A 230,686-nucleotide genomic window follows, 5' to 3' on the forward strand; every position below is an offset into this window, starting at 1 on the left:
GAAATCGACGCCCCCCGCTACCTCACCCCGGACGTCACCGCCCATTTCGACGCCCTCGAACTGCTCCAGGACGCCCCCGATCGCGTCCTCGTCCGCGGCGCCCGCGGCGAGCCCCCGCCGCCCACGCTCAAGGTCGGCGCCCTCGTCGCCCGCGGCTACCGCCACACCGTGGGCTTCTACCTCGCCGGCCTCGACCTCGACGCCAAGGCCGCCTTGCTCGAACGCGCCCTCCTCGCCGCGACGGGCGGCCGCGAGGCCTTCACCCGCTTCGAAGCGCGCATCGTCCGCCGTCCCCCGCCCGAGCCCCAGAGCGGCGAAGAAGCCCTGGCCGAGCTGCGCGTCACCGTCGCCTCCCCGGATCCCGAGCGCGTCGGCCGTCGCTTCGCCGCCCGCGCCGTCGAACTCGCGCTCTCCACCGTCCCGGGCCTCACCCTCACCGCGCCCCCGGGCGACGCCATCCCCGACGTCGCGTTCTGGCCTTGCCTCGTCGACCGCGAGCACATCCAGGAGCGCGTCGTGTTCGGCAACGAGATCCTGACCGTCCCCCCACCGCCCACGCTCCTCGTGCCCTCGGCCCCGACCGCGGCAGAACCCCCGAGCACCGCTCCGCCGCACGACGGCCCCACCGAGCGCATCGCCCTCGGCCGCCTCTTCGGCGCGCGCTCCGGCGACAAGGCGGGCAACGCCAACCTCGGCGTCTGGGCCCGCTCACCGGCAGCGCACGAGTTCCTGCGCACCTTCCTGACCGTCGAGCGCCTCGAGGCCCTCTTGCCCGAGACCGAGAGCTACGCCGTCGAGCGCTACGAGCTTCCCAACCTGCTCGCGCTCAACTTCGTCATCCGCGGCATCCTCGGCGATGGCGTCGGCGCCTCCTCGCGCCTCGATCCGCAGGCCAAGACCCTCTCCGAGGTCCTCCGCGCCTGCCTCATCGACGTGCCGGCGTCCCTCGTCAAACACTGACGCTCCGCGCACCCCGCACCCCGCACCTCGCTCCACACGCCACGCTCCGCGCGCCACGCGCCACGCGCCGCCCCTCCCATCCGTCCACGCGCGCGCTCGCGTTCGCCCTCGTTCCCAGCTTCCTCGTCGCCCCCAGCTTCCTCCTCGTCGCGCTCCCTCCCCACGATCCCCCGCCTCTCCCGGATCTCGCCAGCCTGGAAGCCACGGCCCTGTCCGCCCTCGACATGCCCCCATCGTTCCCAGCGGTCCTGGTCTGTGGGTTGCGAAGCGGCTCTCCCGGCGAGGAGGTGCCCCCGACCCTGCCTCGTCGACAAGGAGACTGCACCGATGTTTCAGCGGAACTCACGCCTTCTCGCGCTCTCCGTGCTCCCCGTTGCGCTCGCCATGAGTGCCTGCGCCATGGATGTCGACGAGACCGAGGCTGTCGAAGAGAACGAGGACGCGATCGACCGGCGGAACGAGCCGCCCGGCATGACGCCTCCCCGCGGCACGCAGACGGACCGGGAGAGAGAGCCCACGCCGCACCACGGGAGTCGCTGTCGCATCTACCGCCGCGGAGAGCATGGTCACGTGAAGGACGCGACCATCCACCGCGAAGCGCCGGACTACAACGAAGGCGAGCTCGAGACCATCAGCGCAGGCCAGGGCGAGCGGCGCAAGCTCGCGCTGATCGGCTTCGACCTCTCCGACCTCGACGACGACGTGGAGATCGAGCGCGCCGACCTCGGCATCTGGCAGACGTGGACCGACAGCGAGACGCCGGTCACCGTGCACGCCATCCGCGACGCCTGGCGCGAGCACGAGGTCACCTGGCACAACTTCGGCGACGGCCACGAACATGAGCCCCTCGGCAGCTTCATGACCCATCATGGCGAAGGCCACCACGAGGTCGACGTCACGAAGCATCTCGAGACGTGGCGGCACCATCGACCCCGCCATGGCCACGAGCACCACGGCTTCGTCATCGACGTCCCCGGCAAGCGCCACGCCTTCCGGAGCAGCGAGAGCGAGCGCATCGAGCATCGACCCTTCCTGCGCGTCTGCCTCGCGGGCATCACCATCGTGCCGCCTCGCGGGCTCAGGACGAACCCCCGCGAGCCCAGCACGACGCCGCCCCGCGAGGAGCCCGGCCGGCTTCACGGGCAGCCCGTCCGACTCCCCGAGATGACCCGCGAGCACCTCCGCCGGCATCTCATCCACATCGGGCCGCCGCACACCCGCACCCCGCACCACGAGCCGCACCGCCGGCATCTCCGTGGGCCCCTCATCCCGGTGACGCCTCCTCACGGGACGCCCATGCCGCCTCACTGAACCACGCGCTGCACGCGCTGCACGCGCCGCATCCGCTGCGATCTCGGGGGCCGAGCGGCTTCATGGTCGTGTTCGCCCCCGACGTGCCCCCATCGTGCCCAATCCGTACTGGTCTGTCGGTTGCCATAGGCACTCGCTGAAGAGGAGGCTTTTCCAGCCTCTGCCCCTCATCCAGGAGATTGCAGCGATGATGCAGCGGAACTCATCCATCCTCGTGCTCGCCATGATCCCCGTCGCCCTCTCCGTGGGCGCGTGCACCATGGAAGCCGACGACTCCGACCTTCTCGGCGCGAGCGACGACCCCGTCGACAGGGGTGGCGATCTCCCTGGTCCCGCATTCGACAGGGGCGTGCTGCAGGTGCCTCCCCTCGACGTGACGCTGGGAAACCACGGCCTGGCCACCAACCCGCTCCGGTGCGACACCTACCGGCGCGGAGAGCATGGCCACGCCCAGGATGCCACCGTCTATCTCAGCGCACCCAGTTACAACGACGGCGCCTCCGACAACATCAGCGCGGGCGAGATCGAGCAACGCAAGCTCGCCCTCGTCGGCTTCGACCTCTCCGACCTACCGCGCGGCGTCGAGATCTCGAAGGCCGAACTCGGCCTCTCGCAAGCGTGGACCGATCGCGAAAGCACCATCAGGATCCACCCCATCCTCGCCGCGTGGGACGAGAACGACGTGACCTGGAACAGCTTCGAAGAAGCCTACGAACCCGAGGAAATCGCCTCGTTCCAGACCGTGCTCGGCGAAGGTCACCACGTGGTCGACGTCACCGATACCGTCGCCGAATGGCGGCGCGATCGGAATCGCAATGATCACGGCTTCGTCATCGATACCGCGGGCAAGCGCCACGCCTTCTGGAGCAGCGAGCACAGCGCGCTCGAACACCGCCCCTACCTGCGCGTCTGCTACCGCGTCCATGGCACGCTGCCCCCGCCCCACTGACCTCGAACGGCGGAGGGCTTGCGGGCGTCGCCGCGCGCCCTCCGAAGGGGCTCAGCCATTGCCTCGGTGACCACGAAACTTGCCACAATCGTGCCTTCCGCAGCGGGCCAGGTTAGGCTCGGTGCGTCATGCGCCTCGGCATCGATTTTGGAACCACCCGCACCGTCGTCGCTTGCAGCGATCGGGGCAACTACCCGGTCCTGAGCTTCCAGGACGAGAGCGGCAACCCCGTCGACTGGTATCCCTCGGTCATCGCCGAGCGCCGCGGCGAGCTGCGGTTCGGGTTCGACGCCCTCGAGGTCGCTGCCGATCCCGAGTGGACCGTCCTCCGCTCGTTCAAGCGCCTCCTCTCGGGCCCGCGCACCTCCCCGGACTTCCAGGTCGAGCTCGGCAGCACCACCCTCTCCGGCGTCGAACTCATCGCCCGCTTCCTCGGCTCCTTGCGCGAAGCCATCCTGACCCGTTCCAACCGCCCGTCCGTCAAGCGGGACGAGCAGCTCGTCGCCGTCGTCGCCACCCCGGCCAATGCCCACGGCGCGCAGCGCTTCATCACCCTCGACGCCTTCCACCGCGCCGGCTTCGAGGTCACCGCCCTGCTCAACGAGCCCTCGGCGGCCGGCTTCGAGTACAGCCACCGCTACCACAACACCCTCACCTCCCGCCGTGAGCACATCGTGGTCTACGACCTCGGCGGTGGCACCTTCGACGCCTCCCTCGTTCACATCACGGGGCGCCGCCATGAAGCGATTGCCACCTCCGGTTCCTCTCAGCTCGGCGGCGACGACTTCGACGCTGCGCTCGTCCACCTGATTCTGGAGCAGGTCGGCCTCACCCGCGGCGGCCTCCCCCACCGCGCCCTGGCGCTGCTCGTCGAGCAGTGCCGCGAAGCCAAGGAGCGCCTCAACCCCAGCTCCCGCCGCATCGTCATCGACCTGGAGAGCTGCCTCGGCGACCTCGCCCCTGCCCCCGAGGTCACCGCCTCCGTCGCCGACTACTACGACCGCTGCCTCCCCCTCGTGCAGCGCAGCATCGAGGCCATGCACCCCGTCATGGCCCACCTCGAAGCCAAGAGCCGCACCGACGACGCCCTCACCGAGCTGGCCGGCATCTACGTCGTCGGCGGCGCCAGCTCCTTGCCCGTCGTCGGCCGCGTCCTGCGCGAGGTCTTCGGCCGCCGCGTCCACCGCTCCCCGTACCCTTCCGCCGCCGTCGCCATCGGCCTCGCCATCGCCGTCGACGACGACGCCGGCTTCGAACTCTCCGACCGCCTCTCCCGCCACTTCGGCGTCTTCCGCGAGAGCGACAGCGGCCGCGACGTCGTCTTCGACCCCATCTTTGGCCGCGACGCCCGCGTCCCGGGCCGTCACGACCCCGCCACCGTCCACCGCCGCGTCTACCGCGCGGCCCACAACGTCGGCCGCTACCGCTTCGTCGAGTGCGGCGACCTCGACCCCCAGGGCGTCCCCCACGGCGAGATCACCGCCTTCGACGCCGTCTACTTCCCCTTCGACCGCAACGCCCGCAACCCGGGCACCCGCCTCGCCGACGTCCCCGTCCAGCGCCTGCCTGGCGACGGCCCCCTCATCCAGGAGGAGTACGCCATCACCAAGCACGGCCTGGTCCGCCTCACCATCACCGACCTCGAAGCCGGCTACCAGCGCGCCTACGACGTCGGCGCCGCCCCTTCGGCCTCCTGAACCCTCCAGCGTCGTTTCTGCGCGCCTACGAGCCTGGGCGCCGTCTCATCGCGCCTGCGACGCCAGCGCCGCCCGCAGCGCGCCCGCGAGGTCGGCGCCGCCCCACGCATCCTCACGGCCCCAGCACCACCTCCATGTTCAGCATCCGGCTGTCCATCACGGGAGACCCGAGCAGCGCACCCGTCGTCGTGTCGAGCGTGAACAGCCGCAGCTCGCTGTCGGCCCACGAGCTCCCGGTCTGGTAGATCGTGCCCGCCACGGGATCGAGCGCGCTCACCCCCGGCTCGAGAAGCTCCATCCCCGGGATGTCGGCGATGAACGTCGTCGCGCCCGTCTGCGGGTTCACCTCCCGCAGCTCCTCCCGCGTACCCGTCCAGAAGAACCCCAGCACCCGACCATCGCCGTCGACCTCGATGTTCACCACGTCCGCATCCAGCCGCGGACTGTGCAGCAACGCGCCCGTCAGCATGTCGATCGCGAACAGCCGGATCCCCTTGTCCGTCGCCTCGGTCCCGAGCTGGTAGTAGATGCCCGCCCCGAGATCTGCCGTGCTCATCCCCGGACGCAGCCAGTTCAGTTCGGGCACCACCGAGATGACCGTGCTTGCCCCCGTCACCGGATCGATCGCCCGCAGTTCTTCTTCCGACCCGTTCCAGTGCAGCCCGAGCACGTGCCCGAGCGGATCCACCTCGATCGACGCGACCCGGATGTCGAGCGGCACCACCCGCACCACCTGCCCCGTCGCCGCATCCAGGGTGATCAGCGCATCCCCGCTTCCCTGGAGTCCCACCTGGTAGATGTGACCGCTCAACGGGTCCAGGGCCGAGATGCCGTAACCCACCCCATCGGCGCCCGTCAGGCTCCCCATCAGCGTCGACGACCCCGTGAGCGGCGCCATCTCGCGCAGCTCCCACCCGGCGTTGACGCCCAGCGAGTGCAGCCCGATCAGAGCGCCCGACGTCGCGCTGCCTCCGTTGGACGAGCCGTTGCACCCCGTGCAGACCAGCGCGATGGCCATCCCTGCTGCGATCGACCTCATCGAGCACCTCCGTGGGCCAGACTACCGTCCATCGACGGCCCCCGGAACCCGCTTCGAGCGCTTCACCACCCCGGCGCTTGCACCCCGACCATCACGTGCAAGCCCGCCTCGTGCAGCACCGCCCGGCCCGGGTCCAGCCGCTCCCCGCCGATGCTTGCGTGCCCCAGCACCACATGCGGCACCACGCCGAACGTGAACGCCACCTCCGGGCTCTTGCTGAACCCGACCCCCAGCGCCGCCGACAACCGCGTCTCGTTCGACCGCGTGAACACCAGCACACCGCACGGCATGAACGGCGCCTCTTCCTGGCAATCCTCGTCCCCTGGCTGATCGACGATCGCGCTGTGCGAACTCGCCCCGTGGCTCACGTAGACATTCACGAGCGGCGCCAGCGACCCGAACCGCATGCTCGCATCCACCCCGACGCGCCCCCAGGGCCCCTGACCCACGGCGCTGTAGTACCCCCCGCCGGAGAGCGTCACCGACAGCGGGTGCCCCCGATCCTCGTCGACCAGCCCGATGCGCGCCTCCCCACCCACCCGCTGAAACCCCACCGACGCCCCCGCCTCCAGCCACGACGTCAGCCCGTAGCGCAGCGCCACCTCCAGCGGCAGCGCCACCGAGAGGACCGTATCGACGATCGCATCGTCCTCCGGCACCTCCATCCCGCCCGTCGACTCCCGCCGCGCGCGCCCCCTGGCCGCCTCGTTCTCGGCGCCCAGCCACCCCGTCCCGAACGACCACGCCGCGACGCCCGCGCTCACCCCGAACCCTCCCGCTGGCACCAGATCGGCCGTCCTCGGGCCGATGGCAGGACTGCACCCCGTCAGCGTCACCAGCGCCATGCTCAGCGCCATGCTCAGCGCCATGCTCAGCGCCGTCCGCAGCGGACCCCACGCCAGCGGCTTGCTCCCGAGCCGCTGCGTGGAATGCCTCATGATCGGCATCGTAGGGGAGCGCCGCGACCTCCCCCATCCACCCGCACGAAACCGTCGGCGTGCCTGCGGTCGTTGCGCTCATGCGTCCCGCGATCGCCCGACAAAAAAAGGGGTCACCGACAGACGTCCCCCCCCGGTCGCGCCCGTCGGTGACCCTACCGCCTCGTCGGCGGCGTCTGCTGAATCTTCTGGAGCGGCTTCAGCCCACCTGCGACGCAGGCTGCGGCTCCTCTTCCTCCCTCGTCGGCATGGCCCTCGTCGGCATGGCGCTCTCCGGCGCCTCGTCGGGGAGGCTCCCCTGGTTCTTCAGCCGGGTGACCCAGCTTCGCTTCGCTGGCGCCGCCTGGTAGCGAATGAGCGGCATCAGCGCGTCGAGGATGCCGCTTCGCTCGGGTGAGCGCCGCGCTCTCCGCTGCCCTTGCGCTGCGATCTCGCTGATGCGCCCGGCGATCTCGTGCCCGTGCGCGAGCGTCGTCTGCCGCAGCTTGTCGGCCATCCTTTCGGCCGCCTTGAAGAACCTCATTGCCCGACGGTGTTCCAGAATGAGGGCGCGCAGGTCGTCGATATCGTCGGGATGGAGACCTGCTTGCGCGATGTCGTCCGGGGTGAGGAGAAGGATGGCCTCCATCACCTCCTCTGCCTCGCCCCTCAGCTTGAGAATCTTGCTGCGATTCTCCACGTGAACCGCCTTGAGTAAGACGCCTCTGGCGTCGATGTGCATCTCGCCAACGTCGGGATCAGTCGGACCAGCCACCGCTCGCTCCTCCAGGTTGGGGATGGTGCCCTGGGCCGCGCCGCCCGGGTCATCCAACGGGCCACCAATGTGAGCCGCGTCTGGCAGGTTGTAAATGGCGTCCCCTGCATTTCATGCCAGTGGCTTCGGCATACAAGATGCGTTGGGCCACGTCCTGGGTGTGCGCTGTCGGAATTTCGACACCTGCCCCCGCGCGAGCGGTGGAACGCTGATTGCGTTACGAACTGGATTCGCGCCGGAATGGAATTGCCAGCGCGTCGCTCGGCCAATGCAATGAAGGGTGCACCGGCGGCCAGGTGGAGGAAGGTGCCGTGATGCCGCGGCGCGACGGGCGCGCTCCACGCAGCGTAAGTCTCCGAGAATTCTGGGAGATCGTTTCGGTCCACGGTGGCGGTGGCGCCGCCCGTGTCTCCGTGGGCAGCGAGGAGACGGGAGCTCGAACCGAGGACACCGGAGGTGACGAGGGGGGCGATGAGGAGGGCCAGCCCTGGAAGGGAGAGGAGGGGGGGATGAACGGCGTGCTCGGCTCCTGGCGATGAAGGGAGAGCGAGGGGGACGGCGTGCTGTGGTCCCGAGGATGACAAGGCAGCGAGAAGAACGGATCGATGGCGTCCCGAGGACGACACGACAGCGAGGAGGAAACGGGTGGATGGCGTCCCGAGGACGACAAGGCAACGAGGGGAACGGGTGGATGGCGTCCCGAGGACGACAAGGCAACGAGGGGGAACGGCGTGCTGTGGTCCCGAGGACGACAAGGCAGTGAAGGGGACGGGTGGATGGCGTCCCGAGGACGACAAGGCAGCGAGGGGGGAACGGCGTGCTGTGGTCCCGAGGACGACAAGGCAGTGAAGGGGACGGGTGGATGGCGTCCCGAGGACGACAAGGCAGTGAAGGGGACGGGTCGATGTCATCCCGAGGACGACAAGGCAGCGAGGGGGGACGGGGGATGGGGGGCCGGACGGTGACGCGGACCGGGGCTGGGCCGGCGTGGTCAAGGCGCCGCGCGCGCGTGCTCGTCGAGCCAGGTGAGGGCTTCGTCCATCGTCCGTTCGGCTTCGGTCATCTGGCCGTGGCCTGCGCCGGGCATCTCCAGGTACATCGCCGGGACCTTGGCCGCCTCGAGGGCCTTCGTCCCGTCCTTCATCCGGTACTTCGCGTCGTGCTCGCCGCTCACCAGCACGGCGCCGCGCAGCTTCCGGAGTCGCGCTGCCGACGGGGTGGTGGGCGCGCCGATCAGCACCAGCCGGGTGTACCGCTCGGGCCAGCGCTCGGCGAGGCGCTCCGCCACGTAGGCGCCTTGCGAGTAGCCCGCGAGCACGAGGTCCTCGGCCTTGCCGCCGCACGTGGCGAGGGCCGCCTGGATGCGGGCGTCCTGCTTGTCGAGGTCGAAGGAGTACTTGCGGAACGCGCCGTCGGCGCTGCACGCGGTGTCCCCTTGCAGCGCGAGGACGCCGCCGTGGTCGCGGGCCGCCGCCTGGAAGGACTGGATGTAGCCGAGGCCGTGCGAGCACATGCCGCTGAGGAACACCATCCGAGGGCAGCCGCCGTCCGCGCCGCGCACGACGAAGGCGGGCAAGTCGCCCGGGACCGCGACCTCGGTGGCGGTGGCCGGGAAGAGGCGGGAGAGGCCGGGTAGCTCGAGCCGGAAGGGGGACGAGGAGCGCTCGCTGGCCAGCGCCTGTTCGTCCCGGTTGCACCCTGCGACCAGGGTCGACAGGAGCAAGGCGGCGAGAGGGGCGGCGGAGCGCCGGTGGACGCGGGGAGCTGTCGCGGAGCGGGCGGGGTTCACAAGTGCAGCCGTGGTTCCCGAAGGGGCCATCCGCAAGCCCCCGTCCCGCCTCGCAGCGTCGTGCGGGTATGCGTTGCTCGCCTTTGCCCCTTCACGAATTCAGAGGCGCACACCTGCTCGGGTGCTGCCGGGACACTGGCTACATGCAGGGATGAAACGGCCGCGCGATCGGGGGTGTTGCTTGGAAAAGCCATTGCTCTCGTCCATAGTGCCGGACCTGCATGGATTGCGGGGGTGAGGTGAAGGCGGTGAATGCACCGTTCAATGGCGGAAGCATGGCGCTCACCCCCGTTCGCCTGCGTGGCGAGGCCGAAAACGGCGAGGGGATGAACGGCATGAACGAGCGTTTCGAGCGAGTGAGCAAGCGTCTGGTGCAGGTGAGTGAGGGTTTCGAGCGAGTGAACGAGCGTTCCGCAGGGACCCTCGGGCAGGGGTCTGGCGGGAGGCGAGGGCGTGTCGCCCTGCGTGCGCTGGCGGTCGTGTCGCTGCTGATTCCAGGGCTGGTGGCGCAGCCAAAGACGAGCGCCGCGGGGCCGACGGACCTGACGGTCGAATACCTGAACTACGACGCTGCCGCGCCGTACGACGGCATCATCGAGGCGGGCATTCGCCTGCGCAACGACACGGCCTCGGCCATCCCGCTGAGCAGCATCGTGGTGCGCTACTGGTTCACCCGTGATGGCGCATCGACGGTGAACTCGGCGTGCTGGTGGTGGGGTAGCTCGCCCTGCCCGAACCTGACGACGAGTGTGCACACGGTGTCGCTGTCGGGCGCGGACCGGTACGTGGAGATCGGATTCACGAGCGGGGCAGGGAGCCTGGCGCCGGGTGCGACGACCTTGCCGGTCGACCTGGGGATCACCTTCGGCGGGGTGAACGTCGACGAGACCAACGATTACTCGTACGCGAACCAGACGGCGTTCGGCGCCTGGAGTCGCATCACGGTGCACGACGTCGGCTCGGCGCCCACGGGAGGCGTGCGGGGCGGGACGCCGCCAGGGGGCGGCCCGGTCACCGTGGCGCAGGAGTTCTTCGACGACTTCACGTACACCGGCAACACGGACGCGAACTTCCTCAATCGCTGGAACGTGCGCAGCGGCGGGGGCGGGCCAGGGATCAGCGGCGCGCAATGGTCGACGTCCAATGTGTCGATGGTGACCGACCCCGCGAATGGATCGAACCGGCTGATGCGGCTTCAAGGCAGCACGAACGGGACGAGCGCGGGGACGTCGCAAGCCGAGGTGATCTCCGACGACCGGAAGTTCCGGTTCGGGACCTACGCGAGCCGGATGCGCTTCAACGATGCGCCGCTCCACGGGAGCCGCTTCTACGCGGACAAGCCGATCGAGACCTTCTTCACGATCACCCCGTGGACGTCGTCGTCGGCCACCGATCCGAATTATTCGGAGCAGGACTTCGAATACATGCCCAATGGCGGCTGGGGCCAAGGCAATGTGGCGACGATGTGGCTGACGTCATGGGAGACGGCTGGCTCGGTGCAGAACGTGGACAAGCGCTCGGACCTGATCTCGGCGAGCCACAACGGATGGCACACGCTCGTCTTGCAGGTCTCCACGAGCGGCATCGTCTACTTCATCGACGGGGGCGCGCCGAAGTTCACCCACGCGGCGATGTTCGCTCCAGAGACCAACCAGTTCCTCGCCTTCCAGGTCTGGTACGACCAGATCGACACGGCGCAGAGCAGCAGTCGCGCTTATTTCCAGGAGACGGACTGGGTGTACTTCGCCAAAGACACGATTCTGACGCCAGCGCAGGTGGATTCACAGGTCGCGGCGCTGCGCGGTGCTGCCGTCGCCTTCAGAGATACGGTGCCCTGATTCGCACGGCAGGGGCACGTGCTCCGGGGCGTCATGGCGCTCCGGAGCCTCATGCCCGTTCGTCGCGGTTTTGCGGGTCGAATCCTTCGATTGCGCGTCCTCCTGCCGTGACGGCGTGTGGCTGCCGCCGCGGCGTCGAATCCGTTTCGGCATGTGGACGTTGCCGCGGCGTCGAATCCGTTCCGGCATAGAGAGGCCCGAACATGGAGAGGCTCGGAGGCGCGTCATTCATGGCGCTGCGGTGTCGCTATGAGCCGACGTCACCCGCGGTGATCCAGAGCGCTGCGTGAGCAGGAGCGTGCGCCGTCACGGGCGCGTGTACATATGCTGCATGTGCGCATGTCAAGGGGCGCCGCCATCCTGACAGTCGTTGTCATCTTACGCCTTCGGTGCAGGCGATCCCGCCAACATGGACCTCGGGTCGTGACATGCCAGGTTGAGCCAACGTCGCGTTTCCCTTGTGGGGACAGGGCTCTGGATTTCCTCCTTTGGTGAAACTCAGTGGAACGTCACGTGACGTGAGGATTTTACTGAACGGAATGGTTGGTGCTGCTGTGGCAAAATGGTAGACGCCGCCGCGATGTCCGATCAGCTCAGCTCGGATCTGGCGTCGCTCAGGATTCAGCGGGAAGTCGACCCGGATCGTCGCAACCCCCTCACCACGCTGTTGATCGTGCTGGTGGGGCTCGGGGCGGTGGCCGGGATCGGTGTCTACGCAGTTCCCCGGGCGCAAAGTGCAATATTCAAAACAGAGATCGCCATTACGGAGGTGGCGCTGGTCTCGCCGGCGCAGGCCTCGGTGACGGTGACGTCGACCGGCTACGTGGTGCCGCAGGTCAGCTCGCGCGTGGGGTCGAGGATCCCCGGGCGGGTGTCCAAGGTCTTCGTGGAGGAGGGGGATGTCGTCAAAGCGGGCGATTTGATTGCGGAACTCGACGACCTGGACCAGCGCAGCGCGATCAACTCGGCGCAGGCGCGGGTGGCGGCGGCCCGAGCGCGGGCCTCGGCTTCCCGGGCGAATTTGACCGAGGTCCAGCAGCAGGTGGAGCGGGAGCGGGCGCTGGTCGAGCGAAACGTGACCGGCAGGGCCACCTTGGAGGACATGTCGGCGCGCTTGCGGGCCCTGGAAGAGGCGGCGAAGGCGTCGGAGGCCGAGGTGCGGGCGCAGGCGGCGGAGGTGGAGAGCCTCCGGGTCGGGCTCATGGACCGGCGGATTCTGGCGCCCATCAAGGGGACGGTGATCACCAAGCCGCCGCAGGTGGGGGAGAGCATCTTCCTCGAGCGGCCTTTCCTGCTGGAGATCGCCGACTTCGACTCGCTGGTCGTGGAGACCGACGTGCCCGAGTCGCGGCTGCACCTCGTGGAGCCTGGAAAGCCTTGTGAGGTGGTGCTCGACGCTTACCCGTCGAAGCGGCACCGCTGCACGACGCTGGAGATCGGTAAGCGGGTGAACCGCGCGAAGGCGACGGTCCCGGTGAAGGTGAAGTTCACGGACACGACCACCAACGTGCTGCCGGAGATGAGTGCACGGGTGAGCTTCCTGAGCGAAGCGCTCTCGGAGCAAGCGATGAAGGAACCCCCGAAGCGGGTGGTGCCGGAGAGCGCGGTCGTGGAGCGGATGGGGGCGAAGGCGGTGTTCGTGGTGGACCAGGGGCTGGTGAAGCTGTCCCCGGTGAAGCTGGGCGGTCCGGCGCCTGGTGGGTTCGAGTTGCTCGAAGGTCCGGCGCCCGGGACGCGCCTCGTGTCGAATCCTTCGGCCGATCTCGCGGACGGTCAGAAGATCAAAGAGAAGGAAAAGGGGAGCTGATGAGCGAGGCGCAGAGTGGGGCGGCGAAGAAGCCGATCGTGGAGCTGCACGGGGTCGGGAAGACCTACTTCCGCGAGAAGGAGCCCGTGGTGGTGCTCGACAACATCGATCTCGACATCGCCGAGGGGTCGTACGAGGCGCTGATGGGGCCCTCGGGGTCGGGGAAGTCGACGCTCCTCAACCTGATCGCGGGCCTGGACCGGCCGTCGAAGGGGAGCGCGCGGGTCGCCGGACAAGAGCTGTCGACGATGAGCGATGGCGCGCTGGCGACGTTCCGGTCGCGGACGATGGGGTTCATCTTCCAGGCGTACAACCTGATGCCGGTGCTCACGGCGGTGGAGAACGTGGAGCTGCCGCTCCTGCTGACGAACCTGTCGCGCGGTGAGCGGAAGAAGCGGGCGCAGACGGCGCTCCGGGTGGTGGGGCTGGAGGAGCGGATGGGCCACTACCCGCGCCAGCTCTCCGGTGGTCAGGAGCAGCGGGTGGCGATCGCGCGGGCGATCGTGAACGACCCGAAGATCATCGTCGCCGACGAGCCGACCGGTGATCTCGACCGGAAGAGCGCGGACGAGATCCTCGCCCTGCTGGAGAAGCTGAACAAGGAGTTCAACAAGACCATCCTGATGGTGACCCACGATCCGCAAGCCGCGGAGCGGGCGACCATCACCCACCGGCTCGACAAGGGGAACCTGTCGTGAACCTGGTCTCCATCGCGGCGCGGAACCTTCTCCGCAACAAGTTCCGCACCGTCTTCACGGTGCTCGGGGCGTCGGTCGCGGTGCTCGCGTTCGTGTTCATCCAGACGGTGGTCTCGTCGTGGAACGCGGCGATCGAGTTCGCGGCGAAGGACCGCATCGCGACGCGGCACAAGATCTCGATGATCATGCCGCTGCCGAAGCGCTACGCCGACGCCATCCGGGAGGTGCCCGGGGTGAAGCACGTGTGCGCCATGCAGTGGTTCGGCGGCGTGGACCCGAAGGACAAGAACAACTTCTTCGCGAACATGGCCGTCGAGTCGAAGTCCCTCTTCGACGTGTACGACGAGATGGTGGTCTCGGCCGAGGACAAGGACCGCTGGCTCGCGGACCGGCAAGGGGCGATCGTCGGCGCGGCGCTTGCGAAGAAGATGGGCCTCAAGATCGGCGACCGGGTGACGCTCGCGGGGACGATCTTCCCCGGGGAGTGGCAGTTCAACGTGTCGGGGATCTACACGGCGACGCGCCGGTCGATCGACCAGTCGCAGTTCTTCTTCCACTACGAGTACATGAACGACTCGATCCCGGAGAAGGAGCGCGACCAGATCGCCTGGATCGCGTCGCGGCTCGACGACCCGACGCGGAGCGCCGAGGTGAGCGCGGCGATCGACAAGATCTTCGACGAGAAGGACGTGCAGACGGCGACGATGAGCGAGCGGGCGATGAACATGTCGTTCATGGCGATGTTCTCGGCGATGCTGTCGGCGCTCGACGCGGTGTCGGTGATCATCCTGCTGATCATGATGATGATCCTGGGGAACACGATCGCGATGGGGGTCCGGGAGCGGACGCGGGAGTACGGTGTGCTCCGGGCCGTGGGCTTCCAGCCGAAGCACGTGCGGATCTTCATCCTGGGTGAGGCGCTGACCGTGGGCGTCGCGGCCGGCATCGTGGGGCTCGCGATCTCGTACCCGCTCGTGGAGCTGATGTTCGGGCGGTTCCTCGAAGAGAACATGGGCGGGATGTTCCCGTACTTCCGCATCGGTCCGGTGACGATGGTGCTGGCGGTGCTGCTCGCGATCGGGCTGTCGCTCCTGGCGTCGTTGATCCCTGCGTACCAGGCGGCGAAGCTCTCGGTGACGGACGCGCTGCGGAGGGTGGCATGATCCCGGTCGCATACAACCTGAGGAACCTGACCGTCCGGAAGGCGACGACCGCCGCGACGGCCGCGGGTCTGGGTCTGGTGGTGTTCGTGTTCGCATCGGTGATGATGCTCGCGAACAGCATCGAGCGGACGCTGGGCCGGTCGGGGCAGCCGGATGTGGCCATCGTGCTGCGCAAGGGCTCCGACGCAGAGCTGGCGAGCAGCATCGAAGAGCAGCAGATCAACCTGATCCTGGCCAACGCCGACGTGGCGAAGCGCGGCGACGGCAAGCCGGACGGGGTGGCCGAGATCGCCATGGTGATCCTGCTGAAGAAGCTGGGCACGGACGGGCTGTCGAACGTGCAGGTGCGCGGGGTGCCGGACGACGTGATGGCGTTCCGGCCGGCGGTGAAGGTGATCGAGGGCCGGCCGGCGCAAGCCGGGAGCGACGAGGTGATCGTCGGCAAGGCGATCATGGGGCGCTTCGAGGGGCTGACCCTGGGCGGGAAGTTCGAGCTGCGGAAGAACCGGCCGGTGACCGTGGTCGGCGTCTTCTCGGACGAGGGGTCGTCGTTCGAGTCCGAGGTGTGGGGCGACGTCCACACCGTGGGCTCGGCGTTCGGGCGCGAAGGGTCGGTGTCCGTGGTGCGCGCGCGGTTGATCTCGCCGACGAAGTTCGACGGGTTCAAGGCGTCCATCGAGCAGAACCAGCAGCTCGGCCTCGAGGTGCAGCGCGAGCTCGAGTACTACGAGAAGCAGTCCGAGGGGATGAACATGTTCATCGGCGCCCTCGGGATCAGCATCGCGTTCCTGTTCTCGATCGGCGCGATGATCGGGGCGATGATCACCATGTACGGGTCGATCGCGAACCGTCAGCGGGAGATCGGGACCTTGCGGGCGCTCGGGTTCTCGCGGTTCAGCATCCTGATCTCGTTCCTGCTCGAATCGACGGTCCTGGCGCTGATCGGCGGCGGGCTCGGCGCGCTCGGCTCGCTGGCGATGGGCATGGTGCGGTTCTCGATGGTGAACTTCTCGAGCTTCTCGGAGATGGTGTTCACGTTCGAGCCGACGCCAGGGATCCTGGTGGGGTCCTTGGCCATCGCGGTGGTGATGGGTCTCTTCGGCGGCTTCTTGCCGGCGGTGCAGGCCGCACGGATGAGTCCAATCAAGGCGATGCGCGGCTGACCACGGCGTCCCGTCGGCACGGGACGAGTCCAATCGAAACGATGCGCGGCTGACCACGGCGTCCCGCTGACGAGGGAGGAGAGCGGATCTGCTTGCAGTTCCGCCGGGGGGGGCCTTGTCTGGAAGGATGCGGATCGTCGTCGTCGGTGGGGGGGGATTCGTTGGCCAGCATGTGGTCGAGGAGCTGGTCCGGCGAGGGCACGAGGTGGTCGCGGTGACGCGGCGGGCGGTGCGGGCGGCGTGGCCCGAAGGGGTGACGCACCGGGTGCTCGACGCGCAGCACGCCACGGACGGGGAGGTGGCGGACCTGCTGGTCGGCGGCGAGGGGGTGGTGTTCGCCGCCGGGGTGGATGACCGGACGCTGGTGCCAGCGCCAGCCTACCCGGTGCTGCACGCCGCGAACGTGGTGCCCGTGGTGCGGCTGGTGTCGCTGGGGCGCGCCGCAGGGGTGAAGCGGGTGGTGGTGCTGGGGTCGTACTTCACGCACTTCACGCGGCGCTGGCCCGAGCTGGAGCTGCCCGAGCGGCATCCGTACATCCGGAGCCGGGTGGAGCAGGTGCGGGCGGCGATGGAAGCGGCCGGCAGCGAGGTGCGGGTGACGGTGCTGGAGCTGCCGTTCATCTTCGGGGCGGCGTCCGGGCTGCGGTCGCAGTGGGTGCCGCTGGTGGCCTACGCGGCGTCGCGGCTGCCGCTCGTGGCGCCAGAGGGGGGAACGGCGGCGGTGGCGGTGGAGCAGGTGGCGGAGGCGGTCGCTGGTGGGCTGGAACGCGACGGGGAGGCCGCGGGAGGCTGTCACCCGGTGGTGGAAGAGAACCTGCGCTGGGGGGCGCTGCTGGAGCGGCTGGCACGGGTGACGGGGCGACCGCGGTCGGCGCATCGGTTGCCGTCGGGGGTGCTGCGCGCAGCGATGCCTCCGGTAGGGCTCGTGTACCGGGTGAAGGGGCTGGAGCCCGGGCTGGAGACGGCGGGGCTGCCGTCCCTGTTCCTGCGGGAGCTGTTCCTGGATCCGACGTCGTGCCGGGAGGTGCTGGGGGTGCAGCCGCGGGAGCTGGATGCTGCGCTGGAGGCGACGGTGGCAGCGTGCGACGTGCCGGCGAGCGGGTAGGCGAGGTCAGGCCCGAAGCGGCGACGGCACGTCTCAATGCGTCCGCAGGATGACGTGGAAGCCGAAGGGGGTCTCGGTGATGCCGAGCTGGCCGACGCCGAGGCTCTCCACGCCTTGCTCGAACTCGCGGACCATCATGCCTTTGCCGAAGCGGCCGAGGTCGCCGCCGCGTTTGTCGGCGCCGGGTTCGTCGCTGTACAGAGTCACGAGGTCCGCGAACGGGGTGCCGGCGCGGGCGGCCTTGAGGGCGGTCTCGGCGCGGGCGCGGGCTTCGGCCTTGGTGCGGGTGATGTCGTTGCGGCCGCGCATGGAGCCTACGTGCATGATGAGGATGTGCTTGGCGCCGAGGGCGTCCTTGGCGGCGGCGAGCTGCGCGAGGGGTGAAGGGCCGGGTGAGGGTACGGGTGCAGGCGCAGGGGCCGCCTCGCCGTGGATGCTGCCAGGGGCGATGGGCTCCTTGGGGCCGAGGGCTTTGTCGATGCGCTTCTTGAACGCGGCGAGCGGCTGGGCGCCGGAGAGGTAGTAGTCGTTGATCGCGAAGGCGGGCGTGCCGGAGAGGTGGAGCTGCTCGGCGAGCTGCTGGTCGAGGGCGATGGCAGCGTCGTGGGTGCCCGCGTCGAGCGCGGCGCGGAAGCGGGGGAGGTCGAGGCCGGCGGCGGCGGCGTGCCGTTCGAGCTGAGGGCGGCCGAGGCCCTGGGCGGACTGGTCTTGCCAGAGGCGATCGAGGAAGGCCCAGAAGCCAGCGTCGCCCTTCTGCTTGAAGGCCTCCATGGATGCGGCGGCGGCGAGCGGTGCCTCCTTGTGGAAGGGGAGGGGGAGGTGGCGCCACACGACGCGGACCTTGCCCGGGTAGGCGGTGAGCACGTCCTGGATCGTGGGCAGGACGCGCTTGGTGAAGGGGCACTGGAGGTCGCCGAAGAACTGGATGGTGACCGGGGCGCCGAGCGGGGCGCCTTTGCCCGGCTGTGCGCGGGTCGCGGCGGGCGCGTGGATGCGCGTGAGGGTGACCTTCTTCGCGTCCTTCTGGAGGGTGTCGTAGAGCTTCGCGGGCGGGGTTCCGGCGTCGAGCAGCGCTTGCGCCTGGGGGAGCAGCTCGTCGATGAGGGCCGTGAAGGCTTCCGCGGGCTGGGCGCCGAGGAGGCGGCGGCCGTTGACGAAGAAGTGCGGGGTGCCGCTGGCGGCGAGTTCCTCGCCGAGGTTCATGTCGGCGTCGATGCGGGCCTTGTGCTTGCTGGTGGTGATGGCGCGTCGGGCAGCCGCGACGTTGAGGCCGAGGGTTCTGGCGTGGGCGTCGAGGTCGTTGTCCTCGAGCTGCTTCTGGTTCTCGAAGAGGAGCTTGAAGGCCTTCCAGAAGGCCGCTTCGCCCTTCTGGGCCTGGGCTTCGATGGCGAGTTGCGAGGCCGGGATGGCGCGGTGGTGAAAGGGGAGGGGGGTGTGCTTGAAGACGATGCGGAGCTTGTCGCCGTAGCGCTGTTCGAGCGCTTCGAGGGTCGGCAGGACGCGCGCGCTGAAGGGGCACTGGAACTCTGCGAACATGACGAGGGTGATCGGCGCGTTCCGGTTGCCGCGGATGGGGGAGCCGTCGATGGGGACGCTCCAGACGGTGGTGTCCGGGGCCTCCTTGGTCGGGCGCGCGGCCGCACGCTCGGGGTAGACGTACTGGGCGTCGGAGAGCTGGGCGTAGATGCGGGTCGGAGGGACGCCCTGGGACCGGAGGGCGGTGGCCTTTTCGAGCTGCTCGTCGATGACGGTGCGGAAGCGATCGAGGGGCAGGGCGCCCGAGAGAAAGACGCCGTTGATCAAGGAGGCAGGGGTGCCGGTGATGCCGAGGCGCTTGGCTTCGGCCATGTCGCGGTCGACCTTGTTCGCGTTCGCGCGGAGTTCCAGGGCGGCGCGGTAGGCGGGGAGCGGGGCGCCCGCTTGCGCGGCCCAGGTGTCGAAGTTTTCGGGGGCGAGCGTGCGCTGGTTGGCCATGGTGAGGTGGTGGAACCGCCAGAAGGCGTCGGGGCCAGCGACGCGGAAGACGGTCTCGGCCGCGACGTGCGCGGGGACGGCGTTCTTGTGGAAGGGGAGAGGGTTGTGCCGCCAGACGATGCGCAGGGTGTCGGGGCCGTAGATGGCCTGGAGCTGGAGGAGGGTCGCGACGAGCTTGCTGGTGAAGGGGCACTCGTAGTCCCCCCAGGTGACGAGGGTGACCGGAGCGAGGGGGTTGCCCCAGGCAGGGTCGTCGACGGGGACGGGGACCTTGTCGCCCGGCTCGGGCTCGGCCTGCGCGATCTCCTGCTGCGCCACGGCGGGCGGGACGGCGACCGTGGCCGTGAGCGCGGTCGGCGGGCGCCGGCTGGTCGGGGGCGGCGTCTGGGGGGCGCACGCGGCGAGGGGGGCGAGGGTGGCGAGGAGCAAGGGAAGGCGAAGGGAGCGCGAGGGTCGGAAGGGCATGGGCGTCGTTGGGGAAGGGGTTGTCGAGGCGGAGGGTACGTGGGCCGCAGGGTGGCCGGGAGTCAGTGTGTCCGCAGGATGATGTGGAAGCCGAAGGGCGTCTCGGTGATGCCGAGCTGGCCGACGCCGAGGCTCTCCACGCCTTGCTCGAACTCGCGCATCATCATGCCTCGACCGAAGCGGCCGAGGTCGCCGCCGCGCTGAGCGGAGCTGGCGTCGTCGCTGTACTGGGCTACGAGGTCGGCGAAGGCAGTGCCGGCGCGCGCGGCCCTCAGGGCAGCCTCGGCGCGGGCACGCGCTTCGGCCTTGGTGCGGGTGATGTCGTTCCGGGCGCGCACGGAGCCGGTGTGCATGACCAGGATGTGCTTGGCGCCGAGGGCATCCTTGGCGGCGGCGAGCTGCGCGAGGGGTGAGGGGGCGGGGGCAGGTGTCGGGGCGGGGGCCGGCTCGCCGTGGATGCTGCCAGGGGCGATGGCCTCCTTGGGGCCGAGGGCTTTGTCGATGCGCTTTTTGAAGGTGGTGAACGCCTGGGCGCCAGAGAGGTAGTAGTCGTTGATCGCGAAGGTGGGCGTTCCGAAGATGTGAAGCTGCGCGGCGAGCTGGTGATCGCTGTCGACGGCGGCTTCATGGGTGCCGGCGTCGAGCGCGGCGCGGAAGCGGGCGACGTCGAGGCCGACCCTGGCGGCGTGCTTTTCGAGCTGGGGGCGACCGAGGTTCTGCGCCGACTGGTCCGCCATGAGGAGGTCGACGAAGGCCCAGAAGCCGGCGTCGCCCTTCTGCTTGAAGGCTTCGACCGATGCGGCCGCGGCGAGGGGAGCCTCGTCGTGCATGGGCAAGGGATGGTGGCGCCACACGAGGCGAACCTTGCCGGGGTACGTGGTGAGCACCCGCTGGAGGGTGGGCAGGACGCGCTTGGTGAAGGGGCACTGGAGGTCGCCGAAGAACTGGATGGTGACCGGAGCGCCGAGGGGGGCACCCTTGCCGGGCTGCGTGCGGGTCGCGGCGGGGGCGAGGATGCGCGTGAAGGCGACCTTCTTCACGCCCAGCTGGAGGGTGTCGTAGAGCTTCGCGGGCGGGATGCCGGCGTCGAGCAGCGCTTGCGCCTGGGGGAGCAGTTCGTCGATGAGGTCCTTGAAGGCTTCTTCGGGCTGAGCGCCGACGAGGCGGCGGCCATTGATGAAGAAGTGGGGGGTGCCGCTGGCGTCGAGCTCGTCGCTGAGGTCCTTGTCGCCTTCGATGCGGGCGCTGTGCTTGCCGGTGGCGATGGCGCGCCGGACGGCGGCGACGTCGAGGCCGAGGGTTCTGGCGTGGGCGTCGAGGCCCTTGGCGTCGAGCTGCTCCTGGTTCTCGAAGAGGAGTTCGAAGGCCTTCCAGAAAGCCGCTTCGCCCTTCTGGGCCTGCGCTTCGAGGGCGAACTGCGCGGCCGGGATGGCGCGCTGGTGAAAGGGGAGGGGGGCGTGCTTGAAGACGATGCGGAGCTTGTCGCCGTAGCGCTGGTCGAGCGCTGCGAGGGTCGGCAGGACGCGCGCGCTGAAGGGGCACTGGAACCCCGCGAACATGACGAGGGTGATGGGCGCGTTCGGGTTGCCGCGGATGGGGGAACCGTCGATGGGCACGCTCCAGAGCGTGGTGTCGGCGGCGTCCTTGCCCGGGTGCGCGGCTTCGGGCTCGGCGTTGACGAACTGGGCGTCGGAGAGCTGGGCGTAGATGCGGGCCGGAGGGACGCCCTGGGCCCGGAGGGCGCTGGCCTCGTCGAGCTGTTCGTCGATGATGGCGCGGAAGCGATCGAGGGGCTGGAAGCCCGAGAGGAGGACGCCGTTGATCAAGGCGGCGGGGGTGCCGAGGATGCCGAGGCGCCTGGCCTCAGCGACGTCGCGGTCGACCTTGCTTTCGTGCTCGGGTCGTCGGATGCCGGCGCGGAAGGCGAGCAGCGGCACGTCGACCTGGGTGGCCCAGGCCTCGAAATTCTCGGGGGTGAGCGCGCGCTGGTTGCTCATGGCGAGGTTGTGGAACTTCCAGAAGGCCGCGGGCCCGCCGATGCGGAAGACGGTCTCGGCGGCGATGTGCGCGAGGGCGGCGTTCTTGTGGAACGGGAGGGGGTCGTGCCTCCAGACGATGCGCAGCTCGTCGGGACCGTAGATGGCCTGGAGCTGGAGGAGGGTGGGGGCGAGCTTGCCAGTGAAAGGACACTCGTAATCCCCCCAGAGGACGACGGTGACCGGGGCGAGGGGGTTGCCCCAGGAGGGATCGTCGCGGCTCACGGGGACCTTGCTGCCCTGTGCGGGCTCGCCCTGCGCGGTCTCCCGCTGCTCGGCGTCGGGAGGGACGGCGACCATGGCGGGGGGCGCGGTCGCAGGGCGCTGGTCGGCCGGGTGCGGCGTCTGGGAGGCGCACGCGGTGAGGGCGGCGAGGAGCAACGGGAGGCGAAGGGAGCGCAAGGGGCGCAAGGGGCGGAAGGACATGGAGGGCGGTGGGGAAGGAGGGGGTCGAGAGGCGGAGGGTACGAGGGATTCCGTGCACAGTGGAGGTCAATCAGGGGGCTCCGCACCGCGCAGGCCAGGATTTCCACAATCGCGCCGGGTGCTGTGCCCGCGCAGGATCTCGCCTCGCCGGACATCGGTGCAGCGATGCCCGGAGGACGCCCCTCGCGTGGGGCGCGGAGGAGGAGGAATCGTCATGAGTCAGGGAAACAGTACGTCCGGGGGAGCTCCGAGCGACAAGAAGGACGCGCAGCTCGAGGCGTATCGTGAGAATGCAGGCGAAGGGTTTCTGACGACGGACCAGGGGATCCGGGTCAACGACACGGACAACTCGCTGAAGGTGGGGGAGCGGGGACCAACGCTCCTCGAAGACTTCCATTTTCGCGAGAAGATCATGCGGTTCGATCACGAACGCATCCCCGAACGCGTGGTCCACGCGCGCGGCTCCGGGGCGCATGGGCACTTCCAGGTGTACGAGTCGCTGGCCGACCTGACGCGGGCGAAGTTCCTTCAGGATCCTGCGCGCAAGACGCCGGTCTTCGTGCGCTTCTCGACGGTGGCGGGGTCGCGCGGCTCGGCGGACACGGTGCGGGACGTACGCGGGTTTGCGGTGAAGTTCTACACGGACGAGGGGAACTTCGACCTGGTGGGGAACAACATCCCGGTGTTCTTCATCCAGGATGGGATCAAGTTCCCGGACGTGATCCACGCGGCGAAGCCGGAGCCGCACAACGAGATGCCGCAGGCCGCGACGGCGCACGACTCGTTCTGGGACTTCGCGTCCCTCCAGACGGAGACGACGCACATGTTGATGTGGGCGCTGTCCGACCGGGCCATTCCGCGCAGCTTGCGGATGATGGAGGGCTTCGGGGTGCACACGTTCCGGCTGGTGAACGCGCACGGGCGGTCGCGGTTCGTGAAGTTCCACTGGAAGCCGTTGCTCGGCGTTCACTCGCTGGTCTGGGACGAGGCGCAGAAGATCTCGGGGAAGGATCCGGACTTCCACCGGCGGGACCTGTGGGAGGCGATCGAGAAGGGGAGCTACCCCGAGTACGAGCTGGGGCTGCAGATCGTGGAGGAGGACGATGCCGAGAAGCTCGGGATCGACCTGCTCGACGCGACGAAGCTCATCCCGGAGGAGGTGGTGCCGGTGCGGCGCGTCGGGAAGCTGACGCTGACGAGGAACCCGGACAACTTCTTCGCGGAGACGGAGCAGGTGGCGTTCTGCGTGTCGAACGTGGTCCCCGGGATCGATGTGACCGACGATCCGCTGATGCAGGCGCGCTTGTTCTCGTACCTCGATACGCAGATCACGCGGCTCGGGGGGCCGAACTTCGCGCAGATCCCCATCAACCAGCCGGTGGCGCCGGTCGACAACCACCAGCAGGACGGGTTCCACCAGCACCGCATCCCGCGGCGCCGCGCAAACTACACGGTGAACTCGCTGGGCGGTGGGTGCCCGCACCTCGCGAACCTGGCGAACGGGGGGTACGTGCACTACCCGGAGCGGGTCGAGGGGGAGAAGATCCGGAAGCGGGCGGAGAGCTTCGGGGACCACTTCAGCCAGGCGCGGCTCTTCTGGGTGAGCATGTCGGCGCCGGAGAAGGAGCACATCGTGAAGGCGGCGCGCTTCGAGCTGGGCAAGGTGGAGAGCCTGGAGGTGCGCCAGCGGATGGTGGCGAACTTCGTCGAGGTGGACATGGGCCTCGCCAAGATGGTGGCCGAGGGCATCGGGGTGGACGTGCAGGCGGCGGTGAAGTTCGTGGGGAAGCGGAACACGAAGCCGGCGGTGGCCGGGGCGCCTTCGCCCGCGCTGAGCATGGAGAACACCGTGAAGGGGTCGGTGGCGACCCGGAAGGTGGCGGCGCTGGTCGCCGATGGGGTGAGCGCAGCCGAGCTGAAGGATGTGAAGACGGCGCTGGAGGCGGCCGGGGCGCAGCTGGAGGTGGTCGGTCCGCGGCTGGGGGCGGTGAAGACGGCGGAGGGAGGCTCGGAGGCGGTGACGATGGCGCTGCCGACGGTCGCGTCGGTGCTGTTCGACGCGGTGCTGATCCCCGGTGGGAAGGCGAGCGTGGAGGCGCTCCTCCAGGACGGGGCCGCGCTGCACTTCGTGAACGAGGCGTTCAAGCACTACAAGACGGTGGGCGCGACGGGGGAGGGGGTGGACCTCGTGCGCGGGGCCGCGTTCGCGGGGGTCGCGCTGGCGGACGCGGGCGGCAAGCAAGGGCAGGTGACCTCGCAAGGGGTGGTGACGTCGCAAGGGGCGCCCGATCTGGGGGCGTTCGCGAAGGCGTTCCTCCAGGCCCTGGGGCAGCATCGGCACTGGGACCGGCCCGGGGCGGAGCGGGTCCCGGCCTGAGCCGAGCGGTTCGTCCGCGGGACGTCGGCGCTGGGCAGCAGCGGGCGGCAGCGGGCGGAAGCTGGGTGGCAGCGGGTTGGCACCGGGCAGCGGGACACCTCTGCTCGGTGGCCGTTCTGGCAGCGCGTTCGTAAACGTGCGCAAGAACTGGCCTTTCACATGCTGGCGCCGTAAAGTGCCAGCCGATGCGTCGCGCTCACGTCCTGCTCGTCGAGAAGAATCAGGCCTTGCTCGGGAGCTTCGCTCCGAAGCCCGCCACCGCTGATCAAATCGGGGAGATCGAGCGTCTGCTCGGACGTCCGCTGCCGCCTTCGTACCGCGCGTTCGTCGAGGAGCTGGGGCACGTGGCCTGGCCGCTCGAGATCTTCGTGGCGTCGCAGCAGCCCGAGGCCAGCCTGCCGAAGCACCTGATCGCGTTCGCGGACGCGGGCGAGGGTTGCTACCACTGTTTCGATCTGCGGACCGAGCCCGAGCCGTGGGGTGAGAAGGCCCAGGAGATGGGGATCACCTTCTGGAACCCCGAGGAGCCCGAGGAGGAAGACGAGGACATTTCGCCTTCGGCGGAGCCGTTCTCGGAGTGGCTGGACGAGCAGATCGACGAGGCGCTCTGGGCCGAGGTAGAGGCGCGGCGCGAGAAGCTCGCCGAGGCGCTCGCGCCGAATGCCGAGGGGGCGCGCGCGCTGTCGCTGGAGGAGGCGCAGCACGTGGCCGAACAGCTCGGGGTGGAGCTGCCTGCCGACTACCTGTGGTTCACGACGACGCTGGGGTCGATCAGCAAGCCGGTGAAGATCGTGGACGCGGCGGCGCTGGCGTCGCTGACCGGGGCGATGCGGCGGGATCATCCGCGGGTGCCCGGAGGGCTCGTGGCGTTCGCGCTGGAGAGGCCGGGGCGGTACGCGGCGTTCACGCGGGAAGGGCGAATCTCCTGGGTGGGTGGGGCGACTGCGGGCAAGAAGGCGACGCCGGAGCCCGAGCTGTCGTTCACGGACTACCTGGAGCGCGTGCTCACGATGAAGCCCAGCGAGGGGGCGCAAGAGGCGGAGCCGGTCCAAGATCCGGTGGTCGCCTCCAAGCGGTTCCTGCAGATGCTCCTCGACAAGGAGCTGATCGAGGTGGAGCCGACGTTCGAGATCGACGAGGCGGCGGAGCAGCTCGCAGCGGCGCGGCTGTCGCCGAGGCGCTTGATCGGGTGGCTGATGGACCGGCGCGACATCGCCGAGGTGTTCGTCTCCGACGACGAGCTGATGGCGCTGATCAAGGCGCTCTGACGTCGGACCTGACGCGCGTGACATCACCGCGAGGAGCGAGCGGCCCAGCCGCCCGCGCCTCGATGCCCGTGGCTCAGGGGAGCCTGCAGACGTAGCGACCGTCGGAGGTGCAGAAGAGGTCGTTCCACTGGCCTCCACCCGTCAGGTGGACGCAGTGCTCGTCGTCGGCGTAGTTGTTCGGCTCGCCCGAGGCCCAGTCGGTGTAGTCGAGCGGTGAGCCGTCGGTCCAGACGAAGGTCCCTTCCTGGGCCTGGTCGTGGAGGCCGATCCACCAGGTGCCCCCGCCGATGGTGTTGACGCGGGAGACGACGAGGTTGCGGGTCGCCTGGTCGTGCAAAGAGATCAGGTGTCCCCCCTGGGCGACGCAGTCGGCTTCGGCAGCGGCCCAAGTGCGCGGCTGGAAGCAGAAGGCAAGGGTGCCCCCGCCGGGAGCGGCCTCGGTGACGCACTGGGGGCAGGAGGGATCGTTGTCCCATACGCCATCGCAGTCGTCGTCACGGAGATTGCACTGCTCGGGAGCCCCCGGGTACACGCTGGGGTCATTGTCGTTGCAGTCCTCGCCGCAGCCGGAGAAGCCGTCCTGGTCTGCGTCGATGGCAGAGGGGTCGACGCAGACCAGCCGCTCCTGGACGCTGTCGGGGCGGTTCCTGAGGAAGTGGATGGTCGCGGCGATGCTGGAGGCGACGGCGTCGTCGCTGACCTCCTTGCGATGGTCGTCGAGCACGGCATCCCAGAGGAACGGTTCGAGCGCCGTCGCTTGCGCCACCAGGTCGAGCTCCGCGGCGCGCGCGATGACCTCCTCGTAGGTCTGGGCGAGCCGCTGGCGGCAGGGCGTGGACGCGACGCACATCTCCTGGATCCTGCCGTACGCGGCGAAGGGATCGAGGTGGTCGCTGAAGGTCTGATCGATGCCCCAGGGGATGAAGAGCCAGCGGTCGTCGGAGGGGCGGCGATAGATGAAGTAATTGTTCCGCCAGTTGGCGTAGCCATCCCAGTGGCCGATGTACAGCTCGGTGGCGGCGAACCGCAGGTATTCGTCGACGTCGATGTGAGGCGCGACGTCGGTGAGGAAGGTGTCCGGGTTGGTCATCCCGTCGAGGGCCTGGGCGAGCTCGGTGAGGTCGGCAAAGCCGATGTCGTCGCCGTTGTCCTGATCGAAGCTGCCCTCCAGCCCGACGAAGAGGTCGCTGCCGTATTCGCCTTCGTACAGGTTGCCCTTGTCGCTTCCGAACCAGGTGTTCAGGAAGCCGGGGTTGTCGGTGGACTCGACGGGGGCGTACAGGCCGAAGGGCTCGCCATTGACGTGGAGCGTCGCGTGGGCCGAGCGCGGGGCGGGGACGTCCATGGCGTGGAAGAGGGGGTAGCCCACGCGCTCGTGGATCATGCTCGGGTCCTGCACCATGTTGTTGATGGCGAGCTTCTCCAGGCCGAGGAACCGCTGCTTCTTGGTGAATTTGTCGAATTTGAGCAGGAATGCCGTCTTCTGGTCGAGGGAGCGGAAGGAGCCCGCTCTGCCCTTGATCCGGACGCCGATGTTCTGCAGCGCAATGGTCTCGCCGTCGAGTTCGACGGTGAGGTCGCCCTTCACGTATTCGTAGGGCGTCGCGGAGAGTTCGTCGAGGCTCTCCTGCGTCATGGTGATCTCGAAGCGCGGGATGCTCGTGCCCGCGAAGAGTGGCGCGGCAGGGTCCGCGAGCGGGCCCGAGCCGCCGGAGCCACCCGAGCCGCCGGGACCGGTCGGGTTGGTGTCGCCGCCGGCACCGCCTTCCCCGGCGTGGCCTGCGCCGCCGTCCGAAGGCGTGCCTTCGCCGCAGGCGGCGGGCAGGAGGGCGAAGGTGAGGAGGAAGGGCAAGGTTGCAAGGGGATGACACCGCATGACGAAGCGCAGGATACGCGCTTTTCGCAGATCGACGACAGGCGGTCTCGGCGGAACGCTGCTTCGGGGAATGCCCTGATCCGTCAATGCGATGCGCTGTCGATTCACGGATCGCGGTGACGTTGCTGCATTGGCGAGGCGTTCGTGCTGCTCGTCCGTCTGGCTGCGGTAGCCAACCGGGAGGCCGTAAAAGCAAGGCGTCCCTTGACAAGCGGCGCGTTGTTGAACATAACTTTCAACAGCGTTTGACGTGCTGCGCTGCGATCGCTCCCCACCGTGGAGGGCGGCGCGCGGCCGTCCTCATTTCGTCTCCGAGCGAGGAGCATTGCCATGTCCCTGTCCGAACGTGTGTTTCGGCGTGGTCCCTTTCCGGTCAAGTTTCGCCTTCTCGAGGTCCAGCGGGTCACGCGGATCACGCCGCGCATGGCGCGGGTGACGCTCGGCGGTGCGGAACTGGAAGGGTTCCAGAGCGATGGGGCCGACGATCACGTGAAGGTCGCACTTCCGGTCGATGGAGAACGCGAGATCGCGGTGCCGACCATCGGGCCAGGAGGGCTGGTCTTTCCCGAAGGGAAGCCGCGCCCGGTGCTGCGCGATTACACGCCCCGCCGTCACGACGCCGCAGCGGGAGAGCTCGACCTCGATTTCGTCATTCACGGAGACGGGCCCGCGACGAGCTGGGCGGCGCAGGCGAAGCCAGGGGACCGGATCGGTGTGGGAGGGCCGCGGGGGTCGCTGGTGGTGGCGAAGGATTTCGACTGGTACTTGCTCGCAGGCGACGAGACGGCGCTGCCCGCCATCGGGCGGCGGCTGGAGGAGCTGCCTGCGGGGAGCCGCGCCATCGTGTTCGTGGAGGTGGAGGATGAGGGCGAGGAGCAGCGCTTCGTGACCCAGGCCGACGTGCAGGTCACCTGGCTGCACCGCCGTGGGGCGGAGGCGGGGACGACGGAGCTGCTCGAGAAGGCCATCCGTGCGCTGTCATGGCCGTCTGGCGATGGCTTCGTGTGGGTGGCGGCAGAGAGCGGAACGGTGCGAACGATCCGCGACCACCTGCGCGACGAGCGCGGCGTGAACAAGGACTGGATGCGGGCGGTGGGGTACTGGAAGCGCGGCGTGTCCGATCATCACGACGGCTGACGCCTCCGCGGTCCCGCGACCTTGCAGCGGCCAGGAGGCTGCAAGGAAGCGGTGCTGCGGTCTCCGTGTGGCAGGAAGGGCTCAGCCGCCGAGTGCGGCGTTGATGAGCGGCCCGACGATGCCCATGCCGGGATCCTCGTTGTTGTACCAGTTCTCGGGCTCGTAGACGCGGACGACCTTGTTCTCGTTGAGGAAGCGGCGGAGGAAGGTGTCCATCGAGACCATCTCGCTGCGACACTTCCAGCTCTGGCCCCAGGGCAGCTCGAAGCTCTCCCAGAACGTCTTCTTCTCCATCCGCTCACACGCATGGCTGCCGATGAAGGTGATGATCGTGCTGCAATGGCTGGCGTTGATCTCGCGGTGATGCGGGATGAAGTAGCTGAAGTTGCTGTGCGCCTTGAGCTGGTTGACCAGCGAGTCCTGGTCCTGCTTCCAGCGCGTGAGCACCGCCTCCTGGTTGTTCGGCGTGTAGAAGCGCTCGTAGGAGAAGCGTGAGTAGTTGTAGTCGCGCGTGTAGGCGGTGTAGGCGAACTGGTCGTTCGGGTGGGCCTGGGCCACGGCCTTGTTGATGGTGCCCATGTCGTTCGGCGTGAAGCCGGAGGGGAGCCCCGTGAACACGGAGTCGAGCGCCCACGACTGACGGATCCTGTTGTGCAGCGGCTTCGAGTTGCTGCCCGTACCGGCGGCGGGGTAGATGGGGCCCGAGTCGTTCAGCGAATAGCCCTTCTGAGGGGCGATGATCTGGCGGACGAAGTGATAGCCAGCAGCCGTCGCCGTGCCGCCGGCGCTGAAGCCGGTGACGAGGAGCTTCTGCACGTTGGGGAACCGGGACTTGGCGTACTTGGCAGCGGCAATGGTGTTTTCGTAGCCGTTGTGGTGCCACCGGAGCGGCGGCTCCGCGCCCGTCGGGTCCGTGTACGTGGCGACGTTCTTGCCGACGTGCACGTCACCCGTGCAATACGGCAGGTAGACGATGTTCCAGTCCTTCGTGGGCAGGTCGGTGCGGCTACGCCCCGGGAGGCCAGGGTCGGCACCATTGACGAGGGGCGACACGTACTTCGCCGTGAATTGCTGCATGTAATCGTCACTGATTCCGTTCGGATTCGCGGCGCCCAGAAGGCCGGCGCGGCCGCTGCACGTGTCGTAGTCCCAGCAAGCGCCGCCTCCTTCGAGGAAGAACAGCACGTTCGGAGAGCTCGTGGTCCTGACGAAGAATTTGTACTGGGAGCCGTCGCCGCAGACGGCCCCAGGTGCTTCCACTTTCTGCCAGTTGTAGTTGTTGCCGCCGTCGACGATCGCGCCCAGTGCACCCTCGATGATCGCGGACGCGCCCGCGGTGCTCGACGCCGCCGTCATTGCCAGGAACCCGAGACCCATCAGGACATTACGCTGCATCAGCCATCCTCCGCTGTGTTGCTGGATGGCGAAATGCTAGCCGGTCGAGGTCGACGTTGTATAGGTTCGAGGCGCAAAAGATGGCTCCGCAAGCGGCGGCTTTTTGCGCTCTTCCTGCGCTGAACGATCGAATTCGAGGGTGACGATCGTTGCGAGCGAAACTGTGAACCGGAAGCGGTTCATCGATGCGTTGTAAAATGGTGACGCATGTGCTGTTGGCTGCGTCGCGTCATTGGTGCACGGCTTGTCAAAGCAGGGTGGGGCTCGGTATGGTGCGGCGGATGCGCTCAGAGGCCCGGAACGGCGGTATGAAATGGGGCATTTTGGTCGTCCTCGGTGCCGGTGTGGCGTTCCTGGTCCTCCGGGGTGGGGCGGAAAAGGACACTGCGCCAGGAGGGGAGGCGCGTCCCGCGGCGTCGCAGACGACAGCGCCTGCCAGGGAACGTGTTGCCGAGGAGCGGTCGCGCGGGCTGGCGGCTCCCTCCGAGCCGGTGGGTACTGCGACGGAGGGCGCGCCTGGCGCACCGCCTGCGGGGGAGATCACCACGGATGGAGAGTACCCGGTGGATCTCGCGGCGCTCCGCACACGGATGCCTGACAACCTCTACTGGCTGCTCGGCGCACCGACGGAAGACCCGGCGGTGCTCCAGCAGCGGAGCGAGGAGGAGGTGCGCTGGAACGAGATGCTCGGGAAGGTGCAGTCGGGCACGGCGTCGGACGAGGAGATCGACCAGTACTACGATCACAAGCGGCGCGTGTCGGAGGATTACCTCGCGTTCGCGAACGCCGTGCTCGAGGAGCACCGTTCGCGGCTGCCCGAGCGCGATGTGGGGATGTACGAGCTGAGTCAGAACCTGCACAAGGCTCGTCTCGCCGAGATTCCACGCCAGATCGAGGATGCGCGCGCGCGAAAGCAAGCGCAGGATGCGCGGCGCGAAGCCTGGCGCAAGGGTGGGGGCTCAGGAGACTGAGCCATCGAGCCGTGGAGGAGTGCGTATGCCGACGAGGAAATTCTCGCTGAAGTCCGGTGAAGCCAAGCGGGTGGAGGTCTCCTGGAAGGGGATCTGGAAGGACATCCGCGTGCGCTTCGATGGCCAGGAGATCGGCGGGTTCGAGAGCAAGAGCGCGCTCGACGAGGGCCGGGAGTTCCAGCTCCCCGACGGACTGGGGCATTTGCGGGTGCAGCTCGTCCGGAGCATGGGGAGCGTGGAGCTGCAGGTCCTTCGCAACGGGAGTCCGCTGCCCGGGTCGGACTCCGATCCGAACACGAAGCTCAAGACCGCGTGGGGCGTCATCCTGTTCGTGGGTGGGATGAGCATGCTGGCGGGGCTGGTCTCGACCATCGGTCAGGTCGAGGCGATGCAGCGGCTCGGGCTCGGGATCGAGACCGTGGTCCTGGGCGTCCTGTTCCTGGGTCTCGGTCTGTGGGTGCGGGCGCGCCGGTCGAAGATCGCGCTCGGGATTGCGTTTGCCTTGCTCGCGCTGGATGGCGTGTTCTCGATCGTGACGTCGCTCGAAACGGGGGGTGGGGTCGGGGGTGGGATCGTCCTCCGGCTGTTCATCCTTCTGGGGATCTTCAAGGGGTTCTCCGCGATCTCGCAGCTCGAGGCCGAAGGTGGAGAGCGCGAGGGGGTCGCGGCACTGTCCGATTGACGAGGGCCGCGGCTTCGACGACGAGGGGGTGTGGTTCGGCGAGGTGGAGGAGGGACGAGGCTATCCCGTCGTGAGCTGCTGACAGGGGCCGCGGCTGCCGCGGCTTCGCTGCCGTTGCTCGGGGGGTGCGGGGCCACGCCTCGGATCGCGCCGGCTGCGCCGTTCGCGGGTCGGCGTCGTCTGCGGGAGCTGGGGATCGTCATCGGTGAGCTGCCGACGGGGCGCTGGAACGCCATCACCGATGTGCCGGGGGTCCGCGTGGGGCACGTGACGCGCATCGAGGGGGCTGGGCCGCTCGTTCCAGGAAAAGGCCCGATCCGGACGGGGGTGACGGCCATCCTGCCCACCGAGGATGTGGTCCGAGAGCCCGTCGCTGCGGCTCGGTTCACGCTGAACGGCAATGGCGAGCTGACGGGTCTCGGGGTCGTCGACCGGAGCGGCACGCTGGAGGTGCCCATTCTCCTGACGGACACCTCGAACGTCGGCCGCGTGATGAACGGGGCCCTCTCGTGGCTGCTCGAGACCTACCCGGAGATCGGGGACAGCGTGCCCGTGCCGACGCCTGTGGTGGGAGAGACGTGGGCGGCGTTCCTGCATGACGCGGAGGGGCGCCATCTGTCGGACGAGCATGTGATGGCCGCGCTCCGTGGTGCGGCCAGCGGTCCGGTGCCGGAGGGGGCGGTCGGGGGCGGGACCGGGATGATGGCGTACGGCTTCAAGGGCGGGATCGGCACGGCCTCGCGGCGTCTCTCGGAGGAGGAAGGCGGCTACACGATCGGCGTCCTGGTCCAGGCCAACCACGGGCGCCGCGGGCAGCTGCGTGTGCAGGGGGTGCCCGTGGGGCAGGAGATCCGTGATCTGCCTCCCCACGAGGGGCGCAAGTCGAAGTCGATCCTCATCGTGGGGGCGACGGATGCGCCGATGCTCCCCGTTCAGCTCGGGCGACTCTGCAAGCGCATGGCGCTGGGGCTGGGGCGCACGGGCGCGGTCTCCATGCATGGCTCGGGCGACCTGTTGCTCTTCTTCTCGAATGGCATGAAGGGGCGACGGGAGGCGGCGACGAGCGCGGTGCAGGTCTGGAACGATGAGCAGTTCGATCGATGCATCCAGGCTTCCGTGGAGGCGACGGAGGAGGCCGTGCTCAATGCGCTCTGCATGGCGGAAACGATGACCGGCGTGGATGGGAACACGGCGCATGCTCTGCCGCTCGAGAGGCTGCCGGCCCTCTTCGACGCGCACGGGCGAGCGCTCGACGCGACGCGATGACGGAGCGGACACGGATGGAGCGCAGGAGCGAAGGGTCGATCACCGATGTGGCCGGTGTCCTGGTGGGTCACGTGACGCTGGACGAGGGCGACGTGCAGACCGGCGTGACGGCGATCCTGCCGTATCCCTCCTCGGTGCGGCATCGGAAGCTGTTCGTCGGCGACGCGGCGACGGGGGAGGGGATCAGTCAGACCGGGATCCAGGTGGGCGAGGACTTCGGGGTGCTCTCTTCGCCGATCGTGCTCTGCAACGCGACGACGGTGGGGATCGCGTATGACGCGCTGATCAGCCGTGGGCACCAGCGCGACACCGAGCTGCCGGTGGACGATGCGTGGCCTCCGGTGGTGATCGGGCTGGATGACGGCTACCTGAATGATCAGCGGAAGCGTCGGATCGCGCATGATGATGTGTTGCGCGCCGTGGAGCAGGCGACGGATCAGGCGGTGCCCTGGGGGAGCGTGGGCATCGGCCGGGGGCTGTGCGCGCTGGGGGGGAAGGGCGGTGTGGGAGGGGCGTCGCGGCGGGTCGAGGTGCCGGGAGGGGGGCTCACGGTGGGAGGGCTCTGTGCCGCGAACGGGGGGCGTCTCCAGGAGAGCCCAGGGGAGGCGGGGGCCGAGGGGGCGGCTCGCGGAGGAGCTGGCCAAGGAGGAGCTGACACTGCTGCGCGCTCGCTCACACCAGGGTTCGTGCTGGTGATGGCCACGGATGCGCCGCTGCTCCCCGAGCAGCTTCGCCTGGTGGCCGAGGCCGCCTTGCAGGCGCTGGCCAGGGTGGTGCCTGCGAGCGGTCTGGAGTCGCGACGCGTCCTGGCGTTCTCGACGGCGAATGCGATCGACGGGTCGCTACGGAAGGGTTCTCCCTCGGTCTACCCGGCCAGGAGGCTGGGCGATGAGGCGCTCGGGCGACTCCTCGGTGCGACCGGTGATGTCGCCAGGCAAGCCCTCGGTCGTGCCCTCGTCGAGGCGACGGCCGTGACGGGGAGGCGAGGTCGAACGTTGGCTCCGCTGGACGCGAAGATCCTCACCGGGCTGGTGGGTGGGACCGTGCCCGGGGGGCTCACGCCGCGGCCGCTGGTGGAGTAGAAGGCTTCTGCGCTGCTCCGGTGGCTTCGCCCCGCGGCGCAGGAGCTCCATGAAGCAGGTCGTTCAAGAAGTCCGCAGCGGTCGGACCACCGTCCGTGAGATCCCGGCGCCCATCGCCGGTCCTGGGCAGGTCGTCGTCGGCACGGTGGCCTCGTTGCTCAGCGCCGGTACCGAGCGGTACGTGGTCGAGCTTGCGCGGAAGAGCTTGATCGGGAAGGCCCGACAGCGCCCCGACCAGGTGCGTCGGGTGCTGGAGAAGGTGCGGCAGGAGGGGCTGATCACCACGTTCCACCAGGTGATGGCGAAGCTCGATGAGCCGATGGCCCTCGGGTACTCCGCGGCCGGGGTGGTGCTCGAGCTGGGCCGGGGTGTGCAGGGGATGAAGCCAGGAGACCGGGTCGCGGTGGCCGGGCCTCACGCGGGGGTGATCGCGGCGGGCGTGAACCTGTGCGCCCGCATCCCGGACGAGGTGAGCTTCGAGCAAGCGGCGTACACCTCCGTGGGGGCGATCGCGCTGGAGGGCGTGCGCCTCGCGGGGCTGGGGCTCGGTGAGCGGGTGCTGGTGATCGGGCTGGGGCTGATCGGGCAGATCACCGTGTGCCTGCTCAAGGCGCAGGGGTGCCGGGTGATCGGCACGGACCTCGACCCCGAGAAGCTCGCGCTGGCGAAGACGCTGGGCGCTGACGAGGTGATCGCGGGGAACCCTTCGGCCGAGCAGGTGCGCGTGTTCTCTGGCGGTCACGGGGTGGACGCGGTGATCATCACGGCGGCCACCGCGAGCAACGCGCCGATCGAGCTCGCAGCGGCGGCGTCACGGGTCCGAGGCCGGATCGTGCTGGTGGGTGTGGTCGGGCTCGAGATTCCGCGTCAGCCCTTCTTCGAGAAGGAACTCACCTTCACGGTCTCCTCGTCGCTCGGGCCAGGGCGGTTCGATGCTGCGTACTCGGACAAGGGGATCGACTACCCGGTGGGGCACGTGCGCTGGACGATGCAGCGCAACATGGAGGCGGTGCTGGACACCATCGCCCAGGGGAAGTTGCCCGTGGAGCAGCTGACCACGCACCGCTTCCCCATCGAGCGCGCCCCCGAGGCCTACGAACTCATCACGGGCGCGACGAAGGCTCCCTTCCTGGGCGTGATCCTGGAGCATCCGCCGGCGCCTGCGCGGCTGGTGCGGCGGGTGGAGCTTCGCGCGGCGCCCCCCGCATCGAGTGGTGAGGTGGGTCTGAGCCTGATCGGCGCAGGGAACTACGCTCGGCTCATCCTGATGCCGATGCTGGAGCGTCAGCGAGGGGTACGCTTCCGAGGCTTGTGTACGGCGAAGGGGTTGAGCGCCGAGCACAGCGGGCGGGTGAAGGGGTACGACTTCGCGGCGACCGAGGTCCAAGAGATCTGGGATGATCCCCACACCCACGCGGTCCTGATCGCCACGAGGCACGACCTGCATGCCGAGCTGGTCACCGCGGCGCTGAGGGCCGGCAAGCATGTCTTCGTGGAGAAGCCGCTCTGCATCCGGCTGGAAGAGCTGGAGGCGATCGCCCGCTGCGTGGACGAGCTGGGAGAGCGCTGCCCGGTGTTGATGGTGGGGTACAACCGGAGGTTCGCGCCGGCGACCGCGAGGCTCCGCGAGATCTTCGCCGGGGTGAGCCCGCTGAGCATCAGCTACCGCTTCTCGGTGCCGCCCATCCCCCCGGATCACTGGGTGCAGGACGAGGACGTCGGCGGCGGGAGGATCGTCGGGGAGGCGACCCATGCGATCGATACCTGCGTCGCGATCACGGGCAGCACGCCGGCGAGGGTGTACGCAGAGTCGGTCGGCAAGGTCGGCGGGATCGAGACCACCGACGATCGGGTGTTCATCACCCTGCGCCACCACGATGGCAGCGTCTCGTCGGTGTCGTACCAGAGCGGTGGTGATCGCGCCCTTCCGCCGGAGCGGATCGAGATCTTCGGCGGCGGGAAGGTGGCGATCCTCGATGGGTGGGACGCGCTGGAGATCTGGTCGAAGGGCGAGGTGCAGCGAGAGCGCATGGGCAAGGACAAGGGACAGAAAGACGAGCTGGATGCTTTCTTTCGAGCGTGCCGTGGTGGCACGCCACCCATCCCCTGGGACCATGTGGTGGGCGTAACGGAGGCTTCCTTGCTCGCGGTGCGGAGCTTGCGAGAGGGCGTTCCCGAGGTCTGCAGTGCGCCCGGGGAACTCCCTGCGGTCGCGCCTCCGTGAGGGCAGCATGTGCGGGATCACGGGTATCTTCCATTACGGCGCCCAGGACAGGCACGTCGATCGTCGGCTTCTGGAGCGGATGACGAGACGGATCGCTCACCGGGGACCGGACGGTGAAGCGATTCATATCGATGGGCCCCTGGGGCTCGGGCATCGCCGGCTGGCGATCGTCGATCTCTCTCCCACGGGCGCCCAGCCGATGGCGAGCGAGGACGGTACGCTGTGGATCACCTACAACGGCGAGTTTTACGATCACACGCGGTTCCGCACCGCGCTCGCCGCGCGCAGGCCGTTCAGGGGGAGCAGCGATACGGAGACCCTCTTGCGCCTCTTCGCGGAGCAGGGGGCGGCATGCTTCGGACAGATCGCGGCCATCTTCGGGCTGGCCATCTGGGATGCGCGGCGGCGCGTGCTCACGCTCGCGCGTGATCCGCTCGGCGTGAAGCAGGTTTACTACCACGACGACGGCACACGAATCGTCTTCGCGAGCGAGATCAAGGCGCTCCTCGCCTGCCCCGGGGTGCCGCGGGCGCTCGACGAGGAAGGGCTGAACCAGTACCTGCATTTCCACACGCCCTTGTTCGAGCGCACGATGTTCCGCGGGATCCGGCAGCTTCGCCCGGGGGAGGTGCTCGAAGTCACGGCGCGGGGGATCTCGCGGCGAACCACCTTTCAGCTGGAGCATTTCGAGCACGAGGACCTCCCTCCCGAGCAGGTGGTGGCTTCCCTTCGTGAGAAGCTGTCCGAGGTGGTCGCGGATCAGCTGATGGCCGATGTACCCATCGGCGCGTTCTTCAGCGGGGGTATCGATTCCAGCGCAGTCGCGGCGTTTGCGATACGAGCCGGCGTGCGTCCGCCCTGCTTCGGTGTGCATTTCGCAGGGCAAGGGGTGATCGACGAGCGCCCCTATCAGGAAGCCGCGGCGCGTGCCCTGGGTCTGGAGCTGCATCTCTTGACGCTGACGGGGGAGAGCTTCCCGGAGGACCTGTCGCGCTGCCTCTACCACCAGGATCAGCCGGTCATCGGGCCGGCGATGCTGCCGATGTTCCACATCAACCAGCTGGCCGCGCGCCATGTGAAGGTGTGCCTGGGCGGGCAGGGGGGCGACGAGGTGTTCGGTGGCTATGCTCGCTATGCGCTGGCCGATCCGATGCGGGTGGTGCGCCGATGGGCCGGCGGGATGTTCGGCTCGGGTGGCGCGAAGGAGGGGAGAGCGTCGAGATCTTCGGGGGAGTCGCCTGCGCTCCAAGGGCGGTCGAGCGTCGGCAGCAACCTGCTGCGGCAGCTCGCCGATGGGCGCATTCTTCGGCGCCTCGCGCGGGTGGCCGTACACGCTGGCGACTGGCGTGCGCTGTACTTCGAGGCGTTTGCCAAGATCCCGGAGCGGACGTGGATAGGCCTGCTCGGTGGGCGCGAGCTGGTGTCTCGCGAGGCGTGCCGTGCGCTGTTCTTCGAGGAAGTGGAGCGCTCTCCGGCGCGCGAGCCACTCGACAAGGTGCTGCACTGGGATGTGCGCACCTACCTTCCCGGCCTGTTCCACCAGGATGACCGGATGAGCATGGCCCATGGGCTGGAGTCGCGGGTCCCGCTCGCCGATCCACGGCTGGTGCGCCATGCGGCCCGGATTCATCCGGACCTGCGCATCCGGGAGGGGGCCACGAAATGGGTGCTTCGTCGCGCGGTGGCCGATGTGCTGCCGCCGAACATTCTGGGACGCCGGAAGGTCGGGTTCGACACGCCGGTGGAGGCCTGGATGCGAGGCAAGCATGCCGGGTTCGTGCGCGAGCTGTTGCTGGGAAGCCGGGCGCGTCAGCGGGGGCTCTGGAACCAGCGGGGGCTCGCTGCGCTGCTGGATGCGCCGGAGCAGGAGAACTGGATCGACGTGGTCTGGAAGGCCGTGGCGCTGGAGGCCTGGGCTCAGCTCTTCCTGGATTCGTCGGGCCGTGGTGACGACGATCTCGCGATGTCATGCCAGGGCCATGTTCGGGGTTCGCTCGACGTTGGACCTGACGCCGTGCCCGCGGCAGCATCGCTCCCCGAAGCGGAGTACGAGGAGCAAGCCGTCCTTGCAGAGCAGCAAGAAGCGACCTTCACGGAGCCTCCTCCCCTGACAGAGCGTGTGGCGGAGCGAGCGCGTGATGCGATCCAGGAGGTGCGCGAGCTGGGCTCGGATGGGTTCGCCTTTCGGGTTCGCTGGGAGCTGGGGCTTCGCAGCGGCCTCGTCGCGCTGGAGGAGCGGAATCCCCCGCCTCCGCTCGGCCTCGTGCCGAACGTTGCCGAGCTGATTCGACCCGTTCCGTTTGCTCACGGCGAAGAGGTCGCCTCGGTGCTGCGCGAGCGCATCCCCAGAGAGCGATTGGCCCACCTCCGACGTGTGGCGCAGGAGGCGACGCGTGGACGAATTCTTTGCTTCAGCCGGTGGGTTGGCGATTACACGTCGAGTGAGGGTCGGATCGATTGGCAGAAGAATCCCCTCAATGGTCGACGCTGGGACGACGCCGTACACTGGTCGAAGGCCCTGGCGGACGAGGGGAGAGTCGGCGACGTCAAGCTGACCTGGGAGATCGCGCGATTTCCTCACGCCTATCATTTCGGACGCGCGGGGGCTTTCTTCCCGGATGACCGAGCCCACCTCGCCGCCTCTCTCGCTCTGCAGATTGAATCCTTTCTGAGCTGCAATCCGTACGGTCGCGGAATTCACTGGGCGTCGGGCCAGGAGATCGCTTTTCGATGCATGGCCTGGCTCTTCGGGCTCTCGACGCTCGGAGGGGACCCCTCGTTCGTCGCGATCACGCCAGCCCTCAGCCGCGCGCTGCACGAGGCCCTGGTGCATCTGGGACGCCACCTCGATTACGCGCGCCGCGCCGTCTACAACAATCATCTGATCTCGGAAGCCTTTGGGTTGTTGCTCCTCTCGTCGGTGCTGCCGAGCGCGCCGGAGTCACCGGCGCTGGGAGCGCTGGGAAGGAGCCTGCTCGATCAGCAGGCCGACGTGCAGGTCTACGAGGACGGCGGTTACATTCAGCAATCGCATACGTATCACCGCGTCGCGATGCAGACCTTCCTCTGGGCATCGGCCCTCCTCCGTCGGCAAGGGCAGGAGCCGCCGCAGACGTGGATGCGCGCGATGGAGCGGTCGCTCGACTTTCTTCATGCCCAGCAAGCTCCCGCCGGATGGCTACCCAATTTCGGATCCAATGACGGCGCTTTGCCGGCACCGCTCTCCGTCTGCGATTACGCCGATTTTCGCCCCGTGCTCCAGGCATTGAGCGTCGTCACGCGCGGAGAGCGGCTGTACGCGCCAGGGCCCTGGGACGAGCCTGCCGCCTGGTTCGCTGGAACGCGCGCCTTGCTCGATGCGCCCCTCGTGCCCCGCACGCGCACGTCGGTCTCCTTCGCGGTGACTGGCTATCATGTGCTGCGCGGCGTCGAGGAGGGGAGCTTCTGCGTCCTCCGATGCGGGACGCTGCGCCATCGGTTCTCGCAGATCGACATGCTCAGCCTCGACGTCGGGTGGCGAGGTCAGAACGTGGTCGTGGATCCCGGCAGCTACCTGTACAACGGGCCATCGCGGTGGCACGAGCACTTCGTGGGGACGGCCGCTCACAGCACGGTGATGGTCGATGACCGGGATCAGATGCTGCTGTACCGCCGCTTCAAGAACCTCTATCCCGCGCAGGCCAGGCGGCTGACCTTTCTCGAGCAGCCGCGTCATGCGCTCGTCGCTGGAGAGCACGTCGGCGATGTCCGTCACACGGGCGGCTGCGTGCATCGTCGTTCCGTGCTGCAGGTGGAGAGCGACCTGTGGATCGTGGTCGATCACGTCATGGGGGAGGGGATTCACAAGGCCCGGATCCACTGGCTGGGAGGGGACTATCCGTACGACCACGAGCCGGAGGCAGGGGTGCTGACGTTGAATACGCCGGCAGGGCCCTTCTGCATCGCGGTCTTCGACGGCGCCGGCAATCCTGGGGTGGGAGACGTGGCGTGCGGCCAGGAGGCGCCTCCGCGTGGGTGGCTCTCGAGGTATTACGCGGAGAAGGTGCCCGTCCCCTCCCTCACCGTCGTGCAACAGGGGGCAGCTCCGTTGACGTTCGTCAGCGTCCTCTCTGCCGGTCACGCCGAGCTGACGAATGCGGATGGGCAGATTCGTGTGGCCTGCCGTCCGCGGGGAATGAACGCACCCCCGCTCGACGTGTCATTCCGGGTCACGGAGGGGCGCATTCACGATGTGGTCCACGGCGCGGCGGCATCAGGGACAGGGGCGAGGAAGGTCTCATGAAGATCGTCGTCTTTCATCAGTACTATCTGGCCCCCGGAGAGCCAGGAGGTTCCCGGTACAACGAGCTGGCGCGTCTCTGGAGTGAGGGAGGGCACGACGTCACGGTGGTCGCCGGCACGCTGAACTACACGACCGGGGAGATCCCCGAGGCCTACCGCGGCCGATGGATCTTCGAGACGCGAGACGCCCGTGTGCGCGTGCTCCGCTGCTATGTGCCGCCGACCTATCGGGACAGCTACCTCGGCCGGATGTGGGCCTTCTTCGGCTTCACCGTGTCTGCATGCACGGCCGCGATGCGTGTCGCCGATGCGGACGTCGTCATCGGCACGTCGCCACCGCTGACCATCATCATCCCGGCCTGGCTGCTCTCCCGGCGAAAGGCAGCTCCGCTGGTGTTCGAGATCCGTGATCTCTGGCCGGAGAGCGCGATCACCACGGGCGTGCTCCGGGAAGGCTCCATGCTGGCCCGGGCGCTCTATGGCCTGGAGCGCTGGGGCTGTCGCGTTGCGGACAAGGTGAACGTCCTGACGCCCGCTTTCCGAGAGAGCTTGGTTCAGCGCGGTCTGGCTCCCGAAGACAAGATCGTCTTCGTGCCCAACGGGGCGGACGCGGAGCGCTTCACCCCAGGGCCACGAGACAACGAGGTGCGTCGCCGCCATGGCTGGGGTGATCGGTTCGTGGTGATGTATGCAGGCGCGCACGGGCGAGCGAATGCGATCGGCCAGCTCCTCGATGCGGCGGAGCGCTTGCGAGACAGGCCCGACATTCTCCTCGTGACCGTGGGCGACGGCGCCGAGCGGGCGCGGCTCGATGCGCTGGCGCGCTCTCGGGGGCTGACGAACGTGATGCTCTGCGGGCCTCAGCCCAAGGACGACATGCCCGATTTCGTGCGTGCGTGCGACGTCGGTGCCGCCGTCCTTCAGAACAATCCAACGTTCCGCACCGTGTATCCCAACAAGGTCTTCGACTACATGGCCTGCGAGCGGCCGACCCTTCTGGCGATCGACGGCGTGGCGCGCAAGCTGGTCTGCGACGAGGCCCGGGCAGGGGTGTTCGCGACCCCGGAGGATCCCGACGTGCTCGCCAGGGTGATTCGACAGCTGGCCGATGACCCCGCAGGCGCCGCGGAAATGGGTCGGCGCGGGCGTGCCTGGGTGCTGGCGAATGCCACCCGGCAAGCGCTCGCGAAGCGCTATCTGGACATTCTGTCGGCGCTCGTCAGCGAGCGTCGTGGAGGGACCGTCGCGCCTCTCAGGCATTCTGCGTCGGTGGGGGAAAGCGCGGAGGCGCTCTCGTGAAGAAGCGAATCTACCTGTCCGTGCCACACATGGGAGGCGACGAGGAGTCCTTCGTTCGCGCCGCATTCGCCTCGAACTGGCTCTCGACGGTGGGACCCGAGCTCGACGCCTTCGAAGGGGAGTTCGCAGCGCGTATCGGCCGTCCCTGCGTGGCCCTGTCGAGTGGAACGGCGGCGCTCCATCTCGGCCTCCGGCTGCTCGGCGTGGGCCCGGGAGACGAGGTCGTCAGCCCGACGTTGACCTTCGTGGCGAGCGTGAACCCTGTCGTTTACCTGGGCGCTCGGCCGGTGTTCGTCGATGCCGATCGGGAGAGCTGGAACATGGATCCTCAGCGCCTCGCGGATGTGCTGGCTGCGAAAGCCGCGAGCGGGAGGCTGCCCAGGGCGGTGATGGTCGTTCATCTCTACGGCCAGACGGCGGACATGGACGCGATCGTGGCGTGCTGTCAGCGCTACGGGGTTCCCGTCATCGAGGACGCCGCCGAGGCCGTGGGAGCTTCCTACAAAGGGCGGCCCGCGGGAACGCTGGCCCCCGTCAGTGCCTTCTCCTTCAATGGCAACAAGATCATCACCACCACGAGTGGTGGAATGCTTGCCGCCTCGGATCCAGCCTGGGTCGAGAAGGCGCGCTTCTGGTCGCAGCAAGCGCGTGATCCCGGGATTGCCTATCACCACACGGAGATGGGCTACAACTATCGCCTCAGCAATGTGCTGGCCGGCATCGGCCGGGGTCAGCTCCGGGTGCTCGATGAGCGGGTCCGTCGGCGCAGAGAGATTGCTTTTCTGTACCGCGACGCCTTCGCCGATCTGTCAGGCATCGAGCTGATGCCGCAGGCTCCTCATGGACTCCACACCAACTGGCTCAGCGCTTTCCTCATCGACCCAGCCCGCTTCGGGGCCGATCGGGATCAGATCATCGAGGCGCTCGCCGGCGAGAACATCGAGTCGCGACCGGTGTGGAAGCCGATGCACCTGCAGCCGCTGTACAAGGATGCGGAGTGCGTTGGCGGAGAGGTGGCGGAAGACCTGTTCTCTCGTGGGATCTGCCTGCCCAGCTCCTCCAACCTTCAGGAAGACGAGCTCGCGCGGATCATCCACGTGGTTCGTTCGGTCGCGCGCCCTCGACCCTGACGGCGTGGGGAGAGATCAGGCGCCTTGTGCCCATCCCAGCCGGATGAGCGCATAGAACAGGATCAGCCGCGGCACCCGGAACAGCAGGAGCACGGTGAAGAGCTTCGGTGGGATGCGGTAGAGCCCGGAGAGGTAGCAGAGCACCGAGAAGGGGATCGGGGTCAGGCTGCCAACGGCGATCGCCCAGTAGCCGTAGCGCTCGAACAACCGGTCGATCTTTGGCCTGAAGAGATCGATCCGTCGGCAGATGAACTCGACCCGCGCGATGCGCCCTGCGAGATGGTAGCCCGTTTGCCCGGCGAGCAGGGACGCGACACAGATGGCCGCCATCGCTCCCACCTGAGAGCTGCCCGCGGTGATGGCGGTCAGCATGTAGAACTGGGGTGGAATCGGGAAGGAAAAGGCGTCGGCGATGAACGTCCCGACGAACATCCCGGCGATGCCGAAATGCTTCACGAACGCACCCCCCAGGGCATTCAGCTCGTCGCGCAAGAGGTACCCGACCGCTGCCACGGCTCCTGCGAGGACGACGAGACTGAGGACGAGCTGGAGGATGGCGCGCAACAAGTCCTGCCGTCTGGACGTGCGCTTCGTCTCGACGGGAGCTGCAGGAGCGACTGGCGTGGACTCGGGCGGGGACGACATCATGGGCGGCGAGAGCTGTACCTCTGTGGCGAGGATCCTGGCGCAGAAGGATCGTCGGGTCCACCGGAAGGCTCTGGGTCCCTTGCCAGTGGCGCCTCGGGAAGGTGAGGATCTCCTGCGATGAAGCGTGCCGGTGCTCTGACGCTCCTCCTCGTTGCCGCCTGCGCGGGTGCCCCACGCCCGACAGAGCCCCCTTCGGGGCTGGCAGAGCCACCGTTGCGTCCACTCGTCGCGCCGCGAGATGAGGCGGCAGCGGAGGACTTCGAGGACCTGGCGCCTCCGGGGCTTCCGGATGGGCTGGTCGCGACATTGCGCGTCCAGAATCCCCTGCGCACCTGGGGGGACGTGATGATGTCGCTCGGAAGCACGCGGCTCGGAGCGGTTCTCACCACGGTGGGCCAGCTCGGCCCGGAGTATCTGGCTGAGTTGGCGCTGGGGCCAGCGCTCGCCAACGTGGTCGATCTCGAGAAGCCCATCGATGTGGCGATCCTCGGTACCACCCTGGACGAGCTAGTGTTCTCGCTGTCGGTGGCAGAGCGCGATGTGCCGCGCATCCACGACCGGTTCATCCTGCGCCGAGAGCGAGGCATGATGCGGGTAGCAGGCGTGCGCGCCGTCAGGTCGGCGAGCGAGAGACTTCCCGTTGCTTGTGCGCTCGACCTGGCCACGCCTGGGGGAGGGGCTCACCTGGTTTGCTCCTCGAAGGAGAAGGCGCTCGTGGCGGCTCCCTACCTGACCCAGGTGGTGGCTGGCGAGCCGGTGGATGCGGATGTACGTCTCGAGTTCCCGTTCCCTCGGGAAGCGCTGGCCTTGGCTGCAAAGCAGAACGGCGTGCGCCCGGGCACGCCGCGAGGTGAAGGCGGCTCGGACGTGGGAGGCATGGTGAGTTCGCTCTTCGAGGGGTTTGCCGCCGATGTCGCCGGGGCGAGCATCGATCTGAGGCGCGCCGGCCAGGACATCGAGGTCGGCCTCGGGCTCCGCTTCTCGGGACGGCAATCTCCGCTGGCGCTCGCGCTGGTCACGGCCGCCGGAACGGAGCTCTCGCCGCCGCCGTCGTTCTTCCGCCTGCCGCGCGATGTGGGCGTCGCGTTTCACAGCCAGGGAGCTTCCTCCGAGGCGCTGACGCTCCTCCGAGAATGGGTTCCGAGACTGCTGTTCACCGGGAGCGACGAGCGCGACGAGATGAGTGAAGAGGGCCTGGTCGGTCGGCTTGGCACCTTGCTCCTCTCGGGGGGGCCGTTCGTTTTGGGCGCGGGTGTCGACCGCCCTGCCGTGGAGCAAGCGCTGACGACATATGGCCAGCAGAAGCCGTCACAGAGGAGCGGAGAGGCGGCACGGCGCGCCCTGGCAGGCTGGGCGCTCGTCGGCATCGAGCACCCCCCGGAATCGTGGGTGGCGCAGCTTCAGAAGGCCATCCAGCTCGGTCGTGAGGGAGGGGGCGTCGGTCAGAATCCTGCCAAGCCCGCGAAGGGGGTTGGGCGGAGAGAGCCGTCGGTCGTCGTGGTCGGTCGCCCTGTGGTGGCGCTGCCCGCTGGGACCGTGCACATCGAGGTGCGGACGACTCCGCTCACGAAGGCCGGGCCGGCCACGCGCACGAGCCACGTTTACGCGGTACCTGACGGCCAGCGGCTCTGGCTCGGAGCAGGAGAGGACAGCGCCACCGTCATCCGTCGGTTGAAGGCGGTGCTGACATCGGAACGTGATGGGGCGTCTCTTGGCGGAGAGCCCGGGCTGGAGACGCTGCGGGGTCCGGGCGCCACGATGGGAGGGGTGCTGTCGCTGGGCGGCGTGACGGGCCTCCTCGCGAGCGGGGATTCCCCCGAGGAGCTGGAGAAGGCCATGCAGAGCATCGCCGCCCTCAGGGGCTTGCCTGCGCGCGGGGAGACGCTGATCCCCTGGACGGTCACCTCCGAGGTCCACCCCGGAGGCGCTGCACGCTGGGGGTTGCGCCTGCGGCTGTCCCCCGGTGCCCTGGGCGACATGATTGCGCGCCTGACGCAGTGAACGCCTACTTGGCGATGCGAACATTCCCCAGATAGAGGACATCCAGGGCGCACGTGTAGAAGGTCCTGATGGCATCTTCGGGGGCGCACACGATCGGCTCACCGTTGAGGTTGAAGCTCGTGTTGAGCACGATGGGGACCCCGGTGCGTTGCTCGAAGGCGCTGATCAGCGCGTGAAAGCGTGGTGAGACATCATGCTCGACCGTCTGCAGGCGTCCGGAGCCGTCGGCGTGCGTCACGGCTGGCACGTGCGCGCGTCGCTCGGGCCTGAACATCAGCACCCTTTCCATGAAAGGAACGCGCGTTTCCGGCGAACACTCGAACCAGTCCGCAACCCGCTCGGCGAGGATCGCCGGAGCAAAAGGCCGGAAGCTTTCCCGGAATTTCACCGCGGCGTTCACCACTGCCTTGCCATCCTCACGGCGGGGGTCGAGCAAGATGGACCGGTTGCCGAGCGCGCGCTGGCCGAACTCCATGGCACCCTGGAACCAGCCCAGGATCCGGCCATTCGCGAGATCCTCGGCGGCGCGGGTGGAGGGGTCAGAGACCACCTCGACGTTGGGAAGGCGATAGCGCCGAGCCGCCTCGAGGCAAGCTTCATCGCTGAATGACGGCCCCCAGTAGCTGTGACGCACCACCTCCCGTGGCGCGGATGCGTTCGCGGTGCGTTGCGCATGCAGAAACAGCGCTGCGCCGATCGAGGTGCCCGAGTCGTCCGGGCAGCTCGACAGGAAGCACTCCTTGAAGGGGGTCACCTGGGTGATCTTCCCGTTGAAGACGCTGTTCATGAAGCACCCTCCCGACACGGCCAGGCGGTCGAGCCCCGTACGTCGATGCAGGATGGTGGCGATGCTCGTCATCGTCTCCTCGAACACGCACTGCATCGCTGCGGCGAGCTTGTAGTCGCGCTGCGTGAGCGGCGCGTTTCGCGCACGAGGTGCTCCGAAGCGCTGCACGAAGCGCTCGGAGTACATCCGTCGCTCGAAGAAGTTGTAGAACGCGAAGTATTCCAGGGCGAGCTCGAACGAGCCGTCCTCGTTCACCTGGATCAGTCGTCGCAAGGGCTCGATCAGCTCGTTGTCCTCTTCAGCGAACGCCGCGAGCGCCATGACCTTCCACTCGTCGGAGTCGGGCGTGAACCCGAGGAACTGAGTGATCGTCCCGTAGAACAAACCGAGGGAGTGGGGGAAGTTCACCTCGCAGAGGGTCTCGAACGACGCGCCCCGCGCCACGCCGAGCAAGCTGGTTTGCTTCTCGGCACGACCATCCATCACCAGGACGGCGGTCTCCTCGTGTGGGCACACCATCAGCGCGTTGCCGAGGTGGGCGTGATAGTGGTTGAGGTAGGTGATGGGTGGGCAATCTCGCGCCCCGCCCTGCACGGTGAAGGCTTCTTCGGCCTTCGTCCCGAGCAGCTGCATGAAGCGAGCGGGGACCTGGCTCAGGTGCTCGGTCCGCCAGCGGCGTGCGTTGAGATAGCCGGAGGGGATCGTTTCCATGTCGATGGCTGGGTTCCATGCCACCGCGATCTCGTCGATGTCGGTCAGCTTCAGCCCGCTCATCTCCAGGCAACGCTGGATCGCGAGCCTCGGGAAGACGCGGCTCTGTTTCTGCCGATCGAGGCGCTCCTCGGGAATGGCGGCAGTCACGCGCCCGTCCACCACGACCGCGGCCGAGCAGATGAGAACATCGTGGCAGATGCCCAGGATCTTCATGGTCGCAACCTACTCTCCAGCGCCCTGAGAGCGCGGCTCCTCTCCGAGCGTCATGGTGTTCATTCCGGGCGCGCCCTCGCGGTCCTGCTCGCCCAGAAGCAGCTCGAGCAATCGCGCCACGCCCACCGTTCGGTCGAACCTCGCGCGCGCTCGTGCGAGGCCTCGCTGACCCATCGCCGCGGCCTCTTCGGGGTGGTGCCGCAACCGATCCATCGCCTCCACGAGGCTCCCGACGTCGCGGGTAGGAATCAGCAGGCCCGTCTCTTCGGGGAGCACCACGTCCGGGATGGCCCCCACAGGGGTGGCGATCACGGGCAGGGCGCAGGCCATGGCTTCCAGGACCACGTTGGGGAACCCATCGACGTGGGTCGGCAAAACAAGGGCATCAGCCCGTGCGAGTTCGTCCGCGCGCCTGTCGCCTTTGACCCACCCCAGCAGCTCGATCGACCTCGGCAGCCTGCCCTCCGCAGCCTGCTCTCTCAGCGTCTCTCCGAGGGCTCCGTCTCCTGCGATGGCCAGCTGAAACTGGGGGCCGGATCGCGCTTCGAGCGTCTCGACCGCGGCGCAGAGTTCACGCAATCCCTTGGCCTCGATGGCCCACCCGAGGAAAAGAAAGCGGAAGGGGCGCTCTGGAGGCGCTGGTCGTCGCGCCGATGCGATCGGCTGCCAGATGCGCGTGTCGACGGTGTTGTGCCAGATGTGGAGCCGTTCTCTCGGAACACCGGCTCTCGCGTAGACCTCACGCCAGCCTTCCGACTGGACGAGCAGGCCGTCGAGCTTGTGTCCGACGTGGGTGACCCAGCGCCGTGCCCTGGCGCTCCGCTCGAGCCACGCCTCCGCGCGTCCCGAGCGGGGGCTCAGCCAGGTGCGGGCGCCCGCCGCGCGTGCGAGGAGCAGCAGCGCTGATTTCTCGTAGAAGCTCGTGCCCTCACTGCAGAACGCAATCGCCACCTGAGGGCGGCGGTGCGCGATGCTCCGGAGCACGGCAGCTCCGCGGCCAGCACCGCTCGTGACGCGCTCCCGAAGGTCGGGCCGAGGAAACGCGCGCATGGTGGTATCGACGATGTCGACATCGAACACCGCATGCACCTCGGGCCCGAGGACTGCACGGGTCGCCGAGAGCACGCCGCCCGCCTGGGCGAAGGCCCCGTCAGGATCCGGGACGATCGCGAGGAGGCGCGGCTTCATCGTCGGAGGGAGGTGCGTAGCACGGGCCGAGGTCGTGGGGTAGGCGCCCGGTGTCCAGGACAGCAGACGGGCGGAGCTGGTTGCGGGTTTGTGCGAAGCGATGCCGTGCTTTACCGTCTCGTGATGAAGCGCGAGAAGCCATCGGAGGATCAGGGGGCGCGGTGGGTGAAGCGCGCTCTCGACGTGTCGGTGGCTGGACTCGCGCTGGCCGGGACACTCCCCCTGATGGCCGTCACAGCGGCGCTGATCGCCCTGGAGGACGGTCGGCCCGTGCTGTTCGTGCAGCGGCGCGTCGGGCGAGGTGGCCGGCTCTTCGACATGCTCAAGTTCCGCACCATGCGGGAGAACTCCCTCACCATCCAGCAAACAGGGCAGGTGCGCGGAGATCACCCGCTGGTCACGCGGGTCGGCAGGGTGATCCGCCGCTACAAGCTCGACGAGCTTCCGCAACTCGTGAACGTGCTGCGTGGCGACATGAGCCTCGTGGGGCCACGACCGACTTATCCCGAGCACGCAGCGACGTTCACGTCCCTCCAGCAGCGACGGCTGGAGGTCCTGCCAGGATGCACCGGGTGGGCCCAGGTGAACGGCGGGACGCTGTACACGTGGGACGAGCGCATCTTGATGGACGTCTGGTACGTGGATCACTGGTCCCTGGGACTCGATCTGCGCATCCTGCTTCGAACGGTCGGGGTGATCCTCGGGGGTGAACGGGAGGGCGGAGAGGTGCTCCAGCGAGCCCGCGATCATGCGACCCATCTCGAGAGGGAGCGCTCGGAAGTTCGCGTGAACGGCTCGCCCGCCCACGTGAATGGCACGTCGGTTCGCATGAACGGCGTGCCTGTCCGAGGGTGACTCGTGCTCGTGCGGACGCTGCATCGAGGCCTCGCCAGAGTTCACCGGGCCACACTGCGCGTGGAGCGGCTGCTCGCAGAGGTCGCTGTGGCCCTGTGCCCGCCAGGCTTCGAGCGCGTGGCCATCGACGAGCACTACGATGGCGCGTCGAGCTACCTGTCGGCGCAGACGCTGGCTGCCGGGCTCTACCCGTTCGAGCGACGAGCCCTGGCGGACTGGTTTCCGGCGCCCCCAGCACGGCTATTTCTGCCTGGCGCCGGGGGAGGCCGCGAGCTCCTGGCGCTCCTCGAGCACGGCTACGAGGTGGATGCGCTGGAGCCCGCGCCTCGCCTCGCGGAGGCCGCGCGTCAGAGGGTGGCCGCTCGAGCGCTGGGAGCGCGGGGCGCTGTACGCAACGAGGACCTGGAGTCCTGGGCTGCCAGGAAACGCGCGGGGTACGATGGGATCTTCACGGGGTGGGGGGTCTGGAGCCACCTGCTTCGACGGGACGATCGGCTCGCCGTTCTTCGCAGGTTCCGCGAGGCCAGCCCGGGAGGACCTGTGCTCCTCAGCTTCTGGCGCCGCGAGCCGGTGTTCGACCCGGAGGAGCGAGGCGCGTCTGCGACGGGCGAGGGCACCAGTTCCTCGTCGGGGCGCCTCCTGTCCCTGACCCGTCATGTGTTGCGCGGCCGGATCTTGAGGCTACCCCCGGTCGAGGCGGGGACGATCTGGCGGGCGGGGCTCTATGTTCATTGCGTGAGTGAGGCCGAGCTTGCGGAGGAAGCTGGTCTCTCAGGGTATCGATTGGTTCATTACGAGCGCGACGGGTCGCGCTATCCGAATGCCGTCCTCGTCCCTCGGGGCGTCTCGGAACCTCCGGCCGCTGGCTGACCCGCGCTTGGAGCCGGGAACGCGAGGGGACCTCACCGCGGCTTCCCGAACAAGGGGACGTTGCGCGCGAGCGCCAGCACCTTCACCGCCGCGGAGTGCGCCTCGCTCGGATCGATCTGGAGATGCAGCTCTGCGATCAGCCGCACCTTCAGCCGAGGGAAGAGCGGAAGGAGATCCGCCACCGCGTCGGGCAAGTACGCCGGGATCAGCTCATCGGGACCGAACGGTTGAAGGATCGCCCGCACGAATCGCCCGCCAAGGATCTTGCGACGCTGGTAATGACGCTCCGCAATCAGTGCCCGCTCGGTCTGGTTCTCCAGGTAGCCAGCAGGTGTCGAACGTTTGCCCAGGTTCCACACCTCGCGGATGCGTGTCGTCAGGCTCTCTGCCACGGCGGGGGCGCTTCGTAGATCGGACCCGCGCTGGGCCTCCTGCGCGTTGTTGACGGCGGCCTTGAGTGTCTCGTCCGTGCCGATCAACGGGGTGACCACGGCGATCGTGGTCTTCAAGCTTTCGACCTCATCGAAGGGGAAGCTCAGCTCACCTTCGAGCAATCGCAGCGGAGGCGTGAACTTCGCGTGGTCTCTCACGGCGTCCGAGAGCGCCTCCCTCACGCCGAGCGCATCGACGGCACCGCCGCGTGAGAGAATCTCGAAGACGTCGCGCCGATCCTCGATGCCCGCGGCGTCCTGGCCTTGGCCAGGATCGTCGACCTGTCGATCGATCGGCTTCTTGGCCAGCTCCTTCAGGATCTCCTTCCACGCCTGAGGGCGTCGGACGCGCGCCACGCACTGAGGTTCGAACCAGATCAGGTCGAGCACGTCCTTCGAGGTCGGAGCGGGTCGCGCCGATGCCTGCACCGCAGGCGTCTTCGTCGACGCCGGCGCTGGCTCGTCGCGTGGCAGCGAGGGCGTCGACCCTGCCGCGGCGTTCGAGGCTGCCAGCACACCGGCGCTCATCCCCCCGGCCGCAGCGCCCAGCACAGGAGCGCGGATCAACGCGGGAGGTGGGACGGCGGGCGCTCCCACGATGGGTGGTGGAAGGGGCTGGGCAACGGGAGGTACGCCGAGGGTGGAAGGGGCCGCACTGGGCGCCAGGGCAGGCGCCGGTGGTGTTGCCACGCTCGCGAGCCTCGTCGCGGGAGGTGGCATGGTTCCACCCGATGCTGGCGGAATGCTCGGTGATGGCGAGCGTACGGGGGGCGAGGAGGGGCTGGTCGAAGGCGCTGTCGGTGGGACAGGCGGAGGGGCGCTCCCCAGACCCGTCGCAGGAGGCGAGGGGGAAGGGGTCGGGATCGGGGGCGTGATCGTCAGTGGCGCTGGTCCCTTGCCCGTCGCCAGGGGAGGCACCAGGGTCGTCGTCCCGAGTGGCATGGACATCCGGGGCGGTGACTGGAGCGAAGGGGGACCCGGTTGCTGCTGCGCCCCCTGTCCTGCGGCAACGAAGGGCATTGCCGAGAAGCGCTGTGCCGGATCCGACGGGAGCGTGGGCGGCATCTGGCTCTGGGGCGAGGTAAAGGGGAGGATGGATGGCCCCACCGCCCGCTGGAGCGCTGCGGGGCGGGTCTTGTGCCCATCAGCGAGTCCACCACCTGATGTGAACGCACCGGATGTGAAGGTGTCGCCATCGAGGATGTCCGGCGCGTCGGGCTCGAGTTCTTCCAGTTCCTCCACTTCCTTCTCGTCGGTGGCGCCGTCGATGCGAATGCCACCGCGCGCGGCCTGACGCTTCACCTCCGCCCATCCCAATATCTGCCCTGCCGACTCGAGGGCGACCATGACGACACCCGCCTCATTGCGTTGCTGAAGCGGAATTTGCCCTCGCCACGTCATCGTCACCACGCAGCGATCGGTGTTGAGCCAGAGCTGGTCGGGACGCATCACCAGATCCTGGTAGTTCCGGCCCGGCCGATGCACGAACGCGCGTGGATGGATGCCGGGCAGGCTCGTGACCAGGTGCGGGTGCTCGGGGTGCAGGTTGTCGAGGATGATGCGCTCGTTGTCGCGCAGCGCGGAAACCTGCTGGTCCCGGGGGGCAGCGTTGAAGTAGGCAGCATCGAGATCGGGCGGAAGCGGCTGAAGGTGCCAGTCGTTCACCGACCACGTGGCCGCATGGTTGTTGAGCCGCTGGCGCCTCGGAGGCCAGGTCGGGGCGATCGGGCCGAAGCCGATGGGCTCGATGGGCTCCTCGGCCTCGGAGATGTTCACCCCCGGCGGCTGCAAGTTCGGCACGGGCTGCTTGCCGTAGATGTCGCGTGCATTGGGCGGCATCCCGACCGGATTGTTCGTGTCCGGCCCTCCACCCGCGCGTTCCCACAGCAGGGGCATCTTCGAGAAGCGAGGTCCATCCTGGAGCACGCCGTCCTGCCCGAAGGAGCGGTCGGCGTGGACCTTGATCGCCTTGTCCAGGTCACCCACGATGATGCGCGCCACGAGAGACCGCACCCGCGCCCCGCGTGACGCGAAAGCGTGTCCTACCAGGAGCACGTCGGCGCGAGGCCGGTAGGGGACGAGATCCGTCGGCGCATACAGGCTCCACGAAGCGTCGTCACTCCAGTGGCGGTCGGTGGTGTTGATCGGCTCCTGCTCGGGCGCGAGCCGCGACTCCATCGGCTGGAGCTCGAACGTGGCCTTGCAGACCACCGTCAGGAGCCAGGTGCCGGGGCGAGACTGCCAGAGAAGCGATGCGACAGGGAGCGAGGAGAGGGAGACGGCCTCCATGAGAGCGGAGCATATACCCGCCTGCACCGGGATGAGCTGATGACGCCGCGAGGGATGTCCCGTGACACGCTGCGCCGCAACCTTTGGCGCTCTGACGCGGCCGGCGCTCGGGAGCAGAACAGGAGCGCCGGGGTCGTGACGCGGTCGAGACAATTTGTGCCACTGTGCGCCGAAGCGCGTCCATCCACGAGCCTCGAGCGGGTTCGTGTGGCGTCCAGATCATGGAGAGCGAAGCCCCTTTCTTCGTCCAAAGAGATGCTTTTCGTGGACATCGCTCATCCTGGCGCGCATGTGCCACGAGGCACGCTACTTGCTCAGGAGTGTGGCCATGACCATGCGACTCCTTGGACTGCTCCCTCTCGCACTTTCGATGACTGTGTTCGGCTGCACGACCTCGGAAGGGGAACCGCCGCTCCAGGACGAGGAGGTCGTCTGCAGCGATCCTGGCACCGCAGGCTGCGTCGTCTCCTCGGAGCTGAAGCGCGATACGAGCCCCGCGGTCGCTCCGGCTGATCTGAAAGCAGCCGCCGATGGAAACCGCGCGTTCGCCTTCGACCTCTACCAGCAGCTGCGTGAGGAGTCCGGCAACCTCTTCTACTCACCCCACAGCATCTCCTCTGCCCTGGCGATGACCTGGGCCGGAGCGCGAGCCCAGACCGAGCAGGACATGGCTGCGGCACTGCACTTCACCCTGCCTCAGGCCCAGCTTCATCCTGCCTTCAATGCGATCGATCTGGCGCTCGAGAGCCGGGGGAAGGGAGCGCAGGGCTCTGACGGCAAGGGCTTCAGGCTCACCGTGGCGAATGCGCTGTGGGGGCAGATCAACTTCCCCTTCGAGGCCGATTTCCTGGACGTCCTCGCGCGTAACTATGGTGCAGGGATGCACGTCGTCGATTTCGTCGAGCAGCCCACCGAGGCGACCGATCTGATCAACGGCTGGGTCGACCACCGAACCGAGGGCAAGATCAAGAAGCTGCTCACGCCGCAGAACATCAGGCCGAACACCCGACTCGTCCTCACGAACGCCATCTACTTCAACGCTGCCTGGGCAACGCCGTTCGAGCCGTCGCAGACCCAGGACGGCCCCTTCGTCACCCAGGCCGGCGCGCAGGTCACGGTGCCCATGATGCATGGCTACCTCCAGGTCCCCTATGGCGAGGGGGCCGGCTTCAAGGCCGTGGAGCTTCCGTATGACGGCCACGAGCTGTCGATGGTGCTGGTCCTCCCGGACAACCTCGACGCTTTCGAGCAGGGGCTCGATGCGGCACGTGTCGATGGTGTCGTCGGAGCGCTGGGAACGCGCCTCGTCGATACGAAGATGCCGCGGTTCAAGTTCGAGTCACGCTTCTCGATGGTGGATCCCCTGGCCAAGCTGGGGATGGGCATTGCCTTCGGGTTCGACGGGGAGCCTGATTTCTCCGGGATCAACGGTACGGGTGGGCTCGCGATCGACGAAGTGGTGCATCAGGCATTCGTCGGGGTCAACGAGGCCGGGACGGAGGCCGCGGCAGCGACCGCTGTGATCGTGGGTGAAACCAGCGCACCGGAGCCGGCGGAGATCAGCCTGGATCGGCCTTTCGTGTTCTTCATCCGCGACATCGCGACGGGGGCGGTCCTCTTCGTCGGTCGCGTGAGCGATCCGTCGCCGAACTGAGTCGAGGTGCCGTACTGCCAGGCGGAGGCCACTCCGCCTGACACCGTCCCTCCGAATGCCGTCCCGTCCGAAGAGCGTCACCCTCCGCACCATTCATTCCGCGCCATTCCTGACGAATCGGACCGCTGTCGTGCCGACGCGGAAACATCGCTCCGATTGAGGCACGAGGCGCTGCAAGACGTTTCTGTCTCCAATGGCGTTGGAGCGCTCGTGCATCCCAGAATGACCCGCAGCCGTTCTTCCGGGTGGGTCATTCCTTGGCAAGGGAGGCACGTCAGAATTTTGGCCCGCCAGAATACCTTGTCCTAGCCTCTCCCGCACGAGCCAGGCCGTCGCATCAACATCTCGAATCCCATCGAGATGCCCGCAGCAACGATGCCGAAGGAGATCCGTGTGCTCGTTTGGAGGCGACGACCATGTACAGGAACATCATGCTTGCGGCCATTGCACTCTGCGCTCTCGGAGCGACGGCGTGCTCCACCTACAGCGCGGCAGTCCCGTCGGTTGAAGGCAAGGCCTACATCAAGGGAGCCGGTCTTTTCGGCCAGACCATGTACCACTGCGATGCGGCCGGCGGGAAGCCGGTGTGCAAGGAGCTGGAAGAGCAGGAGTAGCCCGCACGGGGCGTTTGCGCGCCTCGCATCGAGAACGACGACGAGATTCAGGAGGAATACGTAATGAAATCCATGGGTGTGCTTCTGCTCAGCGCGATTGGCTTGACGATGCTCTCGGGCTGCTCGTTCATCACCTCGGGGCAACCGAGCACCTCCGCCGTGACGGGCGAGGCGTGGTACACGAAGACCCGCTTCTTCATCATCCCGTATGCCAACGAAATCTACTATTGCGACGGCAAGAGCAACGTCTGCAAGCAGGCAGCAATGCCGGAGTGACGGACACGCTCACCGCGTGATCCATCCAGTCAGCCGATGGGGCGCATGCAGGTGTGTCTGCGCCCCGTCGGCTGGCGCCATTTTGTTCGAATCATTCCGCCATCAGAATTGAATCGCGGCCTGGGCTCCCAGGGCAAGCCATTGCAGCGATGGCACGCGAGGCTCGTCCTCCCGGAGCATCTTCTCGTATCCCACATGAATGCCGAAGTTCACCAGCGGCAAGGCGCGGATATCGAGCGCGAGTCCCCCGCCGAGAGTCGGAGCGAAGGCGTCGCCGCGCGGCACGGAGAGGTAGCCCATTCCCACGCGCACGTACGCAGCGGGTGAGATCTTCTTGTCGAGAGCCACACGTCCTCCGGCGAAGGCCCTCACGAGTCCAGCCGTCTCACGCGTCACGCTCGCCACGTGCGGAACGCCACTGGTGTCGAGCGAGATGTTCTGTACCTCGATAGGGAAGGCGTAATAGCCGCCGCCCACCTCCGGCGTGATCTCGATGGGTCTCAACCGCACGGCGTACCCGAGTCGCCCCATGATGCCCCACCCCACGGAGTAGGGATCGGCGCTGCTGCCGACAGGGATGGCAAGGTCACCTTCTGCTCCGATGACGATGTCCGCTCGTGCGGATGACGTGGCGAACACCAGGGTGGCAGTGACGGCGGCTGCGATGGCAACGTGGCGCATGGGTGATCTCCGCGGGCGACCGATATCGACCATGAAAATTGGCGTCTTTTCTGTTTAGATGCCCGATCCCCTCCGAGCGCTCAGGTCGACTTTGCTCGATGGCGGGAACCCTGCGTCCTCGGCTCCCATGGCGTCTCCGGGGCAGCCGTGAGTGATGGCTGAGAGCTCGCGTCGGCGCTGACGCGGACAGGATCTCGTCGGTCCTGCGCGAACCGTGGTGCGACCCGGTGGTCTCAGATGGCATGATGCTCGCCCCATGGCCCATCACGACGACGCACTCCGCACCCGCGCAGAGCGCACCGCCTACCGCGAGACCTCCACCCACGAGGATGTTCTCGCCTTCATCGATGCTCTCACGGCCCGCACCGATCGGGTGCGCCGGGTCAGCCTTGGTCAGAGCGGCGAGGGGCAGGACATCCCGGCGCTCATCGTCAGCGATGGCCACTGCTTCACCCCGGAGGAGGCGCGGAGTCAGGGACGCCTGGTGGTCATGGTCGAGGCGAACATTCATGCCGGAGAGGTGGAGGGGAAAGAGAGTGTGCTCGCGCTCGCGCGTGATCTCGCGCTGAACGATCGCCACCGTCGGCTCCTGTCGAGGCTGTGCCTCGTCCTCGTCCCCAACTTCAATCCCGATGGGAACGATCGGATCAGTACCGAGAACAGACGCCTCGATCTCGCGAATCTAGAAGGCCAGGTCAATCCCGAGGGAGGCGTTGGGACGCGCTACACGGGCGAGGGATGGAACCTGAACCGCGACAGCGTGAAGCAAGAGGCCATCGAGACGCGGAATCTCGCCCGGTTCTACCAGGCCTGGTGGCCGCACGTCTTCATCGACTGCCATACCACCGACGGTAGCCTCCACAGCTACGACCTCACCTTCGACACCTCTCACAGCAACCAGCGTCTCTTCCGACGGGTGATCGGAACATCGCGCAAGCTGCTCGAAGATGTCGCAGAGAACGTCGAGTCACGTCATGGTTTCCGGAGCCAGTGGTACGGCAACTTCGTTCAGGAGGACGAGCCGTCCAGCGGCTGGCAGACCTACCCAGCGCTCCCTCGCTTCGGCAGCCACTACCGTGGGCTGCTCGGCCGTGTCGACGTTCTGCTCGAGACCTACAGCTACATCGGTTTTCCGCGTCGATGCGCGGTGATCTATGCCTGGCTCCTGGAACTCTTCCGGTACTGCGCCAAGCACCGCAGGCGCATCATCCGCGTTACCGAGGCCGAGGAGGCGAGAATCATCAACCGCGGTGAGAGCCTCGATCCCAGGCCCCAGGTGGCCATCGATTACGGGGTGGGCAGCCGCGAGCCCTACGGAGAGCTGCGGTTCTCCTTTCCCGCGTACGCGCATCGGGGGGAGACCATCACGATTCGGTCTTACGATCGCGACAGCCTTTCGGCCCGCCGTTACCCGGGCAAGCGAGCCGTCACGTACCACGTCCCTCACCTCCGGACGTTCATCCCCCGGATGAGCGTGAGCACGCCGCTCGCCTACCTTGCTCCGGAAGAGCTGGCTCCCGTCCTCGAGAGGCATGGCATTGCATTCGAGCAGCTGGATACGCCCACGGAGTTCGACGTCGAGAGCTACTTCATCCTGGGGATCGAGAAGACCTTCAGCCCTGATGTCGCAGGCCTCGTACCGCCGCCTGGCGCGGCGGAGATCCCGCTGAGCGCGTCGCCTCCCCCTCGGCGCTTCGAGACGGTGGTCTCGGCGCGACCCGAGCGTCGCCGTATCACCTTCCCCGAAGGCACACTGCTGGTGAGAACGGCGCAACGGACCGGGACCTTGGCAGTCTATCTGCTCGAGCCGTGCGCGGACGATGGCGTGACACGCTGGGAGTTCCTCGACAGGTTTCTGCGTGTGGGCTTGCTCCATCCGGTGCATCGGTTGCTCTCGGCGCAGCCGGTACGTCCACGCCCTGAATGATCCCCACGAAGACGACGGACACGGTCGGGAGAAGCGCGAAGATCAGAGCGCTGCCGCGAGCAGCGCCGCGTGATCCGGTACCCGCGTGAGGAACTGCGTGCGGCGTGCGGGATCACGGATGTACGCAGCGCGTGCGTGCAGGCGGGAGCGCGCTGCATCGAGCGCGACGAGCGCCTCTCCCTGACGTCCCGCCGCGGCGAGCGCCTCGGCATGCACCAGGCCCACCAGCGCCTCGCCCTCCTCCAGGGGACCGAGCGCGATGAGCTGCGCAGCTGCCTCCTCCGCAGGCGCGAGCGCCTCCACCGCGCGGCTCTGGGTGAGCAGCGCGCGCGCCAGCAGGGCGAAGGCGGCTGCGCGGACAGGTGGAGCGACCTCCAGCATGTCCACCGCGACCCGTGCCTCTTTCTCGGCGGCCGCTGGGTCGCCCGAGAGCAAGGCGATGCGTGCAAGGTACGTGTGAGCGATCCCCTCCAGGCGCTGACTGCCCTGGATTTTCAGTGCCACGATCGCCTTCTCGACCAGCACACGCGCCTCATCGAGCCGCCCGACCTGAGCGAGCACGTACCCGAGATTTTCCTGCACCGCTGGCACCAGCTGGTGGAGCCCCATCTGCTCGGCGTCTTCCAGCGCTCCACGCAGCGCAGCCTCGGCCCCTACCGGGTCGCCGAGCTCCGTCAGCAAGTAGCCGATGTTGCTCTGCGTCGAGCAAGCGTAGCGGCGATCTCCGGCCCGCTCGAACGCGCGCAGCGCGGCCTGGAACAGCTCCAGGCTCGCGGCCGGATCGCCGTTGCTCGCGGCCCGAAGCGCCTCGCTCTCCGAGAGCAAGGCGCGAGCTTGATCGTCCACATCCGACCGGTGGCTCGCGAGGTGCTGCGCGCGCTTCAGCAGCTCTTCGGCGGCCGCGGAGCACCCGGCCTGCGCCAGGGATGCGGCCGAGCTGGCGAGGCACACGAGGAGCGCGCTCTCCGCGTCGGTCGCGGGCTCGGCGTTGCAAGCCCGCGTCACCCACTCCTCCATGCGATCCACGGCGCCGAGCTTCTGCGCCGCGAGACTCGCCTCGCGCATGGCGCGGTACCACCCCGCCGTCCCCGGAGGGAGCAGCGCTGCTGCCTCTCGCGCGCGGGACTCGGCTCGGGTCAGCTCTCCACGCCACAGGTGGGCCTCCACCTCCACGAGCCGAAGCGCTCCCAGCTCGCCTCCCTCCGCCCCGCATGCGACGCCCCGTCGAGCGCGGTCCAGGGCTGCCTCCAGATCGTTGCCCTGCAGTGCCTCCTCGGCCGCACGTCGGTACCAGCGCCCAGCGCGGCTCGGCTCGCCACCGCGCTCGAAGTGCCCCGCCAGCGCCAGCGCGTCTCCGTGGCCCGCGCGTTCGAGCCAGTCTCCGGCGAGCCGGTGCCCGGTGGAGCGATCCCCCTCGGTCAGCATGCCGTAGGCTGCCTCGCGCACCAGCGCGTGACGGAAATCGTACTCGGCGCCATGCCGGTGATCTGGATCCGCGCGCCGCAAGAGCACCTCGCCGACCACCAGGTCCTCGAGCCGGTGCCCTGCAGGCGTTCCGCCCAGCAGCGACTCGACGCCGGACTGTGAGAAAGCTCCACCGAACACGCTCGCCGCGCGCAGCACGCGACGCGCTTCTGGATCCAGCGCCTCCAGCCTCGCCTGCGCCATCGCGAGCACCGTCTCGGGGGCGTTGTCTCCGCGTCCCTCCGCCACCGCACGGATCAGCTCCTCCAGGTAGAACGTGTTCCCCCCGGCGCGCCCCACCAGCGTCCGGAGCTGCTCGTCGGACACGCTGTCACCGAGCACGTCACGCGCCAGCCGCTCTGCGGCGCGCCGGGGCAGCTCGCCCAGCCGGATCACGTGGACGGGCAGGTCCTCCCACAGCCCAGGGAACAGGCCATGAACCTCCGGCCGCGCCAGCGCCAGAACGAACAGCGGCAGGTCCCGCAGGTTGCGCAAGACCGAGCCCACGAACGTGATGCTCGGCAGATCCCCCCACTGCAGATCCTCGAACACCAGCACCACCGGTCGTGTCGCGCAGGCGGCGCGCAGCAGATCTTCGGCCGCGCGCCGGATCTGATCGCCCATCAGCCGCGGGTCACGCCTTGCGGCACGGAGCTGAGGGTTCTCTTCACCGCCAGGGACCGGCGCCCCCGTGAGTTCACCGAGGAAGATCGCGGCCCGCTCCGCGTCGGGCAGCCCAGCCGCGTGTGCCTGGATGCGTCGCCAGGAGACAGGCGCCGGCTCGTCTGCCGAGACGCCCAGCGCGTGGCGCACCGCACGCGCGAGGACCCCGAAGGCGGCCCCTGCGCTGAGCGGCTCTCCTCTGCCGATCCACACGTCGATCGGCTCACCCCGCGCTCGCAGCCGACGCACCAGCTCCTGGCGCAACCTCGACTTTCCGAGCCCCGGAGGGGCCGTCACCAGCACGGCGGACGCGCTCGACTCCTCCACGCAGGGCGTGAACGCCGCCTCCAGAAGCGCCAGCTCGCGAGAGCGCCCCACACACGGCGTCGGGCGCCCCATCAAGAGGGGAGGGGGATCATCGTCGCGCTCGCCGCGGAGCGCGTAGCCGCTGGCGGCTGGCTTCAGGTCGAACCGCGGCCCGAGCAGCCTCGCCGTCACCTCGTCCACGAGCACTGCGCCGGCTGCCTCGGGAGCCACGCTCCCCTCGAGCAGCCGCACCGAGCGATCGATCAACTCTCCCACGGGCAGCCGCGCTTCCAGCTCCGCCCGTCCCGTGGCCACGGCCACCGGGGCCCCTCCGAGCATGACCCGGATGGCGAGCGCGCATCGTCCCGCGCGCGCAGCCAGATCGGTCGGTGCTGCCACCCCCCGGAGCACCACGACCACCGTTCCGTCGGGTAACCGCTCCATGTGTCCGCCGTACCGGTCTGAGGCCGCTCGGAGCGCCCGCTCCCGTAACGCGGGCTCCGCGAACGTCACCATCCCATCGTCACCCGACTGCGGCCCGCTCGGAGGTGGCTCCGCGTTCGAACTCCGGGAGGCGTCGCGGATCAGCACCAGCGACAGTAGCCGGCGTTCTCCGCAGGTGATCTCGCGTCGCCCCGCGGACAGCGGCATCGTGTAGGGGACCGAGCTCCCCGCGCCGAGGTCCCCCATTGCTCGCAACGACGAGGCGACGGACTCCGCGTCGCCGGGACGCCCCTCCCGCGTCTTCGACAGCATGCGCGTCACCAGCATCTCGAGCGCATGCGGCACGTCCTGCCGTAGATCTCGGAGGCGTGGTGGATCGTCGAGCAACACCCGCAGCATCACCCCGAGCGCGTGATCGGCGGTGAACGGGGCCACCCCCGTCAGGCAACGGAACATCACGCAGCCAAGCGCGAACACGTCGGCGCGCGCGTCCAGATCCCGCTCGCTGCGCGCCTGCTCTGGGGCCATGTAGCCAGGCGTCCCGAGCACCGCGCCCGTGTGCGTCAGCGTCTGCGCTCCGGCCACGTGAGCGATCCCGAAATCCACCAGCACGGGCCTGTCGAGAGCGCCCTTGGCGAGGACGACGTTGCTCGGCTTCAGATCGCGGTGCACCACCCCTGCCCGGTGCACTGCGCCCAGTGCATCGGCGATCTGCATGCCCAGCGCCGCGCTCTCTGCAACCCCGAGGGGCCCACGCGACAGCCGTGCCCCAAGCGTCTCGCCCTCCAGCCACTCCATCACCAGGTAGGGTTCACCGTCGCCCGTCATCCCGTGCGCCACGTGCCGCACGACCCCGGGGTGCTGCACCCCTGCGAGCGCTTGCACCTCGCGAGCGAAGCGCGCGGCCATGTGCGCTTCGGGGCGCCCCAGCAGCTTCAGCGCGACCCGTGAGCCACTGCGCCGATCGAGCGCCTCGTACACCCTCCCCATCCCGCCCGCTCCGGCGAGGCGCAGCAGTTCGAACCGGCCGTCGACAACGGGTTCCTGTCGCATGTTGGGGCCGGCCAAGTATTGGTCGCGTCTCTGCTGCCGTCGAGCCGCTCATGGGACTCACTCACATCCTGGTCGCCCAGGCCGAAACCTTCCTGCCCCGCGCGTGTCCAACCGCGTGACCATGCCCGCCTCCCCCCTTTGGCCTCCCACTGCACTCTCTCACCTGGCTCGCTGGCGTGGCTCTCCGGCCCCCCTCGCCCTCGCGGTCCTCGCCTCGCTCGCCTCGTGCCTGCCTGGTGCACCACGGCCACCCGAGGCGCCCCTCCGTGGCCGCCTCGTCCCGACGTCTCCCGTCCAGCCTGCCGCCGTACCGGGCGCATCCGGGCCACTCCGCGTCGCCTTCGCCACGCCCCAGGGGGAGACCACGCACGCCACCGAGGTGAGCCTGGTCTTCAGCAAACCCATGCGTCCGCTCGGGCTCGGCCCTCATGAGCCGCCCCCACCCGTGCAGATGACCCCCGACGTGCCGGGGCGCTGGCAGTGGCTCGGATCCAGCGCCCTGCGCTTCAACCCTTCTGCTCCGTGGCCGGCGGCGACCCCTTACCGCGTCGAGGTCCCGGCTGGCATCCGCGCGCTGGATGGCGACCCCCTTCGAGATCCCTTCGTGCTCTCGTTCTCCACGCCGCGCCCAGCCCTTGGTGCCAGCCGACCCGAGCAGGGAGCGCGCCAGATCGCTGCTGACGCAATCATCTCCCTCCACTTCACCCAGCCAGTGACGCGCGACGAAGTGCGCCGTGCGACGACCCTCCGCGTCGCTGGTGCTGAGCCCCTCGCCTTCGATGTCGAGGACGTCCAGCCGACACCGCAAGGGGATGCCGATCCAACGCGGTACCGCCTCGTGCCGCGGAAGCCCATGCCCCTCGGCGCCGAGATCCGCGTCCACCTCGACGCCTCGCTGCGGGGAAACGATGGCCCCCTCCCCCTCGGCGAGGACGTCACCGTGGCGTTCCGTACGGCGGATCCCTTCGCCGTCGTGACGTGGCAGTGCGCTCCCCACCCCACCACCGCAGGCGTCTGCGACCCGAACTCCGACAGCGTCACCCTCACCCTCACCAACCCGGCTTCCATCGCCCAGGTGACCCGCGCGCTCGTCGCCGAACCCGCGCAGCCGCTCGACGTCTACCCGATGGACCAGGAAAACGACGCCGCCTCCACCTACGAGATCACCCCCCGGACATCCCCTGGCCCGGGCGGTGCCATCACGTTGCGCCTCCGTGCGCGCCCTGGGGGTCGCGCGCTCCTCGACATCCACGGTCAGCGTCTTCCTTCGGATGCCACGGCCGACCTGCGCTTCGGTGACCTCGCCTCGAGCGTCGCGTTCGACGTCGGCGGCACGTACTGGGGCACCTCGACGTCGAGACGGCTCCCCATCGAGACCCTCAATGCCACCGATGTCGTCGTCACCGCCGCGCCCCTCGCCGAGCAGAACGTGCTGGCCTGGCTCGCCGATGCAGAGCGGCGCGTCCCCGTCCGGGATCCCGAACTCCACTTCGCCGTTCCGAGCGCTGGCCGTAACGAGCCGCTCGTCTCCGCGACGACCTTCGAGCACCTCCTCGGCGTCTCGCGGGCCTCCCCTCTTCTCGGCCCTGTGGTCGCGCGGGCGCGCTGGACAGCGTCTGACGTGACCGGCCCGCAGCAGCGCGAGCGCATCTTTCAGTTCACTGACCTGGGGGCCATCGCGCGCGCGGGCCAGGAGGGGACCGCGCTCTGGCTCACCCGCCTCTCCACGGGCGCCCCCGTCTCCGGCGCCACCGTCCAGGCCTTCGCCATCCGTCGTGGTGCACCGCCGCCCCTCCACCCGCTCACCACGGCCACCACGGATGCGCGCGGTCTCGCCTGGCTCCCCTTCGACCCCCAGCCCTCGACCTCACGCGCTGGCACCCTCGCGCTCGTCGTGCGTCACCAGGACGACTGGATTTTCCAGTCTCTCGATACGCCCCCGCCTCCCGCACCCATCGGCACGCTCTTCGACGCGCGGGGAATCTACCGCCCTGGGGAGCAGCTGTTCCTCAAGGGCCTCGTCCGGCTCCCGACGGCTGCGGGCCTCACCTCGCCACGCGGCCGCGTGGTCGACCTCGCGTTGCACGGCCCGGGACGCGACGACATCGCCTCCTGGAAGATTCCTCTCTCGGCCCACGGCACGTTCCACGTCCAGCACACGCTCCGCGAAGACGCGCCTCTGGGACGCTACCGCGCCGAGGTGACGCTCGATGGCGCCCACATCGACTCCGCATCCTTCCGCGTCGACGAGTACCGCCCGGCGGAGGCGACCCCGCATGCGGACCTCGACGCGGACCATTACCGCCGTGGTGACACGGCCGTGTGCAACGCCGCCGGACGCTTTCTCCACGGGGGACCCATGGCCGGCGCGACGGCGCTGGTCTTTCTCTCTCGCGCTCGAGGTAGCCATGTCATTCCTGGCCTCGATGGCTACAGCGTGAGCGATCGAGACGTCGTGGTCGCCGAGGGCAGCCTCGCCGCCACCCGCACCAAGCTCGACGCGAGCGGCGCATTCCGGTTTCCAGTGCAGCTCACGCTGCCGGGCCAGACCACCACCGAGTCCATCCAGTGCCACGTCGAGATCGTCGACCACAACCGACAGAGCTACGAGGCCTTCACCGCGGCGACCGTCCATCCCGCCGATGTCTACGTGGCCCTCGCGCTGCCGGAGGGCCGCGCCTTTCATCCCGGCGTCTCCTTCACCCAGCGTGTCCTCGTCGTCACGCCGGAAGGGGCGCGCCGCAGCCGGCCTGTGCGTCTCGAGTTCATTCATCGCAAGCCTGGCCGTACCCCGGAGGACACCACCCTCACCCACTGCGACCTCACCCCTGGGCTCGAACCGGCCTCCTGCAAGCTGACCCCTCCCTCGGTCCAGCCCGGTGAAGACGACACGCTCCTGGTGCGCGCCACGGTCCAGGACGAGCGCGGGCACGTCCACGTGGCCTCGCACGCCTCGTCCTTCGAGCCTCTCCCGCCACCACCGAAACCTGCTCCTCCGACCCCGCCTCCAGCGCCCTCGCCGCCACCGTCTCCGCAGCTCGCCATCCACGTCGGTCATGAACAGCGAGCTGGGACCACCGCGCGCCTGAGCCTCACCTCCTCGTTCTCGGTGCCGACCCAGGCTCTGCTCACCGTCGAGCGGGAAGGCGTGCTCGCTCGGCACCTCCTCACCCTGCCGCCCCACCAGGCGGGGCCGCTCGCGTTCGACCTGCCGATCACCGAGGTGATGATCCCCAACGTCGTGCTCCACCTGGTCGCCGTCTCGGAGGCCCGCTCCGAGGTGACGAATGCTCACCTCTCCATCGACCCCGCTCCGCGCCTTCTCCAGGTCGCACTGCGACCCTCGTGCACCCGGTGCGCACCAGGAGACCGCATCGATCTCGACGTCGAGGTGCATGACGCGGCTGGCAGACCCGTCCCGCGCGCAGAGGTCACCCTCTGGGGAGCCGACGAAGCCTCGCTGCAGATCGCCCGTTACAGCTTGCCACGCCCAGAACTCCACTTCTTCGCCGAGCGCCGCCACCGGGTCCAGGGCGCCGATGTCCGGAAGGACCTCGTCACCTTCCACCGCGGCTACCGGAGCAAGGCCCCCAGCATTCGCCAGGGGAGCGTCGCGCTCAACGGCCCTCGCGGCGACTTCCGCCAGACCGTCCTCTTCGAGCCTGCCCTCCTCACGGACGCCGCTGGCCGTGTCCGCAAGCGTGTGCAGCTTCCAGACGGGCTCACCGAATACCGCTTCATGGCGGTCGCCGTCGCCGAGGACGACCGCGTGGGCACCGTCCAGACCTCGCTCACCACGAGCAAGCCCCTGATGGCCCGGGCCACGCTCCCTCGGGTCATCCGTGTCGGTGACACGCTCGAAGCGTCCGTCGTCGTCTCCACCCAGGACCTCCCTCGCGCCGACATCATCGTCTCCGCCCACGCGCAAGGCCTCACCCCGCTGGGCCCCCCTCGTCGCGCGGCCGTCGTCGACCCTGGCCTCTCCCAGGAGCTTCGTTTCCCGTTTCGTGCCGACCGTCCTGGCCGCGCCCGCCTCACCGTGGACGCTGCCGCCAGCGCGCTCCTCCTCACCCCCGACGCCTCCGGCACACCGCTCGCCCCCAGCATCGCAGGTAGGCGCCGTGCGACGGACGCCATGCAGCTCAGCCTCCCTGTCGTCGCCCCGACCGTCCTCGAGACGGCGGCTCTTCACGGCGACACCGCCTCTGCCATCGCGGAGCAGCTCGGCGCCCTCGACGGCCTCCGCGACGATCTCGGCGGCCTCACCCTCGTCCTCTCTTCCACCCCCCTCGCTGGCCTCGCTCCCGGCATCGAGCAGCTCCTCGAGTACCCCTATGGCTGCACCGAGCAGACGGTCAGCCGGATGATCCCCCTTCTCGCCTTGCGTGATCTCGCCCGGGGCCTCGGCATCGCCCTCCCCGAAGGCAAACTGGGCGAGCCTGGTGCCCCCAGCCCGCCTACGGGGGCCCTCGCCACCGCGCTCACCGAGGCGGTCGCCCGCGTCATCGGCAACCAGCGCCACGACGGCGGCTACGGCTACTGGCCCGGCTCCACCCGGAGCGACCTCTGGCTCACCGCCTACACCCGCTTCGCCCTCGGTGACGCCCGACGTCGCGGCGTACCCGTGCCCCTTCGCGCCCTCGATGGAGCGACACGACACCTTCAGGATTGGCTCCTCGCTCGCTCCTCCGAGCATCCCGCAGCACCTACCGCCGAGCAGACCCCCAAGAACGCTCCGCATCCCGCCAAGCGCACCCTCCAAGACCTCGACGCGCGCCGCCTCGACGACGACGACCTCGCCATCGCTGCGCTCCTCGCCGACACGCTCGCGGCCGAAGGCACGCCCGAGCCCACCCTCACCCGCGCCCTCTTTGCGGTCCGCGACCGACTCACCCCCTTCGCGCGCTTCCTCCTCCTGCATGCCGTCGCCACCGCCGGCGGTGACCAGGTGGCGCGCGACGAGCTGACCCGAGATCTCGAAGCGGCTGCCCGCATCGACGGCGCCCTCGCGCGCATCGTCAGCGGCTCTTCGAGCCACAGTGAAGCCCTGCTCGGCTCCGACGTCCGCACCACGGCCGCCGCCTTGCGTGCTCTCGCCGTGGCCGCGCCGCAGCACCCGCTCCTCCATCGCCTCGCCCGCGCCGTGCTCGCCGACCGACAGCACGGACGCTGGCGAAGCACCCACGAAGCGGCGTGGGCGCTGCTCGGCCTCGACGCATACCGCAAGGCGCACCCACCCCCCACCGCCCCACTCTCTGGCCGAGCCTTCCTGGGCGACACCCTCCTGTCGGAGGCCTCCTTTGGCGCACCCCCTCTCGCTCTCACGGCGAAGGCCACCCTGCCCATGGATCGCCTCCTTCCCGGCGCAGGCGCCTCCCTCGTCTTTGCTGCCGAGGGCGACGGACTCCTCTTTTACGAAGCCACCCTTCGTTTCGCTCGCCGCGCGCTACCCACCACGCCCGTCGAAGCGGGCCTCTTCGTCCAGAAGACCTTCAGGAACGTGGCCGCATCCAGCTCCCCGGGCGTCACCGCCGCCGAACGTCCCAGCTTCCGCGCAGGTGACGTCGTCCTGTGCGTCGTCGAGATCGTCACGCCGTCACCTCGCCACGGTGTCCTCCTCGAAGACCCTCTTCCGGGTGGCCTCGAGCCCATCAACCCTCACCTCGGATCCATGGGCAGCCGCCATCATCATCTTGCCCACGATGGTGCCGACCACCGTGAGCTGCGCGACGACCGCGTGGTCTGGGTCGTCGACACGCTGCCTGCGGGCATCCACCACTTCAGCTACCTCGCCCGTGCCATCACCCCCGGCACCTTCGTCACGCCTCCCACCCGCGCCGAGGCGATGTACGCGCCCGACACCTTCGGCTCCACCGCTGCTGGCATGGTGGAGGTGCTCGCACCCATCCCGTGAGCTGCTCAGCTCTGGTTGCTCGCGCGTCAGCGTCACCTTCCGACGACGTCGCGCGAGCGAACACACGAGTTCACGCGAGCGAACACGCACGCCCCCTGCCTTGACGCTCGTCGCACCCTGCGGTAGCCGGGACGCTGAAGATGTCCGCTGAGATCATCCCTCGCGCGTCGACCCTGCATCGCCTCGTGGCCTGCGAGCACACCGTGCTCGTGCCGGCGGTGCCTTGTTGTTGTCGCGGCTGATCGGCGCATCGAGCGCGAACGGCGCCTGCACCCCGGATTGAGCACGAGCGCTCTCCGGGGGCGCGTGTCGCCGTGCGCTGACCCAGAACCACGCGGCGCTTCGACGACCTGAAGCGCTGCGCCCCGAGGGCCCGGGTTGGGCCTTGCAGGTCTCCATGTTCGGGTTGAGTCCATCCATCGTCACGGTCATCGAAGTCGTCGCCGTCTTCACCGGCGCCCTCTCGGGGGCGCTGCTCGCTCGACGAAAAGCGGGGTACGACATCGTCGGCATGTGCGGGCTCGCGCTCTCCGCCGGGCTCGGCGGCAGCATCACCCGCGACGTGCTCCTGCAGCACGGAACCCCCTTGGCGCTGATGCGCCTCACCTACCTGCTCACGGTCGGCGCAGCGATCCTCGTGAGCTGGTTCTGGGGCCACTACCTCGGCGCCCAGACCGACCGGGCCATCCTGCTGCTCGACGCCATCGGCCTGGGCTGGTTCGCCGTGGCCGGCACCTTGCGCTGCCTGGGCGTCGGCCTGGAGGTCGTCTCTGCCATGCTCCTCGGCGTCATCGGCGCGGTCGGCGGCGGTGTCGTGCGCGACGTCCTCTCCGGCGAGGTCCCCGCGGTGTTTCGTCGCGGAGAGCTGTACGCGCTCGCCGCGCTCGCGGGCATCGTCGTCCTCATCGTCAGCCGCGCCCTCGGCTTGCCCGAACTCGCCTGCGCCGCCGCAGGCATCTTCGTCGGCTCGGGCGTCCGCCTGCTCAGCATGCACCTCGGCTGGCGCAGCCCCGAACCCTTCCGACCTGGCGTGACCCTCGCCGACCCCGGCGAAGGCCAGCCCTTGAAAGGACGCCGATGAGCACACGGGCAGCAGGCGCCGAGCTGAGCTTCGAGCGCGTGAGCAAGCGCTATCAGGCGGGCAACGTCGCCATCGACGCCCTGACCGACCTCTCGCTCACCGTCCGCCGAGGCACCATCCAGGCCGTCATCGGCGCGAGCGGGGCAGGGAAGAGCACCCTGTTCCGCTGCGCTGCCACCCTGGAGCGCCCCGACACAGGTCACATCACGCTCAACGGCCTCGACCTCGCCTCCCTGAACGGCCCAGCGCTGCGCGAGGCCCGGCGCGCGATCGGCACCATCTTCCAGCAGCTCCATCTCCTCCCGTCGCGCACCGCCGCAGACAACGTCGGCTTCCCCCTGGAGCTCGCGGGCGCGGACCGCAGCACCCGTGACGCGCGCGTCCGCGAGCTGCTCGGCTGGGTCGGCCTCTCGGCCCGCGGCGACAGCTACCCCAGCGCACTCTCCGGCGGCCAGCGCCAGCGCGTCGCCATCGCCCGCGCCCTCGCCACCTCCCCCGGCCTCCTCCTCTGCGACGAACCCACCTCGGCCCTCGACACGGAGACCACCAACACCGTGCTCGACCTCCTCCGCCGCGCCCGCGACGAGCTGGGCGTCACCGTGCTCCTCATCACCCATGACCTGCGCGCGGTCCAGCGCATCTGCGATCGCGTGGCGCGCCTCGAAGCGGGCCGTCTCGCCACCGAAGGCCCCGTCACCGACGTCCTCGCGACATCCCCTCCCGAGACCCGCACCTCCGCTGCGAACGAGGCCCCATGAGCACCCTCGAGACCCTCCTCGCCCTGCTCGTCCCGGCCACCCTGGAGACGCTGCTCATGGTCGCCGTGGCCACCCTCGTCTCGTGCGTCGTCGGCCTCGCCGTCGGCGTCATCGTCGTCGTGACCGAGCCCCAGGGGCTCCTCCCTTCGCCTCTCCTCCATCGCGCCCTCGGCGTCCTGGTGAACATCGGTCGAAGCATCCCCTTCGTCATCCTGATGGTCGCCATCGTGCCCTTCACGCGGCTCGTCGTCGGCACCTCCATCGGCACCCGCGCGGCCATCGCCCCCCTCGTCGTCGCGGCCATCCCGTACGTCGCGCGCCTCGTCGAGACCTCCCTGCGCGACGTCCCCGCCGGCATCATCGAGGCCGTCGTGACCATGGGCGCCACCCCCCTCCAGGTCATCCGGCACGCCTACCTTCGCGAGGCGCTCCCTGCCCTGATCCGTGGCGCCACCCTGACCGCCATCAGCCTCGTCTCCTACTCCGCCATGGCCGGCGCCGTCGGAGGCGGCGGCCTCGGCGATCTCGCCGTGCGCTACGGCTACCAGCGCTTCCGCACCGACGTGATGGTCGCCACCGTCGTCGTGCTCCTCGTCCTCGTCCAGGGCCTCCAGGCCGCTGGCGAGCGCCTCGCCCGCCACGTCGATCACCGCTGACGCACCCCCGCCGGCGCCAAGGAAGATCCCATGAACCGTCGCTCCCTCTCCGTCGTCCCTGCGTTCGTCTCGCTCGCTCTTTTCGCCGTGCTCCTGACCGCCTCGGCGTGCAACTCCAGGCGCACCTCCTCCGATCCCGGCGTGCTCCGCGTCGGCGCCAGCCCCGTCCCGCACGCTGCCATCCTCGAGCACGTGAAGCCGATCCTCGCCCGGCAAGGCATCACCCTCCAGCTCGTCGAGATGACCGACTACGTGCGCCCCAACCTCGCCCTCGTCGAAGGCGAGCTCGACGCCAACTTCTTCCAGCACGAGCCTTACCTCGCGCAGTTCAATGCCGACCGTGGCCAGAAGCTCGTCGCCGTCGCGCGCGTCCACGTCGAGCCCCTGGGCATCTACTCCCGCAAGGTCCGCGCCCTCGCCGACCTCCGCCCTCGCGCCGTCGTCGCCCTCCCCAACGACCCGACCAACACCGCCCGCGCCCTCACCCTGCTCCAGACCGCGGGCCTCCTCCGGCTGAAGACGACCGCCACCCACGCCACCGTGCTCGACATCGCCGACAACCCCCGCCAGCTCGACCTCAGGGAGCTGGAAGGCGCCCAGCTCCCCCGGGCCCTCTCCGACGTCGACGCGGCCGTCATCAACACCAACTACGCCCTCGAAGCCGGCCTCCAGCCCGACAGCGACGCTCTCGTCCGCGAGGGCAGCGAGTCCCCTTACGCCAACATCCTCGTCGTGCAGCCCGAGAAGGCCGACGACCCGCGCGTCCAGGCCCTGGTGAAGGCGCTCCAGAGCCCCGAGACCCGCCGTTTCATCGAGGAGCGCTTCAAGGGGGCCATCCTCCCGGTCTTCTGAGCCTCGCCCGGCGAGCGCCACGCCGCGACCCCTCGAAGATCGCGGCGGCGGCCTTCAGCTCAGTGGCACTGGAACGTCGTCCCCCTCGTGTAGACATAGAGCGACCCCGCGTCGCCCGTGTTCGCCTCGCTGAGCGACTCGTTCACCTGCATCACCCAGGCGCCGTCCCCACCTTCCTCCTCCTGGATCCAGAGCGGCTCCCCGAGCACGTGCCCCGCGGCGTTGAAGATCATCTTGCGCAGCATCGCGACCGACGGCTCCTTCGACCGCCTGAACAGATCCGTGGGCACATCGAGCGCCACCACCGCGATCGGATCCCCGTCGACCGCCTTCACCTCCGCATCCATCGGGATGGGCACCCAGATCGCCTCGTCGTAACGCTCCCCGCGCTCCGGTTCCGGACAGAAGTACGCGACGGCGCGCGCGCCTGGCCAGTTGGTACGCAGCTCCGGCAGATCGTCGAGGTCCAGGGTGAACAGGTGCTTGTGCGGCTCCCCCTTCCCGTCTCTGGGCACGCTCGCCTCGTCGAGCCCGGGCGCCTTGCCACCGCTCACCGTCAGCGACCCCGGCCGCGCCGTGTAGCCCCGGTCCTCGTTGTGGCTCCACACCCGTTGCAGCACGTACGTGCGCAACCGGCTCGCACCCTGCGCCTCTTTCGTCAGCCGCAGCAGCGCCTGGTGCTCCGTCTCCTTCGCGCCAGCGAGGGCCTTTTCCAGCCGCTGGAACTGCTGATGTGGCAGCCCATTGCGGAGCGTGCTCAGGAGATTCGCATCGCCTCCCGACTGCGGCATGTTGGGCTCCAGCGCGTCGACCAGCACATCGCCGACGGCCTCATAAATGGTGCGGAGATCGCCGCTCTTCACCGAATTGCGCAGCTCGATCAGCCGCAGGGCCGCCTCGTTCCAGGCTTCGGACGGGGCGTCCTTGTCCAGGTGGGCCATCGGACGGACCGGGTACTTCTCCGACCGCACCCTGTCCATCACCAGCGGGACACGTCGCTCCAGAGGCAAGGCGCGCACGATGCGTCCGAGCATCGCCTCGCGTGCCGAGTCGGTGTAGCCGAGGTCTTCACCGCCCTCGCGGTCGAACGTCACCAGCGCCTCGTACTCTGGCGCCACGGGTTGCCCCTGCTCGGCCATCTCTGCCATGCACGACAGGACCAGGCGGTGCCAGCCTCTCTTCTTGTTCTGGGCCGCTTCTTCGAGCCGCTGCACCAGCGACGGCAACGCCTGCGCGCCACAGCGCGCGAGGATCCCGTGCGGGATGTTGTCACGCTGCACCGAAATCGCGAGGAGCCGCTCGAACAACCCTGCGTCGAAGTGGGCCGCGAGCGGGGCTGCGGTGAGGTACTCCCTGAACTCGGAAGCGAGCAGTCGCTCCGCCATCGCGACGACCCGCTCACGCGGCAGCCCGTGCAGCGCGGTGACCCCGAGGTCGTTGATGGGCTTGTAGCTGTAGCTAGGAAAGCTCTTGAACTCGAGCTTCTCGTCGAGGGTTACCGGCACTTCCCGACCTTCTGCCTGGTACTTCCGGAACGCACAGAGGAGCATCAGCTCACGCACCTCCCGCCCCCGCTCCGGCTGCCGAAGGTCGTCGGGTATCGCCAGCGCAGCATCGACCAGCGCCTCCGCCGTGTCGGCCCGATCCTTCAACAGCAGATCGGGAAGCCGCTGCAGCTCATCGCTGCTGGTGTTCGCGTCTCGTCCTGCGATCAGCGTCCCCAGCTCCTCGATCGGGGCGTGCTGCAGCGCGAGCCACATGCTCCGGAGCTGCGTCCAGCTCCCCGTCCGGGCGTACTTGAGCAGCGCCTGGATCCACGCCTCCCGTGTCCCGAAGCGCTCCGCCAGATGATCGAGGTTCTCGAACGACTGCAGACGGTGCTCGACCAGGTTCCCTTCGTGGACGACGGGAACATCGTTGTTGGTCAGCAGCCCGTAGCCGCTGGCTTGCCCGCGCGCGAGCTGATCGAGCACATCGGCCGCCTCCTCCGGCGCGACCGGTTCCCCGCACCGCCCCTGGATGAAGCGGATGGCGCGCTGGATGTTCGGCTTCATGCGGTCGAAGCGGCTCCGGAACGCCTCCGGATCACGGTGGTACGTGCGGACCAGCAGCCGATCCAGATCGAGCGGGTACGCATCGAGGAGCGTCATGACGGTGTAGCCCCGCTTCATCAGTGGCTGGAACGCTTCGGGCAGGCGGGTGCAAAGCTCTGCCACGACCACCGGGTCGGCCTCACGGGAGGCGCTCTCCGACAGGTACGACAGCACCCCGTAATGTCGCTCTGCGGCGAGCGCGCCGTGTTGAACGAGGTGCCAGGCCAGCGCCCCGATGCGCCCGTAAGCGACGCCGCTGCCTTCCGACAGCATCTGCGAGACCTTGTAGCTGTCGGCGTCGGCCTTCTTCTGAACCTTGGAAGCCACGGCCTGAAGTACCTTCGGCTCGACCCCATCGAAGGGCGGCAACGTCGTCGCGACGCCCCGCGGCTTCTTCGCCGCACCACCGGCCGCCTTCTTCGCCCCCGCTCCCGCATCGGGCTCCGCCGTCGCCTCACCGACCAGCGCATAGCCCTTCCCCGTCTTCTCCCGGATGAGCTTCGCCGCCGCCTCCTGCGCCTCATCCTCACTGCCGAAGCTCTTCTCGGAGCTGGTCCCCTTCGCTCCGATGCGCCCGTACCGCGTGGTGAGCGTCGTCCCCTCCACGCGGATCTCCCAGAACTTCGACGCCCCTGCCTCTGAACACTCGTAACGCCCCATGTGGACAACGGTAGCCCCGCCGTACCGTCAGCCTCAAGCGTAGCGAACGTAATTTTGCGCCTCGCTGCGGCCCCGAGGGCAGCCGGACCCTCGGGGCGACGGCCTTCACTGGAACGCGAACGCGCCGGTGCCTCCCATCTCGTTCTCCACCTCCCAGAGCAAGCTGAACCCGAACCTCCCCGGTGAACCACCCCAGAGAATGCCCACCGCGTCGACATTGGACGTCGTTCCATGTCGCCGGAAGACCGGCCCCCCGCTGTCTCCGTAGCTGGCCCAGGCGGTCACGAAGTACTGGCACTTCAGCGTGATGCTCGTCCCGCCGATGCTCGCATCGACGCAGGACTCCGCGAGCGGCCCGTGCGTCTGTCCCGTCGTCCTGCCGATCTTGTCGACGTCGATCCCGACCGCGAGCGACGAGGGCATCGAGGTATTCGCAACCTGATACAGGAACGCTGGATCCTGAATGATGTCCAGCAGGCACGAGGGCACCGTCGACGCGCAGCGAGCGAGAGGCATGGCCAGCTTGCCCAGGCGCCCCGTGGTCATCGGCTCGTGGTACTTCACGAAGGCCGAGTCACTGCGACGGCACACGCGGGTCGCCGGGCAATCGAACCCCGAGTAATACGTATTGTCGTGCGCCTCGATGCCGACGAAGTCGGGGACCAGGATGCTGTTCCCTGCCTGACGGAACAACGTCCCCTCCGTCCCGCCTTGCGTGTTCGTGCAATGGGACGCCGTGAGGAAGCCGCGGCCCATCACGAAATGGTCCGCATTCCAGCCCAGCGTGCAGAGTCCGCCGCTGTTGTTCTTGATCTGTAGCCCTGCCACGGGCGGCCACCACCGATCTTGCAGCGTGCTGGCGGTGAACTCGAAGGGCTTCACCAGCTCGATGACGCAGGCCTCGTCGGGCACGCCCATTCTGGCGACGAACTTCTGGACTGCTTGCTTCGCCGCTTCGGTGCTCACGCCGATGCGGATCCGGTTCTTCACCTCGTCGATGTCCGTCAGGACGGTGTCGGGCATGCCGAGCACGTCCCCGATCTGGCCGTACCACGCAAACAGCTGGCTCCAGTCGTACCGACCTTGCTCGAAGCGGATCTCGGGGACCTCGGCAGGCCCACCGGGGTCGCGTCCTGGCGCGAGCATGCGCTCGATCACCGGCTCCAGGGCCACCTTGGCCTTCTCTGCCACCCCCAGGTCCGTCAGGTGGACGACGGGCTGGCCCTGGTCGAAATAGAGCCCCCCGAATCCCGGAACCGCCTCGGCAATCAGCGCGAACTGCTCGTTCGCATTCATTGCGACCTCACCCCAGACGAAGTCCTGGAGCGCGTCGGACGTCGCGTCGGCCGATTCCGGCGCCGGCAGGGATTCCCCTTCTTCATTCGAGCAACCGACGGCGCCTGCGATGCCGACCATGCAGCAGAGCGTCATCCAGGGAAGTGACCAGTCGTGGCGTATCATGTTCGTCCTCTCGATCTTGCTGGAGGTGAATTCATTTCACGGAAGGTTGCTGGACCCGCGCCCAGCCATTTCATTTCTGCGCGGAGACCTTCAACGCAGCGAGAGGGCGCCGCTCCCACCCATCTCGTTCTCCGCTTCCCAGAGCAGGCTGAAGTAAGCCAATCCCTCCAGGCCACCCCAGTGAATGCCGACCGCGTCGACGTTCGATGTCGTCCCGTGGCGCAGAAACACTGGACCACCGCTATCCCCGGGCGCGTTCCCCGTCGCGATGACGTACTGGCATTTCAGGTGAAAATTGCCTCCAGCGACATCGGTATCGATGCAGGTATAGGTGAGTGGGCCGTGCATCTGTCCCGTCGTCCTCCCCATCCTGTCTACGTCGATCCCCGCCAGCAGCGCGGAAGGGAGGGTGGTGTTCGCGACCTGGTAGAGAAGGCTCTCGCTCTTGATGATCTCGAGCGAACACGATGTCGCCGGCGCCTGGCAACGCGCGAGCGGCATCGCCATCTTGCCGAGGCGTCCAGTCGTCGTGATGGCGTTGTACTTGATGAAGGCGACGTCGCTTCTGCGGCAACGGCGGCCGGGGGGGCAATCGAACCCTGAGTAGTAGGGGGCGTCGTGCGCCTCGACGCCGACGGCGAACATGGGGAAGACGACGGGCTGGTAGAATACCGTCCCCTCCGTCCCTCCTTGCACGCTCGTACAATGAGACGCGGTGAGGAACCCGCGCCCCAGCACGAAATGGTTCGCGTTCCAGCCCAGCGAGCAGTAGCCGGTCTCCGTGCGGATCTGCTGCCCGCCCACGGGCGGCCACCATTGATCCCGGAGTGAGTCGGCCGTGAACTGCGGCGCCTTCACGTCCTCGATGACGCAAGCCGCTGCAGGGACGTCTCTGGCCACGAGGAACTTCTCGACCTGTCGCCGCGCGTCCTCGGTGCCGACGCCGATGCGGATCCGGTTCTTCGTCTCGTCGATGTCCCTCAGGACCACGCCGGGCACGCTGAACACGCCGCCGATTTCCCCATACCACCCGAACAGGCTGCCCCAGTCGTACTGGCCTTGCTCGAACCGGAACTCGGGCATCTCGAAGGGCGCCGAGGGATCTCGCCCCAGCGAGAGCATCCGCGCGAGCACGGGCTCCAGCACGACCTTGGCTTTCTCCACGGCGTCCAGATCCGTCAAGAAGACGACGGCCTGCCCCTGGTCGAGATAGAGACCGCCGAACCCAGGAACCGCCTCGGCAATCATCGCGAACTGCTCGTCCGCATTCATCGCAACCTCACCCCACGCGAAGTCACGCAGCGCATCGACCGACAGCTCGGCGGACTCAGGGGGCGACGAGGAAGACCCTTCCTCCTCTTCGGCCGAGCAGCCCGTCAGACCTGCGATCCCTGTGAAACAGGGGAGCAAGAGCAGCGGCAGGATGCAGCGACGATACGTCATGGCGATTCCTTTCAATCGAAGCTGTGCTGAATGCTTTCAGCTCGAGAAGTGCAGGCTCACAGGGCGGGCGATGGTTGATTCGAGATCAGGTGTCGGGCTTTCGAGGAGCCCTCATTGCAATGAGATGGCGCCGCTCCCACCCATCTCGTTCTCCCCGTCCCATAGCAGGCTGAAGTAAGCCAGTTCGTCTGTGGCTCCCCAGGTAATTCCGACGGCGTCGACGTTCGACGTCGTCCCATGGCGCACGAACACAGGGCCTCCGCTGTCACCGCCAGCGGCTCGCGTTGCGATGACGTACTGGCACTTCAGATGAAAGTTGTCTCCAGCGACATCGGTATCGATGCAGGTATAGGTGAGTGGGCCGTGCATCTGTCCCGTCGTCCGCCCCATGCGATCGACATCGATGCCCGCGAGGAGGGCCGAAGGGAGCGTGCTGTTCGCGACCTGATAGAGAAACGTCGTGTTCTGGATGATGTCGAGCCCGCAGGACGTCTGTGGCAACTGGCAGCGAGCGAGGGGCATGGCCATCTTGCCGAGGCGGCCCGTCGTCCGCGTCGTGTCGTACCTGACGAAGGCCACGTCACTGCGCCGGCAACGGCGACCGCTGGGGCAATCGGCGCCGGTATAGTACGGTGCATCGTGGGCCTCGGTGCCCACGAAGTCGAAGGGAAGCCAACCTTGCGACTGGTAGAACGTCGTCCCTTCCGTTCCACCTTGCGTGTCCGTGCAATGAGACGCGGTGAGGAAGCCGCGTCCGAGCACGAAGTGATTGGCATTCCAGCCGAGCGTGCAGCCCGAGTGCGCCATCCGTGGGGTCGAGACCTGAAGCCCAGCCACGGGAGGCCACCAGCGATCCCGCAGCGTGTCGGACGTGAATCGAACGGGTTCGACGTTCTCGATGACACAGGCCTCCACCGGCAAACCCGCGGTGGTGACGTACTTCTCGACCTGTCGCCGCGCCTCCTCGGTGCTGACGCCGATGCGGATCCGGTTCTTCGTCTCGTCGATGTCTCTCAGGACCACGCCGGGTACGCTGAACACGTCTCCGATCGTTTCGTACCACCTGTAGAGCTCATTCCAGTCGTACCGGCCCTGCTCGAACCGGAACTCGGGCATCTCGAAAGGAACTGCGGGATCGCGCCCCCAGGCGAGCATCCGCGCGAGCACGGGCTCCAGCATGACCTTGGCCTTCTCCACGGTGTTGGGATCCGTCAAGAAGACCACCGCCTGCCCCTGGTCCATGTAGAGCCCCCCGAAGCCCGGAACCGCCTCGGCGATCACCGCGAACTGCTCGTTCGCGTCCATCGCGACCTCACCCCAGGCGAAATCCCGGAGCCGCTCGGCCGACAGCGCGACGGACGGTGGAGGTGATGCGTGAGACCCTTCCCCTTCCTCGGAGCAACCCATCACCCCTGCGACCCCCGTGAAACAGGAGAGCAGGAGCAGCGGAAGGGACCAGGTGCGGTGTGTCATGGCGATTCCTCTCGAAGGTCACGAGGCGCTGAGGGGCATTCAGCGCCATTCAGGCGATGTCGCGGGGCTCCAGGGGAGCAGCATGCGGGAACTCTGTGCCGGGGCGCGTCAGGTCCTCATTGCAAGGAGAGGACGCCGCCACCGCCCATCTCGTTCTCCGCGTCCCAGAGCAGGCTGAAGAAGGCGAGGTTCGTGGCGCCTCCCCAGTGAATGCCCACGGCGTCGACGAACGACGTCGTGCCGTGACGCAGGAAGACGGGGCCACCGCTATCCCCAGGAGCCGATTCGGTGGAGATGACGTACTGGCACTTCAAGTGCACATTGCTGTTCGCCACGTTCGTATCGACGCAGGTGTGGGCGAGGGGGCCGTGCATCTGGCCCGTCGTCCGCCCCATGCGATCGACGTCGATGCCCGCGGTGAGCGCCGACGGGAGCGTGCTGTTTGCGACCTGATAAAGGAGCGACGCGTCGTGGATGACGTCGAGCAGGCAAGAGGTCGCCGGCAGCTCGCAGCGCGCGAGCGGCATGGCCAGCTTGCCGAGACGTCCTGTCGTCTTGCTCGCGTCATATTTGACGAACGCCGCGTCACTGCGACGGCAGCGGAGATTGGATGGGCAATCGAAGCCCGTGTAATACGTCGCGTCGTACGCCTCGGTGCCCACGAAGTCCGAGTTGAAGATGTTGTGCCCGGCCTGGTAGAACTTCGTCCCCTCGGTGCCACCTCGCACGTTCGTGCAATGGGAGTTGGTGAGGAAGCCGCGACCCAGCACGAAGTGGTTCGCGTTCCAGCCCAGCGTGCAGCGAGAGCTGTCGTCGTTCCGGATCTGCAGCCCGGCGACCGGCGGCCACCATCGGTCCTGGAGCGAATTGGCCTGGGTTTGAACGGGCTCCACGCGCTCGATCAGGTACGCGCCCTCCGGGACGCCGGCGGTGGCAATGAACTTCCGGGCGTGAAGTGCCGCCATCTCCGTGCTGACTCCGATGCGGATCTGGTTCTTCGTCTCGTCGATGTCCGTCAGCACCACGTCCTGCAGACCGAGCACGTCACGAATCTCTCCGTACCATCCGTAGAGCTGGGTCCAGTCGTAACGACCTTGCTCGAAGCGGATCTCGGGCTTCTCGAACGGCGCCTCGGGGTCGCGCCCCCACGAGAGCAGGCGCTCGATCACCGGCCCCAGCGCCTCCTTGGCGTGCTTCGCGGTCGCGAGGTCCGTCAGGTAGACGACGGCCTCGCCGCCATCGAAATAGAGCCCCCCGAAGCCTGGAACGCCCTCGGCGATCAGCGCGAACTGATCATTGGCGTCCAGCTCGACCTCGCCCCAGGCGACGTCGGCGAGCGCGTCGTGCGCCATCTCGACGGGGGCCTGAGAAGAGATCGGCTCTCCCTCCTCTCCTGGCGAGCAGCCGACGAGACCGATGGCACCCACGACCCAGGAAAGCGCAACAAGACGAGTGGACAAGCCATGAAATTTCATCTCGAGATCATCCTCGATGGAGTCGACCGCGCGAATGCAGTCGCTCCGTTTCCGTCATGCCCGCCGCTCCTGGTCGTGACCGCGGCGCCCTGGAGGAGGCTCCGACGAGTCGACCCCTGCACAGGAGGGGGGCGCTGACGTGTTGCTGCCTTCGCAAGCCACGTACCAGTGCGCGCGCCCGCGCCGACGGCATCATTTCTGGGGAATGTCGCGCCATCTCGCGCCGTCGGCGCGGAAGCCTCGGCCGTGTCGTGCGAGCTTGGCGCAACTCGCGCAGACCTGACCTGCTTCGCGCCAGCGCCGAGCGGCGCTGCGCGTCAGGCGGCCGTCACGCCGTGGCGTCCGGGGGTTGCGGTGGTGGGAGGAGATGAAGCGCCGCGGCTCGGGACGAGTGACGCGGCCTTTCGGAGCCGGCTACTTCTTCTGGAACGGCTGCGGCACGCGCCCGGCGCCCTGGGTTTCGAACATCCAGCCGGGGTACTCGCGGGGCAGCTTCGACACCTCGTCGAGCTTCGTGATCTCCTCGGCCGTCAACGTCAGCGCGGTGGCGGCCAGGTTGTCTTCGAGCTGGTCGACCCGCTTTGCCCCGATGATCACGCTCGTCACGAACGGCTTCGACAGCACCCACGCCAGCGCCACCCGCGCCACCGTCGCCCCATGTGCCTCGGCGATCTCGCGCATCGCGGCCACGCACGCCCACGCCCGGTCCTTGTCCACCGGCGGGAAATCGAACGCTGCCCGCCGCGCGCCCTCCTCCTCCTTCGCCCCTGGCCCGAACTTGCCCGACAGGAGCCCGCCCGCGAGCGGCGACCACACCAGGCAGCCCACCCCTTCCGACTGCATCATCGGCGCGATCTCACGCTCCAGATCACGCCCCGCGATCGAGTAGTACGCCTGCACCGTCTCGAATCGCGCCCAGCCCCGGTGCTCCGCGAGCCCCACGGCCTTCATCATCTTCCACGCTGCCCAGTTCGAGCAGCCCACGTAGCGCACCAGGCCCTCGCGCACGAGATCGTCCAGCGCCCGGACCGTCTCCTCGACCGGCGTGACCGCGTCGTTCCCGTGGATCTGGTAGAGGTCCACGTAATCGAGGCCGAGCCGCTCCAGGCTGCGCTTGATGCCATCCATGATGTGGCCCCGCGAGGCCCCGCGATCGTTCGGCCCCGAGCCCGTCGAGCCGTACACCTTCGTGGCGATCACCACGTCGGAGCGCTTCACCTTCAGGTTCTTCAGCGCCTGACCGAGGATCTGCTCCGAGCGACCCTCCGAGTACACGTCGGCGGTGTCGATGAAATTGATCCCCGCCTCCAGCGAACGGCGCACCAGCTCTTCGGAGTTCTCCTGGTCGAGCTGACCGATCGCCTTCCACATCCCCTGGCCCCCGAACGTCATCGTTCCCAGACAGATCTCCGACACGTAGAGCCCTGTCCTACCCAGCTGACGATACCGCATGCGTTCCCTCTTCTCTTCGCGCTTACCCGCCCGTCGACCGGCCGCGTTGCCGCGCCGGCCGCCACGTCATTGAATCTTCAGCACCGCGCCATGCACCCACCCGCTGGCGGGGGTCGGCGCATCCACGGTCTTCACCCGGAACCACGTCCCTCCTCCGGCCGTCGTCGAGTTCGTGATCTCCACGGACGCCCCTTGCGGCAGGAATGCCACCATGTCGCCCTTGAAGTCCGGCTTGCTGCGCAGCACGGCCCGGGGCTGCCCTTCGGCCAGGCTAACCACGGCCCGCATCGTCTTGTTCCCGGCCGGTGTGCCTCCGGGCGCCGCCCCCTCCTCCCCCTCGGTGATCACCGGAGGCAAGGGCTCCCCCGGCAACGCCGAGCGTTTCTCGCCGTCTCCACTCGAGGCCCCCCCGGCCTCGCTCGACCCACCCAGACGCCCCTGACTGTAGAGGATCACGCCCCCGCAGATGGCGGCGCTCACCACGGCCAGCCCGCAGATGACGAGGAGGGGCTTCAGCGTCCCCTGCTTCGGAGGTGGCGAGGCCACCTGCACCAGCGAAGGTGGCGCCAGCGCAGAGGGCAGCGGCTCCCCCGGCCCCAGCGGCGGCCCTCCACCGTACCCCACGCCCGCTGGACCCATGCCCCCTGGCCCCATGCCCCCTGGCCCCATGCTCCCCGACGCATCGGGTCCCCAGCCGCCTTCTCCCCCGGGTTCCCCGTCCCCGGCGCTGTGTTTCATCCCCGGCTCGGCCATGCCTGCTCCCTGTCATGCGACCATGCGCTTCGCGCATTCTACACCTCGCACTCCAGGATCCTTCCACCTCGTCTGGTGTAGCCTCCCCACCATGACCATCGACATCCGCCTTCTCGGGCCGGAGCAGCACGCCGAGTTCGTCCAGCCCCTCCTCACAGCGTTCGGACTTCCCGTCGACAACGAGCGCATCAACCACTCTCAGCGGGTCGAGGAGCTGACGCACCGATTCGCTGCGTACGAAGGGGACTCGGTCACGGGCTGCGCAGGTACCTTCAGCTTCGACATGACCACGCCGGGCAGCATCGCCCCCGTCGCGGGTCTCACGCTGGTCGGCGTCATGCCCACGCACCGACGTCGCGGCATCATGACCGCCCTCGTCCGCCGCCACCTCGACGAAGCGCGCACCGAAGGCAAGGCCTTCTCCGCCCTCTGGGCCAGCGAGGCCGCCATCTACCAGCGCTTCGGCTACGGCCTCGGCTCCATCGGCTGCGCCGCCTCCATCGAGCGACACCACACCACCTTCTGGCCCGAGCTGCCGCGCATCGGGCGCGTCCGCATCGTCACCGAGGCCGAAGCCCTCGACCTCTTCCCTGGCATCCACGACCGCGCGCGCCCTGGTCAGCCCGGCATGCTCTCCCGGTCCACCTCGTGGTGGGAGCACCGCCGCCTCGTCGACTTCGAGAAGAGCGGCCCCCCCCTCCAGCGCGCCGTGCTGGAGATCGACGGGCAGCCCGAGGCCTACGCCCTCTACCGCAACCAGCACCGCTGGGAGTCCACGTTCATCCCCACCGGCAACCTCCAGGTCATCGAGGCCATCGGCACGAGCTCCCTCTCCACCCGCCTCCTCTGGCGCTACCTCTTCGACATCGACCTCTCCCAGCGCATCGAGGCCTTCCACCTCCCGCCCGATCATCCGCTCCTCTACGCCCTCACCGAGCCGCGCCGCCTCCGCCTCACGCAGTACGACGGCCTCTGGGTGCGCATCCTCGACATCCCGCGCGCGTTCTCGGCCCGCTCCTTCGCCAGCCACGACACCGTGATCTTCGATGTCTCCGATCCGGTCTACACCGCGAACACCGGCCGCTTCCGCCTCGACGGCGCCGCTGGCCTCTGCACCCGCACCGAGCGCGCGGCCACACTCAAGCTCGACATCGCCACCCTGAGCACCGCCTGGATGGGTGCAGCCACCTTCCGCCGCCTCGCCGATGCCGGCCGCGTCGAGCAGCTCCAGGAAGGCGCCATCGATCGCGCCGACGCCCTCTTCCACTCCTCGCGCGCCCCGTGGTGTCCCGAGACGTTCTGAGCCAGCGCGCCCACCGCCTTCTCCCGCTCGCCGCGCGTCGTGTAAAGTCCGCCTTCCCACGCCAAGGAGGACTCCCATGACCCAGACGATCACCACCGAGAGCGTCACCATCCAGGTCGCCGACGGCACGACGATGGGCGCCCACGTCGCGCGACCCGCAGGCTCGGACAAGCTCCCGGGGGTCATCCTTTTGCAGGAGATCTTCGGGGTCAACGAGCACATGCGCGACATCGCCAGCCGCATCGCCGCCGAGGGCTACGTCGTCATCGCCCCCGACCTCTTCCACCGCACCCACCCCGGCTTCATCGGCAGCTACGACGACATCCCCGGCGGCATCAAGGTCGCCAGCGCATACACGAACGAACACGTCGAGGCCGACCTCCGCGCCACCTTCGCTCACCTCACGACCATGGAGGGCATCGACGCCGAGCACGTCGCCGTCATGGGCTACTGCATGGGTGGCCGCCTCGCCTTCACCGCGAACGCGCTCATCCCCGTCCGCGCTGCCATCAGCTTCTACGGCGCCGGCATCTACCCCGACAAGACCCCTCTCGCCCCCGCTCTGCACGGCCCCACGCTCTTCTTCTGGGCCGGCAAGGACAGCTTCATCCCCGCCACGCAGCGCGACGCCGTCATCGCGGAGATGCGTCGCGTCGGCAAGCCGTTCACCAGCGTCGAGGTCTCGCACGTCAACCACGGCTTCTTCTGCGACGCGCGCAGCGACTACGACGCCGCCGCTGCTGCACAGGCCTGGGCAGTGACCAAGGCCTTCTTGAAGTCGCACCTCGCTGGCGGCTAGCGGCAGAGCGCCGGGCCGACCCGAGCCGGCGACCGTCCATCGGCGCGCGGCCATCATCCTCCCTGTGCTGTGTCCCTACCCCTCCGGGGAAAAGTGCACGCGAACTTCAGATCGGCATGGAGTCACCAGCACGCCGCCTCTCGACAGCGGTCCTGCCTGCCATCGACCGATGCAATCGGCCTGACCCTGGGCTGCCATGGAGCGCGGACGCGCCAGCCTCCCGAACGTCGCCCTGAATTCTGTTTAGGACGTTGATGACCAGGTCTCTGGACAGTGAAATCAGGGTCCGCACAGGATGTTTGTGAGACCAGGTACGTAGTTTCGGTGCGATTGGACACCAACGTCGTGCTTCCGGAAGCACGAGCAGGAGGTTCCAGGAGCACGAGCAGGAGGTTCCAGGAGCACGTGCAGGAGGTTCCAGGAGCACGTGCAGGAGGTTCCGGAAGCACGAGCAGGAGGTTCCAGAAGCACGAGCAGGAGGTTCCAGAAGCGCGTGCAGGAGGTTCCAGAAGCACGAGCAGGAGGTCCCAGAAGCATGAGCAGGAGGTCCCAGAAGCACGTGCAGGAGGCTCCAGGAGCGCGTGCAGGAGGTTCCAGGAGCGCGTGCAGGAGGTCCCAGGAGCGCGTGCAGGAGGTTCCAGAAGCACGTGCAGGAGGTCCCAGAAGCACGTGCACATGCTTCCGGAAGTACGAACAGGAGGTTCCAGGAGCACGAGCAGGAGGTTCCAGGAGCACGTACACGTGCTTCCGGAAGCACGTGCAGGAGGTCCCAGAAGCATGTGCAGGGGGTCCCAGAAGCACGAGCAGGAGGCTACAGAAGCACGAGCACGTGCTTCCGGAAGCACGTGCAGGAGGTCCCAGAAGCACGAGCACGTGCTTCCGGAAGTACGAGCGCTTCATCTCCTGGGACGCACTGTCCGACCCTGTTCACTCTTGAGGCAGGGGTTCGAGCCATGCTGCCATAGGTATTGCTCGGGCCCATTGTATTCCAATCCATGGAGAAGCTGTGCCTACCACTGACGAGATCCGTTCATTTTGCGATGAGATTCTGCGTCAAGAAGCAGCCCACATGGCTGGCAAGTCTGATTCCGAGATAGAAGCAAGGCAGTCACGGATCTCGGAGAGCGAGTTTGCTCACCGCCTGAGAGCCAGGTTCATTGACCTCGACACTTTCCTCAACGCGCAGGGTAAGTCGAGTGAACGCGATATCGTTTCCGATACTTTTCGCCTGGAGATCGAAATTCAGTATCTGGCGGATCGGTCCTCTCAGGGCGAAGACGTCCCCATGGGCGATTGGCAATGGCTAATTGGCAGCAATCCACGTTTGCCGGCCAGGGATTTTGTCAGGCTCTGGTGGCTCATTCTGCCGCGCGTTGGCTACGGCTTCGGCAGCACGGGCGCCGGGAAGGGTGCAGCAAAGGAGACCGGACGCTGGAACGTTCAGGATTGCCTGTCCTTCACTCCAAGAAGCGATACCGTTCATCTTCCATACATTCCCATTGTCGAGGCAGTCTGGCCCAGAGGCCGACGCAACGATGTGCCAAGTCCAGCGCTGAAGTTTTGTCGATCGCCAATGAGGGAGACGATTCTGGAGACAGAGTTGAATGGAAATCTTGTCCTGGTACGCGCCGATGTACTGGGAGATCCCTACAATGATTCTGTCTGGGGGATGTTCTATGCGCCTGTCACAGAGGATGAGGCAAATGCACTTCCTCACCATGTACGATTGCGTTGAGGAGAGTCGAAACCCTGGCGCCGCTGGCACCCACGTCCCCTGACCTGGCGCCGTCTTGACGGTTCATGCCCCACGGGCGAACTTCTCCGCGAACTCGATCGCCGATTTCTACGGATCGAATCGCTCCGTCACACGCGGATCTCGGCGTGAACCATGGCCCCGCCGTCCCCGAAGAGGAGGTGCCCTTCGGGAACGTCTTCGTTCATCCAGCGGCGTGTGCGGTGTTCGAGGCGAGCCAGGCCTTCCCGGAGCAGGACTGCTTCGCCTGCCACCAGGAGCACGCGGCCGTCGCTCACACCTTCGTGCAGTTCTACCCCACGCTGTACGAGATCGCGGCGACGCACGGCACGCTCCGCCCGGATCTTGCCAATTGAAGCGTCACGTCACTGCGGCAGCACCTCCGCCGGAATGGAGCGCGACATGAGCACGCGGTTGATGTAGCTGGCGTCCTCGTCCTGCTGGCCAGCAGTTCCAAGGAACCATCCCTGGGCGGCCACGATGCTCGAACCACGGTCGCGGCGCGTCGGCTTCACGGTGTGAACCAAGCCCTGGTGAGGAACGACCTCGATCGAGACGATGGTGTCCTCATCCCCGTCGAGGGTGAGCAGCGTGTCACCGACGTCGAGATCCTGAGCATCGACGAGGCGCCCCTGTCCCTGGACGATGGGTTGCTCGCTGGTGACCTGAAGGCGCCTGCCGGATGCGGTGCGGATCTCGTGGACGACCAGCGCGTCATCGCGCAGAGCAGAAGGTGGGAGGAAGGCCTCGGCGTCCCCTGTTTCCACGTGGAGCGTGGCGCCGGGGGCGAGCACCGTCGGCGCGGATGTCGCCTCGCGCTGCGTCGTGGGCAGGGGCGTGCTCTCTCGTGGAATGACGAGGCCCTGCGTCGAGGTGTCAGGGGTCGCGGTGCAGTATGCATTGACGTAGAAGGTCGCGCTCGTGGAGCCATTGGCCCTGTAGAGATGGCAATCCGCCCCCTGGCCGACATGAATGCGTGGCTGGAGGGGCAGACCACTGCTGGTCGAAGGCTGCGTTCCGAAGATCGGGTACATGGGCCTTGTGCGTTTGTAATGGTCTTCCTTCGTCCAGAGGGCGAGGCCATCTTCGTCGCGGAGCTGTATCGGAAGTGGGGAGGCGGCGGTGTACAGGCGATCGATGAACGCGAGGTTCACCGCATAACCGAGTGCAACGCTCGTGAAGGTCCTGAAGCCTGTGGGGTTGAGAGATGGCCAGTCCTCCAGGTATTCGATCAAGCGCTCATTGCCATTGCGTGATGGGCCGCCATCGACGATCTGGGCAGGCGACGGTGTGCTGGCCTGAAAGAACATCGCATCGAGCGCGCAGGTGCGTGCCCACGCAATCCGCCTCCTTGCTTCAGCCGGGCTGAGGCTGTCGTCCATGCAGCGTTGCTCGACGTTGATGATGGCATTGTCTGCCCGTGCCTCAGGGCAAGCGAGCAAGCTCGCTACGACCATTCCAAGGATCGAACGCAGGCTGGTCGAGGTGTGCAACAGGGCCTCTTTCAATGGCTGAAGGCATGTCGATCGAGCAACGAGACCCCTTTCGGGGCTACGCAGGCCTAAGGAACGGTGCTCGGCTCAGGCGGCCAGGCCTTGAAGTTCGGCACCTGGAGCAAAACCATGTCTCTGCCCCCCAGGTTCGGCTGGCCAGGCACCAGGTGTCCGTTCGTGTAGCCAGCGACGAAGACGTTGCCGCAACCATCCACCGCCACGCCAGCGACGTGATCCTCTTCCGGTGAACCCGCCTGCCAGACGGCTGGCGGCGCGATCATCGTGTGCTGTGTGTCGAACCGGAGGACGAACATGTCCTCACCGCCGCGGTGCTGGTGTCCAGGGAAAGCGCCGTAGGTCAGCCCGGCGACGTAGACGTTGCCTTGCGCATCGAAGGCCATCGACGTCGGCCAGTCGCTCTCGCTCGTGCCGTACTGCGCAATCCACAGCGTGGCCCCCGTGGCTGGATCGAGCCTGGCGAGGAACACGTCCTGCTGTCCGAAGGTTCTCTCTCCGAGGGTCAGGAACGTCGCGCCGGTCACGTAGAGGCTCCCGTCGGGGGCCATCGCCACGGCATTCACCGCGTCGACGGCGATCGGAGAGAGGACGCGCCGCCAGTCCTCCATGACGCCACCGTCGGGCTTGCGGGCGAGCTTCTGCACGAAGGCGCCGCGGCCGGTGCCGCCCATGAGCGCGCCTCCGACGTACACGTGATGGAACCCGCCGGGGGCCACCGCCACGCTGGTCAAGAGATCGGGGTCGGGGGCTGTGGACTGCCGCCACCAGGTCGTCGCGAGGGCGTCGGAGGAGGCGTCGACGTCGGCGCGCACCAGGGTTCCGTTCTCGAAGTCGTACACGGCGGAGATGGGGGCATGGATGTCGTCGTATCCAGCGACGAAGACGGCGCCGTCCGGATCGACGACGACCTGTCGGGGGTGCTGCGGTCGCTCGTTGCCCGCTTGGTGGAGCGTCAGCGCCTCGCCGCTCGTGGAGACTTCGGCGATCACGAGGTCGAAGGACCCCTGGTTCGCGAAGCCCGGGAAGCTGCCGGTCGTGCGCCCGGCGACGACGAGCTTCCCGTCGGCTCCCTCGTCCGAGCGCGGGTGAAGGACGAGGCTCTCGCCGCTCTCCGCGCCCGGCGTGTCCCAGACTTGCTTCCAGGCTTGCCGCCCCGAGGGGTCGAACCGGGCGGCTACCATGCGCGCATTCCCGTTGGGGACGAGGTTGGTGCTGGCGAACCCTCCCCTCTCGTAGCCCGTGACGTAGAGGTTGTCGTCGCGGTCGATGATCAGGGCCGTGATCTCGTCATGGAGGGGCGTGCCGAGCTGGAGATCACCCTTCCAGGCCCCGGCGCAGGCAGGCGGTCCTTCGCCTGCGTCTCCGTCTGCTTCCGCGGACCCTCCGCCGCCCTGGGCCGCACCGCCCTGGCCTCCAGCGCCTGCCGTGGCGTCGCACGGCAGGGGCGGCGAGGGGTCGGGGTCGCTGGTGGGTACGCTGCTGGAGAACAGCTCGAGGCAGCCACCCGCCGAGCAGGCGATGAGGGCGGGCAAGAGGGCGTGAAGAGAGCGGAGCGAGGGAACCATGCGCGATCTCCGGGTGCGGGTCGTCCTGCGGGCTTCAGGGGGCAATGGCTGCGTCGCGGATTCGCTGCGCTCGCGCCTGGACGTCGTCGCGAAGGAAGAGCAAGAGCTTCTCCAGACGGCTCCCCCGCGCCCTGTCGACGAGGGCGAGGGCGCGGTCCTGGCTGTGCTCGTGGAGCAAGGTGAACAGCTCGCGCTTGTTGCCGGCGAGGGAGTACCGCATGTCCAGGCCGAGCCCTTCGCGGAAGTTGTCTTCCAGGACGAGCTCTTCGATGACGCCGAGAATGGCTTCACGGCTGGGGTTCGCCTCCCAGGCCAGGGCGTCGTCGAGGTAATCGATCTCCATCAGACGGCGCGTGTTGTCGCGCAGGTTTTCTCGGCTCTCGGGTGGGTGGGAGAGATCGCCTCGGACCTTGGCGAGCATGGCCGGGTCCGAGAGCATCTTCTGGTAGGCGGCGCGGCCTTCCGTATCGAGGAGCACGCGGTTGCGGTAATGGGCGATCAGCGCGAGTTCACGGTCCCCGTCCACGGCGAGGCGCACGACGTCCGCGAGATACCGTGCGTCGTCGCGCATGGCCTCGGGCTCGACCCAGGCGGGTCGGACGTCGGCGGGGGGGGCGATGGGAAGCGTGCTCGCCAGGCGGTGCGTCGTCGCTCGACGCGGCTGCTCGGAAGGCTCGTGAGCGGCGGCCGGGGTGGGTGCGGGAGCGGGGGTGTCGCGGCGTCGTCCCACCAGCACGAGGCTGATGGCCGAGATGACGATCCCTGCCGTCAGTAACGCTCTGGCATCGATTCTGCGCATCATGACATCGCTCCCTTGGCCATCCCGGGTGGCCTCCTGCGTCCATCACGCACGAGAGACCGTGCTCGACCCCTGGAGAGGAGCACGGCCGTCCCTGCGTCGCTCATCCGGAGCGGAGTCTCACTGCGGAAGCACGTCTTCGGGGATGGAGCGCGTCATGATGACGCGGTTGATGTAGCCGACGTCATCGTTCTGGTAGGCGGATGAGCCGACGAGGAAGCCCTGGGCGATCAGGAGGTTCGAGACCCTGTCGCGGGTGGCTGGCTTCAGGTTGTAGACCTTGCCTTCATGGGAGACGACCTCGATGGAGAGGATGGGGTCTTCGTTCCCTTCGATGTCGAGCAGGGCGTCACCGGCCCGCAGGGTTTGCGCCTGGACGAGCCGGCCCTCTCCCTGGATGACGGGGTGCTCGTTCGTGACCCGGAGGAGCCCACCGGATTCGGTACGAATCTCGTAGATGATGTGCTCGGAGTCGCGGAGCTCGGCGGTGTAGGTGGCGACCTTGTTCCTGGAGAGCGTCACGTCGTCCAGCGTGGCCGAGGGGGCGAGCGTCATCATCTCCGGGGTGCGCTCCAGGAGCGCCGTCAGGATGGGCTTGTAGCCGTCGGGAAAGAGGACTTCCTGCTCCGGGGTGTAGCAGCTCGATGTGCAGTAAGCATTGATATAAAAGGTGGTGCTGACAGTTCCATTCGACTTATAGAGATTGCAATTCAGTGGTCCGTTCTTCGTGACTCTCGGGAATAGTGCCTCCCCCTCCAACTCGGTAGTATGTGTACCGAACGTCGGATACATCGGGCGGGGGCGCTCTTTGCTTTCGTCTTCGCTCCAGAGTTTGAAGCCGCGCCCATCGAGGGTCTGAGCGATGGGGCCAAACGAATAGAGCTTCGTGACGTAGATCGAATTGATCTCGTAGCCGAGGGCGAAGAGAGAATAGGCCCGGGCACCGGTCGGATTGGAGCTGGTCAAGTCTTCGAGATATTCGATGAGAGTCCCATTGTTGTTGCTGGATGGCATGAGCGTGTCGATGATCCGGGAAGACGCTGGCGTTGTTTTCTCCTGGTTGGACATGCTTTCCAGGCCGCAAGCGCGAGCCCATGCAATCCTGAGCCGTGCCTCGGTAGGGCTGAGCGAGTCGTGCTCACATCTGCGATCTATCTCTGCCAGCGCATGCGCCTGCGAACATAAGCTCGATACGGTGCCGACGAGCGCAATGGACAAGAATACGCCATTTCGTGTGCTCATTGGATGTCCTCCCCTGAACTCGGTTTGCGTTCGTTCATTCGGATGCGGGGCGGTGTCTGGTTCTCTACGTCGCCATCTCCGCATTCGGCGGAACGGTCCCGCAAGAAGTGCGCGCTGCCCACCCGACGAGCAAAGCTATGACCCGCGGGTGCTCATCGGGCGAGTGAAAACAGGCAGCTTTCGCACGTTTCACCGCGGTCGTGCTCGCTCTCCGTCGCAGCCGCATGCCCTCGACCGAGCTGGTTCGCGTCCGAGCATCGCGCTGCTGCGCCACGGCTCTTCGCCGCGGACCGAGAAGGTCACGCCGCGGTCTCGCGGATGTCCTGGCTGGCACCTGGGCGGGGGGAACCCAGCGTCACGTCCTCGTCCCTGGGTCCCCTCCGCGGCCGTCGCGCAGCCGTTGGCCGATCAGGCCGGGTCTTCGGGCACGTAGAGTGCGCTGCCCACGCCACGGAACTCCGCGGCCTTCTCCTGGAGGCCGGCGGCGAGCGCTTCGTCTTCGCCGATGCCCTTCGCGGCGGCGTAGTCCCGCACGTCCTGCGTGATGCGCATCGAGCAGAACGAGGGGCCACACATCGAGCAGAAGTGCGCGGACTTGGCGGCCTCGGCGGGCAGCGTCTCGTCGTGGAAGGCGCGCGCCGTCACCGGGTCCAGCGAGAGGTTGAATTGGTCGTTCCACCGGAAGGCGAACCGCGCCCGGGACAGGGCGTCGTCACGCTCCTGGGCGCCAGGGTGGCCCTTGGCCAGGTCGGCGGCGTGGGCGGCGATCTTGTAGGTGATCACCCCGGTCTTCACGTCGTCGCGGTTCGGAAGACCCAGGTGCTCCTTCGGCGTCACGTAGCAGAGCATCGACGTGCCGAAGGCGCCGATCATCGCCGCGCCGATGCCGGACGTGATGTGGTCGTAGCCCGGGGCGATGTCGGTCACCAGGGGGCCCAGCGTGTAGAAGGGCGCCTCGTGGCAGAGGGCGAGCTGCTGGTCCATGTTCTCTTTGATCTTGTGCATCGGCACGTGGCCGGGGCCCTCGATCATCACCTGCACGTCGTGCTTCCAGGCCACCTGCGTCAGCTCGCCCAGGGTGCGCAGCTCGCCGAACTGGGCCTCGTCGTTCGCGTCGGCGATGCAGCCAGGCCGGAGGCCGTCGCCCAGCGAGAACGAGACGTCGTACTTCTTCATCACCTCGCAGATGTCCTCGAAGTGCGTGTAGAGGAAGTTCTCCTTGTGGTGGGCGAGGCACCAGCGGGCCATGATCGAGCCGCCGCGGGAGACGATGCCGGTGATGCGCTTGGCAGTCAGCGGGACGTAACGAAGCAGCACGCCGGCGTGGATGGTGAAGTAGTCGACCCCTTGCTCGGCCTGCTCGATCAGCGTCTCGAGGAACAGGTCGATGTTCAGGTCTTCGGCCTTGCCCTTCACCTTCTCGAGGGCCTGGTAGATGGGCACCGTCCCGATGGGGACCGGCGCGTTCCGCAAGATCCACTCCCGGGTCTCGTGGATGTTCGCGCCGGTCGAGAGATCCATCACCGTGTCCGCCCCCCAGCGGATCGCCCACTGGAGTTTGTCCACCTCCTCCTGGATCGACGAGGAGACCGCAGAGTTTCCGATGTTCGCGTTGATCTTCACCAGGAACTTCCGGCCGATGATCATCGGCTCGAGCTCCTCGTGGTTCCGGTTCGCCGGGATGATCGCGCGGCCTCGCGCCACCTCGTCGCGGACCAGCTCTGCGGACACGTTCTCCCGCAGCGCCGCGAAGCGCATCTCGGGCGTGATCTCGCCTTTTCGGGCGTAGTGCATCTGCGAGAAGTTGCGATCGCCCCGGGCGAGCCGCGCCTCCACCCAGGGCTTTCGCAGCCTGGGCAGGCCCTTCTGCACGTCGTGTCCCTGGGGGCCCATGGTGTCGTAGACGCGGACGGGCGGCTGTCCTCCCGTCACCTGGATCTCGCGCACGGGCACGCGGAGTTCGTCTTCTTCCAGGTAGACCCGCCGGGACGCGGGCAGATCGGCCTCCACGGGGCCCAGCTTCGAGACGGGGGGCGAGGCGTCCACCTTCTTGCGCGTCGCGCCAAGGGTCGTCTCTGCCGCCGTGCCAATGACTTCGAGCTTGCGCGTCCCCGCGCCGTTTCCGGTCGTGCTCATTTTGCCTCCCTTCGCCGGCATTACCCGGATCAGGTTCAAGGGGTCGCGCTGGCCGTCCAGCGCCTCTCAGCCTTCGGGGCTCCCCCGTGTCTTTTGGCCTTGTACCGGCTGGCCGCGAGGGGCGCAAGGTGGCCGGGAGCCTCGCCTTGGGCGTTGGCTCACGATCGGGAGCAGGTTTCGGGCGGGCGTGCTCTGGTCGGCTCGGCGTTGGCTGGCTTATACTCAGCGGATGCTGGCGATGAGACTTCTTCCATTTCTTATGCTGTTCTCGGCATGTCTGAATGCGGGACCTCAGGGCTGCGGCGATTTCAGCAGCACCTGCACGGTTGACTCGGATTGTGCGACGGACGCCATCTGCGAGCCGGGCTTCACGGGCAACGCTTGCATACCGGCGCAGGAGTGTGTCTTCAGCGCGGACTGCACCTATCCGGATCAGTGCATCGAGCGGGATCCTGGGCCGCCGTCGCACCCGTTCGAGCTGGAGATTCCAAACAAGAGCGTATGCATGACGTGCACCGGCTCGATCTGCGTGGTGTCGAACCCCGGGAATGACACGAGCGTGTCGACCGGCGGATTCGGTGGCTTCGGGGGTCAGGGTGGTGAAGCTGGCGCGAGCGGCGAAGGCGGCGCAGGCGGCGCAGGCGGCGAAGACGGCGAAGGTGGTGCGGGAGGTGCGCAATGAAAATGCGTTGGATCTGGATTGCGCTGGGGCTCGCACTTGCGGGTTGTGGGCCTTCGGTCGAAGATCTCTGTGACGATCTCCTCGACGAATGCGATGACGCCATTCCCCACGGAGACTGCGTCGCGAACGGCGAGAGCCTGGAGCGGAGGGCAGAGAGGGCAGGCTGCGAGGACCAGTTCGAGGCCTATCTGGACTGCATCGACGACGAGCTGTGTGCCTGGGCGACGCAATGCACACGCGAGAAAGCCGCCCTGGTCACCTGCACTGGCGAAGACGCGTGGCAATGACGCGGTAGCGCCCCTCACGGATGGATGCAGGGTGGCGTCGAGAACATAGCGATGGCCGCCATTGTGTACGCCGTGGATTCAAAAAAGGGGTCTTGACCCCGAAGTCACCAGGTTACAAAACCAATTAAATCGTACCGGCGGAGCGTCCCCCCCGTCCACAGATAGCCCGCAATACCGGCGCCGTGGCGTTCACATCGAGCGTCCGTGGCGTTTCCCGTCGACGCAAGGAGGTGTGCTTGCTGACGACGTCGTCCAAGGTGTTGGGGTTGGCAACTGCTGTGCTCGCTCTCATGGGATGCGCGAGCAACGATGAGCCGCTCGCGGAAGGTGAGAATCCTCTCGAGAATCCGAGTCCGGGGAGCTGGCAACCAGGGTCTGGTTCGTGGTCTCCCGGTGAAGAGCGGGTGGTCACGGCCGACGTGGTGGCCATCGACCAGGTCTATGTGTACGACCGTTTCGGCACCTTCAATCCAGGGGGGCTGATCTTCGCGCTCAAGCGGGACGTCGTGGCGGCGGACCCGTCTCTGCCCATAGGACCTGGTAATGCCATGCTGCGGCCCGGGAAGCGACCCAGACCGCTCGTCTTGCGCGTCAACGTCAATGACAGACTGATCATTTCCTTCACGAACTGGCTGACGCCAGCGAGCAGTGCTCTGCCTAGCAGATCACCGATGACCCGGCATGCGTCGATTCACGTCACAGGTCTCCAGATCTGGGACATCAACGCTCTGGGCGGTAACGTCGGCCAGAATCCGAGTTCGCTGGCGGCGCCTGGAGAGACGCGCATCTACGAGCTGCACGCGGAGCGAGAAGGCGCGTTCCTCATGCAGAGCGGTGGTGCAATGGCCAGTGGTGACGCTCCAGGGCCGCCCATCCGGTCGGCCCTGCAAGGGCTGTTCGGCGTGGTCAACGTGGAGCCCGCGGGCGCCGTGGCCTACCGTTCCCAGGTGACACCCGAGGAACTCTCGGTGGCTTCCAAAGGGACGCGCAATCCGGACGGCACGCCCCGGCTCGATTACGACGCGGTCGACGCCGACGGTGTGCCCATTTTGCGCATCCTCGATGATCACGACGAGATTGTGCACGGCGATCTGAATGCCATCATCGCTCATTATGAGAGCACGGAGCTGGGGAGCCCCTCGTCGTTCGATCGGGGGGTGTTCCGGGAGTTCACGGCGCTGTTCCACGACGATCTCGGTGCGCAGCAGGTGTTCACCGATCTGCGTGCGGATCCGACGTTCATCTCGGCGCGGGCGGGCTTCGGGATCAACTACGGCGCCGCGAGCATCGGGGCCGCAGTGCTCGCCAACCGGTCCAGGATCGGGCCGAGCCGGGACTGCGTGGACTGCAAGTTCGAGGAGTTCTTCCTCAGCTCCTGGGCGAACGGCGACCCGGCGCTGGTGATCGAACGGGATGGGGTGGGGAACGCGCTCCAGGCGCTGTACCCGGATGATCCGTCGAACGTTCACCACGGGTACCTGGGCGATCCGGTCCGTTTCCGGAACGTCCACGCGGGGCCGCACCACACGCACGTGTTCCACCTGCATGGCCACCAGTGGCGGCGGTCGTCCGGGGACAGCGCGTACGTGGACTCGCAGACCATCGGCCCAGGTGGCGCGTTCACCTATGACATCAGCTACGGCGGCGGTGGAAACCGCAACCTGACGGTGGGGGACGCGATCTTCCACTGTCACCTGTATCCCCACTTCGTGCAGGGGATGTGGGCGCTGTGGCGTAGCCACGACGTGTTCGAGGCGGGGACGTCGGATCGCGCGCTGCCGGACGGTGAGGTCCTGATGGGGACGCCGACGCCGGCGGTCGTGCCGATGCCCGGTCTGGCGATGCCGCCGATGCCGACGTACGCGGCGGCTCAGGTCACGGTGAACGGGACGTCGAGCCAGCGTCCGGCGATGCCGGGGTATCCGTTCTACGTGGCGGCGGTGGCCGGGCATCGGCCGCCGCAGCCGCCGCGGGACATGGCGCACGACGGTGGGCTGCCGCGTCACCTGCTGACGAGCGTGCCTCCGGGGGGCGCGACGTTCGGGGATCGAGGCCGGTTCGACGTGCAGATCCACCAGGCGAACGTGAAGCTCTTGCCGTCCGATGGGACGCCCCTGGAGGTGTCGGCGAGCGCGTTCCACGCGGGGTTGTTCCCGGGGGCGGTGCCGGTCACCACGCCCTACGGGTTCAAGGCCAAGGGCTACCCGGCGTACACGCCCGAGGGGCAGTCGGCGAAGTTCCTGGTGAACGGGAATCCGCCTGCGGCGGGCGCGCCGTTCGCGGATCCCTGTCCTCCGAACGCGCCGGTCCGCTCGTTCCGCGCGGCTTACGTGCAGACGAATGCCGTCATCAACAGCTCCGGCTGGCACGACCCACACCTGAGGACGATGGTGCTGGAGGGGGACTACCAGGCGACGCTGGATGGGACGCGGCCGCTGGAGCCGCTCTACGTGCGGGCGCAGTCTGGAGAGTGCGTGGTCTTCCACGCGACGAACACCATCCCCGACGTGCTGGAGGAGGACGACTTCCAGATCTTCACGCCGACCGACATCATCGGTCAGCACATCCACTTGCTGAAGTACGACATCACCTCGTCGGACGGGGCGGCGAACGGCTTCAACTACGAGGATGGGACGTTCGCTGCGGAGGAGGTGCTGAGCCGCATCGCGGCGGCGAACGCGATGGGCGGGGCGTTCGTCGCGGATGGGACGACGCGGCTGTCGGGGCAGCGGGTGATGCTCGCGGCGACGTCGCATCCGACGCTGCCGGGGGCACCGCTCGGCGCGCAGACGACGACGCAGCGCTGGTGGGCGGACCCGCTCCTGGACACGCAGGGGCAGGACCGCGCGCTCAGCACGGCGTTCACCCACGACCACTTCAGCGCGGCGTCGCAGCAGCACCACGGGCTGTACGCGGGGCTCGTGGTCGAGCCGGCCGGGTCCACGTGGCGGGATCCGGCGACGGGGCAGATGTTCGGCGGGCGGTCCGATGGTGGGCCGACGAGCTACCGCGCCGACGTGCTGTTCGCGGCAGGCGACGCGCGGAAGCCGTTCCGTGAGTTCAACCTGAACCTCGCGGACTACGCGGTCGTCTACGACGAGTGCGGCGATCCGGTCCACCCGCCGACGTTCGTGCGGGCGCCCTTGCCGACCGCGATCTCGCACCGCCCCATCCTCGCACCCGAGGCCATCTCGCTGCGCGATCCGGGGACGCAGACCATCAACTACCGGAACGAGCCCATCCCGATGCGCATCGCGAAGCGGAACTGCGCACTGGGCACGACGACGCAGAGGCCAGGGCTGCCTGGCGACATGCAGAACGTGTTCAGCTCGATCGTGCACGGGGATCCGGCCACGCCGTTGCTGGAGGCGTACGAGGGCGACCGCATCATGGTGCGCGTGGCCCAGGGCGCTCAGGGCGAGCAGCACGTGTTCTCGATCAACGGGCGGCGCTGGCTGAAGGAGCACCACAACCCGGACAGCGGGTACACGAACGGGCAGCCCATCGGGGTGTCGGAGCAGATGGACGTGTCGCTCGACGCGGCGCCGCTGTTCTCGAAGAACATCGCGGGCGGCGCCGACTACATGTACCAGAGCACGGCGACGGACGATCTGTGGGACGGGATGTGGGGCATCCTGCGGGTCCACGGGGGGCCGACGCCGAAGCTGAAGACGCTGCCCAACGGCCTCTCGCCGTGGTCGTCGTCGACACCAGGGCAGATCTGTCCCTTGAACGCGACGATGCGGCGCTACGACGTGGTGGCGATCACGGCGCAGGGGAACCTGCCGTCGGGGCGGCTGGTCTACAACCAGAAGTACGGGCTGTACGATCCGGACGCGATCCTGTTCGCGCTGAAGGAGGACCTTTCGGGTCTCCGCGCCGGAACCAGGGCGCCCGAGCCGCTGATCCTCCGCGCCGCCGCGGGCGACTGCATCGAGGTCACCCTGAGCAACGAGCTGCCGGCCGTGATGCCGAAGCGGGATCACTGGACGGTGTCGCCGCCCATCGTGGAGGGGTTCAACACGAACCAGGTGAGGACCTCGAACCACGTGTCGCTGCATCCGCAGCTCGTGTCCTACGACGTGGCGGACAGCGACGGCGCGAACGTGGGGATGAACGGGTTCCAGACGGTCGCGCCAGGCCAGAAGCGCAAGTACACCTGGTACGCCGGTCGGGTCGTGACGGCGGCGAACGGGAGCGTGGTGCGTGAGCCTGCGGAGCTCGGGGCCATCAACCTGAAGGACATGGCCGACGTGGTGAACCACGGGATGCACGGCGCGGTCGGTGCGCTGATCGTCGAGCCGCAGGGCGCGACGTGGCAGGTGAAGGCGGGGACCCGGGCGCAGGCGCAGGTCTCGTTCCCGGGCGCGTCGGGGCAGGAGACGTTCCACGAGGTGGTGCTCGTCTACCAGGACGAGGTGGCGCTCCACAGCGACGACCCGACCTTCCAGTGCACGGACGCGACGCTCGGCTGCGGTACGGCGCTGCCGAACATCGGGGGCGAGGTCGACACCGACGTGTCCGGTCACAAGGGGTTCAACTACCGGGCGGAGCCGGTGTGGGCGCGGCTCGGGGTGCCCTCGGATCAGCGGCTCGGCGCGCTGCCGAACCTCGATCAGAGCGGTGTGTTCAGCTCGGCGGTGCACGGCGATCCGGCGACGCCGCTCTTCACGGCGAAGGTCTGGGACCGGCTGCGCGTGCGCATCCTCCAGCCTTCGGGGCACCGGCACCAGCACGCCTTCCGGCTCTGGGGCCTGGAGTGGGCGCACAACCCGTGGGCGGCCGGTTCTGGGTCGCTCAAGATGGGCTTCAATCCCTCGTCGTTCACCATCGGGGTGCAGAGCGGGATCGGGCCGATGACCGCCTGGAACCTGAACCCGGTGCATCTCGCCGGCGGGAAGTTCCAGGTGCCAGGGGATCGTCTGTACCTCGACCAGTCGAGCGTCGATCTCGCGGGAGGACTCTGGGGCCTGGTGCGGGTGACGCGATGAGGAGGGTCATGACCATGCGTGCGCTGTACCTGGCTGTGCTCTCCGGGCTCTGCACCCTGCCGGGGGCAGGCTGTGATCAGAAGGCGGCGGCCGTGTCGCGGGATGCGACGCTCGCGCAGCCTGGGCCGGGCGCTGGGCTGAAGGCCCAGGCGCGGCCAGTGGGCGAGGGAGGGAGGATCGAGGCGGGAGGACGGATCGAGCGCGACGGGCTCTCGATCGCCTTCTCGATGCGCCCTCTCGCGTCGGATCGTGGCTCCGGGGGACGCGTGGAGGACGATGTGGTGACGGCCGGCGCGGACGCGGTGGTCGAGCTCTTCGTCACCGACGCGAAGACCGGAGCGCCGGTGCGGGGGCTCGCTCCGCTCGGGTGGATGTCGCGGAGCGAGGAGGCCGCGCCGCTCGGCGAGGCGGGCTGTCGTTCGAAGATCAAGAACTACATGGCCGGGCTGCTCTCGGTGCGCCCGGACGTGGATCTCAACGACTACCTGCTCTGGACGCTCAACGAGGACAGCTCGCTGTCGGTCATCGACCCCCACGTCGCGTTCAGCAGGACCAAGCTGCGCAGCGTGGTCAGCCTCGCGGCGCCGGGGGTCGCGTTCACCATGACGCCATCGAACGAGAGCCTCTTCGTGACGCTCGGTGGCGGGCGCGGGGTGGCGATGGTGGACACGCGCCAGGCCATCGTGCGGAGGAACATCCAGGTGGGGCGCGAGCCGGCGGCGATCTCGATCGCGCCGGACGGGCGCTCCGTCTGGGTGGGGAACGACGGCGACGGGACGGTGAGCGTGCTCGACGCGCGCTCGGGCGACCTGCTGAAGACGCTGCCGGTGGGGCCAGGCCATCACGAGCTGGCCTTCTCCGGGGGCGGAGGGACGGCGTGGATCACGAACCGCGCAGGGGCGTCGGTGACGGTGATCGACGCGGTGGCGCTGGAGACCATCGGCCAGGTGGAGGTCGGTGAAGGCGCGGTCTCCATCGCGGCGAGCGACGAGGCGGGGGCGGTCCACGTCTCGCTCGGGGAGCGGGGGGAGGTGGTCCTGATCGACGCGGCACGCCGGGTCGTGACGGGCCGCGTCCCGCTGCATCCCGGGCTCGGGAACATGAGCTTCGAGCCGCGCGGGCGGTTCTCGTTCGCGCTCAACCCCGTGGCGAACGAGGTGCACGTCCTCGACGCGGCGACGGGCTCGGTGGCACACCACCTGACGGGCCTGTCGGCACCGGACGCGGTGACCTTCACCGACGCCTATGCGTACGTGCGCAACGCCGGGGCACCGAAGGTGTCGCTGGTCGACCGGGGGCTGCTCGGTGGGGACACGACCCCGCCGGTCGTCGACGTGCACGCCGGGCAGCGCGCGCCGGCCTCCGTTCGCTCCGGGCTCGCTCCGTTCGGGATGGCGCCGATCGCCGCCGCACCGGACGGCAAGGGGGTGCTCATCGCCAACGCCGCGGACAAGTCGCTCTACTTCTACACGGAAGGAATGATGGTGCCCGCCGGCTCTTTGCCCGGGTACGGGCGCGAGCCGCGGGCCGTGCTCATCGAGGACCGCTCGCTCGACGAGGTGCGACCGGGGGTCTACGCGACGTCGGCGCGGATGGGGGCGGATGGGCGCTACGACGTGGAGGTCCTCCTCGATCGGCCGCGGATGGCGGTGTGCCTGAAGGCGGAGGTTGCGCCCGCGTCCGACACCGTCCGTGCGAAGTGCTCGAACTCGGGGTGCATCGACGAGCCGTCCATCACGGTGGAGCCACTCTTCGACACGAACCTGTGGCTGGAGGCCGGATCTCCGGTGACGCTTCGCTTCCGCGCGGCATCGAAGGAGGGCCCGGCGCTCGATGCCAAGGAGATGGAGACCATGATCATTCGCTTCCCTGTCGGGTATCGATGGAGCGGTGCTCCGCAAGCCGAGGGCGACGGGACGTTCTCGGTCACCTTCACTCCGCCCAGTGCGGGTGAGTACCGGCTGATCGCCTCGGCGCCCGCGCGTGGTCTCCCGCCTGGCACGCTCCCGTTCGTGCCGCTGCGGGTCTTCGCGCCCGACACGGGCGTACCCCTGGGAGGGGTGCGATGAGGCGGGCCATGGCGCTCGTTGCCGTCGCACTGACCGTCATCGGGCCCAGCTCCGCCCCGGCCGCGGAGAAGACGCCCCAGGTGGAGCGGACGAAGATCGGTGGGGTCACCCCGGCGGAGGAGGCTGCCGCGGAGAAGTACTTCGGCAACACCGAGCTGCTCGATCAGAACGGCCGCGCGCGGCACTTCTTCAATGATCTGCTGCGCCGGCGGAAGGTGCTGATCAACTTCGCGTTCACGTCGTGCTCGGGGGCGTGCCCGGTGATGGCGCAGAACCTGGTGCGGGTGCAGGAGCTTCTGCGGCAGCAGGGCGAGCAGGCGACGATCCTGACGATCACCGTCGATCCGGAGAACGACACGCCCGCCGTGCTGAAGCAGTACGCGGCGAAATACAAGGCCGGGCCGGGGTGGTTCTTCCTGACCGGGACACCGGAGAACGTGACGTCGGTGCTGGAGCGGCTGGGGGGCAAGGTGCGGCAGCCGTCGGAGCACACGGCGAAGCTGCTGATCGGAGACACGTCCACGGGGATGTGGGTGAAGACGGTGGCGACGGAGTCGCCGGAGACGATCGCTCACCTGGTGAAGCACCTGAACGATCCGAAGTGAGGTGGTCATGCGCGTTCATCGATCCGAGGCTCTCGTCGTGGTGGCTGCGCTCTGCACCGCTTCCAGCGGCTGCCGGGAGGAGCCTGCGCCGCTCGCTCACGCCGTGCCGCAAGCAGACGCGACGGAACCCTTCGAGGCGAAGGTGACCGTGGCGCCCGCGGTGGGGGTGGTGGTCCCGGACGAGGAGCTGCTGGACCAGGATGGTCAGGCGGTGCGGCTCCAGGAGCTTGCGCGGGATCGGGTGCTGGTCGTGAACTTCGTGTTCACGGCCTGCACCACGATCTGCGCGCCGATGACGCGCATCTTCGCGAAGCTGCAAGGGGAGCTGGGCGATGCGCTGGAGCGCGACGTGCGGCTCGTGTCCATCTCGCTGGATCCGGCGGTGGACACGCCCGAGCGCTTGACGCGGTTCGCGGAGCCGTACGAGCGGCGGAAGGGGTGGTCGTTCCTTACCGGGAGCCGCGAGAAGGTGTACCGGGTGCTCGATGGGCTCGGGGGGCGCGTGCCGATGCCGGCGCAGCACACGCCGGTGACGTTGATCGGGAGCGCAGGGAAGGGGCGCTGGACCCGGATCGATGGGATCGCCCCGCCCGAGCGGCTGGCCAAGGAGGTCCACGCCTACTTGCCTCCGGTGAAGGAGGTCCGCCATTTGTTGCCCTCGGTGAAGGCGGTCCGCGGCTTCTTGCCCTCGCGCGAGGAGGGGCTGGTGAAGGAGACGTGGTGGCGGTCGGTTCCCGTCGAGCCCTGAGCTGGCTGCTCCGGGGGGCGACCCTGGGGCTGTGCGCTGCCGCGTTCGCGGTGCCAGGGACGGCATCGGGGCCTGTGGCGTCCTCCGGGCGGGCCGAGGCGTCGTCGTGCGTCGATCTCTCGCCGTCGGCGCGTCGAGGTCGTCGGATCTTTCATCGGGGCATGACGGAGGGCGGGCGGCCCGTGGAAGGGGCCATCGTGGGCGGGGCGTCGATGCTCTCCGGTCGCGAGGCGGCCTGCGCTCGGTGTCACGGGTCCAGCGGGGAGGGAACCGAGGAGGGGGGGGTGAAGGCGCCGCCCATCTCGGCAGAGCGGCTCGCCACGGCCACGCGGGAGCGGGAGGCGGTTGACCGGGTGGCGCTCGCCCAGGTGGTGCGGGCGGGGCGGGTCGCCGGGGTCGGCGGGGCGCGTCTGCTCCACCCGGTGATGCCGCGTTACGCGCTGAGCGACGCGGAGTTCGAGGATCTCGCGAGCTACCTGCGGTGCGTGGGGCGCGATCTGGATCCCGGGGTGACCGAGGAGGTCGTGACGCTCGGCGCGGCCTTGCCGCTGTCGGGGCCGGTGGCGCCCGTTGGCCAGGCAGCGCGGGCGGTGATCGGGGCGGTGTTCGGTGAGGTGAACGAGAAGGGGGGGGTGTACCGGCGGCGCCTGGAGCTGGTGGTGGAAGACAGCGCTGGGGCCGGCGGTGAGGACGCGGCGACAACGCGCCTCCTCGAACGAGGGGTGCTGGCGCTGGTGTCGAGCGCGTGGAGCGGTGCTGCGGCGCTGGGCGCGCGTCTGGAGGAAGAGCGGGTTCCGTTGCTCGGGCCGCTGGGACACGGGGTGCTGCCTGGCGGTGAGGTGATCTTCCAGATCCAGCCAGGGCCCGATGTGCTGGCCCGGGTCGCGGTGGAGCACCTGATGGGCAGTGGGGCCGATGCGCTCGGCTTCGGAGGCGGGAAGGGCGCTGTCGGCGCGACAGGAGCGAGCGGAGGAGCCGCTGGCCGAACCGGAGCGCGCGGGGGAGCCGCTGGCCGTGCCGGAGCGCGCGAGGTGGACGTGCTGGTGGTGCACGCGAAAGGCTGGGCCGGTGAGGCGTGGGCCGAGGGAGCGCGCGTGGAGGCACGGCGCCGTGGGCTGCATCCGCCGGAGGTGGTGTCGTTCGACCCGGAGCGCTTCGACCCGGCCGCGATGGTCGAGGCCGTGCAGCGGCGGGGAAGCCAGGCGGTGCTGTTCTGGGGGCCCGGGGACGCGCTCGCGCGGTGTGCGGAGATCCGGTGGGGGAAGGGTGGGAACGGCGAGGTGGCCCTGTACGCGCCACTGAGCGCGGTGAGCGAGGACGGCGAGGTGCGGCGACGGGTCGGCGAGCGCGCCTTGTTGCTGTATCCGGGACCCGTCGGTGAGCAAGCGCGCGCGACCGGCGAGGCACTGCGCGCGTTCCTGAGCCGTGCAGGCGTCGAGCCGGAGGTGGCGCCCTCGGTGCAGGCGAGCGCCTATGCCGCGGCGAGGCTGGCCATCGAGGCGCTGAAGCGCGCGGGGGCGCACGCGACGCGCGAGCGGGTGATCACGGCGCTCGAAGCGGTGCGTGGGTTCGACGCTGGTCCCGTGCCGCCGGTGAGCTTCGCGAGGAACCGGCGCGTCGGGGTGATGGGGGCGTCGCTGCTGCGGCTGGATCCCCGGACGGGGGATGCTGTGCGGGCATCGGGCTGGATCGACGTGGTCCCCTGAGCGTGACGGGCCGAGACGTCGGCCGTTGCTGGACAGGACGAGCGTCGGGCCCGACGTGGAACATCGTGGACGTGCTCCACGAGAGGCGCCGGGAGGCGGGGGGCCCGTGTCAGCTCGACGCAGGTCTCGATGCCGTACGGGTGCGGTGGGTCAGGGGGCTGCTGTGAGGGGCGGAGGCCTCGTGAGGCCCCCGCGTCTCGAGAGGCGCTGGTGGGTCAGGCCGCCGTGCCGCTGCGGGCCACGAGCCGGGGCCCGCCGACCACGTCGGTCTGCCCGAGCCCGAAGGCTTCGTGGAGGATGCACACCGCCTTGTCCGAGACCGCCTCGTCCACGAGGCAGCTGATGCGCAGCTCGGTGACGACCAGGCCCGAGACGACGATCCCCTCCTGCGTCAGCGCCCGGTAAAGGCGGGCGGGGATCGACGGATCGGAGCGGATGCCGATGCCGACCAGCGAGACCCGGGCGAGGCCTTCGCTGATCCGGAGTTCGCCCGTCTTCAGGCTCGCGACCAGCGGATCCAGCCGCTGGCGCGCGCGCAGAAGATCCACCTCGGGGATGGTGAAGGCGATGTTGGTCGTGGTGTCCGCCTGGACCCCGCGGGCGTGGCAGAGCATGTCCACGCTCACGTTCAGCTCGGCGAGGAGGCTGGCCAGCGCCATGACCAGCTCCGGCTGTTGCTCCACCCCCACCAGCTCGACGCGCGCCTGCCCTCGCGCGCAGGCGAGGCCCGTCAGGACCTTGCCCTCGAGTGCTCGTTCACGGTTGACGATCCACGTCCCTTCTTCGTCGGTGAACGAGCTGCGTACGTGCACGGAAACGTCATATTTCATTGCTATCTCCACGCTGCGGACCTGGAGGACCTTCGCCCCCAGAGACGCGAGCTCGATCATGTCCTCGTATGCAATGGACCTCAGCTTCCGCCCGGTGGGGCAGACGCGTGGGTCGGCCGTGTAGACGCCGTCTACATCCGTGTAGATCTCACAGACATCGGCCCCGAGCGCTGCCGCCAGGGCCACCGCTGACGTGTCCGAGCCGCCGCGGCCCAGGGTGGTGATGTTCTGGCTGGCGTCGACCCCCTGGAACCCCGCGACCACGGGAATCTGCCCGTGGCCGAGGGCTTCGCGGAGGGGACCTTCTTCCACCCAGAGGACGCGCGCCTTGGTGAAGGAGCTGTCGGTGAGCACCGGGACCTGATGTCCCAGCACCGAGCGCGCGTGCCCGCCCGCCGCGTGGATGGCCATCGCGGTGAGGGCGACCGAGACCTGCTCGCCCGTCGCGATCATCACGTCGAGCTCCCGGCAATCCGGGAGCGGGGCGAGCTTGTGCGCGAGGGAGAGGAGCCGGTCCGTCTCTCCGCTCATGGCGCTGACGACGACCACGACGTCGTCACCAGCGCGCTGACTCTCGAGCGAGATCTGCGCCACCCTGCGGATTCGCTCGACGTCGGCGACCGAGGAGCCGCCGAACTTCTTGACGAGCAGGCGACGGCGCGCGGGCACGCCCGTGCGCTCGCTCGATGCTCCGACGGACCGGAGGTTTCTCACAGGGTGGCCTCCCCGTCGGCCCCTGCCATGCGGTGGGACGCGCCGTCACCCATGACGATCTTCTGGAGCCGGGTCAGCGTGGAGGTCACGTCCTGGCGCTGGAAGATGTTGCGGCCGACGCAGAGGCCGGTCGCGCCATGGGCGACGATCTCACGCGCCATGTCGAGGACCTCGTCCTCGGAGCGCATCGCGCCGCCCGCGAAGAACACCGCTGTGTGCTCTCGGACGCCCTGGAGGAGCAGCGGGACGTGCGCTTTGTGGGTAGGCGCCGCCAGCTTCAGCGCGTCCGTCCCCAGCTCGACGCAGGCGCGCACCAAGTGGCGCTGTCGTACGAGCCGCTGCTCCTCGTCGCAGGTGACCTTGTCGTAGAGCATGGTGAGTACCGGCATGCCGTAGCGCCGCGCCTCGTCGACCAGCTCGCCGAGTTCGCTCAGGTTGTGGGCGTCGTTCTTCCCGTCGAAGTTGAGCTGCAACGACACGGCGTCGGCGCCGAGCCGGAGCGCGGACTCCACCGACGTCAGCCGTTCTTTGCGGTCTGGATCGGCGGAGAGCGACATCATGCCATTGAGGTGGATCATGATGCCCTTGCCCCGGAGCAGGCCGAGCCGACCGAGCCGCTCGACCATGCCCTTGTGAGCGATGATCCCGGTGATGCCGGGGTGACCGATCCAGCGCGCCACCTGCTCCGCGCTGTCGAGACCCTCCACCGGACCGATCGTCAGCCCGTGATCGATGGGAACGATGATCCCGTGACCCGAGCGCCGATCGAGGAAACGCGACCAGCGGATCTGCTTTGCAACTCCATCCATGGAAGCGCCTTTCAGGTTTCGATGATGTGCTCGTCGACCTTGATGCCCACGTGCCGTCCCGGGGCCGCGACGTGGCCGAGGACCTTGTGACCCGCCCGCAGCTCCGTGATGTTGAGCGGCTTGGCGTCGTCCGAGAAGATGCGCACGTGCCAGTCGTCCTGCATGATCACGTTGATGCGTTCGCCATTCTGGAACTCGGACTCGATGAGGCGCAGCGGGCGGACCTCCGTCTTCATCCGGCCGACGCTGCCGCGGCGGGTGGCACCATTCTGGTCGACGAGCATGATCTGCGACCCAGCGCGGAGTTCGCTCATGTAATCGGTCCGGTTGCCATAGTTGTAGACATAGCTGTGGACCGCGCCTGCATTCACCCGGAACGGGCGGAGTTCCATGTACGGCAAGAAGAAGACCTCCGGACAGCAGAGGATTCCGCCCTGCGAGGTGGAGCCCACGAGCATCCCCTCCGTCGGTGAGAAGAGCGTAGTGGTGTCGATGCAGCTCCGGTAGCCCATGCCAATCGGCACGCTGCGAATGATGGTGGCGACCTCGATCTTGACCGCGCTGCGATCGAGGCGTCCGAGGCGGGACATGAACTCGCCCAGCGCGTCGTGCGAGCGCGGCGAGAACATGACGCCATCCGCCCCGACTTCCATGACGCCGAGGGTGACGATGGCGTCGTCGACGTCCGTGGCGGTGCTGATTTCCTTGATGAGCACCGTGCGCGTCGCCTGGAGGGTGGCAATCACCAGCTCGAGCGGGATGTTCGTGGGGTCGCGGAAGCGGACCATCAGGTACGCGTGACGGCTGCCCTCGCGAATGGACTCGTGCAGGCTCGAACCGTCGTCCACGTAGGCGCGGTAGCAGGTCGCGTGCCCTCGCTGCGCCGCCTGATCGAGCACGGAGACGTCGTGGCTGGCGATGACGAGATCCTTGCCGGCTTGCGCCAGAGCGCCAAGGCGGCTCAGGTCGTCCATCTTCTCCGCGTGGTAGACCTTGAGCATCCGCGGCGGAATCGCCGGCGCCACCGCGGCCACGTTGCCCGGGTAGAGGACGATGCCGGTGTACGAGAGGTTCACCACCCGCTCGATCATGCCCTCGTATTCGTCCGGGGTGGCAATGCCTGCGGTGTCGTACCAGACGACGAGCGACGTCTGTTCCTCGACGCGGTTCCTGTCGCCATCGAGACGATCCAGCCGGATGCGCTCGCGCTTCGCCATCGAGACGGCATCGTTGATCCCCTTGGCGTGGGTGGTCGAGGCGCCGCCATTGCCCTGGGTCGCGCCGCCATGGGTGCCGTGAGAACCATTGCCATGATGATGGGAGCTGCCGTTGGTGCTGTGCGAGCTGCCATTGCTGGTCGATGAGATATTCATGATGAGAACGTTCTCCTGTATTTCAGCCCGGAGCCCCGATGTGCTCGCGGTTGACGTAAACTGGCTTCGCAGACATTCCGAACGCGATCGGCTCTCTCCGATCATAAAGAGTCCCCTTGGGGACGAGCTCCACCTCCAGCCGGGTCCCGTGAGCTTGCTCCAGTCGCCAGAGCAAATCGGGATCGATTTTGTCCTCTTCTCGTTCGCGTTCCACCACGAATCTCAGCTTCTCGTTCGTGGGGGTGACTCGCCAGAATCGTCGGCTCGGGAGCTCGGCGACAATGGCTTCCAGGGTCCATTGATCGAATGGGCGCCGTCCGATCCAGAGCGTGTCCGCCGCCCGCCCACGAATCTCCACCGACGCGCTCTCACCGCACGTGCAGGGCTCCTCGAGGCGCCTGCATCGATCGCCCGTCAGGTAGCGAATCATGGGCATGGCGCGCGGGGTGAGCGACGTGACGACGAGCTCCCCCAGCTCACCCGGCGGCACCTCCTTCTCGAGCCGCTCATCAAGTATCTCCATCAGAAACTGGTCCTGCCAGGGGTGGAGACGCCGCGCACGGCAGTCCATGGCCTGAGGGCCTGTCTCGGTCATCCCGTAGTTGTCGTAGACGGGGATGCCCCATATCTCCTCGAGCAGCTCTCTCCGTGATGGGGAGAGCGGCTCGCCAGCACAGCAGATGGCGCGTAAACGAGGGAAATCTCGCCGGGGATCGAGCCCGGACATCTCCGCCATCTCGGCAATCATCACGGCTGACAGAGAGAGGGTGGCGAGCACCGTGATGTCGAGCCTCCGGAGCAGCTCCACCACCCGCGGCAGCGGCGTGATGGTGGTCCGGCTGTCGGCAGGGACCACGCACGCCCCGGCGTGCTGCGCCGCTGCGTGGACGAAATGTCCAATGCTGGACAGGGCATAAGGGAACCGGATCAGGACCCGCTCTCCTCGCTGAAAGCCGACACCCCACCGCGCGAACCTCTCGCGGATCTCCGACAGGTCGCGGTGGGTATACCAGGCGGAGACGGGTTCGCCCGTGGTCGCCGAGGATTCGTGGTATTGCGACAGATCTTCTCCAGGGACGCACAGCATCCCGTGTGGTGATTCTCTGCGCACGTCCTCCTTGGTGAGGAACGGGATCCGACGGAATTCGTCCATCGAGCCGAGATCCCGGTCCGGCAGCCGGCCGCGGTAGAATGCGGAGCCGCGCGCGTGGCGCAGCATCTGGTTGATAGCCTCGAGTCGCTCTGACGCCATCATGGACTCACCCCCGCGCAGCTCACGAGCATCCGATGCGGAGCAGGTGGCGAATGTTTCCGCCCAGGATCTTGTCGCGTTCACCACTCGAAATGGGGAGCAGGAGGAGCTTCTGCAGCTCCACCACCGGGTGGGACAGAGGAAATTCGGAGCCGAAGATCACCTTGCTCGCCCCCGCTCGTTTCACGGTCTCCGCAATGTGCAGGTAGCTCCCCAGTGACGTCTCCAGGTACAGGTTGTCGAGGCGTGTGGCGGCGGCTGTGGCCTCGCTGTCGGCGGGGCCTGCGCCCATGTGCTCCAGGATGAACGGCGTGTTCGGGTGCCGTTCTGCGAGCCGCACGTAATCGGCGGTGTTGGCGCCTGGCCGGAACGCCACGTGAGAGCAGACGGTCGCGCCGTGGGCCGCGCAGACCTCCATGAGCGGCGCGAGGACGTCGTCACCGAAGCTGAACTTGTGGACGAGGGGGGTGACCATGAGGCCGCGGAAACCCTGGCGGAGATACCGCTCCAGGGTCTCCGGGGCCGTCTCGGTGCAAGGATCGACGCAGGCGAAGCCGTGGAGCCCGCCGCTGAGGCCGAGGCCCCAGTCGACGTACTCGTTCTTCGGCACGAGGTCTGGCTTCAGTTGGCCGCTGATGTAGGCGCCCATCTGCCGGACGTCGAGCATGCCGCCCGGGCTGACGACGCCCTGGGCGATGCCGCCCTGTGCGAGCTGCTGCAGGTACAGCTCGGCGGAGCCGTAGCTCGTCGGCGACACGTGTGCGTGCGCATCGATGATCATCGATCCCCTCCTCCCCAGCTTCGGTTGTTAAGGTGTCAACTGCGGACGACGCGTGCGGCTTTCACGGTCGGGCGGGGCATGCGTTCGACGATCTCCATCTCGAAGGGCAGGCCAGTGGCATGCTCCATCTTGCCGGCGAGCACATCGGCGAGGCCGGGGTGGTGCTTGGCGCCGCGAGAGAGTTCGCACCGGACCTTGATGCGAGACTCGTCGCACGTCGGCATGATCAGCTCGAACCAGTTGCCGACCTCCGGCATCCGGAGCAGATGCTCCTCCAGGTAGATCGGCGAGAGCGCACGGCCGCGGAAGCGGATCTGGTCGAAGGCGCGGCCTCTCAGGAAGAACCTGGGCATCTGGGCGCCACAGGCGCACGGGGAGAGGTCGAAGACGCCGAGGTCCCCGGTGCGGAACCGGAGCACCGGGCTGTCATAGCGCAGGAGAGAGGTGACGACGATCTCGCCGGGATCTCCTGCAGCCGACGGCTTGCCGGTGAGCGGGTCGACGAGTTCCATGGCGACGTGCGCCTGTGGGACGTGATAGCCATTGTGCTCGTCGCACTCGATGCCGAGGACGCCGCATTCGAGGGAGCCGTAGAAGAAGCTGGCTTTGGTACCCCAGAGCCGTTCGACGCGCTGCCGGAACGAAGGGGAGCACCCCTCACCCGTGAGCCAGATCTTCTTGAGTTTCAGCGCGGCCAGGTCGAGCGAGGCGTGCTCGGCTTCCTCGGCCAGCGTGATCGCCCAGGAGGGGCTGGTGACGATGACCGTGGGGCGCAGGTCCTTCATGACCTTGATGGTCTTGGCAGGGGTCGAGTAGGCGCCTCCCTTGCCTGCCGGGATGACCGTCGCGTGGTAGCCTTCCATGAACGTCTTGTGGAAGGAGAGCCCCGCGGTGCTCATCTCGTAGGGCAGCGCATTCATGCAGATGTCGCCTGGGCCGATCGGGAAGAGGCGCGGATAGCGAGGCGCGAGATCATGGAGGATGTAATCACTCCACGTGGACACCATGTAGAGTTCCTGGCCGCCCGTGGTGCCCGTGGAGACCTGGATGAGGGCGATGTCCTCCTTGTCGCAGGTCAGGAGCAGGTACGGGTCCTGGCGCAGCTCGTCCTTCGTCAGGAAGGGGAGGCGAGCGAGATCGCTCGTGCGCTTGATGTCGGCGGGGTCGACCCCCGCCGCGTCCATCTTCCCGCGGTAGAAGCTGGACTTGTCATAGGCTCGCCGCACGATGGCCCGTAGCGATTCCGACTGGAAAGCGTCCAGCACGTCGTGCGGCATTCGATCTGCTTGCTCCACGCTCGAGAGATAGCGGGAGAGGGCGGGAGCCATCTGCATGGCTTGCAATGTCTGCTCGAAGAGGGATCGCCTGCGCATGGTCGTTTTTCCGGGCGCCGGGGGGGCCTCGCCCATGCTTCCTGCATGGTGGCACACGCCTCATCCATGCGCCATCGAGCGTGATTGGATCGCCGGTGCAGGTGACAGCGGGCGCGTGATTGAGATACGACCCGGTCGCGCGTCGGGTCGACCTGAGCGTCAATGGTTTCTGTCCCGCCGTGTACTTCTGGGGGGACACCGTGCCGGGCGCAACGTTGTCCTCCGGCAGGCACGTTGTGGTAGCTCCGTGGGCCGAAACTCATGACGCAGGACGACGCTGTCGCAACGGGCGCCCGCTTCCCTCAAGGAAGCCGGGCTCATCTTCTCCACGCCCTCAGTCTGGTCGCTCTTTGCGCCGGCCTCGCCGTCGGGAGCACGCTGCTCGCGCGGACCTTCTACGGAGGTGATCTGGGGCTGCTCAGTGGCTCCCCTGCGTCGTTCGCTGCCCTCGGCGCGCAGGTGGCGCTGGTGGTGGTGATCGGCTGGGGCTGGTTGCTGCGCTTCGGCCGGGTGAGCCTCCGAGATCTGGGGTTCAGGGATCTCTCGGTGAAGCAGCTGCTGCTCGGGATCGCAGCCGTCGTTCCGAGCCTCGTCTGCATCGGGTCGATGCTGACCATGGTGGGAATGACCCCACCGGCCTTGCTGGACGCCATCCTGGCCCAGCCGTGGCAAGCGCGGCTGCTCTGTCTCGGCGTGGGGCTGGTCACCGCAGTGGCCGAGGAGAGCGTGTTTCGAGGCTACCTGCAGCCTTCACTGGCGGCGCGGCTGGGGATGGCGGGGGGCGTGATCGGGACGGCGCTGCTGTTCTCGATGATCCACCTCTCCCAGTCGTGGGCCCAGGTGGCGAGCCGCTTTCTGCTGGGGCTGATCTTCGGGTTGCTGCGGGGTGGGGACCAGCCACTCTGGGCGCCTGTGATTGCTCACACGCTGGTGTGGGTGGTGATTGGGCCGGTCTGATGCGGATGACCAGGAGAGGGCTCCGCCGTCCGGCCATGGCGGCGCATGGTGGGTCGACGATTCTGGGGTAGGGTGCAGGTGATGAAGTTCGAGCTGTCTTCGCTCCTGGGGCGGGCTTTTCAGGTTGCACCGGCCGCGACGGCCACGGCGACGCTGGCGGAGATCCGGCAGCAGCGTGGAGGTCGAGAGGCTCGGATCCGCGGTTACGAGGTGGTGGTCCCCGAGGCCGCTGATGGGGCCTGGTTCGAGGCCGGGCTGCTCCGGCCGCTGGTCTATTTCTGCGAGTCGTCTCGGGCGCCGCTACCCGCATGCGCGGGGGTGTTCGTGGCGTTGTTCTCGGGAGACTCCCTGTACTGCGTGGATGCCGCGGAGGTGATCCATTTCGGCGCCGAGACCCTGGAGGTCGACGTGGATGTGCTGGTGCAGCGCTTCGGTACGGGTGAAGTGCGCCACGCGCTCCGGGGAGAGGACTGAGCCGGGCTAGCGGCGCGCCACGAGGGCCGAAATCGAGGCGATCAGGAGGGCTTGTGGAGGAGGCCCATCCAGCCTTCGAGCGCGCCGTACGACACCACGTCGCAGATCTCTTGGACGAGGCGGATGCGATCGGGATGAGGGCTGGCGATGCCGCCCCGTAGCAAGGCGGCGGGCCATCCCCACTCGCGGGCGCCACGGAAGGTGTCGAGGACGCAGAACTCGGCGCAGAAGCCGCAGAGGATCAACATGTCGACGCCGCGGTCGCGGAGCTGTCGATCCAGGTCGGTCTTCCAGAAGGCGTTGCCGGAGCGCTTGTCGATGCGCAGATCGTCCGGCCTCGCGGCGATGCTCGGGTGCAGGGCGAAGGCCTCGGTGCCAGGAACGCGGGGCTCCTCGACATCGGAGACGATGACGACGGGAGCCTCCGCTTTGCGGAAGAGAGCGATGGCGCCATTGATGTACTCGACGGCAGCATGCAGCGAAGGGGTCGCCGGGGAGCCGTCGGCGAAGAACTCGTTCTGCATGTCGATGACCAGCAAGCCCAGCTTCATGGGCGCATGGTGGAGCCCTCGTGTCCGCATGACAAGCGGTTCGGCGGGCGCTCGGAGCCGTGGTAGCGTCGAGGGACCTGGCTCGGCCCGAACCCGGAGAGAGCGACATGATGCTTCGAAGAATGCGCGCACTGGAGGTGACCTTCGTCGGCGCAGGCCTCTTGCTGCTGGCTGCCGTGGGATGTGGCTCCTCGGACGAGCCCACGCGACCGGGTGAGACGAGCAGCAGCGTCGGGGGACAAGGGGGACAAGGCGGCGAAGGTGGGGGGCAGAGCGGTGGTGGAAGCGGGCAGGGAGGGAGCGCCGGGGGCGGGCTCGGTGGCCCATCCTGCACGCCGGGCGCGGTCATCGCTTGCTACTCGGGGCCTCCGGAGACGATCGGGGTGGGCATCTGCACGTGGGGGCAGGCGACCTGCCACCCGGATGGCAGCGGTTACGGGCCCTGCGAGGGCGAGGTCTTGCCGCGGGAAGAGGTGCCCGGCGACGCGGTGGATGACGATTGCGACGGGACGACGGTATCGGTCGGCGAGAGCCTGGTGGCCCGTTATTACATCAACGAGGATCCAGCGCTGGGGGTGACCGAGATCCAGGACACCTCGTCCCAGCCGCTGGCGCTGACGATCAGCAACCCGAACCCGCAGGCGCCGGTGCTCTCCGTGGCCGCCGACGCCGAGGGGCGCCGCGGCCTGGTGTGGACGACCGCAGGCACCGCAGCGACCGCATCGGCGATCATGTCGGGTACGAAGGTGCAGACGCGGCTGAACGGGAACCAGGCGTTCACGATCGAGCTGGTCGCGCGCATCGAGGGCATCGTGAACTTCTCGCGCCTGGTCTTTCTCGGCCGCTCGGAGGCCGGGCAGAATGCATATGACGCGCTGGTCTTTCGCTTCGACAATGCAGGCCGACTCCAGGCGTACATCGAGGGGTCGAGCGTGGGGCGCTGGGAGTACGATTACGTCAATGTGGGGCGAGCGGTGTATCACCTGGTCGTCGACAGCGTGCAGCCGCTTGCCGACATGCGTCGCCGTCTGTACGTCAATGGTGTCCACGTGCCTTCGGTCGAAGCGAACGCTCCTGCCCAGTTCTCCAACGTGAACCTGGCGACGAGCAACGTGTTCTCGATTGGCGGGCGTCCCTCGGGCACCCACTCCATCCGCGGGATGATCTTCTACGTGGCCCTCTACGAGACGGCGCTGGCCGTGGCAGATCTCCAGGCGAACGTGCAGGTCCTGCTGGGCGACGACGATACGCCTCCTTGAGCGGTGTTTGCAGGCGCGCTTGCCTTCTCTTTCCGATACCCGCAGGATGACGCCACGCGGACGTTCCTGGGACACGGACGTTCCTGGGACACGAAGGAGCGACGAGGGGAAGACCGATGCCCGAACCGAGCGACTCGGGAGATGCACCGCTGCCGACGGTGGACACCGAGCCGGAAGAATTGCCCCCCCGTGATTTCCTGGTGGGTATCGGCTCGTCGGCCGGCGGGCTGGAAAGCCTGAGCGCCCTCTTCTCCACCATCTCGCCCGATCTCGACATCCCCTATGTCGTCGTGCAGCACCTCTCTCCGACGCATCGGAGCTTGCTTGCTCAGCTGATCGGTCGCGAGACGTCGATGCGGGTGGTGGAGATCGAGGATCAGGTCATCCCCGAGCCAAATACCGTCTACATCACCCCGGCGAACTGGAACCTGATCTACCGCGATCGCCGTCTGCATCTCATCGAGCCGGTCAAGGAGGTGTCACCGAAGCCCTCGGTCAACTTGTTCTTCACGTCCCTCGCCGAGCAGAAAGGCGAAGACGCGGTGGGGATCATTCTGTCCGGGACCGGCTCCGATGGCGCCAGTGGCATCCGAGCCATCAAGGCGGCGGGGGGCTTCACCTTCGCGCAGGAGCCCAGCTCGGCGCGGTACAACGGCATGCCCCAGGCCGCGATCGATACCGATCTCGTGGACTTCGTCCTCTCCCCCGAGGAGATGGCCAAGGAGCTAGCCAGCATCGCGCGCTCGAGGGGTCTGATCCGGTTGACCCGGCAGGAAGTTCCTTCGAGCTTGAAGACCTTGCTCGGGCGTGCCCGGCAGCGGACCAAGATCGACTTCTCCGATTACAAGGAGACCACCGTCTCGCGGCGGATCGAGCGACGGATGGCCGCGAACCACGTGCGCTCGCTCGAGGAATACCTGGCGCTCACTGCCGAGCGTCCCGAGGAGCTGGATCGGCTCAGCAAAGACATCCTGATCTCGGTCACCGCCTTTTTCCGCGATCGTGAGCCTTTCGCGGCGCTGCGCCAGGTGCTGACGCGGATCGTCCGTGGAAAGGCAGAGGGGACCGAGATACGGGTGTGGGTGCCCGGTTGCGCGACTGGGGAGGAGGCGTACTCGATCGCGTTTCTGATCTCTGATCTGCTGGGGCCGCGGGTGAAGCGCTACAACGTGCAGATCTTCGCTACCGATCTGGACGAGGACGCCCTGTCCGTGGCGCGTAGAGGGCTGTACTCGGCGACGGCGGTGGCCGACGTCGATCCCGATCTGGTGTCGCGCTACTTCACGGTCCGTGGTGACCAGGTCGAGGTCTCCAAATCCGTCCGGGAGATGGTGCTCTTCGCGCGGCAGGATCTGGTGCAGGACCCGCCGTTCTTGCGGCTGGATCTGGTGAGCTGCCGCAATTTGCTCATCTACTTCAACGCCACGCTGCAAGCGCAGGTGCTGTCGACGTTCCACTACGCCCTGGCGCCTGGAGGGGTGCTCTTCCTGGGCAAGAGTGAGAGCATCCTGCCGCACCAGGGCCTGTTCGAGCCGCTTCACAAGGAGGGAAAGCTGTTTCGTCGGGGTAGCGCGCAGGTGATGCCGACGCTTCGTTCCATCAGCGCCTTCGCTTCGGCGCGCGAGCCGCGTAGCCCTGCGCCGTCGAGGGATCGCAGGCCCGAAGAGCGGCTACTCGCTGCGGCAGCCGCTGCATACCTGCCTCCCAGCTTGCTCGTCGACGGGGCGCTCGACATCCAGTACGCGCACGGCGATGTCAGCGGGTTGCTGGAGTTCCCTTCGGGGCGACCCAGCCACAACGTGATCCGAGCCGTCCGCAAGGAGCTGCGCGCCGAGGTGCAGATGCTCATCTACCAGGCCCGCCAGCGAGGTGCTCCTGCGCACGGGACGCCTCGCACGCTGCCTGGTCCGGGCGACGGGCGGACGATCCGGGTCTCGGTTCACCCGGCTCATCTGGACGAGGCGGGGCGTCCGGAAGGCGGGGGGGCTCCTGGGCGTGGTGGCGCGGAGCGTGGGAGACGCTCGGAGCCGGAGCTGTTTCTCGTGAGCTTCGAGCCAGCGAACGCGCGGGCCACCGTGCTGACGGTGGAGGACATCGCCGAGAACGACCAGCTCGCGCTGCGGACCATGCACGACGAGCTGGCCACCACCCGCGAGCACATGCAGACGCTGGTGGAGGAGCTGGAGACCTCGAACGAGGAGATGCAGGCCTTGAACGAGGAGATGCAGGCCTCGAACGAGGAGCTGCAGTCGACCAACGAGGAGCTGGAGACGGCCAACGAGGAGCTGCAGTCGACCAACGAGGAGCTGACCACCGTCAACGAGGAGCTGCAAGTCAAGGCAGCCCAGCTCACCGAGGCGAACACCGACCTCGAGAACATCCAGTCGAGCACCGACCTGCCCATCCTGGTGGTCGATGAGCACCTTCGGGTGACCCGCTTCAACGAGGCGGCGGCGCGCGCGTTTACCCTCCGGCCGAGCGCGTTGATGCGCAGCGTGACGGAGGTCACCTTCGAGCCCACTTTCGAAGACGTCGCAGAGAAGATCCTCCGTGTGATCCGTGAGCGGCGGACCCACGAGGAGCAGCTCGGCGATCTGCGCCAGTTCGTCCACGTTCGGATCTCGCCCTACTTCACGACGGCGCGGCTCGTGCGCGGTGCGGTGCTCACCTTCCTGGATACGACCAGCCTGGTCGTCGCCGAGTGGGGTCTGCGCGAGAGCCAGGACCGCCTGCTCGCGGTGATGAACAACTCGGTCGCCGTCATCACGGTGAAGGACGTCGCGGGCCGGTACGAGTTCGTCAACGCAGGGTTCGAGATGCTCACCGGGGTGTCCGCAGCGTCGGTGCTCGGAAAGTCCGACGAGCAGGCCTTGCCACCCGCGTTCGCCGAGGCGTTCCGGGAGCGCGAGCTGGAGGTGATTCGACGTCGCCAGCCGATCACCTCGGAGGACTCGCTGCCGGTGGGGGGCAAGCGGCGCTGGTATCTGGCCGTCAGGTTCCCGCTCTTCGGTCCGGATCAGGTGGTCAACGCGGTGTGCACGCAGCTCACCGACATCACCGAGCGCAAGGAGATCGATCGCGTGAAGAGCGAGTTCATCTCGCTGCTGAGCCATGAGCTGCGCACGCCGCTCACCTCCATCCGGGGCTCGCTCGGACTGATCGCCGGCGGCGTGGCCGGAGAACTCGCGCCGCGTGCGCGGGAGCTGGTCGAGAACGCCCTCGGTAACACGGAGCGGATCTCCCGGCTGGTGAGCGACATCCTCGACATGGAGCGGATCGGCTCGGGGAGGCCTGGCTTCTCGGCCGAGCGACAGGAGGTGGCGCCCATCCTCGACCAGGCGCTCCTCTTCGCCGAGGAGCTGGGGCGGGAGCACCGGGTGAGGTTCCTACTCGCCGAGCCAGCGCGGGGCGCCATGGCGCGGGTGGACGGTGAGCGCCTGGGGCAGGCGGTGGAGAATCTGCTGTCGAACGCAGCGAAGTTCTCGCCACCTGGTGACGATGTGCTGGTCTCTCTCGCTCGTCGTGAAGGGGGGATGCTCAGGATCAGCGTCACGGATCGAGGCCCCGGGATCCCCGAGTCCCTTCGTGGCAGGGTCTTCGAGCGGTTCATCCATACCGAGATCACCGAATCGCGTCGCAAGGGGGGAAACGGGCTGGGGCTGGCGCTCGCGAGGGCCATCGTCGAAGCGATGGGTGGGAAGATCGGCTTTCACCCGAATCCACAAGCTGGCACCACGTTCTACATCGACCTGCCCGAGGTGACCTGAGCCCTTCCGACGGCCGTCTTCTCCGTGTTACCAACATCGCGGTCATGACGGACATGCAGGTCTTCCCCACGGTGCGGGTCACGCCTTGAGCGCCCCGCTGGACGATGGTGGCGCCGCTCCGACGCTCGAAGCAGAGCAGCTCGTGAAGCGCTTCGGTGCCGTCGCGGCCGTGAGCGGTGTCGATGTGCGGGTCCGTGCGGGCGAGGTGGTCGGCTTGCTCGGTCCAAACGGCGCCGGGAAGACCACGACCCTGCGGTTGCTCGCGGGCATACTCTCCCCCACGTCGGGACGCGTCCGGATCGGCGGCGTGGATCTCGCCGCGAACCCGCTCGAAGCGAAGCAGCGCATCGGCTTTCTCTCGGGGGACACCCAGCTCTACCAGCGGCTCACCCCGCGCGAGGTGCTGCGCTACTTCGGACGTCTGTACGGGATGGCCCCGGCGCGCCTGGAGCAGCGCATCGAGGTGCTGGTCCAGGATCTCGAGATGGGGGAGTTTGCCTCGCGTCCCTGCGGGACCCTGTCCACGGGTCAGCGCCAGCGCGCCAACATCGCTCGGGCCTTCCTGCACGAACCGGAGCTGCTCATCCTCGACGAGCCGACGAACGCGCTCGATGTGCTGAGCGGCCGCTTCATCGTCGAGTCGATCCGGCGTGAGCGGGCTGCGGGGCGGGCCATCTTGCTGTCGACCCACGTGATGAGCGAGGCAGAGTACCTCTGCGATCGCATCGTGCTCCTGCACGAGGGCCGGGTGGTGGACGCGGGGACCCTGACCGAGCTGCTGGAGCGTACGGGCCAGAAGAACCTGACCGATGCGTTCCTGCATCACGTGGAGCGCCGGCGTGAGCCGCGAGGCGCCGCCTCGAGCGAGGGCGAGCCATGCTGAGGTTCTCGATCGTCTGGACGATCCTGTGCAAGGAGCTCCAGGAGACGCTGCGGGACCGGCGCACGCTGTTCCGGCTGATCCTGCTGCCCGTGATTCTCTATCCGATCTTCGCGATCGGCATCAGCAAGCTGCTCGGGAGCGAGTCGGCGGCGCGCGCGGCGCGTCCCTCGGTGGTGGCTGTCTGGGGGCGGCTGCCTGCCTCTTTCGAGCAGACACTGAAGGAGACCAAGCGCATCGAGATCCAGCCCTGGGCAGGGATCCCCGAGGCGCTGCGGCGGGACTTTGCCGAGAAGACGCTCGAGCCGCCCCCCTATCCCGACGCTGCCGAGCGGGAGGAGGACGAGGAGGCGGAGGCCACCAGCAAGATCGCGACCCAGTGGACCGAGCCCGACAACGAGGTGTTGCTCGCCGCCCGAGCGGCGCTCTCCCGCCACGAGGTGGACGTCGTGGTGGTCGCGTGGAGCGACTTCGCGCCGGCCGTGGAGCAGAACCGGCAGGGGCAGGTCTCCATCTACTTCGACTCGGTGCGACCCGACTCCACCACGGCGCGCAACCGCCTCGACGCCGCCGTCACCCGCGCCCGAAAGGTGATCCGGGAAGAGCGAGAGGTCCGCGCTGGCGTCCCGTCGGGCTTCTCGACCCCCATCGAGCTGCTGTTCCGCAACGCAGCCCCCGAGCGCCGTCGGGTGGGTCAGATCCTCGGCTCGATGATGCCGATGATGCTGATCTTGATGTCGCTCCTCGGCGCCTTCTTGCCAGCGATCGACCTGACGGCCGGTGAGAAGGAGCGCGGCACGATGCAGACCCTGCTCTGCGCGCCGGTGCGCCCGCTGGAGATCATCTGGGGGAAATTCCTCGCCGTCTGGTGCATCGCCGTGCTCACCGCGCTGGCGAACGTCATCAGCCTCGCGTTCACGGTGCGTCGCCTGTTGCCCACCGTGGAACACGTGGCGCCGAGCGTTTTTCTGCTCACCTTCGTGCTGCTCGTGCCGGTGACCTTCCTGTTCTCCGCCCTGTTTCTCGCGCTCGCCGTGTTCGCGCGGGACTTCAAGGACGGCCAGAACGCGCTCATGCCGGCCACCTTGCCCCTCACGTTGCTCGCAGGGGTCGCTTCCCTCCCCATCGTGGAGCTGAATCCCTGGACCGCGCTCGTCCCGGTCCTGAACATCGCCCTCCTGATCAAGGCGCTGTTCCTGGGTGACGTGACGTCGCAGCTCATCTTCTGGTCGCTCTTTTCTTCCACGATCTACGCAGCCCTCTCCTTGCTGCTCGCGGCGCGCATCTTCGGTCGAGAGCAGGTGTTGCTCGGCGGTCGGGAAGGCGCCCGTGAGCTGCTCGGTCTGGAGAGGCGCGACGGGGGGGAGCCGAGCGCGGCGTTTTCGCTGACGTCGCTGGGGATCATCCTGGTGGTGGCCTATTACGGCAGCCTGGCCGTCATGCAGCTCGGCATTGCCGGTCAGCTCCTGTCCACGCAGCTGGGGATGTTCCTGCTCCCCACGCTGCTCCTCGTGCTCGGCTTCGGCTACTCGGCCCGGGAGACCTTCGCGCTGCGTCTGCCGCCGCTGGGTGGCCTCCTGGGGGCATTCCTCGTCGGGATCTCGGGCTGGGTGGTGATTGCCGGGCTCGTCGTGCGCTTCCTGCCGCCGCCCGACGAGCTCGCGCGCGAGCTGAGCAAGGCGATCCTTCTCGATGGCGCGCCGCTCTGGTGGGTCTTGCTGCTCACGGCAGTGATGCCCGCGGTCTGCGAAGAGCTGCTCTTCCGCGGCCTTCTTTACTCGGGCCTGCGCCGGTTCGGACCCGCCCTGGCGATCGGCGTCTCGTCGCTCCTGTTCGGTCTCGCCCACGGCTCGGTGTTTCGCCTGCTTCCCACCCTGTTGCTCGGGGTCGGCATGGGGTACGCGCGCTACCGTACGGGCTCGATCGCCGCGGGGATGCTGATTCACATGCTGAACAACGGCATTGCTGCGAGCTTGCTCTACTTCATGCCGGAGATGGTCGAGGCGTCGGAGGACGTTCCCTGGAGCGCGACAGCCGTCGGCGTCGCGGTGTACATGGCCGGGATTGCCTTGCTTCAGGGCTCTCGAACGGAGGAGCCGAAGGCGAGCGTTCCCGCCGTCTGAGCGGGACGAGTGCGAGACGAGGTGCCCGCATAGCCCGGGCCATGGGAGATGACGGGGGATGCTGGAGGCGCGAGCGATCTGCAAGAGTTACCGCGGCCAGCCCGTCCTGCATCCGCTGAGCGTTTCGTTCGAGGCAGGGCGCACCACGGCCCTCATCGGCCCCAGTGGGTGCGGCAAATCCACGCTGCTGCGCATCCTGATAGGCCTCGTCAGTGCGGATCGAGGAGAGGTCTTCGTCGCGGGTGAGCGGTTCACGCCCGAGAGCGCGCGCCGCCTGCGCCATCGCATGGGCTATGTCATCCAGGAGGGCGGCCTCTTTCCGCACCTGTCCGCTCGCGATAACGTCACGCTCCTCGCCTCTCACCTGGGCTGGTCGGCCGAGCGGATGGCGGAGCGCATCGCGACGCTCCGCGCACTGGTCCGGCTACCCGAGGAGGCCCTCGCGCGATTCCCCGGTCAGCTCTCGGGTGGCCAGCGCCAGCGTGTGAGCCTCATGCGCGCGCTCATGCTCGATCCCGAGGTGCTGCTCCTGGACGAGCCGATGGGGGCCCTCGACCCGATGATCCGGGCCGAGCTCCAGGCAGACCTGAAGGAGGTCTTTGCCGCGCTGGGCAAAGCCGTCGCCCTGGTGACCCACGATCTGGGGGAGGCTGCCTACCTCGCACACGAGATTCTCCTGCTCCGCGAAGGACACGTGATCCAGCGAGGCTCCTTCGACGAGTTGCTGAAGGCGCCAGCCGACACCTTCGTGACCCGCTTCGTCCAGGCGCAGCGCTGGCCCGAGGAGAGCCCGTGAAGCTCTCTCGAACCTCGCGAAATGCGCGTGCCATCTGGTGGCTCCTCGCCGCGCTTTGGTTCCTCGCACTCCCGACGACGGCGATGGCCGCGCCCGTCCGCGTCGGCTCCAAGGCGGACACGGAGGCGGTGATCCTGGGAGAGTTCTGCGCGGCCTTCCTCCGCGCCTCGGGCATCGACGCCGTCTACCGACGCGACCTCAATGGCGGGACCCAGGTGCTCTGGCGGGCCCTCCAGCAAGGCGAGATCGACCTCTACCCCGAGTACACGGGCACCCTCTCCCGCGATCTCCTCCATGACGCGCAGCTCACCACCACGGCGGCCCTCCGTGCCCGCCTCACGCCCCTCGGGCTCGGGCTGACGGAGCCGCTCGGCTTCGAGAACAACTACGCCATCGGCGTCCGTGAGGAGCGGGCCACGGCCCTCGGCCTCACCCGCATCTCCGACCTGCAGGGCCATCCATCGCTGCGCTTCGGCTTCAGCCACGAGTTTCTCGACCGCCCGGAGGGATACCCGGGTCTCCGTGCGGCGTATCAGCTCCCGCAGACCAGCGTCTCCGGCCTCGATCATGACCTCGCCCTCAGGGCCGTGGTCGATGGCGCCATCGACGCGACCGACGTGTACACCACCGACGCGGAGATCGCCCTCCACCGCCTGCGCGTGCTCGACGACGATCGACGGCATTTCCCCCGCTACGAGGCGGTCCTGCTCTACCGGGATACCCTCTCCCCGGAGGCCCTTGCGGCCCTGCGCTCCCTCGAAGGCCGCATCTCTCGCGACGCGATGATCCAGCTCAACGGCCGCGCCAAGCTGAACAAGGAGCCCGAGGCGCAGGTCGCCGTGACGTTCCTCCGTGAGACCCTCGGCGTCGGCGACGCGAGCGCTTCGACGGCCGGACGCCTCCCGCAGATCGCCCAGCGCACCCGCGAGCATCTCACCCTCGTCGGCATCTCGCTCTTCTTCGCCGGCCTTCTCGGCCTCCCTCTGGGTCTTCTCGCCGCCCGCCGTCCTCGCTTCGGCCAGGCTGTCCTCGGTTTGCTCGGCGTCGTGCAGACCATCCCCTCGCTCGCGCTGCTCGTCTTCGTGATGCCCCTCCTGGGCATCGGGACCGCGCCTGCGGTGGTCGCTCTCTTCCTGTACAGCCTGCTTCCCATCGTCCGCGGCACCGCCACGGGCCTGCTCGACATCCCGCTCTCGCTGCGGGAGTCGGCTGAAGCCTTGGGACTTTCGAGCTGGGCGTCCCTCGCGCGCGTCGAGCTTCCGCTGGCCACCCGATCCATCCTCTCGGGCATCAAGACTGCGGCCGTCATCAACGTGGGGACGGCGACGCTCGGCGCGCTCATCGGGGCGGGAGGCTACGGCCAGCCCATCCTCGTGGGCATCCGTCGAGACGACCTCGCCACCATCCTCGAAGGCGCCATCCCGGCGGCGGTGCTCGCGCTCGTCGTCCAGGGCTGCTTCGAGATCCTGGAACGACGCTTGCTGCCCAGCGGCTTGAAGGCTCCGAGCAAACAAGAGGACGTCTCCACGTGAGCCTGCTTCGCACGCGACGTTCACACGATCTCCGCCGCGTCGTGCGGACGGGCCTCGCGCCTCGTCGCGCGCTACATGCAGCGTCTCGACTTCACGATCAAAGAGGAGACTTCGTATGCCCTACCATGCCGCTGTTCGAACCACGCAGAGCCACCTGCCGTCGCCGTCGTGCACGCGCCCTCTTCGCAAAGCGAGGACCATGGGACTCCGCCTCTTCGGCATGAGCATGCTGGCGTTGCTCCTCTCCGCCTGCGGCGGCAGCGAGGGGAACGAGGCGACCCCTCCCGAGCCGTGCAGCGGCTTGAAAGGCCGAACCTTCGGTGAAGGGATCGTCGACGAAGCGACCTCGAGCAATGGGGAGTGCAAGGTGAACGGCTCGATCCGCACCGACTTGCGCTTCCAGATTCACCTCCCGGACACCTGGAACAAGAAGCTCGTCTTCGGTGGAGGGGGCGGCTGGGATGGGATGATCCTGCCGTTCACCTACTCCCCTTCCACGTCCGGTGGATACGTGCTGGTCTTTTCGAACGGCGGACACGAGTCTGACGCCGCGGTCCCTCCATTCGACGCCTCGTTCGCGCTGAACAACCCTCAGGCGAGGGAGGATTTCGCCTACCTCTCCAGCCACGCAACACTCCTGGTGGCTCGAGACATCGTCCGTGCCCATTACGGAGAAGCCCCGGCCCGCAGCTACTTCGAGGGCTGCTCCAACGGCGGACGCGAAGCCCTGATGCAGGCCACGCATTTTCCCGAGGACTACGACGCCATCGTCTCCCGCGCTCCGGCCTACGATTTCACCTCCTTGTTGCTCGCGTTCCTGAACAACGCCAAGCAAGTTCGCCACACGGCCGGTGGTGCGCTCGACGTGGTGAAGCTGAGGCTCCTCTCGAATGCCGTGCTCCAAGCGTGCGACGCGCTCGATGGACTCGAGGACGGCATCGTCAGCGATCCCGCGCGCTGCACCTTCGACCCTGCGGCTCTTCGCTGCGCTCCTGGGACCGAGGGAAGCGACTGTCTCACCGACGCTCAGATGGACACGGTGGCCACCGTCTATTCGCCGTACGTATTGAACAATGGAACCACGCTGTACCCAGGCTGGGGACCTGGAGGAGAGAGCAACGCGGATGGGTGGCCCATGTGGCTGGGCACGAGCGCCACCACACCCATGGCCGGTCAGCATGTGCTGGCCGAGGGGCTGGTCAAGTACTGGCTCATGGAGGAGCCGGACTACGACGTGTCCACGTTCGTCCCGGAGGAGCACCTCGACCGGATCGCCGCAGCGTCGGCGATGCTCGATGCCACCCCGGATCTCGCTGCCTTTTTCGCGGCGGGTCGCAAGCTGATCCTCGCCCATGGCACCACGGACTGGGCGATCAGCTACAAGAGTTCCATCGATTATTTCGAGGAAGTCTCAGGTGCCGTGGGAGGCGCCGCGGTGCGCGATGCATCCATGGAGTTCTTCCTTCAGCCTGGGGTGCAGCACTGCCAGGGAGGTGACGGACCCGACGTGATCGATCTTCTCGAAGCTGCGGATCGCTGGGTGGAGGCGGGCGAGCGCCCCTCCGCGCAGGGCTTGATCGCGGAGAAGCGCGATGGTGGCGGTGAGCCTACGCTCCGCCGGCCGCTGTGCCCGTATCCGACGTTCCCCCAGTACAAAGGCAGCGGTGACCCTGCCTCCGCCGACAGCTTCTCCTGCGTGGCTCCCTGAGCCGCGTCTCCGGGCTCGACGGTCGATCAGGGGGCGAGCGGCCTGGCGAAGACCCCCAGGTGATTCGCCACGGGCCGCTCTCGACCCGGGATCCGCGAGTGGACGGGGGTGTTGAGTGCCTCTGGCTTCCCGCCTTGCCCAGCGATCACCAGGGCCGTCGAGCCTCCCCCATCCAGCAGCGCGGCGTCGTGCCCCCCGTGCCGCTCGATCAGGGCCACCAGCTCGGCAAGCCCCATCCCCACGCTGTAGTTCGGTTGCCGCCCGTCCACGGCGACCAGGAGGAGTCGTTGGCGATCGCGGTCCAGGGCCACTGCGCTGCGCGGGTGAGGGTCCCGCGCGAATGCCGTGTCGGCGACGCGAGGCTCCCCTCGTTCGAGCAGCATGATGCCGGAGATGGCCTCGTCGTGTTCCCCGAGAGCAGCGTCGAAGGCCACGCCACGGTCCTGGCTCAAATACAGTGTTCGCGGGCGTGGGTTGCGCCGCTCACGGGAGTACACCACCCCGCTGGACGCCGCCTCGCCGTCGACGGAGACCGGGTCGCCGCTGTGAGGATAGTAGTCCCAGGGCCAGTTGGACCACCACGGCTCGAAGAAGTCCCCATTGAGGGCGATCTGGACGCCGAACTCGCTCAGGAACGCCGACGTCGTACGGCCAATCAGAGGGCGACTCAAGGCGGGGTCACCCGGGGTCACAAGGAACCCGATGCCGGGCGCTCTCAGGTCGATCGCAACCACGTGGGCGATGCTCGGCCGCGGGGATTCGCTCACCTCCCGCGTGTAGACGACCCCCTGGAACAGCAGGCGTTGCGTATTCGCTGGTCGTGTTCGGTGGGTGTACGCGAAGTACAGGAGACCGGTCACGAGGAGGAGCCCGAAGAGAGCGCCGGCCGCGGTCCGAAGTGAGCGCGCGATCCTCCCTCGTCGCGCGGTACTCAAGGCTCCAGCGCTGCCCCCGTGGATGCTGCCGCCACGACGTCCAGGATGGCCTGCGCCGTCGCATGCGCGTGATCCTGACGGAAGGTCAGCGATGTATGCGTGCCGTCGAGGATCGACCGCTGCACGCTGTTGGTCGAGAGAGTCATCATCTCACTTTGCAGCGCCAGCCACTCGGAGGACGACCCCTCGACCGCCGTCAGGACGATGAGTGGGTGGTGCCCGAGCCCTGCGGTCGCTTTCACCTGGGCATCGGTGGCTGGTCGCGCTGCGCGTTCGGCGACCTGGTTCTCCCAGTGCCTGGGCAATGACCAGAACATCCTCATCTCCGCGCGCTGCTGGGGAGGGAGGTCCTCGAAGTCGAGCTTGCCGCCGAGATCGAAGAACAGGCGCATCACGCCGAGGCGCGCCATCATGGACATCATCGGCAGGTTCCGGCTGTAGGCCTCATCCTGGGCCCGTTGTTCGGGGGAGGTCCCGCTGTCCTTGTCGGGGTAGGCCGCGTCGACCAGCACCATGCCTGCCACGTCCTCGGGATGCTCGTCGGCGTACAGGCGCATGTGCAGCCCGCCGAGCGAGTGCCCAGCCAGCACGAAAGGGCCTTCCACGCCAGCGCGGGTCAAGAGTGCGCGCAGCTCGCGAGCGTGCTGCGCCGCGTCGCGAGGCTCCGGCCCATCCTCGCTCCAGCCCCATCCTGCCCGATCGTAGGAGCAGACGTGCGCGCTGGCCGCCACCTCCGGCTGCACCCAGGCCCAGAGGATCGAGCTACCTCCGCCGATTGCGTCCAGGATCACGGTGGGCTTTCGGGGCGTGGGCGTCCCCTGGCAATTCAAGTGCAGCGAATAACCACCGATGTCCACCCTGCGGCCTGGCGGCGGATAGCGGCGCTCGTCCCTCCAGGTCCCCACCTGCTGGTAGACGGCGCCCACAATCACCAGGCAGACCAAGGCGACCCCGAGCCGAACGAGCACACGGCCGCACCAGGCCAACACGCTGCGCCTGGTGGATCGAACACGGAGAGGGGGGGAAGATGGGGAGGGCATTCGGGCTTTCGAGCGCGTCGATGGCGGATGCCCTGCAGGAGATGCCTCCGCCTCTGGGGGTGGGTTCGCCGTGAAGCGAACCCGCGGAGGGTGTCAAACCATTCCCACGATGTCAATCGAGCCGGCTGCACTCGAACGGTGGTCAATCACATCGAATGACTCGGCGCTCCCGAATGTCGACATCGATGCGACGACGAACCATTGCATCTACATGGACCATGAAATCGTGGTGACGCGCCACAGAGTCGACCCCCTTCCGGATGGCAGCATCCGTAGATCTGTGGATCTGTTGGAATTTTCTCGGATGGTCTGCGAGGCAAAATGACCCATACGACACGGGGCGATGTTGGCACCCGACTCACTCCGACCCTGCCTTGACAGTCGAAAAGGGCTTACGTTAGTTCTTTGCACGTGCGCTCTTTCGCCAGGGCGATCGGAATACTGCGTGCTCAGCAAGGAGGACGCTGGGGCTCAGCTCATTCTCCTGACACGTGCCCGACACGTCAGATTCAGGAGGGGCGAACTGAAGCCTGCTGTAATTGCGCTGAGTGACCTGCGCCATCATCGCCGCCCATCGGCTGCGAGAGCGCTGAGTGTCACATCGACGCGCATGCCTACCTGGCACCCGCTCGCACGCTTATCCGTGTTGGCTCCAGCTTTTTAGCCTCGCTCGACGAGGAGAGCGCGCCAGCCGAGACGACGAGGAGCCTCGTGGCCCTCGACGGCGCTTTCGCCGCAATGCCTGCCGACGATGTCTTGGAGATCGACGTATGAGCTTGACCCAGTTCCTCTCGAATCTGTCGCAGCTGGGCGTGAGCCTGTGGATCGAGGGAGATCGGCTCCGGATCCGCGCTCGTAAAGATGTGCTGACACCATCTCTCCGCTCCGAGCTGGAAGCGCGGCGCGAAGAGATTCTTGCGTTCCTGTCGCACCAGAAGAAGAACACATCGCCGCAGGGAGCCGAGATTTCCGTGGCTTCTCGCGATGGCGACCTGAAGCTGTCTTCCGGGCAACTTCGCTTCTGGGTCCTGGACAAGCTGGTCCCCGACAGCCCGCTCTACAATCTCTTCTTCGGCATTCGCATGTCCGGGCCTCTCGACGTGAGCGCCCTCGAGCGGAGCGTCACTGCCCTGGTCACCCGGCACGAGGTACTTCGTACGGTTTTTCCGGAGTCGAATGGCCAACCACGACAGGTCGTACTCGCTCCCGACGCGGTGGTGATCTCGCACTGTGACCTGACCCACGTGAATGAGGCAGATCATGAGCGAGCGCTGGCCGAACGTTGCTCCATGATGAGCCGTGAGACCTTCGAGCTCGCGCGAGGGCCGCTGCTCCAGCTCGCGCTTGTGAGGCTCGGCCCGGAGGACCACGCATTGCTCGTTCTCCAGCATCACATCATCTCTGATGCCTGGTCGATTGGTGCATTCGTGGGTGATCTGGTCTCGCTCTATCGCGCGCTGTCAGCGGGGCAGACGCCGGCGCTGCCTCCCCTTCCCATTCAGTATGCCGACTACGCGCAATGGCAGCGCGCTCGCGGCGCCGAGATGGATGAGCACCGGCGCTTCTGGGGGGGCCTGCTCGCCGGGATCCCGAGACTGAACATGCCCACCGACAAACCGCGTACGGGCAATCTGTCTCATCGCGGCGGTGCATTTCCTGTGGCATTGCCGGCGGACCTCTCCGACGCGCTCAAGGCGCTGGTCAAGCGCGAGGAGTGCACGCTGTTCGTCGCGCTTCTGGCAGCCTATGGCGCGCTCCTGCACCGCTGTACCGGGCAGACCGATTTCGCGATTGGAACCGAAGTGGCCAACCGCGATCGGCCAGAGCTGCGCCCCCTGATCGGGTACTTCGTCAATACCCTGGCGCTACGCCTGGATTTCTCGGGCGATCCCACCTTCACCGAGCTGCTCGCCCGGGCGCGTACGACGTCGATGGAGGCGTTTGCCCACGCCGAGCTGCCATTCGATGAAATGGTGGAGGCCGCGCGCGTCCCCAGAGAGGGGGCGGACAATCCGCTCTTCCAGGTCAACCTCGCCCTGGAGAGCATCGCCACCCCGGATCTGGAGATGCCGGGAATGCGCTGGCGCCCCTTCTCCGGCACCCTGGATGGCTCGGTCGAGGGAACCTCGAAGTTCGAGCTGAACCTGATCGTGAGTGATTCTCCCGAGGGGATCGCTGGCGTTCTGGAGCACAGCACCGATCTCTTCGACACCGCGACCATTGCGCGGTGGGTCGGCCATCTTCATGTGCTTCTCCGCGGGATCGTCGACAATCCGGGGCGCAGGTTGTCCGAGCTGCCTCTCCTGAGCGAGGAGGAGCGGCACCGAGCGCTCGTCACCTGGAACGCGACGCAGGCCGATTTCCCCGACCCGTGTCTGCACGAACTCTTCGAGCAGCAGGTCGTCCGGACCCCCGACGCCGAGGCCGTCGTTTTCGGCCAGCGCCGGATGAGCTACCGCGAGCTGAATCGCAGGTCCAATCAGCTCGCCAGGATCCTGCGGGAGCGTGGCGCCCGCCCGAACACGCTCGTGGCTGCCGTGCTCGACAAGGGCTGGGAGCAGGTCGTCGCGGTCCTGGCCATTCTCAAGGCGGGGGCCGCCTACGTGCCCATCGATCCCCACCTGCCGCCGGAGCGGCTCCGGCACCTTCTGGAGCACGGTCAGGTCCAGCTCGCGCTCACCCAGGCCGTGCACGACGCCGAACTCACCTTTCCCGAGGGCGTGCTGCGCTTCACCGTCGACGTCTTCGACCCCACCGACGACGATGATCGCAACCTCGATCGGGTGCAGGGGCCCGAGGATCTCGCGTATGTGATCTACACCTCGGGCTCGACCGGGCTGCCGAAAGGGGTCGTGCTCGATCACCGCGGTCCGGCGAATACGATCCTCGACCTCAACGAGCAATTCCACGTCGGTCCGGGCGACAAGGTGCTCGCCCTGTCGGCGCTGAATTTCGACCTCTCGGTGTACGACATCTTCGGACTGCTTGCCGCGGGCGGGACGGTCGTCCTCCCCGAGCCTTCTGCACTGCGCGAGCCCTCCGCCTGGGCCGCGCTCCTCGTGGCGGAACGGGTGACGATCTGGAACACCGTCCCTGCGCTCATGGAGATGCTCGTCGACCATGCCTCCGGCCACCCGGAGGCGCGCATCGACACGCTCCGCGCCGTGTTCATGAGCGGCGACTGGATCCCCGTCACGCTGCCCGATCGCATCAAGCGCCTCGTCCCGGGCGCGGCGGTCATCAGCATGGGTGGAGCGACCGAGGCGTCCATCTGGTCGATCCAGTATCCCATCGAGCACGTCGATCCGTCGTGGCGCAGCATCCCCTACGGCCGCCCGATGCGAAACCAGCGCTTCTACGTGCTCGATCAAGCGCTGGAGCCGTGTCCCGTCGGCGTCGAGGGCGCCCTGTTCATCGGTGGTGTCGGCCTGGCCAAGGGCTACTGGCGCGAGGAGGCACTCTCGGCAGCCTCCTTCATCGTGCATCCCAGGACCGGCGAGCAGATTTACCGCACTGGCGATCAAGGCAGGTACTTCCCCGACGGGACCATCGAGTTCCTCGGCCGCCGGGACTTCCAGGTCAAGATCCGCGGCTTCCGCATCGAGCTGGGCGAGATCGAGTCCACGCTCATGAGCCACCCCGGCGTGCGCGAGGCGGTCGTTCTCGCGCGCGAGGATGTCCCCGGCGACAAGCGCCTCGTCGGTTACGTCGTGCCTCAGGTTGCCGACGGGCTCGACCCCGCCGACCTGCGCGCGTTGCTCAAGGACCGGCTGCCCGAGTACATGCTGCCCTCGGTGATCCTCCTGATCGAGGCCATGCCGCTGACCTCGAACGGCAAGGTCGATCGCCGCGCCTTGCCAGCACCGAACCCCTCCGGTGGTGGCACCGACGCCGAGTTCACGGCTCCGCGTACCCCCACGGAGACGCTCGTGGCAGGCCTCTGGGCCGACGTGCTCGGCGTGCCGCAGGTGAGCATCCACGACGATTTCTTCATGCTCGGCGGGCACTCCCTGGTTGCCATCCAGGCCATTGGACGGCTCCGCTCCGCACAGGGCTTCGATTTGCCTTTGCGGGCGCTGTTCGAGGCGCCGACCGTCGCCGCCTTCAGCCAGCGGCTCGACGATCTGCGCCGCGCCAAGCAGGGATCGACCTCGCTGCCGCTGCGACGCATGGAGCGTCCGGCCGTCTTGCCGCTCTCGCTCGCCCAGCAGCGTTTCTGGTTCCTCGACCAGCTCGCGCCAGGAGGCCACTTCTACAATGTTCCCGCCGGCTTCTGGTTGCGGGGGCCGCTCGACCCGTCGCTCCTGGAGCGCAGCGTCCACGCTATTGCCGCGCGGCACGAGGCACTCAGGACTACTTTCCCGGCGATCGAAGGCCAGCCCCAGCAGCGCATCGCGCCCGAACCCACCGTCGCGCTGAAGCTCGTCGACCTCTCACACCTCGTCGCGGAGGCTCGGCACATCGAGGTGAAGCGGCTCGCTGCCGACGCGATCCGGTGTCCCTTCGACCTCGCTGGAGGCCCGCTGGTCCGCTGGCTCGTGATTCGCCTGGCCGACGAAGAGCACCTGCTCGTCCTGACGATGCACCACATCATCTCGGATGGATGGTCCGTCGGCCTGCTCCTCCAGGAACTCACCGCTCTCTATGCCGCCTTCCGCTCTGGCGCGCCCTCTCCGCTCCCGGAGCTACAGGTGCAGTACGCCGACTACGTCCTGTGGCAGCGGCAGTGGCTCGATGGTGAGGTCCGGGAGCACCAGCTCGCCTACTGGAAGCAGAAGCTCGCTGGCGTGCCCACTGCGCTCGAACTCCCCACGGACCGCCCGCGTCCTCCTGTGCAGCGCTTCCAGGGGGCCGTCTCGCGCTTCGAGCTTCCCATCGCGCTGACGGCTGCGATCACGGCGCTGAGCACCCGGGAGGGCGCGACGCCTTTCATGACGCTCCTCGCAGCCTTCAATGTCGTGCTCTCGCGGTACGCGGGCGTCGACGATCTCTGCGTCGGTACGCCGGTCGCTGGACGCAACCATGCCGAGCTCGCTGGCCTCGTCGGTCTCTTCGTGAACACCCTGGTGCTGCGCACCGATCTCTCTGGAGACCCGTCGTTCCTCGATCTCGTGCGCCGCGTGCGCGACACCCTGCTGGAAGCGCACGAGCACCAGGATGTCCCCTTCGACCAAGTGGTCGACGCCCTGCAGGCACCTCGCGATCTGAGCCGTACTCCGCTGTTCCAGGTGCTGTTCGTCTTCCAGGAGGCCCCGCCCCAGGACGTGAAGGCCGCTGACCTCTCGGTGAGCCTCCTGGACGGCTCCACCGACGTCGATCTCACCATCGCCAAGTTCGACCTGACGCTCGGCCTGGAGAAGTCCGAGCGCGGGATGTGCGGCTGGCTCGAGTACAACACCGACCTCTTCGACGCCGCGACCATCGACCGCATGGCGGGCCACTTCAGGACGCTGATCGAGGGCGCCGTGGCCGCACCGGAGGCCCGCATCTCGGCGCTGCCGATGCTGACCACCGGGGAGCGCCATCAGATCCTCGGCGTGTGGAACGACACCGCCGTCGACCACGGTGACGAGCGCTGCATGCATGCCCTCTTCGAGGCTCAGGCCGCGCGCACCCCGGATGCCGTCGCCGTCCTCTTCGAGGGCGAACAGCTCACGTACGCCGAGCTGAACCAGCGCGCGAACCGCCTCGCGCACCACCTGCGTGACCAGGGCGTGGGCCCTGGTGTCCTCGTCGGGATCTGCGCGGAGCGCTCCCCGGAGCTGCCGGTGGCCCTGTTCGGCGTGCTCAAGGCCGGCGGCGCCTACGTCCCGCTGGACCCGGCCTACCCCCGCGATCGCCTTGCCTTCATGCTGGAGGACACCCGCGCCCCGCTCCTGCTCACCCAGCGGCGGCTGCTTTCCTCGCTGCCGGAGCACACGGCGCGTGTGTTGTGCCTCGATGACCTCGGCGACGCGCTCGTGAGCGTTCCCGATGAGGATCTCCCGTCACGCGCGGCGGCCGACGACCTCTGCTATGTCATCTACACCTCCGGCTCGACTGGCAGGCCCAAGGGCGTGGCCATCTCCCACCGCGCCATCGGCAACCACATGCGGTGGATGCAGGCGACGCACCCGCTCCTCCCGACCGACCGCACCCTCCAGAAGACGGCCTTCAGCTTCGACGCAGCGGGCAAGGAGTTCTTCGCCACCCTCTGCGCTGGCGCCACCCTGGTCCTGCCCAGGGCCGATGGCCACCGAGACAGCGCCTACCTCGTCCGGATGCTCGCCGAGCACCGGATCACCTTCCTGCAGGTGGTCCCCTCCCTGCTCAAGGTGCTGCTCGAAGAGGCCGAAATTACGCAGTGTACTGAGCTTCGCTGGCTCTACTGCGCTGGCGAGGCCCTCTCCGTCGAGCTCACCACGCGCCTCTTCGAGCGCCTCCCCCAGGTCCGGCTGGTCAACACCTACGGTCCCACCGAAGCTTCGATCGACGTCACCTCATGGACCTGCGCCCGCGGTCCGTTGCCCCCCGCCATTCCCATCGGCCAGCCCATGGCGAACACCCGGATCCACATCCTCGGGCCGCACCTGGAGCTGGTCCCGATCGGGGTCCCCGGCGAGCTGTACATCGGCGGGACGAACCTCGCCCGCGGCTACGTGAACCGCCCTGCGCTGACGGCCGACCGCTTCGTGGTCGACCCCCACTGCGCATCGGGGGAGCGGCTCTACAGGACTGGCGACCGTGTCCGCCGCCTCGCCGACGGCACACTCGACTTCCTTGGCCGCATCGACAACCAGGTCAAGCTCCGCGGGTTCCGCATCGAGCTGGGGGAGATCGAGACCGCCCTCGAACGGTTGCCAGGTGTGCTCGAAGCGGTGGTCACCGTGCGCGAGGACGTGCCCGGCGACCGCCGCCTCGTCGCTCACGTCGCGCAGCGCGAACACGCCGATCTCTCCGGTGCCGACCTGCGTCAGGCCCTCGGCGCGACCTTGCCCGAGTACATGGTCCCCGCCGCGTTCGTGCTGCTCGACGCCCTCCCCAAGACCCCGAACGGCAAGGTCGACCGCAACCGCCTCCCGGCCCCCGACTGGGCTCACCGAGATCCGGGCGCCACCTTCGTCGCGCCGCGCACCCCGGTCGAGGATGTGCTCGCCAGCGTCTGGAGCGAGGTCCTCGGCGTCCCCCGCGTCGGCGTCCACGACGACTTCTTCTCGCTGGGCGGCCATTCCTTGCTCGCGACCCAGGCCATGGCGCGCCTCCGCGCGTGCCTCGGCGTCGAGCTACCGCTGCGCGCACTCTTCGAAGCACCCACCGTGGCGGCCCTCGCCGAGCGTGTCGAGGCGAGCCGACGCACCGACGCGGGCATGGCGATCTCGCCCCTCGTGCGCCCACCGCGCGACGGCGAGCTGCCCCTGTCGTTCGCCCAGCAGCGCCTCTGGTTCCTCGACCAGCTCGAGCAGGGCAGCCCCGTTTACAACCTGCCCGCCGCGGTCCGCTTGAAGGGGAGCCTCGACGCCGTTGCCCTCGAACGCAGCCTCGTCGCCCTCGGCCAGCGCCACGAGACACTGCGGACCTCCTTCGCCTCCAGGCAGGGCAAGCCCTTCCAGGTGATCGCGTCCGAGCCGGCTCTCCGCGTCGAGCGCATCGACCTCGGCCACCTCACCGGCGCCGACCAGGAGGTCGAGGTGGCGCGCCTGACGCGCAAGGACGCCCTCCGCCCGTTCCATCTCGGCAGCGGCCCCTTCCTGCGCGTCACGCTCCTCGCGCTGAGCGCCGACGAGCACGTGCTGCTCCTGAACATGCACCACATCGTCTCCGACGGCTGGTCCATCGGCGTCCTCGTGCGCGAGCTGTCGGCGCTCTACGCCGCCTTCTCGGCCGACCGCGTCCCCGAGCTGCCCGAGCTGCCCATCCAGTACGCCGACTTCGCCCAGTGGCAGCGCGACTGGCTCGAAGGTGAGGTCCTCGACGGCCAGCTCGCCTACTGGAAGCAGCAGCTCGGCGGCGGCATCCCTGCCCTGGAGCTGCCCACCGACCGCCCGCGTCCGCCGACGCAGACCTTCCGTGGTGCCGTCCTGCCCGTCGCGCTCCCCCCGGCGCTCGCCGACGCGCTCCGCGCCCTCTGCCGGCGCGAGGGCGTCACCCTCTACATGGCCCTCCTCGCGGGCTTCCAGGCCCTGCTCCATCGCGTCACCGGACAGGACGACATCGCCATCGGCTCGCCCATCGCCGGGCGCACCCGCGCGGAGACCGAGGGGCTGATCGGCCTGTTCATCAACACCCTGGTCCTGCGCACGCGCCTCTCACCGGAGCTCTCCTTCCGCGAGCTGCTGAGGCGCGTCCGTGAGGTCACCCTCGGCGCCTACGACCACCAAGATGTGCCCTTCGAGAAGCTCGTCGACGCCCTCCAGCCCGAGCGCGACCTGAGCCGCTCGCCGCTCTTCCAGGTGATGCTCATCCTGCAGAACGCGCCTCAGCCCGTCCTCGATCTTCCCGGCCTCACGGCGGAGCGCATGGAGCTGTCGGGCGCGACCTCCAAGTTCGACCTCACCCTCTCCCTCGAAGACTCCGACGAGGGGCTGCGCGGCTGGATCGAGTACAACACCGACCTCTTCGACGCGGCCACCATGACCCGCCTCATGGGCCACCTCCAGACCCTGCTGGAGGGCGCGGTCACGGCTCCCGCGCAGCACCTCGCCGAGCTGCCCATCCTGCCGCCCGAGGAGCGACAGCTGGTCGTCCACGCCTGGAACGACACCGCCGTCGCGTTCCCCGAGGACCTCTGCGTCCACGAGCGGATCGCCGAGCAGGCCGCGCGCACCCCGGATGCGCCGGCGGTGATCTTCGAGGACCGCATGCTCAGCTACGCCGAGCTGGATCGGCGCAGCAACCAGCTCGCTCACCACCTCCGCGCGCTGGGGGTCGGCCCCGAGCGCCTCGTCGGCGTCTGCATGGAGCGCTCCCTGGAGCTGGTCGTCGCCCTCCTCGGCGTGCTCAAGGCCGGTGGCGCTTACGTGCCGCTCGACCCGACCTACCCGGCCGAGCGCCTCGACTTCATGCTCGGCGACATCCAGGCCAAGGTCATCCTGACCCAGGAGCGCCTGCTCGCCGAGCGCGCCCTCCCTGGCACCCATGTCCTCTGTCTCGACGCCGCCGCGACCGCCGCGGCGCTCGCCACGGCGCCCACGAGCGCGCCACCGCGCGTGGCCTCCGACGACCAGCTCGCCTACGTGATCTACACCTCGGGCTCCACGGGCCGGCCCAAGGGCGCCATGAACACCCACCGCGGCCTGCGCAACCGCCTGCTCTGGATGCAGCAGGCCTACGGCCTGACCGAGGCCGACGCCGTCTGCCAGAAGACGCCGTACAGCTTCGACGTCTCCGTCTGGGAGTTCTTCTGGCCGCTGATGACCGGCGCTCGCCTCGTCGTCGCTCGCCCGGGCGGTCACCGCGACACCGCCTACCTGGCCGAGCTGTTCTCGTCTCAGCGTGTCACCACCGCGCACTTCGTTCCCTCGATGCTCGCCGCCTTCGTCGAGGAGCCGAGCCTCGCGCGGTGTACCCACCTGAAGCGGGTGATCTGTAGCGGCGAGGCACTCCCCTTCGAGCTCGTCGAGCGGTTCCTCGCCCAGAGCCCCGCCGAGCTGCACAACCTCTACGGCCCGACCGAGGCCTCCATCGACGTCACCTTCCACGCCTGCCAGCGTGCCGACGCTCGACGCATCGTGCCCATCGGGCGCCCCATCGCCAACACCCGGATCGTCCTCCTCGACGCCCGCCTCGACCCCGTGCCCGTCGGCGTCCCGGGCGAGCTGTTCATCGGCGGTGTCGGCGTCGGCCGCGGCTATGTGCACCGCGCCAGCCTGACCGCCGAGCGCTTCCTCCCCGATCCGCTGGCCACGACCCCGGGCGAGCGCCTCTACCGCACCGGCGATCGTGCGCGCTGGCTCCCCACCGGCGAGCTGGAGTACCTCGGCCGCACCGACCACCAGGTGAAGCTCCGCGGCTTCCGCATCGAGCTGAGCGAAATCGAGGCCGTCCTCGCCCAGCACCCCGGCGTCCGCGAGGCTGTCGTCCTGGCACGCGAGGATCGCCCCCGTGACGTGCGTCTCGTCGCCTACGTGGTCGCGAGCGCCACGGAGGTCACGGCGGGTGAGGGAGGAGCAGAAACCGGGCGCAGCACAGCCCCCTCGACCACGGCGCTCCGCGAGCACCTCCGGACGAAGCTCCCCGAGTACATGATCCCCACCGCCTTCGTGCGGCTCGACGCCATGCCGCTCACCCCCAGCGGCAAAGCCGACCGCCGCGCCTTGCCCGCCCCCGATGCCGCGCAAGCCGAGGAGCGTCCCGCCTTCGTCGCGCCCCGCACCGCCACCGAGCAAGCCCTCGCCGACATCTGGACCGAAGTCCTCCAGGTCGAGCGCGTCGGCATCCACGACTCCTTCTTCGCCCTCGGGGGCCACTCCCTCCTCGCCACCCAGGTCGTGGCCCGCGCGCGCGACACCTTCGCCGTCGAGGTGCCCCTCCGTGCCATCTTCGAGTCGCCCGTGCTCGCCGACATGGCCAGCCTCATCGTGAGCTGCAAGGCCGAGCAGGTCGACTGCGGCGATCTGAGCGAGATGCTGGAGAGCCTCGACGATCTCTCCGAGGAAGAGGTGATGGCGCTGCTCGCCGAGGGCGGGGGAGGGGAGACCGAGGATGCTCTGCCTCTCGACCGGAGCGAGACGCGCTGCCAGCAGGAGACCGAGAGCGATGTCTGAGCAGGACGTGAACAAGCGCATCGCGTCCATCTCCCCCCAGAAGCGCGAGCTGCTCATGCAGCTCCTGGAGCGAAAAAAGAAGCAGCAGCCGTCACCGGCCGCCGCGGAGAAGGCGCTTCCGCCGCGTGCTGCGGGCCCTTCTCCTGCTTCGTTCGCCCAGCAGCGTCTCTGGTTCATGGACCAGTGGGAGACGGAGAACGCTTTCTCCAACATCCCCACCGCCGTCATCCTGCGAGGCGTCCTCGATCCTGGCGCGCTCGCCCGCGCCATCGAGGCCGTCGCGCAGCGCCACGAGATCCTCCGCACGACCTTTCAGTCCGTCGAGGGGCAGCTCCTCCAGATCGTCGCCCCCCAGCCCACCGTGGCCCTCCCGCTGGAGGATCTCAGCGCCTTGCCGCAGGCCGAGCGTGACGCCGCGCTCCACGACCGTCTCGCCAGGGACGCCCGGAGTGGCTTCGACCTCGCGCAAGGTCCCCTCTTCCGGACGCTTCTGTTCAAGCTCTCCAGCACCGAGCACGTGCTCATGCTCACGATGCATCACATCGTGACCGACGGCTGGTCCAACGCCGTGTTCTTCCGCGAGGTGTCGGCCTTCTACACCGCCTTCGTCACCAGCCCCAGCGTGCCCAGCCCGGGCGCGCCCAGCGGCGTACCCGGCGGCTCCGAGGCCTCACCCGCGGCACCTCCGTCCCCCTCGCTCCCGCCGCTCCCCCTCCAGTACGCCGACTACGCCCTCTGGCAGCGACAGCACCTGGACAGCGGTGTGCGCGAGCGCCAGGTCGCCTACTGGAAGCAGCAGCTCGCCGGCGCCTCCGCCCTGGAGCTGCCCACCGACCGGCCCCGCCCCGCGGTGAACCGTTACCGCGGTACCAGCCTCGTCTTCCACGTCCCCGGCACCACCCGCGAGAAGGTCGAGGCCCTCTGCCGCCGCGCTGGTGTCACCCGCTTCATGGCCCTCCTCGGAGCCCTCCAGCTCCTGCTCGCGCGCCTCTCGGGCGCCGACGAAGTCTGCATCGGCTCCCCCGTCGCCGGCCGCAACCGCGCCGACCTCGAAGGCCTCATCGGCCTCTTCCTGAACAACCTCGTCCTCCGCACCGACCTCTCCGGCGACCCCACCGCCCTGGAGCTTCTGGAGCGTGTCCGCAAGGTGGCCCTCGGCGCGTATGACCACCAGGATGTCCCCTTCGAGCAGGTCGTCGACGCGGTACAGCCCCCGCGCGACCCGAGCCGCACCCCCCTCTTCCAGGTCATGTTCGTGCTCCAGGGCGGCTGGATCCAGGAGTCTCGCCTGGGTGACCTCGCGCTGAGCCCCGTCGAGGTCGCGAGTTCCATCTCCAAGTTCGACCTCACCTGGGCGCTCGCCGACGCCGACGACGGCTTCCAGGGCTGGATCGAGTACAACACCGACCTCTTCGACCGCGCCACCGTCGAGCGCTTCGCCGGCCACTACGGCACCCTCCTCGACGCCCTCGCCACCACCCCCGAGAAGCGCATCTCCGAGCTGCCGCTCCTCTCCGAAGCGCAGCGCCACCGCGCCCTCGTCGACTGGAACGACACGGCTGCCCCCTACCCGACGGACACCTGCCTCCACGAGCTGTTCGAGCAGCAGGCCGCGTGCACGCCCGACGCCATCGCCGTCATCGCCCCCGACCGCCGGCTCACCTACCGTGAGGTCGAGCGTCGCGCCAACCGCCTCGCCCACGCGCTCCGCGCGCGCGGCGCCACCCCCAACACCCTCGCCGCCGTGGTCATCCGGAAGGGCTGGGCGCAGGTCGTCGCCGCGCTCGCCATCTTGAAGGCTGGCGCCGCGTATGTGCCCATCGACCCGGGCCTCCCCTCCGACCGCGTCCGCCACCTCTTGCAGCACGGCGAGGTCACGCTCGCCCTCACCCACTCCACCCTCGCCGACGTCATCGCCTGGCCTCCAGGCGTCGAGCACTTCGTCGTCGACGCCGACCTCGACGACCTCTCCGAGGCCGACGACCGCGCGCCCACGCGCGTCCAGGGCCCGCTCGACCTCGCGTACGTGATCTACACCTCGGGCTCCACCGGCGTGCCCAAGGGCGTGATGATCGACCACCGCGGCCCGGTGAACACCATCGTCGACATCAACCGCCGCTTCCGCGTCGGGCCGGTCGACCGCGTGCTCGCCCTCTCCGCGCTCAACTTCGACCTCTCCGTGTATGACGTCTTCGGCTTGCTCGCCGTGGGCGGCGCCCTCGTCCTGCCCGAGTCCGACGCCGCGCGCGACCCTGCCTACTGGGCCGAGCTGATCGACCGCGAGCGAATCACCCTCTGGAACACCGTCCCCGCCCTCATGGAGATGCTCGTCGACCACCTCGCCGAGCACGTCGCGTCGCCCCACGGGCCCTCCATCGCTGCCGCGCCCCTCCCGCTGCGCGCTGCCCTGCTCAGCGGTGACTGGATCCCCGTCACGCTCCCCGACCGCTTGAAGCGCATCATCCCCGGCATCGTCGTCACCAGCCTCGGCGGCGCCACTGAGGCCTCCATCTGGTCGATTCTCTACCCCATCGACCACGTCGATCCGACCTGGCGCAGCATCCCGTACGGCCGCGCCATGGACAACCAGCGCTTCTACGTGCTGGACCGCGCCCTCTCTCCATGCCCCATCGGCGTCGAGGGCGACCTGTACATCGGCGGCATCGGCGTCGCGCTCGGCTACTGGCGCGCCGAGGAGATCACCCGCGCCGCGTTCATCACCGATCCCCGCACCGGCGAGCGCCTCTACCGCACGGGGGACGCGGGCCGGTACATGGTCGACGGCAACATCGAGTTCCTCGGCCGCCGCGACTTCCAGGTGAAGATCCGCGGCTTCCGCATCGAGCTGGGTGAGATCGAGGTCACCCTCATGAACCACCCCAGCGTGCGCGAGGCCCTCGTCGTCGTGCGCGAAGACACGCCGGGGGATCGTCGCCTCGTCGCCTACGTGGTCGGAAACGATGGTACCGAACCTGATCCTGCAGTCCTCAAGGCGCACGCCCAGGACAAGCTCCCGGAGTACATGGTCCCGGCCGCCTTCGTCGCGCTGCCGGCCATGCCGCTCACACCCAACGGCAAGGTCGACCGCCGCGCCCTCCCGCGCCCCGAGACCACCCGCGCCACGCTTGCCGAGCACGACAGCGACTTCGTCGCCCCGCGCTCCCCGCACGAGACCACGCTCGCGGGCATCTGGGCCGAGGTCATCGGCCTCGAGCGGGTGGGCATCCACGACAACTTCTTCTCCCTCGGTGGCGACTCCATCCTCGCCATCCAGGTCGTGAACCGCGCCAAGCGTGCCGGTATCTCCCTCGCCGTCCGCAACCTCTTCCAGCACCAGACCATCGCCGCCCTCTCGGTCCTGTCCGACGGGAGCGAGCGCCCCGCCGCCGAGCAAGGGCCCGTCACCGGCCCGGTCGTGCTCACCCCCATCCAGCGCTGGTTCTTCGAACAAGACCGCAGCGCACCCGAGCATTTCAATCAGGCCGTGCTCGCCGAGATCGACGAGCGCCTCGACCCCGCGCTCGTCACGCAGGCCGTCGTCCATCTGGTCCGGCACCACGACGCCCTCCGCCTGCGCTTCGTCCGCGAAGGCGGCGAAGTGCAGCAGCGGCACGCCGAGGTGAGCGACGAGACCCCCTTCACCTTCGTGACCCTCCCGGCCGAAGCCCGCGACGCCGACGCCGGCTCGCAGCGCCCCACCGAGGCCCAGGCGCGCGCCATCGTCGCTGCTGCCGAGCAGGCCCAGGCCAGCTTGCGCCTCGACACGGGCCCTCTCCTGCGCGTCGTCCTCATGGATCTCGGCGAAGGCCAGCCCTCACGCTTGCTCTTCGTCGTTCATCACCTCGCGATCGACGGCGTCTCCTGGCGCATCCTCCTCGAAGACTTCCAGACCGCGTACGCGCAGCTCCGCGCAGGCGAAGAAGTCCGCTTCCCGCCCAAGACCAGCTCGTTCCAGCAGTGGGCCGAGCGTCTCGCCGCGCACGCCCAGACGGAGGCCGTCCGGCGCGAGCTTCCGCACTGGCTCGCAGCCTCTGCGCCCTTGCCCATCCCCCGTGATCTCCCGGGCGGCGAGAACCTCGCGTCCTCTTCGGCCACCGTCGAGCGCACCCTGGATCCCGAGGAGACCCGCGCGCTTCTCCACGACCTCCCCGACGTCTACCGCACCCAGATCAACGACGTCCTCCTGACGGCGCTCACGCAGGCCTTCTCCGCCTGGACCGGCGCGCGCGCCCTCCAGCTCGACCTCGAAGGCCACGGCCGCGAAGACCTCGGCGATGACCTCGACCTTTCACGCACCGTCGGGTGGTTCACGGCGCTCTATCCTGTGCGCCTCGACCTGCCCGACGGCGGCCCGGGCGAGCGCCTCAAGGCGATCAAGGAGCAGCTCCGGCGCATCCCGCGTCGCGGCCTCGGTCACGGCCTCCTGCGCTACCTCGCCACCGAGCCCGACGTCTCTGGCGCGCTGCGGGCCCACCCGCACGCCGACGTGGTCTTCAACTACCAGGGTCACGTCGAGCAAGGCCCCACGGGCGAGCGCCTCTTCCGCGCGGCCGAAGAGCCCTCCGGCGCCCCGCACAGTCCGCACGATCCCCGCACGCACCTCATCGAGATCGGCGCCTGGATCGCCGACGGACGCCTGCACCTGCGCTGGACCTACAGCGATACGACCCACCACCGCGCCACCCTGGAGCGCCTCGCCGACGGCTTCACCACCGCCCTGCGCGAGCTGCTCGCGCACGGCCGAGAGCCCGACGCTGGTGGCAGGACCCCGGCGGACTTCCCGCTCGTCCGCATCACGCAGTCCGCCCTCGATCGCCTCGTCGGCCATGGCCGTGACGTCGAGGACCTCTACCCCCTCTCGCCCACCCAGCAGGGCATGCTCTTTCACTCCCTGCGCGACCCTGGCTCGGGCGTGTACGTCGAGCAGCTCGCCTTCCGCATCGAGGGCAAGCTCGACCCGGCCGCCCTCCAGGCCTCGTGGCAGGCGCTCCTCGCGCGGCATCCCATCCTGCGCACGGCGTTCGTGCACGGTGATCTCGACGAGCCCCTCCAGCTCGTCCGACCTGCCGCGGCCTTGACCTGGATCCAGTACGATTGGCGCGCCCTCCCGCCGGCCGAGCGCGCAGCGCAGCTCGATGCCTTCATGGACAGGGACCGCGCGCGCGGCTTCGACCTCGCAGACGCGCCGCTCATGCGTCTCACCGTGTTCCGCACCGAAGACGAGGCCCACGAGCTGGTCTGGACCCACCACCACCTGCTCCTCGACGGCTGGTCCCTCCCCATCGTCTTCAAGGACCTGCTCACCGCCTACGACGCCTGCCAGAAGGGCGAAGCGCCCCGCCTCGGCGCCGTGCGCCCTTACCGCGACTACATCGCCTGGCTGGCCGAGCAGGACCTCGCGCAGGCCGAGGCCTTCTGGCGCGCGCGCCTGCGCGGTTTCCAGGCGCCCACCCCGCTTCCTGCCGATCGCCGCAAGAGCGCGGGCGCCGAGGCGAGCACCCAGCGCTGGGAAGAACGGAAGCTCACCCCCGAGATCACCTCCGCCCTGCTCGACCTCTCGCGCGCGCACGGCCTCACCCCGAACACCCTCCTCCAGGGCGCGTGGGCGCTGCTCCTCGGCCGCTCCAGTGGCGAACGCGACGTCGTCTTCGGCGCGACCGTCTCCGGCCGCTCCGCCAGCGTCGATGGCATCGAGGAAATGGTCGGCCTCTTCATCAACACCCCGCCCGTGCGCGTCCGCTGCGATGCTGACGCAACCCTCGTCGCCTGGTTGCAAGGCCTCCAGGCGCAGCAGGCCGAGCAGCTCCCCTACGAGTACACGCCGCTCACCCTCGTGCAGGGCTTCAGCGAGGTCGCCCGTGGTGAGCCGCTCTTCGAGAGCATCCTCGTCGTCGAGAACTACCCCATGGACGCCGCCCTCCAGCAGTCCGGCGGCCCTCTTCGCGTGGCCGATGTGCGCGCGCGCGAGCAGACCAGCTACCCGCTCACCGTCGTCGCCGCCGTCGACCAGGGCATCACCCTGCGGCTCGGCTACGACCCGGCGCGGTTCGAGGGGTCGACCATCCTCCGCCTGCTCGACCACCTCGGTGCGCTCCTCGAAGGCATCACGCGTCGCCCCGAGCAGACCGTCGCTTCCCTCTCGCTGCTCACGCCTGCGGCGCGCACCCAGGTCCTCACCACCTGGAACGACACCGAGACCACCTTCGCGACTGATCTCCTGGTCCACCGCCAGATCGAGGCGCAGGCCGCGCGCACCCCGGACGCCATCGCCCTGACCTTCGAGGGCGAGCACCTCACCTACCGCGCCCTCAACTGCCGCGCGAACCAGCTCGCGCACGCGCTCCGTGCCCACGGCGTCGGCCCTGACGTCCTCGTCGGCGTTGCCGCCGAGCGCTCCTTCGAGCTGGTCGTCGCCTTGCTCGCCACGCTCAAGGCGGGCGGCGCCTACGTTCCGCTCGACCCTGCATACCCGACGGAGCGGCTCCGCCTCATGATCGAGGAGAGCCGCCCCGCGGTGATCCTCACCCAGCAGCGCCTGCATCACCTCTTGCCCGACGACGGTCCCCCGGCGCTCGCCCTCGACGCCGAGTGGCCGCAGATCGCCGAAGAGCGCGACGCCGACCTCGCCCTCTCACCCACCGACGAGGGCCTCGTCTACGTCATCTACACCTCGGGCTCCACGGGGCGCCCCAAGGGTGTGATGAACAATCATGCCGGCCTGCGCAACCGCCTGCTCTGGATGCAGCGCGCCTACGGCCTCACCGCCGAGGACGTCGTCCTCCAGAAGACGCCGTACAGCTTCGACGTCTCCGTCTGGGAGTTCTTCTGGCCGCTGATGTTCGGCGCCCGCCTCGTCGTCGCGCGCCCCGAGGGCCACCGCGATCCCGTCTACCTGCGCGACCTCATCGTCGCCGAGGGCGTCACGACCCTGCACTTCGTCCCCTCGATGCTCAAGGCGATGGTCGATCATCCAGGCCTCGTGGATTGCGCCTCGGTGAAGCGGGTCATCTGCAGCGGCGAGGCCCTGCCGTTCGACCTGCAAGAGCGCTTCTTCGCCCAGAGCCAGGCCGAGCTGCACAACCTCTACGGCCCCACCGAGGCCTCCATCGACGTGACCTTCTGGGCCTGCCGACCCCACGACCCGCGCGGCGTCGTCCCCATCGGCGCCCCGATCGCCAACACCCGCATCTACATCCTCGACGAGCGCCTCGACCCCACGCCGGTCGGCGTCCCTGGCGAGCTGTACATCGGTGGCGTCGGCCTCGCCCGCGGCTACCTGCGCCGCCCTGATCTCACCGCCGCCCGCTTCGTCCCCGATCCCCACGGCCCGCCCGGCGCTCGTCTCTACAGGACCGGCGACCGCGTCCGCTGGCGTGACGACGGCGTCATCGAGTACCTCGAGCGCCTCGACTTCCAGGTGAAGATCCGCGGCTTCCGCATCGAGCTGGGCGAGATCGAGGCCGCGCTCGTCCAGCACCCGGCCGTGCGTGATGGTGTCGTCGTGGTCCGGGAGGACGCCTCTGGTGAGCCGCGCCTCGTCGCTTACCTCGTGCCGCGCGACGCCCCCGAACCCGCGGGCGCGCAAGCAGGCACCGACCTCTCGCCGGCGGCGCTGCGCGCCTTCCTCGCCGACCGCCTCCCGGGTCACATGATCCCCGCTGCGTTCGTGAGCGTCCCCGCCGCGCTCCCGCTCACCAGCAGCGGCAAGGTCGACCGCCGTGCGCTCCCCGCCCCGAGCGCCGAAGGCCAGGATGCGGCGCGCACGCTCACCTCGCCCCGCACCCCCACGGAGGAGATCCTCGCGGGCATCTGGGCCGAGGTCCTCGGCACCTCGACGATCGGCGCGCACGACGACTTCTTCGCGCTCGGAGGCCACTCGCTCCTCGCCACCCAGGTCGTCGCCCGCGCTCGCCGCAGCTTCTCGGTGGAGCTGCCCCTCCGCACCGTCTTCGATGCACCGACCCTCACCGCCCTCGCCGAGCGCATCGACATCGCGCGTGGCGAAGGCGTGAAGCCGACCCTCCCTGCGTTGCGCCGCGTCACTTCCGACCCCCCTGACGCTGCGAGCGCCACGGCCGGTCACCCGCTGTCGTTCGCGCAGCAGCGGATGTGGGTGCTCGACCAGCTCCAGCCCGGGAGCCCCTGGTACAACATCCCGCTTGCCGTGCGCATCGACGGTCCCCTCGACGTCGCCGTCCTCGCGCGCTGCCTCCACGACCTTGCGCATCGGCACGAGCCACTCCGCACCACCTTCGCGACCGTCGAAGGCGAGCCCCGCCAGATCATCGCCGCCGAGGGCACCATCCCGCTGGAGATCGTCGAAGTGGTCACCAGCGGCGAAGTGGCCACCGGCAGCAACGCGGTCTCCACGACCAGCGCTGCTGCCGCTGCCGAAGCCCTCTCCGACGCCGCCCTCCAGGCCCTCCTCCGCGACGAAGCCTGTCGCCCCTTCGACCTCGCGACGGGCCCCCTCGTGCGCGCCCGCCTCGTGAAGCTCGGCGAAGCACGCCACGCCTTCCAGCTCACGATGCACCACATCGTCGCGGATGGCTGGTCCATCGGCGTGATCATGAAAGAACTCGCCCTCCTCTACGCCGCTCGCGTGGAAGGCGCGCCGGCGACCCTGCCCCCGCTGGAGATCCAGTACGCCGACTACGCCGCCTGGCAGCACCAGTGGCTCCAGGGCGACACCCTCGACGCCCAGCTCACCTTCTGGAAGCAGCACCTCGCGGGCGCCCTCGACCCCCTGGAGCTGCCCACGGACTGCCCCCGCCCGGCCCTCCAGAGCCCGCGCGGCAAGACCCGCCCCCTGAGCATCCCCGCGCCCTTGAAGGGCGCCCTCGACGCCCTCTGTCGGCGCGAAGGCGTCACCCTCTTCATGGCCCTGCTCGCGGGCTTCCAGGCGCTCCTCGGCCGCTACGCTGGCCAGGACACCGTCCTCGTCGGCTCTCCCGTCGCGGGCCGCACCCAGGCCGCCACCGAGGACCTCGTCGGCCTCTTCATCAACACCCTCGTCCTGCGCGCCGACCTCGGCGACGATCCCACCTTCCGCGAGCTGCTCGCCCGCGTGAAGCGGAGCACCCTCGACGCTTACGCCCACCAGGACACCCCCTTCGAGAAGCTCGTCTCGGCCCTGGAGCTGCCGCGCGACACCAGCCGACCGCCGCTCTTCCAGGCGATGTTCGTGCTCCAGAACCTCCCTCGCGCATCCCTCCGCTCCGGTGCGCTCACCTTGCACCCGATCGCCCTTGCGACCGAGACCGCCAAGTTCGAGCTGACCCTCCTCCTCGACGAGACCGACGAGGGGCTTCGTGGCGGCCTCGAGTACAGCACTGCCCTCTTCGACGCCGCGACCATCGACCGCATGGCCGAGGCCTTCGAAGCCTTCCTCACCCGCGCCGCCCAGGCCCCCGACAAGCGCCTCTCCGCACTCTCGGCGCCCCCCGAGCCGGAGCTGCACACCCTCCTGTCGGTGTGGAACGCGCCCGTCCCCGAGCCCATCGCCGACCTCTGCGCCCACCACCTCATCGAGCAGCAGGTCGCGCGCACCCCCGACGCGCCGGCCGTCACCTTGGGCGACGTCACGCTCACCTACGCCGAGCTCGATCACCGCGCGAACGCCCTCGCGCACCGCCTCCAGGCGCTCGGCGTCGGCCCCGACGTCCCCGTTGCCCTCTGGCTCGACCGCTCCCCCGAGCTGATCGTCGCCCTCCTCGGGGTCCTCAAGGCCGGCGGCGCCTACGTCCCGCTCGACCCGAGCTACCCCGAAGAGCGCGTCGCCTTCATGCTCGACGACAGCCAGGCCGCCGTCGTGGTCAGCCACAGTCGCGTCCCTGGACGGCTCCCGCCCGCCGCCGGCGCGCGCCATCTCCTGCTCGCCGACGACGGCTGGGGCGCACCCGACGCTCCTTCTGCGCCCGACGCTTCTGGCGCACCCCACGCTTCGAGCGCACCGCCGAAGTGCCCCGCCACGCCTTCGAACCTCGCTTACCTCCTGTACACCTCGGGCTCCACCGGCAGGCCCAAAGGCGTCATGGTCCCCCACCGCGGCCTCGCCAGCTACCTGCGCTGGAGCGCCGAGGCGTACGGCATGGCGAGCGGCGACGGCGTCCCCGTCCACTCCTCGCTCGCCTTCGACCTCACCGTCACCAGCGCCCTCGCGCCGCTCACCGTGGGCCAGCGCGTCCACCTCATCCCCGAAGGCCCGGGCATCGAGCACCTCACCACCGCGCTGAACGAAGGCCGCGACCACGCCCTCCTCAAGCTCACGCCTTCTCACCTCGACGCGCTCCTCGGTGACCCGACAGCGCAGCGCTCCCTCGCCAGGGTCCGCTCCTTCGTCGTTGGCGGCGAGGCCCTCGGCGCGAGCACCATTACCGCGCTCCGCACCCACGCGCCGCACGCCCGCATCCTCAACGAGTACGGCCCCACCGAGACCGTCGTCGGCTGCGCCCTCTGGGAAGTCCCGCCGGACTTCACGCCCGACCAGCCCGTGCTCATCGGAAAGCCCATCCCTGGCGCACGCCTCTACGTGCTCGACGCCCAGGGAACCCCCGCACCCATCGGTGTGCGCGGCGAGCTGTGCATCGGCGGCCTCGGCGTCACCCGCGGCTACCACGGCCGCCCCGCCCTCACCGCCGAGCGCTTCGTGCCCGATCCCTTCGCCACCGAGCCTGGCGCGCGCCTCTACCGCTCCGGCGACCTCGCGCGCTTCCGCGCCGACGGCCAGCTCGACTACCTCGGCCGCCTCGACCACCAGGTCAAGGTGCGCGGCTACCGCATCGAGCTGGGCGAGATCGAGCATGCCCTCACCGCGCTCCCCGGCCTCCGCGAGGCCGTCGTCCTCGCCCGCGACGACGGCCCTTCCGACCGCCGCCTCGTCGGCTACCTCGTCCCCGCCGCCGACTCCCCGATGCCCTCGATGACGGCGCTGCGCGAGGCCCTCGCCAGGACCTTGCCGGCGTACATGGTGCCGTCTGCGTTCGTCGTCCTCGACGCCCTCCCGCTCACCCCGAACGGCAAGGTCGACCGCCGCGCGCTGCCTTCCCCGGACGCTGCCCCCAGCGACCCGGAGCGCCCGCTGATCGCCCCTGCCACGCCGGCCGAGCAGATCCTCGTCGACGTCCTCCGACAGGTGCTTCGCCTCGACGGCATCAGCACCCACCACAACTTCTTCGACCTCGGGGGCGACTCCATCCTCGCCATCCAGGTCGTCAACAAGGCCCACCTCGCGGGCCTCGGCCTCACCTTCCGCGACATCCTGGAGCAGCCCACCGTCGCCGACCTTGCCCGCGTCGCCACCGAGGCCGACGGCGTCGACGGCACCCCCGGCGCGCGCGGCCATCACCTCGCCGCCGCGAACGCCGAGCAAGGCCTCGTGCTCGGTGACGTCCCCCCGATCGCGATCCAGCGCTGGTTCTTCGAGCGGGAGCTGCTCATGCCCGCCCACTACAACCAGTCGATCCTCGTCGAGATCGACGACCGCCTCGACCCCACATTGCTTCGCGCGGCCGTGGGCGCGCTACTCCAGCACCACGACGTCCTCCGTCTGCGCGTCGTCCGCGGCGAGCAAGGACCCACGCTGCGCATCGACCCGCCCGGCGACGACATCCCGTTCTCCGTCGTCAACCTCGCGGACGTCCCCTCCGACTTGCAGGCCGCAGCGATCACGGAGGCCGCCGCCATCTTGCAAGCGAGCCTCGACCTCGGAGCAGGCCCGCTCCTGCGCGTCGCCCTCTTCGACCTCGGCCCGGAGCGCCCCGGTCGCCTCTTCTTCGTCGCGCACCATCTCGTCGTCGACGGTGTCTCGTGGCGCATCCTCCCCGAAGACCTCCAGACCGCGTACGCGCAGCTCGCCGCCGGGCAGCCCGTGCGTCTGCCGCGCAAGACCACCTCGTTCAAGGCCTGGGCCGATCGCCTCGTCGCGCACGCCCAGACCGACGCCATCCGCAACGAGCTGCCCTTCTGGCTCGACAGCGCGGGCGCCCCACCGCTGCCACTCGACGCGCGCAAGGGTCCCAACACCGCCGCGTCCGAACGGACCGTGACCGCGCGCCTCTCCCCCGAGGAGACGCGCGCCTTGCTCGAAGACGTCCCCCGGTCGTTCGGTACCCGCATCAACGACGTCCTGCTCACCGCACTCGGGCTCGCCCTCGCCCCCTGGTTCGGCAGCCGCAGCGTGCACATCGATCTGGAAGGCCATGGCCGCGAGCCCTTCGCCGACGATCTCGATCCTTCGCGCACCGTCGGCTGGTTCACCACCATCTTCCCGGTGCGCATCGACCTGCCTCAGGAAGCCACACGCGACGAGGCGCTGCCCACGCTCTCGCTGGAGACGATCGCCACGGCCGTCCAGCAGCAGCTCCGCGCCATTCCGCACGGTGGCCTCGGCTACGGCCTCTTGCGCCACCTCTCCGAGTCGCCCCAGGTCCGCGCCGCGCTGCGCGCCATGCCTGGAAGCCAGATCCTCTTCAACTACCTCGGCCAGTTCGACCAGCGCCTCGCCGACGCGCCTGCGCTTCGCGTTGCCCGCGAGTCGAGCGGCCCGCACATGGCCCCAGGCGCGCTCCGGAGCCACCTTCTGGAGATCAACGGCCGCGTGGTCGACGGTCAGCTCCACGTCGACTGGGGCTACAGCGACAACCTCCACGACGCGCGCACCATCGAGCAGCTCGCCGCCCGCTTCACCGAGGCCCTGCGCGGCTTCTGCGCTCTGAGCGCCACCCCGGAGGCCCGACGCCGCCGCGCCGCCCGCGAACGATCCCTGCTGGTCAAGATCCAGCCCGAGGGGCGCGGGCGCCCAGTCTTCTTCGTGCACGGCGGCACGGGCATGGTCCTCTTCTACGCCACACTCGCGCGCCTCCTCGGCAAGGACCGCCCGTTCTACGCCATCCAGGCGAAGGGGATCGACGGCGAGGCCCCCAACCGACGCATCGACACCATGGCCGCGCAGTACGTGGAGATGCTGCGCGCCGTGCAGCCCGAAGGTCCGTACCTGCTCGGCGGCTACTCGTTCGGCGCGCTCGTCGCGTACGAGATGGCGTGCCAGCTCTCGCAAGCCGGGGAAGAGGTCCGTCACCTCGCGCTGTTCGACATGCCGCCCGAGAGCAGCACGGCGTTCTACGACGGCTGGGACGACACCCACTACCTCTCGGACATCGCCCGTGGCCTCGGCCTCGACCTGCCCGTCGACACCCTGCGCCCCCTCGCGCGCCTCGAACAGCTCCAGCGCGTCGTCGACGGCGCGCGCACGACGGGCGCCTTGCCGCCGGACATCGGGACGCTGGAGGTGTCGCGCCTGCTCGCCATCTACAAAGCGCACACCGAGGCCCGCATCACCTACGCGCCGCCGACCTACGATCAGCACCTCACCCTCTACCGCCTGAGCGAGGAGGCCGCCGAGCCGGATGGCTGGCTGCCAGGCATCCGACGCGAAGACGCGCTGGGCTGGGCGCGTTACGTGCAGCAGCCGGTGCGCCTCCACGAGGTGTCGGGCGAGCACGAGTCCATGCTCGGCGAGCCCCACGTGCGGAAGCTGGCCGAGCTGCTGAAGCAGGCGCTGCACTCCGCGGATCCCGTGACGTGAGAGGCCGGTCTTCGGCGCCGTCTCCGCCCCTTGTCAACCGCGCGGACGGTTGGCCATAGTGGCAGGCGCATGCTGGATCGAGCCCCCGCCTTCGACGAAGAAGTGATCTGGTACGGGCCTTTCGAGGGACCTTCGCCCGTACCCGTGGTGATCACGGCGTTCTTCCTGCTGGTGGTGGTGCTCCTGTGGCTGGTCGCCGAGCACGACGTGCTCCACGCCTTCGAATGCACCCGTGGCGGGTCGTGCGTCGTGACGTGGGGCAGTGAGCTCGTCCCGCAACGCCGCGTGGAGCGCTTCGACCTCGGTGTGCTGGAGACGGCCGAGGTCATTCGCACGCGTGAGAAGCACCCGAAGACCGCGCTGGTGATCACCCTGCCGCAGGGCAAGCTGCTCCGGCTGGCGTCGGGCCCCATGGCGCACGAGCTGCACCGCGAGATTCGCGCCTTCGTCGACGAGCCGGCCCGGACGACGCTGACGGTGGCCGAAGACGTCGGGAGCAAGTCGTCCATGCGCGTGGTCGTGGCGGGCGTGGTGATCGCGGGCGTCCTCACGATGGGGTGGTTCGCCCTCGAAAGGCGCAAGCGGCGCATCCGGGTGCGCGTCGTCCTGGCCCCTGCGCGCGACGTCTGCGAGATCCATCGCAGCGGCTGGCTGCACCTGTCTCGCATGCAGACGATCCCGCTCTCTCTCCTGCTCGGCGCGCAGGACGTGTCCACCTCCGGCAAGCACGTGGTGGTGCTGGAGACCAGCGAAGGCGCCGACATCCCCCTCACGTCATGGCTCCTTCCTGCCGACGAGGCCCACGCACGCTTCGTGGAGCAACTGCAGGTGGATCTCGCGAAACTCCGCGGTGAGAGCAGAGGACCCGAGCCTGCGTGACCGGCCTCGTGTCTCGTGCCTCGTAACGTGGGGGACCTCGGTGGTCCCCGGCGGACCTGCTGTGGCGCTGGCCCGACGGCGGAGCGGTGCCCAGGTCCATGCCGTCGATTCAGCGAGGGCGGATTCCCTGGTGACACCGGGCAGGGTTGAATGCGCCGGGAGCGCTGAGCAGCGCATTCCTTGAGGAGAGGAGGGGTCCAGGGGCTTGGAGGGGAAATCTTCCCAGGGCGAGGGGAGGTCCAAGCGTCTGGAGGGGAGTTCGCCTCAGGGCGAGGAGTGGTCCAAGCGTCTGGAGGGGAGTTCGCCTCAGGGCGAGGAGTGGTCCAAGCGTCTGGAGGGGAGTTCGCCTCAGGGCGAGGAGTGGTCCAAGCGTCTGGAGGGGAGTTCGCCTCAGGGCGAGGAGTGGTCCAAGCGTCTGGAGGGGAAATCTTCCCAGGGCGAGGAGTGGTCCAAGCGTCTGGAGGGGAGTTCGCCTCAGGGCGAGGAGTGGTCCAAGCGTCTGGAGGGGAGTTCGCCTCAGGGCGAGGAGTGGTCCAAGCGCTTGGAGGAGACCGGTGCACGGGGACCGGGCGGTCCAGGCGCTTGGAGGAGTCCGGTGCGCGGGGACCGGAGTGGTCCAGGCGCTTGAAGGAGACCGGGGCTGTCGAGCCGGGGTTGGCAGGCCTGGTGGGACGGTGGACGGAATGACGTGGGTCCGGGCGCCGTCCGGGGTCAGCGGCCGATGAGGGTGGTGCGCAGCTCCTCGGTCATGAACGTCCAGACGGCGGCGACCCGCGGGACGTCGCGCAGGGCGCGGTGACCGACGACCCACAGGCCGTCCTGGGGCCAGGACGCGGTGGAAGGGGCGAGCTTCTTCGCGAACCGGACGGGAACGAGGTGGCGGGGGCGCAGGTAGGGCTCGGGGAAGAGGCCGATGCCGAGGCCGGCTTCGGCAGCGCCGAGCTGGGTGAGGAAGTGGCTGGTGCGCAGGACGACGCGGGCTTTCGGGGCGTGCTGCGCGAGCCAGCGGGAAGGGGCGAAGCTGAGCATGTCGCGGTCCCAGGCGAGCCAGGGGGCGTCGTCCCAGGAGGCGAGGCGGCCGAGGGCGTCGACGCGCGCGGCTGACGCGGCGGCGATCCAGCGGGCGGTGCCGATCTTGGTGATGATCAGCTCGGCGCCCTGGGGTGGGGTGGAGCGGAGGGCGAGGTCGGCTTCGTGGCGCGTGAGGTCGAGGACGCGGGTGGAGGCGTCGATCTCGAGGGTGATGCCGGGGTGGCGTTCGTGGAAGCGGGGGAGGGCAGGGGTGATGAAGGTGTCGACGAGGCCCGGCGCGGCGCTCAGCCGAACGATGCCCTCGGCAGCTTCCTCGACCCCGGAGGCGTCGCGGAGGAGGCGGGCGTGGCCGCCTTCCATGATCTCGGCGGCGGCGACCAGGACCTCGGCCGCGCGGGTCGGGGTGAGGCCTTCGCGGGTGCGCTCGAAGAGGCGCTTGCCCACCGCGTCCTCGAAGGCGGTGAGGCGGCGGCTGATGGTCGAGGTGTCCACGCCGAGGCGTGCGGCGGCAGCGCCGAGGCTGCGCTCGCGGTAGGCGGCGAGGAAGAGCCGCACGTCGTCCCAGCGGGCGTCGGCGAGGTCTTGCATCTGTGCATGCATGCTTTGCAAGGGTGCGCGTTGTCTTGCAAATCGGCAAGGACCATCCTGGGGACATGAACAACGACGCACCCGCCCTCCACGTGGTTCTCGGCGCCGGTCAGATCGGCGCTCGTCTCTCGAAGCTTCTCCTCGAGCGCGGTCATCGTGTGCGCATGGTGCGGCTCGGGCCTTCGTCGCCGTCGACGAACCCGGACCTCACGTGCGTGAGCGGCGACATGACCGATCTCGCCTTCGCCGAAGAGGCGACGCGGGGCGCTTCGGTGGTCTACGACTGCATGAATCCGCCGTACCCCAGGTGGCCCGAGCTGCTCTTGCCGATGGCGCGCGGGGCGCTGCAGGGTGCGACGCGGGCGGGGGCGCGGCTCGTGGCGCTCGACTGCCTCTACATGTACGGGCGCCCCAGTGAGCCGATGCGGGAAGACACGCCGCACGCGCCGTGCAGCAAGAAGGGGGCGCTGCGGGTGGAGCTCGCGAACCTGCGGATGGGCGCGCACCAGCGCGGGGACGTGCAGGTGGCGGTGGGGCGCGCGAGCGATTTCTTCGGGGCGGCGCTGCCGTTCTCGTGCTGGAACGAGCGCTTCTTCCAGCGGGTGTTCGCCGGCAAGCCGGGTGAATGCATGGGGGACCCGGACATGCCGCACGCCTACACCTACGTGAACGACGTGGCCCACGCGCTCCGGACGCTCGGTGCGCACGAGGCGGCCTTCGGGAGCGTGTGGCATCTGCCGACGAACCCGGCGGAGAGCACGCGGGCGCTCGCGTCACGGCTGGGGCGCGCGCTCGATCTGGAGATCCGGATGGTGCGGGTCCCGAAGCTGGCGCTGCGGGCGGTGGGGCTGTTCTCGCCCTTCATGCGCGAGGTCGCGGAGATGGCGTACCAGTGGGAGGTGCCGTTCGTGGTGGATGATGCGCGGTTTCGTGCGACGTTCGGCGAGGGGCCGACGCCGGTGGAGGAGGCGGTCGCGGAGACGGCAGCGTGGGCGCGGGCGCGCTTTGGCAAGCGGCTGGCTGCCTGAAGGGGAGCGCTCGGCGAGGAGCGGTCGGTGTCGGGAGGGGTTGTCGGGGGTGGCGGACCAGGTGGCGGGCGCCAGGGGGCCCAAGGGGGGAAGGCCGGCCGGAGAGCGCCTCGAAAGGCTGGAAGGCTTCGCTTTCCGCTGCGATGGCGAGGAGGGAGAAAGCGACATGCCATGGCATGTGGTGTGAATGGGTAGCGCGGCTCCGAGAGGAGAGCTGTGCCGTCACGCCTTCACGAAGCGTTGCTGTTGCTTTTCCGTAATCGGCCGACGCTGGTCACAGAGGTGCTGCGCGGGCTTCTCGACGAGACGGTTCCGTCGTTCACCGACGCGCAGATCGTCTCTGCCGAGCTGACGGAAGCCATTCCAGTAGAGCACCGCGCCGATCTGGTCGTATTACTTGCAGCCGGCGATTTTAAGCGCGCAATCGTCATCGAGGTGCAACTTCGACGGGACCCTCGAAAACGGTACACCTGGCCACTCTATGTGGCGGGCGTTCATGCGCGCTACGAGTGTCCTACTTGCCTTCTCGTCTTGACGATTCATGAAGACCTGATGAAATGGTGCGCGAAGCCCATCGAGATGGGTCATCCAGGATTCGTGATGACACCACTCGTCCTGGGGCCGGGGAACATCCCGCTCATGATCGATATCGAGCGGGCACGAGCTGCTCCCGAGCTGGTGGTGCTGTCTGCCATGGCGCATGGGCAGGGGGTCGCGGGGGAGGCTATCGGTAGAACGTTTCTCCAGGTGGCTGATGGGCTCGAGCAGGAGCACGCCAGGATTTATTTCGATCTGGTCATGAGTTTCATTCATGAAGCTGCAAGGAAGCGTCTGGAGGGAATGATGAAGGGTGGTTATGTGCCGAGGAGCGATATCGTGCGTTCCTGGGTCGAAGAGGGCAGAGAGAAAGGGAGTTTGCAGGCCAAAGCCCAGGCCGTGATGGCCATTTTCGAAGCGCGTTCGCTCGTGGTGCCGGCCGAGCTTCGCGAGCGAATCTTTGCCAGCACCAACCTGAACGAGCTGGAGCAATGGATTCGTCGTGCGGTGCTCATCGACGACCCGAGTGAGCTGCTGTCCGGAGCTCCTGCCTGCGCCTGAGGCGTCTCTTCCTGAGCCGTTTCTGCCTGGCTGGAGCGCCGCTGCGGGGCGGAGGGCGCTCAGTCTCGGGAGTCGAGGCGGGGATCGATCTTCTTCTTGAAAGGCTTCTTCTTCATCGGCGCTGTCGTCGTGGAGGGGACGGCAGCGGTGGTGGGGGGCGTCGAGGGAGGAGGGGTGGAGGCAGGGTGCGTCTCGCCGCCGGAGGGGTTGGAGGTCTCGTCGTGATCCAGGCGTTGCGCTGCGCCGGGGGAGGCAGCAAGGGAGATGGGGACCTGCTCTGCGTCGGTGTCGCCGAGCATCACCGGGGCGCGAAGTACGGGCTCGGCGGCGGCGCTCGCGACGGCGGCTGCGGTCGCTGCGGCAGCGTGCACGCCGGGCACGGCGTGGCCCACCGCCCGAGCGTTGCCGGAGCGCAGTGCCACGAACAGACCTGCGAAACCGAGGGTCACTGCAAACAGACCGCCGGCGACCCAGCTCCCGACCCGTACGGGTTGCTCGATGCCCGTCCGGCTCAGGGGGGCGGCCGAGGGGCGCAGCTCGCGTACGGGCGCTACGGCGCTCCGTCGCGTGCTCGGGGCCGTGTCGCGCAGGGGTGAGGGTTCTTCTCGGATGAGCGTCGACGGATCGGCAGGTCTGTCGTTCAGCGCGGTCGCCAGCGCGGTGACCGCTTCGGTCGCCGACGTGAACCGCAGGTCCGCCTCCCGTGAACAGCAGCGCAGGAACCATTCGTCGAAGCCGAGACCGAGATCCACCCCGCGGCTGCTGGGCGTCGACATGGGCTCGTAGGCGACCAGCGACACGAGGTGGGCCATCGAGCGTGGCTGCCATGCATCCTTTCCCGTCAGGAGCTTGTGCGCGATGACACCGAGGGCCCAGACGTCGGTCCAGGGACCGACCTCGTCGTTCTGGCCGCGGGCTTGCTCTGGGGCCATGTAGAGGGGAGTTCCGAAGACCTCGCCCGCTGCCGTGGTCGAGACGGAGCCGATGCCCTCGGCCGCGTTCGGGTCGATCTTGGCGATGCCGAAGTCGAGGATCTTGAGCCACGGTGTGCCGTCCTCGCGTCGGCTGAGGAACAGGTTCTCGGGCTTCAGATCGCGGTGGACGATCCCCAGACGGTGGGCCTTGTCGAGGGCGCGCGCCGCCTGGGTCAGGTAGAGCAGCACCTCGGGCGCAGGGAGGGCGCCTCGCTGGGCAATCTCCTTCTCCAGATCGTGTCCGCGCAGCAGCTCCATCACCATGAACGGTGCGTTGCCGAGCTCGGGGGCGACGTCCGCATCGGTGACGCGCACCACGTGCTCGCTCTCGATCTGTGCGGGCGCACGCATTTCTCGCCGGAACAGCTCCACGGAGCGGAGGTCGCTCGTGGCGGCGCCGCGCAGGATCTTCATCGCGAGGAGCTCACCCGTGTGGACGTGCCGCACCGCATAGACGGTCGACATCCCGCCTTCGCCGAGCGGCTGCTCGATGCGGTAGCGCCCCGCAACGACCGTGCCCTCGTGGAGGCTCTGCTCCTTGGCCATGAATCCTCGGGTTGCAAGAGTATCTGCTCGCCAGGCCGGCGGGAAGCCTGAGGGCCTGGCTCACACTGTCCGGCACGCGCGCTCGGCCAGACGCAGATGGTCCACGCTTACCCGGCACTCTGGCCGACTTGCGGGCTCATGCAAATTCGCCTGGCTTTTCTGGTCGGGGTGTCTCGGGCGGCGAACTACCGAATGGTTAGATCCTGAGCGCGATCCTCACGCCTTTGGCGCGGCATTCGCTTTGCCGAGGACCGCGCAGAGGAGTCTGGAACATGGCCATCATGGGCAATGACAAGACCGTCATCGATCTGCTGAACGAGCTGATCGAGCTCGAGTACGAGGCCATCGAGGCCTACGAGGCGGCAGTCGGGCGCGTCGAGGAGTCCCGCGATCGGGCGAGGATTCAGGGATTCCTGGGGGAGCACCTCCGCCAGGTGCGGGAGCTCTGTGCGCTCGTTCGACAGCTCGGCGGTGAGCCGGCGAGCGCGAGCGATCTCAAGCAGATGCTGAAGCGAGGGAAGGTGGTGATCGTCGGGCTCTTCGGGGACCGGCCGGTCCTGGAAGCGATGAAGGTGAACGAGGCGGAGTCGGAGCGACTCCACGAGCGGATCGCTGCGCGTCCCGGCCTGCCCGATGCCGTGCGGCTGGTGCTGCGCAAGCATCTGGCCACCGAGCATCGGCATCACGACTGGATCGTGGATCGTCTCGACGCGGGAGCAGGGCTGTTGCGGCTGTGACTCGATGCGCGGGAGCAGGGCTGTTGCGGCTGTGACGGTGTGCTCGCGTGCGTTTCCCGTGGCTGCGGGTGTCCGGCTGCCGTAGACCAGGGGCATGCCGCCCGTACGCTTCGATGAGAGTGGAAGCAAAGTCCGCCTGTCCGACATCGCGACGGACCCGCCGAAGGACGTCACGAAGGAGCAGGCGGTCGCCCGCTTCGAGACGCTGAACCAGGAGACGTTCCGCCTCCAGGAGCTGATGTGGGGGGCGCGGCTGAACAGCGTGCTCGTCGTCCTGCAGGGCCGCGATGCGGCGGGGAAGGACGGCGCGATCAAGCACGTGGTCGGCGCGCTGAACCCGCGCGGGGTGAACGTGGTGTCGTTCGGGGTGCCGACGACCGAGGAGCGGGAGCACGACTTCCTGTGGCGCGTGCACCGTCACGCGCCGCGCCGCGGGGAGTTCTCGATCTTCAACCGATCGCACTACGAGGACGTGCTGGTCGCGCGGGTCCACGATCTGGTGCCGAAGTCGCTGTGGAAGGAGCGCTACGGGCACATCAACGACTTCGAGGAGCTGCTCGCCGAGCACGGGACCATCGTGCTCAAGTTCTTCCTGCACATCAGCAAGAAGGAGCAGGAGAAGCGGCTCCTCGAGCGGGAGCGCGATCCGTCGACGGCCTGGAAGCTGAACGTGAACGACTGGAAGGAGCGCGAGCGCTGGGACGACTACACCGAGGCGTACGAGGCGGCGATCGCGCGCTGCTCGTCGTCCCATGCGCCATGGTTCGTGGTGCCTGCGGACGCCAAGTGGTACCGCAACCTGGTGATCGCCGAGGTGGTGGCCGAGGCGATGCGTCCGTACAAGCAGTCCTGGCTGGACAAGCTCGACTCGGACGGCGCCGAGGGGCGAAGCGCGCTCGCGGAGTACCGGAAGTCGCTCGGCAACCGGCGCGGGAACGGTAACGATTGAGGAGGTGACCCCGGCGCTCGCCGGGGTGCTCGGGGGGTGAGGCCTGGAGGCCTCAGCAGGTGAGACCAGGAGGCTGCAACGTGGCACCTCGAACCTGCGCGGGAGGCTGCTTCCCGGCGGGCTTCCTCGCGGCACGGCCGTTGCCATCGCAGCCGCCATCCACGATACGAAGGAGACCATGCAACACTGTTCATTCACCGGCGCAGCAGCCGCTCTCGCGGTGACGCTGCTCGCGCTGCCCTCGGTCGCGCAGGAGCTGCCGAAGAAGCTGGAGGCGCCCAAGCACGAGTACCTGTCGAGCGGGACGTCCGACCGGAAAGATGGCCTGGATGGGACGCTGGCGGTGGGGGCCCAGTTCAGCGTCAGCGACAACCGCAGCGTGCTCGGGCAGACCGACGGCATGAGCTTGCTGTTCGGGTTCAAGCTCGACAGCACGCTCCAGTACAACCGGGGCCCGTGGGAGTGGCGCACGGTGATCGGGATGGCCGGGGGGATGGCCAGGACGCCGCTCATCGACCAGCTGGTGAAGGCGCGCGATCTGGCGACGCTGGACAGTACGGCGCTCTACCATGTGCTGCCGTGGTTCGGTCCGTTCCTGCGGGTCGCGGCGAACACGACGATGTTTCGCGGCGCGGATGTGCGCCCCGGGGAGACGACGTACCTGATCCGTCGTGAGGACGGGACGGTCGACGCGACGGTGGCGGAGCGGTTGCCGATGACCGACCCGTTCAGGCCGCTCACGCTCAAGGAGTCGGTCGGTCCGTTCGCGCAGCCGGTGAAGTCGGACGCCTTCAGCCTGGAGGCGCGGGCCGGCGCTGGCGCGCGCCAGTCGTTCGCGAAGGGGCAGCTTGCCCTCGCCGATGACGCGGCGACGCCCGAGATCGAGGTCCAGGAGATGAGCAACGCGTATCAACTGGGCATGGAAGCCTCGCTCGAGATGTGGGGCGTGACGGCGAACAAAGGGATCAGCTACCGGTTGATGGGAGAAGTCCTGATCCCCTTCATGCACACGGCGCTGCCTACGACGGAGGACCGCAGCGCCTTCGATCTCGCAAACCTCGCGCTCATCGGGTCCCTGTCGTTCAAGGTCGTGGAGTGGGCGAGCGTCGACTACGAGCTGCGGCTCGTGAGGGAGCCACTCCTCGTGGACAAGCTCCAGACGCAGAACAACGTGCTGCTGTCGCTGGCGCTCGCCTATCCGCCGCCGAAGCCTGCGGCGCCGGCGAAGTAGGCCAGCGCGGTTGCCCACAGTCCGGAGGGGCGTTGCGAGCGCCCCTCGGCGAGTTCGTCAGTCGGCGAAGAGCGCCCGGAAGAGGAGGAAGAACACGGCGGAGAGCATCATCGAGGCCGGGAGCGTCATCACCCAGGCGAGCCCGATGTTGCGCACCGTCGACTGCTGGAGGCCGGAGCGCTGCGCCACCATGGTGCCGGCGATGCCCGACGAGAGGACGTGGGTCGTGCTCACGGGCAGGCCGATCACGGAGGAGAAGCCGATCATGCCGGCCGCGACCAGCTCGGCGGAGGCACCCTGTGCGTAGGTGAGGTGGGATTTGCCGATCTTCTCGCCGACGGTGACGACGATGCGTTTCCAGCCGACCATGGTGCCGATGCCCAGCGCGAGGGCGATGGCGAAGATCACCCAGTTGGGGGCGTAGTCGGTCAGGATCTTCATCTGCTTGCGGTCGCGCGCGAGCTGCTTCTGCTCCGGGGCGGAGAGGCCGAGGCCACCCGTGGTGAGCATGTCCTCGATGGCGCGGTCGGCGAGGAGGATCTGCTGGCGGACCCGGAAGCGGTCGTCGCGCGGGATCTCCAGGGTAGAGCTTCGTCCATCGAGGATGCGGCTGACGCGCCCGAGGTCGGCGAGCACTTCCTCCGCCTTGGCGGCGCTGCTGGCGTCGTGGTGCTCGCGGACGAAGGTGGTGACGTTGCGGGTAGCCTCCGCGGCGCGGGTCATGTGATCGGGGCCGGCGGTGAGGTCGACGGCGAAGCCGGCAGGGACGAGGCCGATGAGGATGAGCATCACCAGGCCTACGCCCTTCTGGCCGTCGTTCGAGCCGTGGGCGAAGCTCACGCCGCAGCAGGTCGCGACGAGCAAGGCGCGGATGCCGCGCGGTGGTGGATGGTTTTTGGGGGGTTGCTGGAGGAGGGCGCTGTTCCGGGTGTAGCGCTTGATGAGGAGCATGAGCAGCGCCGCGAGGGTGAAGCCCATGAGCGGCGAGACGAGCAGGGAGAGGCCGATGTCGGCAGCTTTGCTCCAGCGCACGCCCTCGCCAAAGGTGTGGCCGGGGGTGAGGGAGTTGGCGATGCCCACGCCGAGGATGGCGCCGATGAGGGTGTGGGAGCTGGACGCGGGGAGGCCGAGGTACCAGGTGCCCACGTTCCAGGTGATGGCGGCGAGCAGGAGCGCGAGCACCATCGCGAGGCCGGCCCCGACGCCCTTCGAGACGAGCAGCTCGACGGGCAAGAGCTGGATGATGCCGATGGCGACGGCGATGCCGCCGACGAAGACGCCGATGAAGTTGCAGATGCCGGAGAGGACGACCGCGACGGGGGCGCGGAGCGCATTGGTGTAGATGACGGTGGCGACGGCATTGGCCGTGTCGTGAAAGCCGTTGACGAACTCGAATCCGAGGGCGATGGCCAGGCAGACGAAGACCAGAAGCTGGTTCGTGGCGCCCAGCGATGGGTCGAAGAGGGACTCCACGGGCGCTACCCTAGGAGGCTCAGGCCACGGATGTGTGTCGGCCGTGTGTCAGAGTTTGAAGATCAACGAAAGCGTCGTTTTTCGTCGGGGATCCGGCCGAGGTCGCCTGACATGTCCGCCGCGGCGTAGGCGAAGGTAGTGAAGGCGGCGGCGGCTTGATCCAGGTCTGCACGGACGATCTTGGCCATGGTGTCGTTGGCCGTGTGGTGGACGTCGAAGTAGCGGGTGGCGTCCTGTTCGAGTTCGGCGACGGGTACGCCTTGCGCCCGGAGGGGAATGAGGTCGGCGCCGCCGCGGGCGTCCTCGGAGGAGACCTTCACACCGAGGGGCGCGAGGGGCCGGATCAGCGTCTCGAACGCGGGTCGCGCGGCGTCGGCGCCGAGGAAGCGCGCCGCGAGGACCTTGCCGTCGCCGACATCGGCTTCGAGGCCGATCAGGTGTCGGGGGAGCTCGTCGGCGTGGGCTTCGGCATAGGCACGCGCTCCGGAGAGGCCGAACTCCTCGTTGGCGAACAGGACGATGCGCACGGTGCGGCGTGGTTTGCGAGGGAGTGAGGCGATGGCGCGTCCCGCCTCGATGACGATCGCGCACCCGGCGGCATCGTCGAGGGCGCCAGGGGTGAGATCCCAGGAGTCGAGGTGCGCGCCGAGCAGGACGATCTCCTCGGGGTGGGTGCTGCCCGGGACTTCGCCGATGACGTTGGCGGACTCGGCGTCGGCGAGCATCTCGCTCTCGAGGGACAAGGTGAGGCGTACGGGGCCCTCGGTGAGTCGTCGCTCCAGCATCTCGGCGTCGGGCACGGAGAGCGCAGCGGCGGGGATCTTCGGGGCGTCGGGCTGGTAGCGGGTGCTGCCGGTGTGAGGGATGCGGTCGCTGGAGGTGCCCACGGAGCGGATGACCACGGCGACGGCGCCCTTGCGCGCGGCGAGGCTCGGGCCAGCGCCGCGGATGCCGACCGCCTTGCCGTAGCCGGAGCCGTCGACCGTGCGCTCCATGCGGGTGGAGAAGAAGACGATGCGGCCCTCGACGGCCTTGCGATCGAGAGCTTCGAGGGTTTCGAGGCTCGGGACGTGGAGGACGTCGGCGGTGATGCCGCTCCGGGGGGTGGGGACGCTGCCGCCGAGCGCTGCGACGGCGAGCTCGCGTGGGTGAGAGGAGACGATGCGTGCGGATTCGGCGCCGCGTCTCCAGCGGGGGACCTTCACCTTCTCCGCGCGGACGTTCTGGAGTCCGCGGGCGGTGAGTGTGCGAAGCGCCCAGGCGATGGCAGCTCGATCTCCGGGGCTACCGGCGAAGCGGGGGCCGACCTCGTCGACGAGCGAGCGGGTCGTCTCCCAGGCCTGGGAAGACGCCAGGACCTGATCGCGGAGGGCATCGATGGGGCTGGTGGGGGCAGGCTCGTTCATGGCGGTCGTCGTGGCTTCGGGGAGGGAGAAGGCGGTGGGGCCAGGGGCGCGGACGACGGTGTTCGCGGGGGAGGCGTTCGCGGTGGGACTGGGAGGCGCGGGGGCCGCGCACGCCGCGAGGCTGGCGAGGCCAAGAGGGAGCGACAGGGCGAGGAGAGCGTGACGGCCGGAGAGATGGGAGAGAGACACGGCCGGGAGCATCGCTGAATCGAGACGAAGGACAAGCGGTCGCAGGGGCAAGGCGCGGTCAGAAGCGGGAGGAGCTGGTGGTCGCGTGAGTGTGCTCTCCGTCACGTCATGCCTTCCAGGTCGCGCCGGACTCGGGATCGTCAGCATCTCGACGGCGGCACCTCGTGCGGGGACTGACGGCGCCACGTCGGGATCCGGGCCGGATCGTGCGGACGGGGCATCAAAAGGCTTTGATATCCATGAGTTGCGTGGCGTGTCAGGGTAGGCTTGGATCGTGCATGAGGGGAGTGCCGCACGGTCATGTCCAGGAGCACCGGTACGTTGACGCGAATGGATGGTCGTGAGACGCCCGTAGGTACGCGCTTCTTGCGCCGAGGGCGGAACCCACGTTGCGGCGAACGCGAGCTGAGATCGAGGTGGATGTAGTGAAGACAACGCTCCGAACGATGGTGCTGGCAGCTGCCGGCGTGCTGGGCACAGCGGCCGTCGCGCATGCCCAGCAACCGGCGCCACCTGCGCCTCCGCCAGCCCCCGCCCCCACGACACCCTCTGCTCCTGGTGCGGCTCCCGCAGCGCCCGTGGCGGGTGGGTCCCTGTCGCTCGGCCTCTCCGGGTCGGGAGCCGCGGGGTCTGCCAGTGCGACCGGCTCGGTCGGCGCGCAGGCTGCGCCCGGTGCGGCTGGGGCACAGCAGCCTCCGCAGCCCGATCAGCCGAACCCGCCCGTGGAGACGCCGCCTGCCACCGAGGAGGTGACTCCGCCGGCCCCCGCCGCGCCGGCTCAGCCCGACGCGCCAGGCGCAGCGGCTCCGGTCGTGGAAGAGGCACCTGCAGCTCCGCCGGCCCCCAACCGCTGGGCCGGTACGCTGATCAACTGGAACCAGAGCGCGACGACGACGATCTTCGGCGTGGGCGCCGACGTGATCGGCCGCGAGTCGGAGAACTACCTCTGGGCGTTCTCGTTCGTGCCCGGCTACATGATCCACCGCGATCCGGTGAACCAGCTTCGCGTGAGCAGCGTGATGACGCTGCGCTGGGATCTGACCGACAACAACTTCTCCGCGCGAGAGCGCGACGTCGACGTCAATGACATCCCGCTGCGCTTGACCTACACGCGCACGCTGTACTCTGGCGGTGGTGGGACGGGCGCGGCGTCGGCAGGTGCCGCTGCGGCGCGCGATCCGACGCTGGCCGGCGGTGGTGAGTACAAGACGTGGGGTATCGTCAGCGGTGGCATCGATCTGCCGACCTCGCGGTGGAGCCGCTACCAGGGGCGCTACATGACCACGTCGCTCGGCGCGGGCGCTCGCCAGATGGTGAAGCTGCTCGGCAGCGATGCGGACGGGTTGAACAACATCTTCTTCACCCTGAGCGGGACCTGGCAGCACCAGTTCAACCGTGCGTCGACGGCGACTTACTCGGATCTGAACATCCCGCGGCAGACGGCAGGCGGGACGACGGGTATCTCCGATCAGCTCACCGGTGGCGCGCTCGTCCAGGATCAGATCATCACCAGCTTCTCGTTCTTCATGCCGATCTACGGCAACCTGCAGCTGAACGGTCTGGCCCAGCTCTGGAGCCAGTTCCCGTCGAGGTTCGAGTCGTCGGGCTGCGAGGCCCAGACGCTCACGGGTTGCGTGACGGGCTCACGGATGGAGAACCGGACGAGCCTCCGCGCGCTGACGATGTTCGACGTGAGCCTCGCGTACCAGGTGCTGCCCGAGCTGCTGGTGGACATCGGGTACAACAACACCGCGTTCCAGATCGGTGAGGACGGGCAGCGGCGCAATGTCTTCTACAGCCCGATCGGCTCGACGTTCTACGCCGACGTCACCGTCACCCTGGATCAGCTCTACAAGCGCTTCGCCTCGAAGCCGGCTCAGCCGAAGGTGGGACGGGTGGCGCGCTAGCAGCAGTCGCCCCCTGACGGGCGCTGCTGTCGGAGCAGCGCTCGGTCGAGGGGCGTCGAGCGCTGCTGCTGGTTCTCCTCCGCCCTCTCGTCCTTTCGCTTTCAGTCCAGGCTTCTGGCTCCGGGTTCGGGCGTGTTCCGAACAGGGGGCTTCGTCCGATTTCAGCGGCCGGTGAGCGGGACCGTCTGGCGCAGCTCGATCTTGAAGGGGGTGGCACCTCGACCTTTGCGGACGCCGGCGGCCATGCGGTGCCGTGTCGAAGGGCTCCAGAGAGCGAACTGCCAGCTCTCCGGATCGTCGACGAGCTGTAGATCGAAGGAGATCTCGATGTCGTCACGGGCGCGCATCGGGCGGGTCTCGGCCGCGAGCCCTTCGCTTCCGAGGTGGAACGAGAACTGATCGAGGGGCAGGGAGAGGCCCATGCCACGCGCCTTGATGTACGACTCTTTCAGCGTCCAGTAGTCGAAGAAGCGATCACGCTGGCGTTCCGCGGGCTGCGCGCGCAGCTCGCGCACCTCGTGCGGAGAGAAGAATCGATCGGCGACGTCGACGGTGCTGGAGGGGCGATCCACGAACTCCACGTCCACGCCGACCTCGTGATCGAGGGTGACGAGGCAAGCGATGAGACCCTCGGTGTGGGACAGGTTGAAGCGTAGCCGCGCGTTCCCTGTGGGGGCCGCGATCTCCGGGCGTCCTTTGTCGCCTGCCACGAACCGCCAGTCGCGTGGGTCCACGGGGGCGTACCTGGAGAGGGTGGTGCGTACCAGCGCACGCGTGACCAGATGCTCGTGCCGGCCTTTGGGGAAGTAAAAGCGGGCTTGTCGCTCTGCCTCCTCGGGGGTCATCAGGTCGCGGTAGGCGGCGAGGAGGCCTGGATCCTGGATTTCCTCGTGGAAGACGTACCAGAGGTGCGCGACGCCGGGCGGGATCTCGAGCAGGGAGGACATCGGGCTTCGTCCGGGGACAGGGGGAGTGGTGGTCACGCGCCACGCCGGGCCGGGGGCCCGGGGAGGATCTCTCGCAGGCAGTCATCGGCGCGGAGCGTCGGGGGACGCTGGCGAGGATAACCGAAGGAGACCTCCTCGAAGCGAACACCGTCCACCCAGTCGGTGCGAGGGATGTGCAGGTGGCCCGTGACGACCACGCCTGCACCGAAGCGCAGGTGCCAGTCATGGGTCTTGCGCGTGCCGCACCAGATCGAGAAGCGGGGGATCCATCGCAGGCGCACCAGGTCTTCGCGCAGCGGGAAGTGGTTGATGAGCACCTTGGGGAGTGGGGGCGCTGCGGCCAGGCGCGCTGCGGTGGCGTCGACGCGGGCGTGGCACCAGGCGGTGCGGCTCGGGTAGGGGCGCGGGTCGAGCAGCATCTCGTCCGAGCAGAGCAGCCCGCTCTCCATGGCCCAGGCCACCGCGTCCTGCTCGGCCACGTGCGCGGGCCGGAAGCTGTAGTCGTAGAGGAGGAAGAGGGGGGCGATCAGGTGCGGTTCGCCCTCACCAGTCCAGGTCACATACGGGTCTTCCGGGGTGATCACGCCGGCGCCCCGGCATAGCTCGACGAGGCGCAGGTAGCGCTCTTCGCCCCGTGGAGACGCGGTGTCGTCCGGATGAACGTAGAGCTCGTGGTTGCCCGGGACCCAGACGAGCTGCTGGAAGCGAGGTCCGAGGGTGTCGAGGACCCAGCGCAGGTGCTCCTCGGTCTCGCCGAGATCGCCTCCCAGGATGAGCCAGTCGTCAGGGCGCGGGGTGAGTTCGCCGAGGACCTCGCGGTTGCGGGGGTGGCCGACGTGCAGGTCACTGAGGGCGAGAAGCTTCATCCAGACTCACTGTGCCATGCAGGCCAGCACCTCGGCGCAGGGATGGCGAGCGGCGCACTCCCGCTTGAAGGCTTGCGGTTTCTTCTGGCATTCGAGGAACGGGTCGCCGGGCGTGGCGCGGTCGGTGGCGATCTGGCAGGCGCTCAGGCGCGCGCACGCGGCGATCGTGTCCTGTGCGCGGGGGAGGTTGCCCTCGTGGCCATCCAGGCGGAACGCGGCGACGGGCGAGGCTCCGATGCCTTGCACCGGGCCGCAGATGGGTTGAGGGCGGCTGGATCGGACGATGGCCTTGTACATGGCGGCGAGCTGGTTGCACGTGGCGCCGTCGCTGCAACGGGCGACCAGCGCATAGGCGCTGCCGTACTCGTAAGGCGCGAGCGAGACTTCTCCGGGTGAGGTGGGAGGGCCGGGGTGGACGACCCGGAACTGCTGGTTCGCGAGCAGCGCTTGTCGGGAGATGGCCCAGTCGTAGTTGGCGCCGACGCTCTTGGGCGCAGACGTGAGGATCACCGAGGCCGAAGCGCAGTTGTCGGGGATCGCCTTGATCGCCGAGAGATCGTACCCCTTCGCGGGAGGCGCGGCGGCTGCGGTCGCCGCTGGCGCTGCCGTCGTCGTCGGCGCCAGGGTCCCTCCGGCCGCAGCCGTCGTGCCCGTGACCGCACCCGACGTCCCCGACGCGCGTGGCGTCTGCGTCCCTTCCTGCTTCGTCGCAGGCGACGTCTCCGCGCTCTCCTGACCCTGACATCCACCGCAGACCACTGCGAAGAGCGCGATTCCGAGCGTCGCTATCCTGTCCATGCCGTCCCTCCTTGCACCCGGAGGAGAGCCATCGCCGCGGGCCAGGGGGGTGTCAATGCGCTGCCTCTGCCGCAGGGTCGGACGACATCACAGCGCCGTGCCACTCATCGCCTGAGCCAGCGCTCGATCGACGGAGCCAGGGCTGAAGCCGACGAGGATCTGACCGCGCACGTCGAGGATCGGGATGCTGCCGCCACGGCGATTCACCTTGGCGAGCTTCTCCTGCATCTCGGCTGCGGCCGCCGGGGTCTTCTCGATGTCTTTTTCGACCACGGTCACGCCCTTGCGGCGAAGGTAGTCGGCGGCATCGTGGCAGGGCCTGCACCACGAGGCGCCGTAGATGATCACCGTCACGCCCTGCACCCCCGCGCCTGGTTGCACAGGGGCAGCGCCGGCCTGGGGTCCGGCGCTCGCTCGCGGGGGCGGCGAGGGAGGGGGAGGGGGCGCGAGCGCCGCGAGGTGGGCGGCGCGGCGCTTCTCGAGGAGGCCTTCCCACTCCCGCCGCGCCATGGTCTTCACCACGTAGCTGCCGCTCTCGCCCTTCTGGGTCAGATCGGCGACGTAGAACGTGTCGCGCGTGCCTTCCTCCCGGTCGGAAAGGATCACGCGCACCATCGGCTTTCCTTCGGCGGGCACGTCGGCCGGCTTCATGGTGACGTGGGTCTCGCCCTTGTCGTCGACCCAGGTGAGCAGGAGGTTCGGCGTGTCGTCCTGCAGCTCGATCTTCGGCAGCTCGGTCACGAGCGGCCGCGGAGACGTCCCGTCGTCCACCTTCTCGCTGCAGCCCAGGGTCCCCAGGCATGCCCCGAGCAAGAGCGAGATGGGCCACCCCCGACGAGAACTCACCCCGCACCTCCCGACGTGCCGAGTTCCTCGCTGAGCGCCATCCACTCCGTCATTGCGGCGTCGACACGTCGGCTGAGCGCCTGCTCTTCGGACGCCTTCTTCGCCAGCTTCGCCCAGTCTCCACCTGGATCCTGCTTCAGTTCTTCGCGCAGCACCGCCAGGTCCGCCTCGCCCGTGGCGATCTGGGTCTCCAGCTCCTTGACCCGCTTGCGCTTGCGCTCCAGCGACCGGGCTGCTGCCTTGTCGGCCTCGAAGGCGCGCTTCCGGGCGGCGGGATCGTCGGGAGCTGGCTGCGCTGCGGCGGGACTGGGGCGTGTCGAGCTGCTCCGTCGCACGGCGCGTCCGCTCTTCGACTCGGGTCCTCGCCGCGCCGCTTCTTTCTCCTCGCGCTCTTGCTGCTCGGCCTCCGCCTCGGCGGCGGCGCGCCGATCGAGCGCCTCGATCCAGTCCTTGTAGCCACCCGGGTAGAGATCGACCTGCCCGTCGCGCACCGCCATGATCCGGGTCGTCACCCGCTCGAGGAAGCGTCGATCGTGGGACACGAGAACCACCGTCCCCTCGAACCCCACCAGCGCCTCTTCGAGGATCTCCGCTGCGGGGATGTCGAGGTGGTTGGTCGGCTCGTCGAGGAACAGCAGGTTGCGCGGCTCGAGGAGCAGCTTGCCGAGGGCGAGCCGGCTGCGCTCGCCACCCGAGAAACCCTGCACCCGGCGGAGCGCGTCGTCGCCGTAGAAGCGGAACCGCGCCAGGTACTGCCGCGCCACGTCCACGTTCATGTCGGGTCGCACGCTCCGGATCTCCTCGACCGCCGACTTGCCGGGGTCCAGGGAGCCGAGGTGCTGATCGAAGTAGCCCTCGTTCAGGTTCGTGCCACGCCGGACCTCCCCTTGATCCTCGGGGCCGCCTTGCCCGGCGAGGATCTTGAGCAGGGTGGTCTTGCCCGTGCCGTTCGGTCCGACGAGGCCCAGGCGGTCCCCGCGGCGGAGCAGCATCTCCACCCCCGAGAAGAGCTGCCGCCCGCCTCGCGACGCGGCGACGTCGCGCACGTCGAGTACGATGTCCCCGGTGCGCGCTGCCGGCGCGAAGCGGAAGCTCACCTTCTCGGCGAGCGCCCACACGTCCTCGGGGCGGTCGAGCACGTCGAGCTTCTCCAGCATCTTGCGCCGGCTCTGTGCCTGCTTGGTCTTCTGGCCCGCGATGTTGCGGCGGATGAAGTCCTCGGTCTTGGAGATCATGTCCTGCTGCCGCTCGACCAGCTCCCGCTCGCGGGCGAGGTCTTCCTCGCGGGCCACGGCGTAGTCGCTGTACTTGAGGGGGTAGGTCCGGAAGCTCTTCGTGCCGAGTTCCATGGTGTGCGGACAGACCGCATCCATGAACGCGCGGTCGTGGCTCACGATGAGCATGGCGCTGTTCATCGCCACGAGATGCCGCTCCAGCCAGGCGATGGTCTCGATGTCCAGGTGGTTGGTCGGCTCGTCGAGCAAGAGCAGGTCCGGCTCCAGCGCGAGCACCACGCCGAGCTGGAGCCTGCCGCGCTCGCCGCCGGAGAGGCTTCCGACGGGCCGGTCCATGTCCTTCGGGCCGAACCCCAGGTGGCCGGCGATGATCTCCACGCGGCGCTCCAGATCGTCGCCCCCGGACAGGTGGTAGCGATCGGTGAGATCCGAAAGGCGCGCGAGGTCTGCCTCGCTACCGCTCGCTGCTGCGTGCTGGGCCTCGGTGAGCGCGTGGCGCAAGGCGAGCGCGTCGGCGAAGCCGGAGAGGAAGGCTTCCATCACCGTGCCCTCGGCCGTCAGCTCGTGCGACTGCCGGAAGAACGCGACCCGGACCCCCTTCCGGAGGACGACCGAGCCCTCGTCCGGGGGCATTTCCCGGCCGACCAGCCGCATCAGCGTGGACTTTCCGGCGCCGTTCGGGGCGACCAGGGCAGCGCGCTGGCCCTGTTCGAGAGAGAAGGTGATGCCCTGGAAAAGACGTCGCGCGCCGTATCCGAAGCCGAGATCAGCCACCTGCAAGACGGTCATGGCGGCGCAGTTCTAGCATGGCGTGCGTGGAGGCAAAGCGTCGGCCCGCAGCGCCGCCAGCCGTTCCGCGGCCTCTGCCATCCTCCGCGCTTCGCCGGCGCGGCGCGCCCTCCAGAGCAGGTTGTGCGGGGTGACCGTGGGGGCGACGAAGGGGACCACCGTCGTCTCGTAGCCAGCCGCTTCCAGCCGCAGCGTCCGCTCGGCGTCGATCAGGCCCATCACCAGGCGACGCCGCACCTCCGCGTGCCGCGGCACACCGAGGGCGTCGAGCCGCGCTTCGGCCGTCGCCGAGAAGGGGACCGCGCCCGCGTAACAGCAGGGGACGAGGAAGAGCCAGCGCGCCTGCGCTCGAACCGCGGCGTCCAGCACCCGGTCGGACGCCTCGCCGCAGGCGTGCAGTGCCGTCACGACGTCGGGATCGGCGGGCCAGAGCGCGTGATCGCCAACATCTCCTTGTCGCACCGACACCGCCGGCCGGCCCGCGAGCTTCGGGATCGCGGACTCGCAGGCAGAGACCCGGGAAGCGTCCCGCTCTATCAGCACGACCTCTCTCGCCTCCAGCAGCTCCGCCGCGAGCAGGCCGACGTACGCCTTGCCCGCCGCCGCATCGACCAGCAACCGCCGACGGCCGGCGCGGGCGACTTCCCCGAGGAGCGCCGCCACCTCGACCGACTTCTTTCGGTCCTCCTTGCGGAGCGCCGTGCCTTCCGCGGCGATGAAGATCTCCTGGAGCCGGGCCTCCACGGTGGCCGGTGTGATGCGGGGAGGGCTGGATGTCATGGGCGGGGTCGCTGCCTGGACCGCCGGGCCCGTGGACGTCGGGCCACGCTCCAGCGGGAGATGGGCAGGATGCGCCGACCCGAGCGCGCCTGTCCAGGTGAGGGCGCCGAGCAGAGGGAGGGGAGGGCCCGGCGCTCGATACCAGCGATGATGATGGCGGAATCGGGGGCGCCCTGCTTCACGCGCGGCGAACTTCGTGAGCTTGACTCCCATGGGTCCTGGTGGCCGAAGCATGGCCGAGTCCCCGGGGTCCGGAGCAGAGGGAGAGCCTTCGTGAACCAAGAGCAGCCGGCGTCCGATACCCGCCCGCCGAGCGCCGTGTCGACGACCGCGACCTCCGCCCGAGCCCAGGTCGCGCTGGCCATCGTCGCCGTCATCGCGCTCGCACTCTGGGTGCTCGGCGCCCTCTCCAGCATCTTCCTCCTGGTCTTCGCCAGCGCGCTCCTGGCCGTCTTCCTCACCACGCTGCGGGGATGGATCAGCCGTCACACGCCCCTCTCCGAGACGATCTCGCTCGCTCTCGTCCTGCTCCTCCTCGCGGGCATCCTCGGCCTGGGGAGCTGGCTGCTCGCGTCCACCATCGCCGCGCAGGTCGAGGAACTCGCCGAGCGCCTCCCCAAGGCGACCGCGCGCCTCGGCGAGTACCTCGAGCGCTACACCTGGGGCCGTGAGCTGCTCGCCAACACCCCCGACTGGAACCTGCTCCGCTCCCGGCGGGTGCTGGAAGGCGCGACCCAGGTCGTCTCGACGACGATCGGAGCGGCCACGAGCTTCCTCGTGTTCCTCGTGCTCGGCATCTTCTTCGCGTTCGAGCCGGAACTCTACCGGCGTGGCCTCCTGCGCCTCTTTCCGCTGCGAAGGCGGGCCCGCGCGGCCGAGGTGTTCGACGAGCTCGGTCATGTCCTCGGCCGCTGGCTCCTCGGCAAGCTGGTCGGCATGACGGCCGTCGGCGTCGCCTTGTGGGTGGGGCTCATGCTCCTCGGCAACCCTCTCGCCCTCACCCTCGCGCTGCTCGCGGGGGTGATGAACTTCGTCCCGTACATCGGGCCGCTGCTCTCGATGATCCCCGCCGTCTTGCTCGCGCTGCTCGAAGGGCCGAGCCACGCCGGTTACGTCGTCGTGCTCTACCTCGTGGTGCAGAACCTGGAGGGGTACGTGCTCACGCCCCTCATCGAAAAGAAGACGGTCTCGCTCCCGCCCGCCCTCACCCTGTCCGGCCAGCTCGTCATGGGGCTCCTGTTCGGTGGCCTCGGCGTCGTGCTCGCCACACCGTTCTCGGCGGTCCTGGTCACCCTCACTCGGCGCGTCTACGTCCAGGACCTGCTGGGGGACGAGTCGGTCGACGAGCCAGCGCCAGCGCCCCTGCCAGGCATCCCTGAAGCGACCTCGATCCGCGAGGGGTGACCATGGCTGGTGTCCAGCGTTCACCCGCCCCTGGCGTTGCGGTGGACACGGGCCGGGCGAACCCGCCGGGGGTACGCTTCCGGACCTCCCCGCACCGAGAGCAGGCATGACCGCGCGCATCGAAGACTACGCCCTCATCGGAGACACCCAGAGCGCTGCCCTCGTCGGTCGCGACGGCTCCATCGACTGGCTCTGCCTTCCCCGCTTCGACTCCGACGCTTGCTTCGCCGCCTTGCTCGGAGACGAGCGCCATGGCCGCTGGAAGATCGCCCCCCGCGACGCCGCTCACCGCGTCACACGCCGCTATCGTCCGGGGACCCTGGTGCTCGAGACGCTCTTCGAGACGGAGCACGGGACGGCGCGCCTCGTCGACTGCATGCCGCCTCGCCAGCGTGATCCGGACCTGCTCCGGGTGGTCGAGGGCGTCTCCGGCACCGTCGTCCTGGCCATGGAGCTGAAGATCCGCTTCGGCTATGGCGCGACCCTCCCCTGGATCCGTCGTCAGGGCGCCAGCCTCACCGCGCTCGCGGGCCCCGACGCGCTCTCGTTGTATCTGGGGCGGGCAGGCATCACCGTCACCTTCGATGACGCGGACGAGGCCGTTTTGCGTGCGGAGTTCACCCTTTCCGCAGGGGACCAGGTGCAGCTCGTCCTCGTGTGGCACCCGTCGACCGAGCCTCCTCCCGCGGAACTCGACCCGCTCGCCGAGCTCTCCGCGACCGAGGCCTGGTGGTCCGAGTGGTCGGCGCAGTGCACCTACCGGGGCGAGTGGCGCGAGCACGTACTCCGCTCCTTGCTCACGCTCAAAGCCCTCACCTTCCTCCCGAGTGGCGGCATCGTCGCCGCCGCAACCACCTCGCTCCCCGAGCGGATCGGCGGCGTGCGCAACTGGGACTACCGCTTCTGCTGGTTGAGGGACGCCACCTTCACCCTGCTCGCCCTCATGGAATCCGGCTACTACACCGAGGCCGAGGCCTGGTGTGCGTGGCTCCTGCGCGCCGTGGCGGGCCACCCGGCACAGTTCCAGATCATGTACGGCGTGCTGGGCGAGCGGCGCCTCACCGAGATCGAACTCCCCTGGCTCCCCGGTTACGAAGGATCGTCCCCGGTCCGCATCGGCAACGCCGCGGTCGACCAGTTTCAGCTCGACGTCTTCGGCGAGGTGATGAACTGCATCCACCACGCCCGCCGCTCGGGCATCCAGCTCGACAGCGAGGCCTGGGCCCTCCAGTGCGCCCTCCTCGAACACCTCGAGCACCGCTGGCAGGAGCCTGACGAAGGCATCTGGGAGGTCCGGGGGCCTCGACGCCACTTCACCCACTCCAAGGTCATGGCCTGGGTCGCGTTCGATCGCGCCATCCGCGACGCGCAGAGCTACGGCCTCCCGGGGCCCGTGGAGCGCTGGCAGGAGCTGCGCGCGCAGATCCACGCCGAGGTCTGCGCGCAAGGCTACGATCCGCGCGCCTGCACGTTCACCCAGTTCTATGGAACGGATGCCCTCGACGCGAGCTTGCTGATGATCCCCCTCGTGGGCTTTCTCCCTGCAAACGACCCGCGGGTCGTGGGCACGGTCGACGCCATCCAGCGCGGGCTCACCGACGACACCGGCCTCACTTTGCGCTACCTGCCCGCGCAGGAGACGGACGGCCTGCCTCCGGGAGAGGGGGCCTTCCTCGCGTGCACCGCCTGGCTGGCGGACTGTCTCTCGCTCCTGGGTCGACAGGACGAGGCACGCGGGCTCTTCGAGCGCCTGCTCTCGTTCCAGAACGACGTCGGCCTGCTCAGCGAGGAGTACGACGTGAGGCACCAGCGCTTCCTGGGCAACTTCCCTCAAGCGCTGACCCACACCGCCCTGGTGAACACGGCCCGGATCCTGTCTCGGCCTCACTCCGCCGTCGCGATCTGCGGCGGTCGTTGACCCGCGTCAGCGCGCCTTCTTCGGCGTCTGTGCGCGGACTGCCCCCTTCTTTCCTGCAGGCGCTCGCCGAGCCTTCGCATCGCGCTCGACGTCGCCACGCTTTCCGGTGCCCTGCTGGCTCGTCGCCTCTTCCGGGCGGCCTGCGTCCGTCGCCTTCTCCTTGCCGCTCAGGAACGCCATCGCCTTCGTCACCTGCGCATCGGTCACCGTGTGTCCGGCCCGCGGTGCGCCCAGCGACGCCGAGGGCCACTTCAGCCGTTTCAGCAGGCTCGCGAGCGCCTGCTGATCACGGTGTGCCTTGTCCTTCCCACCCCAGGCCACGAAGATCGGTGCCCGCTGCTTCGTCCGCTGCCCTGCGAGTTCCAGGTACTTCGCGCCCGACCCGCCGGCGAACACCGCGTACCCGTCCACCGGCAGCTTGCCTCGCAGCGCCAGCGAGGTCGCGTAGTAGGCCCCGTTCGAGAACCCGAAGACGAAGACCCGCTCGAACCGACGCCCATCGCGCTGCTCCAGCGTCGCGCGCGCAGCATCCCACTGCGCGATCAGCGCATCCTCGTGGGCCTTCTGCATCGCGTCGGCCGTGGGCCAGGCCCACCACGACTCCATCCCCTTCGGCCCGATCCCTTGCCGCCCGTGGGGCATCAGCACCGTTGCCCCGTAGCGCGCCCCGATCCGTGCTGCGCCCCGCTGCTGCGCCCACTGCCAGCCCGAGTTCGGCGAGATCACCCCGTGCAGCGAGATCACCAGCGTGCGCGGACCCGAGGCCTCCCGCGTGGGAGAGAACACGCACACCTCGTCCGCGAGCTCCTCCAGCTCGGGCGCGCACCATCGCGCCGCCGCGTCGGTAGGGTTCGCGGTCGTGTCTGCGGGGCTCACGGGATCGCCTGGACTGGAGGAGGTCGTGGCGGTGGAGGCAGCCGTCGGCTCGACGTCACGCTCCTCGGATGAGGGCAGCTCATCCTCGCTGCCCCACGCGCTCCCGGGAGCCCAGAGCCCCGTCACGACTGCAACGAACGCCGCTCTGGCTACCCGCGAAGCCTCCGCCATCGCCCCGTCGTAGCACGCTCCTCCCGCGGGAGGCGCTTCGTGTGTTCGACTACTTTTCCTCGCTGGGAACCGACTCGCCCCACGCACCGCCGAACGCGAAGTCGGAGAGCGGCTTGCGCTGACGCGGCGCCAGCTCCCGCTGCTTCAGATCCTCGGGCAGCGTCTCCGGATCGCCTGGATGACCGAGAGCGATCGCCGCGACCGCCTCGTGCCCTGCGGGGATCCGCAGCACCTCGCGCGCCTTGGCAGCGTCGAAGCCCGCCATCTGGTGCACCCGCAGCCCCACCGCGGTCGCCTCCACCGTCAGCAACGCGGTCGCTTGACCCACATCGTACCAGGCGTGCTGGTTCACCTTCTCGCCCTTCACGAAATGCGTGCGTGCCACCGAGATCATCAGCACGGCCGCGTGCTTCGCCCACACCTGGTTCTTCTCGACCAGGCAGCTCAGCAGCCGCGCGAAGGCTTCCGTGTCCTCACGGCGGGCGACGACGTAGGACCAGGGCTGTTCGTTGGCGCACGAAGGAGACCATCGCGCAGCCTCCAGCAGCGAGAGCAATTGCTCGGTCGACACCGACTCGGGTCCGAAGGCGCGGGGGCTGAAGCGCCGTACCAGCAGCTCGTGGATGGGATGGTCGGTCAGCGCGGGATTCTCCATGCATGGCCATGTAGCACGCGCGCATGGAGGGGGGTGAAGCGTGGACCTCGACTCACTGCTGGTCGCGCGACGCGCTCTGGTCCTCCCGGCTCTCGATGGGCGGCGGCGGTGGTGGCGGTGGTGGGGCAGCCACCGGTCCGAGGGCGGCAGACCCCCAGACGAAGGCACGCAGCAACGACCTCAGCACGTCGAGCAAGCGACGGACGATGCTCCGCCTTGCCCTCGCGCGAGCGCGACGCATGAAACGAGACATGGTTCTCTCCTGGCGATGTGAGCGAGCGAAAGCGCGACGTTCGCGTCCCGTCTCAGCGCAGGAGCACGCAGTTGTGCAGGTAGAGATCTTCGCCGATCGTGTCGGCACACCGCGGAGATGAGCGCTGCGGTACTTCGCCCGGGTCCGTGACCCTCGTAGCGCGGGTTGGAGCGCTCCACGTCGCTTCGATGCGCGACACCTTCGTCGCCACCTCATGAGCCGTCGTGCGGGTCGCGGACTCGTGGGTGGCGCTGGAGGCCTGCGCGACGAGGACCACCGTGTCCATCGCGCCGCGCCCAGGAGCGAAGGGCGCGGTGAGGAGCGTCAGCGTCAGGCAGGCGAGCAACACGCGAAGCGCGCGCAACAGCTGCCGGGACGAGGGACGCATCGGAGGTCACTTTAAGGCGCGAAATCGCGCACGCAACGCACCGTCGCGAAACGGCGCGCACACCCTGTATCGGGGAAATCCCGGCATCTTCTCGGCGCGGCGTGAACGAGAGCGGGGCGATACTCGTGAAACAATCTCGAAAACTGAACTAAGGTGCGGAAGAGTCTGGCTTTCGAGGGCTCCGCTTCCGAGTCGCTTGCCCTGACGCGCGGTGGAGAGAGCGCGTCCGAACTGGAACGTCAACGCTCAGGTGGTCTGTGAAACGTTCGATCTGGCCGGAGGCCGCGTGATCCTGGCTCTTCTCGCGCTGCTTCCCTTTCTGGGCGCCCCTGTGGCGGCCCTCATGATCCGTGCAGGCCGGAATGCATGCGCGGTCTCTGCTGGGCTCGTCGTCACGGCGGCGCTTGCCCTCCTGGGCTCGCTCACGCCCCGCGTGCTCGCTGGAGAGGTCGTCCGAGAGCGCTTCGCGTGGGTCCCCTCCCTGGGCCTTCACGCGAGCTTCTTCCTCGATCCTCTGGGCCTCGTCCTGGCAGGACTGGTCCTCGGCATCGGCCTGCTGATCGTCGTCTACGCGAGGTTCTACCTGGCGAAGGACGACCCGATGGGTCGCTTCTACGGCTTCCTGCTCCTGTTCCAGGGCGCGATGGTGGGCATCGCGCTCTCGAACAACGTCCTCCTGCTCCTGATCTTCTGGGAGCTGACCAGCCTCTCGTCGTTCCTGCTGATCGGCTACTGGCGTCACCAGGCCGAAGCGCGACGGGGCGCGCGGATGGCGCTCACCATCACCGGCGCCGGCGGGCTCTCGCTGATCGGCGGCCTGATCCTTCTCGGCAACATCGCCGGCTCGTTCGAACTCACCGACATCCTTCAGCGCAAGGAGGCGATCCAGGCGTCCCCGCTCTATCTCCCCGCGCTCCTCCTGATCCTCGGCGGCTGCTTCACCAAATCGGCGCAGTTCCCGTTCCATTTCTGGCTACCGCAGGCCATGGCCGCCCCCACGCCGGTCAGTGCCTACCTGCACTCCGCCACCATGGTGAAGGCAGGCATCTTCCTCATGGCGCGCCTCTGGCCCGTGCTCGCCGGCACCGACGCCTGGTTCTACATCGTCGCCACCACCGGCCTCGTGACCATGCTCTTCGGCGCGGTGACCGCGCTGTTCAAGGACGACCTCAAGGGCCTCCTCGCCTACTCCACGATCAGCCACCTCGGCATGCTGACCATGCTCTTCGGCTTCGGTACCCCGATGGCCGCCGTGGTCGGCGTGTTCCACCTCATCAACCACGCCACGTTCAAGGCCGCGCTGTTCATGAACGCCGGCATCGTCGACCACGAGACCGGCACCCGTGATTTGAAGCGCCTCGGCGGCCTTGCGTCGATCATGCCCATCTCTGCCACCCTGGGCGTGCTCGCTGCGGCCTCCATGGCGGGCCTGCCACCCTTGAACGGCTTCCTCTCCAAGGAGATGATGCTCGAAGAGGCGGCCCACACCCCCTGGCTCGGGCAGGCCTGGCTGGTCCCCGCGATCGCCACCCTCGCCGCCACCCTCTCGGTCGCCTACGCGCTCCGCTACATCGTCCACACCTACTTCGGCCCCAGGCGGAGTGACGACCTCGGCGCCCCTCACGACCCGCCGTTCGGCCTGTGGGCCCCCTCGGCGCTCCTCGTGGTCCTGGTGATCCTCATCGGCCTGTTCCCCGCCACGGTGGCCGGGCCCCTGGTGCGCGCGACCTCCACCGCCGTCATCGGCGCCGAGCCTCCCGAGGTCGCGCTGAGCCTGTGGCATGGGTTCACCCCGGCGCTCGGCATGAGCGTCGTCGCCGTGATTGGCGGCAGTTCGCTGCTGGCCGTGCATTTCAGGGCCGGCTCTCTCTGGCAGCGCCTCGGCCTTCCGGAGGCCGCCGCCGGGTTCGAGGCGGTCGTCGTCGCCGCCGTGAAGGGCAGCCGCAAGCTGACCGTGGCCCTCCACAACGGCTCGCTCCAGCGCTACCTCGCCTTCTTCATCGGCACCGCGATCGTGCTCGGTTTCGCTGGCTTCTGGGGCGTGACCCACGAGGGCGGCACGCGACCCACGCTCCCCGTCCGCGCCCTCACCGTCGTCGGCTGGCTCGTCCTGCTCGTCTGCACCGGCGCCGTGCTCGTCCTGCACCGCAGCCGCTACGCCCCCCTGCTCTTCATGGGGGTGATCAGCATGGTGATCGCGCTCGGCTTCGTCTTCCTCTCTGCGCCCGATCTCGCCCTCACGCAGGTCTCGGTCGACGTCGTGACCATCCTGCTCATGCTGCTCGCGCTCAACCTCCTCCCCAAGGAGACCCCGCGCGAGAGCTCCGTCCCTCGGCGCGTCCGCGACGCGGTGCTCGCCGTTCTGGGAGGCGTCGGCATGGGCGCCGCCGCCTGGTCGGTGATGACCCGCGAGCACCACCCCATCTCCGATTTCTACTGGAAGAACGCTCTTCCCAAGGGTGGCGGCACCAACGTCGTCAACGTCATCCTCGTCGACTTCCGCGGCTTCGACACCTTCGGCGAGATCACCGTGCTCGGCATCGCCGCGCTCACCATCTTCGCCCTCCTCGAGACCGCCAACCGCGGCCAGGCGGGCCGCCGCCTCTCTCGCTGGCGACCGGCGCGCGACCTTTCACCCGAGCGCTATCCTCTCGTGCTCGTGATGGCGACGCGCCTCTTGCTCCCGCTCGCCGTGCTCACCGCCGTGTTCGTCTTCCTCCGAGGCCACAACAGCCCCGGAGGAGGCTTCATCGCCGGCCTGGTCATCTCCCTCGCCGTCCTCATGCAATACCTCGCTTCCGGCTTCAAATGGGCGGACCTCCGCGTCCGACCCGATCACCACGCCCTCATCGGCTGGGGCGTGCTCGTCGCTGCGCTGACGGGCCTCGGCGCACTCGTCTTCGACGTCCCCTTCCTGACCAGCGCCTTCGGCCACTTCGAGGTACCCGTCCTCGGCGAGCTCGAGCTGTCCACCGCCATGGTCTTCGACATCGGCGTCAGCCTGGCCGTCGTCGGCGCCGTCATGCTCGCCCTGGCCCAGCTCGCCGCCGCATCCAAGCGGGCCAAGCAATGGGCGGCCAAGAACGAAGAAGAGGAGGCCCGCGCCAGCCAGGTCAGGCTCTCCAGCGTGACCGATCCCGGAGGCCCCGAGAGCCGCACCAGCCGGGCCCGATTCTCCAGGATGACCGACCCCGGAGGTGCGGAATGAGCCTCGAATTCCTGGTCGCCACGGCCATCGGCGTCTTTACCTCGGCGGGCATCTACCTGCTCCTCCGCGGCCGCACCTTCGACCTCGTGCTCGGCCTCGCCTTCCTGTCCTACGCCATCAACGTCTTCCTGTTCGCCATGGGCGGCCTCATCGTCGACCGTCCCCCCATCTTCGACGCAGCAGCCACCGAGTACGCCGACCCCGTGCCCCAGGCGCTCGTCCTGACGGCCATCGTCATCGCCTTTGCCATGACCGCGCTGGTGCTCGTCCTCGCCCTGCGCACCTTCCTCGAGACCGGCACCGACCAGGTCGACGGCGAAGCCGACGCATCGACGAGGCATTCTTCATGAACCACCTGCTCATCGCGCCGCTGACCCTGCCGGCGCTCGTCGCCTCCTTGATCCTCCTGGTCATGCGCCGGCGCCACCTCCGCCTCGCGCGCCTCGTCTCCCTGGGCGCCTGCATGACCTGGGTCGTCCTCGGCGCAGCCCTCACCGCCCGCGCATCGAGCGGCGACATCGCGACCTACGCCCTCGGCAACTGGGCTGCCCCCTTCGGCATCCTCCTCGTCCTCGACCGCCTCTCGGCCATGATGGTGCTCCTCACCGCCATCCTGTCCCTCGCGGTGCTCGCGTACGCCACCTCCTCCGATCTCGATCGCAGAGGCTGGCACTTCCACCCCCTGTTCCACTTCCAGATCCTCGGCCTGAACGGCGCCTTTCTCACGGGCGACCTGTTCAACCTGTTCGTGTTCTTCGAGATGCTGCTCATCGCGTCCTACGGCCTCATGCTGCACGGCCAGGGCGCCGCGCGGCTCAAGGGCGGCGTGCAGTACGTGGTGATCAACCTCGCCGGTTCCACCCTCTTCCTCGTGGCCGTCGGCATCCTCTACGGCGTCACGGGGACCCTCAACATGGCCGACATGGCCATCCGGGTGGCCGGAGCCCCCCCTGCCGACCAGGGCCTGATGCGCGCCGGCGCGCTCCTGCTCATCGCCGTCTTCGCCCTCAAGGCCGCGCTCGTCCCGCTCCACTTCTGGCTCCCACGCACCTACGCCAGCACCTCCGCCCCGGTCGCCGCCCTCTTCGCGATCATGACCAAGGTCGGCGCTTACTCCATCATCCGCACCACCATCCTGATCTTCGGCGCCGACGCGGGAGAGTCCGCCTGGGCCCCCGCCGCCTGGATGCTCCCTGCCGCCCTGCTCACCCTCGCCCTCGGCTTCATCGGCGTGCTCGCCGCCCGCAACCTGCGCGACCTCGCCGCCTTCGCCGTCGTCGGATCCATGGGCACCCTGCTCTCCGCCACCTCCGTCTTCCAGCCGGCGGCCATCACCGCCGCGCTCTACTACACCCTGCACTCCACCCTCGCTGGCGCTGCCCTCTTCCTCACCGTCGACCTCATCGCCAGGCGCCGCGGCGACTACGGCGACGCCCTCACCCCGAGCCCTCGCTTCCCCCAGATCGAGCTCCTCTCGGTCTTCTTCTTCCTCTCCGCCATCGCCCTCGTCGGCCTGCCACCGCTCTCGGGCTTCCTCGGCAAGCTGATGATCCTCAATGGCGTCCGCGAGAGCGCCAGCGCCCCCTGGATCTGGGCCTGCATTCTCAGCACCACCGTCCTCGCTCTCCTCGGCTTCGCCCGTGCGGGAAGCCTCCTCTTCTGGGAGAGCGCGGCCGTCGGCACCGACATCCACGCCAAGGTCCCCCCGCACCCCATCCTCACCCTCGTCGGCGCTGCGGCGCCCCTCGCAGGCCTGATCGCCCTCACGGTCTTCGCTGGCCCCGTCACCACCTACCTGACCGCGGCCACCGAGCAGCTCTTCGACTCGGCTGCCTACGTCACTGCCGTCCTGGGACCCCGATGAATACGCCCCCGAACACCACCGAGCGCTCCCTCCTGGGCCGGCTCTTCCCCCACCCGGTGATGTCCGTGCTTCTGGCGAGCGTGTGGCTGCTGCTGATCAACAAACTCTCGATGGCGAACGTCGTCTTCGCGCTCGTCGCCGGCGCCATCATCCCGTTCGTCACCCGCCGTTTCTGGCCGGACCGACCCAGGATCCGGCTCAACTGGACCCTCGTCCACTACTTCGGCGTCGTCGTGTGGGACATCGTCATCGCCAACTTCCAGATCGCGTGGCTGGTCCTCTTCCGCCACAACCGCGACCTCCGCTCCCACTGGCTCGTCATCCCCCTCGATCTCGACGACCCCGAGGCCGTCTCCATGCTCGCCGCCACGCTCTGCCTCGCCCCAGGCACCGTCTCCAGCGACCTCGCCGCCGACCGCCGCGCCCTCCTCCTCCACGCCATCGACGTGGCGGATCCCGCCGCGGAGATCGCCCGCATCAAGTCCCGCTACGAGGCCCCCCTCAAGAGGATCTTCGCATGATCCCGTACGCCCTCGGCTTCGCCTTCGTCTGTGTCGGCCTCGCGATGACCCTGAACGTCTACCGCATGGTCAAGGGCCCCACGAACGTCGACCGCATCCTCGCGCTCGACACCATCACCATCAACGCCATCGCGTTGATCATCCTGTTCGGCATCCGGGAGACCAACGCCACCTACTTCGAGGTGGCGCTCCTGCTCGCCATCTTCGGCTTCGTGGGCACGGTGGCCTACTGCAAGTTCCTCCTTCGCGGGGACATCGTGGAGTGATGCGATGAAGTTGCTCGCCGAGACCGTGATCTCCGTGCTGCTCGTGATGGGCGGCTTCTTCGCCCTGATGGGTTCGTGGGGGCTCGCCAAGCTCCCCTCCTTGATGACGCGCATCCACGGCCCCGCCAAGGCCACCACGCTCGGTGTGGGCGGTTGCCTGGTGGCGTCGATGGTCTACTTCCCGACCTACGCCGGCCTCTACTCGGCGCACGAACTGCTGATCACGCTGTTCCTCTTCCTGACGGCGCCGGTATCGGCGCACATGATCGCGAAGACCCACCTCCACTGCCAGGGCCGGGACATCGATCCGAACCCCTCGTCAGAGCAGCACGAGGTGCTCCCCCCGACGGGGCGCGACGTCGACTGGGCGACCTTCCACGACCCGACGAAGAAGGGCGAGCCAGAGGCACCGCAGTCGATGCCGTTCATCTGAGCGAGCCCAGCGCAGGGCAGCCCCCCACCGCCTGGGGCTCCCCGCGCGATGGTCGCCCCTCCTTCCCCCGCCTCGGCAAGCTCACCAGCAGCGTTCCCGTCTGCTCGCATGACACGACGCAGCGCGTGTCGTCAGATTCATTTGCAGCGTCGCAATCGTGACAGCCGCCCATTGCGAGAAGAGCAGGCCGAGACGAAGCGGCGCCATTCTCGTTCGAACCGAGACCGACAGAAAAGAATCGGCGCAGTGCCTGTGCAGAGCCCTTGGGGAGCGGCGCAACGCGCACCAAGAGATCTCCCGGTGCCGACGTGCCTCTCCCCTCGTGGAGCTGGCGCCGGGGTGCCTTGCACAGGAGCAGGTCATGAAGAACCGACTTATGTCATACGGAGCAGCATTGCTCTCGCTCGGATCGGTAGGGCTGCTCGGCGTGGGGTGTGCGCTTCAAGCGGACGAAGGCGTGGACGACTCCCTCGTCGACGAATCGATCGCGACGGCACCTGACGCCATGGTGACCCCCGAGGCGGATCCTGGCTCCACGGACGCCACGATCACCGATGATTCGTCGACAGACAGCGATCAGTCCGCAGGCTGCGACGACATGAGCACCGACGGGACGGCTGACCTCGATGGTCGCGGCGGCCCTGGCGGCCCTGGCGGGCCCGGCGGTCCTGGCGGTCCTGGCGGCCCAGGCGGGCCCGGACACGGCGGCCCTGGCGGCCCCGGCGGACCCGGACACGGCGGCCCTGGCGGCCCCGGCGGACCCGGACACGGCGGCCCTGGCGGACCCGGACACGGCGGCGGCGGCTGGGGACCTGGCGGCTGGGGACCCCCTCGCGCTTGCTTCACCGATGGTTGCTTCCGAGCGTACGAGTATTGCCGCTGTGACGGTGGCCGGTGGAGAGATCGAAGCGGCATCTGCGCCTTCGACCGCCGCACGGGCTGCACGTACTGCGCTTGCGGCCGCTGAACGTACTCATCCAGGCTGAGCGCGCCCTCGTCGCGCTCATGCCATCCTCTGTAACCTCGGGCGAATCTTCTGGTTTCATGGCATCCCCCCATGAGCCCTCGAGCCCCTGCCCGCGCGCAGTTCCCTGCCGGACTTCTCGCGCTCGCGCTGCTCCACCCGGCCGCAGCGTGGGCGCACTGGCCTCACCCCCAGGGCGGACAGGTTCGTGGGCCTCGCCCAGCTCGGCCTCTTCCAGAGCAGCGCCCGCGACTTTGGCGGCGCCGTGCAGCTCGGCCTCGCCTACACGCGCGCCGACGAACGCTTCGTGGGCCTCCTTCAGCTCTCCCTGGCGCGGAACGAGGCGGTCACCTTCCTCGGCCCCTTGCAGATCTCCGCGATGAACCACGCCGCGACCTTCATGGGCGGCCTCCAGCTCGGCCTGGTCAACAACGTCCGTGTCGAGGACCCTGCGGCCGCAGACGTCAGGTTCGTCGGCCTCGCTCAGATCGGTCTGCTCAACGAAGTCACCCGCGGCCCGCTGATGGGCATCGGCCAGTTCGGCATCCTGAGCTACGTCGGTGGTCACCTCTATGGGTTCGGGCAGCTCGGATTCATCAACGCCGCCGACTCCTTTCACGGCGTGCTCCAGGCCGGATTCGCCAACGTCGTGACGAACGGCTCCTTCGACGGGTTCGGCCAGTTTGGCGTGGGAAACTTCGTCGACCAGCATTTCAACGGCTTCCTGCAAACCGCCCTGATCTTCAATGGCGCAACGAGAGCGTTTCGCGGGGTCGCGCAGATCAGCGCGCTCGTGAACCTCGTCACCAGGGAGCTCGCTGGCGCATCGATCGGCATCGTGAACAAAACGGAACAGACCACCGGCCTCCAGGCAGGACTCGTGAACCTGACGGGGAAGCTGCGCGGCGTGCAGCTCGGGCTGGTGAACATCTCCGACGACGGGGGGCTACCCTTCGCGCCAGTGCTCAACGTGGGCCTCTGAAGCCCGCGAAAGCCTCGCTCTACTTGCCTGACCGAACCGACACCGACGGTACCGACACCGACCGTTCAGCCAGACCGAGCGACCGACCCTTCAGGATACGTAGACGCCGACCTGTCGAGCCGTGTCGCCTGGCCGTGTCCCTCGGCTCTCGGCATCACCCGCGCTTTCCCCCTCGAACCTGGCCAGTTCCCGTCTCTCTGGTCGGCATGGTCCGGCCGGTTTCGGGGTTCTTCACCGAGGATTCCCTCGCCTCCAGGTGCCTCGGGTCCGTCGGAAAAGCAGTCGACGCCTTGAAGCGCGCGATCTCTCGCCTCGAACCTCGAGAAACTTCGGGTTGGGATGGACGATAGCGACTCTCATTCGATCCCTCCCACCGACGAAAAGAATCTCGGTTCCACTCGTGACCAGCCACTTAGGTTCGAGCGAGGGCAGTGCAAAACACTCTGTGATGGCGATGCTGTCTACCTCGCCGAGGTGGGGGGGGCATCGAAATCAGTAGAGAGGAGTACGTCATGAAGAAGATTCTACCTGGTGGTATCGCTCTGCTGTCGATCGCGTCGGCTGGGTTGCTCGGGCTGGGCTGCACGGTGCAGGCCGACGAGGGCACCGACGACGAGGCCATGCTCTACGGAGACGAGGAGATCGCTGCTCAGGACGAGGCCGTCGTCGACGAAGACCAGGCCCTCGCTGCGGATGACGAGGAGACCGCCGAGGCATCTGCCGCGCTCGAGGATGAACAAGCTGCCGAGAAGGGTGGTGATCTCGAGCACGGCGGGTTCCGTGGCGGGTACGGTGGGTTCCACGGCGGGTACGGTGGGTTCCACGGCGGGTACGGTGGGTTCCGTGGCGGGTACGGCGGGTTCTACGGACCGGGCTACGGTGGTGGCTACGGCGGCCGCGGGTTCTACGGACCGGGCTACGGTGGTGGCTACGGCGGCCGCGGGTTCTACGGACCGGGCTACGGTGGGTTCTACGGCGGCGCCTGCTGCCGGTAACCTCTCGCGGTAGACGGCTTCCGGGAGACCCGCTCTCCCGGAGACCGCCTCGTCTCTCCCCCCCGACTCCGCGATGGCGCGGCGCCGTCAGCCACGGCGACCGCGCCTCGTTTCAACCCGCATCAATGCAGAGAGAATGCGCTGGACTGCGGCGCGATCCCCGATGCTCTCAATAGCAGAGGTGATTGTCGTGCCAGGTGTGCGGATCACCCGGCTCGATGATCTGCGTGCACGTCCTGCCATCGATGGGACCCGCAGACGACCACACCAGGTTGAGCGGGCTGTTGTTCGGCACGCACAGGTAGTTGTCGTGCCACGTGTGAGCCGCGGGCTCCGAGCCCTCGTGGATCTGCGTGCAGCGCATTCCCGCGATCGGCCCGGCATAGCTCCACTGGAACCCGTAGTTGACCGTCGAGCAGAGGTAGTTGTCGTTCCAGTGATGCGGATCCGCAGGCTCGTTGATCAGCGTGCAGAAGCGTCCCGCCATGGGACCCGACCAGGACCACCCGATCGTCTTCTGCCCATAGATCGCCTGCGCTCCGCTGATGTCGTCGTGGTGCAGCTCCCGCCGGGGACCCGTATAGGCGGCGTACATCACCGCATTCGTGTCGGCCGAGTGATTGAGCCCGATCGTGTGACCGAACTCGTGCAACGCCACCGACCAGAGATCGATCCCGGTCCCGTTCTGCGTCCAGTTCTCTGCCTCGTCGAAATGAGTCCCCCCGTGGCTCGGGTAGAACGCATGGGCCAGCACCCCGTACGGCCCATCGAACGGATGACCGTCACCGTGATCGCCGTGATAGAAGCCGATCCGCACATCGGTCGTCCCGCCCGCCTTCGTGAAGCTCAGCGGCGTCACCGCGGCCCACCGGTTGAACGCCTGGCGGATGTCCGACTCCGTGTTCGCCGCGGGAAGATCCGTCGTGTGGTTCGCGAAGGAATACGTCAGCGCGTTCTTGTTCCACTTGAGGCCCGAGAGCACGTAGTTCGACACCCCGTCCTGCACATTGAACGGATGCGGACCGGCATAGTAATCAGGGAAGCCACACCGCGGCTTCGCCATCAGCGCCAGCGTCTCCGCATTGACCGTTCCGTCACTCGGGAGCCCGTGGGCGAGCTGGTACAGCGTCAGCGCCCGCTCGAGCGTCTCGTCGAAGACCTCGGGGTCGGTGAGCTCCTGGTCGAACACCGGCTTCCAGCCGATGAACTCGTGCAGCTCGGCATTGGGGAAGTAGCCGAACGCCTTCAGGTAGCCATAAAGCGTGCGGACCTCAGGCCCTCGGTCTCCCAGGTGGAGAGGCTCCACATCGACCCGCGCCTCGTCCCCTTCCTCGACACCGGGCCCCTCGACGACCTCCGCCGGTCCTTCCTCATTTTCCCCGCCGACCGCGCAGCCGACCATCGCGACCGCTCCGCTCACCAGCGCGGCAAGGAACCACCCCACGTGACGACCTCGTAGCCTCATCGACATGCATGACCTCATTGCTGGATGACGCGCCCCCAGAGAACACCGCGCGCAGAAAGGCCCAAGCTCGCCTTCCCCGTCGCGAGGCGCCCGACGCGCTGGTGATGGTTATCACCATGTCTCGCTCACGGGTGAGCAAATGATGGAGCGTCAAAGCATTGGCGCGTCATCGCCCTTTTCGCACGACAGTGTGCTTCAAAGGCAAACGTCGAGGAGAATGTTCACGAAACGAGCGCCTCGTCTTGCCGAAATCGTGGGTCGGAGTCCGAGACGTGCGGACGTGGGCTGACGATGCCCGACGTCGGCCGACATGCGCATGCAGGCACATGGCCGTGTTCATCACGCGACGTGTCGCGCTCGTTGTCGATGTCGTGTCTGCTGACGATTTTCTCGGTATGGAGCTGGGCTGCCGAACGCGGCGTGGTGCGCGGCAGCCCAGCGGCCTGCGATTACTCGATCACGTGGTACGCCCGATCCTCCTTGTGGAACTTCGTCCTCCGAGCGACCGGCATGTCGCGCGACTGGTCCCACACCTCGATCTGATCACCGACCTGCCCGATGTAGATCGCCGCATGATTCCCCGTGGGATTGCTCGGGTAGTTCCCGTGCGCATCCCAGCCGCAGGCGATGGCGGTCCCGGCCTGGATGCTCAGGTTGCCGACGACCCGCTCGCCCTTCTTCCAGGCCCTCGTCCACGGCGCATGGGCGGCGTGCTTCACGAACGCCACACACTCCTTGCTCTCACCGACCCACTTCCCCTCGTGTACTTCCGGCGTTCTCGCAATGTAGGCCATCGTCGCTTCTCCTCTTGCTCTCGAGGACCCGGCGACCCGAGCCCTCTTTCGCGGCGCCAGCGTTTCACTCTGTCCCGGCAGATGCGACGGTTTTCCATCGTGCCACCGCCGCTTTCGGAGCGAAGCGCCCAGCTCCAGCGCCGGATTCCAGTGACGTGCGACCGACCCGTGAACACGAGCGTGGCAATGCAATGCGTCAGCGCGCCGAACCGAACCGACGAGACCCGGACGGCATCGACGTCACCGCGCCGGCGTCTCGGCTGAACCGGACGATCTCGGACCTGCGTCGAGGGCGGAGACCCCCCGTTTCAGGCGTCTTCGAGAGGCAAAAAAAGATCGCTCCCCTGTCGATCTCACAGCGCCTCGCTCGTCTGGGTACTAGAGCGACGCTGCTCGCCCTTTCGAGAGCCGGGAACCCGGCGCTCGGCGAGACGCGCCTCCGTGGGCCCGACAGGCCTTCACCGGAACCGCAGCCAAGGACAAGGAACATGAAAAGGACAAGCGACACCATCACGACGTGCCTCTCTGCCTGTCTGGGGCTCTTCGTGGCCGCCTGTGCTGGGTCGGACAGCGACCCTGGCACGGACCCAGACAAGGAAGACGTGGCCTACGACGAGATGTCCTTCGGCGAGCGCGCTGCGTACATGGACGCCGTCGTCCTCCCGCACATGAAGGAGATCTTCGTCGCCTTCGACGCCAAGTTCGAGCGCATGGAGTGCAAGACCTGTCACGGCAGCGGCGCAGCAAACGGCACCTTCGCCATGCCGAGCGCCGAGGTGCCTCCGCTTCCCCCGCCGGAGGAGTTCGAAGCGTACCTGGAGGACCCGGAGCACCTGCGCTGGACCCAGTTCATGGCCGACCAGGTCTGGCCCGAGATGGCCAAGCTCCTCGAGCAGCCGACGTACGATCCAGAGACCAACCCGGAAGGCTTCTCCTGTTCCAACTGTCACACCATCAAATCAGGCGTCAACTGAGGGGGTCTACCCCCCGCGCGCCGGCGACCCACACCGCTGCACGCCGGTGACCGGAGGGGGTCGCCCCGCTCAGGGGTGACCGACCTCGCTCTCCACGGCGTAGGTCAGCCGGTGTCGAACCACCTCGGCGTTCACGGACCGGCTCGCGGCCCACCTCGGCGCGGTGGGCTTCAGATGCCAGCCGATGCGCGCGTCGGTGGACTCACGCGTCGCGTCGCCCACGATGAGCCCACGGTGCTCATCCAGCGACAGCGAGAAGCGCCCCGGCGTGGTGAGGTCGAGCGTGAGACCCTCGAAGGTCATCGATGCTGGCCCCTCGATCGACGCGCGCCCCGTCGACCGGATGGACCGCAGCTCCAGCCCTCCTTCCACGAGCTCCGTCTCGAGGATCTCCTCGGTCATGAGCGCCGACGTCGTGGTCCTGCGAAGCGTGTAGCGCTCCCCTTGCACCTCGACGATCTCGTACGAATGCAGCTCCCCTTGCCGGTCCTGGTACAGCCACAGTTCCCCGGGCTCGAGATCCCGGGGCCTGGCCAGGAGCCGGAGCTCCAGGTGCCCCCGCCGCAGCACCCCGATGTGAAAATCGGTGCTGTAGATCCCACCAGGATGATCAGGGGACGGACCCAGGCCGAGGTGGTAGCGCGCCTGGTCGATGCGGATCGCGCTGGACTCCTCCTCGTGTGCGCTGGCGCCCGCCCACATGACCGGCAGCGACGACCCGGAAGCGTGCGCTCCGGGATCGATGAACCCACCCAGCCCCATCTCGGGCATGCCCCTCGCCCTGAACAGCAGGTCCACGTCTTCTCCCCGGTACGACGTGAACTGCAGCCGGACGCTCGGCAGGCCGTCGACCCTCACCGTCTCGAAGCGAATGGGGCGGTACACGACCTGTCGTCCACTGAGAATGGCCGCCGCATCGCGCGCGATGGCCGGGTCATTGAAATGATCGATCTGGCTCCCGTCATGGAGATTGATGATCGCGCGCACGCGCGGAGCGTCTCCTGAATGCCGGTCGACCATGGCCTCGATGGCCTGATAGCGTGGATGATCGACGAGGAAGGCGATGACGTGCTCCTCGTAGCGATTGAAGGCCGTGAGGAAAGGCTGCAATGGAAGGACGTGGCTGCGAGCCACCGAGCGAGGACGCAGGTGGTGCGCCTCTGCCGCCGCGATCTCCTCCGCGAGCGACGGCTTCTCCTGGCTCGGCTCGACGGTACCGCTACAGCCGGCCGTCGACAGCGCGAGAGCGCAAGGGGTGAGCCCGAGGAGCCACCTGGCGAAGTCCGCGCGGGCCGACAGCATTTCCTGCATGTTCTCCATGGTGCGAGCCTCTCCTGCGCCTCTCGGGCGATGGGCCCGAGCGCCGGTGCATCCGTCCATCACGCAGGCCAGAGCCGGAGCATCGACCATGCCGGAAAGGCGCAAGCTCGGGCGCACGGCCGACGCCTCTCCGCGCCCGCCTGCTGACGTGCACGACGTGGGACGCCCGCCCGAAGATCCAGCTCCGTCCCTGTTTTCGGGGTTGCCGCGGCTCAGGCAGCGGCTGGGGCTGGGAGCAGATCGGCGAAGACGAACCCGTCGCGCTCCACCGTCTCGCCCGTGGTGATGCCGATGGGATGCCGGAACATCGGACCTGCATACGCGAACGTATGAAGCTCGCCTCGCTCCCCGCACGGATCGACGGTGTGCGGGAGCCCGTCGAGCAAGGCCTCATCGAAATCACGACCGACCACCTCGCGCCCGACCCGCCTCGGATCGATGCAGGTGATGCGCGCTCGCAGCCCGAGCGCCAGCATCCGCCGCGCGAGTGCAGGCGTCGGCTCCCCCCACAGTGGGAACACCGCGTCGAGCCCCGTCCCGCGCAGGCTGTCTTCGCGGTAGCGCCGGATCTCCTCCAGGAAGAGGTCCCCGAACGCCAGCGCCGCGACCCCCTCCGCGCGCGCCTGGGCGAGCGCCGCCCCCATGCGCGCCTCGTACTCGGCGTTGGGACAAGGGCTCGGCAGCGGCACCTCTCGGAGCGGGAGCCCCGTGGCGGCCGCCTGCGCGCGCAGCAGCCCGACCCGCACCCCGTGGATGGCCACCCGCGCGTGGGCCTCGTCGACCGTCGTCAGCAGCCCGACTACCTCGATGTCCGTTTGCTGCCGGAGCACATGCAGCGCGTAGGCGCTGTCCTTCCCGCTGCTCCACGAGAGCAGCGTCGGCCGAGGCATCACGGCCCGCGTCGAAGCGAACCGCATCGTCCCAGGCGAAGTCACGGTCGAGGACCCTCGCCGCCTGAAGGCGCGGGCACCCTGTCCGGCCCCGCGCTCGGCGCGCCAGGAGCCTCTTCCGACGGCGCCACAGGCCCTTCAGGCACTCCAGACGACGCTCCCGTGGGGGATGCCGCTGGCGGGGCATCCGACGCGCCCTCGGGCGGCGTGGCGGGCAAAGCGTCGGGCGGCGTGGCGGGCAAAGCGTCGGGCGGTGTGGCGGGCAAAGCGTCGGGCGTCGGGGCGGGTGGCGTCGGCACGAGGGCCGGCGTCGCGGACGCGAGCACCTGGACCGCCCCCTGGCGCAAGCAGATCACGCGCGCCGACTCGGCCCCATCCTGTGTCCACGTCGCGGCGCGCGAGGACTCGGGCTGACAGACGTAGCTCACGCGCTTGTCGCACCCCGAGGCGACGTAGAGCGCATCCCCCATGGACTGCAGCGCGATCTTCTCGCTCGGGCAGTCGAGATCGCTGGCTGCGCGCGCCGCGGCCTCCCGCCCCCTGGGATTGCAGCCCGGCGCGCAGGTCACCGCGACGGCGAGCCCCACGAGCCATGCCAGGTGCTTCCTGGCGCTTCCCTCGTCGGAGCGCACGACCGTGGTGAAGGGGGCAGAGGAACCAGAGGTGCCGCAGCGCATGCGTCCAACCAACACGGCGAAGCGAGACCCTGCAAGAGAAAGACCGCCAGCGACCGCACGGCCCCTGAGCACACCTCTCGCACCTGGCGACAGGCGCCCGCGCGCCCGCCTCCCATCAGAACTGCGCCAGCACCTGCGCCACGACCACCGACACCACCCCCAGGGCGAGCCATCCCAGCGAGAACCGCCACCACCCCGGCGTCGTCGCGTGTCGATCCCGAGGCAGGCTCTCCTGCGTCCCGCGGTGCACCGTGAACAGCGACTCCTGGCCCGACGTATCGCCCTCCTGGACCAGCCGGAAGGCCTCCGTTCCGCCTCGGTATCCGCCCGCTTGCCAGATGCGCTCGAGCTGCCCCACCAGGAAGACGGGATCCCCCAAGGCAAAGAGCGGCTGCAGGTCGACCCAGTCCGACGCATGGCGCTGCTTCGCCGTGTCCTCCCGGACGTCCACGCCCAGCTCGTTCGCGCGACCCGGCTCGCCCTCGATCGACCGCGCGCTTCGGGCCTCGTCATGGGCCCTCTCCTGCGTCTCCTCGCGTGGCGCGGTCCGGCTGCCCTGCGCGTCCTCGATGCGGATCCTCACCTCGTCAGCATCCTCGACGATGAGCGGGAACGTCACCCACGTCGCCCGTTCGTCGGTGTGGCCCCGACGCGCTGCCGCTTCCGGCGAGACGGACGTCCCCTCGACCACTCGCCCCGCCAGCGCGACCCGGTGCCCTGGCAGGGCATCGAGCGAACGCCTCACCTTCAAGCGCGCGAGACGCCTCCATTCCCGGTCCTCGAACCCCAGGCAGGCCAGCGACATGTAGCTGCCGATGAACAGACCGAAATGGGCCGAGAGGAACAAAAAGGGCATGTCCGTCACGCGCACGACCCACCGATGGACGACCCAGCAGCAGGCGACGCCTGGCAGGGCGATGGCTGCCATGAACAGCGGGACCGAGACCAGAAACGCCGTCAGCAGCGCGAGGGGGTGGCCACGCTCGATCCAGGACTCGAACCAGGAATGGCTCCTGGCCCGGTGAGGCGCTGAAGCCGAGACGTCCGGAGCGCTGGGCGATGAAGGGGGCAGCATGGATCTCTCCGAGAGACTGCCCGCACGACGGCCGGCGCACGGGCATGAGACCATCCCTGGAGCGCTGGAGACCCTTTCCGGGGGGCGAGAGGAGAACCCTCCGCACCAGCGGACATTCCGGAGGTGAGGGCATGAGCGGCTGAGCAGGGCTCGCCTCGAAGCCTCCCTGGTTCGATCCGTCCTGGTGCGACAGGGGCGTACCGTCGGTGAGGTGGGTTTCTGGTCGCTCGACAGGGGTGGATTCGAGTTCCTGACCTCGCAGCGAAGGAAGATGCCAGCTGGTGGCGGTAGCATCTCGTGAGTTTTCGAGAGGTTGGGTGACCGAGAGCGATGGGTCGGGTGACCGAGAGCAGTGGGTCGGGTGACCGAGAGCGATGGGTCGGGTGACCGAGAGCAGTGGGTCGGGTGACCGAGAGCAGTGGGTCGGGTGACCGAGAGCGATGGGCCGGGTGACCGAGAGCAGTGGGTCGGGTGACCGAGAGCGATGGGTCGGGTGACCGAGAGCGATGGTCGGGTGACCGAGAGCAGGAGGTCTGCGAGCTGGAGCAGTGGGTCGGGTGACCGAGAGCGATGGTCGGGTGACCGAGAGCAGGAGGTCTGCGAGCTGGAGCAGTGGGTCGGGTGACCGAGAGCGATGGTCGGGTGACCGAGAGCGATGGGTCCACGAGTCCGAGAAGGGGATCAGGTGACCGAGAGCAGTGGGTCGGGTGGCCGAGAGCAGGGGGCGGATGGCCGGGAGCAGGTGGTCTGTGAACCCAAGGGGGGAGTCCGTTGATCGAGAGCAGAAGGTCGGGTGATCGGGACCGAAAAGCGCGGTCAGACGCCCGAGGAGATGGCTGCCGGGCTTTCATCCAGGAACAGGGCGTCTGCTGGAGCAGGTCAGGTCCGTCCCGCCCTGTCGGGTTCAATGGAAGCAAGAATGGACGCGCCGAAGCCACCCTGCTGACGGCTTCGAGGACGGCAATGGTCACGCAATGGACGTGCGTGACCCCAGCCGCAGCGTCGACCAGCACCTGACCGATTGCGGAGAAGACCTTGGACTCGACCGAGGCGGTGCGCATGCTGGCAGCCAGCGCAGGGCCTCACTCGCCCTCGCCGCCCTCGGCACGAGACCCGCGGGTACGTGATAGAAACAGGCATGACCGCCGAGAACAGCGCGCCTTCGAGCCCCCTCCGCCCTCCCATCCCTCCCTTCACCGCCGAGACGGCAGCGCAGAAGGCGCGTGCGGCAGAGGACGCATGGAACACGCGAGACCCGGAGAAGGTCGCCGGGGCGTACACGGTGGACAGCGCATGGCGAAACCGCAGCGAGTTCATCCACGGGCGAGACGAGATCGTCGCGTTTCTCGCCCGCAAATGGCGCAAGGAACTCGATTATCGTCTCATCAAGGAACTCTGGGCCTTCTCGGGCAACCGGATCGCCGTTCGCTTCGCATACGAATGGCATGACGACTCGGGCAACTGGTTCCGGTCGTACGGCAATGAGAACTGGGAATTCGATGAGCGCGGCTTCATGCGGCAGCGGCACGCCTCCATCAACGACGTGCCCATCCGCGAGCGTGAGCGAAAGTTCCGCTGGCCCCTCGGTCGCCGCCCGGACGACCACCCCGGCCTGACCGACCTCGGCCTGTGAGGCGTATGCGAGCATCAGACACGCACTGGGCGGCTGGGGCGCGTGCCCCTGCCGCGTGATGAGCACGGGTCGGTGATCGCGATCAGTCGAACACCCCACCGGGGTGATCGCGATCAGGTGCACGGTGCGGAAAAGGCCGCGGATCGTGGCGTCTTTCGCCTGGTACGCAGCCTGCTCTGGGACGGGTCGACCCCGAGGAGGGGGCATCCCATGAGCGTCTGCGATCTGATCACCAACAGCGAAGTGAAAGCTCTGCTCGACCGCGTCATTCCCTCGTACGACCGCATGTTGCGTTTGCCCATCCGGGTGGCGTCCCGGAGTCGCCGCGCCCCGCTGATTGGCACCGCCTTCGACTATGCACTCCGCTTCGAACTCCAGCGCCGCTGCCCGCAGGCACGTGACCAGGGCTGGGTCGCGGAGCACGCGCTGCATGTGCTGAATGCTGGATATCTGAGCGAGGGGGCCGACCCATTCACCACGGCCCAGCTCGCGGAGCGCGTCCGCTGCCGCGTCGACGATGCGCGCGTCTTTCAGCGCGAACATCTGCGCCAGAAGCAGCCGGACCGCGCGTGGATGGAGCGACTCGCGGACCACGCCTTGCGCCTCGCTCGGCTCGATTCCCTCTACCGCGCCGGCTACCATGGGCCCGAGCTGTTCGCCGAGAACAGCACCGCGCTGCGAGAGGAAGTGCTCGCCCTGCTCGCCTGTGTGCCCCGTGAGATCTTCACGGGTCGGGGCGAGGTCCTTCTGAACCCGACCTTCGGGAAATACTCTTCCTGGGTCGGCGGCGCCGACGCCGATCTGATCACGGACGACCGGCTCATCGACATCAAGGTCGTCGCCCAACCCAACGTCGAGCGTGGGATGGTCCGTCAGCTCGTCGCATACCTCATCCTCGCCACCTGTGCTCGACGCGATGGTGAGCTGATGCCACCGATCGCGTGGATTCAGCTCTACTTCGCACGGCACGGGCACCTCTGGAGCATGCCCGCCGCCTCGATCCTCGAGCACCCGGCATACGCCGAAGTCGAGCGCGGGATCCTCCAGGTCGCCCGCGCCATGAATGCACCTCGCTTCCTGCCCATCGAGACGGTGGACATCCTGCCGACGCAGGCCACGTGAGGAGCGCGACCTCGGCTGCCTCTCGCGTGAAGTCCCCTCGACTCCCTCGTCCGCGAGGGCCACCGACACGATCGATGCTACGAGAGGGGCAGCGTGGAGGTCGGGGCGTGGTGACGAGGGCGATGGCGAGAGGGATGCTGGGCGTGGTCCTGGGGGGCCTGCCGCTCGGCTGTGCGGGGGTGTCGCTGGACAGGGCCTGGGTCGAGCGGACGCAGCTCGCGTGGGGCAGCCCGGAGAGCACGGTGCTCGGAGCCGACGTCGAGGCGAAGCTCGACGCGATGCTGGAGGGGAAGCGCATCGTCTTCCTCGGCGAGCCGGACCATTACATCCACGAGAAGTATCCCTATCGGCTCGCGATGCTGCGGCACCTCGTGAAGCGAGGCTTCCTGCACGTGGGCATGGAGATCGGCACGTCCGAGGGGCGGCGCATCGACCGCTTCTTCGAGACGGGGGATCCCCGCGCCCTCGATCGGGTGGTGCTGTGGGGGTATGCCGGAGACTCGCCAGAGGAGCGGCGAGAGCTGGAGCGGTTCCTGCCACGCGCCGCGCCGGACCAGGAGGCGGCGCGGGCGTTCGTCGCCGAGGAGCGCCGGTTCTTCATCGCGCTGCGTGCGCTGGTGGACGCCCGCGCTGGCGCGGAAGGAGCCGGCCCTCGCCTCCACTTCTTCGGGTTCGATACCGACACGCCGCCGGGCGGGGCGTACCAGGACCTCCGCGAGACGCTGAAGGAGGTCGCCGACACCCCGGAGGGAGAGGAAGCCTTGCACCAGCTCGCGCTGGTCCCAGGGGAGGACCTGAGCCAGGAGGCGCTGCGGGTGTTCACGCTCGCCGAAGCGGTGCAGGCCGAGCTGCCTCTGTACGTGTCGGCCTTCGGGCAAGCGCGAGCGACGCAGTTCCAGGAGCAGGTCGTCGCCCTCGCCGAGTCGCTGGTCTGGGTGGTGGCGCAGATCCAGGCGCCGACGCTCGCGGCGCGCCGCCGGTTCCTCGACCGCCGAGAACGGTTCATGCACGCGCAGCTCGATCGGTGGCTCGCGCAGCACCCGAAGGAGAAGCTGGTGCTGCTCGGGCACAACGCCCACCTGTCGCGGGCATCGGAGAAGCTGCGGATGGGTCTCCCGGATGGCGAGCACGCGCCGATGTGGCGGTCCGTGGGCACCCACGTCGTCGGGAAGCGGCCTGCAGACGTGCTCGCGGTCTGGTTGCTGGGGGGGGAGGGCCGGCATTTCCTTCCCGATGGGAAGCACCCGGTGGTGCGGGAGGTGCCCCTGCGCTCGGGGAGCGTGGAGGCGGCGCTCGCTCCCTTCGGGGACGCCTTCTTGCTCGACCTGCGAGAGCGCCCGCCAGGGACGCTGCTGGACGCCGTGGTCCCCTTCGGCCATCCCGGCTCTCACGGGCACGGTCCGGTCGGGCTCAACGCCGATGCGCTGGTGTTCTTCCGGCGGGTGTCACCACCGCGGCCATGAGCGCAGGGGGGCAGGGGAAGTGACGGACGGTCGCGCCGGGAGCTGGTGGGGGCGAGGGGCGGTCGGGACCGCTCACGGGCAGTCGGTGATCTCGACGGCGTAGCTGATGGGGGAGTTGATGCCGGTGACGCGCACCTCGTAGGTGTGACCGACCTGGGTGGTCCATCCCTGGGGCACCATGCGGATGGCAGAGCTGCTGCCGAAGTTGGCGGCGAGCTGGGTGACGGCCATGGGGCGGTTCATGCCGCCATCGGTGACGCTGACCTGAGCGCCGGCGAGGTTGATGCTGGAGCTCTGGATCGACCAGCCGGTGCTGTCGAGGGGAGCGTAGGAGGCCCTGAGGGCGCCGGACGGGAACTTGCCGGGGGCGGGCCACGCGGTGAACGGAGGGCTCTGACCACCGGAGCCGCCGAGGACCCACATGCACGAGGCGTTGCTGGTGGAGCCGAGGCCGACGGGGCCGAGCGCGCCGGACAGGATCCAGCGGCGGTGGCCGAGGGTCGTCTCGTTGCCGGGATCGGCCATGTAGAGGTCCACGGCGGAGACGCCGCGGGTGGAGGCGATGTTGCTGTTGGCGGCGCCCTGGGCGCCGGCCTGGGAGTAACAGGTCCAGTTCGTCGGCGGGGAGTGCGAGAGGCTGTTGTTGGCGTGCATCATGAGGGCGCATGCCTGCGCCTGCTGATTGCGTGTCGCGTCGTGGGCGACCGGGGGGAGGTTGGCCACGAAGCGGTAGAGGTTGATGAGCTTCAGTGCATTGGTGCGTCCCTCGGCGGAGATGTCGCCCGCGTTGCAGCCGGCGACGCTCCCGCTCCAGGTGCCCTCGCTCAGGGAGGCGCGGTCCTGCTGCCAGCGGGCGCAGACGAGATCCTCCTGGGAGCCGCCGCCCGCCCCACCCGTGCCACCACCCGCACCCCCTTGCCCTGGGGTGCCTCCCCCTTCACCAGGGTCGCTGCCGCCGGTCTGGCCCTGGCCACCGCTGGTGGTGCCGCCGCTGGTCGATGACGCGCCGTCGCCACCGACACCACCCGCACCGCCGGCAGAGAGCGGTCCCGAGCCGTCACCGTCAGCGTCCGAACAAGCGACACCGAGCGTGAGGAGGGTGAGCGCGGTGCCGAATGCGACGGTGCGCTTCATGACGAGGGATGCCGGGAATGTGCGCCTCATGACGCGACGGTATCATGGCTCCGAGCGCCACCGCGGTGACGGCCACGAGAATCTCGTGGCGTCGCCGCGGCGTTTCGCCCCGTCGTCGTGCTCGCACCGGTTCTGACTGGATTGTTCGCGTGGTGCTGATTGCGGTGCGTGCGACCGACGTCGGTGATCGGTCCGCACCACAGAGGACCCTACCGTGCACCCCTCTGCTGTGCTGTCTCCCATCGGCGGAGCTGTCTTCTAAAGGGGGAGCAAACTGATTGAAGGATCGAATTCCTCGTTGACCGAAAACACGATTTCAATGAGAAGTGAGAGCAACATCGCTCGCTTCATCCTGCTCGTCACTCGGCGCGACACGCAAGGAGACCCTGGCATCTCAATGAACGGAGAATCGAATCATGGCTAAGCTCAACGGTCTCGCTCTGTCGTCCCTCGTCGCTGGCGCCCTCGTGTCGTTCGCAGCCACCACGGTCGAAGCCGCACCTGTCGTTCCCGCGGATCACGAGGCCCTGATGTCCGATCTCGTGGCGGCGCTGGTCGGCGTCGATCCCTCCGAGAACCGCAACAACTGGGCGGCACCCAACGAGTCGTGTGCGATCACGTGGGCGAGCCGGACGAGCGTGCCGTCGGCGCTGACGCGTGGCTCTTGCTTCTTCACGCTCGCGCTGCGCGAGGCCTATCCGAACGTGACCCCGACCCGCTTGAGTCAGTGGTTCGGTTCGTCCAATCCGAGCGCGGCGGTGTATTACGACCACATCGTGGAAGAGAACCGCTTCTGGCGACTCTTCGACCCGGCCGAGGTGCTCGTCGGCGACGTCCTCGCCGTGAAGTACACGACCTCGGGCAACGTGACGGTGGGCTACACGCTGGTGGTGAAGGGCATCGAGTACCAGCAGACGTTCTCCGACGGGACCGAGCGCTACGTGGTCGAGGTGGTCGACTCGTCCAACGATCCGCACGGGGTTCACGACACGCGCTACGTGTCCGGCGGGCCTCACGTCGCAGGCGTGGGCTCGGGCTTCCTGTTCCTCGACGCGGATCCGGTCACCGGCGATTACAAGGGGCATTCCTGGAGCCTCCAGAACCAGAACCAGTCGTCCTACTACTCAATCGCCACGCGGCCGATCGTGGTGGGTCGCTTCGACCCGAACCGCTGAGCTGGCGATAACGAGCCGCTCCACGAGCGGCCATCGCTCGACTGGACGGGAGCAGAGCCGGATTGCCAGGTGCAGTCCGGCTCGGTTCATTTCGGGGCCGTGAATACGGGCGGCGAGAATCGCAGCGCCGGGTCGACTGGATTCGTGACCAGCTGGCCTCGAACGCTCGTGGTGGGGTCGACCTCTCCGTTAACACGTCCACATATGCCGTTAAGGGACGACACACGGCCGGTGGGTAACTTCGGGTGTGAGACGCTGGTCGTCGCGCTCCACGCGGCGGTTACGGCAGATCGACGAGGCCGCTCCGGATGGTTGGGGGCGGCGTGAGGAGGCAGACCGTGATGTCGTTTCGTCGTTGGGGCATGTCGGGTCTGGTGGCGCTGGTCGGCGCGCTGGGCGGGGTCGCGGGCTGTGTCGAGGACAATGGCTCGATGCGCGATGCAGAGTCGGCGGGCGCCGCGCAGGCGGCCCTCGCGGAGGAGGGGCCAGGGGTCGGGGAAGGACTGGGTGGCCGGCCCGGGAGGCGTCCTCCCGGGCCTCCTGGGCCGGACCACCTGCTCGTGGCGGCGCTGCACGAGCTGGATCTGAGCGACGCGCAGGTGAGCGCGATCGAGGGGGCGCTGGAGACGCTCCGGGCCGAGAAGGAGCGGACGCGTCCCGAGGGAGGGGCGCCGTTCGCGGCGCTCGCCGAGGGGGTGCGCGCAGGGAAGATCGATGTGGCAGCGGTGGTGGCGAAGGCGCCCTCGGGGGAGCCGTTCGCCGGGGCCAGGGACGCGATGGCGAAGGCGCTGGAGACCCTGCACGCGACGCTGACGAAGGCGCAGCGACAAGCGCTGGTGGAGGGGCTGGAGGCGCGGTTTGCCGCGCACGCGCCCGGTGGGCCAGGGAAGGCTGGCGGCGGGCCGCCGGGGGAGCGCGCGGGTGGGCCTCCCGGGCCGCCGCCGGCGCATGCCCTGCATGCAGGGCAGCGTCACGAGCGGGCAGGGGCAGGGCCGGAGCACGCGGGGCCGCCGCCCGGAGGGCCGCTGGGCCACCTGCTCGGTCGGCTCGACCTCGACGAGGCCCAGCAGGAGGCGATCGCTCGGATCCTGGAGGCCGACGCGCCCGCCGCGCCGGACCACGAGGCGATGAAGAAGCGCTTCGAGGCCGTCCACGTGGAGATGCGCGCGCGGCTCCAGGGCTTCGTCGCGGATGCGTTCGATGCGAAGGCGTTCCTCGCGCCTCCGGCCGATGCGAAGGGGGCAGGGCCAGCATCGCACCTGGAGCGCATGGCGAAGACGCTCTCGGCGGTGGTGCCGTTGCTGGATCCAGCGCAGCGGGAGACGCTGGCGAAGGCGCTGGAGCAGGGGCCCCGGTCAGGGCCGCACCCGGCCTTCGGGAAGGGTGGTCCGCGAGGCGCGCAGGGGCCGCAGGGGCCGATGGGGCGCTGAGTCGATCCGGACGGTGGCCTTTCAGTGTCGCCCCGGGGGCTTCCGTATCGCCCGCGGGGCGCCGTCGTCACGGAGGGCTGCTGCGGACGAGGTGGAGGTAGATGTCGCGCTGGGGGAGGGTGGCGCCCGGGAGGCATCGGCCTCGGTGGTGGAGATGAGATGCGCCGAGGCCGTTGCCGCCGAAGGGGAGGAAGCCGCGTTCGGTGCGGCGAAGGTCGGTGTCGACGAGCAGATTTTCGGGGGTGTGGAGGCCGCGATCGACGAGGCTCCGGAGGTAGGGGCTCTGGCCGAAGACCGTGACGTACATGGCGTTGCGGCGGTAGGCGGGGTGCTCGAAGTACCAGGGGAGCTGCGTCTCGTCGTCGTAGGGGTGGATCAGGAAGACGGGGGCGTACCACTCGGTGAGGCCGATCTGGGCGGGGAGGGCGCGCTGGCGTAGCGGGGCGACGAGGACGGTGGGCCAGATGATGCCGCTCACGGGGTTGACCTCGCCGCCGTGGAGGAGCGTGCATCCGGGCTGCCGGGCCCACTGGGCGAGCCGGCGGGCGACGAGCAGGGGGGCTTCGGGATCGGTGTTGGGGCCGACGAGGGTGCGGCGCTCGTGGAAGGGGCCGACGCGGTCGCGGATTCCGTGGAGCTGCTGGACGAGGTGGTCGCAGAACGCAGGCAGGACGCTGCGATGGACGAGGAGGGCGTTCGGCGCCGAGCAGTCCTGCCCTTGGTTGTGGAGGACGATGTGCATGGCGCTGGCGACGGCGCGCGCGACGTCGGCGGTGGGGGTGACGACGAGGGGGTTGTGGCCGGAGCCGTTGAAGATGAAGAGGGGCTCGGGGCCGAAGGCGCGGCGGACCTGCTCGGCGTTCTCCAGGGTGCCCGTGAAGATGACGGCCTCGGTGGCCTCGCGGCGCGCCTGGATGAAGGCCTTCTTGTCGGTGTCGTAGGCGACGCGGAGCTGGGGGAGGAGGGGAGGGAGGGCGAGGGCCTCTTCGAGGCGGGCGAACGTCGTGCGCATGGCGGTGGGGGGCCGGATGACGACGCTTTCGGACATCAGCGCAGGGACGACGCCGAAGCAGCACGCGGCGTAGAGCGGCTGGTTCAGGGGGAGGAACGAGGTGACGCCGCGGATGCGACCGACGAAGTAGTCGCGGTTCTGGTCGAGGTGAGTGAGGAGATCGAGCGAGGCGTTGAGTTCGTCCTGGATGGCGTCGTGGGTCTCGTAGTGCTCCAGGGCCGTGGTGATGGCGTCGCGTCGCTCGAGGAGGCGCTGGGCGATGGCGCGGGCGGTGGGCTGGACGTCACGTTCGAAGTCGATGGGAGGCCGCCGGGAGACGCTGGTCCCTGGCGCGTGCAGGGTCGGGTCTTCGAGGCTCCGGGCGACGAGCGCGGCGATGTCGCTCGTCTCCTGGATGGGGTGGGTGAGTATGAGGTCCACCGGGCCGGTCGAAGCTGGTGGAGCCGCCACGGTGTCGTCATGGAATCCGTGCTCGCGGAGGCTCCTGAGCAGGCGATCGCGCTGGGGTTCCGGAAGGGCGTCGATGCGGGTGACCCTGGAGAGGCCTGGCCCGTTCATCGCGAAGTCGCCAGGCTTCTTGCGGGTGCTCCACCGAGGGTGGGTGGGCGTCCAGCGGATGGAATAAGGGCTCTCGTCCATGGCTTGCTCCCGTCGTCCGAGGCTTCGGCCGCGCCGTCAGTCCCGGTGCTGGAAGGGAAAGGCGATGACGTCGTCGAGGGTTTCGCCGTCCGTGAGCAGCATGGCCATGCGGTCGATCTGGAGATCGAGTCCACCGCAGGGAGGCATGCCGTGCTCCATGGCGGCGATGAGCGGCTCGTTTCTGGGCCGAGCGATTCCCGCGTCTTCGGCGTGGAGCTGCTCCTGGTCTTCGAGGAACCGGCGGTGGAGCGAGGGGTCGTTCTGCTCGGTGCGAGCGTGCCCGATCATCATGCCCGCCACGTAGGACTCGCAGCGGTCGACGAGCCGCTCGCCGTTCGGCAAGGGGTTCCCGAGCGCCTCCTTGCACAGCACCGAGGGGCGCGCCGGGGGAAGCAAGACGTGGCAAGGCTGGATGAGCTGCGGGGCGACATACCGCTCGAAGAGACCGGCGATCAGGATGTTCCAGGGGGCGTGCAGATCCATGGGGAGATGGAGGTGGTGGCGACGGAGCAGGGCTTCGAGCTGCGAGGTCGGCAGATCGTCCGGGCTCCCAGCGGGGAGGGAGAGGCCCACGGCGCGGAGGCGCGCGAGTAGCCCGGCGCGCCCCGAGGTCGCGCGATCGAACCCGATGTGCAGCGAGCGCTCACGGCACCGAGCGGCGAGGCCTTCGGGAGAGAGGGTGGCGACGTCGAGGCCGGTGGCCTCCGCGACCGCAGGCAGCATCTCGATGCGGCGCCATCCCGGTGAGAAATCGAGCGTTTGCGTCTGCCAGCGGCACCTGGTGTCGCCGCCGTGAAGCGCTCTGCACGCCACGGCGAAGAGCACTTCCATGCTCGTGCGCATCGTCCGTGCGTCCGCGAACGTCTCCTGGAGACCCAGGGCCGTGGTCTCGGGCGGAAGCTCGTGACGCGCCCCCTCGTCGCGAAACGTGCGCGCGATGGCGAAGACGCGGTCGAACCCGCCGACGATCGCTCGCTTCAGATCGAGTTCCGGTGACAGGGCGAGGAACTGGACCTCGTCGAAGCCCTTGAGGTGGGTCTCCAGGGGGCGTTGCTCGGCGCCTCCGAGCCCCGCGTGCAGCACGGGCACTTCGAGTTCGGTGAATCCCTCGGCGGACAGATGCACTCGCAGGGCCTGGAGCATCTTTGCGCGCCGTCGCAGCGTGTCCCGCTTGGCCCCGAGCAGCATGGACAGCTCGGGCCTCCGCGCGAGGGGCTCCGGGTCGATGGCGGCCTCCCGCTTGAAGTCGGGCAGCGACCGGAGCGCTCGTGTGAGGACGGTGAGGCTCGACGCCTTCACGCTCGGCTCTCCCCGGCGCGTGCGCACGCAGTCGCCGGTGACGCCCACGAAATCACCGAGCGCGACCGTCCTGAGGATCTTCGCTTCCCTCTCTCCGAGGGTGCTGGGATCGATCACCACCTGCACGTGCTCGTCGAGCCGGCCCGGCGCCAGATCGATGAACTGCAACGAGCCGAGATCGCGCCGAGCGCGCACCCGCGAGGCGACGGCGACGGGTCTGCCCGTCTCCGCGATGGCGTCGAAATCACTCTTCAGCCCGTCGATCGTGTGGGTGACCTCGAAGCAGGGAGGTGAAGGCGGGACACTCTGCCGCGCTCGAGCATCGCCGTCGTCGATGCGAGATCCATGTCTCATGGACTTCTCCTCCGTCGCTCCGGTCGAGCCGGATCGCCTCGATGTTTCCTCCGTCGACGAGCGCCTCATGGAGGTCGACTGCTCAGGCAATGAGAGTCCTCATGATTCTCCCAGAACGTATAAGTGAGTCCGCCGATGAAGCAAGGGAGGTCAGGCGCCGTGCTGCGCTCGACATCGACGCGCGGGGAGGTCGGTCTTCAGCGCATGCCTCCGTTCGGCGATGTCACCGCTCGATGCGCAGATTGTGGCGGTCCCCCTGCTGCTCTGCGCAGGGGCGCTTCGTCCGCAGTGCGTGTTCGCAGTGCGTGAGGGACGCGTGGATGGTCCGTGGAGGCGCGAAGGCGCGAAGGCGTCGCACGATGCTTCGCCTTCACGTCGCAACGCTGGACGCCGCGCAGCGCGGGCCCGCGGGGTCGAGCGCTAGGCGGCCACCGCGCTGCCCGCCAGCGGCTCCACCAGGGCCGACGCGAGCGCCTCGGTCGTCGGCAGCACCAGGCCGCCGGCATCCATGTCGAGGCCGCGCCGCACCACCACGAGCCAGCGCATCGGATCGGCCACGATGCCGAGCTCGATGGCGTACAGCAGCCGTCGCCTCAGCCATTCCTTGCGTCGGTAGAAGCTGGTTCCGTGCTCCGCTTGCGCTCGTGGGATGAAGCTTGCGAGCGAGACGTGGGCCTTCTCGTGGAGCATCAGGTCGACGAGCGCGCTGAGCGCTGCCCAGTCGTCGCTGGCGAGTGCCGAGGCGATCAGGGCACGCACGCGCGCCGAGGCGAGGTTCACGCTGATGCCGCTCCCGTCCGTGTGGGCCATCTCGTCGGGGCCGTAGAGATCCTGGTGGATCCACACGGGCGAGGTGGCGAGATCCGCGGACTGCGAGATGGCGGCGTCGATCTTCTCGAGCAGGACCATCGCGCCCGCCACGGTGCGCGTGCCTCCGAGGTGGCCGGCGCGGCTCAGCAGCACATCGCGGGAGGTCCTGGACACGGGGATGGGGGCCGGGCGCGAGGGGGGGTCGAGGACGACCGTCTGGGGGCTCGACACGGCCAGTCGGCGCCAGAGCGCCTGGGCGAGCGGCTCATCCAGCGGCAGGTGCAAGCGTCCAGGGATGGGGGCGCGGCCGTCCTGGGGGCGCAAGAGGCCACACCGGTGGGCGTCGATGAGCTGTCGGAGGGTCGAGGGGACGCGGGTCGGGGTCAGCTCGTCGTCGTAGGTGATGAGGACGAAGAGGGGCGCGTCGAGCAGGCCGGAGGCGAAGCGCACCACCTCCTCGGGAGCCGCCACCGTGGGCGTGCGCGCCGCACCTTCGGGAGGGGGTGGCGTCACGACGGGAGGGATGGGGTCGCCGAGCATTGCCGCGGCGATCAGGCGATCGAGGACGGAGGACATGCGGTGATCGACGGCGCGGAGCAGCTCCCGGTCGTAGAGGGCGTCGCCGAGCATGAAGCGCTCGAACGCCGCGGTGAGTGCGGTCTCGACGGCAGCGGAGGCGTTCGCCGCGACCGCGGAGCGGCCCTTGTTCAGCGGGACGCCCAGGGGAAGTTCGACGACGATGCCGTAGCCCGCCGTGGTGATGGCGCGGGCCAGATCGCGGTGGAGGCCGAGCTCCGAACCGAGGAAGGGGTCCATGCGCGCAGAGACGGTCAGCCCCTTTTGCAGCACGGTGAGCTGGGGTTCGATGCCCTCGCCGCGCCCGACGTACAGCGTCAGGTCGCCAACGATGCGGCCGCCGGGGAGCCGGCCGACGGGGGCCGTGGCGACGCGGCGCAGGCGGCTCCGGGCGGTGTTCACCAGGAGGCCGTTCAGGTAGACGCGCGCCTCGGCCGGATCGACGAGCCCGACGACCGTGGCGAGGTCGGCGGCGAGCGTGGCGCGCGTGGTGGGCGTGGCGAGCATCAGCCGCACGGTCGTCCCGGTCGCGCCGCGCATGCCGTACCAGCCGCGGCGGGTCACGGGGCCGATGCTCCAGGTGAAGTCGCGGTAAGGAGGGCCCTCGCCATACGGCTCGACGCGGAGGCGGTGGGCGCCGGCCCGGGTCAAGCTGACCACCTCGACGCACGGAGCGATCTCGAGCGCGGAGAAGAAGCCGATGCCATGCTCGCCGATGGTTGCGGGCTCTCCTTCCTTGGCGCTGCGGAACGGGACGAGCAGGTCCTCCAGGAGCTCGGTGCGGGTCATGCCGGGGCCCTGATCGGAGACCAGGATCTCGCGGCCGTCTTCGCTGAGTCGGATCTCGATGCGAGCGCCTCGGGGGGAGGCGTCCAGCGCGTTCTGCACCAGCTCGCGGAGCGGGGCAGAGCGTGAGGCGGCCTGGGCGTAGATGGTCCTGGCGACGATGCGCTCGGCGAGGTCCGGGACGGTGGCCTCGTTGCGGCAGGTGGCGAGGAGCGCGAGGCGCTCGTGCTCTCGAGCGCGCAGGTAATCCTCCGCGCGGCCGTGCATGCGCACCAGCACCAGATCCGAGAGCAGCCCGCTCGCTGTCGATGTCATCGCGCTCCTCCTGCCACGATCACTCCAGGACGCGGGATGTGGACTCCCGCTGGGTGGGGGGCGTGCTCCTCGGGGCGAACCAGGCCAGGGCCGTGGGTCCCGAGCGCCTCGCCGACGATGAGATCGCGCTCGAACTCCGGCTCGCGCAGCCCCGCGGCCCGGTCGAACGCGGCGCGCAGGGCGTACCAGCCTCGCCACCCTCCAGGGTCGCGCAAGGCGGGGCTGTCTTCGCGGATCAAGATGAAGCGCCGTGTGGCCAGGCATGGCAACGGACCGGCGGCGGTCACCAGATCGTCCGGCGGAGCGCAGAGGGGCGGGCGCAGGCCCGGGGATGGGGCCCCCTCGTCGATGGGGGCCAGCGCGCGCGGCGCGGGGCGGCAGAGCGCGATCTGGGTGGTGGAGGAGGTCGAGGTCCGCGCGGCGAGCATGGCAAGGCCGGTGAGATCGGGCCGACGGCGCGCGGCGGTCGCCAGGGACTCGGGCGGCTGGATGGTCAGCTCGCGCTCGAGGAGCTCTCGTTCACCGGGGAGATGAGGTTGCCACTGCCGCTCCGCCCAGAAGCTCTCCGGCACGAACAAGCGCTCGGTGATCGCAGGGCCGAAGAAGCCGAGGACGGGCTCGCGGCGATCGGGCGTCACGAGGTAGCGCTCGGGCCCGAGCAGCGCCGTGGCCAGCTCGACGGCACTGTGGCTCCAGCCAGCGGAGCGCAGCATCAGCGCGCTGATCTGCGCGGCCACCTCGGCGAGGCGGTCGCGGGTCGCGCGATCGGCGCCGCTGTTCTCGGCATAGCGCACCAGGCGGCGGTAGAAGGCGGACGCCATGGCGTCGAGGGCGGGACCCGGCTTGAGCGCGTCACGCCCCTCGGTCAGCTCCACCGCGTCGGGGAAGTCGAGGAGCGCCAGCTCGGCGACGGCGAGACAAGGCTCGACCTTGACGCCTGCGTGGAACGTGGCCGCAGAGATGCTGGCGCAGAGGCCGCGCCCGCCCATGTGAAAGCGGCCCGAAGGCGAGGAGGCCGGCGGTGTGCGGCCGAGCGGAGTGTCATTGAGGAGCTGCCCACCGCTGATCAGGCTCCCGTCGTTGATCGACACGCCGTCCACGCACACGATGGCCCGCTCGGCCGGGAAGAAATGGAGGGTCTCGCGCAGGTATGCCCTCACCGCGTCGGCGTGGAGCAGGGGGGACGAGACGCGGACCCGGGTCCCGCGATGGGGCGAGACGCGCCGGACCGAGCAGAGGAGGGCGGTGGGGTCGGGGCCGCCGGCGATGACACGCATGACCCACCCGTCGCTGCCTTCTCCGGTGGTGAGCTGGAGGGCAAACCCCTCGGGGTGCGCCAGGCCGAAGCTGAGGACGGAGAAGAACCCCACGCCGAAGCGGCCGAGATCCACGCCGGGGCGCTTGTCGGTGGCGAAGGGGATGAGCAGACGCGAGAGAACGGTGCGGAGGCTCATCCCGTCCCCTTCGTCGAGCACGTCGACGTGCCCGTCTTCGACGATGACCTCCACGGTGGGTCGCTGGGCGCTCGCGCTGGCGTCGACGGCGTTGAGCACCAGCTCCACGATGGGGCGGAGGGGATGGCCGAACTGGCGTCCGACCTCCTCCGCAAGAATCTTCAGCAGGTAGGCTCGGTCGATGACCGGGGCGACGTGGGGATGGCCGTGAGGCCGCGGCGAAGGCAGCGGGGAGGGGGAAGGGAACGAGACGGAAGCGTCGGTCTCGGTCAGGAAAGAAACGGCGCTCTCGACCGACCTGGCTCCCGCGCAGAAGGCCTCCAGGGCGGGTCGGCAGAGTCCGATGGCACACAGCTCGTAGAGCGGACCCACGAAGCACAGTCCAGCGTCGCCCGGAGCGAACCCGAGCCGCGCATCGTCTCGTTCGCTGTCCCGCTCCCCGTCACGTCGATGCACGGTGCTTCCTCTCTGACGCCTCCGTCCAAGGCTCCCGGGCGTGGTGCGCATTACGCGACCGTGCAACCGGGCACCTGCGAGGGCGCTCTTGGCTGTGCCTTCACCCGGCGTGCCGAAGCCCGAGCGCTCCCCAGGTGCCACGAGGTGGTCAAGGAGAGGATGTAAGGGGCATTCCAGGGAAATTCTGGTGTGGGCGGGAGCCGGGCGCGCGACCTGGTTGCAACTGGAGGCCAGGGGGGCCACCCTGGCGGGGTGCTCCTCTTTCTGCGCAAGATCGGGCGCGCAACCGTGGAGCACCGCTGGACGCGCGTGCTGCGCAGCGTCATCGACAACCTCGACAAACACGACGCGCCCCGGGCTGCGAGCGCCATCGCCTTCGACGCCTTCCTCAGCCTGATCCCGCTCGTCGCGCTGGCAGGGCACGTGCTGAGCCGGCTGCACCAGAGCACGGCGCTGTTCCTCGACCCGCTGATCCGCGCGGCGCCGCGGGACGTGTCCCAGCTCGTGACGTCGGAGTTCCAGCGGATGGCCGACTCGTCGGTGGTGGCTCCGCTGAGCGTGGTGGGGTTCGTGTGGGTGTCGTCGTCTGGTCTGTCCACCGCGATGGGGGTGTTCGAGACCATCTACGGGAGCACGGCGCGCCCCTGGTACCACCGGCGGGCGCTCGCGGCGTGCTGTGTGCTCGCAAGTCTGGTGGGCTTTCCCGCGGTGGCCATGCTGGGCGTGCTCCTCGCCACCATCTCCGGCTCCACGGGCGCCCAGGTGGTGGCGCTGGCGTTGCCGGCCGGGCTCCTGGTTCTCCTCGTCGCGGCCTTCTTCCGGATCGCGATCGCCGAGCGCCCTGGTCTGAAGCGGCCCGTGTTTCCCGGGGCCGCGTTGACCGTGGTGCTCTGGGTCGTGGTCTCCGCGCTGTTCTCGCTCTACGTGGCGCGGCTCGCCCGGTACACGACGTTCTACGGCAACCTGGCCACCGCCGCGATCTTCCTGTTCTGGCTATGGCTGCTGGCGCTGGCGCTGTTCGTGGGCGGTGAGCTGAACGCGCGGCTCGAGCGAGAGCGCACGACCTCGATCCCCCCGGCGTCGGGGCGCTCGTTCCTGCGTCGTTCGTTCCCGCCGCCGCGCCCCTCGTTCCCGCCGCCGCGCCCCGAGTCCAACCAGGACGAGGACGGCGCCGGCGCCGCTAGATCCCGTACTGCCTGAGCTTCTTGTGGAGACCCTCCCTCGTGATGCCGAGGGAGCGCGCCGCGTTGGTCTTGTTGTTGTTGTGCTCGCGCAGGGCCTCCAGGAGGAAGTACTTCTCCACGGAGTCCATCATCTCTTTGAGGGTGCCGCGGGTGACGCCTGCGCGGTTCACGAGCCCCTCGACTTGCCGGATGCGCGGGGAGAGGAGGTCCGGCGTCACGAACGCACCAGGCTCGACCTGGATGACCAGCCGCTGCACCTCGTTCTGGAGCTCGCGGACGTTGCCGGGCCAGTTGTAGGCGACCATCAGCTCCATGGCCTGCTGCGCGAAGCCGCCGACGGGTTTGCCGATCTCGTGGCCATAGCGCGCGAGGAAGTGCTCGGCGAGCAGCGGGATGTCTTCTCGACGCTCGCGGAGCGGGGGGATCCTCAGCGGGAACACCTTGAGCCGGTAGTAGAGATCCTCGCGGAAGCGGCCCCGGGCGACCTCCTCTTCGAGGTTCCTGTTGGTCGCGGCGACGATGCGCACGGTGACGTGCTTCGAGCTGACGGCGCCCACGGGACGGATCTCGCCCTCCTGCAAGGCGCGGAGCAGCTTGGACTGGAGGGACAGCGGGGTCTCGGTGATCTCGTCGAGAAAGAGGGTCCCGCCGTCTGCGATCTCGAAGAGGCCCTTTTTCTCTTCGGTGGCGCCGGTGAAGGAGCCCTTCTTGTGCCCGAACAGCTCGCTCTCCAGAAGGCTTTCGGCGAGGGCGGCACAGTTCTGGGCGACGAAGAGCTTGTCCTTGCGCCTCGAGCGGTAGTGGACCGCGGCAGCGACGAGCTCCTTGCCCGTGCCCGTCTCGCCCTCGATGAGGACGGTGACGCGGGTGTCGACCACCTTGTCGAGCTGGCCGATGAGGCGCAGCATCGGCTCGCTCTGGCCGATGATCTCGGCTTCCTTGCCGCCGCGGCGCTTCTCCTCGCGGCCCTTGAGGAAGGTGTTCTCCTTGCGCAGCCGATCCTCGGCGAGGACGAGGCGCTTGATCAGGCGGGCGTTGGCCACGGCGAGCGAGGCGTTTGCGGCGAGCACGAGCAAGGTCTCGACGTCGACCGCGCCGAGCGCTCCGGGGGCGCTGCGGTTGTCGACCTGGAGGACGCCGATGATCTCTTCGCCCTTCCACAGCGGCACGCCGATGGTGCTCTTGATGGAGGCGCCGATGAGGGACTCGCTGCTGCTGACGTCGCCAGGGGCGTCGGCGGCGAGGACGGCCGCGCGCTCGCGGATGACGCGGCGGTAGACGCTGCGGGTGATGGGCACGGGGCCGCTCGGAGGGCCGCTCCAGCCGTTCTCCTGGCGAACGCGGGTGAGGACGGGGACGTAGGCGGCGGCGGTCGCGTCCGGGTCCTGTTCGTCGTCGCGGAGCACGATGGTCACGTGCGTGGCACCAGGGACGAGGAAGAGGGCCGCGTCGGAGACCGCGACCAGGACCGCCTCGAGGTCGGTGGCGGCGCCGATGCTCTTCTGGGCCGTGTAGAGCGCCGAAAGCGCCGTGGGATCGCGTTCGAGCTTGGCCGCGGCGGGCTCGACCTCGTCGAGCCCACGCAGGGAGAGGACCCTCGCCTCGTCACCGTCCTCGACGAGGGTGACCCGGAGCGAAGTGAGGGCGTCTCCCGAGCCGAGTTCGATGAGGTCGCCGCTGCGGAGTTCGACGGTGCTTCTTTCGGGGGTGAGATCGAACTGCTCCACGTCACGCCGGAGGGTCGTGCCGTTGGTCGAGCGCAGATCCTGAAGGAGAACCCGATCGGGCATGCACACGATGCGGGCGTGTTCCCCCGAGACGTGGGCGTCCTCCAGCACCACGCGGTTCTCGGGCGACCGTCCCAGGGTGACTATCTCCCCCGGCAACTCGAAGGTACGCCCCGCGGCGGCGCCCTGGATGACCTCCAGCACAATCATGCGCGCCCAGCGTAGCGGCGGCGAGGCGCAGCCCCAAGGGAAAGGGGACGGAAAGCAACGGCTGAGCGCGCGCGAGCAGAGAAGCCGCGCGTCATCGCACCGGAAGTGTCGTGGATGTGCGGGAGATGGGGGGGCGGCGGGCGCTGCGACCCCCCCGAGAGATCACTGCGCGCGCGCGTTGAGCCGGTAGATGACCGTCTTGAAGGGGGCGTTCGCGGAGATCATCTCCTCGTTCCGCTTCTCCTCGGCCTCGTCGACGATCGCCTGAAGCTTCTGTGCGATGTCGGCGTCGCCCTGGGGCGAGAGCTGGTCGATGGCGGTGACCGACACGAAGCGGACTGCGGCGTTGGTGATCTTGGGCATGGCGTCGATGATCTTCTGGCGAAGCTCGGGCTTGCCGTAGATCCCCATCATGTAGGCCGCCTTGATGCCCTTGAACTGGGTGTCCTTCTGCTGGTTGGCGCTGTCGGAGACCTTGGTCAGGTAGCACTCCGGGTCGGCCTTGCACTCGCCGAGCAGCGCCTTGGCCATGGTGTACTCTTTCTCGAAGGCCTTGCCGACGGTGCTGGGCTTGCCGTCCGCGCCGGTCTGGGCCTTGTTGTAGAGCTTGTCGACCTCGGCGACCTGGTCGGGGCCCATGAGCTTCATCGCCGTCGCCAGCGAGACGTCGCGGATGGGGGCCACGTCGGCCTCCTCGCCCTTGGCTTCGAGCGCCGTCTTCACGATCCAGGGGACGAAGCTCGCGTCGAAGAAGGTCCCGGACGCCTCGAGCAGCGTCTCGCGGGCGCCGATGCCGGGCGGGATGGCGGTGTTCAGCGGCAGCTTCTCGTAGGTCTGCTGGAAGGCCTCCACCGTCTGCTGGCTCTTGGGCACCTTGGACAGCTCGCGCGCGATGATCGCCTTGGCGGCGTCGTCGGTCGACTTGCCGAGCGCGGCGAGCAGCGGCGCGGCGCTGTCCGCGCGGCCAATGGTGCCGAGGATGAGCGCAGACTGGCTGATGTGCGCGGTCTCGGCGGCCTTCTTCTGCTCGTTGGTGGGCTTGTCGCCGGCGCTCTTGAGCTGCTCGATCTTCGAGTACTCGATGAGTTCCTTGCTGTTGCCCTGGAGCAGGTCGATGACCGGCTGCACGGCGGGCTTGCCGATCTTCACGAGCGCGAGCATGGCCGTCATGTGGCCCTGCGATTTGTTCGGCGAGAGGAGCATCTTGAGGAGGGGCTCCACGGCCTTCTCGCTCTTCTGCAGGCCGAGCAGCTCGGCCGAGGTGATCTGCCAGAACAGCTCGTCACGCAGGTTCGGGATGTCCTTGGGATCGTTGATCGGACGGCTGATGATGGTGATGAGCTGGGGCTCCCACGAGGGATCGTTGACCTGCTTCATCGCGTCGTAGACGTCGCGGTACATCGCCCCGGCCTTGGGCTTCGACGTCCTGACCTTCTGGAAGGTCTCGAAGAGAGGGCCAGCGGCCTCCTTCAGCTTCATCGCGCCGATGGCGCGGCACGCCCAGCGGACGTCTTCCTCGGTGGAGTCGGGCCTGTAGTCCTTGAGCGCCTTGATGAGGCAAGGGGCGCCGCGCGGGTCGCGGGTGTCGGAGATGAACTTGATGAGCTTGGAGTTGGTCCGCTCGTCGAGATCGCCGGCGACGCACTTCTGCGTCAAGGGCTCGATGATCTTGTCGAGGAGCGGCTTGACGGTGGGGCCGTTGCGGTCCTTGTTGTCGCGGGTCATCGCGTCCTCGAAGAACTGCACGAGGCGGTTGACCGCAGCAGGCGTCGTCGCGGGGTTGTCGAGCCGCTTGACCCAGGTGCTGGGATCATTCTCGTCGGCACAGCCGACGAGCGTGCCAGCGACGACCGTCACCGAGGAGACGGCGGCGACCCCCAAGAGGAGCGAGCTGAGTAGCGGCGTGATTCGTCGGACAGAGCGGATCATGATTCCTCCGGGAGTGCTCGCGCCTGGGGCAGCCGAGCCCCCCCGGCGCGCGCACGAGTGCGCCGAAACTATTCGGCGTCGCAGGACGTGTCAACGCGAGCGGTCGGGATCTGCTTCACGCATTCCGAGCTGATGCCAGAGGCCCAATGCAAAGAGCCGGTCCGGTACGACGCGACGCAGCGTCAGGAGGGCGCGCGCATCGCGGCCGACCAGCGTTCGGAAGGGCGGCGACGGGGCCGCGAGGAGTTCCACGACGGCGCTCGCCACCCGGTCGGGAGGAGGCGCCTTGGCCGCCTCGCCGAGGATGAACCGCTCCACGGCCTCGGTCATGGCCTGGTAGGAACGGTCGAGCAGTGGGCGGGAGGCGCGACGCTGATTCTCGAAGAAAATCGAGGTCCTGAACGTGCCTGGTTCGAGCAGGCATACCTCGACCCCGAAGGGCTGGAGCTCCCAGCGGAGGGCCTCGCTGAACCCCTCGATGGCGTGCTTGGTGGCGGCATAGACGCTGACCCCGGGGAGGCCGACCAGCCCGGAGACGCTGGACATGTTGATGATTCTCCCCCGGCGCGCGGCCCGCATGGACGGGAGGACCGCGCGGGTGACCGCCATCAGGCCGAAGACGTTCGTCTCGAACTGCTCTCGCACGTCTTCCTCGGACTGCTCCTCGAAGACGCCACCCACGGCGATGCCTGCGTTGTTCACCAGCGCGGAGAAGGGGCCGTACTTGAGGATGAGCTCCTTGATCCGCTCCTCGATGTCGGGGGCCGTGACGTCCAGCTGCTCGATGTCGAGCCGAATCCCTCGTTTCTTGGCGGCTTCTTCGATGATGCCTCGTCGTTCGAGGCTACGAAGCGTGGCGATGACCTGATGACCGGCCGCCGCACACGCGACCGCCGTGACCAGGCCGATGCCACTGGAGGCACCGGTCACGAGCACGAGCTGTCCCATGAGCACGGCAGTATAGAGGAAAGCCGCGCGCTGGTTCAGCCGATGATCATGGACTCGGTGAGGAGACGCCCTTCCTTGAACCTCCGCAGGTTCCACTTGAGGAAGAGCGGCGTCTCTGGGCCTCCGGCCACGACCTCGGCGAGCAGGCGCCCCATGACCGGGGCCATCATGAAGCCGTGCCCCATGAACCCGGAGGCCTGATAGAAGTGCTCGATCTCGTCGACCCGGCCCACGATGGGGTTCTGGTCGGGGGTGAGATCATAGCAACCGGCCCACTGGCGGAGCACCTTCACGCTGCCCAGGATGGGGCAGATGCGGGTCAGGGCCCGGCCATAAAGGGCGAGGAACCGGTGGCTGGAGCCCATGTCGAGCCCCGGCGGGACGTCCTCGTTCGAGATCCCGCCGACGATCTCCCCCCGCATGGACTGAGAGAAGTACAGGCCGTTGGACAGGTCCGAGACCAGCGGTCCGAGCCAGAGCTTGAGCGGTTCGGTGGAGCAGATCTCGTGGCGGTGCGGCCGGTTGGGGAGTTCCACCCCGAGCATCCGCGCGATCTCGGGACTCCACGCGCCGGCCGCATTGATCACCTTCCGGGTACGGATCTCGCCCCGATCGGTGAGCACCGAGGTGATCCGGGGGCCCTGCGTGCGAAACCCGGTGACCTGGGTGAAGGTGGCGATCTCCACGCCGAGCTTCTCGGCGGCGTGCGCGTAGCCCCAGACGAAGGGCCAGGGGAACACCACCCCGTCGTCGGGGTTGAAGCTGGCCGCGACGACCCCTTCGGTCGACAGCTCGGGGACGATCCGTTGCGCCTCGATGGGCAAGAGCATGCGCGTCCCGAGGCCATGCTCGTTCTGGACTGCCACGCTGCGCTCCAGCATGCGGCGGCCTTCCTCGCTCCGCACGAGGAACAGGTACCCGCCCTGCCGGAACCAGATGTTGATCTTCATCTCCTGCGCGAAATCACGGCAGAGCCGGATGCTCTCCTGCATCAGCTGGATGTTGTCGGCGCTGGAGAACTGCGCCCGGACACCGCCGCCATTCCTGCCGCTGGCCCCGCCGCACAGGTAGCCTCGATCCAGCACCACGATGTCGGTGACGCCGTGGTGCCTCGCGAGGTTGTACGCAATGGCGAGGCCCATGATGCCAGCCCCGACGATGACCACCTCGGCTCGGTCGCGCATTCGCCGTCAGCTTAGCGCGGGGCAGCGGCGGCGAGCACGGCGTCGTGGAGGGCACCGTTGGTGGCGGCGAGGCCGTGCCGGAGGCCCAGGTCCTCGGTGGCGTAGGCGATGGGCGCCCCCCGCAGGTCGCTGAACCGGCCGCCCGCTCCCCGGAGCACCGCCTCGGGGCCGCAGCTGTCCCAGTGCTTGGCGCCGACCCCGGTGTGGACGTAGAGGTCCGCCGCGCCGGTGACCACCCGGGCGACCTTCACGCCCACCGAGCCGCACGAGACCACGCGCCCGACACCCAGCCGCTCGAGCAAGGGGGTCAGGCTCGGGTGAGGATGCGAGCGCGAGATGACCGCGGTGGCTTCGGCTGGGCGGTGGGTGGACGAGACTCGGAGCGGGTGCCGGCTCCCGTCGGCTGCTTCCAGGAAGGCACCTCGGTCGCTCGGCCCGCCGGGAGCGCCCTCGTCGTCTCCACCGTCTTCGGGCGGACACCACCCGACGAGCGCCTCGCCCGTGGTCGGCAGGACCAGCACGCCGAGCGCCGCCCGGCCAGCCACGCTGAGGCCGATCATGACCGCGAAATCGCCGTTCCGATCCGCGAATTCGCGCGTTCCATCGAGCGGATCCACGTAGAACACCCGTGGATGGCGCACGACTGCGCGGATCGCGGCCGCTTCCCCGGGCACGCTCTCCTCGGCGAGGATGCCTTCCCCTGGGAACGACGCCTCCAGCGCCCGGCAGATCAAGGTGTTCGCCCGTCGGTCCGCCTGGGTCACGGGATCGTCGGGGCCCTTGAGGTCGACGGTGAAGGGCGTTGCGTACACCTCCATCACCAGGTCGGAGGCTGCGCGCGCGATCCGTAGCAGCTCGGCGATTTCGCGATCGTCGGGACGCATGACGTCAGCTCTCCACGCCGGCCTTTTTGAGCCGCGTCGTCAGGTCCGCCATCACCGTGTCGCGCAGGTAGGGAGGCATCCCGGACTCTCGCACGAGCTGATCGAGCTGGCCCACGGAGCGTGGCCCGAGCACGGCGGAAGACACCTGCTGGTTGGCGAGGACGAAGCGGAGCGCCAGGGAGCGGCAGGACACCACGGCGCCACCCAGCAAGGGGCGAAGGGCGTCGAGCTGCTTCAGGCGGGTGCGGAGCTCGGCGGGTGTCCAGCGGTCCAGCCGGTGATCGCCCTCGTAGAAGTCTCGGTCACGGCTCCACTGCCCCGCGAGGAGGCCGTGCGCCAGGACGGACCGGGCGAGGACGCCAGCGCCGCTCTCGATCACGTCGGCGGTCACCTCCTCGAGGTCGGTGGCCATGAAGAGGTTGTACGCGAGCTCGATGACGTCGGCGCCGTTGCGGAGGGCGGCGCGCGCCTGATCCGCGTTCCCCGCGCTGACCCCCCACGCGCGGATCTTCCCCTTTTCCTTGAGCTCCTTCATGAACGCGACGGTCTCGGTCTTCCCGAGCGCTTGAACCGAAGGGTTGTGCAGAAGCAGGATGTCGATCACGTCGCGCTTGAGCCGCTCCTGCGAGCGCTCGTACGCGGTGAAGAGGTGCCGGGGATCGAAGGTCTTGCGGGGAGGCGAGGCCTCGAGGTCGGTGCCGATCTTGGTGACGACGTGGATCCAGCTTCGATCCTCGAGCGCCTTGCCGAGCCGACGTTCCATGTCTCCGCGGCCATATACGTCCGCAGTGTCGAAGATGTTGACCCCGACGGACAGGGCTCGCTCGATCACGCGATCGACCTCGGCGTCCGCCACCGGGCCGTAGGCGTCGCCTGACAGCCCCCAGGTGCCGACCGAGAGCTCCGAGACCTCCATGCCCGTGCTGCCAAGAGCGCGCTTCCTCACCGGAATGCGATCTACACCAGGCCGCCCGGAGCGACACGTCTTTGCGCGCCCTGGCGCGGAACGCCGCGTGCCTTGGGGGTTCCCCCAGGAGAGGGAAGCCAGCGCGCCCCGCCCACGTCGGAGCGCTGGCTGGCCCCGCACCGCGAGGAGACCATGCAGAACGGTGGAGCAGCTTTGGGGGTGCAGGGTCCGACGGACCGGGGGCCGGTGACAGGAGCGCTGATGCAGCGGGCGCTGGAACTGGTGGCCCTGCGAGGGCGTGATGTGGTGGGCGTAAGGCACATCCTCGACGGGCGTGCGCACGTGGGGGCCGATCCAGCGGCCGTCGCGCACGCGGTGAGAGGGGATCTCATCGCCGAGGTGGTGGGCGACCGCTTCACGATCTTCGTGCCGGCCGGCACACGAGCGCGGCTGCACCAAGCGGATGGTCTGGCCCGTTTGCTCACAGGCCCCGTCGAGGTGTCCCTCCTGGAGGGGGATCGGGCGGTGCTGGTGCTGGGGGAGATCCAGATCCGTGCGCAGATCGTGCCGGTCGAGGTGGTCTCTCGCGACACCACGACGTCCTCGCGCTGGGGCCGCAGCAAGGGCGCAGGGCCGACGGGCGTGGCGCGCTGGGTGGGACTCGTGGGGGCGATCTATGCGGTCGCGTTGACGGTCTGTGCGCTCTTCGCCACGCCAGAGCGGGTGCTGCTCCAGCAGGGGGTGGTGGGGCGCGCGGTGTCCACGGCCGCGGCGGCCGCGCAAGCGTCGCTACTCGCCTCCAACAAGCCAGTAGTGGAAGGCGTGAAACGACCCTCCGCGCAGCAGTTCGACTTCGACGGGCGCGCCATCCCGCTCGATCACGCCGGACTCCTCGGCGCTCCCTGAGGTGGCCGTCGGGATCTGGAGCGAGCGCTCGACCCAGGGCTGCCTCTCGCCGTCCGCGCCGGGGACCTCCACCTCTCCGAGTTCCTGGCCGCCGAGGCGGACGCGCAGCGTCGCGCCAGTGTCCGACATCACGCGCAGGACGAGCCGCAGCCCGTTGGGTCGTGGGGTGGGCATGCCGAGCATGAACCGATCCCGCCTGCGGTGGTAGCGACCTCCATCCGCCACGAGGGTGGGGACCTCGGTCCCTCGTGGCAGCGCTTCCGTCGGGTGCGAGGAGGGAGCGCGTCGGGTCGCGAGGCGGTTGTTCTGATCGTGGCCGTGAGCCTTGTCGTACTGGTGGCTTGCTTCGGACTCGAGATCGGCGACATCGACCTCGTCGAGGATGCGCTCGCCTGCGCCGAGCCTCTCCGGAAACGCCCCGGAGCCCAGGGCATCGTAGCGGGCTTCGTAGACCGTCATGGTCACGCCGCCGAGGATGCTTTGCTCGGTGACGGTGGCCGAGACCAGCTCGCGCCCGAGCAAGGGGGGGCAGCTCATCCAGTGGGGATAGACGACGAAGTGGGTGGGGAGGCGCGCGCGTGGGAGCCGTTCATAATGCTCGAAGCGTGAGCCTGCGCCCGCGATCCAGTAGCGCGCCTCTCCGGACGTGGTGAGGCCGACGATGTCGAAGGTCCGACGTCCAGAGAGGTAAGCGATCGCTCCCGTGTCGTTCACACCGAGGATCGCGTCTGCGGGCAAGTGCTGCTCGGCCCAGCGCCCCAGCCACACCTGCTGGCGATCGATGGCGCTGGCCGACTGAGACAGGTCCTGCACGGTCCAGGGGAGCCGCGTCGCCAGGACGCCCGTGGCGCCACCGAGCAGGAGCGGGGTGAGCCAGGCGGTGGGGTAGAGCCGACGCTGCAGCCGCCGCGCGACGACGCGGCGAAGCCACCGCGCGCCGTCGCCCAGGGTCCCTGCGAGGCACGCCACCATCACGAACCAGGCCGGGACGAAGGGCCAGACGTAGCGCAGTCGGTTCCACAGGAACGTGAGGTAGGTGCAGGGGATGAGGACGCCGAGCGCGAGCAGGGCGACCACGGCTGCGTGCGCAGGTCGTCGACGCCTGACGGCGGCGATGGGGAGCGCGAGGAGACCGAGCAAGAAGGGAACGCGCGCGCCGTCGGGGAGGAAAACCGTGGTCCAACCGCCTCCGTCGAGCACGTCGGTGAAGAGGAGCTTCACGTTGCCCCAGACCGCAGCGACGAGGGTCGCTCCCTCGTAGCTCGGGTTGCCGAGGAGCCATTTCGCGGTGGTGGTCGTGGCGCGGACGTCTCCGGTCAGGCTCCAGTTGAGGGCGGGTCCGAGGGCGACACCCGCGAGCGGTGTGAGCGCGGGGAGGTGGCGGAAGCGGACCGATGGGGGAGACGCAGGTCGCATCGCGAGCGCGGCGGTGGCGATGAGCGTCGCCAGTACGCCCTCGGGCCGGATGAGCGGCGCGACCGCCCCGAGGAGACCCAGGCCCAGAGCGCCTCGGAGGGTGCGGGGAGGGGCGTCGCGGTCGGGTTCGATCCAGGCCGCTGCGACGCGCCCCGCGCGCAACAGGATCCAGGCGAGCGCCATGGTCTCCATGCCGCTCCACGCGAACCAGGCAAAGGCACCGAACGCGAGGCACAGGGCGCCCGCGCCGATGGCCGCCGCCCGCCCGGCGAGCGGTCGGGTGAGCCGCGTGGCTTCGACGGCGACGCCAGCGTGCGCGAGGGTGCCGAGGAGCCAGGCCGCCCAGATGATCGAGAGGTCGCGCAGCCCGAGCTTGTAGAACGGGGCGAGCAAGAGCGGCCAGAGCTGGCTGGTGGCGCCGCTGGAGTAGCCTTCGCCGTCGACATACGAGAAGAAATGACCGCCGGCGAGCCGCCGCGCGAACTGGAAATGGATGAACGCGTCGTCGAGCGGGACCGCCGGGTGACCGGCCTTCGCGAGGATGGCGCGAACGCAGAAGGCGCCGATGATCGTGCTGACGAGGAGCGCAGGAAGGTAGGCCCCGGCCCTCTCTGCGAGTCGCGTGAGGCGCGAGGGCGACGGGCGCATGGGTCGGCCATACCATGTTCCGCCTGGCGGGGGGGTGGGTGCGCCGGAGGTGGACGGAGCGGCAAGGTTGCTCTAGAGCCCCGCCTTCGCATGGCCTTTCAGCCCCGCCCCAACCATCCCTATGCCCACGCCGCCCGCTTTCCGGAAGGGAAGGAGGTGAACATCGACGATCTGTTCCGCGTCCCGCGATCTCCCCTGCACGCGAGCGTTTCCACCGAGGCGAGCACCGAGGCGAGTTCCGAGGCGAGTGCCGAGGCGAGTGCCGAGGTCGGCGCTGTGGACGCTGTCCCCTCGGGGCCCGTGGAGATCGAGGTGGGGCCCGGCCGCGGTGGGTTCCTGTTCGAGCGCGCGGTCGCGTGCCCCCAAGCGCGCCTCGTGGGGCTCGAGATCCGGCTGAAGTGGTCGGCCATCGTGGACGACCGGCTGCGCAAGCGTGGGTTCGGCGCGCGCGTGCGTGCCCTCAACGCCGACGCGCGTGAGGCGCTGCGGCGCCTGCGCCCGGATGGTTCGGTCGCTCGGTTCTATCTCCACTTTCCGGACCCCTGGTGGAAGAAGAAGCACCAGAAGCGGCTGGTGATGAGTCCTGACCTCCTGGACGAGATGGCGCGGCTCCTGGAAGACGGCGGTGAGCTGTTCGTACAGACCGACGTGGAGGAGCGTGCTGGCCTTTATGCCGCACAGATCGGGGCTCACGCTGCGTTCGAACCGGCTGGCGACCAGGAAGGGGCGCCGGAGCTGGCGGAGAATCCCTATGGCGCGCGGAGTCCGCGAGAGCATCGGGCCATCGAGGACGGCCTGCCAGTGACGCGGCTGCGGTATCGACGGAGAGTCCGGGGATAGCCACGGATGATCCCGGAGGCGTGACCGTGACAGGGAGGTGAGGGCATGTGTCGCATGAGGACACCAGCCAACCTGCGCTGGAAAGAGCCCGACCCAGAACCCCGGATTCCCCCTGCCCTTGCTTGCGTGTCTTGGCGCTTGCTCGCGCCCAGATCCGAGCGATACCCTCACCCATCATGCGCGTTCAGCTTCGCTGGGCAGTTCTTCTCATCGCCGCCCTCTCCGGGGCGAGCTGCGCCACGTACTCACAGGACCTCGAGCGCGCGCGGTCCCACTACGAGGCCAACCAGTACGAGCAAGCGCTTGCGCTGTTCAGGGTTCTGGAGCCCGACATGGACTCCTTCTCGGCCGCGGAGCAAGCGCAGTACGCGTACCACCGGGGGATGACGGACTACCGGCTCGCCGAGCTGTCTCCTCAGGGGACAGGGGTCGCAGATCCTCGCAAGGCCTTCCGGGACAACGCCCGCCACTGGCTCGCGCTGGCCGCCGCCATCGAGAAGAACACGCCCGGGAGCGTGAACACCGATCAGAAGCAGCGTCTGACCACGACGCTGACGGACCTGAACCAGGATGTCTTCGGCGGCGGAGAGGCGCTCGCAGAAGCGTCGGCTCCCTCCGGAAACGGGGGGCCTTCCGACGCCGCGACCGTCCCTACCAGCCCTGAAGGGGGGCCGCCAGGGTCGTCTCCACCTCAGGCTGTGCCGTAACGTTCGAGAGACCACGGGGGACTCCATGGGCCTCGTGCACGACGCGAGGCTTCATGGGGGAAGATGTGCCCAGCCTTCGAGCGAGCGCGAGAGAGCGCGAAGCCCCCTCTGGATGAAGCTCAGTCCGCCTCGTCGCGCGATGCGATGCGATCGTTGGGCGTCGAGGGGTATCGATGGCAGGGAGCAGAGCTGGTTCAGGAGCAGCTCTCGAGCGTGGCCAAGTGGGATCAGGACGCTAGATTGCGTCGCAACGAGGTGATCTCATCCTTCGCGAGCAGCTTTCTCTTCTTCAGATCGACGACCTCGACTTGCTCGTCCGGGGTCATGTACGTGCGTCTTCCCAGCTCCTGCAGCCGAGCGTCGAGTTCTCGATGACGGGCTTCGGCGAGGGTGAGCTTTTCTTGCGTGTCGATCGAAGCGAACGCGCGAGGAGAGAGAACCTGTTGCTTCATGTACCCACCTCCAGAGGACCCTCTTGCTTCCGAGGATCCAGGTTGTCGGAACGGCGAAGCTGCCAAGCCCGTCGCCGGGCAACCCCGCAGCGTCGAGACGATCAACAGATTACGCCATCAGCAGTCCCCCATGCAGGGATTTTTCGGGTGCAGCCCGTCTGAACGCCTGAGCCTTCAGGCTTATCCTTCACCTCACATGCCCGCTCCGTTCGTCCAGAGAACCGCTGTCGTTGCCGGGGTCTTCGTCTGGGTCGTAGTGTTGCTCACATCCGCTTGCGCGAGCACGCCGAGCGCCGAGACGGTTGCATCACCGCGCGAGGTGCCCGCGCGCGCCGTCGTCGAAGTCGCGCCGATCGTGGTCTCTCCCTACACGGACGAGCAGCTCACGGCGCTCTTCGAGGAAGCGCGCGTGCTCCTTCTGGGGGGAAAGCCTCAGGAGGCGGCGCGCCAGTTCGAGCTTCTCGCGCGCCTCGCGCCTCTGGGCACCGTCGCTCCACCCAGCGTGCTGAATGCCGGGATCGCCCACGACGAGCTCGGGGATCGAGAGACCGCGGCGGATCGATACCGTGAGGTGCTCCGAAGCTTTCCAGAGCACGAGGTGACGCGCGCGGCCTTGCTCCGTCTGGTGCGCGCTGCGGCCTACATGGAGCGCTGGACCGAGGTGATCGAGTGCGCCGAGCGCTTGATCGGTCACCGTGCGTCGAGCGTCCTCGAGATGGTCGAAGCGCGCGGAGCGCGCGCCCTCGGGCTCGTCGAGCTGGATCGTGTCGACGAGGCGGCGCGGGAGGTCGGCCGCGCGCGAGATCTCATCGAAGAGCACCGCCTCGGTGAAGCGGGCAAGCCTCCTCTCGAACTCGCTCAGGTCCATTTCGCGCTCGGCGAGGTGCGCCGTCGTCGCAGTGAGGCGATCGTGTTTCAGCCATTTCCACGAGATTTTGCGGACGCTCTGGAGCGCCGCTGTCAGGGGCTCCTCGACGCCCAGAGCGCGTACTCCGAGACCATGCGCAGCCTGGATGCGCACTGGTCGGCGATGGCGGGGTATCGGGTCGCCCAGCTTTACCGCGACCTCCACCGTGATCTGATGCAGATCACGCTGACGGATGCGCAGGCCTCGCCGGCGAAGCGCGAGCTCTTCGAGGGGGCGAAGCGGCTGCGTTACCGGGTGCTCCTCGAGAAGGGGAAGAAGATGATGGATGGCACGGTGAAGATGGCCGAGCGCACGGGCGAGTCCTCGGGCTGGGCGCGCCGGGCTCGCGAGGCACAGCAGGAGCTGGAGCGCGCGCTGGCGGAGGAAAAAGAGGCGCTGGCTCGGCTCCCTTACACGGAGGCCGAGCTCAACGCGGCGCTGGCGACCCTGAAACGTCCCTGAAAGCTATCCCCGCCGGACGGGAGGGGCTCACCCGTCGTCCTTCTGCGCCTGCCGTCGCCGGAGGGACCTCCCCGCACGCTGGGCGTGGCCCGCTCTTCGCCCAGAAAAGCGTTTCGCATGTTCGGAGTGCGGAGTGCCCACTGCTCGCGAGCGGGCGCCATTCCCACTTGTCGGAACGGGTTTTCCGAGGCTGTGGCGGGATGCAACGCCCCGGGATGAGGGTCGAGGCGGGCGGGCGCCGAGGTCGCTGACGGTGAGCCGCCAAGCCACAAAGGTGGTCGTATGTGCAGGGAGGGGACGCTCAGCGCACCCCCCTCGGGGTCGAGGGGGGCGGCTCGTGGAACAGGGCCTCGCGCGGCCTGCTCCTCAATCCACGCGCGGAGCGCAGCCGAAGAGGACCTTGAGCTGAACGCTGCTGTTGCTTCGCGCCGTCTCGCAGGAGTTCGGGCAGAGCGCGATCTGCGTGGGAGGAGGGGTCGAGTCGATGGGCTTGTCGAAGTACCAGCCAGGGCCGTTCCCGCAGAGCGTCGCGTTGTTGACGCGAGGGAGCTCGGTGGTGACGCCGTTGGAGCCAGTGAAGCTGACCGCCACCTTGTAGAGGTCGAGCATCTCACCCAGAGGCGGGTCGGGGATCGGGAACTCGCACGCCAGGGCGTTGGCGCGGATCTCGGCCATCTTCTGGGCGAACAGGTTGATGTTGCCCGTCACGTCGTACGCCTGGGTCGTGCCACCCGCCATCGCGATCTGGTTGAGGTTGGCCACGTTCGCGCCCTGCATCGCGATGAGGTAGGTCTGCACGCCGTTGTAGAGGCGCGCCTGGGTCGCGAGCTGCGCGATGGCCGTCGTCGTGTCGTTGCCGGTGCAGCCGTTCGGCGAACCGTCGGTCGCGAGGACGACGATGACTTTGTGGTCAGGGTTCGCGTCCTGGTGCGCCGTCGCCTTGGTCAACACACCCCGAAGGGCGCCCCACGTGGGTGTGTTCGGGCCATTCGGGGTCTCGCCCGCGAGAGAAGCCTTCAGGACGGGGGCATTCAACGGCAACGCCGCGATGTCCACGGCGAGGTTGTTGTAGATCGTGTAATCGCACGAGCTGTTGATCGGGTAGTACTGCAGGCCGACGTTGATCCCATCTGCCTCGGGAGCGTCGAAGAAGTTGCTGAGGGCCGCGACCGAGCCGTTCCACAGCGAGCCCGACATGCTGCCGGACTTGTCGAGGAGCACGATCATGTCGAGCGGGATCAGCTCTGCTTCCGCACTGGTGGAGGTGCAGGCGGCGTCCGGGTCGACGTTCGAGCCACCCTGACCCCCGCCACCCACGCCGATGTTGAGTCCACCTTCGCCGCCGGTGCCGGGTTCGCTTCCCCCGCTCCCTCCGGTCCCCGTCCCCACCGTCGTGCTGCTCGTGCTGGGCGTGGGGTTGGAGTTGCCATCATCCGTGGTCGCAGAGCATCCCCAGGGGGCCAGGAAGCCAGCCAATGCGACGAGCGGGACAAAATACTGAAGCTTCCGGAAGCTCATGCTGCGCTCCTCAAGAGTCGTGTCGTCAGAGACGTTGTGATTGATATTGAGGCGGTGTCTCGCGAGCCCGTGCCGAACATCCTGCTCGCCGGAGGAGGCCCTGTCGGATCCGGGGGCCTCCCGACACCAGTCGTGCATCATAAACCATCCTTCCGGTGCAGGGACGACAAGTCAGACAAGATTTTGTTATTCTTGTCGTCGGCGGCAGCATCGGTCGTGTCGACCCGGTCAGGATCGGTCGAAGCGGCCTCCTCCCCCACTCCTGCCGGACGCGCTTTCCAGAGCCGGTTCTCGCGGAGCAGATCGACATGACCCGATGTATTTCCTGGGCTTTTGTGGCTGTCTGCCTGACATCGCTCGGGTGCTCGAAGCCGCTCGATTCGGGGCTGGACGCGACCGGCGGAGCAGGGCTCGGTGGCACGGGAGCGGGGTCTGCCGGTGGCGGCGGAGGTGAGGGGGGTGGGGGAGGAGCGGGAGGGGACCCGAGCCCCCCCAACCCTTGCGTGATCGACTGCTCCACCATCCAGACCCCCGCCTGTCTCCAGGGCATCTGCGATACGGAGCTGAAGTCCTGCATCATCGTCCCCACCCCTGGCGGTGAGCCCTGCGACGACGGCAGGTTCTGTACGGTGGGCGAGACGTGCTCCGCGGGGGTCTGTCAGGGCGGGGAACTCAATACCTGCGGGCTCGCGATCGATCAGTGTCAGAGCGCGATCTGCAGCGAAGGCGACCAGGCATGCACCCTGACACCCAAGGACGATGGCACGAGCTGCGTGTCGGACAGTCTCTGCGACATCGTCGCGGAGTGTCAGGAGGGGACCTGTGTCGGGACGCCGCGCGACTGCTTCTTTTTCCCCGTGCAGGACTCCTGCAAGGTCGCGGCGTGCAACCCGGCCACGGGAAACTGTGAGGCCGTCGCCGGGAACGAGGGCGCCGCGTGCTCCGATTCAGGTGACCTCTGCAGGTCAGGCAAGTCGTGTCAGGGGGGACTTTGCCTGGGAGGGACGCCCAAGGTCTGCAACCACCTGAGCGCCGGCTGCACGAACGGCTACTGTGATCCGGGGACGGGCAACTGCGCGACCCGCGCCGTCCAGCCTGGGGACCCGTGCGATCAGGCGACGACCGCTTGCACCCTCGGTGTCTGTGCTGCCGACGGACAGTGCGTCGCCACGCCTCAGCACGATGGCGGCGCCTGCGATGATGGGAACGCGTGCACCATCGGGGAGACATGCCTCGCCGGGCTCTGCCAGGGGGGGCAGGTGGGGGGGTACGTCGTGTACTTCTCCGAGACCTTCGCCAACAACAGCGCGGGTTGGACCTTCACGCCGGGCACCAGGAACGATGGTACGCCCATCCAGTCCTGGGCCATCGGCGCGACGGCCGGGTCGACTGGCCATAACTATGGCTTTGGTGACCCCACGCTGGATCACACCTCCACGAGCGACAACGGCGTCGCTGGCGTGGTGCTCGGGGGCAACATCACCAAGGTGATCCACACGCCGAACTACATCGAGAGCCCACCCATCAACACCGACGTCCCCGGTCCGGTGTGGCTCGAGTTTCGCCGGTGGTTGAACAGCGACTACGCGACCTCGAGTGTCCCGTACATGGTGAACTACGTCGAGGTGTGGGACGGCGCGACCTGGAATGTCCTCTGGCAGAGCGGAGGGTCGCCTGGCATCCAGGACAGCGCCTGGAATCACCTGTCGTACGATGTCACGGCCTACAAGAGCCCAGCGATGAAGGTCCGCTTCGGTTACCGGGTCGGGTCGGTCAGTGTGCGCACGGTTTCGAGCTGGAACATCGATGACGTGATCATCGCGAATGCCGTGTGCAACTGACGTCGGGAGAGGGGGGCGCCGAGCAGGTAGGCCTGCTCAGGGCTGACGCTTTCGCTTGCCGTGCTTGCGCATGCGGGGCTCGGGCGGAGGCCTGGCAGGCACGCGGAGGATGTGAAATCGACCGCCACCGCGCGAGAGCGGATCGGTGATCTGTTTCGCGCGCTCCCTCGCCCGCTCCATCAGCCGCGCTTGCGCGCGCACCACAGGCGTGGGCGGTGGCGGCGGGGTCACCCGGCGGTAGCTCCCGTCGGCCGCGAGTTCCCAGGACTTCATGTTGTCCGACATGACGAGATCCAGGATCTCGCCGGCGCGCGTCTTCACCTCGGGGTCGAGGATCGGCGTGAGCACCTCGACGCGTCGATGGAAGTTGCGGGGCATCCAGTCCGCGCTCGACAGGTAGAGTTCCTCCTCGCCGCCGTTGGCGAACCGGAAGAGGCGTTTGTGCTCGAGGAAGCGATCGATGATCGCGCGGACGTGGATTCGATCGGAGAGCCCCGGGATCCCTGGGCGCAAGCAGCAGACGCCTCGCACGCCGAGCTTGATGTCCACGCCGGCCTGAGAGGCCGCATAGAGGGCGTCGATCACGTCGACGTCCACGAGCGCGTTCATCTGCGCGACGATCAGCGCCTTGCGGCCCGCGCGCGCATGGGCCGCCTCGCGCGCGATGAACCCCAGGATGGCCTCGTGCAAGCCGAGAGGTGCCACGATCAGTCGGTTCCAGCGGGGTGGTGCGCTGTAGCCGGTGAGCAGGTTGAAGAGGCTCGTCACGTCCTCTCCGATCTCGCTGTTCGCCGTGAGCAGGCCGAGGTCCGTGTAGAGCCGGCTCGTCTGAGGGTTGTAGTTGCCGGTGCTGAGGTGCACGTAGCGGCGGAGTTTGTCTTTCTCTCGCCGGACGACGAGCAGTGCCTTGGCGTGCGTCTTCAGGCCGAGGAGACCATAGATGACCTGGACTCCGCTCTGCTCCAGGGTCCTTGCCCACTGGATGTTGCTGGCCTCGTCGAAGCGGGCCTTCAGCTCCACGATGGTCGTCACCTGCTTGCCGTTTTCTGCAGCACGCGCGAGCGCCTTGAGGATGGGGGAGTCCCCACCGGTCCGGTAGAGCGTCTGCTTGATCGCCAGCACGTTGGGATCGTCTGCGGCGCGCGACACGAGTTCGATGACGGGATCGAACGAGTCGTAAGGGTGGTTCAGCAGGACGTCTTTCTCGCGGATGACGGCGAAGAAATCGTCTGGATCCCGGAGCGCCTGCGGTACCTGGGGCGTGAAGGGTTCGTCGCGCAGCTCGCGGCGATCATCGTCGGAGACCATCGTCATCAGGTCGGCGAGGTACAGCGGACCATTCACGCGGTAGACGTCGTATCGCTGGTCGATCTTCAGCGCCCGGCAGAGCCGCGCGACACTCGTCTCGACGCCTTCCCCCATGCCGATCTCGACGCGGACGGCGTTGCCTCGGTCGCGGCGCCGCAGCTCGGCCTGGATGGTCGCGAGGAGATCCTCCCCTTCCTCCTCGTCGATCTCCAGATCCCAGTTCCGCGTGACGCGGAATGGGTAGGTCCCGCGGATGCGCGCCGAGGGGAAGAGCTGTTTCACGTGCCGCGCAATCACGTCCTCGAGCAGCACGAAGCCGCGGGTCGCGCCTTCCACCTGAACGCGCATGAGGCGGCTCAGCATGGCGGGGACCTGGATCACCGCGAAACCCGGCTCCTGGCCATCGTGCTCCCTCGCGAACATGATCCCGAGGTTGATGGTCTTGTTCCGCAGGTGAGGGAAGGGATGGCCAGGGTCCACGGCCAGGGGCGTCAGGACCGGGAAGATGTCGCTCCAGAAGCGCTCGTCGAGCGAGGTGAGCGCGTCAGGCGCGAGTTCCTCGGGCTTCATGAGGACGATGCCCACCTTGCGGAGCGCTGGCACCAGATCTTCGTTCCAGAGGCGGTAGGCCGCGTCGAACATGGCGTGAGCCTTCGCGCCGATGGCCACGAGCTGCTCTTGCGGTGTCAGGCCATCGGGCGGCATCTCGGTGATGGTCCGCAGCGTCTGTGCC

General features: G+C 68.5%; 154 protein-coding genes and 1 riboswitch (2 of these 155 only partly in view). Of the genes, 85 read left to right on the forward strand and 69 right to left on the reverse strand.

Annotation, left to right across the window (positions count from 1 at the left end):
* The 4 genes from CMC5_RS08390 to CMC5_RS08405 all read left to right on the forward strand — a co-directional run.
* Positions 1 to 960, forward strand: partial view of an acyclic terpene utilization AtuA family protein gene (locus tag CMC5_RS08390; protein ID WP_050429904.1) — the 3' portion only. Its footprint begins 810 nt before the window's first position; 960 of the gene's 1,770 nt are visible here — the last part of the coding sequence; its start codon lies off the left edge, out of view; its stop codon occupies positions 958 to 960.
* A 327-nt stretch (positions 961 to 1,287) separates the two neighbouring features.
* Positions 1,288 to 2,271 carry a DNRLRE domain-containing protein gene (locus tag CMC5_RS08395; RefSeq protein WP_050429905.1) on the forward strand — a complete coding sequence of 328 codons (984 nt, stop codon included), beginning with the start codon at positions 1,288 to 1,290 and terminating at the stop codon, positions 2,269 to 2,271.
* 187 nt (positions 2,272 to 2,458) lie between these two features.
* Entirely contained in the window at positions 2,459 to 3,220 is a 762-nt protein-coding gene (locus CMC5_RS08400; protein ID WP_050429906.1) for a DNRLRE domain-containing protein, read from the forward strand.
* A gap of 128 nt (positions 3,221 to 3,348) precedes the next feature.
* Complete coding sequence (locus CMC5_RS08405) at positions 3,349 to 4,917, forward strand: Hsp70 family protein (RefSeq protein WP_050429907.1); 1,569 nt, start codon at positions 3,349 to 3,351, stop codon at positions 4,915 to 4,917.
* A gap of 112 nt (positions 4,918 to 5,029) precedes the next feature.
* On the opposite strand, the gene CMC5_RS08410 is transcribed toward CMC5_RS08405, so the two are convergent.
* The 4 genes from CMC5_RS08410 to CMC5_RS08430 all read right to left on the reverse strand — a co-directional run bounded on the left by CMC5_RS08410 (position 5,030) and on the right by CMC5_RS08430 (position 9,467).
* Positions 5,030 to 5,956, reverse strand: coding sequence for a zinc metalloprotease (locus tag CMC5_RS08410; RefSeq protein ID WP_050429908.1), 927 nt, complete (start codon positions 5,954 to 5,956; stop codon positions 5,030 to 5,032).
* A 62-nt stretch (positions 5,957 to 6,018) separates the two neighbouring features.
* Positions 6,019 to 6,894 carry a hypothetical protein gene (locus tag CMC5_RS08415; protein ID WP_156338358.1) on the reverse strand — a complete coding sequence of 292 codons (876 nt, stop codon included), beginning with the start codon at positions 6,892 to 6,894 and terminating at the stop codon, positions 6,019 to 6,021.
* 199 nt (positions 6,895 to 7,093) lie between these two features.
* Positions 7,094 to 7,648 carry a hypothetical protein gene (locus CMC5_RS08420; protein ID WP_156338360.1) on the reverse strand — a complete coding sequence of 185 codons (555 nt, stop codon included), beginning with the start codon at positions 7,646 to 7,648 and terminating at the stop codon, positions 7,094 to 7,096.
* A 991-nt stretch (positions 7,649 to 8,639) separates the two neighbouring features.
* Positions 8,640 to 9,467: an alpha/beta hydrolase gene (locus CMC5_RS08430; protein WP_245678353.1), complete on the reverse strand. Its 828-nt coding sequence runs from the start codon at positions 9,465 to 9,467 to the stop codon at positions 8,640 to 8,642.
* A gap of 191 nt (positions 9,468 to 9,658) precedes the next feature.
* On the opposite strand from CMC5_RS08430, the gene CMC5_RS08435 reads away from it, so the two are divergent.
* The 6 genes from CMC5_RS08435 (at position 9,659) to CMC5_RS48385 (ending at position 17,211) form a co-directional block, all read left to right on the forward strand.
* Positions 9,659 to 11,275 carry a cellulose binding domain-containing protein gene (locus CMC5_RS08435; protein ID WP_245678354.1) on the forward strand — a complete coding sequence of 539 codons (1,617 nt, stop codon included), beginning with the start codon at positions 9,659 to 9,661 and terminating at the stop codon, positions 11,273 to 11,275.
* A gap of 580 nt (positions 11,276 to 11,855) precedes the next feature.
* Entirely contained in the window at positions 11,856 to 13,082 is a 1,227-nt protein-coding gene (locus CMC5_RS08440; RefSeq protein WP_050429912.1) for an efflux RND transporter periplasmic adaptor subunit, read from the forward strand.
* A complete protein-coding gene (locus CMC5_RS08445; protein ID WP_050429913.1) occupies positions 13,082 to 13,780 on the forward strand; it encodes an ABC transporter ATP-binding protein in 699 nt (232 codons plus the stop codon). Before CMC5_RS08440 ends, CMC5_RS08445 begins: the two co-directional genes overlap by 1 nt.
* Positions 13,777 to 14,943 (forward strand): ABC transporter permease, encoded by a 1,167-nt coding sequence (locus CMC5_RS08450; protein WP_050429914.1) that lies wholly within the window; start codon positions 13,777 to 13,779, stop codon positions 14,941 to 14,943. The genes CMC5_RS08445 and CMC5_RS08450 overlap by 4 nt, the downstream gene beginning before the upstream one ends.
* Positions 14,940 to 16,106: an ABC transporter permease gene (locus tag CMC5_RS08455; protein WP_050429915.1), complete on the forward strand. Its 1,167-nt coding sequence runs from the start codon at positions 14,940 to 14,942 to the stop codon at positions 16,104 to 16,106. Before CMC5_RS08450 ends, CMC5_RS08455 begins: the two co-directional genes overlap by 4 nt.
* Before the next feature lie 127 nt (positions 16,107 to 16,233).
* Positions 16,234 to 17,211, forward strand: a complete 978-nt coding sequence (locus CMC5_RS48385; protein WP_050429916.1) for an NAD-dependent epimerase/dehydratase family protein — start codon at positions 16,234 to 16,236, stop codon at positions 17,209 to 17,211.
* A gap of 33 nt (positions 17,212 to 17,244) precedes the next feature.
* Here the strand turns inward: CMC5_RS48385 and CMC5_RS08465 are convergent, their stop codons facing one another.
* Both CMC5_RS08465 and CMC5_RS08470 read right to left on the reverse strand, forming a co-directional pair.
* The gene (locus tag CMC5_RS08465) at positions 17,245 to 19,650 is read right to left on the reverse strand and encodes a DsbA family protein (protein ID WP_050429917.1); all 2,406 of its coding nucleotides are present in this window, start codon (positions 19,648 to 19,650) and stop codon (positions 17,245 to 17,247) included.
* Positions 19,651 to 19,712: 62 nt separating this feature from the next.
* A complete protein-coding gene (locus tag CMC5_RS08470) occupies positions 19,713 to 22,112 on the reverse strand; it encodes a DsbA family protein (RefSeq protein WP_050429918.1) in 2,400 nt (799 codons plus the stop codon).
* A gap of 214 nt (positions 22,113 to 22,326) precedes the next feature.
* Between CMC5_RS08470 and CMC5_RS08475 the strand changes: the two genes are divergently transcribed.
* Positions 22,327 to 24,489 carry a catalase gene (locus CMC5_RS08475; RefSeq protein ID WP_050429919.1) on the forward strand — a complete coding sequence of 721 codons (2,163 nt, stop codon included), beginning with the start codon at positions 22,327 to 22,329 and terminating at the stop codon, positions 24,487 to 24,489.
* A 185-nt stretch (positions 24,490 to 24,674) separates the two neighbouring features.
* Positions 24,675 to 25,757 carry an SMI1/KNR4 family protein gene (locus tag CMC5_RS08480; RefSeq protein WP_050429920.1) on the forward strand — a complete coding sequence of 361 codons (1,083 nt, stop codon included), beginning with the start codon at positions 24,675 to 24,677 and terminating at the stop codon, positions 25,755 to 25,757.
* Positions 25,758 to 25,830: 73 nt separating this feature from the next.
* Here CMC5_RS08480 and CMC5_RS08485 read toward each other — a convergent pair whose 3' ends face one another.
* Positions 25,831 to 27,633, reverse strand: a complete 1,803-nt coding sequence (locus tag CMC5_RS08485) for a CotH kinase family protein (protein ID WP_156338361.1) — start codon at positions 27,631 to 27,633, stop codon at positions 25,831 to 25,833.
* 330 nt (positions 27,634 to 27,963) lie between these two features.
* Here CMC5_RS08485 and CMC5_RS08490 point away from each other — a divergent pair, with 330 nt between their 5' ends.
* Positions 27,964 to 28,770 (forward strand): siderophore-interacting protein, encoded by an 807-nt coding sequence (locus CMC5_RS08490; RefSeq protein WP_050429922.1) that lies wholly within the window; start codon positions 27,964 to 27,966, stop codon positions 28,768 to 28,770.
* An 81-nt stretch (positions 28,771 to 28,851) separates the two neighbouring features.
* On the opposite strand, the gene CMC5_RS08495 is transcribed toward CMC5_RS08490, so the two are convergent.
* Positions 28,852 to 30,165: a pectin acetylesterase-family hydrolase gene (locus CMC5_RS08495; protein WP_050429923.1), complete on the reverse strand. Its 1,314-nt coding sequence runs from the start codon at positions 30,163 to 30,165 to the stop codon at positions 28,852 to 28,854.
* Positions 30,166 to 30,473: 308 nt separating this feature from the next.
* On the opposite strand from CMC5_RS08495, the gene CMC5_RS08500 reads away from it, so the two are divergent.
* Genes CMC5_RS08500 through CMC5_RS08535 form a run of 8 tightly spaced genes read left to right on the forward strand, consistent with a single transcriptional unit; the run spans position 30,474 to position 43,100 of the window.
* A complete protein-coding gene (locus CMC5_RS08500) occupies positions 30,474 to 31,136 on the forward strand; it encodes a hypothetical protein (RefSeq protein ID WP_156338362.1) in 663 nt (220 codons plus the stop codon).
* Positions 31,137 to 31,161: 25 nt separating this feature from the next.
* Entirely contained in the window at positions 31,162 to 31,818 is a 657-nt protein-coding gene (locus tag CMC5_RS08505; protein ID WP_050429925.1) for a hypothetical protein, read from the forward strand.
* A 30-nt stretch (positions 31,819 to 31,848) separates the two neighbouring features.
* Positions 31,849 to 33,084: a DmpA family aminopeptidase gene (locus tag CMC5_RS08510; protein ID WP_245678355.1), complete on the forward strand. Its 1,236-nt coding sequence runs from the start codon at positions 31,849 to 31,851 to the stop codon at positions 33,082 to 33,084.
* Positions 33,081 to 34,166 carry a P1 family peptidase gene (locus CMC5_RS08515; protein WP_082362326.1) on the forward strand — a complete coding sequence of 362 codons (1,086 nt, stop codon included), beginning with the start codon at positions 33,081 to 33,083 and terminating at the stop codon, positions 34,164 to 34,166. Before CMC5_RS08510 ends, CMC5_RS08515 begins: the two co-directional genes overlap by 4 nt.
* A gap of 49 nt (positions 34,167 to 34,215) precedes the next feature.
* Complete coding sequence (locus CMC5_RS08520) at positions 34,216 to 36,390, forward strand: bi-domain-containing oxidoreductase (RefSeq protein ID WP_050429927.1); 2,175 nt, start codon at positions 34,216 to 34,218, stop codon at positions 36,388 to 36,390.
* A gap of 7 nt (positions 36,391 to 36,397) precedes the next feature.
* A complete protein-coding gene (asnB, locus tag CMC5_RS08525) occupies positions 36,398 to 40,672 on the forward strand; it encodes an asparagine synthase (glutamine-hydrolyzing) (protein WP_156338364.1) in 4,275 nt (1,424 codons plus the stop codon).
* Positions 40,669 to 41,970, forward strand: a complete 1,302-nt coding sequence (locus tag CMC5_RS08530; protein ID WP_050429929.1) for a glycosyltransferase family 4 protein — start codon at positions 40,669 to 40,671, stop codon at positions 41,968 to 41,970. The genes asnB and CMC5_RS08530 overlap by 4 nt, the downstream gene beginning before the upstream one ends.
* Entirely contained in the window at positions 41,967 to 43,100 is a 1,134-nt protein-coding gene (locus CMC5_RS08535; RefSeq protein WP_050429930.1) for a DegT/DnrJ/EryC1/StrS family aminotransferase, read from the forward strand. The genes CMC5_RS08530 and CMC5_RS08535 overlap by 4 nt, the downstream gene beginning before the upstream one ends.
* 15 nt (positions 43,101 to 43,115) lie before the next feature.
* Here CMC5_RS08535 and CMC5_RS08540 read toward each other — a convergent pair whose 3' ends face one another.
* Positions 43,116 to 43,667 (reverse strand): YqaA family protein, encoded by a 552-nt coding sequence (locus CMC5_RS08540; RefSeq protein WP_050429931.1) that lies wholly within the window; start codon positions 43,665 to 43,667, stop codon positions 43,116 to 43,118.
* Between the two features lie 198 nt (positions 43,668 to 43,865).
* Between CMC5_RS08540 and CMC5_RS08550 the strand changes: the two genes are divergently transcribed.
* Positions 43,866 to 45,749 carry a hypothetical protein gene (locus CMC5_RS08550; protein WP_050429933.1) on the forward strand — a complete coding sequence of 628 codons (1,884 nt, stop codon included), beginning with the start codon at positions 43,866 to 43,868 and terminating at the stop codon, positions 45,747 to 45,749.
* A 4-nt stretch (positions 45,750 to 45,753) separates the two neighbouring features.
* Here the strand turns inward: CMC5_RS08550 and CMC5_RS08555 are convergent, their stop codons facing one another.
* Both CMC5_RS08555 and CMC5_RS08560 read right to left on the reverse strand, forming a co-directional pair.
* Positions 45,754 to 47,463: a carbamoyltransferase family protein gene (locus tag CMC5_RS08555; protein WP_050429934.1), complete on the reverse strand. Its 1,710-nt coding sequence runs from the start codon at positions 47,461 to 47,463 to the stop codon at positions 45,754 to 45,756.
* Positions 47,464 to 47,472: 9 nt separating this feature from the next.
* Positions 47,473 to 48,651, reverse strand: a complete 1,179-nt coding sequence (locus tag CMC5_RS08560; RefSeq protein WP_050429935.1) for a glycosyltransferase — start codon at positions 48,649 to 48,651, stop codon at positions 47,473 to 47,475.
* 123 nt (positions 48,652 to 48,774) lie between these two features.
* Here CMC5_RS08560 and CMC5_RS08565 point away from each other — a divergent pair, with 123 nt between their 5' ends.
* Positions 48,775 to 49,506: a sugar transferase gene (locus CMC5_RS08565; protein WP_063796510.1), complete on the forward strand. Its 732-nt coding sequence runs from the start codon at positions 48,775 to 48,777 to the stop codon at positions 49,504 to 49,506.
* Positions 49,507 to 49,509: 3 nt separating this feature from the next.
* Positions 49,510 to 50,376 carry a class I SAM-dependent methyltransferase gene (locus CMC5_RS08570; protein ID WP_156338365.1) on the forward strand — a complete coding sequence of 289 codons (867 nt, stop codon included), beginning with the start codon at positions 49,510 to 49,512 and terminating at the stop codon, positions 50,374 to 50,376.
* A 32-nt stretch (positions 50,377 to 50,408) separates the two neighbouring features.
* Here the strand turns inward: CMC5_RS08570 and CMC5_RS48390 are convergent, their stop codons facing one another.
* Positions 50,409 to 53,096, reverse strand: coding sequence for a DUF2169 family type VI secretion system accessory protein (locus tag CMC5_RS48390; protein WP_050429938.1), 2,688 nt, complete (start codon positions 53,094 to 53,096; stop codon positions 50,409 to 50,411).
* A 328-nt stretch (positions 53,097 to 53,424) separates the two neighbouring features.
* Here CMC5_RS48390 and CMC5_RS08580 point away from each other — a divergent pair, with 328 nt between their 5' ends.
* From CMC5_RS08580 to CMC5_RS08590, 3 genes are all read left to right on the forward strand, one after another.
* Complete coding sequence (locus CMC5_RS08580) at positions 53,425 to 54,750, forward strand: serpin family protein (RefSeq protein WP_050429939.1); 1,326 nt, start codon at positions 53,425 to 53,427, stop codon at positions 54,748 to 54,750.
* Between the two features lie 416 nt (positions 54,751 to 55,166).
* Positions 55,167 to 55,364 (forward strand): hypothetical protein, encoded by a 198-nt coding sequence (locus CMC5_RS08585; protein ID WP_156338366.1) that lies wholly within the window; start codon positions 55,167 to 55,169, stop codon positions 55,362 to 55,364.
* A gap of 63 nt (positions 55,365 to 55,427) precedes the next feature.
* Positions 55,428 to 55,640 carry a hypothetical protein gene (locus CMC5_RS08590; protein ID WP_050429941.1) on the forward strand — a complete coding sequence of 71 codons (213 nt, stop codon included), beginning with the start codon at positions 55,428 to 55,430 and terminating at the stop codon, positions 55,638 to 55,640.
* A 102-nt stretch (positions 55,641 to 55,742) separates the two neighbouring features.
* Here CMC5_RS08590 and CMC5_RS08595 read toward each other — a convergent pair whose 3' ends face one another.
* On the reverse strand, positions 55,743 to 56,321 hold the full coding sequence (locus CMC5_RS08595) for a hypothetical protein (protein WP_050429942.1): 579 nt from the start codon (positions 56,319 to 56,321) through the stop codon (positions 55,743 to 55,745).
* Between the two features lie 256 nt (positions 56,322 to 56,577).
* On the opposite strand from CMC5_RS08595, the gene CMC5_RS08600 reads away from it, so the two are divergent.
* Positions 56,578 to 58,248 (forward strand): M14 family zinc carboxypeptidase, encoded by a 1,671-nt coding sequence (locus CMC5_RS08600; RefSeq protein WP_050429943.1) that lies wholly within the window; start codon positions 56,578 to 56,580, stop codon positions 58,246 to 58,248.
* Positions 58,249 to 58,290: 42 nt separating this feature from the next.
* Here the strand turns inward: CMC5_RS08600 and CMC5_RS08605 are convergent, their stop codons facing one another.
* Positions 58,291 to 62,178 carry a protein kinase domain-containing protein gene (locus CMC5_RS08605; protein ID WP_050435792.1) on the reverse strand — a complete coding sequence of 1,296 codons (3,888 nt, stop codon included), beginning with the start codon at positions 62,176 to 62,178 and terminating at the stop codon, positions 58,291 to 58,293.
* Between the two features lie 121 nt (positions 62,179 to 62,299).
* Between CMC5_RS08605 and CMC5_RS08610 the strand changes: the two genes are divergently transcribed.
* From CMC5_RS08610 to CMC5_RS08630, 5 genes are all read left to right on the forward strand, one after another.
* A complete protein-coding gene (locus CMC5_RS08610; protein ID WP_156338367.1) occupies positions 62,300 to 68,092 on the forward strand; it encodes an Ig-like domain-containing alpha-2-macroglobulin family protein in 5,793 nt (1,930 codons plus the stop codon).
* Between the two features lie 397 nt (positions 68,093 to 68,489).
* Entirely contained in the window at positions 68,490 to 69,173 is a 684-nt protein-coding gene (locus tag CMC5_RS08615) for a trimeric intracellular cation channel family protein (protein WP_050429945.1), read from the forward strand.
* Positions 69,170 to 69,931, forward strand: a complete 762-nt coding sequence (locus CMC5_RS08620) for a methionine ABC transporter ATP-binding protein (RefSeq protein WP_050429946.1) — start codon at positions 69,170 to 69,172, stop codon at positions 69,929 to 69,931. The genes CMC5_RS08615 and CMC5_RS08620 overlap by 4 nt, the downstream gene beginning before the upstream one ends.
* On the forward strand, positions 69,928 to 70,587 hold the full coding sequence (locus tag CMC5_RS08625; protein ID WP_050429947.1) for a methionine ABC transporter permease: 660 nt from the start codon (positions 69,928 to 69,930) through the stop codon (positions 70,585 to 70,587). The genes CMC5_RS08620 and CMC5_RS08625 overlap by 4 nt, the downstream gene beginning before the upstream one ends.
* A 30-nt stretch (positions 70,588 to 70,617) precedes the next feature.
* Positions 70,618 to 71,439 carry a MetQ/NlpA family ABC transporter substrate-binding protein gene (locus CMC5_RS08630; RefSeq protein WP_050429948.1) on the forward strand — a complete coding sequence of 274 codons (822 nt, stop codon included), beginning with the start codon at positions 70,618 to 70,620 and terminating at the stop codon, positions 71,437 to 71,439.
* A gap of 59 nt (positions 71,440 to 71,498) precedes the next feature.
* Here CMC5_RS08630 and CMC5_RS08635 read toward each other — a convergent pair whose 3' ends face one another.
* The 7 genes from CMC5_RS08635 to CMC5_RS08670 all read right to left on the reverse strand — a co-directional run bounded on the left by CMC5_RS08635 (position 71,499) and on the right by CMC5_RS08670 (position 82,234).
* Positions 71,499 to 74,192: a WGR domain-containing protein gene (locus CMC5_RS08635; RefSeq protein ID WP_050429949.1), complete on the reverse strand. Its 2,694-nt coding sequence runs from the start codon at positions 74,190 to 74,192 to the stop codon at positions 71,499 to 71,501.
* A 105-nt stretch (positions 74,193 to 74,297) separates the two neighbouring features.
* Positions 74,298 to 75,653 (reverse strand): chymotrypsin family serine protease, encoded by a 1,356-nt coding sequence (locus CMC5_RS08640; RefSeq protein WP_156338368.1) that lies wholly within the window; start codon positions 75,651 to 75,653, stop codon positions 74,298 to 74,300.
* A 90-nt stretch (positions 75,654 to 75,743) separates the two neighbouring features.
* Positions 75,744 to 77,096, reverse strand: coding sequence for a chymotrypsin family serine protease (locus CMC5_RS08645; RefSeq protein WP_050429951.1), 1,353 nt, complete (start codon positions 77,094 to 77,096; stop codon positions 75,744 to 75,746).
* 111 nt (positions 77,097 to 77,207) lie between these two features.
* On the reverse strand, positions 77,208 to 78,569 hold the full coding sequence (locus tag CMC5_RS08650; RefSeq protein ID WP_050429952.1) for a chymotrypsin family serine protease: 1,362 nt from the start codon (positions 78,567 to 78,569) through the stop codon (positions 77,208 to 77,210).
* A 116-nt stretch (positions 78,570 to 78,685) separates the two neighbouring features.
* Positions 78,686 to 80,044, reverse strand: coding sequence for a chymotrypsin family serine protease (locus CMC5_RS08655; RefSeq protein WP_156338369.1), 1,359 nt, complete (start codon positions 80,042 to 80,044; stop codon positions 78,686 to 78,688).
* A 414-nt stretch (positions 80,045 to 80,458) separates the two neighbouring features.
* Positions 80,459 to 81,496: an aldo/keto reductase gene (locus CMC5_RS08665; RefSeq protein ID WP_050429955.1), complete on the reverse strand. Its 1,038-nt coding sequence runs from the start codon at positions 81,494 to 81,496 to the stop codon at positions 80,459 to 80,461.
* 66 nt (positions 81,497 to 81,562) lie between these two features.
* Positions 81,563 to 82,234 (reverse strand): SH3 domain-containing protein, encoded by a 672-nt coding sequence (locus tag CMC5_RS08670; protein ID WP_156338370.1) that lies wholly within the window; start codon positions 82,232 to 82,234, stop codon positions 81,563 to 81,565.
* Between the two features lie 106 nt (positions 82,235 to 82,340).
* Here CMC5_RS08670 and CMC5_RS08675 point away from each other — a divergent pair, with 106 nt between their 5' ends.
* The 4 genes from CMC5_RS08675 (at position 82,341) to CMC5_RS08690 (ending at position 86,460) form a co-directional block, all read left to right on the forward strand.
* Positions 82,341 to 83,552: a GNAT family N-acetyltransferase gene (locus CMC5_RS08675; protein ID WP_050429957.1), complete on the forward strand. Its 1,212-nt coding sequence runs from the start codon at positions 82,341 to 82,343 to the stop codon at positions 83,550 to 83,552.
* Positions 83,553 to 83,628: 76 nt separating this feature from the next.
* Entirely contained in the window at positions 83,629 to 84,351 is a 723-nt protein-coding gene (locus tag CMC5_RS08680; RefSeq protein WP_050429958.1) for a dienelactone hydrolase family protein, read from the forward strand.
* A gap of 1,069 nt (positions 84,352 to 85,420) precedes the next feature.
* On the forward strand, positions 85,421 to 86,086 hold the full coding sequence (locus tag CMC5_RS44110; protein ID WP_156338371.1) for a hypothetical protein: 666 nt from the start codon (positions 85,421 to 85,423) through the stop codon (positions 86,084 to 86,086).
* A 146-nt stretch (positions 86,087 to 86,232) separates the two neighbouring features.
* Complete coding sequence (locus tag CMC5_RS08690) at positions 86,233 to 86,460, forward strand: hypothetical protein (protein WP_050429960.1); 228 nt, start codon at positions 86,233 to 86,235, stop codon at positions 86,458 to 86,460.
* Between the two features lie 9 nt (positions 86,461 to 86,469).
* Here CMC5_RS08690 and CMC5_RS08695 read toward each other — a convergent pair whose 3' ends face one another.
* The 5 genes from CMC5_RS08695 to thiC form a co-directional block, all read right to left on the reverse strand.
* A complete protein-coding gene (locus CMC5_RS08695) occupies positions 86,470 to 87,486 on the reverse strand; it encodes a hypothetical protein (protein ID WP_156338372.1) in 1,017 nt (338 codons plus the stop codon).
* A gap of 179 nt (positions 87,487 to 87,665) precedes the next feature.
* The gene (locus tag CMC5_RS08700) at positions 87,666 to 89,180 is read right to left on the reverse strand and encodes an SBBP repeat-containing protein (protein WP_050429962.1); all 1,515 of its coding nucleotides are present in this window, start codon (positions 89,178 to 89,180) and stop codon (positions 87,666 to 87,668) included.
* A gap of 34 nt (positions 89,181 to 89,214) precedes the next feature.
* The gene (locus tag CMC5_RS08705) at positions 89,215 to 89,982 is read right to left on the reverse strand and encodes a hypothetical protein (RefSeq protein WP_050429963.1); all 768 of its coding nucleotides are present in this window, start codon (positions 89,980 to 89,982) and stop codon (positions 89,215 to 89,217) included.
* A gap of 117 nt (positions 89,983 to 90,099) precedes the next feature.
* Complete coding sequence (locus CMC5_RS08710; RefSeq protein ID WP_050429964.1) at positions 90,100 to 91,221, reverse strand: Hint domain-containing protein; 1,122 nt, start codon at positions 91,219 to 91,221, stop codon at positions 90,100 to 90,102.
* Positions 91,222 to 91,629: 408 nt separating this feature from the next.
* The gene (gene thiC, locus CMC5_RS08715; protein WP_082362331.1) at positions 91,630 to 93,357 is read right to left on the reverse strand and encodes a phosphomethylpyrimidine synthase ThiC; all 1,728 of its coding nucleotides are present in this window, start codon (positions 93,355 to 93,357) and stop codon (positions 91,630 to 91,632) included.
* Positions 93,349 to 93,453: riboswitch (TPP riboswitch) on the reverse strand. (Overlaps the previous gene by 9 nt.)
* Before the next feature lie 163 nt (positions 93,454 to 93,616).
* Between thiC and CMC5_RS46420 the strand changes: the two genes are divergently transcribed.
* The 7 genes from CMC5_RS46420 to CMC5_RS08750 all read left to right on the forward strand — a co-directional run bounded on the left by CMC5_RS46420 (position 93,617) and on the right by CMC5_RS08750 (position 104,445).
* Positions 93,617 to 94,039 (forward strand): hypothetical protein, encoded by a 423-nt coding sequence (locus CMC5_RS46420; protein WP_050429965.1) that lies wholly within the window; start codon positions 93,617 to 93,619, stop codon positions 94,037 to 94,039.
* A gap of 2 nt (positions 94,040 to 94,041) precedes the next feature.
* A complete protein-coding gene (locus CMC5_RS08725; protein WP_050429966.1) occupies positions 94,042 to 94,326 on the forward strand; it encodes a hypothetical protein in 285 nt (94 codons plus the stop codon).
* Between the two features lie 671 nt (positions 94,327 to 94,997).
* Positions 94,998 to 99,317: a copper oxidase gene (locus CMC5_RS08730; RefSeq protein ID WP_245678356.1), complete on the forward strand. Its 4,320-nt coding sequence runs from the start codon at positions 94,998 to 95,000 to the stop codon at positions 99,315 to 99,317.
* An 8-nt stretch (positions 99,318 to 99,325) separates the two neighbouring features.
* Positions 99,326 to 101,386 (forward strand): YncE family protein, encoded by a 2,061-nt coding sequence (locus CMC5_RS08735; protein ID WP_245678357.1) that lies wholly within the window; start codon positions 99,326 to 99,328, stop codon positions 101,384 to 101,386.
* An 8-nt stretch (positions 101,387 to 101,394) separates the two neighbouring features.
* Positions 101,395 to 101,991, forward strand: a complete 597-nt coding sequence (locus CMC5_RS08740; protein WP_245678358.1) for an SCO family protein — start codon at positions 101,395 to 101,397, stop codon at positions 101,989 to 101,991.
* 7 nt (positions 101,992 to 101,998) lie between these two features.
* Complete coding sequence (locus CMC5_RS08745) at positions 101,999 to 102,739, forward strand: SCO family protein (protein WP_082363421.1); 741 nt, start codon at positions 101,999 to 102,001, stop codon at positions 102,737 to 102,739.
* The gene (locus CMC5_RS08750) at positions 102,712 to 104,445 is read left to right on the forward strand and encodes a cytochrome c/ABC transporter substrate-binding protein (protein ID WP_156338374.1); all 1,734 of its coding nucleotides are present in this window, start codon (positions 102,712 to 102,714) and stop codon (positions 104,443 to 104,445) included. The genes CMC5_RS08745 and CMC5_RS08750 overlap by 28 nt, the downstream gene beginning before the upstream one ends.
* Before the next feature lie 215 nt (positions 104,446 to 104,660).
* On the opposite strand, the gene CMC5_RS08755 is transcribed toward CMC5_RS08750, so the two are convergent.
* Genes CMC5_RS08755 through CMC5_RS08780 form a run of 6 tightly spaced genes read right to left on the reverse strand, consistent with a single transcriptional unit; the run spans position 104,661 to position 111,577 of the window.
* A complete protein-coding gene (locus CMC5_RS08755; protein WP_245678359.1) occupies positions 104,661 to 105,944 on the reverse strand; it encodes an aspartate kinase in 1,284 nt (427 codons plus the stop codon).
* A gap of 41 nt (positions 105,945 to 105,985) precedes the next feature.
* A complete protein-coding gene (locus CMC5_RS08760; RefSeq protein WP_050429970.1) occupies positions 105,986 to 106,798 on the reverse strand; it encodes a class I fructose-bisphosphate aldolase in 813 nt (270 codons plus the stop codon).
* Between the two features lie 11 nt (positions 106,799 to 106,809).
* Positions 106,810 to 108,171 (reverse strand): 3-dehydroquinate synthase II, encoded by a 1,362-nt coding sequence (locus CMC5_RS08765; protein WP_245678360.1) that lies wholly within the window; start codon positions 108,169 to 108,171, stop codon positions 106,810 to 106,812.
* A 22-nt stretch (positions 108,172 to 108,193) separates the two neighbouring features.
* The gene (locus CMC5_RS08770; RefSeq protein WP_245678361.1) at positions 108,194 to 109,390 is read right to left on the reverse strand and encodes a phenylacetate--CoA ligase family protein; all 1,197 of its coding nucleotides are present in this window, start codon (positions 109,388 to 109,390) and stop codon (positions 108,194 to 108,196) included.
* A 55-nt stretch (positions 109,391 to 109,445) separates the two neighbouring features.
* The gene (locus CMC5_RS08775) at positions 109,446 to 110,204 is read right to left on the reverse strand and encodes an amidohydrolase family protein (RefSeq protein ID WP_050429972.1); all 759 of its coding nucleotides are present in this window, start codon (positions 110,202 to 110,204) and stop codon (positions 109,446 to 109,448) included.
* Positions 110,205 to 110,239: 35 nt separating this feature from the next.
* On the reverse strand, positions 110,240 to 111,577 hold the full coding sequence (locus CMC5_RS08780) for a phenylacetate--CoA ligase family protein (RefSeq protein ID WP_050435797.1): 1,338 nt from the start codon (positions 111,575 to 111,577) through the stop codon (positions 110,240 to 110,242).
* Positions 111,578 to 111,838: 261 nt separating this feature from the next.
* Between CMC5_RS08780 and CMC5_RS08785 the strand changes: the two genes are divergently transcribed.
* Together CMC5_RS08785 and CMC5_RS08790 are read left to right on the forward strand one after the other, a co-directional pair.
* A complete protein-coding gene (locus CMC5_RS08785; RefSeq protein WP_050429973.1) occupies positions 111,839 to 112,534 on the forward strand; it encodes a CPBP family intramembrane glutamic endopeptidase in 696 nt (231 codons plus the stop codon).
* 81 nt (positions 112,535 to 112,615) lie between these two features.
* The gene (locus CMC5_RS08790; protein WP_050429974.1) at positions 112,616 to 113,008 is read left to right on the forward strand and encodes an STAUR_1299 family protein; all 393 of its coding nucleotides are present in this window, start codon (positions 112,616 to 112,618) and stop codon (positions 113,006 to 113,008) included.
* Positions 113,009 to 113,049: 41 nt separating this feature from the next.
* Here the strand turns inward: CMC5_RS08790 and CMC5_RS08795 are convergent, their stop codons facing one another.
* On the reverse strand, positions 113,050 to 113,559 hold the full coding sequence (locus CMC5_RS08795) for a cysteine hydrolase family protein (RefSeq protein WP_050429975.1): 510 nt from the start codon (positions 113,557 to 113,559) through the stop codon (positions 113,050 to 113,052).
* Between the two features lie 107 nt (positions 113,560 to 113,666).
* On the opposite strand from CMC5_RS08795, the gene CMC5_RS08800 reads away from it, so the two are divergent.
* From CMC5_RS08800 to CMC5_RS08830, 7 genes are all read left to right on the forward strand, one after another.
* Entirely contained in the window at positions 113,667 to 114,818 is a 1,152-nt protein-coding gene (locus CMC5_RS08800) for a LamG-like jellyroll fold domain-containing protein (protein WP_156338375.1), read from the forward strand.
* 116 nt (positions 114,819 to 114,934) lie between these two features.
* Entirely contained in the window at positions 114,935 to 118,585 is a 3,651-nt protein-coding gene (locus CMC5_RS08805) for a chemotaxis protein CheB (protein ID WP_050429977.1), read from the forward strand.
* A gap of 85 nt (positions 118,586 to 118,670) precedes the next feature.
* Entirely contained in the window at positions 118,671 to 119,468 is a 798-nt protein-coding gene (locus tag CMC5_RS08810) for an ABC transporter ATP-binding protein (RefSeq protein ID WP_245678362.1), read from the forward strand.
* Positions 119,462 to 121,588, forward strand: a complete 2,127-nt coding sequence (locus CMC5_RS08815) for an ABC transporter permease subunit/CPBP intramembrane protease (protein WP_245678363.1) — start codon at positions 119,462 to 119,464, stop codon at positions 121,586 to 121,588. Before CMC5_RS08810 ends, CMC5_RS08815 begins: the two co-directional genes overlap by 7 nt.
* A 58-nt stretch (positions 121,589 to 121,646) precedes the next feature.
* Complete coding sequence (locus CMC5_RS08820; protein ID WP_050429978.1) at positions 121,647 to 122,384, forward strand: ATP-binding cassette domain-containing protein; 738 nt, start codon at positions 121,647 to 121,649, stop codon at positions 122,382 to 122,384.
* 83 nt (positions 122,385 to 122,467) lie between these two features.
* A complete protein-coding gene (locus CMC5_RS08825; protein ID WP_082363422.1) occupies positions 122,468 to 123,916 on the forward strand; it encodes a glycine betaine ABC transporter substrate-binding protein in 1,449 nt (482 codons plus the stop codon).
* Positions 123,917 to 124,115: 199 nt separating this feature from the next.
* Complete coding sequence (locus CMC5_RS08830) at positions 124,116 to 125,624, forward strand: tannase/feruloyl esterase family alpha/beta hydrolase (RefSeq protein WP_063796515.1); 1,509 nt, start codon at positions 124,116 to 124,118, stop codon at positions 125,622 to 125,624.
* 26 nt (positions 125,625 to 125,650) lie between these two features.
* Here the strand turns inward: CMC5_RS08830 and CMC5_RS08835 are convergent, their stop codons facing one another.
* Complete coding sequence (locus CMC5_RS08835) at positions 125,651 to 126,484, reverse strand: phosphodiester glycosidase family protein (RefSeq protein ID WP_169796484.1); 834 nt, start codon at positions 126,482 to 126,484, stop codon at positions 125,651 to 125,653.
* A 71-nt stretch (positions 126,485 to 126,555) separates the two neighbouring features.
* A complete protein-coding gene (locus CMC5_RS08840) occupies positions 126,556 to 127,527 on the reverse strand; it encodes an alpha/beta hydrolase (RefSeq protein ID WP_050429981.1) in 972 nt (323 codons plus the stop codon).
* 842 nt (positions 127,528 to 128,369) lie between these two features.
* Between CMC5_RS08840 and CMC5_RS08845 the strand changes: the two genes are divergently transcribed.
* From CMC5_RS08845 to CMC5_RS08855, 3 genes are all read left to right on the forward strand, one after another.
* Positions 128,370 to 138,341: a non-ribosomal peptide synthetase gene (locus CMC5_RS08845; protein ID WP_050429982.1), complete on the forward strand. Its 9,972-nt coding sequence runs from the start codon at positions 128,370 to 128,372 to the stop codon at positions 138,339 to 138,341.
* Positions 138,334 to 151,926 carry an amino acid adenylation domain-containing protein gene (locus tag CMC5_RS08850; protein ID WP_050429983.1) on the forward strand — a complete coding sequence of 4,531 codons (13,593 nt, stop codon included), beginning with the start codon at positions 138,334 to 138,336 and terminating at the stop codon, positions 151,924 to 151,926. The genes CMC5_RS08845 and CMC5_RS08850 overlap by 8 nt, the downstream gene beginning before the upstream one ends.
* 69 nt (positions 151,927 to 151,995) lie before the next feature.
* Entirely contained in the window at positions 151,996 to 152,805 is an 810-nt protein-coding gene (locus CMC5_RS08855) for a hypothetical protein (RefSeq protein ID WP_050429984.1), read from the forward strand.
* Positions 152,806 to 153,516: 711 nt separating this feature from the next.
* Here CMC5_RS08855 and CMC5_RS08860 read toward each other — a convergent pair.
* Complete coding sequence (locus CMC5_RS08860) at positions 153,517 to 154,425, reverse strand: LysR family transcriptional regulator (protein WP_169796485.1); 909 nt, start codon at positions 154,423 to 154,425, stop codon at positions 153,517 to 153,519.
* A gap of 65 nt (positions 154,426 to 154,490) precedes the next feature.
* Here CMC5_RS08860 and CMC5_RS48395 point away from each other — a divergent pair, with 65 nt between their 5' ends.
* Positions 154,491 to 155,453: an NAD-dependent epimerase/dehydratase family protein gene (locus tag CMC5_RS48395; protein WP_050429986.1), complete on the forward strand. Its 963-nt coding sequence runs from the start codon at positions 154,491 to 154,493 to the stop codon at positions 155,451 to 155,453.
* A 216-nt stretch (positions 155,454 to 155,669) separates the two neighbouring features.
* A complete protein-coding gene (locus CMC5_RS08870; RefSeq protein WP_245678364.1) occupies positions 155,670 to 156,551 on the forward strand; it encodes a hypothetical protein in 882 nt (293 codons plus the stop codon).
* Between the two features lie 59 nt (positions 156,552 to 156,610).
* Here CMC5_RS08870 and CMC5_RS08875 read toward each other — a convergent pair whose 3' ends face one another.
* Complete coding sequence (locus CMC5_RS08875) at positions 156,611 to 158,071, reverse strand: serine/threonine protein kinase (RefSeq protein WP_050429987.1); 1,461 nt, start codon at positions 158,069 to 158,071, stop codon at positions 156,611 to 156,613.
* A 272-nt stretch (positions 158,072 to 158,343) separates the two neighbouring features.
* Between CMC5_RS08875 and CMC5_RS08880 the strand changes: the two genes are divergently transcribed.
* From CMC5_RS08880 to CMC5_RS08890, 3 genes are all read left to right on the forward strand, one after another.
* On the forward strand, positions 158,344 to 158,808 hold the full coding sequence (locus CMC5_RS08880; RefSeq protein WP_050429988.1) for a DUF2383 domain-containing protein: 465 nt from the start codon (positions 158,344 to 158,346) through the stop codon (positions 158,806 to 158,808).
* 94 nt (positions 158,809 to 158,902) lie between these two features.
* Positions 158,903 to 159,757, forward strand: a complete 855-nt coding sequence (locus tag CMC5_RS08885; RefSeq protein WP_050429989.1) for a PPK2 family polyphosphate kinase — start codon at positions 158,903 to 158,905, stop codon at positions 159,755 to 159,757.
* Between the two features lie 178 nt (positions 159,758 to 159,935).
* Positions 159,936 to 160,988: a hypothetical protein gene (locus CMC5_RS08890; RefSeq protein WP_050429991.1), complete on the forward strand. Its 1,053-nt coding sequence runs from the start codon at positions 159,936 to 159,938 to the stop codon at positions 160,986 to 160,988.
* Positions 160,989 to 161,045: 57 nt separating this feature from the next.
* Here CMC5_RS08890 and CMC5_RS08895 read toward each other — a convergent pair whose 3' ends face one another.
* Positions 161,046 to 162,461 (reverse strand): inorganic phosphate transporter, encoded by a 1,416-nt coding sequence (locus tag CMC5_RS08895; protein ID WP_050429992.1) that lies wholly within the window; start codon positions 162,459 to 162,461, stop codon positions 161,046 to 161,048.
* Between the two features lie 62 nt (positions 162,462 to 162,523).
* Positions 162,524 to 164,056 (reverse strand): M20/M25/M40 family metallo-hydrolase, encoded by a 1,533-nt coding sequence (locus tag CMC5_RS08900; RefSeq protein WP_169796486.1) that lies wholly within the window; start codon positions 164,054 to 164,056, stop codon positions 162,524 to 162,526.
* Positions 164,057 to 164,481: 425 nt separating this feature from the next.
* Here CMC5_RS08900 and CMC5_RS44120 point away from each other — a divergent pair, with 425 nt between their 5' ends.
* Positions 164,482 to 165,963: a hypothetical protein gene (locus CMC5_RS44120; RefSeq protein WP_156338376.1), complete on the forward strand. Its 1,482-nt coding sequence runs from the start codon at positions 164,482 to 164,484 to the stop codon at positions 165,961 to 165,963.
* A gap of 161 nt (positions 165,964 to 166,124) precedes the next feature.
* On the opposite strand, the gene CMC5_RS44125 is transcribed toward CMC5_RS44120, so the two are convergent.
* From CMC5_RS44125 to CMC5_RS44130, 6 genes are all read right to left on the reverse strand, one after another.
* A complete protein-coding gene (locus CMC5_RS44125) occupies positions 166,125 to 166,910 on the reverse strand; it encodes a 4'-phosphopantetheinyl transferase family protein (RefSeq protein ID WP_063796243.1) in 786 nt (261 codons plus the stop codon).
* A 32-nt stretch (positions 166,911 to 166,942) separates the two neighbouring features.
* On the reverse strand, positions 166,943 to 167,776 hold the full coding sequence (locus CMC5_RS08915; RefSeq protein WP_050429995.1) for a metallophosphoesterase family protein: 834 nt from the start codon (positions 167,774 to 167,776) through the stop codon (positions 166,943 to 166,945).
* Between the two features lie 6 nt (positions 167,777 to 167,782).
* The gene (locus tag CMC5_RS08920; protein ID WP_050429996.1) at positions 167,783 to 168,574 is read right to left on the reverse strand and encodes a hypothetical protein; all 792 of its coding nucleotides are present in this window, start codon (positions 168,572 to 168,574) and stop codon (positions 167,783 to 167,785) included.
* Between the two features lie 87 nt (positions 168,575 to 168,661).
* Entirely contained in the window at positions 168,662 to 169,420 is a 759-nt protein-coding gene (locus CMC5_RS08925; protein ID WP_245678365.1) for a glutaredoxin family protein, read from the reverse strand.
* Positions 169,417 to 171,444, reverse strand: a complete 2,028-nt coding sequence (locus CMC5_RS08930) for an ABC-F family ATP-binding cassette domain-containing protein (RefSeq protein ID WP_050429997.1) — start codon at positions 171,442 to 171,444, stop codon at positions 169,417 to 169,419. Before CMC5_RS08930 ends, CMC5_RS08925 begins: the two co-directional genes overlap by 4 nt.
* Before the next feature lie 12 nt (positions 171,445 to 171,456).
* The gene (locus tag CMC5_RS44130; RefSeq protein ID WP_050429998.1) at positions 171,457 to 172,437 is read right to left on the reverse strand and encodes a methyltransferase; all 981 of its coding nucleotides are present in this window, start codon (positions 172,435 to 172,437) and stop codon (positions 171,457 to 171,459) included.
* 60 nt (positions 172,438 to 172,497) lie between these two features.
* Here CMC5_RS44130 and CMC5_RS42220 point away from each other — a divergent pair, with 60 nt between their 5' ends.
* A complete protein-coding gene (locus CMC5_RS42220; protein WP_050429999.1) occupies positions 172,498 to 173,628 on the forward strand; it encodes an AI-2E family transporter in 1,131 nt (376 codons plus the stop codon).
* A gap of 106 nt (positions 173,629 to 173,734) precedes the next feature.
* The gene (locus CMC5_RS08945) at positions 173,735 to 175,546 is read left to right on the forward strand and encodes a glycoside hydrolase family 15 protein (protein WP_063796244.1); all 1,812 of its coding nucleotides are present in this window, start codon (positions 173,735 to 173,737) and stop codon (positions 175,544 to 175,546) included.
* Between the two features lie 6 nt (positions 175,547 to 175,552).
* Here CMC5_RS08945 and CMC5_RS44135 read toward each other — a convergent pair whose 3' ends face one another.
* From CMC5_RS44135 to CMC5_RS08960, 3 genes are all read right to left on the reverse strand, one after another.
* On the reverse strand, positions 175,553 to 176,593 hold the full coding sequence (locus CMC5_RS44135; protein WP_063796245.1) for an alpha/beta hydrolase: 1,041 nt from the start codon (positions 176,591 to 176,593) through the stop codon (positions 175,553 to 175,555).
* A 49-nt stretch (positions 176,594 to 176,642) separates the two neighbouring features.
* Positions 176,643 to 177,248, reverse strand: coding sequence for a nitroreductase family protein (locus CMC5_RS08955; RefSeq protein ID WP_050430001.1), 606 nt, complete (start codon positions 177,246 to 177,248; stop codon positions 176,643 to 176,645).
* A gap of 305 nt (positions 177,249 to 177,553) precedes the next feature.
* Positions 177,554 to 177,889 carry a hypothetical protein gene (locus CMC5_RS08960; RefSeq protein WP_050430002.1) on the reverse strand — a complete coding sequence of 112 codons (336 nt, stop codon included), beginning with the start codon at positions 177,887 to 177,889 and terminating at the stop codon, positions 177,554 to 177,556.
* Positions 177,890 to 178,175: 286 nt separating this feature from the next.
* On the opposite strand from CMC5_RS08960, the gene CMC5_RS08965 reads away from it, so the two are divergent.
* The 9 genes from CMC5_RS08965 (at position 178,176) to CMC5_RS46430 (ending at position 187,122) form a co-directional block, all read left to right on the forward strand.
* Positions 178,176 to 181,097, forward strand: coding sequence for a monovalent cation/H+ antiporter subunit A (locus CMC5_RS08965; RefSeq protein WP_082363423.1), 2,922 nt, complete (start codon positions 178,176 to 178,178; stop codon positions 181,095 to 181,097).
* On the forward strand, positions 181,094 to 181,447 hold the full coding sequence (locus CMC5_RS08970; protein WP_050430003.1) for a Na+/H+ antiporter subunit C: 354 nt from the start codon (positions 181,094 to 181,096) through the stop codon (positions 181,445 to 181,447). Before CMC5_RS08965 ends, CMC5_RS08970 begins: the two co-directional genes overlap by 4 nt.
* A complete protein-coding gene (locus CMC5_RS08975) occupies positions 181,444 to 182,961 on the forward strand; it encodes a monovalent cation/H+ antiporter subunit D (protein ID WP_050430004.1) in 1,518 nt (505 codons plus the stop codon). The genes CMC5_RS08970 and CMC5_RS08975 overlap by 4 nt, the downstream gene beginning before the upstream one ends.
* The gene (locus CMC5_RS08980) at positions 182,958 to 183,482 is read left to right on the forward strand and encodes a Na+/H+ antiporter subunit E (RefSeq protein ID WP_050430005.1); all 525 of its coding nucleotides are present in this window, start codon (positions 182,958 to 182,960) and stop codon (positions 183,480 to 183,482) included. The genes CMC5_RS08975 and CMC5_RS08980 overlap by 4 nt, the downstream gene beginning before the upstream one ends.
* Positions 183,479 to 183,748: a K+/H+ antiporter subunit F gene (locus tag CMC5_RS08985; RefSeq protein WP_050430006.1), complete on the forward strand. Its 270-nt coding sequence runs from the start codon at positions 183,479 to 183,481 to the stop codon at positions 183,746 to 183,748. Before CMC5_RS08980 ends, CMC5_RS08985 begins: the two co-directional genes overlap by 4 nt.
* A 4-nt stretch (positions 183,749 to 183,752) precedes the next feature.
* Positions 183,753 to 184,181, forward strand: a complete 429-nt coding sequence (locus CMC5_RS08990) for a Na+/H+ antiporter subunit G (protein ID WP_050430007.1) — start codon at positions 183,753 to 183,755, stop codon at positions 184,179 to 184,181.
* 361 nt (positions 184,182 to 184,542) lie between these two features.
* Positions 184,543 to 185,148, forward strand: coding sequence for a hypothetical protein (locus CMC5_RS46425; protein WP_179955516.1), 606 nt, complete (start codon positions 184,543 to 184,545; stop codon positions 185,146 to 185,148).
* A gap of 205 nt (positions 185,149 to 185,353) precedes the next feature.
* The gene (locus CMC5_RS09000; RefSeq protein WP_050430009.1) at positions 185,354 to 186,127 is read left to right on the forward strand and encodes an LA_2272 family surface repeat-containing protein; all 774 of its coding nucleotides are present in this window, start codon (positions 185,354 to 185,356) and stop codon (positions 186,125 to 186,127) included.
* 512 nt (positions 186,128 to 186,639) lie between these two features.
* A complete protein-coding gene (locus tag CMC5_RS46430; RefSeq protein WP_179955517.1) occupies positions 186,640 to 187,122 on the forward strand; it encodes a hypothetical protein in 483 nt (160 codons plus the stop codon).
* 169 nt (positions 187,123 to 187,291) lie between these two features.
* Here CMC5_RS46430 and CMC5_RS09010 read toward each other — a convergent pair whose 3' ends face one another.
* Both CMC5_RS09010 and CMC5_RS09015 read right to left on the reverse strand, forming a co-directional pair.
* Complete coding sequence (locus CMC5_RS09010; protein WP_156338380.1) at positions 187,292 to 188,593, reverse strand: matrixin family metalloprotease; 1,302 nt, start codon at positions 188,591 to 188,593, stop codon at positions 187,292 to 187,294.
* Positions 188,594 to 189,036: 443 nt separating this feature from the next.
* Positions 189,037 to 189,381 carry a BPSL0067 family protein gene (locus CMC5_RS09015; RefSeq protein WP_050430011.1) on the reverse strand — a complete coding sequence of 115 codons (345 nt, stop codon included), beginning with the start codon at positions 189,379 to 189,381 and terminating at the stop codon, positions 189,037 to 189,039.
* A 488-nt stretch (positions 189,382 to 189,869) separates the two neighbouring features.
* Here CMC5_RS09015 and CMC5_RS09020 point away from each other — a divergent pair, with 488 nt between their 5' ends.
* Positions 189,870 to 190,355 carry a hypothetical protein gene (locus tag CMC5_RS09020; protein ID WP_050430013.1) on the forward strand — a complete coding sequence of 162 codons (486 nt, stop codon included), beginning with the start codon at positions 189,870 to 189,872 and terminating at the stop codon, positions 190,353 to 190,355.
* Positions 190,356 to 190,424: 69 nt separating this feature from the next.
* On the opposite strand, the gene CMC5_RS09025 is transcribed toward CMC5_RS09020, so the two are convergent.
* The 4 genes from CMC5_RS09025 to CMC5_RS09040 all read right to left on the reverse strand — a co-directional run bounded on the left by CMC5_RS09025 (position 190,425) and on the right by CMC5_RS09040 (position 194,317).
* Positions 190,425 to 191,675, reverse strand: coding sequence for a hypothetical protein (locus tag CMC5_RS09025; protein WP_050430014.1), 1,251 nt, complete (start codon positions 191,673 to 191,675; stop codon positions 190,425 to 190,427).
* 212 nt (positions 191,676 to 191,887) lie between these two features.
* Positions 191,888 to 192,565, reverse strand: a complete 678-nt coding sequence (locus tag CMC5_RS09030; RefSeq protein ID WP_050435804.1) for a Dph6-related ATP pyrophosphatase — start codon at positions 192,563 to 192,565, stop codon at positions 191,888 to 191,890.
* A 41-nt stretch (positions 192,566 to 192,606) separates the two neighbouring features.
* Positions 192,607 to 193,242 carry a hypothetical protein gene (locus CMC5_RS09035; RefSeq protein WP_050430015.1) on the reverse strand — a complete coding sequence of 212 codons (636 nt, stop codon included), beginning with the start codon at positions 193,240 to 193,242 and terminating at the stop codon, positions 192,607 to 192,609.
* Between the two features lie 115 nt (positions 193,243 to 193,357).
* A complete protein-coding gene (locus tag CMC5_RS09040) occupies positions 193,358 to 194,317 on the reverse strand; it encodes a hypothetical protein (protein WP_050430016.1) in 960 nt (319 codons plus the stop codon).
* Positions 194,318 to 195,455: 1,138 nt separating this feature from the next.
* On the opposite strand from CMC5_RS09040, the gene CMC5_RS09045 reads away from it, so the two are divergent.
* From CMC5_RS09045 to CMC5_RS09055, 3 genes are all read left to right on the forward strand, one after another.
* Entirely contained in the window at positions 195,456 to 195,950 is a 495-nt protein-coding gene (locus tag CMC5_RS09045; protein WP_050430017.1) for a nuclear transport factor 2 family protein, read from the forward strand.
* Positions 195,951 to 196,160: 210 nt separating this feature from the next.
* Positions 196,161 to 197,072 (forward strand): hypothetical protein, encoded by a 912-nt coding sequence (locus tag CMC5_RS09050; RefSeq protein ID WP_050430018.1) that lies wholly within the window; start codon positions 196,161 to 196,163, stop codon positions 197,070 to 197,072.
* 122 nt (positions 197,073 to 197,194) lie between these two features.
* Complete coding sequence (locus CMC5_RS09055; protein ID WP_218920243.1) at positions 197,195 to 198,535, forward strand: erythromycin esterase family protein; 1,341 nt, start codon at positions 197,195 to 197,197, stop codon at positions 198,533 to 198,535.
* Between the two features lie 72 nt (positions 198,536 to 198,607).
* Here CMC5_RS09055 and CMC5_RS09060 read toward each other — a convergent pair whose 3' ends face one another.
* Positions 198,608 to 199,699, reverse strand: coding sequence for a CAP domain-containing protein (locus CMC5_RS09060; RefSeq protein WP_156338381.1), 1,092 nt, complete (start codon positions 199,697 to 199,699; stop codon positions 198,608 to 198,610).
* Between the two features lie 386 nt (positions 199,700 to 200,085).
* Between CMC5_RS09060 and CMC5_RS09065 the strand changes: the two genes are divergently transcribed.
* Positions 200,086 to 200,844: a hypothetical protein gene (locus CMC5_RS09065; protein WP_050430022.1), complete on the forward strand. Its 759-nt coding sequence runs from the start codon at positions 200,086 to 200,088 to the stop codon at positions 200,842 to 200,844.
* 341 nt (positions 200,845 to 201,185) lie between these two features.
* Positions 201,186 to 202,274, forward strand: a complete 1,089-nt coding sequence (locus CMC5_RS09070) for a Spy/CpxP family protein refolding chaperone (RefSeq protein ID WP_245678367.1) — start codon at positions 201,186 to 201,188, stop codon at positions 202,272 to 202,274.
* Between the two features lie 67 nt (positions 202,275 to 202,341).
* Here the strand turns inward: CMC5_RS09070 and CMC5_RS09075 are convergent, their stop codons facing one another.
* The 4 genes from CMC5_RS09075 to CMC5_RS09095 form a co-directional block, all read right to left on the reverse strand.
* Positions 202,342 to 203,925, reverse strand: a complete 1,584-nt coding sequence (locus tag CMC5_RS09075; RefSeq protein WP_050430024.1) for an aldehyde dehydrogenase family protein — start codon at positions 203,923 to 203,925, stop codon at positions 202,342 to 202,344.
* A 36-nt stretch (positions 203,926 to 203,961) separates the two neighbouring features.
* Positions 203,962 to 205,578 carry a lysine--tRNA ligase gene (locus CMC5_RS09080; RefSeq protein WP_050430025.1) on the reverse strand — a complete coding sequence of 539 codons (1,617 nt, stop codon included), beginning with the start codon at positions 205,576 to 205,578 and terminating at the stop codon, positions 203,962 to 203,964.
* A 420-nt stretch (positions 205,579 to 205,998) separates the two neighbouring features.
* Positions 205,999 to 208,065 carry an ATP-binding protein gene (locus CMC5_RS09090; RefSeq protein WP_050430027.1) on the reverse strand — a complete coding sequence of 689 codons (2,067 nt, stop codon included), beginning with the start codon at positions 208,063 to 208,065 and terminating at the stop codon, positions 205,999 to 206,001.
* Positions 208,062 to 209,975: an ATP-binding protein gene (locus CMC5_RS09095; protein WP_050430028.1), complete on the reverse strand. Its 1,914-nt coding sequence runs from the start codon at positions 209,973 to 209,975 to the stop codon at positions 208,062 to 208,064. Before CMC5_RS09095 ends, CMC5_RS09090 begins: the two co-directional genes overlap by 4 nt.
* Before the next feature lie 252 nt (positions 209,976 to 210,227).
* Here CMC5_RS09095 and CMC5_RS09100 point away from each other — a divergent pair, with 252 nt between their 5' ends.
* Complete coding sequence (locus tag CMC5_RS09100; protein WP_050430029.1) at positions 210,228 to 211,175, forward strand: YihY/virulence factor BrkB family protein; 948 nt, start codon at positions 210,228 to 210,230, stop codon at positions 211,173 to 211,175.
* Here the strand turns inward: CMC5_RS09100 and CMC5_RS09105 are convergent.
* The 6 genes from CMC5_RS09105 to CMC5_RS09130 form a co-directional block, all read right to left on the reverse strand.
* A complete protein-coding gene (locus tag CMC5_RS09105; protein WP_050430030.1) occupies positions 211,156 to 213,096 on the reverse strand; it encodes a sigma-54-dependent Fis family transcriptional regulator in 1,941 nt (646 codons plus the stop codon). The two genes, CMC5_RS09100 and CMC5_RS09105, sit on opposite strands and share 20 nt — an antisense overlap.
* 162 nt (positions 213,097 to 213,258) lie before the next feature.
* Complete coding sequence (locus tag CMC5_RS09110; RefSeq protein WP_050430031.1) at positions 213,259 to 215,025, reverse strand: HEAT repeat domain-containing protein; 1,767 nt, start codon at positions 215,023 to 215,025, stop codon at positions 213,259 to 213,261.
* A 90-nt stretch (positions 215,026 to 215,115) separates the two neighbouring features.
* Positions 215,116 to 215,973 carry an SDR family NAD(P)-dependent oxidoreductase gene (locus CMC5_RS09115; protein WP_050430032.1) on the reverse strand — a complete coding sequence of 286 codons (858 nt, stop codon included), beginning with the start codon at positions 215,971 to 215,973 and terminating at the stop codon, positions 215,116 to 215,118.
* Positions 215,974 to 216,008: 35 nt separating this feature from the next.
* On the reverse strand, positions 216,009 to 217,157 hold the full coding sequence (locus tag CMC5_RS09120; RefSeq protein WP_050430033.1) for an NAD(P)/FAD-dependent oxidoreductase: 1,149 nt from the start codon (positions 217,155 to 217,157) through the stop codon (positions 216,009 to 216,011).
* 11 nt (positions 217,158 to 217,168) lie between these two features.
* Positions 217,169 to 218,041 (reverse strand): 3'(2'),5'-bisphosphate nucleotidase CysQ family protein, encoded by an 873-nt coding sequence (locus CMC5_RS09125; protein ID WP_050430034.1) that lies wholly within the window; start codon positions 218,039 to 218,041, stop codon positions 217,169 to 217,171.
* Positions 218,042 to 218,045: 4 nt separating this feature from the next.
* Complete coding sequence (locus CMC5_RS09130) at positions 218,046 to 218,957, reverse strand: aldo/keto reductase (protein WP_245678369.1); 912 nt, start codon at positions 218,955 to 218,957, stop codon at positions 218,046 to 218,048.
* 183 nt (positions 218,958 to 219,140) lie between these two features.
* Between CMC5_RS09130 and CMC5_RS44145 the strand changes: the two genes are divergently transcribed.
* The gene (locus tag CMC5_RS44145; RefSeq protein WP_179955518.1) at positions 219,141 to 219,854 is read left to right on the forward strand and encodes a hypothetical protein; all 714 of its coding nucleotides are present in this window, start codon (positions 219,141 to 219,143) and stop codon (positions 219,852 to 219,854) included.
* Here the strand turns inward: CMC5_RS44145 and CMC5_RS09135 are convergent.
* Positions 219,738 to 221,918 carry a hypothetical protein gene (locus CMC5_RS09135; protein ID WP_050430036.1) on the reverse strand — a complete coding sequence of 727 codons (2,181 nt, stop codon included), beginning with the start codon at positions 221,916 to 221,918 and terminating at the stop codon, positions 219,738 to 219,740. The genes CMC5_RS44145 and CMC5_RS09135 overlap by 117 nt on opposite strands.
* 90 nt (positions 221,919 to 222,008) lie before the next feature.
* Here CMC5_RS09135 and trmB point away from each other — a divergent pair, with 90 nt between their 5' ends.
* Both trmB and CMC5_RS09145 read left to right on the forward strand, forming a co-directional pair.
* On the forward strand, positions 222,009 to 222,758 hold the full coding sequence (trmB, locus tag CMC5_RS09140; RefSeq protein ID WP_245678370.1) for a tRNA (guanine(46)-N(7))-methyltransferase TrmB: 750 nt from the start codon (positions 222,009 to 222,011) through the stop codon (positions 222,756 to 222,758).
* A 176-nt stretch (positions 222,759 to 222,934) separates the two neighbouring features.
* Positions 222,935 to 223,465, forward strand: coding sequence for an outer membrane protein assembly factor BamD (locus CMC5_RS09145; RefSeq protein ID WP_050430037.1), 531 nt, complete (start codon positions 222,935 to 222,937; stop codon positions 223,463 to 223,465).
* Between the two features lie 227 nt (positions 223,466 to 223,692).
* On the opposite strand, the gene CMC5_RS09150 is transcribed toward CMC5_RS09145, so the two are convergent.
* Entirely contained in the window at positions 223,693 to 223,917 is a 225-nt protein-coding gene (locus tag CMC5_RS09150; protein ID WP_050430038.1) for an HP1242/YdcH family protein, read from the reverse strand.
* A 256-nt stretch (positions 223,918 to 224,173) separates the two neighbouring features.
* Here CMC5_RS09150 and CMC5_RS09155 point away from each other — a divergent pair, with 256 nt between their 5' ends.
* Complete coding sequence (locus CMC5_RS09155; RefSeq protein ID WP_425394826.1) at positions 224,174 to 225,286, forward strand: tetratricopeptide repeat protein; 1,113 nt, start codon at positions 224,174 to 224,176, stop codon at positions 225,284 to 225,286.
* A 366-nt stretch (positions 225,287 to 225,652) separates the two neighbouring features.
* Here CMC5_RS09155 and CMC5_RS09160 read toward each other — a convergent pair whose 3' ends face one another.
* Positions 225,653 to 226,804: a vWA domain-containing protein gene (locus CMC5_RS09160; RefSeq protein WP_050430039.1), complete on the reverse strand. Its 1,152-nt coding sequence runs from the start codon at positions 226,802 to 226,804 to the stop codon at positions 225,653 to 225,655.
* A 308-nt stretch (positions 226,805 to 227,112) separates the two neighbouring features.
* Between CMC5_RS09160 and CMC5_RS09165 the strand changes: the two genes are divergently transcribed.
* Positions 227,113 to 228,645, forward strand: coding sequence for a hypothetical protein (locus tag CMC5_RS09165; RefSeq protein ID WP_156338382.1), 1,533 nt, complete (start codon positions 227,113 to 227,115; stop codon positions 228,643 to 228,645).
* 36 nt (positions 228,646 to 228,681) lie between these two features.
* Here CMC5_RS09165 and ppk1 read toward each other — a convergent pair whose 3' ends face one another.
* Positions 228,682 to 230,686 carry the 3' portion of a polyphosphate kinase 1 gene (ppk1, locus tag CMC5_RS09170; RefSeq protein WP_245678371.1) on the reverse strand. Its footprint extends 191 nt past the window's final position, so 2,005 of the gene's 2,196 nt are visible here — the last part of the coding sequence; the start codon falls outside the window, past its right edge; the stop codon is at positions 228,682 to 228,684.

This window comes from Chondromyces crocatus (genome assembly GCF_001189295.1).
Classification (GTDB): domain Bacteria; phylum Myxococcota_A; class Polyangia; order Polyangiales; family Polyangiaceae; genus Chondromyces; species Chondromyces crocatus.

Coding starts and splice junctions, on each gene's coding strand:
- CMC5_RS09105 (WP_050430030.1), bottom strand. CDS start 213,096: ATGATTGTGCTGGAGGTCATCCAGGGCGCCGCCGCGGGGCGTACCTTC.
- CMC5_RS09020 (WP_050430013.1), top strand. CDS start 189,870: ATGAAAAGGACAAGCGACACCATCACGACGTGCCTCTCTGCCTGTCTG.
- CMC5_RS08960 (WP_050430002.1), bottom strand. CDS start 177,889: ATGCGTCCCTCGTCCCGGCAGCTGTTGCGCGCGCTTCGCGTGTTGCTC.
- CMC5_RS08825 (WP_082363422.1), top strand. CDS start 122,468: ATGGCCGCGCCCGTCCGCGTCGGCTCCAAGGCGGACACGGAGGCGGTG.
- CMC5_RS08680 (WP_050429958.1), top strand. CDS start 83,629: ATGACCCAGACGATCACCACCGAGAGCGTCACCATCCAGGTCGCCGAC.
- CMC5_RS08955 (WP_050430001.1), bottom strand. CDS start 177,248: ATGGAGAATCCCGCGCTGACCGACCATCCCATCCACGAGCTGCTGGTA.
- CMC5_RS08465 (WP_050429917.1), bottom strand. CDS start 19,650: ATGCCCTTCCGACCCTCGCGCTCCCTTCGCCTTCCCTTGCTCCTCGCC.
- CMC5_RS09160 (WP_050430039.1), bottom strand. CDS start 226,804: ATGAGCTTCCGGAAGCTTCAGTATTTTGTCCCGCTCGTCGCATTGGCT.
- CMC5_RS08395 (WP_050429905.1), top strand. CDS start 1,288: ATGTTTCAGCGGAACTCACGCCTTCTCGCGCTCTCCGTGCTCCCCGTT.
- CMC5_RS08805 (WP_050429977.1), top strand. CDS start 114,935: ATGCCCGAACCGAGCGACTCGGGAGATGCACCGCTGCCGACGGTGGAC.
- CMC5_RS08480 (WP_050429920.1), top strand. CDS start 24,675: ATGCGTCGCGCTCACGTCCTGCTCGTCGAGAAGAATCAGGCCTTGCTC.
- CMC5_RS09040 (WP_050430016.1), bottom strand. CDS start 194,317: ATGCTGCCCCCTTCATCGCCCAGCGCTCCGGACGTCTCGGCTTCAGCG.
- CMC5_RS08620 (WP_050429946.1), top strand. CDS start 69,170: ATGAGCACACGGGCAGCAGGCGCCGAGCTGAGCTTCGAGCGCGTGAGC.
- CMC5_RS09055 (WP_218920243.1), top strand. CDS start 197,195: ATGGCGAGAGGGATGCTGGGCGTGGTCCTGGGGGGCCTGCCGCTCGGC.
- CMC5_RS46420 (WP_050429965.1), top strand. CDS start 93,617: ATGCTGTTCTCGGCATGTCTGAATGCGGGACCTCAGGGCTGCGGCGAT.
- CMC5_RS09030 (WP_050435804.1), bottom strand. CDS start 192,565: ATGCCTCGGCCGACGCTGCTCTCGTGGAGCAGCGGGAAGGACAGCGCC.
- CMC5_RS09150 (WP_050430038.1), bottom strand. CDS start 223,917: ATGAAGCAACAGGTTCTCTCTCCTCGCGCGTTCGCTTCGATCGACACG.
- CMC5_RS08725 (WP_050429966.1), top strand. CDS start 94,042: ATGCGTTGGATCTGGATTGCGCTGGGGCTCGCACTTGCGGGTTGTGGG.
- CMC5_RS08885 (WP_050429989.1), top strand. CDS start 158,903: ATGCCGCCCGTACGCTTCGATGAGAGTGGAAGCAAAGTCCGCCTGTCC.
- CMC5_RS08490 (WP_050429922.1), top strand. CDS start 27,964: ATGTCCCTGTCCGAACGTGTGTTTCGGCGTGGTCCCTTTCCGGTCAAG.
- CMC5_RS08495 (WP_050429923.1), bottom strand. CDS start 30,165: ATGCAGCGTAATGTCCTGATGGGTCTCGGGTTCCTGGCAATGACGGCG.
- CMC5_RS08760 (WP_050429970.1), bottom strand. CDS start 106,798: ATGGATGGAGTTGCAAAGCAGATCCGCTGGTCGCGTTTCCTCGATCGG.
- CMC5_RS08790 (WP_050429974.1), top strand. CDS start 112,616: ATGAAGTTCGAGCTGTCTTCGCTCCTGGGGCGGGCTTTTCAGGTTGCA.
- CMC5_RS08710 (WP_050429964.1), bottom strand. CDS start 91,221: ATGAGCACACGAAATGGCGTATTCTTGTCCATTGCGCTCGTCGGCACC.
- CMC5_RS08945 (WP_063796244.1), top strand. CDS start 173,735: ATGACCGCGCGCATCGAAGACTACGCCCTCATCGGAGACACCCAGAGC.
- CMC5_RS48395 (WP_050429986.1), top strand. CDS start 154,491: ATGAACAACGACGCACCCGCCCTCCACGTGGTTCTCGGCGCCGGTCAG.
- CMC5_RS08590 (WP_050429941.1), top strand. CDS start 55,428: ATGAAATCCATGGGTGTGCTTCTGCTCAGCGCGATTGGCTTGACGATG.
- CMC5_RS08980 (WP_050430005.1), top strand. CDS start 182,958: ATGAATACGCCCCCGAACACCACCGAGCGCTCCCTCCTGGGCCGGCTC.
- CMC5_RS08500 (WP_156338362.1), top strand. CDS start 30,474: ATGAAATGGGGCATTTTGGTCGTCCTCGGTGCCGGTGTGGCGTTCCTG.
- CMC5_RS08530 (WP_050429929.1), top strand. CDS start 40,669: ATGAAGATCGTCGTCTTTCATCAGTACTATCTGGCCCCCGGAGAGCCA.
- CMC5_RS09110 (WP_050430031.1), bottom strand. CDS start 215,025: ATGATCCGCTCTGTCCGACGAATCACGCCGCTACTCAGCTCGCTCCTC.
- CMC5_RS08735 (WP_245678357.1), top strand. CDS start 99,326: ATGACCATGCGTGCGCTGTACCTGGCTGTGCTCTCCGGGCTCTGCACC.
- CMC5_RS08800 (WP_156338375.1), top strand. CDS start 113,667: ATGATGCTTCGAAGAATGCGCGCACTGGAGGTGACCTTCGTCGGCGCA.
- CMC5_RS08400 (WP_050429906.1), top strand. CDS start 2,459: ATGATGCAGCGGAACTCATCCATCCTCGTGCTCGCCATGATCCCCGTC.
- CMC5_RS08915 (WP_050429995.1), bottom strand. CDS start 167,776: ATGAAGCTTCTCGCCCTCAGTGACCTGCACGTCGGCCACCCCCGCAAC.
- CMC5_RS46430 (WP_179955517.1), top strand. CDS start 186,640: ATGAAGAAGATTCTACCTGGTGGTATCGCTCTGCTGTCGATCGCGTCG.
- CMC5_RS08990 (WP_050430007.1), top strand. CDS start 183,753: ATGAAGTTGCTCGCCGAGACCGTGATCTCCGTGCTGCTCGTGATGGGC.
- CMC5_RS08655 (WP_156338369.1), bottom strand. CDS start 80,044: ATGAAATTTCATGGCTTGTCCACTCGTCTTGTTGCGCTTTCCTGGGTC.
- CMC5_RS08890 (WP_050429991.1), top strand. CDS start 159,936: ATGCAACACTGTTCATTCACCGGCGCAGCAGCCGCTCTCGCGGTGACG.
- thiC (WP_082362331.1), bottom strand. CDS start 93,357: ATGAGCACGACCGGAAACGGCGCGGGGACGCGCAAGCTCGAAGTCATT.
- CMC5_RS09120 (WP_050430033.1), bottom strand. CDS start 217,157: ATGCGCGACCGAGCCGAGGTGGTCATCGTCGGGGCTGGCATCATGGGC.
- CMC5_RS08630 (WP_050429948.1), top strand. CDS start 70,618: ATGAACCGTCGCTCCCTCTCCGTCGTCCCTGCGTTCGTCTCGCTCGCT.
- CMC5_RS09075 (WP_050430024.1), bottom strand. CDS start 203,925: ATGGACGAGAGCCCTTATTCCATCCGCTGGACGCCCACCCACCCTCGG.
- CMC5_RS08635 (WP_050429949.1), bottom strand. CDS start 74,192: ATGGGGCGTTACGAGTGTTCAGAGGCAGGGGCGTCGAAGTTCTGGGAG.
- CMC5_RS09060 (WP_156338381.1), bottom strand. CDS start 199,699: ATGAGGCGCACATTCCCGGCATCCCTCGTCATGAAGCGCACCGTCGCA.
- CMC5_RS08765 (WP_245678360.1), bottom strand. CDS start 108,171: ATGAATATCTCATCGACCAGCAATGGCAGCTCGCACAGCACCAACGGC.
- CMC5_RS08440 (WP_050429912.1), top strand. CDS start 11,856: ATGTCCGATCAGCTCAGCTCGGATCTGGCGTCGCTCAGGATTCAGCGG.
- CMC5_RS08455 (WP_050429915.1), top strand. CDS start 14,940: ATGATCCCGGTCGCATACAACCTGAGGAACCTGACCGTCCGGAAGGCG.
- CMC5_RS44145 (WP_179955518.1), top strand. CDS start 219,141: ATGCAGAACGGTGGAGCAGCTTTGGGGGTGCAGGGTCCGACGGACCGG.
- CMC5_RS08860 (WP_169796485.1), bottom strand. CDS start 154,425: ATGCAAGACCTCGCCGACGCCCGCTGGGACGACGTGCGGCTCTTCCTC.
- CMC5_RS08850 (WP_050429983.1), top strand. CDS start 138,334: ATGTCTGAGCAGGACGTGAACAAGCGCATCGCGTCCATCTCCCCCCAG.
- CMC5_RS09045 (WP_050430017.1), top strand. CDS start 195,456: ATGACCGCCGAGAACAGCGCGCCTTCGAGCCCCCTCCGCCCTCCCATC.
- CMC5_RS08605 (WP_050435792.1), bottom strand. CDS start 62,178: ATGCGACAGGAACCCGTTGTCGACGGCCGGTTCGAACTGCTGCGCCTC.
- CMC5_RS08600 (WP_050429943.1), top strand. CDS start 56,578: ATGGCCCATCACGACGACGCACTCCGCACCCGCGCAGAGCGCACCGCC.
- CMC5_RS08785 (WP_050429973.1), top strand. CDS start 111,839: ATGACGCAGGACGACGCTGTCGCAACGGGCGCCCGCTTCCCTCAAGGA.
- CMC5_RS08640 (WP_156338368.1), bottom strand. CDS start 75,653: ATGATACGCCACGACTGGTCACTTCCCTGGATGACGCTCTGCTGCATG.
- CMC5_RS44110 (WP_156338371.1), top strand. CDS start 85,421: ATGGCTGGCAAGTCTGATTCCGAGATAGAAGCAAGGCAGTCACGGATC.
- CMC5_RS08880 (WP_050429988.1), top strand. CDS start 158,344: ATGGCCATCATGGGCAATGACAAGACCGTCATCGATCTGCTGAACGAG.
- asnB (WP_156338364.1), top strand. CDS start 36,398: ATGTGCGGGATCACGGGTATCTTCCATTACGGCGCCCAGGACAGGCAC.
- CMC5_RS08855 (WP_050429984.1), top strand. CDS start 151,996: ATGCTGGATCGAGCCCCCGCCTTCGACGAAGAAGTGATCTGGTACGGG.
- CMC5_RS08560 (WP_050429935.1), bottom strand. CDS start 48,651: ATGAAGCCGCGCCTCCTCGCGATCGTCCCGGATCCTGACGGGGCCTTC.
- CMC5_RS08550 (WP_050429933.1), top strand. CDS start 43,866: ATGAAGCGTGCCGGTGCTCTGACGCTCCTCCTCGTTGCCGCCTGCGCG.
- CMC5_RS08485 (WP_156338361.1), bottom strand. CDS start 27,633: ATGCGGTGTCATCCCCTTGCAACCTTGCCCTTCCTCCTCACCTTCGCC.
- CMC5_RS08665 (WP_050429955.1), bottom strand. CDS start 81,496: ATGCGGTATCGTCAGCTGGGTAGGACAGGGCTCTACGTGTCGGAGATC.
- CMC5_RS09130 (WP_245678369.1), bottom strand. CDS start 218,957: ATGGAGGTCTCGGAGCTCTCGGTCGGCACCTGGGGGCTGTCAGGCGAC.
- CMC5_RS48390 (WP_050429938.1), bottom strand. CDS start 53,096: ATGGAGGCCGTCTCCCTCTCCTCGCTCCCTGTCGCATCGCTTCTCTGG.
- CMC5_RS08740 (WP_245678358.1), top strand. CDS start 101,395: ATGGCGCTCGTTGCCGTCGCACTGACCGTCATCGGGCCCAGCTCCGCC.
- CMC5_RS09070 (WP_245678367.1), top strand. CDS start 201,186: ATGTCGTTTCGTCGTTGGGGCATGTCGGGTCTGGTGGCGCTGGTCGGC.
- CMC5_RS09050 (WP_050430018.1), top strand. CDS start 196,161: ATGAGCGTCTGCGATCTGATCACCAACAGCGAAGTGAAAGCTCTGCTC.
- CMC5_RS44130 (WP_050429998.1), bottom strand. CDS start 172,437: ATGGGAGTCAAGCTCACGAAGTTCGCCGCGCGTGAAGCAGGGCGCCCC.
- CMC5_RS08435 (WP_245678354.1), top strand. CDS start 9,659: ATGGATTGCGGGGGTGAGGTGAAGGCGGTGAATGCACCGTTCAATGGC.
- CMC5_RS09010 (WP_156338380.1), bottom strand. CDS start 188,593: ATGTCGATGAGGCTACGAGGTCGTCACGTGGGGTGGTTCCTTGCCGCG.
- CMC5_RS08650 (WP_050429952.1), bottom strand. CDS start 78,569: ATGACACACCGCACCTGGTCCCTTCCGCTGCTCCTGCTCTCCTGTTTC.
- CMC5_RS08675 (WP_050429957.1), top strand. CDS start 82,341: ATGACCATCGACATCCGCCTTCTCGGGCCGGAGCAGCACGCCGAGTTC.
- CMC5_RS08520 (WP_050429927.1), top strand. CDS start 34,216: ATGAAGCAGGTCGTTCAAGAAGTCCGCAGCGGTCGGACCACCGTCCGT.
- CMC5_RS44125 (WP_063796243.1), bottom strand. CDS start 166,910: ATGTCCTCCCTGCTCGAGATCCCGCCCGGCGTCGCGCACCTCTGGTAC.
- CMC5_RS08745 (WP_082363421.1), top strand. CDS start 101,999: ATGCGCGTTCATCGATCCGAGGCTCTCGTCGTGGTGGCTGCGCTCTGC.
- CMC5_RS09025 (WP_050430014.1), bottom strand. CDS start 191,675: ATGGAGAACATGCAGGAAATGCTGTCGGCCCGCGCGGACTTCGCCAGG.
- CMC5_RS08470 (WP_050429918.1), bottom strand. CDS start 22,112: ATGTCCTTCCGCCCCTTGCGCCCCTTGCGCTCCCTTCGCCTCCCGTTG.
- CMC5_RS08585 (WP_156338366.1), top strand. CDS start 55,167: ATGTACAGGAACATCATGCTTGCGGCCATTGCACTCTGCGCTCTCGGA.
- CMC5_RS08920 (WP_050429996.1), bottom strand. CDS start 168,574: ATGGACAGGATAGCGACGCTCGGAATCGCGCTCTTCGCAGTGGTCTGC.
- CMC5_RS08565 (WP_063796510.1), top strand. CDS start 48,775: ATGAAGCGCGAGAAGCCATCGGAGGATCAGGGGGCGCGGTGGGTGAAG.
- CMC5_RS46425 (WP_179955516.1), top strand. CDS start 184,543: ATGAAGAACCGACTTATGTCATACGGAGCAGCATTGCTCTCGCTCGGA.
- CMC5_RS08700 (WP_050429962.1), bottom strand. CDS start 89,180: ATGGTTCCCTCGCTCCGCTCTCTTCACGCCCTCTTGCCCGCCCTCATC.
- CMC5_RS08610 (WP_156338367.1), top strand. CDS start 62,300: ATGCCCGCCTCCCCCCTTTGGCCTCCCACTGCACTCTCTCACCTGGCT.
- CMC5_RS08645 (WP_050429951.1), bottom strand. CDS start 77,096: ATGACGTATCGTCGCTGCATCCTGCCGCTGCTCTTGCTCCCCTGTTTC.
- CMC5_RS08775 (WP_050429972.1), bottom strand. CDS start 110,204: ATGATCATCGATGCGCACGCACACGTGTCGCCGACGAGCTACGGCTCC.
- CMC5_RS08695 (WP_156338372.1), bottom strand. CDS start 87,486: ATGGACGACAGCCTCAGCCCGGCTGAAGCAAGGAGGCGGATTGCGTGG.
- CMC5_RS08795 (WP_050429975.1), bottom strand. CDS start 113,559: ATGAAGCTGGGCTTGCTGGTCATCGACATGCAGAACGAGTTCTTCGCC.
- CMC5_RS08985 (WP_050430006.1), top strand. CDS start 183,479: ATGATCCCGTACGCCCTCGGCTTCGCCTTCGTCTGTGTCGGCCTCGCG.
- CMC5_RS09065 (WP_050430022.1), top strand. CDS start 200,086: ATGGCTAAGCTCAACGGTCTCGCTCTGTCGTCCCTCGTCGCTGGCGCC.
- CMC5_RS09115 (WP_050430032.1), bottom strand. CDS start 215,973: ATGGGACAGCTCGTGCTCGTGACCGGTGCCTCCAGTGGCATCGGCCTG.
- CMC5_RS09090 (WP_050430027.1), bottom strand. CDS start 208,065: ATGACATCGACAGCGAGCGGGCTGCTCTCGGATCTGGTGCTGGTGCGC.
- CMC5_RS08780 (WP_050435797.1), bottom strand. CDS start 111,577: ATGCGCAGGCGATCCCTCTTCGAGCAGACATTGCAAGCCATGCAGATG.
- CMC5_RS08930 (WP_050429997.1), bottom strand. CDS start 171,444: ATGACCGTCTTGCAGGTGGCTGATCTCGGCTTCGGATACGGCGCGCGA.
- CMC5_RS08670 (WP_156338370.1), bottom strand. CDS start 82,234: ATGAAACACAGCGCCGGGGACGGGGAACCCGGGGGAGAAGGCGGCTGG.
- CMC5_RS08815 (WP_245678363.1), top strand. CDS start 119,462: ATGCTGAGGTTCTCGATCGTCTGGACGATCCTGTGCAAGGAGCTCCAG.
- CMC5_RS08730 (WP_245678356.1), top strand. CDS start 94,998: ATGACCCGGCATGCGTCGATTCACGTCACAGGTCTCCAGATCTGGGAC.
- CMC5_RS08430 (WP_245678353.1), bottom strand. CDS start 9,467: ATGGCCCCTTCGGGAACCACGGCTGCACTTGTGAACCCCGCCCGCTCC.
- CMC5_RS08515 (WP_082362326.1), top strand. CDS start 33,081: ATGACGGAGCGGACACGGATGGAGCGCAGGAGCGAAGGGTCGATCACC.
- CMC5_RS48385 (WP_050429916.1), top strand. CDS start 16,234: ATGCGGATCGTCGTCGTCGGTGGGGGGGGATTCGTTGGCCAGCATGTG.
- CMC5_RS08845 (WP_050429982.1), top strand. CDS start 128,370: ATGAGCTTGACCCAGTTCCTCTCGAATCTGTCGCAGCTGGGCGTGAGC.
- CMC5_RS09165 (WP_156338382.1), top strand. CDS start 227,113: ATGACCCGATGTATTTCCTGGGCTTTTGTGGCTGTCTGCCTGACATCG.
- CMC5_RS08445 (WP_050429913.1), top strand. CDS start 13,082: ATGAGCGAGGCGCAGAGTGGGGCGGCGAAGAAGCCGATCGTGGAGCTG.
- CMC5_RS44135 (WP_063796245.1), bottom strand. CDS start 176,593: ATGGCGGAGGCTTCGCGGGTAGCCAGAGCGGCGTTCGTTGCAGTCGTG.
- CMC5_RS08875 (WP_050429987.1), bottom strand. CDS start 158,071: ATGGCCAAGGAGCAGAGCCTCCACGAGGGCACGGTCGTTGCGGGGCGC.
- CMC5_RS09135 (WP_050430036.1), bottom strand. CDS start 221,918: ATGCGCCCGTCGCCCTCGCGCCTCACGCGACTCGCAGAGAGGGCCGGG.
- CMC5_RS09080 (WP_050430025.1), bottom strand. CDS start 205,578: ATGAGACATGGATCTCGCATCGACGACGGCGATGCTCGAGCGCGGCAG.
- CMC5_RS08475 (WP_050429919.1), top strand. CDS start 22,327: ATGAGTCAGGGAAACAGTACGTCCGGGGGAGCTCCGAGCGACAAGAAG.
- CMC5_RS08830 (WP_063796515.1), top strand. CDS start 124,116: ATGGGACTCCGCCTCTTCGGCATGAGCATGCTGGCGTTGCTCCTCTCC.
- CMC5_RS08820 (WP_050429978.1), top strand. CDS start 121,647: ATGCTGGAGGCGCGAGCGATCTGCAAGAGTTACCGCGGCCAGCCCGTC.
- CMC5_RS08970 (WP_050430003.1), top strand. CDS start 181,094: ATGAGCCTCGAATTCCTGGTCGCCACGGCCATCGGCGTCTTTACCTCG.
- CMC5_RS08555 (WP_050429934.1), bottom strand. CDS start 47,463: ATGAAGATCCTGGGCATCTGCCACGATGTTCTCATCTGCTCGGCCGCG.
- CMC5_RS09125 (WP_050430034.1), bottom strand. CDS start 218,041: ATGCGTCCCGACGATCGCGAAATCGCCGAGCTGCTACGGATCGCGCGC.
- CMC5_RS08405 (WP_050429907.1), top strand. CDS start 3,349: ATGCGCCTCGGCATCGATTTTGGAACCACCCGCACCGTCGTCGCTTGC.
- CMC5_RS08410 (WP_050429908.1), bottom strand. CDS start 5,956: ATGAGGTCGATCGCAGCAGGGATGGCCATCGCGCTGGTCTGCACGGGG.
- CMC5_RS08625 (WP_050429947.1), top strand. CDS start 69,928: ATGAGCACCCTCGAGACCCTCCTCGCCCTGCTCGTCCCGGCCACCCTG.
- CMC5_RS09145 (WP_050430037.1), top strand. CDS start 222,935: ATGCGCGTTCAGCTTCGCTGGGCAGTTCTTCTCATCGCCGCCCTCTCC.
- CMC5_RS08505 (WP_050429925.1), top strand. CDS start 31,162: ATGCCGACGAGGAAATTCTCGCTGAAGTCCGGTGAAGCCAAGCGGGTG.
- CMC5_RS09015 (WP_050430011.1), bottom strand. CDS start 189,381: ATGGCCTACATTGCGAGAACGCCGGAAGTACACGAGGGGAAGTGGGTC.
- CMC5_RS08705 (WP_050429963.1), bottom strand. CDS start 89,982: ATGATGCGCAGAATCGATGCCAGAGCGTTACTGACGGCAGGGATCGTC.
- CMC5_RS08615 (WP_050429945.1), top strand. CDS start 68,490: ATGTTCGGGTTGAGTCCATCCATCGTCACGGTCATCGAAGTCGTCGCC.
- CMC5_RS08975 (WP_050430004.1), top strand. CDS start 181,444: ATGAACCACCTGCTCATCGCGCCGCTGACCCTGCCGGCGCTCGTCGCC.
- CMC5_RS08770 (WP_245678361.1), bottom strand. CDS start 109,390: ATGCTGCGCCACGCGCGCGGCTCCGCATTCTACCGCGGCCGGCTGCCG.
- CMC5_RS08580 (WP_050429939.1), top strand. CDS start 53,425: ATGACCATGCGACTCCTTGGACTGCTCCCTCTCGCACTTTCGATGACT.
- CMC5_RS09035 (WP_050430015.1), bottom strand. CDS start 193,242: ATGCGCTGCGGCACCTCTGGTTCCTCTGCCCCCTTCACCACGGTCGTG.
- CMC5_RS08595 (WP_050429942.1), bottom strand. CDS start 56,321: ATGCGCCACGTTGCCATCGCAGCCGCCGTCACTGCCACCCTGGTGTTC.
- CMC5_RS08415 (WP_156338358.1), bottom strand. CDS start 6,894: ATGAGGCATTCCACGCAGCGGCTCGGGAGCAAGCCGCTGGCGTGGGGT.
- trmB (WP_245678370.1), top strand. CDS start 222,009: ATGGCCTTTCAGCCCCGCCCCAACCATCCCTATGCCCACGCCGCCCGC.